The organism is Mesorhizobium sp. BR1-1-3 (assembly GCF_020165455.1).
Lineage (GTDB): Bacteria > Pseudomonadota > Alphaproteobacteria > Rhizobiales > Rhizobiaceae > Mesorhizobium > Mesorhizobium ciceri.
Map to the genome: position 1 here is coordinate 456,499 of NZ_JAIUIC010000002.1, position 175,510 is coordinate 632,008.

148 protein-coding genes and 8 pseudogenes (1 of these 156 cut by a window edge) are annotated in these 175,510 nt (G+C 60.3%); 77 read left to right on the forward strand and 79 right to left on the reverse strand.

Going from position 1 to position 175,510, the window contains the following annotated elements; genetic code table 11:
* Both LB559_RS06485 and LB559_RS06490 read right to left on the reverse strand, forming a co-directional pair.
* Positions 1–846: the 5' portion of a hypothetical protein gene (locus tag LB559_RS06485; protein WP_095804222.1), read on the reverse strand. Its footprint begins 396 nt before the window's first position; 846 of the gene's 1,242 nt are visible here — the first part of the coding sequence; it begins with the start codon at positions 844–846; the stop codon falls past the left edge of the window.
* Complete coding sequence (locus tag LB559_RS06490) at positions 843–1,778, reverse strand: hypothetical protein (protein ID WP_126070477.1); 936 nt, start codon at positions 1,776–1,778, stop codon at positions 843–845. Before LB559_RS06490 ends, LB559_RS06485 begins: the two co-directional genes overlap by 4 nt.
* Before the next feature lie 444 nt (positions 1,779–2,222).
* On the opposite strand from LB559_RS06490, the gene LB559_RS33090 reads away from it, so the two are divergent.
* Positions 2,223–3,020: a PAN domain-containing protein gene (locus LB559_RS33090; protein WP_411970032.1), complete on the forward strand. Its 798-nt coding sequence runs from the start codon at positions 2,223–2,225 to the stop codon at positions 3,018–3,020.
* Positions 3,021–3,110: 90 nt separating this feature from the next.
* On the opposite strand, the gene LB559_RS06495 is transcribed toward LB559_RS33090, so the two are convergent.
* Positions 3,111–3,851: a hypothetical protein gene (locus LB559_RS06495; RefSeq protein WP_126070476.1), complete on the reverse strand. Its 741-nt coding sequence runs from the start codon at positions 3,849–3,851 to the stop codon at positions 3,111–3,113.
* Between the two features lie 116 nt (positions 3,852–3,967).
* Between LB559_RS06495 and LB559_RS06500 the strand changes: the two genes are divergently transcribed.
* Complete coding sequence (locus LB559_RS06500; protein WP_126070475.1) at positions 3,968–4,192, forward strand: hypothetical protein; 225 nt, start codon at positions 3,968–3,970, stop codon at positions 4,190–4,192.
* A gap of 917 nt (positions 4,193–5,109) precedes the next feature.
* Here LB559_RS06500 and LB559_RS06505 read toward each other — a convergent pair.
* Together LB559_RS06505 and LB559_RS06510 are read right to left on the reverse strand one after the other, a co-directional pair.
* On the reverse strand, positions 5,110–5,709 hold the full coding sequence (locus LB559_RS06505) for a sulfotransferase family protein (RefSeq protein ID WP_126070474.1): 600 nt from the start codon (positions 5,707–5,709) through the stop codon (positions 5,110–5,112).
* Between the two features lie 834 nt (positions 5,710–6,543).
* Entirely contained in the window at positions 6,544–7,215 is a 672-nt protein-coding gene (locus LB559_RS06510; RefSeq protein WP_126070473.1) for a FadR/GntR family transcriptional regulator, read from the reverse strand.
* Positions 7,216–7,387: 172 nt separating this feature from the next.
* Here LB559_RS06510 and LB559_RS06515 point away from each other — a divergent pair, with 172 nt between their 5' ends.
* From LB559_RS06515 to LB559_RS06540, 6 genes are all read left to right on the forward strand, one after another.
* A complete protein-coding gene (locus tag LB559_RS06515; protein WP_126070472.1) occupies positions 7,388–8,197 on the forward strand; it encodes an ABC transporter substrate-binding protein in 810 nt (269 codons plus the stop codon).
* Positions 8,198–8,206: 9 nt separating this feature from the next.
* Positions 8,207–8,986, forward strand: coding sequence for an amino acid ABC transporter permease (locus LB559_RS06520; RefSeq protein WP_126070471.1), 780 nt, complete (start codon positions 8,207–8,209; stop codon positions 8,984–8,986).
* On the forward strand, positions 8,983–9,777 hold the full coding sequence (locus tag LB559_RS06525; protein WP_126070470.1) for an amino acid ABC transporter ATP-binding protein: 795 nt from the start codon (positions 8,983–8,985) through the stop codon (positions 9,775–9,777). Before LB559_RS06520 ends, LB559_RS06525 begins: the two co-directional genes overlap by 4 nt.
* Before the next feature lie 11 nt (positions 9,778–9,788).
* On the forward strand, positions 9,789–11,297 hold the full coding sequence (locus tag LB559_RS06530) for an acyl--CoA ligase (protein ID WP_126070469.1): 1,509 nt from the start codon (positions 9,789–9,791) through the stop codon (positions 11,295–11,297).
* A gap of 195 nt (positions 11,298–11,492) precedes the next feature.
* Positions 11,493–13,076, forward strand: coding sequence for a gamma-glutamyltransferase (gene ggt, locus LB559_RS06535; protein WP_126070468.1), 1,584 nt, complete (start codon positions 11,493–11,495; stop codon positions 13,074–13,076).
* Between the two features lie 114 nt (positions 13,077–13,190).
* Positions 13,191–14,168: a 2-dehydropantoate 2-reductase gene (locus LB559_RS06540; protein ID WP_126070467.1), complete on the forward strand. Its 978-nt coding sequence runs from the start codon at positions 13,191–13,193 to the stop codon at positions 14,166–14,168.
* 118 nt (positions 14,169–14,286) lie between these two features.
* Here LB559_RS06540 and LB559_RS06545 read toward each other — a convergent pair whose 3' ends face one another.
* From LB559_RS06545 to LB559_RS06575, 7 genes are all read right to left on the reverse strand, one after another.
* Complete coding sequence (locus LB559_RS06545) at positions 14,287–14,652, reverse strand: hypothetical protein (protein WP_126070466.1); 366 nt, start codon at positions 14,650–14,652, stop codon at positions 14,287–14,289.
* 86 nt (positions 14,653–14,738) lie between these two features.
* On the reverse strand, positions 14,739–15,233 hold the full coding sequence (locus LB559_RS06550; protein WP_126070465.1) for a VOC family protein: 495 nt from the start codon (positions 15,231–15,233) through the stop codon (positions 14,739–14,741).
* A gap of 177 nt (positions 15,234–15,410) precedes the next feature.
* Positions 15,411–16,433, reverse strand: coding sequence for a histone deacetylase family protein (locus LB559_RS06555; RefSeq protein WP_164548778.1), 1,023 nt, complete (start codon positions 16,431–16,433; stop codon positions 15,411–15,413).
* Positions 16,434–16,452: 19 nt separating this feature from the next.
* Positions 16,453–18,873 (reverse strand): aminotransferase class III-fold pyridoxal phosphate-dependent enzyme, encoded by a 2,421-nt coding sequence (locus tag LB559_RS06560; RefSeq protein ID WP_126070463.1) that lies wholly within the window; start codon positions 18,871–18,873, stop codon positions 16,453–16,455.
* A 36-nt stretch (positions 18,874–18,909) separates the two neighbouring features.
* Entirely contained in the window at positions 18,910–19,923 is a 1,014-nt protein-coding gene (locus tag LB559_RS06565; protein ID WP_126070462.1) for an ATP-binding cassette domain-containing protein, read from the reverse strand.
* A gap of 18 nt (positions 19,924–19,941) precedes the next feature.
* On the reverse strand, positions 19,942–20,706 hold the full coding sequence (locus LB559_RS06570) for an SDR family NAD(P)-dependent oxidoreductase (RefSeq protein ID WP_126070461.1): 765 nt from the start codon (positions 20,704–20,706) through the stop codon (positions 19,942–19,944).
* On the reverse strand, positions 20,690–21,412 hold the full coding sequence (locus tag LB559_RS06575; protein WP_164548777.1) for a GntR family transcriptional regulator: 723 nt from the start codon (positions 21,410–21,412) through the stop codon (positions 20,690–20,692). Before LB559_RS06575 ends, LB559_RS06570 begins: the two co-directional genes overlap by 17 nt.
* 155 nt (positions 21,413–21,567) lie before the next feature.
* Here LB559_RS06575 and LB559_RS06580 point away from each other — a divergent pair, with 155 nt between their 5' ends.
* From LB559_RS06580 to LB559_RS06595, 4 genes are all read left to right on the forward strand, one after another.
* Positions 21,568–22,527 carry an ABC transporter substrate-binding protein gene (locus LB559_RS06580; RefSeq protein ID WP_126070459.1) on the forward strand — a complete coding sequence of 320 codons (960 nt, stop codon included), beginning with the start codon at positions 21,568–21,570 and terminating at the stop codon, positions 22,525–22,527.
* Positions 22,506–24,536, forward strand: a complete 2,031-nt coding sequence (locus tag LB559_RS06585; protein WP_126070458.1) for an ABC transporter permease — start codon at positions 22,506–22,508, stop codon at positions 24,534–24,536. The genes LB559_RS06580 and LB559_RS06585 overlap by 22 nt, the downstream gene beginning before the upstream one ends.
* Before the next feature lie 156 nt (positions 24,537–24,692).
* Entirely contained in the window at positions 24,693–25,733 is a 1,041-nt protein-coding gene (gene speB, locus LB559_RS06590; protein ID WP_126071189.1) for an agmatinase, read from the forward strand.
* Positions 25,734–25,775: 42 nt separating this feature from the next.
* Positions 25,776–27,206, forward strand: a complete 1,431-nt coding sequence (locus LB559_RS06595) for an aldehyde dehydrogenase family protein (RefSeq protein WP_126070457.1) — start codon at positions 25,776–25,778, stop codon at positions 27,204–27,206.
* Positions 27,207–27,521: 315 nt separating this feature from the next.
* Here the strand turns inward: LB559_RS06595 and LB559_RS06600 are convergent, their stop codons facing one another.
* Positions 27,522–28,418 (reverse strand): LysR substrate-binding domain-containing protein, encoded by an 897-nt coding sequence (locus tag LB559_RS06600; protein WP_126070456.1) that lies wholly within the window; start codon positions 28,416–28,418, stop codon positions 27,522–27,524.
* A gap of 128 nt (positions 28,419–28,546) precedes the next feature.
* On the opposite strand from LB559_RS06600, the gene LB559_RS06605 reads away from it, so the two are divergent.
* From LB559_RS06605 to LB559_RS06615, 3 genes are read left to right on the forward strand one after another with little or no spacing between them, the layout of a single operon-like run.
* Positions 28,547–29,386 carry an ABC transporter substrate-binding protein gene (locus tag LB559_RS06605; RefSeq protein WP_126070455.1) on the forward strand — a complete coding sequence of 280 codons (840 nt, stop codon included), beginning with the start codon at positions 28,547–28,549 and terminating at the stop codon, positions 29,384–29,386.
* Between the two features lie 13 nt (positions 29,387–29,399).
* Complete coding sequence (locus tag LB559_RS06610) at positions 29,400–30,077, forward strand: amino acid ABC transporter permease (protein ID WP_126070454.1); 678 nt, start codon at positions 29,400–29,402, stop codon at positions 30,075–30,077.
* Positions 30,077–30,817: an MBL fold metallo-hydrolase gene (locus LB559_RS06615; protein WP_126070453.1), complete on the forward strand. Its 741-nt coding sequence runs from the start codon at positions 30,077–30,079 to the stop codon at positions 30,815–30,817. The genes LB559_RS06610 and LB559_RS06615 overlap by 1 nt, the downstream gene beginning before the upstream one ends.
* Before the next feature lie 524 nt (positions 30,818–31,341).
* Here the strand turns inward: LB559_RS06615 and LB559_RS06620 are convergent.
* The 7 genes and pseudogenes from LB559_RS06620 to LB559_RS06650 all read right to left on the reverse strand — a co-directional run bounded on the left by LB559_RS06620 (position 31,342) and on the right by LB559_RS06650 (position 43,432).
* Positions 31,342–32,487, reverse strand: a pseudogene (locus LB559_RS06620) (IS91 family transposase).
* 3 nt (positions 32,488–32,490) lie between these two features.
* A pseudogene (locus LB559_RS06625) lies at positions 32,491–33,389 on the reverse strand (tyrosine-type recombinase/integrase).
* A 621-nt stretch (positions 33,390–34,010) separates the two neighbouring features.
* On the reverse strand, positions 34,011–35,966 hold the full coding sequence (locus LB559_RS06630) for an acetoacetate--CoA ligase (RefSeq protein ID WP_126070451.1): 1,956 nt from the start codon (positions 35,964–35,966) through the stop codon (positions 34,011–34,013).
* A 165-nt stretch (positions 35,967–36,131) separates the two neighbouring features.
* On the reverse strand, positions 36,132–38,189 hold the full coding sequence (locus LB559_RS06635; RefSeq protein ID WP_126070450.1) for an FAD-dependent oxidoreductase: 2,058 nt from the start codon (positions 38,187–38,189) through the stop codon (positions 36,132–36,134).
* Entirely contained in the window at positions 38,186–39,436 is a 1,251-nt protein-coding gene (locus tag LB559_RS06640) for a Tm-1-like ATP-binding domain-containing protein (RefSeq protein ID WP_126070449.1), read from the reverse strand. Before LB559_RS06640 ends, LB559_RS06635 begins: the two co-directional genes overlap by 4 nt.
* A 37-nt stretch (positions 39,437–39,473) precedes the next feature.
* Complete coding sequence (locus LB559_RS06645) at positions 39,474–41,948, reverse strand: FAD-dependent oxidoreductase (protein ID WP_135867236.1); 2,475 nt, start codon at positions 41,946–41,948, stop codon at positions 39,474–39,476.
* Entirely contained in the window at positions 41,948–43,432 is a 1,485-nt protein-coding gene (locus tag LB559_RS06650) for an aldehyde dehydrogenase (protein WP_224673599.1), read from the reverse strand. The genes LB559_RS06645 and LB559_RS06650 overlap by 1 nt, the downstream gene beginning before the upstream one ends.
* 275 nt (positions 43,433–43,707) lie before the next feature.
* Here LB559_RS06650 and LB559_RS06655 point away from each other — a divergent pair, with 275 nt between their 5' ends.
* From LB559_RS06655 to folD, 7 genes are all read left to right on the forward strand, one after another.
* Positions 43,708–44,502, forward strand: a complete 795-nt coding sequence (locus LB559_RS06655; protein WP_224673600.1) for an IclR family transcriptional regulator — start codon at positions 43,708–43,710, stop codon at positions 44,500–44,502.
* The gene (locus tag LB559_RS06660; protein ID WP_126070446.1) at positions 44,495–45,148 is read left to right on the forward strand and encodes an HAD-IA family hydrolase; all 654 of its coding nucleotides are present in this window, start codon (positions 44,495–44,497) and stop codon (positions 45,146–45,148) included. Before LB559_RS06655 ends, LB559_RS06660 begins: the two co-directional genes overlap by 8 nt.
* A 12-nt stretch (positions 45,149–45,160) precedes the next feature.
* Positions 45,161–46,516: an aspartate aminotransferase family protein gene (locus tag LB559_RS06665; RefSeq protein WP_126070445.1), complete on the forward strand. Its 1,356-nt coding sequence runs from the start codon at positions 45,161–45,163 to the stop codon at positions 46,514–46,516.
* Positions 46,517–46,594: 78 nt separating this feature from the next.
* Entirely contained in the window at positions 46,595–47,344 is a 750-nt protein-coding gene (locus LB559_RS06670; protein WP_126070444.1) for an electron transfer flavoprotein subunit beta/FixA family protein, read from the forward strand.
* Between the two features lie 24 nt (positions 47,345–47,368).
* Positions 47,369–48,295 (forward strand): electron transfer flavoprotein subunit alpha/FixB family protein, encoded by a 927-nt coding sequence (locus tag LB559_RS06675; protein WP_126070443.1) that lies wholly within the window; start codon positions 47,369–47,371, stop codon positions 48,293–48,295.
* Between the two features lie 18 nt (positions 48,296–48,313).
* Positions 48,314–49,165 carry a formyltetrahydrofolate deformylase gene (purU, locus tag LB559_RS06680; protein ID WP_135867232.1) on the forward strand — a complete coding sequence of 284 codons (852 nt, stop codon included), beginning with the start codon at positions 48,314–48,316 and terminating at the stop codon, positions 49,163–49,165.
* A gap of 10 nt (positions 49,166–49,175) precedes the next feature.
* Positions 49,176–50,057, forward strand: coding sequence for a bifunctional methylenetetrahydrofolate dehydrogenase/methenyltetrahydrofolate cyclohydrolase FolD (gene folD, locus LB559_RS06685; protein WP_126070441.1), 882 nt, complete (start codon positions 49,176–49,178; stop codon positions 50,055–50,057).
* 30 nt (positions 50,058–50,087) lie between these two features.
* On the opposite strand, the gene LB559_RS06690 is transcribed toward folD, so the two are convergent.
* The 3 genes from LB559_RS06690 to LB559_RS06700 are packed head-to-tail and all read right to left on the reverse strand — an operon-like array spanning position 50,088 to position 53,235.
* Entirely contained in the window at positions 50,088–50,879 is a 792-nt protein-coding gene (locus LB559_RS06690) for an SDR family NAD(P)-dependent oxidoreductase (RefSeq protein ID WP_126070440.1), read from the reverse strand.
* Positions 50,880–50,932: 53 nt separating this feature from the next.
* On the reverse strand, positions 50,933–51,940 hold the full coding sequence (locus LB559_RS06695) for a phosphotransferase enzyme family protein (RefSeq protein WP_126070439.1): 1,008 nt from the start codon (positions 51,938–51,940) through the stop codon (positions 50,933–50,935).
* A gap of 11 nt (positions 51,941–51,951) precedes the next feature.
* Positions 51,952–53,235, reverse strand: coding sequence for an aspartate aminotransferase family protein (locus tag LB559_RS06700; protein ID WP_126071187.1), 1,284 nt, complete (start codon positions 53,233–53,235; stop codon positions 51,952–51,954).
* Positions 53,236–53,447: 212 nt separating this feature from the next.
* Between LB559_RS06700 and LB559_RS06705 the strand changes: the two genes are divergently transcribed.
* From LB559_RS06705 to maiA, 7 genes are all read left to right on the forward strand, one after another.
* A complete protein-coding gene (locus LB559_RS06705; protein WP_126070438.1) occupies positions 53,448–54,887 on the forward strand; it encodes an APC family permease in 1,440 nt (479 codons plus the stop codon).
* 161 nt (positions 54,888–55,048) lie between these two features.
* Positions 55,049–56,389, forward strand: coding sequence for a homogentisate 1,2-dioxygenase (gene hmgA, locus LB559_RS06710; RefSeq protein ID WP_126070437.1), 1,341 nt, complete (start codon positions 55,049–55,051; stop codon positions 56,387–56,389).
* A gap of 65 nt (positions 56,390–56,454) precedes the next feature.
* Positions 56,455–57,471: a fumarylacetoacetate hydrolase family protein gene (locus LB559_RS06715; RefSeq protein ID WP_126070436.1), complete on the forward strand. Its 1,017-nt coding sequence runs from the start codon at positions 56,455–56,457 to the stop codon at positions 57,469–57,471.
* Between the two features lie 59 nt (positions 57,472–57,530).
* Positions 57,531–58,481: an MBL fold metallo-hydrolase gene (locus LB559_RS06720; protein WP_126070435.1), complete on the forward strand. Its 951-nt coding sequence runs from the start codon at positions 57,531–57,533 to the stop codon at positions 58,479–58,481.
* A gap of 32 nt (positions 58,482–58,513) precedes the next feature.
* Positions 58,514–60,133, forward strand: a complete 1,620-nt coding sequence (locus LB559_RS06725; protein WP_126071186.1) for an FAD-dependent oxidoreductase — start codon at positions 58,514–58,516, stop codon at positions 60,131–60,133.
* Positions 60,130–60,333, forward strand: coding sequence for a DUF2783 domain-containing protein (locus tag LB559_RS06730; protein WP_126070434.1), 204 nt, complete (start codon positions 60,130–60,132; stop codon positions 60,331–60,333). The genes LB559_RS06725 and LB559_RS06730 overlap by 4 nt, the downstream gene beginning before the upstream one ends.
* A complete protein-coding gene (gene maiA / locus LB559_RS06735; RefSeq protein WP_126070433.1) occupies positions 60,330–60,965 on the forward strand; it encodes a maleylacetoacetate isomerase in 636 nt (211 codons plus the stop codon). The genes LB559_RS06730 and maiA overlap by 4 nt, the downstream gene beginning before the upstream one ends.
* 349 nt (positions 60,966–61,314) lie before the next feature.
* Here maiA and LB559_RS06740 read toward each other — a convergent pair whose 3' ends face one another.
* Positions 61,315–61,587, reverse strand: a complete 273-nt coding sequence (locus tag LB559_RS06740; RefSeq protein WP_126070432.1) for a hypothetical protein — start codon at positions 61,585–61,587, stop codon at positions 61,315–61,317.
* Here LB559_RS06740 and LB559_RS06745 point away from each other — a divergent pair.
* The 5 genes from LB559_RS06745 to LB559_RS06765 all read left to right on the forward strand — a co-directional run bounded on the left by LB559_RS06745 (position 61,580) and on the right by LB559_RS06765 (position 68,353).
* Entirely contained in the window at positions 61,580–64,027 is a 2,448-nt protein-coding gene (locus LB559_RS06745; RefSeq protein ID WP_126070431.1) for an FAD-dependent oxidoreductase, read from the forward strand. The genes LB559_RS06740 and LB559_RS06745 overlap by 8 nt on opposite strands.
* Complete coding sequence (locus tag LB559_RS06750; RefSeq protein ID WP_126070430.1) at positions 64,024–65,085, forward strand: NAD(P)-dependent oxidoreductase; 1,062 nt, start codon at positions 64,024–64,026, stop codon at positions 65,083–65,085. The genes LB559_RS06745 and LB559_RS06750 overlap by 4 nt, the downstream gene beginning before the upstream one ends.
* Before the next feature lie 4 nt (positions 65,086–65,089).
* The gene (locus LB559_RS06755) at positions 65,090–66,376 is read left to right on the forward strand and encodes an aminotransferase class III-fold pyridoxal phosphate-dependent enzyme (RefSeq protein ID WP_126070429.1); all 1,287 of its coding nucleotides are present in this window, start codon (positions 65,090–65,092) and stop codon (positions 66,374–66,376) included.
* Positions 66,376–67,395 (forward strand): phosphotransferase enzyme family protein, encoded by a 1,020-nt coding sequence (locus LB559_RS06760; RefSeq protein WP_126070428.1) that lies wholly within the window; start codon positions 66,376–66,378, stop codon positions 67,393–67,395. The genes LB559_RS06755 and LB559_RS06760 overlap by 1 nt, the downstream gene beginning before the upstream one ends.
* Before the next feature lie 178 nt (positions 67,396–67,573).
* Positions 67,574–68,353, forward strand: coding sequence for an IclR family transcriptional regulator (locus tag LB559_RS06765; protein ID WP_126070427.1), 780 nt, complete (start codon positions 67,574–67,576; stop codon positions 68,351–68,353).
* 10 nt (positions 68,354–68,363) lie between these two features.
* Here the strand turns inward: LB559_RS06765 and LB559_RS06770 are convergent, their stop codons facing one another.
* Positions 68,364–69,155: an SDR family NAD(P)-dependent oxidoreductase gene (locus LB559_RS06770; protein ID WP_126070426.1), complete on the reverse strand. Its 792-nt coding sequence runs from the start codon at positions 69,153–69,155 to the stop codon at positions 68,364–68,366.
* 424 nt (positions 69,156–69,579) lie between these two features.
* Between LB559_RS06770 and LB559_RS06775 the strand changes: the two genes are divergently transcribed.
* From LB559_RS06775 to LB559_RS06815, 9 genes are read left to right on the forward strand one after another with little or no spacing between them, the layout of a single operon-like run.
* Positions 69,580–70,965 (forward strand): aminotransferase class III-fold pyridoxal phosphate-dependent enzyme, encoded by a 1,386-nt coding sequence (locus LB559_RS06775; protein ID WP_126070425.1) that lies wholly within the window; start codon positions 69,580–69,582, stop codon positions 70,963–70,965.
* Positions 70,965–72,494 (forward strand): aldehyde dehydrogenase family protein, encoded by a 1,530-nt coding sequence (locus LB559_RS06780; protein WP_126070424.1) that lies wholly within the window; start codon positions 70,965–70,967, stop codon positions 72,492–72,494. The genes LB559_RS06775 and LB559_RS06780 overlap by 1 nt, the downstream gene beginning before the upstream one ends.
* Positions 72,491–74,176 (forward strand): thiamine pyrophosphate-requiring protein, encoded by a 1,686-nt coding sequence (locus LB559_RS06785; protein ID WP_126070423.1) that lies wholly within the window; start codon positions 72,491–72,493, stop codon positions 74,174–74,176. The genes LB559_RS06780 and LB559_RS06785 overlap by 4 nt, the downstream gene beginning before the upstream one ends.
* A 42-nt stretch (positions 74,177–74,218) precedes the next feature.
* Positions 74,219–75,268 carry an ABC transporter substrate-binding protein gene (locus LB559_RS06790; protein ID WP_126070422.1) on the forward strand — a complete coding sequence of 350 codons (1,050 nt, stop codon included), beginning with the start codon at positions 74,219–74,221 and terminating at the stop codon, positions 75,266–75,268.
* A gap of 60 nt (positions 75,269–75,328) precedes the next feature.
* Complete coding sequence (locus tag LB559_RS06795; protein WP_126070421.1) at positions 75,329–76,540, forward strand: ABC transporter permease; 1,212 nt, start codon at positions 75,329–75,331, stop codon at positions 76,538–76,540.
* 2 nt (positions 76,541–76,542) lie between these two features.
* Entirely contained in the window at positions 76,543–77,370 is an 828-nt protein-coding gene (locus LB559_RS06800; RefSeq protein ID WP_126071185.1) for an ABC transporter permease, read from the forward strand.
* Positions 77,371–77,400: 30 nt separating this feature from the next.
* Complete coding sequence (locus LB559_RS06805) at positions 77,401–79,065, forward strand: FAD-dependent oxidoreductase (RefSeq protein ID WP_135867216.1); 1,665 nt, start codon at positions 77,401–77,403, stop codon at positions 79,063–79,065.
* A complete protein-coding gene (locus LB559_RS06810; RefSeq protein WP_126070419.1) occupies positions 79,062–80,528 on the forward strand; it encodes an NAD-dependent succinate-semialdehyde dehydrogenase in 1,467 nt (488 codons plus the stop codon). Before LB559_RS06805 ends, LB559_RS06810 begins: the two co-directional genes overlap by 4 nt.
* Complete coding sequence (locus LB559_RS06815) at positions 80,528–81,646, forward strand: ABC transporter ATP-binding protein (protein ID WP_224673601.1); 1,119 nt, start codon at positions 80,528–80,530, stop codon at positions 81,644–81,646. The genes LB559_RS06810 and LB559_RS06815 overlap by 1 nt, the downstream gene beginning before the upstream one ends.
* A gap of 530 nt (positions 81,647–82,176) precedes the next feature.
* On the opposite strand, the gene hpaH is transcribed toward LB559_RS06815, so the two are convergent.
* From hpaH to LB559_RS06840, 5 genes are read right to left on the reverse strand one after another with little or no spacing between them, the layout of a single operon-like run.
* Entirely contained in the window at positions 82,177–82,980 is an 804-nt protein-coding gene (gene hpaH / locus LB559_RS06820; RefSeq protein ID WP_126070418.1) for a 2-oxo-hept-4-ene-1,7-dioate hydratase, read from the reverse strand.
* Positions 82,977–83,855 (reverse strand): fumarylacetoacetate hydrolase family protein, encoded by an 879-nt coding sequence (locus tag LB559_RS06825; protein ID WP_126070417.1) that lies wholly within the window; start codon positions 83,853–83,855, stop codon positions 82,977–82,979. The genes hpaH and LB559_RS06825 overlap by 4 nt, the downstream gene beginning before the upstream one ends.
* Positions 83,856–83,889: 34 nt before the next feature.
* Complete coding sequence (gene hpaD, locus LB559_RS06830) at positions 83,890–84,870, reverse strand: 3,4-dihydroxyphenylacetate 2,3-dioxygenase (protein WP_126070416.1); 981 nt, start codon at positions 84,868–84,870, stop codon at positions 83,890–83,892.
* Positions 84,871–84,884: 14 nt separating this feature from the next.
* Positions 84,885–86,399, reverse strand: a complete 1,515-nt coding sequence (gene hpaE, locus LB559_RS06835) for a 5-carboxymethyl-2-hydroxymuconate semialdehyde dehydrogenase (RefSeq protein ID WP_126070415.1) — start codon at positions 86,397–86,399, stop codon at positions 84,885–84,887.
* Positions 86,400–86,429: 30 nt separating this feature from the next.
* Positions 86,430–86,837 carry a 5-carboxymethyl-2-hydroxymuconate Delta-isomerase gene (locus LB559_RS06840; RefSeq protein ID WP_407067897.1) on the reverse strand — a complete coding sequence of 136 codons (408 nt, stop codon included), beginning with the start codon at positions 86,835–86,837 and terminating at the stop codon, positions 86,430–86,432.
* A gap of 138 nt (positions 86,838–86,975) precedes the next feature.
* On the opposite strand from LB559_RS06840, the gene hpaR reads away from it, so the two are divergent.
* The 4 genes and pseudogenes from hpaR to LB559_RS06860 form a co-directional block, all read left to right on the forward strand.
* Positions 86,976–87,431, forward strand: coding sequence for a homoprotocatechuate degradation operon regulator HpaR (gene hpaR / locus LB559_RS06845; RefSeq protein WP_126070414.1), 456 nt, complete (start codon positions 86,976–86,978; stop codon positions 87,429–87,431).
* A 218-nt stretch (positions 87,432–87,649) separates the two neighbouring features.
* Entirely contained in the window at positions 87,650–88,111 is a 462-nt protein-coding gene (locus LB559_RS06850) for a hypothetical protein (protein ID WP_126070413.1), read from the forward strand.
* A gap of 370 nt (positions 88,112–88,481) precedes the next feature.
* On the forward strand, positions 88,482–90,479 hold the full coding sequence (gene ligD / locus LB559_RS06855) for a DNA ligase D (protein ID WP_224673602.1): 1,998 nt from the start codon (positions 88,482–88,484) through the stop codon (positions 90,477–90,479).
* Positions 90,480–90,641: 162 nt separating this feature from the next.
* A pseudogene (locus LB559_RS06860) lies at positions 90,642–91,162 on the forward strand (ArdC-like ssDNA-binding domain-containing protein); the annotation flags it as partial.
* A gap of 241 nt (positions 91,163–91,403) precedes the next feature.
* Here the strand turns inward: LB559_RS06860 and LB559_RS06865 are convergent.
* Positions 91,404–94,379 carry a Tn3 family transposase gene (locus tag LB559_RS06865; protein ID WP_224673603.1) on the reverse strand — a complete coding sequence of 992 codons (2,976 nt, stop codon included), beginning with the start codon at positions 94,377–94,379 and terminating at the stop codon, positions 91,404–91,406.
* Between the two features lie 184 nt (positions 94,380–94,563).
* Between LB559_RS06865 and scpB the strand changes: the two are divergent.
* Positions 94,564–95,013 (forward strand): annotated as a pseudogene (scpB, locus tag LB559_RS06870) (SMC-Scp complex subunit ScpB); the annotation flags it as partial.
* A 38-nt stretch (positions 95,014–95,051) separates the two neighbouring features.
* Here the strand turns inward: scpB and LB559_RS06875 are convergent.
* The 4 genes from LB559_RS06875 to LB559_RS32840 all read right to left on the reverse strand — a co-directional run bounded on the left by LB559_RS06875 (position 95,052) and on the right by LB559_RS32840 (position 97,115).
* Positions 95,052–95,576, reverse strand: coding sequence for an RES family NAD+ phosphorylase (locus LB559_RS06875; protein ID WP_224673604.1), 525 nt, complete (start codon positions 95,574–95,576; stop codon positions 95,052–95,054).
* Positions 95,573–95,959 (reverse strand): hypothetical protein, encoded by a 387-nt coding sequence (locus LB559_RS06880; RefSeq protein ID WP_013525337.1) that lies wholly within the window; start codon positions 95,957–95,959, stop codon positions 95,573–95,575. The genes LB559_RS06875 and LB559_RS06880 overlap by 4 nt, the downstream gene beginning before the upstream one ends.
* 264 nt (positions 95,960–96,223) lie before the next feature.
* Positions 96,224–96,916: an SAM-dependent methyltransferase gene (locus LB559_RS06885; RefSeq protein WP_263498960.1), complete on the reverse strand. Its 693-nt coding sequence runs from the start codon at positions 96,914–96,916 to the stop codon at positions 96,224–96,226.
* Positions 96,867–97,115, reverse strand: coding sequence for an N-6 DNA methylase (locus LB559_RS32840; RefSeq protein ID WP_318014157.1), 249 nt, complete (start codon positions 97,113–97,115; stop codon positions 96,867–96,869). Before LB559_RS32840 ends, LB559_RS06885 begins: the two co-directional genes overlap by 50 nt.
* A 456-nt stretch (positions 97,116–97,571) precedes the next feature.
* Between LB559_RS32840 and LB559_RS06890 the strand changes: the two genes are divergently transcribed.
* From LB559_RS06890 to LB559_RS06900, 3 genes and pseudogenes are all read left to right on the forward strand, one after another.
* Positions 97,572–101,318, forward strand: coding sequence for a beta strand repeat-containing protein (locus LB559_RS06890; protein WP_224673605.1), 3,747 nt, complete (start codon positions 97,572–97,574; stop codon positions 101,316–101,318).
* Positions 101,218–101,976, forward strand: a pseudogene (locus tag LB559_RS06895) (autotransporter outer membrane beta-barrel domain-containing protein); the annotation flags it as partial. The gene LB559_RS06890 and the pseudogene LB559_RS06895, both read left to right, overlap by 101 nt.
* A 74-nt stretch (positions 101,977–102,050) precedes the next feature.
* Positions 102,051–103,097, forward strand: coding sequence for a hypothetical protein (locus tag LB559_RS06900; protein WP_013525339.1), 1,047 nt, complete (start codon positions 102,051–102,053; stop codon positions 103,095–103,097).
* Between the two features lie 150 nt (positions 103,098–103,247).
* On the opposite strand, the gene LB559_RS06905 is transcribed toward LB559_RS06900, so the two are convergent.
* The 3 genes from LB559_RS06905 to LB559_RS06915 form a co-directional block, all read right to left on the reverse strand.
* Positions 103,248–103,874: a LysE family transporter gene (locus tag LB559_RS06905; RefSeq protein WP_164778385.1), complete on the reverse strand. Its 627-nt coding sequence runs from the start codon at positions 103,872–103,874 to the stop codon at positions 103,248–103,250.
* Between the two features lie 131 nt (positions 103,875–104,005).
* Positions 104,006–105,115 carry a helix-turn-helix transcriptional regulator gene (locus LB559_RS06910; RefSeq protein ID WP_224673606.1) on the reverse strand — a complete coding sequence of 370 codons (1,110 nt, stop codon included), beginning with the start codon at positions 105,113–105,115 and terminating at the stop codon, positions 104,006–104,008.
* Positions 105,116–105,189: 74 nt separating this feature from the next.
* Positions 105,190–106,332 carry a helix-turn-helix transcriptional regulator gene (locus LB559_RS06915; RefSeq protein WP_013525342.1) on the reverse strand — a complete coding sequence of 381 codons (1,143 nt, stop codon included), beginning with the start codon at positions 106,330–106,332 and terminating at the stop codon, positions 105,190–105,192.
* Positions 106,333–106,972: 640 nt separating this feature from the next.
* Between LB559_RS06915 and LB559_RS06920 the strand changes: the two genes are divergently transcribed.
* The 8 genes from LB559_RS06920 to LB559_RS06955 all read left to right on the forward strand — a co-directional run bounded on the left by LB559_RS06920 (position 106,973) and on the right by LB559_RS06955 (position 117,168).
* Entirely contained in the window at positions 106,973–107,980 is a 1,008-nt protein-coding gene (locus LB559_RS06920) for a YadA-like family protein (protein ID WP_224673607.1), read from the forward strand.
* A 10-nt stretch (positions 107,981–107,990) separates the two neighbouring features.
* Positions 107,991–108,662: a hypothetical protein gene (locus LB559_RS06925; protein ID WP_013525344.1), complete on the forward strand. Its 672-nt coding sequence runs from the start codon at positions 107,991–107,993 to the stop codon at positions 108,660–108,662.
* Positions 108,663–109,487: 825 nt separating this feature from the next.
* On the forward strand, positions 109,488–111,923 hold the full coding sequence (locus LB559_RS06930) for an ATP-binding protein (protein WP_013525345.1): 2,436 nt from the start codon (positions 109,488–109,490) through the stop codon (positions 111,921–111,923).
* Positions 111,924–111,928: 5 nt separating this feature from the next.
* Positions 111,929–112,306 carry a response regulator gene (locus LB559_RS06935; RefSeq protein WP_013525346.1) on the forward strand — a complete coding sequence of 126 codons (378 nt, stop codon included), beginning with the start codon at positions 111,929–111,931 and terminating at the stop codon, positions 112,304–112,306.
* A gap of 263 nt (positions 112,307–112,569) precedes the next feature.
* A complete protein-coding gene (locus LB559_RS06940) occupies positions 112,570–112,962 on the forward strand; it encodes a response regulator transcription factor (protein WP_013525347.1) in 393 nt (130 codons plus the stop codon).
* Positions 112,962–114,704 (forward strand): YaiO family outer membrane beta-barrel protein, encoded by a 1,743-nt coding sequence (locus tag LB559_RS06945; RefSeq protein WP_224673608.1) that lies wholly within the window; start codon positions 112,962–112,964, stop codon positions 114,702–114,704. The genes LB559_RS06940 and LB559_RS06945 overlap by 1 nt, the downstream gene beginning before the upstream one ends.
* Before the next feature lie 2 nt (positions 114,705–114,706).
* Complete coding sequence (locus LB559_RS06950) at positions 114,707–115,744, forward strand: HEAT repeat domain-containing protein (protein WP_224673609.1); 1,038 nt, start codon at positions 114,707–114,709, stop codon at positions 115,742–115,744.
* Positions 115,744–117,168 carry a glycosyltransferase family 2 protein gene (locus LB559_RS06955; RefSeq protein WP_013525350.1) on the forward strand — a complete coding sequence of 475 codons (1,425 nt, stop codon included), beginning with the start codon at positions 115,744–115,746 and terminating at the stop codon, positions 117,166–117,168. Before LB559_RS06950 ends, LB559_RS06955 begins: the two co-directional genes overlap by 1 nt.
* A gap of 14 nt (positions 117,169–117,182) precedes the next feature.
* Here LB559_RS06955 and LB559_RS06960 read toward each other — a convergent pair whose 3' ends face one another.
* Positions 117,183–117,467, reverse strand: coding sequence for an Hpt domain-containing protein (locus LB559_RS06960; protein ID WP_063170508.1), 285 nt, complete (start codon positions 117,465–117,467; stop codon positions 117,183–117,185).
* A 333-nt stretch (positions 117,468–117,800) separates the two neighbouring features.
* Entirely contained in the window at positions 117,801–117,995 is a 195-nt protein-coding gene (locus tag LB559_RS33095) for a hypothetical protein (RefSeq protein WP_411970030.1), read from the reverse strand.
* A 430-nt stretch (positions 117,996–118,425) separates the two neighbouring features.
* Here LB559_RS33095 and LB559_RS06970 point away from each other — a divergent pair, with 430 nt between their 5' ends.
* Both LB559_RS06970 and LB559_RS06975 read left to right on the forward strand, forming a co-directional pair.
* A complete protein-coding gene (locus LB559_RS06970; protein WP_224673610.1) occupies positions 118,426–119,094 on the forward strand; it encodes a N5-glutamine methyltransferase family protein in 669 nt (222 codons plus the stop codon).
* Positions 119,091–120,206 carry a hypothetical protein gene (locus tag LB559_RS06975; RefSeq protein ID WP_013525353.1) on the forward strand — a complete coding sequence of 372 codons (1,116 nt, stop codon included), beginning with the start codon at positions 119,091–119,093 and terminating at the stop codon, positions 120,204–120,206. Before LB559_RS06970 ends, LB559_RS06975 begins: the two co-directional genes overlap by 4 nt.
* Positions 120,207–120,254: 48 nt before the next feature.
* Here LB559_RS06975 and nadE read toward each other — a convergent pair whose 3' ends face one another.
* The 4 genes from nadE to asnB are packed head-to-tail and all read right to left on the reverse strand — an operon-like array spanning position 120,255 to position 125,057.
* Positions 120,255–121,262 (reverse strand): NAD(+) synthase, encoded by a 1,008-nt coding sequence (gene nadE / locus LB559_RS06980; protein WP_224673611.1) that lies wholly within the window; start codon positions 121,260–121,262, stop codon positions 120,255–120,257.
* Positions 121,259–122,803, reverse strand: coding sequence for a class I adenylate-forming enzyme family protein (locus tag LB559_RS06985; protein ID WP_224673612.1), 1,545 nt, complete (start codon positions 122,801–122,803; stop codon positions 121,259–121,261). Before LB559_RS06985 ends, nadE begins: the two co-directional genes overlap by 4 nt.
* A 26-nt stretch (positions 122,804–122,829) precedes the next feature.
* Complete coding sequence (locus tag LB559_RS06990; RefSeq protein ID WP_013525356.1) at positions 122,830–123,096, reverse strand: acyl carrier protein; 267 nt, start codon at positions 123,094–123,096, stop codon at positions 122,830–122,832.
* Positions 123,097–123,119: 23 nt separating this feature from the next.
* Positions 123,120–125,057, reverse strand: coding sequence for an asparagine synthase (glutamine-hydrolyzing) (gene asnB, locus LB559_RS06995; RefSeq protein WP_224673613.1), 1,938 nt, complete (start codon positions 125,055–125,057; stop codon positions 123,120–123,122).
* Between the two features lie 186 nt (positions 125,058–125,243).
* On the opposite strand from asnB, the gene LB559_RS07000 reads away from it, so the two are divergent.
* Complete coding sequence (locus LB559_RS07000; RefSeq protein ID WP_024505323.1) at positions 125,244–125,642, forward strand: M24 family metallopeptidase; 399 nt, start codon at positions 125,244–125,246, stop codon at positions 125,640–125,642.
* Positions 125,643–126,380: 738 nt separating this feature from the next.
* Here LB559_RS07000 and LB559_RS07005 read toward each other — a convergent pair.
* Positions 126,381–127,880 carry a winged helix-turn-helix domain-containing tetratricopeptide repeat protein gene (locus tag LB559_RS07005; RefSeq protein WP_063170503.1) on the reverse strand — a complete coding sequence of 500 codons (1,500 nt, stop codon included), beginning with the start codon at positions 127,878–127,880 and terminating at the stop codon, positions 126,381–126,383.
* A 122-nt stretch (positions 127,881–128,002) separates the two neighbouring features.
* Here LB559_RS07005 and LB559_RS07010 point away from each other — a divergent pair, with 122 nt between their 5' ends.
* Positions 128,003–128,260, forward strand: a complete 258-nt coding sequence (locus tag LB559_RS07010; protein ID WP_013525360.1) for a hypothetical protein — start codon at positions 128,003–128,005, stop codon at positions 128,258–128,260.
* 208 nt (positions 128,261–128,468) lie between these two features.
* On the opposite strand, the gene LB559_RS07015 is transcribed toward LB559_RS07010, so the two are convergent.
* Positions 128,469–128,762 (reverse strand): transcriptional regulator, encoded by a 294-nt coding sequence (locus LB559_RS07015; RefSeq protein WP_318014160.1) that lies wholly within the window; start codon positions 128,760–128,762, stop codon positions 128,469–128,471.
* Between the two features lie 217 nt (positions 128,763–128,979).
* Positions 128,980–130,386, reverse strand: a complete 1,407-nt coding sequence (locus LB559_RS07020; protein WP_224673614.1) for an FAD-binding oxidoreductase — start codon at positions 130,384–130,386, stop codon at positions 128,980–128,982.
* Between the two features lie 86 nt (positions 130,387–130,472).
* On the opposite strand from LB559_RS07020, the gene LB559_RS07025 reads away from it, so the two are divergent.
* On the forward strand, positions 130,473–131,504 hold the full coding sequence (locus tag LB559_RS07025; RefSeq protein ID WP_063170499.1) for a GlxA family transcriptional regulator: 1,032 nt from the start codon (positions 130,473–130,475) through the stop codon (positions 131,502–131,504).
* 286 nt (positions 131,505–131,790) lie between these two features.
* Here LB559_RS07025 and LB559_RS07030 read toward each other — a convergent pair whose 3' ends face one another.
* The 12 genes from LB559_RS07030 to LB559_RS07085 all read right to left on the reverse strand — a co-directional run bounded on the left by LB559_RS07030 (position 131,791) and on the right by LB559_RS07085 (position 143,267).
* The gene (locus LB559_RS07030) at positions 131,791–132,744 is read right to left on the reverse strand and encodes a PleD family two-component system response regulator (RefSeq protein WP_275954888.1); all 954 of its coding nucleotides are present in this window, start codon (positions 132,742–132,744) and stop codon (positions 131,791–131,793) included.
* Positions 132,745–132,808: 64 nt separating this feature from the next.
* Positions 132,809–133,828, reverse strand: coding sequence for a chemotaxis response regulator protein-glutamate methylesterase (locus tag LB559_RS07035; RefSeq protein WP_013525364.1), 1,020 nt, complete (start codon positions 133,826–133,828; stop codon positions 132,809–132,811).
* Between the two features lie 22 nt (positions 133,829–133,850).
* Positions 133,851–136,124 (reverse strand): hybrid sensor histidine kinase/response regulator, encoded by a 2,274-nt coding sequence (locus LB559_RS07040; RefSeq protein ID WP_224673615.1) that lies wholly within the window; start codon positions 136,122–136,124, stop codon positions 133,851–133,853.
* On the reverse strand, positions 136,121–136,825 hold the full coding sequence (locus tag LB559_RS07045; protein ID WP_224673616.1) for a chemotaxis protein CheW: 705 nt from the start codon (positions 136,823–136,825) through the stop codon (positions 136,121–136,123). Before LB559_RS07045 ends, LB559_RS07040 begins: the two co-directional genes overlap by 4 nt.
* Positions 136,825–138,066 carry a CheR family methyltransferase gene (locus LB559_RS07050; protein WP_013525367.1) on the reverse strand — a complete coding sequence of 414 codons (1,242 nt, stop codon included), beginning with the start codon at positions 138,064–138,066 and terminating at the stop codon, positions 136,825–136,827. The genes LB559_RS07045 and LB559_RS07050 overlap by 1 nt, the downstream gene beginning before the upstream one ends.
* Positions 138,063–138,530, reverse strand: coding sequence for a chemotaxis protein CheW (locus tag LB559_RS07055; protein WP_224673617.1), 468 nt, complete (start codon positions 138,528–138,530; stop codon positions 138,063–138,065). The genes LB559_RS07050 and LB559_RS07055 overlap by 4 nt, the downstream gene beginning before the upstream one ends.
* A 23-nt stretch (positions 138,531–138,553) precedes the next feature.
* Positions 138,554–140,191, reverse strand: coding sequence for a methyl-accepting chemotaxis protein (locus LB559_RS07060; RefSeq protein ID WP_027163542.1), 1,638 nt, complete (start codon positions 140,189–140,191; stop codon positions 138,554–138,556).
* A gap of 517 nt (positions 140,192–140,708) precedes the next feature.
* Positions 140,709–141,152 carry a type II toxin-antitoxin system VapC family toxin gene (locus LB559_RS07065; protein ID WP_224673618.1) on the reverse strand — a complete coding sequence of 148 codons (444 nt, stop codon included), beginning with the start codon at positions 141,150–141,152 and terminating at the stop codon, positions 140,709–140,711.
* Positions 141,153–141,154: 2 nt separating this feature from the next.
* The gene (locus tag LB559_RS07070) at positions 141,155–141,406 is read right to left on the reverse strand and encodes a type II toxin-antitoxin system Phd/YefM family antitoxin (protein WP_024505312.1); all 252 of its coding nucleotides are present in this window, start codon (positions 141,404–141,406) and stop codon (positions 141,155–141,157) included.
* Between the two features lie 119 nt (positions 141,407–141,525).
* The gene (locus tag LB559_RS07075) at positions 141,526–141,879 is read right to left on the reverse strand and encodes a hypothetical protein (RefSeq protein WP_318014158.1); all 354 of its coding nucleotides are present in this window, start codon (positions 141,877–141,879) and stop codon (positions 141,526–141,528) included.
* A gap of 155 nt (positions 141,880–142,034) precedes the next feature.
* Positions 142,035–142,682, reverse strand: coding sequence for a helix-turn-helix domain-containing protein (locus tag LB559_RS07080; RefSeq protein WP_224673619.1), 648 nt, complete (start codon positions 142,680–142,682; stop codon positions 142,035–142,037).
* Positions 142,683–142,820: 138 nt separating this feature from the next.
* A complete protein-coding gene (locus LB559_RS07085) occupies positions 142,821–143,267 on the reverse strand; it encodes a pyridoxamine 5'-phosphate oxidase family protein (RefSeq protein WP_013525374.1) in 447 nt (148 codons plus the stop codon).
* Between the two features lie 185 nt (positions 143,268–143,452).
* Between LB559_RS07085 and LB559_RS07090 the strand changes: the two genes are divergently transcribed.
* Positions 143,453–143,662 carry a hypothetical protein gene (locus LB559_RS07090; RefSeq protein WP_013525375.1) on the forward strand — a complete coding sequence of 70 codons (210 nt, stop codon included), beginning with the start codon at positions 143,453–143,455 and terminating at the stop codon, positions 143,660–143,662.
* On the opposite strand, the gene fixJ is transcribed toward LB559_RS07090, so the two are convergent.
* The gene (gene fixJ / locus LB559_RS07095; protein WP_013525376.1) at positions 143,659–144,273 is read right to left on the reverse strand and encodes a response regulator FixJ; all 615 of its coding nucleotides are present in this window, start codon (positions 144,271–144,273) and stop codon (positions 143,659–143,661) included. The genes LB559_RS07090 and fixJ overlap by 4 nt on opposite strands.
* Positions 144,260–145,816 carry a PAS domain S-box protein gene (locus LB559_RS07100; RefSeq protein ID WP_013525377.1) on the reverse strand — a complete coding sequence of 519 codons (1,557 nt, stop codon included), beginning with the start codon at positions 145,814–145,816 and terminating at the stop codon, positions 144,260–144,262. The genes fixJ and LB559_RS07100 overlap by 14 nt, the downstream gene beginning before the upstream one ends.
* A 185-nt stretch (positions 145,817–146,001) precedes the next feature.
* Between LB559_RS07100 and LB559_RS07105 the strand changes: the two are divergent.
* Positions 146,002–146,813: pseudogene (locus LB559_RS07105) on the forward strand (universal stress protein).
* A 159-nt stretch (positions 146,814–146,972) separates the two neighbouring features.
* On the forward strand, positions 146,973–147,242 hold the full coding sequence (locus LB559_RS07110) for a DUF6455 family protein (protein WP_063170490.1): 270 nt from the start codon (positions 146,973–146,975) through the stop codon (positions 147,240–147,242).
* Between the two features lie 57 nt (positions 147,243–147,299).
* On the opposite strand, the gene LB559_RS07115 is transcribed toward LB559_RS07110, so the two are convergent.
* Positions 147,300–147,998, reverse strand: a complete 699-nt coding sequence (locus LB559_RS07115; protein WP_063170489.1) for a CBS domain-containing protein — start codon at positions 147,996–147,998, stop codon at positions 147,300–147,302.
* 148 nt (positions 147,999–148,146) lie between these two features.
* Here LB559_RS07115 and LB559_RS07120 point away from each other — a divergent pair, with 148 nt between their 5' ends.
* Positions 148,147–148,362 (forward strand): DUF1858 domain-containing protein, encoded by a 216-nt coding sequence (locus LB559_RS07120; RefSeq protein ID WP_013525381.1) that lies wholly within the window; start codon positions 148,147–148,149, stop codon positions 148,360–148,362.
* A gap of 2 nt (positions 148,363–148,364) precedes the next feature.
* Here LB559_RS07120 and LB559_RS07125 read toward each other — a convergent pair whose 3' ends face one another.
* Positions 148,365–149,066 (reverse strand): Crp/Fnr family transcriptional regulator, encoded by a 702-nt coding sequence (locus LB559_RS07125; protein WP_024505309.1) that lies wholly within the window; start codon positions 149,064–149,066, stop codon positions 148,365–148,367.
* 150 nt (positions 149,067–149,216) lie between these two features.
* On the opposite strand from LB559_RS07125, the gene LB559_RS07130 reads away from it, so the two are divergent.
* From LB559_RS07130 to LB559_RS07140, 3 genes and pseudogenes are all read left to right on the forward strand, one after another.
* A complete protein-coding gene (locus tag LB559_RS07130) occupies positions 149,217–149,654 on the forward strand; it encodes a pseudoazurin (RefSeq protein ID WP_063170488.1) in 438 nt (145 codons plus the stop codon).
* 102 nt (positions 149,655–149,756) lie between these two features.
* Positions 149,757–150,931 (forward strand): annotated as a pseudogene (locus tag LB559_RS07135) (NnrS family protein).
* A 252-nt stretch (positions 150,932–151,183) separates the two neighbouring features.
* A complete protein-coding gene (locus LB559_RS07140) occupies positions 151,184–151,702 on the forward strand; it encodes a cytochrome b (protein WP_224673620.1) in 519 nt (172 codons plus the stop codon).
* A 35-nt stretch (positions 151,703–151,737) separates the two neighbouring features.
* Here the strand turns inward: LB559_RS07140 and LB559_RS07145 are convergent, their stop codons facing one another.
* The 10 genes from LB559_RS07145 to ccoN all read right to left on the reverse strand — a co-directional run bounded on the left by LB559_RS07145 (position 151,738) and on the right by ccoN (position 162,009).
* Positions 151,738–152,607 carry an SUMF1/EgtB/PvdO family nonheme iron enzyme gene (locus LB559_RS07145; RefSeq protein ID WP_013524993.1) on the reverse strand — a complete coding sequence of 290 codons (870 nt, stop codon included), beginning with the start codon at positions 152,605–152,607 and terminating at the stop codon, positions 151,738–151,740.
* Between the two features lie 52 nt (positions 152,608–152,659).
* A complete protein-coding gene (gene nirK / locus LB559_RS07150) occupies positions 152,660–153,766 on the reverse strand; it encodes a copper-containing nitrite reductase (protein ID WP_013524994.1) in 1,107 nt (368 codons plus the stop codon).
* 183 nt (positions 153,767–153,949) lie between these two features.
* Positions 153,950–154,105, reverse strand: a complete 156-nt coding sequence (gene ccoS, locus LB559_RS07155; protein WP_013524995.1) for a cbb3-type cytochrome oxidase assembly protein CcoS — start codon at positions 154,103–154,105, stop codon at positions 153,950–153,952.
* Positions 154,102–156,390 carry a cation-translocating P-type ATPase gene (locus LB559_RS07160; RefSeq protein WP_063170486.1) on the reverse strand — a complete coding sequence of 763 codons (2,289 nt, stop codon included), beginning with the start codon at positions 156,388–156,390 and terminating at the stop codon, positions 154,102–154,104. Before LB559_RS07160 ends, ccoS begins: the two co-directional genes overlap by 4 nt.
* Positions 156,387–156,884, reverse strand: coding sequence for a FixH family protein (locus LB559_RS07165; RefSeq protein WP_013524997.1), 498 nt, complete (start codon positions 156,882–156,884; stop codon positions 156,387–156,389). Before LB559_RS07165 ends, LB559_RS07160 begins: the two co-directional genes overlap by 4 nt.
* Entirely contained in the window at positions 156,881–158,446 is a 1,566-nt protein-coding gene (ccoG, locus tag LB559_RS07170) for a cytochrome c oxidase accessory protein CcoG (RefSeq protein ID WP_263498991.1), read from the reverse strand. Before ccoG ends, LB559_RS07165 begins: the two co-directional genes overlap by 4 nt.
* 180 nt (positions 158,447–158,626) lie before the next feature.
* On the reverse strand, positions 158,627–159,490 hold the full coding sequence (ccoP, locus tag LB559_RS07175; RefSeq protein WP_063170485.1) for a cytochrome-c oxidase, cbb3-type subunit III: 864 nt from the start codon (positions 159,488–159,490) through the stop codon (positions 158,627–158,629).
* A gap of 2 nt (positions 159,491–159,492) precedes the next feature.
* On the reverse strand, positions 159,493–159,642 hold the full coding sequence (locus tag LB559_RS07180) for a CcoQ/FixQ family Cbb3-type cytochrome c oxidase assembly chaperone (protein ID WP_013525000.1): 150 nt from the start codon (positions 159,640–159,642) through the stop codon (positions 159,493–159,495).
* 13 nt (positions 159,643–159,655) lie between these two features.
* On the reverse strand, positions 159,656–160,387 hold the full coding sequence (gene ccoO / locus LB559_RS07185; RefSeq protein ID WP_013525001.1) for a cytochrome-c oxidase, cbb3-type subunit II: 732 nt from the start codon (positions 160,385–160,387) through the stop codon (positions 159,656–159,658).
* Positions 160,388–160,398: 11 nt separating this feature from the next.
* Positions 160,399–162,009, reverse strand: coding sequence for a cytochrome-c oxidase, cbb3-type subunit I (gene ccoN, locus LB559_RS07190; protein ID WP_024505304.1), 1,611 nt, complete (start codon positions 162,007–162,009; stop codon positions 160,399–160,401).
* Positions 162,010–162,255: 246 nt separating this feature from the next.
* On the opposite strand from ccoN, the gene LB559_RS07195 reads away from it, so the two are divergent.
* Positions 162,256–162,672, forward strand: a complete 417-nt coding sequence (locus LB559_RS07195) for a hemerythrin domain-containing protein (protein ID WP_224673653.1) — start codon at positions 162,256–162,258, stop codon at positions 162,670–162,672.
* A 52-nt stretch (positions 162,673–162,724) separates the two neighbouring features.
* Here the strand turns inward: LB559_RS07195 and LB559_RS07200 are convergent, their stop codons facing one another.
* Positions 162,725–163,453: a Crp/Fnr family transcriptional regulator gene (locus LB559_RS07200; RefSeq protein WP_263498963.1), complete on the reverse strand. Its 729-nt coding sequence runs from the start codon at positions 163,451–163,453 to the stop codon at positions 162,725–162,727.
* Positions 163,454–163,610: 157 nt separating this feature from the next.
* On the opposite strand from LB559_RS07200, the gene hemN reads away from it, so the two are divergent.
* Complete coding sequence (gene hemN / locus LB559_RS07205) at positions 163,611–164,960, forward strand: oxygen-independent coproporphyrinogen III oxidase (RefSeq protein WP_224673622.1); 1,350 nt, start codon at positions 163,611–163,613, stop codon at positions 164,958–164,960.
* Positions 164,961–165,023: 63 nt separating this feature from the next.
* Entirely contained in the window at positions 165,024–165,383 is a 360-nt protein-coding gene (locus LB559_RS07210; protein WP_063170483.1) for a TadE/TadG family type IV pilus assembly protein, read from the forward strand.
* Positions 165,384–165,666: 283 nt separating this feature from the next.
* Here the strand turns inward: LB559_RS07210 and LB559_RS07215 are convergent.
* The 4 genes and pseudogenes from LB559_RS07215 to LB559_RS07230 all read right to left on the reverse strand — a co-directional run.
* Positions 165,667–165,914, reverse strand: a pseudogene (locus tag LB559_RS07215) (nucleotidyltransferase domain-containing protein); the annotation flags it as partial.
* Between the two features lie 286 nt (positions 165,915–166,200).
* Positions 166,201–166,986, reverse strand: a complete 786-nt coding sequence (gene xth, locus LB559_RS07220) for an exodeoxyribonuclease III (RefSeq protein WP_224673623.1) — start codon at positions 166,984–166,986, stop codon at positions 166,201–166,203.
* A gap of 20 nt (positions 166,987–167,006) precedes the next feature.
* Positions 167,007–167,174 carry a DUF3606 domain-containing protein gene (locus tag LB559_RS07225; protein WP_224673624.1) on the reverse strand — a complete coding sequence of 56 codons (168 nt, stop codon included), beginning with the start codon at positions 167,172–167,174 and terminating at the stop codon, positions 167,007–167,009.
* A gap of 368 nt (positions 167,175–167,542) precedes the next feature.
* Positions 167,543–168,433: a hypothetical protein gene (locus LB559_RS07230; RefSeq protein WP_224673625.1), complete on the reverse strand. Its 891-nt coding sequence runs from the start codon at positions 168,431–168,433 to the stop codon at positions 167,543–167,545.
* A gap of 168 nt (positions 168,434–168,601) precedes the next feature.
* Between LB559_RS07230 and LB559_RS07235 the strand changes: the two genes are divergently transcribed.
* Positions 168,602–169,789, forward strand: a complete 1,188-nt coding sequence (locus LB559_RS07235; protein WP_224673626.1) for an FkbM family methyltransferase — start codon at positions 168,602–168,604, stop codon at positions 169,787–169,789.
* 54 nt (positions 169,790–169,843) lie between these two features.
* Here the strand turns inward: LB559_RS07235 and LB559_RS07240 are convergent, their stop codons facing one another.
* Entirely contained in the window at positions 169,844–172,639 is a 2,796-nt protein-coding gene (locus LB559_RS07240) for a glycosyltransferase family 25 protein (RefSeq protein ID WP_224673627.1), read from the reverse strand.
* Positions 172,640–173,720: 1,081 nt separating this feature from the next.
* Here LB559_RS07240 and LB559_RS07245 point away from each other — a divergent pair.
* Both LB559_RS07245 and LB559_RS07250 read left to right on the forward strand, forming a co-directional pair.
* The gene (locus LB559_RS07245) at positions 173,721–174,035 is read left to right on the forward strand and encodes a hypothetical protein (protein ID WP_224673628.1); all 315 of its coding nucleotides are present in this window, start codon (positions 173,721–173,723) and stop codon (positions 174,033–174,035) included.
* A gap of 81 nt (positions 174,036–174,116) precedes the next feature.
* The coding region (locus tag LB559_RS07250) for a DUF4347 domain-containing protein (RefSeq protein ID WP_224673629.1) at positions 174,117–175,510 on the forward strand (1,394 nt) is incomplete at its 3' end.

A 175,510-nucleotide genomic window follows, 5' to 3' on the forward strand; every position in this document is an offset into this window, starting at 1 on the left:
CTTCTTGGCTATCGCCGCCTGATCTAGCGAGGCCTGCTGGCACGAGTTCATATGCTGGCGCAGCCGCCCCTCGATCACAGTGGCCTCAGAAATTAGCTCCTGCGTTCGCAGGCTGGCTTGATCGACGGCTGGCGCCGGCGCGACAAGTGCGCAATACGCGCCCCCGCCCTTTCCGAATGCCGTTACGCCGAAAGGAAGGACCAAGCCGCAGGCGGGCAGCAGCAGCCACGCGGTCGCCCCCGCGAGCGCTATGGGAACAAGCCAAAGCAGCCAGCGGGCGATCGGCCGCCACCGGGAAGGACCGGCGGGCAGCACGGGCCGCTCCACCACTGCATCCGGAACGGGCGTCGGGGGCCGGTCCCGGGCGACCGCAGCAATCTGCCCCCGGCCGCTGGTCTCCGCGTCATGTTTTTCATAACCCCATGCAGTGAGGACGAGCACTCCGTCGCCCCCGTCGGAATCGCCGGAGACCCACACGTTCTCGTCGTCGGGGAATGTCACCGCGTTGCGCAGCGCGGTAGCCGTCGACCGGGCCGCCGGGTCGGTGCGAGCCTCGTGCGCGGCGGCCGCACGGAGAACTGATCGGACGGATTGGTCCAGCCGCGCCTTGTAGACGGACGCCGTTTCGGGCGGGAGGTCTGTCAGGCGGACAAGCGTCTCGTCCCGTTCGGTATACCAGTCGATCCCCGAGCCGTCCTTGCGTGGCACTGGTTCGGCCAGCTCAAGCCCGATGCCTCCGGGGAATTCCCGCCCGAGCACGGCTTGAAGCCTATGGACCGAGCGCTCCGCGGTCGATCCGAGGGATCGCATCAGGCTGAGGGTCGTGGTGGCAACGAACTGGCTCATTGGGCCGGGCCTCCGGCTGGCGCCGGGGCGGCGGGTCCACCGCTTCCGTCGTCGAGGAGTGGACCAAGAATAGAAGAATCTGTCTCGCATCCAGTCTTCGTGAGCTCGGCATTCATTTTAGCGATCCGCTCTTCAATGATGCGGTTGACCTCATCGCTGTTCACGGGAGCTGCCGTCCGCGGCGGAAGCGCCATCGGATAAACGAGGTTGCCAGGCCAAGCCGCGTAGATCAGGCTGGCGGCGAAAACTAGAGAAAGGGCAGCTATGGGCCAAAGCCAAGCCTGCCTATGTCTTGCGGAGGCCGCTGGGTGAGCCTCTTGGGCGGACGCTGCGGTGGGTTCGGGAACAATCACGCGCCGCAGGGGAGACAGTCCGGCGGTGGCGAAACCTCCGACGGCGGCCCAGGACTGCCCCGGCACCCAGGGAGAGATGCCGCTTGGAAGGTAGGGGCCAATTGTCTTCTCGCAGTGCCGCACGAATGCGGCGCGGGAGGAGCGGGCTTCCTCTGGCAGCACCCCCCAATTCGTGAGCACGGCGTTCTCGCCGACGGCGACGATCGAGGCTTCGTCCGCGACGTTGAGCATCGCGCCAACCGTTTCGCCGATTTCCCGGTCTGCCAGCGCCGGACGCAGCGCGTCGATCCGCGCCACCAAAATCGATTCGACCCTGGCGCGCTTTCCTCGGTCGATTTCGCTCAGCTGCTTCGGCTCGTCGTCAAAGCTGCTGAACCACGCCACTGCCAGGCGCCCGCCCTCCTGCTCCTTGGCGTTCGGTTCGGCGAACAGCCGGGACGCATTGTCACCGCACAGTTCGTCTATCCGGGCGAACGTCGTTTCGCAGTCCCGCCACATCGGCTTTCCGGCGACGGCCAACACGTCGCCGGAAAGCGCCGACGTTGAACGAACGAAGTGGACGTTGCCCCCTCGAGCCATTTAAGCACCTTCCCCTTGCCGCAAGAAATCGTTAACTATGCGGCATCCCCTCCGGCATACTTCGACGGAAAAAAACGTAGTGTCAACGAGCGCTCAAGTAGATTCGACTCAGATGCTTAACCTGTAGCGGACCGCAGCCTATTTCCCATCTTAGCGCCAATTCTAGTTGAATTGCATTCTGGCATTGCACATCCCCCATTTGGGGTGGAAATGCAAAAACTGGAGGATTACGGTCGCGCCGGGCCGAATTTGCCGAGCGCAACAGGGGCATTGCCAACGTCAAAAGAAAATGGGGCAACGGGAAAGATCGCGATCTGTCATGAGGTTTCTGGCTAGCCGTCTAACTCGCCTTCCTCCTCGCCAGTCATGACGTCAAAGTCAGCCAACCGCGCTGACTTGTCGGTCAAGACCCGCTTGAAACAGAATAATAGTGACACGGGAAACATGTTTGCGCATCTTTTTTTCTGCGGATACCGAGAGCTCCTACTTAGAGCCGCTGGCTCGTCTCTGGCAGCTCTCGTCGTTCTGGTTGGCATTCAACCAATCGGCGCGCAGACCACGGCAGTGTTCTTCGACTATCCCGGGACCTCACTGAACGGGGTTGTCAGCGCGCAGGTCATCGCACCCCTGCAGGCATGTCGATCCCTTTGCACCTCGCGTTCGGGCTGCGTAGGTTTTGATCACTCGTCCGCCGACAACAGTTGTCGGCTTTTGGCAGGGGTCAGCTCCGCCGGCGAAAGCCGGGCGTCGACAGCAGCTACGCGGAATCTGATCATTGGGTATCGTCCTCCCTCAAACCCGCCCGCAACGCCTTCCGCCGCCCAGCCGAAACCCCAAGTTTCACGCGCGGCGCCGCCGAACATCAGCGGCCGCAAGGTGAGTTATCGATCGATTCCCGGCGACCCCAGGCCGATAGGCTGGGTGTATATCAATGTCTGCAGCGGAGCCCCGGTGGAAGCGGATTCACTTCGCAGTTCTATCAACGGATTTGTTTTTGAGTCATTGCGGCTCATTCCGGGCAGGATTGAACAGTTTGACAGGAGTACCACACCGCAATGTGCGCTCGTACCCAAGGCCGTCGGGTATGCCTCGCCGGGCGCCGAGGAGTGGAGAATCGGAGCGGCGCTAGAGGAGATGCGTCCGCTCCTTCGTCCTGCCGGAGTGGGAACACGGGCGGACGGTCTATTGCCCATGCAAGGTTCCGACCGATACCGCATCGACATATGGCTTAGCCACGAGTGAATTTCCCGGCTACTCTATCGGGCGCAGCAGCTAGGCGTTGATGTCTGCGCGTAAGCCGCTCAATTGCCCAGTTCTAGCCGTGCGATCGTATCAGCAGCCGTCGAGCGCCTTAATGCCTTTGATGTAGTCCTTGCCGCCCTCGTTCACGGTCGTCACTTCCGCGCGGCCAGAACATGCTGTGGCACCCTTCCTGAACGCATAGCTGACGAAGAATAAGTCATCTCCCTTCGCTTCGATGCCGAGAAGCTTAAGGGGCGCCTGCATCCCTCCGTAGAAGCCACTCAGGGCCGCGGCGGAGAGAGGACCCCTGGCGCTCTTTTCAGGGACTACAAACCGCGCCGCCTCCTTGCCGTCCCCAGTGCCGAGGGCCAGGTAAAAGGCCCGCACAACGGTCGCTGCGGTGCCGGGCTGTTCAGTGATGTCCTCTTCAGGCGCGATGCTCCCTACAATGGCCATCAGCGGGGCTCGGCGATTTGCGTTTTTTGGAGCCCATCGATCAACGATGCCGACAGTCACGCGGCGTCCGATCAATGATGCCATGGCGCCCTCCATGCCGCCGACCGGCACGACGTGAACCTCGCGGAAGCTGGAGGCGGAATCAGCAAAGCCCTCGCCCTCAAGGCAAATGTCGGCATCCAGCTCCAGTAAGTAAGTCGGCTCGGGCTGGTCTCCTGTCTGCACGTCTTTATAGTTCGGCGGCCCGGGAAGTATTCGTCGATGGAGATCGCCGCTCAGCCGCGACGGCTGCCCTTTCGAGATATCGTAACAGGCGGCCTGGCCCCCGCTGGCCGCAGCTATGGAAATCAATACGCTTGCCGCAAGTCGTCTCATAGGTCGCTCCCCAAAAAGCCCACTGATGGCATTCATTCATTGAGGCTTCAACCGGTACTTGACCAAATGTATAAACCCTCAGTCGTCTCCGAGAACGATCGTCACTAAAATGTTCAATGAACATTATACTTCTCTGCCCACAGCCAGGTTTGATTGCTGCGGCGTCTTTGGGGCAGCGCGATCCTAATCCTTTGTTCCGCAAGGGTTTGCTGGACGCAGGCTTCAATGCCTATCGGCGCAACAGCTGGCATCAACGCGCTCTGAATTTCCGCGGTCGTCACCGCAAAATCGTCGAAACAAAGCCAGCAGACCACACTGGTGCAGCTTTGCCAGAACCATGACGTGCCATTGGCATTACATGATCTCTTTTTGTTCTCAGAAAGTCGCATAAATGGCAGACTGGAATTGGCACACGCGTGACAGCCCAGCTAGGCGTTATCCAATCGCGCTCCACGGCAGCGGATACGCCGATAGCACCCATGATGGATGGCCATTTACGAGTCTCTGTGTGCAAAAAACGCACACGAAAGTTCCGCTTCTCTTCTTTTTTCGTTCCCACGATGAAGCCGCCGACAGCCCTATTTGGACGCTCTTTTGCCGACGATATTGACCGTTCCATTGCGGACGTTCACTGCGATATCCGTGCCCTTTGTGTCCGATACGGCGTCCAATTTGCCTGGGGTTCCTGGAAGGTTTTCGAACTTTCTGTCTTGCGACTCCCGTTGAGATGCGCGCGCTTCTGAAGGAGGTGGGGCTGTCTGGATCCGCTGTGGTGCAACTGGGTTCGAGTCGGTAGAGAGCTACCGCCAATACCGAGTTCGTCTGCTGACGGGACTTCGCAAGCGAGATCAGCAGAGTCAAATCCTGTCCCCGCAACGACCCCCTGGCCTCGGCGTGATCGCGGCTCGATGCGCTGGGTGAGCCTGTCGCGAGCAACAGGTTCGGGCGGGGTATGTCGATCGCCTAAGCCGCGTCACATAAACTGAACATCGTCCGTTTTGTGTGCCTGTCTACGGATCGTCAAGTTGGCCCAAGGCTGCCGTTCGGCAATGCGCCTCAAGTTGGCCATTGAACTTATCATGGCCGCCGTCCAGAAGCGGACATCCGAGCGGCTAGCCGCAATGGCACCTTTGCGCCCAACAGCGGCCACCTTCCCCTTGCTGGTGCACCCGCTTCTATTGGTTACAAGCATCGGAGCGGCCGTGGACAGGCTGCTACGCGCGTTACCCGGGCTACGGGGTCGAACTCGGTGCGGGGCTTATTTGGCGAAGCGGCTTCGGAATTCGGTAGTGGTGTTGCTGTGGGGGAAGGGTTCGGCCGGGATCGGCACGCCGAGAAAGGCGCACAGGTTCGGCCAGCCTTCGGCCACCTGATAGACCAGCAGGCGCGACGGCGGGAAAGCCGAGATCACTTCGGCGTTGTGGGCTTCGAGCACTTCGATAGCATGGGTTTCGTCGTCGAGACGACCGCTGAAAATTTTCGTCTCTATGACGGCCCGGCCAAAACTTTGCGGGTCGGAGGTCTGGCCCATGGTGTTGAAGATCGTGGCGCGTGCGCTCCTGTACCAGTCCTCGGGGTTGCGAACGGTGAGGATCAGCTTGGCGTCGGGGAAATACTCTGCGAGTTCGCGCCAGAAATAGGCCGTCGGCCAGTCGACTGCCGACTTGTAGCCGGCATAGACGACGTCCCAAGCCACCGGCTCGCCGCGCCCCGCGGCGCGGATCAGGTCGCGGTGCTCGGGGTTAGAGTTGACGTCCTCCATGTGATGGCACGGCCCGAACCCGAGCATTTCAAGCGCCAGGTTCAGAGTGTGCGTGCCGGTGCGGCCGAACCCTGCCCCGATAACAGATAATGCCATGCAATCCTCCTGTGGCGGGAGCGGATCATAGATTGCAGAGGTTGGGAAGGGAGGATGGTCCTGGCGCTCACCCTGAGAGACCAAATCGGCATATCGAGCGATGCGCCGAACTCGCTCTGCCCGAAGGCTACATAGCGGGCCGGCCGGTTACGGCGTCGATAGCGATCCGAGCCGCAGGAACTAGGCGGCAGTCTTCGTTTCCAACATCATAGCCCCGACAAGGGTCGCTTCGGGGCAATTTCGGCCTCGGGCAGTAGGTGGTCGTATGTCCGCATTCTCGTTGCACAGCCCGGACGCTCCCTATCAGCTCCCGGCCCGGAGGGGGTCGTTGAATGGTCCTACAATTCGGATTCGACCGGTGCTCCTGGAAGCTTTTCGAACTTTCTAGGTCGCGCCTCAGCCCGAATTGCGGTTGCTTATGGATAAAGTGGGATTCGGGTTTTGGATAGCTATGAAGGCATCGACTTCTGGCGCGTGCGCCGGATAGCGCGTGGAGGCGACTAAGAAAGACGAGCAAGCCGAGGTTACCGAAGCTGCGGCCCAACCCTCCGCCCGACCGCCTCCCACGCCAGCTCGACCGGCGCATGCATAGGCTGCGCCAAGGCGCAAGCCGTGAGGGAAGGCTGTGGGATAACTCCTACTGCGGTAGCACCCCAACATGCGCCACCGCTTCGGCAGAGGGGTCATGGAGGGCCAGCAGGGCTAGCAGCGCGAACACTGATCCAACGAAGATAGCTCGGACAGGCTAGCAATATGATCCATTTTCGCAGGCTGCACGTGTTCAGGCGCGAATTTGGAATACGTCTGACTGCAATTGTGAAGCCGAATACTCGCTTACTTGCGGGGATCGAGCAGACTGCGGGCTACGTCTTCTATGTGCGTGCGCATAGCGGTTTCCGCTTGCAGGGCGTCGCGACCGCTGATGGCATCCAGAATGGTCTTGTGCTGCTGCGCATAGTGCTCCCGTCGCTCCGGCGTGAGTACAGCCTGACGCAGCTGGCTCCACGTCCTTTGCCGTCTTATCGCATTAAAGCTATCGAAAATTGAAAGCAGGAGTCGATTGCCCGTGACCAGACACAGTGCCCGGTGGAATTGCCCATCCCAAGACTCCCACGCTGCAGGATCTCCCGAGGCTCTTCCTTTCTGAACTAGTCCGAACATATCGGAAATTTGAAGTTCGCTCGCACGCAGCGCTGCCATTCGGGCGATCTGAGGTTCGATCGCTAGGCGTGCCTCTAGCGCCTCGGCCGGGCTCGTGTTTGCGGTAACGAACGACAGTTGTGTCGGTGCTTTCTCGGGACGCGAACCAGCAAAGGTACCCTGACCGACATGGCGCCAGATCCGTCCTTCCGCCTCGAGCCGATCAAGCGCCACCCGCAACCCCATTCGACTGACGTCAAGCTGCCGCGCTAGATCGCGTTCCGGCGGAAGCCGGCTCTGCGGCTGGAAACGGTTCTCACGCAGCATTTCGTCAAGCTTCTGGTGAGCGTAGTCGGACCTCTTCATACTAGACCATTCCGCATTGGCTTATTTTGATTGGCGAGCGCCCACTGTGTGTTGACAGGGCGCAAGCGTTGGGAAATAGATAATGAAACTCATAACAAGAACACTATCAACAAATAGACCAATAAGCAATGGTCCAAATCGTTGGGCCGATAAACAAGGGGAAGGTTGCCAGATGTCTCGTTTCTCCAAGAGTGCCGGTTGTGCCATCGCGCTCGTCTTCGCGGTTGGTGTTGCTCATGCGGCTGAGGTGGCGCCGCCAGCGGATATCGCCAAGGCGGGCAAGATCACGTATTGCGCCGAATTCGGGAACCCGCCGCTCGGTTTCTACGACGAAAACCAGGTTCTGGGCGGTATGGATGTCGATATCGGCACAGAGATCGGGAAGCGGATGGGGGTAAAGGTCGAGTGGAAGGAGACTGCATTCAGCGCGATCGTTCCGGCTCTCCTGGCGAAACAGTGCGATGCCATTCTGTCGCAGCTTTTCGACAAGCCGGCGCGCCGCGAGGTCGTCGACTTTGTCAACTACATGTATTCGAGCCAGTCGCTCTTAGTGGCGAAGGGCAACCCGAAGAATGTCAAGGGACTTGATGATCTTTCGGGTCTCAAGGCCGCAGTGGACAATGGCACGACGATCCAGAGCCTGCTGGACGAGCAGAACAAGAAATTCAAGGAAGCTGGAAAACCTGAGGTAACGGTCACGGTCTTCCCAAAGGATTCCGATGCTCGCCAGGCGCTGCAAATTGGCCAGGTGGATGCATACGGAACCACTCTCGAAACAGCTGCTTTCTTCCTCCAGAAAGCGGGCCATATTTTCGACATTGGCGGCGAGCCGTTCGCTAAGATCAAGACCGGAATCGCCACCCGCAAAGGTGAGGTCGAGATGCATGATGCCGTTCAGAAGGCCTTCGATTCGATGAGGGCCGACGGTACCTACAAGAAGTTACTCGCGAAGTGGGGGCTCGAAGGGGACGCAATCGAATAGGCGGCCTTCATGAACTTCGAATGGGGCGTTTTCTGGGAGTACCTGTTCTGGCCAAGTTCGGTCTATTTGCACGGTCTCTGGCTGACCCTAAGCATTAGCGTGGTCGCTCAGGGCTTCGGAACCGTTCTGGGGCTGTTCATAGCCTTGGCCCGGATTTCGAAGCATCGCCTTCTGCAAGTGCCCGCGCGAATCTTCGTGTGGGGTTTTCGCGGCACGCCATTGCTGGTGCAGATCGTTTTTATTTACACCGGCTTGGCGGCCGCGAACATTTTTCGCTTCGAGGACATCAATCTCGGCTTCGCGACGCTTCCCGGCAATCTGCAGGCAGGACTTCTTGCATTGACGCTGAATGAAGCAGCCTACATGGCGGAGATCATTCGAGCCGGGATCAATTCCGTCAACCTAGGCCAGACGGAAGCGTCAAAGTCCCTGGGAATGACATATGGCCTCTACATGCGCCGCATCATACTGCCGCAAGCAGCGCGCGTAGTTGTCCCGCCGCTGGGCAACGAATTCAACAGCATGCTGAAAAACACGACACTGCTGAGCGTGATTGGCGTCCCCGAACTTCTGCTCGCAACGCAGATGGTTACCTCCGTAACCTTTCGTGTTTTTGAGCTGTATATGGTGGTCGCCTGCTACTATCTGACCCTCACCACGCTCTGGGGCTTTGTCCAGCAGCGGCTCGAGTCACGGTTTGGCGATCCTGCCGCGGCAGCTTCCCGCAAACTTGCATCAAAGGGATACCGGCGCCTGTTCGGTTTTGGACAAATTGGAGAACCGCGATGAGCGATGATCCGGTGGCGGAGCCTGCGATTGTCACCGCGCGCGGAGTGGAAAAACGCTTCGGAGACCTTCAGGTTCTCAAGGGAATCGATCTTACCGTCCGCAAGGGAGAGGTGGTCGTCATCGTTGGTGCGTCGGGGTCGGGCAAGACCACGTTCATACGCTGCATCAATCACCTTGAGAAAATTCAGAAGGGTCGGATCGAGGTCAACGGCCATCTGATCGGCTATCGCGAACGCAATGGTCTGCTTGTTGAAGACAGCGAGCGCAACATCGCTCGTCAACGCTGCGAGATTGGAATGGTCTTTCAGCTGTTCAATCTTTTTCCCCACCTGACGGCCCTCGAAAACATTATCGAAGCGCCGATTCACGTGCGCAAGATTCCGCGTGAGGAAGCGCTCCGAACGGGCCGCGCATTGCTCGCCCGCGTTGGCTTGGCCGAAAAAGAGAACACTTACCCCGCGCAACTGTCTGGTGGTCAGCAACAGCGTGTGGCCATTGCCCGTGCGCTGGCCATGCGTCCTGCCCTTATGCTGTTCGACGAGCCGACCAGTGCGCTCGACCCTGAGATGATTGGCGAAGTCCTGGACGTCATGAAGGAACTCGCCCGCGAGGGCATGACCATGATCGTGGTGAGCCACGAGATGGGCTTCGCGCGCGAAGTGGCAAACCGCGTCATCATGATGCACGGCGGCCAGATAATAGAGGATGCGCCTCCGGAGCAATTCTTCACCGCGCCTGCCCATGAACGGACCGCGGCATTTCTATCTCGAGTCATTGGCAAGCGAGATTGAGGGCGGTACGCATGAACACGATCCGCGATATCCTAAGTTCAGCGCCCTCGAGTGCTCGAGCAATTGGGGCTCCCGCGCGCTCGGACGTCACCTCGGGAGAACTGCTGGCTCTTGTCGATCGAACGGTCATATCTCTCAACAATCTTGGCATTGGGAGGGGTGACAAACTAGCCATCGTCCTTGTCAACGGCCCCGAGATGGTCGCCGCCTTCCTAGCCTGCGCAACCACCTGTACGACAGCTCCACTCAATCCAGCCTACCGCGAGGACGAGTTTTTCTTTTACCTGGATGATCTCAAGGCGAAGGCGCTTCTCGTTGCGGCCGGTAGCAAGAGCCCAGCGCTCGCTGCAGCCGCTCGTGTCGGGATACCGATAATTCACCTGCACGCACGAGAAGAGGGTCCGGCTGGTCTCTTCGATATGTCGGGCACACCGTCGGTGGCCACCACGCCTGGACCGGCGGAATCTGAGGATATCGCCCTGGTCCTCCATACTTCGGGTACGACCTCCAAACCCAAGATAGTGCCGCTTAGTCATACGAACCTGCTGACTTCAGCGGCAAATATCGTAGGGACGCTCAAGCTCGGGCCGTCGGACCGTTGCCTCAACATCATGCCACTCTTTCATATTCACGGTCTGGTGGCGGCCGTGCTGGCAAGCCTGTCGGCTGGCGGCAGTGTCTTCTGTACGCCCGGCTTCAATGCGCTGAAGTTCGTCAGCTGGATGAACGAGGCCAAATCGACCTGGTATACGGCCGTGCCGACGATGCACCAGGCGATTCTGGCGCGCAGCAGTGGCAATGCGGAGCTTATTGCCGCCAACCGGTTGCGGTTCATCCGTTCGAGCTCGGCATCATTGCCATCACCCGTCTTCGCCGAAATGGAGCGCGTTTTTGCGTGCCCGGTTATCGAAGCCTACTCGATGACTGAGAACGCCCATCAGATGACGTCCAATCAGTTGCCGCCAGGCCAGCGCAAGCCAGGAAGTGTCGGCGTCGCTGCGGGACCCGAGGTTGCCATCATGGCCGCGGACGGACGATTGCTTGCTCCCGGACAGGAAGGAGAAATCGTCACACGCGGCGCAAACGTCACGCGTGGCTACGAGAACAACCCGAAAGCGAACGCCGAGGCATTTGCTCACGGCTGGTTTCGCACCGGCGATCAGGGTGTGATGGACGATGACGGTTTTCTTCGCCTTACGGGCCGGCTGAAGGAGATCATCAACCGCGGTGGCGAGAAAATCGCCCCACTTGAGGTCGATGAAGTCTTGATGGCCCACCCTGCGGTTCACCAGGCTGTGACCTTCGCCATACCGCATGACAAGCTTGGTGAGGACGTTGCCGCGGCCATTGTGCTGAGGGAGGGAGCCCAGGTAGGCGAGCGTGATATTCGGGAGTTCGCGGCGGGTCGGCTGGCCGACTTCAAAGTGCCACGACTTGTAGTCTTTGTGCCGGAGATCCCGAAGGGCGCCACGGGCAAGATGCAGCGCATTGGCCTCGCGGCAAAACTTGGGCTCGCATAGGATGGTCAACACCGCATCACGCGCCAAGATTGATTCCGCAGCGGTGCTCGCCCGCTTCAGGGAAGCGAAAGCGAGCGCGATCGGACGCGAACCCCGGAGCTGTCGCGACATTTTGCAATCGTAACTGACAAGCAAATGGGTGGCGCGTCTCAAGGCTCGCCGTTTTCATTCTGTCCGTGCCAATAGGAGTACACTGTGCGCGACTTCCAACTACCTGGCCGCTCTCCGGCAATGGCCATGAACGGCATGGCCGCCACCCACAACCCGCATGCGGCGCGAGTTGCCATTGAGGTGCTGCAAAGTGGAGGCGCGGCAATCGATGCAGCAGTTGCCGCAGCCGCGGTGCTTGCAGTCGTGGAACCGCAGCAAACCGGAATCGGCGGCGACTGCTTTGTCATCATGGCCAAGAACGGCACCGATCAGATTGTTGCCTATAATGGCTCCGGGCGAGCCCCGTCCAGACTTCCGGCCAGCGGACTTGCCGTTGGCGAATCTCAGCTTGAAGATTCAAGCCCGCATGCCGTTACCATCCCGGGCGCTATTGATGCGTGGACCCGGCTCGTGGCGGATCATGGACGCAAGGAGATCGGCGAGCTTCTTGCCCCCGCAATCGCTTTTGCGCGGAATGGATTTCCGGTTCACCCTCGAGTGGCGCAAGATTGGGCTGTGGATGAAGCGCGGTTGCGGCGCGACCCCAATGCAACCCGCGTTTTCCTTCCGCGTGGCCGGGCCGCTCGGGCCGGTGAGATCTTTCGCAACCCCGGTCTGGCTGACGCGCTTAGCCTGATCGCCGCCAAAGGGAGAGATGGTTTCTACAAGGGACCTGTGGCTGAGGATATCGTGAGCTACCTTCGCAGCCTCGGTGGCTATCACACTCTTGATGATTTCGAGATCGCCGCAGGCGAATATGTCGAGCCCGTGCGTACAAACTACCGTGGTATGGAGGTCTGCCAGATCCCGCCCAACAACCAGGGCATCACCGCGCTCCTCATGCTCAACATCCTCGAGGGTTTTGATCTCGCCGCGCTCGAACCTTTGGGGGCTGAGCGCCTGCATCTTGAAATCGAAGCCGGCAGGCTGGCCTACAGGGATCGTGATGCATTCGTCTGCGACACCCGCCATGCGGCTTTTCCGGTGAATGAAATCCTCTCCAAGGACTATGCCGCACGCCTTCGCAATGAAATCCGTCGCGACCGTGTGGCAGACCATCTGCCGCCGCCGCTCATGCGCAAATCGGATACTGTTTACCTGACGGTCGTCGATCGCGATCGCAACTGCGTCAGCTTCATCAATTCGGTCTATTGGGGCTTTGGCTCAACGCGAGTCTCGCCGACCTATGGCATCACGCTTCAAAATCGCGGCATGGGTTTTTCGCTCGATCCTGCTCACCCCAATGCGATAGGACCGGGCAAGCGCCCCCTCCACACGATCATGCCCGGGCTCGCCTTGAAGGATGGTCGGCCATTCCTTTGCTATGGGGTCATGGGGGGCGACTATCAACCTTTCGGACATACGCACGTATTGACCGGTATCGTGGACTTCGGACTCGATCCACAGGAGGCAATCGACCAGCCCCGCGTCTTCTATTCGCTGGGCGACACTCAGGTCGAGCGTGGCGTTCCGATCGGCACGGTCGAGGGGCTCAGAAAGCTCGGCCATCGGCTCGTCGAGGCAACCGAGCCGCTTGGCGGCGGACAAATGATCAAGATCGACTGGTCGGAAGGGGTGCTCATCGGAGGTTCGGATGCTCGCATGGACGGCTGCGCCCTTGGCTACTAGGTCCCCGACCCACCATACGCCATCGGCTCCTTTACTGCCGTCAGTTGGAGCCTCGTCGCGCGGGGTGGATCGGGTGCGGGTGTACTGGTCGACAATGCAACAGGCGATTGGCTGATGCGGATCTGCGTGTTTGGCGCGGGAGCGATCGGCGGTCTCGTCGGTGCCAGGCTTGCCGCACAAGGCGACGCCGAGGTGAGTCTCGTTGCCAGAGGTGCCCACCTTGCCGTTATTCGCGAAACGGGTTTGACGCTTAAGTCGGAAGATAGCGAGACCACCGTCACCGTGCGCGCGACAGACCAGGCCGCCGATCTCGGCCCCCAGGATTATGTCTTCCTGGCGCTCAAGGCCCATTCGCTTCCCGGCATCATTGAAAACCTGAAGCCGCTTCTGGGCCCTGAAACGGCGGTGGTCACGGCGCAGAATGGCGTGCCCTGGTGGTACTTTTACAAGCATGGCGGCGTGCACGAAGGCCGCCGCATCGAGTCCGTCGATCCGAAGGGGGTGCTGTGGGAGACGATCGGACCTCAGCGCGTGATCGGCTGTGTCGTGCATCCGGCCGCCGAAATCGAGTCTCCCGGCGTCATTCGACATATCGAAGGCGATCGCCTACCGATCGGCGAGCCTTCAGGCGAGAGGACCGAGCGCACCGCCAATCTGGCCGCTCTCCTCGCGTCGGCTGGATTCAGGGCGCCAATCCGCACGCAAATCCGCAATGAGATCTGGGTGAAGCTGTGGGGCAATCTCTCGTTCAACCCAGTTTCCGCTCTGACCGGCGGAAAGCTCGATGAAATCTGCGCCGATCCAGGCACGCGGGCGATCATTCTGGCAATGATGGTCGAAGCTCAGACGATCGGCGAGGCGCTGGGGGCAAATTTCGGGGTCGATGTCGATCGACGGATTGCCGGCGCGGCCGCGGTCGGCAAGCACAAGACATCAATGCTGCAGGATCTGGAACTTGGCCGGCCGATGGAGATCGATGCTCTGGTGTCGGCGGTCCAGGAGCTAGGCCGTCTCACCCGCCATGCGACCCCGACGATCGATATCGTCGAGGCGCTCATTCGGCAACGTGCCAAACTCGCCGGCTGTCTTTGACGACCACCCCCTTCACGCCATTTGATCGGCGCTCATTGTTGCTGCCGCCGCCCGGATCACTGTCCGGGATGAAAGCCCGATCGGCGCGCAAGCGCAACGCACGGAGCGTTGCTTCATTCTAATTGAGGTCTATGTTGCAGCCCCACGTATCAATCAAGTTTATCCAAATTTCTAATTTGAGTGTATTCCCGAATTGTGCGCTCCATTTTCTCACGATGAGATCGCATAGAGATTGAAACTTTTGCTGTAAATCATGGTCACTGGTTGAAATCTTTATTACGACATCTGGAACTGCGGAAGACTGCACTGCCAAGGAATTAAATTCTATTGCTGTACACTGATTTAACTCGATGATGATATCGTGATCAGGAACGTTGAGAATCCTTTTTGTGGCCTGGTAAAGGATGTCCATCATCGGGGCGCTGTGGTCGGCCAAGCGTTGCTGTGTTTCAGTGGATTTAGGGAAAATTTCAATGTACGCCATTTGACTATAAGCCCTCTTAATTTCGTGCTCTGTTCGCGATTGTTAAATATAAGAATTAACCCAGTGATGTAGTCGGCTAATATGCGTTATTTATCTCTGATTTTTACTTCCATCAGCTCTATGGGAAATCCAATGGACGGCTCCATGTCCATCTTTACCTCTCTAGAGAATTCAGATGAAAGCGTGTCAGTCACCTTCCACCCCAGCTTTGATAGCCGGTCCAATTCTGCGTCCATATTAGGGGTGAGGAAGCCAATTTCACTCAAGTGCCCAATTGGTGCACCGCACCCGGTATCGTATCCCAGCCGTTGTTTTTCGAGCGGCTCCATTAGTTCAAGATAGAAATCGTCGTTCACCCACGCACCGCTGACAAAAGCTTCCCCCTTGAATAAATTTCCTTCAACGCGAGTAAAACCTCCTTTGCCGATACCAAAAGACTCAGACAGCAACCTTTCCGTGCGACCGATATCCTCAACCCGAATGCAGACGTGGTTCATGATGAGCCTCTGTTCCTGATCGCATTTTTTAACCAGGCGCATCATTCGGCCCTCAAAGCCTTCTTCCCTGTTTTGATTTTCCATAGCTAATTCCTCCGATGGTTTCGCCAAACAAAAGTACGAGATACTGACAAGATCAGTCGTCAAAGCGCGGGCAACCAATTAGTCGTGGCTGTCGACGCAAGCGGCAACTCGCTCCTTGAGGTCAATCCCCTCCCTTAGGCCGGGTCGGCCAAAACATCCGGCGAGGCACAGGCGCATCTAACCTCCCGGCGCGACAACATTGAGGACGCAGCGACCAATCGCATCGAGGCAGTATCCCCCTTCGAGCACAAACATGTGGGGGCGGCCCAAGGATGCAACGGCTTCGCCAATCCGGTTGAAATCAGCCAACTCCAAGGCCAGACGTCCTGCGGGATCCTTGGCATAGCTATCCACGCCAAGCGCCACCACCATGTAGTCTGGAGAATAGTCGTGCAGCCTCTCGAGCGCGGTCGTCAAACCTTCGCTGTAGCCCGACCAGTCGGTGCCGGGTTGGAGTGGCAGGTTCAAATTGAAGCCTTCGCCGGCGTCGGCGCCGATCTCGTCGGCGTACCCGGAGAAATAGGGATAATCCACCGCGGGATCGGCATGGAGAGAGATGGAAAGGACATCGGACCTGGTCCAGAAGATGTCTTGAGAACCGTTGCCATGGTGAGCGTCAATGTCCAGGATCGCGACCCGAGCGCCATCTCGCGTCAGTTCCTGTGCGGCCAGCGCGGTATGGTTGGTGTAACTCGTACCTCCACCCATGTTCCAGCAGGCATGATGCCCCGGAGGACGAGCCAGGACCAGGCCCGGCAATCCAGCGACGCGAAGGTCCCCGGCAGCCTGAAGTGAAGCCCCTGCTGCGCCCAAGGTTGCAGGCCACATCGCCGGCGTGATCGTGCTCACCCCGTCGAACATGTAGTAGGCGATCTTGCCTTCTATCGCGCTTGGGCATCGCGGCGGCCGGTTGCGGTGCGGCCAGACGAAGCCGACGCCGTCGAGTTCGGTTCCGAATGAGCTAGACCATTCATCCCAGGCCGTGGCGAGGAAATCCAGGTAGTCTGCGGAATGAATGGTGCGCAGATCTACCTTCGATGCGGGTGCACAGTCCAAGACATCGGTGTGGCCCGCCTGCCGTAAGACATCCAGAACAGCGCTGGTGCGCTCCGCCACGTCCAGCGTTGGGATGAACCTCCCAGGGGTGAGCTCGACTTTGGATTGATGCTCCAGATGAGCATCGCACTTGTAGATCTTCATCTGCTGATCCCCGGTTGGCTCAGGCGCTATTTGCGATCCGAAGATCGGGTGGCACATCTGTCAGCGCGGTGTGAAGGGCTTCAAAGCACCGGTCGGCGTCGGCGGTGCTGAAGGCCAATGGCGGCCTTATCTTGATGATGTTTCCGAAGGGACCGGTCGAGGCAACCAGGACACCGAGGCTCTTCATCCGTTCACGCACCCAGCGGGCCGCGAGTTTCGCGGGAGCGCGCGAGGTCCGGTCGAGGACAAGCTCGGCTCCGTAGAAAAGGCCGCGCCCATGGATGTGGCCGACAAGCTCGTGCGTGCCGATCAAACCGTCGAGAGATGCCTTGAGATGCGCGCCGACACGCTCGGCGTTGCCTTGCAGGTTCTCGCCCTGCAGCACGTCCAAGGTGGCGTTGGCGACAACCGTCGAGACCGTGTTGCCGCCGAAGGTGTTGAAATAGCCAGTGCGACGCTGGAACTCCAGGGCGATTTCGCGACGCGTCACGAGCGCGGCGATGGGGTGCCCGTTGCCCATCGGCTTTCCCATGGTGACTATGTCGGGACGAACATCGAATGCCTCGAAGCCCCACATATGCGTGCCCGATCTTCCGAAGCCCATTTGGACTTCGTCGGCGATGCACAACGCTCCTGAACGGCTCGCTTTCTCGAAGGCAAGGCGCATGTAGTCGCCCGGCGGGACCAAGGCGCCGTTGCCGTCAAAGATCGAGTCAATCAGCAGCGCTGCAGCGCCCGATCCCCTTGCTCCAAGGCGGACCGCTGCTTCGGTCACGTGATCGGCGTAGCGTTCCCCCAAATCGGCCTGGTCGCCTCGATGGATGCCCCGGTAGACATTAGGGGGCGGCACCGCCTCGACCCAGCTCGGCTTGTCCTTGATGTCGTATTCCAGCAACGAAAGCGGCGCGACCACCGATGTGTTGCCATGATAGCTGTTTTCTGTGATGATCACGCCTTCGTTGCCGGTAACCGACCGGGCAATGCGAACCGCCAGGTCGTTGGCTTCCGAGCCGGTACAGACAAAGATCCAGGTATCCAGGCCTTCGGGGAGGGTCGCAGTCAGCCGCTCTCCCAGCCGCAGGATCTCGCTGTGAAGATAGCGGGAGTTGGTGTTGAGCGTGGCCGCCTGCTGGGCGAGCGCCTGCACCACATAGGGATGGCAATGCCCCACATTGGCGACGTTGTTGTAACAATCCAGGTACTCCGTCCCGGAGGCGTCGAAGAGTTTTGTGCCGCGACCACGCACGAGTTCCAGCGGCTCGTTGTAGAAGGTGTAGGCCTCGCCCAAGACCGATTGCCTGCGGAACATCAGGGCTTGGATATCGGTCGTAGTCTGTTCCACCACGGGCGATGAAATCGGCGTGGGCACCACGGAGGGGGTCATCGAGGCGACGAACGCGTTGCCATCGATGTTGGCGAGGCGTGATACGGCAGCCGAATACAGGGTTTGCAGTTCGTCGAGGTGCTGGTCGTGCCGGCCGTTGACTGCAGCCTGGTAGCGGACGAGCCCGACCTGCAGGATCAGCCGGGCAAGCACCAGATCCTTGAGCACCGCCAGATCGGCGGCCTCCAGTGGCATATATCTCTGGTAGCCGCGCACAATTGCTGATGCAGCAGCCACGGGTTCCGGGCTCCAATGGATGAAAGACGCTACAGCGACGGCGAGGTCCTGCGCGACCGTCCCATAGACCATGTCGCCAAAGTCGATAACCCCCACAACTTCGAGCAAAGGCTCGGCCCGGACCAGAACGTTGCTCTCGTGGAAATCATTGTAGATGACCTGGGATCGGAGGCGGGGCAGCGCCGCAAGGGTTGATCCGGCGAAGTGCTCCAATGCCCGGTCGACGTCTTGGCGGATTTCTTCTGGGATATAGTCCCGCAGCCAATCACCAAGGAGCAGGCCATTTGCCAGGTCCCACGGCATCGGTCGAACGGCACCGCGATGATTGAACCCTTGCAGCGCCCTGGCCAGGCGGCCGTGCGCCGCCCCGAGAGTCAAAAGTTCGTCGGTGGAGAGCTTGAACCCTCGTTGACCCAACTGGTCCATGACAGTCGTACCGGAGACGAACGAGAGAGCGCGTAAACGGTGTTCTCTACCCTCTCCATCCGAAATGCTGGAAAGCAGGTCGCTTCCAAGGGTCCTGCGCACTCGCGGGACCTGGAGCGCCGGATCGACCCTTTCGATATGTTCAAGCGCTTTCGCCTGAAAGATGATACTTTCCTCATCCTCTTCGAGAGATGCGATCTTGACGACAAACCTCTCGCCGGCGGCAGTGACAAGACGATAGTTCTGTTCTCTTTCCCCTCCCAGCTGATGCCATTCGCCTGCCAGCCCGTAGTGCTCGAGCACATGGTCTGCGACCGGCTTCAGGTCCAGTTGCGGCGCCTTGATGCTGCGCAGGAGCGCACGCGCTTCAGTCTCGGTGATCTTCGTTTGCATGGCCGAACTGGTACCTCGATTTCGACGCCCGGCCAGCTACGCCGTCATGGCGGACGTGAGGGCGTCGCCCAGATCCTGGCGTCTCATGTACCCTACCGTTCTGCCCGTGGAATTGCCGAAGGCGATCACGCTGGCCCCGCCCTGAAATGTTTCCGCGACTTTTCGGAGTGTAACCTCAGCCTCGAGTTGCACGTCGAAAGCGCCCGGCTCTCCATGCTGCATGAAATTTTCCGCCGTCAGTATTCGACTGCGTTCCGCGCTCGCGGTGAATGCCCTCACATAGGAATCCGCAGGATTCAGGATCAGTTCCGCCGCGCTGCCGGTCTGGACCAGTTGGCCCTTGCGCAAAAGGGCGATGCGATCTCCAACGCGTGCGGCCTCATTGAAGTCATGGGTCACGAACACGGCTGTCTTGGAGAGCGTTTTCTGCAGCCTGAGAATTTCGTCCTGCATCTCTTCGCGAATGAGTGGATCGAGCGCTGAAAAGGGCTCGTCCAGCAGCCAAAGGCTCGGATTGGTTGAGAGGCTGCGAGCAATGCCGACGCGCTGCTGTTGGCCTCCGGAGAGCTCATAAGGATAATGATCCTCTTTGCCGGACAACCCGACAAGCCCAATCATATCGAGCGCCTTCTGCTTTCGCGCAGCTGCGCGCACACCTTGAATCTCCAGTGGCAACTCCACATTGCCGACCACGGTACGGTGGGGAAGCAGCGCAAAATTCTGGAACACCATGCTCATGTGCGTACGGCGGAGCAGTTGCAGGCTCTTTTCAGGCACGGCGCGTAAGTCCTGACCCTCGAAGCACAACGCTCCTTCCGATGGCTCCACCAGGCGCGTCAAGCATCTCAGCAGAGTGGACTTTCCGGACCCCGACAGTCCCATGATGACCAGGATCTCGCCCTTGGCCACGGAGAGATCGACGCCGGCCAACGCGACGAAACCGCCGCGCTGCTCCACAGAGGAGATGTTCTCACTCAGCGGCAATTCGGGATCGATACTATGCGCCTTGGCCGGTCCGTAAATCTTCCAAAGGTTCTTGCAACTCAACATGGCTATCCCCGACAATCCTCAGCCTAATTCCCTGGCTTCGTTCAACATGATCGCGTCGGAGGAGGTGTAGCCGCCATCGACAGCGATGCTCGTACCCGAGACAAAGCTGGCCCTGTCGGACAAGAGGAATGCGACCACGCCAGCGACCTCCTCCGGCCTTCCGTCCCGCCCAAGAGGCGTGATTGACGCTGACCCTGAGGACGCCCCAGTTGTCATGTCGGTTTGGATCCATCCCGGCGAAACGGCGTTGGCGCGGATGTTTCGGGAACCGAAATTGCATGCGAGGCTCTTGGCCAGATTGATCATCGCCGCCTTGGACGCCGCGTAAGCCATGCTTGCGTAGGAGCCGAAGAATGCGTCGGTGGAGGCTACCAAAACCACCGATCCTCCCGACACGATCTGCTTCTGCAGTCCAAGAGTCAGCCGCAACGCTGCATTCAGATTTACTTCGAAGGTGCGGTCCCAGATCGAGATGTCATATTCAGTAAATCGCTCGAATTTGACGATTCCCGCATTGTGGACGATGCCCCGAAGCTGGACACCCTGCAGGCGCCGCATCAACTCGTCCTGACTCTCGCGCGCGCCGGCATCGAAATGGTGAAGCGTGACTTTTCGCCCCAAGTCGTCGCCATACGAAACCAGGCCCTCTGCCGCTGTCGCATCGCTGATGTAGGTGGCATGCACATCGTAGCCATCCCGGAGCAACATCTCCGCAGTCGCTCGCCCAATACCGCGGGACGCGCCGGTGACCAGCGCAATCGGAGCTTCACTTGGATTCGACATATTGTTCCTCGATCCTCTTTTTGGCTTTTGGTCTCAGTTTCTGATCTTGATCCATTTCAAGGAACAGGTTCACGCCTTTGCAGGCATACTGCAGGGCAGAGGTCAGAATTTCCTTGGCACTGGCCGCGTCGGCCGCCTCCAAGGCGTCGATGATCGCAACCAGGGCCGCATTCAGTCTCGTGACGATGCCCTTTTCCTCGAAGGCCTCGCGCGCCGGCGGAGCTGTCTTGATCCAGACGCTTTCGATCATCTCGATGAGCGCTTGAGATTCCCCTCGCACATAGATCTTCATCAGAAGGCCGTTGAACCGAGGGGCGTATCCAACGGTGTCGCCAGCCTCGATGTCGCGCTGCATGCACTCGGCTTCGCTTCGGAGCGCCTGGATCGTTTCACTCGATAGACGCCCCGCGGCCCTCTCCAGGGCAAGGCATTCGAGGCTCACCGAGATCTCAAGGTATTCGTTGAAGCTCTGCCGGGAAACGAAGGGGACACGCGCCGATCGGTTTTCCTCGACGATAAGAATACCCTCTTCGCCTAGGCGCCGGAACGCCGTACGGACCGGCATCGGGCTGACGCCCAGTTCGGCGGCGATATCGCGGATCTTCAGGCGCTGTCCGGCCCGCCAGCGGCACTCAAGGATATCCTGACGGACAAGCTTGTACACGCGGTCCGAAGCGGTCGTGCTCTGCTCGTCCTTCGTTGTCATTTGTGACTCATTTGTGATATCTAGCGTCCATATTATGCTGTATTCAACCCGACATTCCCTAGCAATGCAACTTCTTTTTCTATTTTTGTGATTGACATGTGATAAGAAGTGCGCCCTACTTTGGCTCATAGGTCATTTTGAAAGGGTGTTTCGCGATGCGGTTTCCACTCTCGTCAGTCACGTTGGCGTCTGTGCTCTGCGCCAGTCTGTGCATTTCTTCCGGCGAGGCGCTCGCCGCCGCGCAATCCCAGGATCCGGTGCGGCTGGCGGTCGTTAGTGCGCCTGACGCGGACTTCATCACGAACGTGTTCGGGACCTTGCTCAAAAAGGCCGGATACAACATCCAGTACGTGCATACCGACTACACGGCGCAGTTCACGGCCATAGAGCTCGGCGACCTCGAGATCAGTCCCGCAATTTGGTCGTCTTCTCCCGAACTGATCGCAGCTGCGCTCGCGTCCGGCTCTGTGACGAAGGTGGGGTCGGTCGGCGTCAAGATCAGGGAAACCTGGTGGTACCCCAACTATGTCGCTGAGCTATGTCCGGGATTGCCGGACTGGAAGGCGCTCAAGAATCCTGCCTGCATCAAAGCGCTGTCCAACCCGGAGACGGACGGAAAGATCAATTATCTCGGAACACCGGCAGACTTTGATGCCGACGACGAGCGCCGCATCGCGGCGCTAGGCCTCGACGTCCACATAACGTTGCCGGGTACCATGGCGGCCATGGTCGCCACGATGCAGGGCGCAATCGAGAGGAAAAAGCCGATCATCGGATTTGGTTTCGTGCCTCACTGGCTGTACGGCTCCGGCGTGGGCACCTTTGTCGATTTCCCGCCCTATGAGGACGCGTGCCGCAGCGACCCCGCCTGGGGCGTCACCCCCGATCTCGTGGGTGACTGCGCTTTACCCACGGGAGATATCATCGAATTGATCAACAATGATTTCGCCAAGCGCGAGCCCAATGTAACGGATCTCTTGAAGAAGTTTGTTCTGACCAATGACGATGTTGCCTGGGGCATCCTCAAGCAGGATAAGGGCGGACTTACGCCCGAAGCTGCCGCGGCTGAGTGGATTTCCACCAACGAGAAAAAGTGGTCACCGTGGCTTCAATAACCTTCGGCGCGACATCTGTGGCGCCGCTCATCCGCCACAAATGGCTGCTGAGCAGCCGTTTGTGGGTGACATTCGGCCTCATTTTGCTCGTCGCTGCCTATGTTGGGCGGGAGGTGCTGCCCGAAGGGTTGTACGTCTGGCCGAAGCAATGGCTGCTGCCGTTGCTTAAGATGTCCAACGATGTGCTCAACCAGTTGCTTCGCCGATCCGAAATTTTTGGCGAGCCTCTCCGGGTCTGGACGCGTGCGGGTGGGGAGGCAGTCGGCCTTCCGATGCGGGGCCTGCAGAACCTTCTGACCACCGGCTGGTCCTTTCCGGGTCGCACTGCAGCCGAAACGGTTACTCTGCCGCCATTGTCGTGGGTGTCGGTCGTTCTTGCTGCAACCTACATGGGTTGGCTCGCCGGTGGGCGCCGCCTGGCTGTCCTGGCGTTTGCAACTTTTGCGTACTTTCTTGTTTTCAATCTTTGGGCTCAAGCGACATTGACGCTCGCTTCCGTGGCGTTTGCGATCGTCGTCGGCGTGATCTTTGGCCTGGTGCTTGGCGTGATGCTGTTTCGTTGGCGTTGGCTCGAAACCGTATTGAACCCCGTCTTCGACGTCATGCAAACGATTCCGCCATTTAGCTATCTGGTGCCAGTCCTGATCCTCTTCGGGTTCGGTCCCGTCGCGGCGTTGGTGGCAACACTGATCTTCGCCTTGCCGCCGATGGCGCGAGCGGTGGTGTATGGCCTGCGTCGGTTGCCGGACCATACGTTCGAACTGTCCAGCATGACCGGTGCCTCCCGCTGGCAGGGCACATCGAAGATCCTTTTGCCAAGCGCGAGGGACGACCTCCTTTTGGGCGTCAATCAACTGGTGATGATGGCGCTGGCTATGGTCATTCTGGCTTCCATGATCGGCGCAGGTGGTCTGGGAGCGGAAGTGCTTCGCGCGATCCAATCCCTCAAGATCGGTCGCGGGTTGGAGGCGGGGATTGCGATAACACTGCTGGCCGTACTGCTTTACGGCTACGGACATTCGATCGCCGTGCGTCGACCTTCTCATCTGTCTCGACCGCAACCGATAAGGCACCTCGCAATCCTGGCCGCCATCCTCGTCATTCCCACAGTCGGGGGAGTCGCAATCGCACCTCTGGCGCAATATCCGGTCGAGTTGACGATCTCGACCGCTGATTTCTGGTCACGCATCATCAGTTGGCTGAACGGCAACTGGGGCGATGGTTTCGAAACCGCCCGGCTGACCATCACGCTCGGCGTCATTCGGCCCTTGTTGACGATACTGAGAGATCTCGGCTGGGCGTCGATTGTTGCTTCCATGCTGTGTTTCGGCTTCGCGCTGCGGCGGCCTTCTCTTGCTGTCCTGTCTTGCGCCACGCTCATCCTGATCGCTGCCATTGGCTATTGGGACAAGTTGCTGATCACCTTCAATCTGGTGACGGTCGGAACGCTGCTCTCCCTTTTTGTCGGAGCGCCCTTGGGAGTATGGGCCGGATCTTCGCGCCGCGTGCACGCGGTGTCGGAGGTTGTCGTCACGACCCTGCAGACGTTGCCTTCCTTCGTATACCTGGTGCCCGTTGTCATGCTTCTGGGTCCCGGAGATGCAACCGCGGTGATCGCCATTGCGCTCTACTCCGTGGCGACGACGGTGCGATACACGGACCATGCCATCCGCAATGTCGATCCAACCACGATCGAAGCCGCGGTGGCGTTCGGGGCCACCCCACTTCAAACGTTCTGGAAGGTTCGTCTGCCTCTTGCCCGACCTGGTCTGATGCTGGGTCTCAACCAAACGATCCTCATGTGTGTTGGGATGGTGGTCATAACGGCGCTTGTTGGCTCACAGGGGCTTGAACTGGAGACCGTGGATGCCATCGCTCGTGTCGAGGCCGGCAGAGGATTGCTTGCAGGCCTTGCGATTTCCGCACTGGCAATCATTCTGGACCGCTATGTAGGCGCGGTCGCGGAGAAATTGAACGCCCCCGGCTCGCCCCGCGCCAAATCATCATGATCATCTATGTTCCGGCTGCCCGCTACGGCTGCGGAATTGTGAACATTGAGGGTGGCACGTTGAAGTCATTCAGGGCCTCGGCGGCGGGACGCGCCGTCGGCCAATTCCATGTCTTCTGATTCCAGGAACAACGCGACACAAGGAGAGGGTTTCGCAATGGTTGACTTTAATGAGCGCCTTGCAGCGCTGCGGGCGAAGTTCGCCGACAGTCTCGAGTTTCATGATCCGAAATTTCGCAAGGTTGGTGAGAAGATATTTAGCGGCGGAACCCGTCTGGCGCCGTATTCCGGCATCTCAACCTTTGCCGGCTTGCCATTGAAGACAATCGATTTCAAAGCACCCGACTTCGGCGATCTCCAGGTAGCGGTAGTCGGCGTGCCAATGGACCTTGGTGTAAGCAACCGACCTGGATCGCGTTTCGGGCCACGTGCGATACGGGCAATTGAGCGGATTGGGCCGTACAATCACGTCCTCGAATGCGCGCCTGCGTTCGATCTTAGGATCGCCGACATAGGCGATATTCCTTTCGCAAGCCGCTACCGCCTGGAGCAAAGTCACGATGATATCCAGGCGGCGATTGCGGCGGTCGTCGCTGCGGGCGTAATTCCCGTCTCGGTTGGAGGTGATCACTCGATCACTCATCCTATCCTCAAGGCCGTCGGCCGCGATCGTCCGGTCGGGTTGATCCATATCGATGCGCATTGCGACACGGGCGGCCCTTTCGATCAGACGAAGTTCCATCACGGCGGCCCGATGCGTAACGCGGTCTTGGACGGCGTGCTCGATCCCGCTCGGACAATCCAGATCGGAATTCGCGGCTCGTCGGAGTATTTGTGGGAATTCTCCTACGCCTCGGGCATGACGGTCATCCACGCCGAAGAAATTTCGGGCCTTGGAATCGAAGCCGTGATCCGCAAGGCGAGGGCGATTGTAGGCGACGGCCCGACCTACCTTTCTTTTGATGTCGACAGCGTCGATCCGGCCTTCGCACCGGGGACAGGCACTCCAGAGATTGGCGGGCTCACGACGCGCGAGGTGTTGGAGCTCATCAGGGGACTGAAGGGCGTCAATCTTGTGGGCGCAGACGTCGTCGAAGTGGCTCCGCAATACGACGCGACAACCAACACAGCGCAGGTCGGCGCACAGGTGCTCTTTGAAATTCTGGGCCTGCTGACGTTTAGCCCTTCGCTCGCATGAGCGAGGGTGTGAGCCTTATCCGAATTGGGAAGGAGCATCGTTATGCTCGATAAGCGGAAGTTCTATATCGGCGGCGAGTGGGTATCGCCAATCGCCGGGCAGGATCTGGAAGTTCTGAACCCTGCAACCGAAAAGCCGATTGCCGTCATTTCCATGGGTACGCCAGAGGATATCGCCAAGGCTGTCGTAGCGGCAGAAAATGCCTTCGCTTCCTACAGCCGAACCACTCTTGAAGAGCGCCTCCGGCTGCTCGAAAGATTTCTGGCCATTTACAAGCGTCGCTACGACGAGATGGCTGAAACAATAACGTTGGAACTTGGCGCCCCGATCACCATGAGCCGGCAGCAGCAGGCCGATGTCGGTGTTGGCCATCTGCAGGGGTTCATCGATGCGCTGCGTGATCTGAAAGCTCGCGAGGAATTGCCGAATGGCGATATCATTCTGCGCGAACCTATCGGCGTCTGCGGTCTAATTACACCTTGGAATTGGCCGATCAATCAGATCGCACTGAAGGTGGTGCCGGCCCTCGCGACGGGTTGCACATGCATCTTGAAGCCTAGCGAATTCACGCCCCTCAACGCCATGTTGTATGCTGAGATGATTGATGAGGCGGGGTTTCCCCCAGGTGTCTTCAATTTGGTCAATGGTGGCGCTGACTGCGGCGCGGCGCTTTCCAGACATAGGGACGTCGACATGATGTCCTTCACAGGCTCTACGAGGGCCGGGATCGCAGTTAGCAAAGATGCTGCCGACACTGTGAAAAGGGTAACCCTGGAGCTTGGTGGCAAATCTCCGAACATCGTTTTTGAAGATGCAGATCTCGATGAGCGGGTTTCCGCCAGTGTTGCCGAATGCTTCAATAACTCTGGCCAGTCCTGCGATGCACCGACGCGGCTGCTCGTGCAGCGCTCTGTCTATCAAAGGGCAGTCGAGGTAGCGCGTCGCGCTGGCATGGCCGCCGAAGTAGGGGACCCAATGAAGGAAGGCGCGCACATTGGGCCTCTGGTGAGCGAAATTCAGTTCGCTCGTGTACAAACCTTGATTAATGCTGCGATTGATGAAGGTGCGCAGTTGCTCGTTGGCGGCCCCGGCAAACCGAAGGGTTTTGAAGCTGGTTATTTCGTAAGGCCAACTATCTTTATCGACGTCGACAACGAGATGCGCATCGCACGGGAAGAGGTTTTCGGGCCGGTTCTTGCGATCATTCCTTTTGACAGCGAGGAAGAGGCCATCACCCTGGCGAATGACACGACATACGGCCTTGCCGCCTTTGTGCAAACCGGTGATCCGAAGAGAGCAGAAAGGGTGGCTTCGCGTCTGCGGGCCGGCATGGTGCATATCAACGGAGCGCCGCACCGCTATGGAAGTCCATTTGGCGGCTACAAACAATCCGGTAATGGCCGCGAGGGCGGAAGGTTTGGCCTTGAAGACTTTCAGGAAGTAAAAGCAATTCACAAACCTGACGTAGCCTAACGTCCCTTAGGCCTTTCGCAGCTGCCAGGTCGACGCTGCTACCGTCGATGGGCACCGAGAAGCCAACCATAACGCGGCCATGACTTGCACAAAGGTGGTGGCGATCATCCACGAAGATCGCTTTGAATGTCCGATTAAGTTCGGGAGCTATGACCAGATCGGCGAAGCATATCCTTGCTGGGCGGGCCGATCTCGGATCCCGAAGGTGCCCCTCGAGTTCGAACGGGCGCTCAGATCGCACGAAACTTATGCATCGTTCACCCGACCACCGTTTTTCAAAACAGATCTGCATCGAGGCACGGTGCCACCGTGCCGTCAGCCTGACGGTCGCGATGCCTGGTCGACCAACCAGTCGACGAACCGGCCGATCGCTGGATTAGCCAAGCCTTCCTCATGGCATATGCAGTAATAGCTTCGGGATGCCGCAACACTGAGCGTCAAGGGTTGAACCAGTCTGCCCTCATCCAGGTCCCTGAAGGAAATGATGTCGTTTGTCAGGGCGACACCATGACCATCGCGCGCGGCCTGAAGCACCATGGCAAAGTTGTCGAAATAGATATCGGACTCCACGGAATGGGGTACGCGTGCTTCCGTTAGCCAACGCCGCCATTGGTCGCCGTCGTCTTCATGGAGCAAGCGATGTTTGAGCACATCGTGAGGCTCGCGAATTGCATTTGGACCTCGCAGCAATTGTGGGCTGCACACTGGTGACGCGTAGATGCTGTGCAGCATCCGCCACCAGAATCCAGCCCAAGGTGGATTCCCATAGACGATGGCGACATCGACTTTTCGCCAGTCCACTTCCTCGAAGTCCACTGCTGTGTGCATCTGCATGCGAAGATCGGGGTTTGCATCGAGAAACCGAAAGATCCTGGCCGTGAGCCAGGTCGTTCCAAAGACTGAAGGCGCCGATACGCGCAGCTCCGCCCTGTCTGACGTGGCGTAGGCATTGGCCGATATGTCGCGGATCGAATCCGCAATCTGATGCATGGCCGTGCCGACGCTTTTCTGCAGCGTCGCGCCCCGTTCAGTCAGCACGAGGCGGCGGCCGCTTTTCCTGAACAGGTCGATGCCAAGCGAAAGCTGCAAGGCACGCAGCTGCTGGCTTATGGCGCCTGGCGTCACATGCAATTCGGCAGCCGCGGCCGCGACATTGCCGAGCCGCGATACGCTTTCGAAGGCTCGCAGAGAATGAAGGGACGGAACGGCCACGTATCACCTTAGTTTAGAAAAACTGCTCTAACTAAATGCTAAAGATTTAGCTTGTCTCATAGTAATTGCAACATATGGTCCTCGGCAGCCACAAAACGGCATCGCAAAAATAAAATGGGGAACTGGATATGCTTCACGAACGCACTGCCTTCGCAGCGAAAATCGCCTTTGGCGGACTGGTCGTCGCCACCCTTGTCGCCACCGCGCCGGCGGCGCAGGCCGGAGGTGCGGATCTTGTCCATAACGGCGTGCTCAGCGTCTGCACCGGCGGCGATTTTCCGCCCATGCAATATTATGAGAATCCAGGTGACGAGAAGCTTGTCGGTTTCGAAGTCGATGTCGTGGATGCCATCGCAAAGCAATGGGGCGGCACCACCAAATATGTGGTCGGCGACTTCAAGGGGCTGTTGCCATCGCTCGGCGCCGAGCGATGCGATCTCGTCGCCAGCGGCATCATGGTGACCAAGGAGCGCCTGCAGGCCTATGACGCCGTTCCCTACTTCGTCTCCAATGTGGTGCTGGTGACATCGGCTTCGGATTCAGAGACCAAATCGCCGCTCGACCTCAGCGGCAAGGTGCTGGCGATCGAGGCGGGCACCACCTACGAGAAGACAGCTGCGGAGCTGAACGCCGAGCTGACAAAAGCCGGCAAGGCGCCCGCGCAGATACAGACCTATCCGTCCGCCTCCGCCGTCATCGAGCAGATCCTAGTCGGCCGGGCTGCGGCGACGATCACCCAGGACACGACGGCTGCATTCCGCATCAAGCAAATGCCAGGGCGGCTGCAGGTGCCATACAACTATGGCGATGGTGAAACTTACGGGATCTATCTGAGAAAGGGCGGCGACAACCGCGAGGCCCTGGTCAATGCCATCGAGACCTTGCAGGCCAGCGGCGAGATGAAGGCGCTGTTGCAGAAATGGAACCTTCCCGAGGCCGCCGCAGACGTCAAGCACGCGACCAATTAAGGGACGTGCCGAGGTGTTCGACAGCAAGCTCTTCCTGACGGCCCTGTTCGGCTGGCCCCTCGCCAAGGGGGCTTTGCTGACCCTCGTGCTTTCGCTTCTGGTGATGACCGTTGCCCTGGCGATATCGCTGGCAACAGCAGCACTGGCCACGTCGAAGCGGCGCTGGATCCGCCTGTCGATCGCCGCGTTTGTCTGGCTTTTTCGCGGCGCACCCGCGCTGCTCGTGCTGCTGTTCGTCTGGAATGGACTGCCGCAGATCTCGGCGGTGTTCCGCTCGGACTGGTTCAGTCCGTTCGTCGCGGCGTTTCTCGCCCTGACCCTGATTCAGATTGCCTATCTGACCGAGATCCTGCGCAGCTCCTATGCATCGATCGGCAAGGGGCAATCCGAGGGTGCGGCGGCCCTTGGCCTGCACCGGGGTCAGATATTCTTCCTGATCATCCTGCCCCAGGCGCTTCGCGTCGCGCTACCGGCCCTGGTCAACGAATTCATTTCCTTGCTGAAGGCAACCTCGCTGGCGACGGTCATCTCCTTGAAAGAGCTCATGACCGTCACCCAGTTCGCCATCGCCACCAGCTTTCGGTTCTTGGAATGGTATGGCGCGGCGCTGATCTACTACATGTCGATGGTTTCGGTTCTGACTGTCGTTCAGATCAAGCTCGAGCGTCTGCTTGCGCGAGGACATCGTTGATGCCGCTCACCCCAACTGGCGAAGTGCATCGTGCTGCCGACTGGTTCTCACGCGAAACTCTGGGTAGGGGAATCACGCGGATATGGGAGCCGCACGTTCATCCCTATTTCAGAAGCAACGTCTATCATGTTCGCGGGCGCGACGTCGATCTTGTCGTCGATGGGGGCATGGGGCTAGTGCCTCTCAGACCCGTGCTGAACCTGCCACCTGGCAAGCCGGTAGTAGCCGTTGCAACGCACATCCATGTCGATCACGTCGGCGCATTAAGCGAGTTCGAGATGAGACTTGGCCATCGCGAGGAGTCTTCGTTTTTCGACGACATGGCGGATGAACACACATTGGCTCATCTCTTTCGCGCGCAGCGCGACGCCGTCAGCAAGCCTCCGCATGAGGCATGGTCGCTGCTGCATTTCCAGATCAAATCGGCGCCACTGTCCCGAATTCTCGACGAAGGCTGCACCATTGAGACCGGAGACAGGTCATTTCTGGTCCTTCACCTCCCTGGTCATTCGCCAGGGTCGCTCGGTCTTCTTGATGAACGCAACGGCGATTTTTTAGCCGGCGATGCGATTTATCGCGGACGATTGGTCGATGATCTTCCAGGTTCGGACGTGCACGTCTATCGAAAGACAATGCTGCGTCTTTTGGAGATAGAGTTCAACAGGGCATACTGCGGACACGGTGAGATAATCGACGAGAATGAACTGCGATCGATTGCAAGAAGTTATTTAGCGAGCTGAACGTTACGGGCCGCGCATTCTAGCCGTGGCAGTGCAGGTCCCGCGATCTGGCCATCCGCCAAGCTGGATGCTGCTCCAGTGCCCCATCTGGCAAAGCTCTGCCTCGCAACCACACTCATTGAGAACCGCTCCTTAGGGTCAACCCGCCTCAACCTCGGCTTCAGAGGTCATCTGCCGAATGGCAGCTTTCCGTCGACCTCGCCCCGATAGCGGACCGTCCGGTAGCGTGAAGAGTTTCGGGCGCCGGCAGGCGTACGAAAGTCCCCGAGGAAGGAACCCGTGGGCCACAGGCGATGGCTATGGGGATTTCGATTTGCGGCTGGTGTCGGCGACGGCGCGACCGCTGCTGGGAAGGGTGGGGATGGATGCGGGGAGGCCGCTTCGTTGTGCCTCCGCGCGGTTTAGCCGATCCCGCACGAGGCTCGTTGCGACGCTGTGGGCGGCGATATTGATGATGGACACGCGTGGGGCCGTTGCCAGAGGCGGGGCGCCTGCGGGTGAAGTTTCGACCATGCCATGCCGGGTCATGGAGTTGTCTCCCGGTTCGTCGCGGTTGCATCGGGCGGACCGCGTGGCTGCCTCCGGCGCTCGAACGTCTCGATGATGATCATGCGTCCGCCGCAGCAAGGGCATGGCGGGCGGAAGTCTTGGCTGGCCTTGCGGGCGGAGCCGGCGAGCAGGCCGTAGTGCCGGATGCGATGGAAGCCGCGCAGCAGGACATGGAGCAGGAAGCGGCGGATGAACTCGTCAGCCGCCAGCGTCATGACCTGCTGCCGATCAACGCCGTCGCGGCGATAGTCCTTGTAAAGGGGCGATAGTCCTTGTAAAGGAAGGTGACGCCGTCGTGGTCGAACGCGATCAGGCGGCGGTTCGAGATCGCCACCCGGTGGGTGTAGCGCGACAGATAGGCGAGCACCGCCTCCGGCCCGGCGAACGGCGCCTTGGCGTACACCACCCAGCGCTTCTTGCGGACCGGCGACAGGTGCCGCACGAATGCCTGCCGCGCGGACAGGTGCGCCATAGATCCGAAGAAGGCGAGCCGTCCTGCGTCGTGCAGCGCGACCAGCCGGGTGAGGAAGAGCCTTCGGAACAGCTTGCCGAGAACCCTCACCGGGAGCAGGAAGGCCGGGCGCGACGATATCCAGCGGCTTCCGTCCGGCGCGGTGCCGCCGCCCGGCACGATCATGTGGGCATGCGGATGGTGTCATCGCCGATCCCCAGGTGTGCAGCACCGCGGTGATGCCGATCCTGGCGCCGAGGTGCTTCGGGTCGGCGGCGATAGTCAGCATCGTCTCCGCTGCCGCCTTGAACAGCAGGTCGTAGACGAGCGCCTTGTTCTGGAACGCGATGTCGGCGACCTCGGCCGGCAGCGTGAACACGACATGGAAGTAGCCGACCGGCAGCAGGTCGGCCTCGCGCTCGGCCAACCACGTCCGTGCGGCCGCGCCCTGGCACTTCGGGCAGTGCCGGTTGCGGCAGGAGTTGTAGGCGATCCGCCATTGGCCGCAGTCCTCGCAAGCCTCGACGTGACCGCCAAGGGCTGCGGTGCGGCAATACTCGATCGCCGACATGACCTTGAGCTGGGCGAGGCTCAGGTGACCTGCATGGGCGGCCCGGAAAGCGGGTCCGGCAGCACGGAAGATGTCGGCGACCTCGATCGAGGCGCGCACGGCTCAGATGTCGGGCGACTTGAACAGGCCGAGCTTGTCGAGCGGGCTCGTCACGGCACGCACCGTCCGGGTCGCCACCTTCGCGTAAAGGGCGGTGTTGTTGAGCTTGGCATGCCCGAGTAGGACTTGGATGATCCGGATGTCGGTGCCGTCTTCCAGCAGGTGGGTGGCGAAGCTGTGGCGCAGCGTGTGCGGCTCGACCCGCTTGGCGATGTCGGCGCGGCCTGCGCCGCCTCGACGACGATGTGATAGAGCTGCCGCGTGCTGATCGGCTTCATCGCGTGCTGTCCGGGAAACAGCCAGCCGTCGCGGTGCATCACGCCCTGCTGACGTCCGACCTTCCACCACTCACGCAGAAGCGCGAGCAGGTCCTGCGAGAGCATGGCGTTGCGATACCGCCCGCCCTTGCCACGCTCGACGCGCAGCAGCATGCGCTCGCTGTCGACGTCGGCAACCTTCAGCATCGACACCTCGGCGACGCGCAGGCCCGCGCCATAGGCAATCGACAGTGCGGCCTGGTGCTTGAGGCAGGTGGTGGCGTTGAGCAGCCGGGCGACCTCGTCGCGACTGAGCACCACGGGCAGGTTGCGCGGATGCGACAGCCGGACGAGCCGGCGCGCCAGGTCCGGGCGGTTAAGCGTTTGGGTGAGGAAGAACCGTAGCGCCGACACGATGCTGTTCATCGTCGGCACGGGAACGCCGTCTTCCTGCTGGTTGATCTGGAACCGGCGCAGGTCATCGGCGGTCGCTGTGTCTGGTGAACGCCCGAGAAATGTCGCCAGGCGTCCGATGTCGCGGAGATAGTTGCGCTGCGTCTCGCGTGAGAAGCGCCGCATGTTCATGTCGTCGATCAGCCGCTGGCGCAGCGGGCTGACGGGTGCATCGAGAACGGGATGGTGCATGGTCAGGCTCCTTGTTGAAGAAGCCCGCCATGCTCTGCTCCAGCCGAACGACGCTCAACGCGAGCGCGACGACCGGTTCTTGATCTCTACCTCAACCGCAGGCACCCCTCCCGCGCAGCGGGTTCGTTCATCGGCCCTATTGTGGACGTCAGACGGTCTACAATTGACCATCGACTGGGGTTCCTGGAAGCTTTTCGAACTTGCTGTCTTGCGCCTCCAGTCGAAATGCGCGCTTCTGAAGGAGGTTAGGGTCCCTGGATCGCTGTGATGCAACCTTGATTCAACCACTGTGGGGTTCGAGTCGGTATCGCGCTACCGTCTTTCCCCCCGCGCATCGAACTGCCAGTTTAAGCTTCGCTTACGGCTGAGCGAAGAGAGCCTCCACTCACCGCGCCCGCTGAGGGCTCAATCCTCTGCAATCGGCTCATCCCTTGACCCACGACCGACGCGCCATTCGTGAGAAAGATTATGTCCGACTGCTGGCCGCCATGGCTCATGTCGCTCTCCTCCGTCACGCCTCTCTATCTCCCGATGTCCACGAGATCCCCTGGCGCCACACCATGTGTCGGCGCTCACGTTTGCGCCCGATGATCCATGCTGGGAGGTTGTTTGCCGAGTCGATCAACCTAACTCCGGCAGGTTCCTGAACAACTCCAGCGCTTCTGGATTGGCGAGCGCTTCCTTGTTCTTGATGGCGCGGCCGTGCACGACGTCGCGCACCGCGAGTTCGGTGATCTTGCCCGATTTGGTGCGTGGAATGTCTGACACGGCGACGATCTTTGCCGGCACGTGGCGGGGGCTCGCCCCGGTGCGTATTTTCGACCGGATGCGCTTTTCCAGATCGGCATCCAGCTGCACGCCGGCGGCCAACCGCACGAACAGCACGACCCGGACGTCATTGTCGAAATCCTGGCCGATGCACAGCGCCTCCAGAATCTCGGGCATCTGTTCGACCTGGTTGTAGATCTCCGCCGTACCAATGCGCACGCCGCCCGGATTGAGCGTCGCGTCGGAGCGGCCATGAATGATCAGGCCGCCATGCACGGTCCATTCGGCAAAGTCGCCATGGCACCAGACATTGTCGAAGCGCTCGAAATAGGCCGCCTGGAATTTCTTGCTCTCGGGGTCGTTCCAGAAGCCGATCGGCATCGCCGGAAAAGCCCTGGTGCAGACCAGTTCGCCCTTCTCCTGCCTGATAGGCTTGCCGTCATCGTCCCAGACATCGACGGCAAGGCCGAGGCCCGGCCCCTGGATCTCGCCGGTCCACACCGGTTCGATCGGCACGCCGAGCACGAAGCAGGAGACGATGTCGGTGCCGCCGGAGACCGAGGCCAGGTGCACATCCTTTTTGATGCCGTCATAGACGAAGCGGAAATCCTCGGGCGAGAGTGGCGAGCCGGTGGAGGAGATCGCCCGCACGCTCTGTAGATCATGCGTGCCGATCGGCTTGAGGCCGGCCTTGCGCACGGAATCGATGAATTTGGCCGAGGTGCCGAAGAAGGTCATCTTCTCGGCATCGGCGAAACTGAACAGCACATTGCCGTCGGGATAGAAGGGCGAGCCGTCATAGAGTAGCAGTGTCGCGCCTGACGCCAGACCCGACACCAGCCAGTTCCACATCATCCAGCCGCAAGTGGTGAAGTAGAAGAAGCGGTCGCCATCGAGCAATCCAGCATGCAGCCGGTGTTCCTTGACATGCTGGATCAGCGTTCCACCGGCCGAATGGACGATGCATTTGGGAATGCCGGTCGTGCCTGACGAGAACAGAATGTAGAGCGGGTGCGCGAACGGCAATCGTTCGAAGGTCACGGGTTTTGCAGCGAAGGGCGCCAGCGCGTCTTCGAGCGCCGCAGCCTTGTCGACGGTTTCGGCTACGTCGGCTGAGGTGCCGAGATAGTCGACGATCAGGATCTTGCGGACGGTGGCAAGTTTCGTCGCGACCGCGGCGATCTTGTCGGCGACTTCGATGGCCTTGCCATTGTACCAGTAGCCGTCCGGCGCAATGAAGACGACCGGTTCGATCTGGCCAAAGCGGTCGAGAACGCCCTGCTCGCCAAAATCGGGAGAGCATGACGACCAGACGGCGCCGATCGAAGCGGTCGCCAGCATGGCGGCGATGGCTTCCGGCATGTTGGGTATCATGGCGGCGATGCGGTCGCCCTTTTTGACGCCGAGCGACAGGAAAAGCTGCTGCAGGCGCGACGTCAGCGCATGCAGTTCGTTCCAGGACAGCCGACGCTCGACCTTGTCTTCGCCATGAAAGACGATTGCGTCGCCCGAGCCGGTCTTCTTCAGCAGGTTCTCGGCGAAGTTCAGGGTGGCGTCGGGAAAGAATGAGGCGCCGGGCATCTTGTCGCCATCGACGAGTACGCGCTCGCCCTTGTCGCCAACGATGCCGCAGAAGTCCCAGACGAGGCTCCAGAAGCTCTCGCGATCCTCGACCGACCAGCGGTGAAGTTCGGCATAGGAGGCGAAGGATGCATCCGCCTGCGCCGCAGCGGCTTTCAGAAAAGCCGTCATCGGCGCGGCGTCGATCCGGTCCCGCGTCGCGGTCCACAAGGGTGTGTCTGCGGCCATAATTGTTCCTCCCAAAACTGTCGCGATCAGGGCAGCTGGTTCATGTCGACTGCGCGCGAGATCTCATAGTCGGTGCTCCTGCTGGCGGGCCCGCGTCGGACTTGAGACGAGAGAAGAGGGCCCAGCCAGGCCGACGCTCCTTGTTTTGCTACTGGAGGCTTCGATTCAGATGAACAAGGTCGGGACCTCGCGCTTGAAGATGCGGTCTGCCGGCTCAGTTCCCAAATACTCCCTGGCAGCCTTGTGTCCAGAAAACACCGCCGCTTGAATGATCCCCGGCGCGACCGCGTCGCCGATTGTTGTGTGCGGAACACCGGCCTCGCAAAGCCAGGAGGACAGATCGTCTTGTGGAAGTCTTGACGTAACACTCAGCAAGGCCGCTGCGGGGATAGCCGGCAACGGTTCGTAAGTGTCCGACCGATTGATATGCAGCGCACCGTCCTTCCACTCCACGGCCGTCGTGTTCGGATACATCTTGACGCCGGCCGCCATCAGGGCGCTGAGGACACGAGGCTGTTCCAGCGTGTAGCCCATCCAGCCCGCAATCGCGGGCTGAGGACAGACGAGGTGAACCTCGTGGCCTTTCGCCGCGAGATGTTCTGCAAGGACATTAGCCATGTAGTAATGATCGTCGTCATAGATCACGATCGGACCGGACAGGCTCTCGCCGTCCAGGATGCTGTCGGGCGTGAAAGCGCAACCGGAGAAACCTGGGATCGGCGTGTACCGGGTGCGGCCAAGTCCGTCATCCCTCCAGCGCGATCCAGTGGCCACGAATATGTGGTCGGCGCCAAACTCGCAGGCAATCTCGGGTGTGATTTCGCTGCCTAGGAAAAGCTCGACATTCGGCATCTGCTGCATCTGGTAGAGACGGTAGTCGCGGACCCGGTTCCAGGCTGACAAGCCCTTCAGCCTGCTTTCCTTGGTGACGCGTCCACCCATCACTTCCGACTTTTCGGCGATTGTCACCTGGTGGCCTGCCCGCGCCAGGGTGAGGGCGCAGTCCAGCCCGGCAGGTCCGCCGCCGACGACAAGGAGGTTCTTGTTGGTCTGAGCTTTGGGAACGCGTTCAGGATGCCAGCCGCGCCGCCATTCTTCACTCATCGTCGGGTTTTGTGTGCAGCGCAGCGGGATCGAGTACGCGTCGGAGGCCACGCAGATGTTGCAGCCTATGCACTCCCTGATCTCGTCCACCCGTCCTTCGCGGATTTTTTGGGGCAGGAACGGATCGGCGATAGACGGCCGCGCGCCACCGATCAGATCGAGGACGCCACGGCGGATCTGGCTCACCATTGCGTCGGGGGATGTGAAGCGGCCGACCCCGACGACCGGCTTTGTCGTCACTGTTTTCACGAAGCTTGTAAATTCTTCCTGCGCGCCCTCGGGGTCAAAGCGGGAGGTTCCGGAGTCGCGGCTCCAACCCGAGACATTGACGTCCCAAAGATCCGGGATTTCCGCCAGGAGCTCGACCACGTCGCGCCCTTCGCCGCTACTCGATATAGCTTTGGGCCCGGTGAGTTCATGCACCGCAAAACGAATGGCTACGGCTATATCGTCGCTGGCCTCTTCCTTGGCCTCCTCCAGGACCTCGCGTAGCAGCCGAACCCGGTTGGCGAAGCTGCCGCCATATTCATCCGTTCGGTGATTATAGGCCGGGGTCAGGAAGTGCCACAGGATCGACGCGTCGTGAGCGGCGTAGACATAGACGATGTCGTAGTTCGCCTGTTTCGCCCGTCGAACCGCGGCGCGATAGTTCTCGCGTAGCAACTTGATGTCGCTTTTGTCCATGGCTTTGCTTTGGACCGGGACCTCAGGCTTGAGAACGGGGAGACTGGATGGGCCGAGAACCGGATAGCCATTTGCCAGGCCCCGCGAACGCATGCCGCTGTGGCCGATCTCGATGGCCGAAAGCGCGCCATGCTCGCGGATCCTCTCGGTCAGCCGTGCATGGCTCCTGACGTCGACCTCATCCCAAAATTTCTCGATCGGCAGGTTGGAGATATCGGATGACGGATCGATCTCGGAAAGCTGCATACAGACGGTGCCCCAACCGCCTTCCGCCTTCATCGCCCTCATGCCGATGGAGCCGTTGGGCATGAGGGGAGAGTGGCCCGTCGCGTGCGGCACAGCGAAGAATCGATTTGGCGCCACCTTCGGCCCGATCTTGACGGGTTCAAACAGAACCGCATAGCGAGCGTCGATCGGGGTGGCGTGTATCGTCATTGTAGTGCCTTCTTGACGATGCCTCGATCGACCCAATCGTCGAATATTCCAAGCACCGTTTCAGCAAACAGCGCGTCGTTTATGTGCGCGTCGATCTCGGTCAATTCCACCGGATGCCGTATCGCTGAGCGCATTTCATCGAGGAACGCTGCTAGTCCAGCCGGGTCATGGGCAGGTTGCCCCTCCCGGTCCCATTCCTCGATACCTTGAATAGGCAGGATCACATGCACGGGAGCCAAGGCTTTGGCCAACCGATGGCCGATCTCGCGGGCGGTCTCGCGCCGCTCTTGCGCGTTCAACGCGGCGGAGGAGATCAAACGATTGTGCGCGTGGCAGGGTCTGCCGGCGAAGCGGGCGGGGATATCTTGCCAACTGGGAAAGTCTATCAAGTCGACGCAGCCCGGAGCGACGAGTTGTGGGACCTTGTTCTGTCCGGCTGACACAAGTCGGTCCTTGCCACCGTTGACGATAGAGCCAACCAGAAGGTTCCCGAGCTCGGGAAGCGCGAAATCCATGACGGCGCAGAAATATCCTTGCGCGGCCAGATTTTCAAAAGCCATTCCGCCCATGCCAGTCGCATGAAACACCGCAAGTTCGAACCCTCGCTCTTCCAAGGGGCCCTTGAGTAGTCTCATGTAGGAAAGGCACGAGCTGCCAAGGCTCATCATGCCAATGATGGGACGATCCCGCTTCGGCGTTTCGACCGATTGCGCGGACCCCAAAACCGCGCCCGCAGCCTGGCTTAAAGACGACTTGCATATGGAGTTCAATCCGAAGAGGCCTCCCGCCCACAGGATCATCTGGATGTCGGGCGCTAGTCTGTCCGCGGGGACGAGGGGGGAATACGCGACTGTAGAAATCACATATTTCGGTACGCCGAGTGGCAAGGCACGAGCGCAGTCGAGAGCCAGGTCCGTGCCCATGGTGCCGCCCATGGCAATCATGCCGTCGATCTTGCCTTCCGCGTGCAGCCTCGCTGTCAGGATTGACGCGCCGCGCGCCATGATCTGCATCGCGGTGTTCTCGTCGCCGGACGCGATCGCCGTCTGGATCGACGACCCGCCAGCCTCGGCGACATCGTGCTTGCTGATGTCGGTCGGCCGCATGGGACCACCGAGAACGCTTACGTCCATCGTGAGCGCTCGGCCGCCCTGTGCGACAATCCTGTCAGCGAGATAGATCAGTTCGTCCGACTTCGTATCGAATGTACCGATAACAAGGATCGTCTTCGTTTCTTTCGTCGTCATGGTTCCCACTCATTTTTTGTTTTTTGGTTAGTCGGTCTCAGCCACGCATCCGCTCTCCCTGCGGGTCGTAGAGGGGCTGAAGCTGGACCTGGATCGGATAGCGTTTGCCGGCGATCTGGACCTCGAAATCACCCTCTTCGAGCCATGCCTTCGAGACGCCATCCTCACGATGCAGGCTTGCAAGCCCCAGCATTTTGCCAACGCGGTAGCCCCATCCTCCGGAGGTGACGTGGCCCACAAGGTCATCGCCTTTCCAGATCGGTTCATTGTGCGCGAGATAAGGACCTGTTCTTCCGAGGCCGTTGACGGAGACCGATACCGTCCTGAAGAGCGTGGCTGCACCGCCTGCCTTCTGCCTTGCGAGAGGGCCTTTGCCGATGAACTCGCTCTTGTTGAGATCAACAGCAAATCCTAGGCCGGTTTCGTAAGGTGTGTCCTCCTCGGTGATGTCATGCCCGAAGTGCCTGAAAGCCTTTTCAAGGCGGCAACTTCCCATGGCAAACATTCCCATATGCCGCAGGCCGAGTGGCGTTCCGACCGTCAGGATGTTCTCGTAGACACCGTGCGTGAACTCCGTCGAAATCAGCAGCTCGTAGCCAAGTTCGCCTACGAACGATCTTCTGATGGCCCAGACCCGTGCATGGGCAAGGTCGATTTCCCGCGCGGCACCGAACGGAAATTTCTCGTTGCTGAGGTCGTCTATCGTCAGGGCGGAAAGTATCTCGCGAGACTTCGGCCCATGGATCGTCAGCAGCGCGTAGGACGACGTGGCGTCGAAGATTTCGAACCGCCACTCCGGGTCCGCATGCATTTCAAGCCAGGCGCGGTCGCGAACCTGGCTGGGGTGCCCCGTAACCACGAGGAATTTCTGTGGGCCGATCCGCGTGACCGTCACGTCGGCCTCGATGCCGCCGCGTTGATTGAGGAATTGGGTGTAGACGGAGGTTCCGACCGCCACGTCCATCTGGGCACCGCAGACCCTGTTCAACATTTCGACGGCATCCGGTCCCTGCACCAGGAGTTTGGCGTACATGGACTGGTCAAGGAGCACCGCCGCATCCCGGGCGGCGGCACATTCGTCGGCCACCAGGGAAGACCAGTATTGCTCGCCGACCGAAGGTTTGTCCTGCCATCCCAAGCCGGACGGGTCGTAATACATTGGAATTTCCCAGCCGATGCGCTCGGCGAAAACAGCGTTTTGCGATTTCAGCCTGTCGTGCAGTGGTACCCGACGTACCCCGCGTGCCGTTTCGATCTGGCGGCCCGCCCAGTGGATGCCGTAATGGAATCCGACGGACTCACCGACCCTGTCGGCATTGTATGTCGAGTTGGATTGAAAGGGATGGGCGCGAGAAGCCAGCATGGAGTTCATGCTGCGGCTCGGATATCCGTCGATCAGCCACTCCGCCATCGTTAAGCCGACGCCGCCGGAGTTCAGGATGCCGTTGGAATTCATGCCGGCGGCAATGAACAGGCCTGGCATTTCCGGCGCGGGGCCGAGGTAGGGCCGACCGTCCGGTGTGAAACTCTCGGGGCCGTTGAAAAACGTCTTGATCCCCATCTCGGCAAGCGCTGGCATGCGGGCGAAGATCGTCTCAAGCATCGGTTCGGTATGTTCCATGTCGAATGGAAGTTCGTCGAACTCGAAACCGTCTGGAATGCCCTCTTTGCCCCAAGCCTTGCCCAAGGCTTCGAAACCACCGATCAACAGCTTGCCCGCGTCCTCCTTCCAGTAGGTCCGTTCTTCGCCGACGACAAGGCAGGGCAGGGTGCGCGGGAGGCCGGCAATCGCTTCGGTGACGATGTAGAAATGCTCCGCTGCATGAAGGGGCACAGTCACCCCATGTGCCTTGGCAAAGCGGCTTGTCCACATCCCGCCGGCGAGAATGACTTTTTCGGTGGCGATCACACCCTGATCGGTTTCGACACCAATCACCCGGCCGTTCTTCGTCAGAATTCTTGTGGCCGAAGTGTTCTCAAAAATCAGCGCCCCGTTGTTGCGAGCGCCGCGGGCCATCGCCTGGGTGACGTCCAGGGGATTGACCTGACCGTTGGAGGGAACGAAGAAGCCGCCTTGGACGCCCCCATAGTCCACCAGGGGCCAGATTTCTTTCAGCTCCGGGATCGAGAGTATGTGGCTTTCGATTTCCATTCGTCCGGCATGGTCATGGTTGCGCAGCAACTGGTCCATCCGGATATCCGACAATGCGAGATGCAGCGTGCCGTTCTGCTTGTAGCCCGTTGCCTGTCCCGTCTCACTTTCGAGTTCCATAAAGAGCCGTGCGGTGTATTTCGAGAGCGCTGTCTGCGAGCCAGACTCACGCAGTTGCCCGACGATTCCTGCCGCGTGCCATGTCGTCCCACTTGCAAGCTGTTTACGCTCCAAGAGCACCGCACCCGCCATTCCGCGTTTCGCAAGATGGTAGAGGGACGATATGCCGATGATGCCGCCGCCGATGACGACTGCAGGAGCCCGTTCTGGGAGTGACCTTGGGGATCTGTTTTCGGTCATCAGAGTTGAATCCACGCTGTCTTGAGATTGAGGAATTTATCGAGGGCATGCGGCGACTTGTCGTGACCGTTGCCAGACTGTCCGACGCCACCGAGCGGCACGGTGATGTCCGGCCCTCCATATGTGTTGACGTGGACGACGCCGGCCCTGATCGCCCTTACCATGCGATGGGCGCGCGAGAGGTTGGACGTCCAGACGCCGGATGCCAGCCCGTAAATCGTCGAGTTTGCGATCCGAACCGCGGCGGCCTCGTCGTCAAACGGCGTGATCGCAAGCACCGGGCCGAACACTTCTTCCTGGGCAAGGGCGGCGTCTGGAGCGACTTGGTCAAACACCGTCGGCGCCATGAAGAATCCCCCTGTTTCCTCGCGGATTCGGGTACCGCCGGTAAGCAGCGAGGCGCCATCGGCTGTGGCCCGGGCCACAAATTCCAGGTTCTTGAAAAGTTGGTCGGCGCTTGCAATTGCGCCAGCCTCGGTTCTGACATCAAGGGGATCGCCCAACCGCATCTGTGAAGCAAATTCGGCCACTTTTTGCGCAAAATCAGCGTGAATCGAGCGCTCTACCAAGATCCGGGAGCCGGCTACGCAAACCTGACCGGAGTTGCGGAATATGCCATAGGCCGCGACCTTGGCTGCCTGATCGAGATCCGGTGCGTCCGCGAACACTACGTTCGGCGACTTACCTCCGAGTTCGAGATAGACGCGCTTGAGATTAGATCGGGCGGAATATTCGAGAAGCCTCCGCCCTACGGGACCGGAGCCCGTGAAAGCCAGCACATCGACGTCATTGTGGAGTCCGAGTGCGGCACCGACGACGGAACCCTGCCCGGTGACCACATTGAAGACGCCGGCCGGCAGGCCAGCCTCCGAACAGATCTCCGCCAAACGCAGCAAGGTAAGTGATGCGACCTCCGCCGGTTTTACGACAACCGAATTTCCGGCCGCCAGCGCGGGAGCGATTTTCCATGCTCCGATCATCATCGGGAAGTTCCACGGAACAATCACGCCAACAACGCCGACGGGGTCATGATGAACCAGGCCGAGAACCGAAGCGGCCGTCGGTGCGATCTCGCCGTAGACCTTGTCGATCAACTCGCCGTAGTAGCGGAACGTGTTGGCCGCGCTTCCAGGCTCCGCCTTTATCGCCATCGAGATTTCGGTGCCGTTGTCGCGGACTCCGAGCACGGCCAGTTCCAGCGCATTCTTTTCGATGAGTTCGGCGATGCGGTGCATCACCTTCTTGCGTTCGGCCGGCGCAGCCCTCGACCATAATCCACGGTCGAAACTCGCCCTGGCACTCGCCACCGCCAGGTCGATATCGCCTTCTTCGGCTTCAGCGAGGCGCGTAAGGATTGACCCATCAAGCGGCGATATCACCTCGCGCGTCCCGCCTTTCAGGGCCTTGCGCGCTTTTCCGTCGATGAAAAGCCCTTGCTCCGGAACTGAAAGCCCCCGAAGCTGGTCGATCTGGATTTGATCCATTGGTTGTCCTTACGGTCGGTTCCGAGTCGTTCTCAGTCACGCTAAATCGGAATGGTGTCGCGGGCTGCCTTCAGCGGTCAGATAGACCGAGCCAGCGGGACGAGCGTTTTGAGGCAAATTCATTCGGATTTCCCATTATGGCTTGACCGTCGATTCGCGGTTCATTATTGTCACCATCAGTTTAAAAAGCTTGCATTAGGTTTGAAGTTCTGTCAAGTAGCACTCATCGAGGAGAGGAAATCGTGCCGAAATCCGGACCTGGGGAAACAGTTCCAATGATGAAAAGCGTCGATAGGGCGCTTTATCTACTTTCATATTTTACCGTGCAGGAACCGGAATGGGGCCTGAGCGACCTCGCCCGAAAGTCCAAAGTCGACAAAGCAACGACTCTTCGGATCCTTGTTGCGCTTATTCGCAACGGCTTTGTGGAACAGCATGCGGAAACCAAGAAATACCGCCTGGGGATTGCCGTACTCAGGCTGGCTCGGGTTAGAGAAGCTAGTTTCCCGCTCCTGTCATTCATCAATCCCGTGCTCGACAGGCTTGCCGAGGAGATGGAAGAAACCGCGCACGCCACACTGGCGGCCGAGACCGCAATGATCACGGTTGCGGTGACGGAGCCGAAGAGATCGACCCGTGTCTGGGTGAACCCGTCGCAATTGCTGCCTTTTCACGCGACCGCATCTGGTCTGGCGTTTCTGGCGTTCGCCGCGCCTGAGGTCCGCGACGGGGTTTTTGCCGAGGGAGAATTGGTCAGGTACACGAAAAATACCGTGGTCGACGAAGAGGAACTGCGGGCGCAATTGGACCAAATCAGGAATCGCGGCTTCGCCTTTGCGCCTGGGTCTTTTGAAGTGGAATCGAGCGGTGTGGCCGCGCCGATCTTTTCCAGCAGTGGCGACGCTTTTGGATCGGTGGCGATCGCCGGTGTCGCATCTCGAATGATGAAGGACAGGCAGTTGAAAGCCGCACGGCTCGTAGTCGGGGCTTCGGTGGAAATATCTCGCGCAATCGGCGCTGAACCTCATCCGAGCATCCTGCGTGCAACGAAGGATCTTCTTGATGCCTGAACGCCGTAGTGCGCTTGTCCTCGATTTCGGCGGTGTGATCTCGAAAACGGTCTTTGAAACCCAGCGCCTGAACGAGGCCGCCTTGGGACTGCCTGCAGGCACCCTTGACTGGATGGGCCCCTTCGACACCGATGGCGACGCGTTGTGGCAACAGATGCAGTCCGGGGCAATCACCGAACGGGACTACTGGTACACGCGGGCACGCGAGACCGGCAAGCTCCTCGGTGAGACCTGGGATGAACTCCCCGTGTTCCTCCAGCGCATCCGGGGTGATGATCCGCAGCTGATGATCAGACCAGAGGCGTTGCGCGCGATTGAGGTTGCCAAGGACGCGGGTAAGAAGCTTGCCATCCTGTCGAATGAGCTCGATCTGTTCTATGGCGCGGGATTTCGGTCCAAGCTTCCATTCCTTCAGATGTTCGACCTGATCGTCGACGCGACGTACACAAAAATCCTGAAACCCGACCCGCGCGCTTACGGGTTCGTCTTCGACGGGCTTGGCCTTGCCCCTTCGGATTGCGTGTTCGTGGACGACCAGGCCAAGAACGTCAAAGGAGCGTCGGACGTCGGGATGCACATCGTGCACTTCGATGTTACCGGGCCAGGCGAAAGCTATGCCCAGGCAATCAAGATGCTGGGAATTTGAGAGGAACAGAGGGTGCGAGAGACGAATTTCCTTGTTGAGAACAACGCCCGCCACATGTGGCATCCCATGGCGCATCCCGCCGAGATGCAAGCGAACCCGCCGCACATCATCAATGCGGCCGAGGGGGTTGAGGTCACCGATATCCACGGCAGGAAGCTGCTCGATGCCGTCGGCGGCCTTTGGAATGTCAACCTCGGCTATTCTTGCGAGCCGGTGAAAAAGGCGATCCGCGATCAACTGGACCAGCTTCCCTATTATTCCGCGTTCCGCGGCACATCGCCGTCGCCGGCGATCGAGCTCTCATACGAGCTGGCGGAATGGTTCAAGGAAGACGGCCTCGTGCGTGCGTTCTTCACGTCGGGCGGTTCGGATTCGGTCGAGACCGCTTTGCGTCTGGCGCGTCAGTATCACAAGATCAATGGCCAACCCGAGCGCACCAAGTTTGTTGCCCTCAAGAAGGGCTACCATGGCACGCATTTCGGTGGCGCATCGGTCAATGGCAATGCCAACTTCCGCCGCAACTACGAGCCGTTGCTACCTGGGGTTTTTCATCTCGCCGCACCTTATGCCTACCGCAATCCCTTCGGCACCTCTGATCCGGCGGAGATTGCCCAGGCGATCGCTCGCCAGTTCGAGGATGAGATCGCCTTCCAGGGGGCCGATACGATCGCTGCCATGATCATGGAACCGGTGCTGGGGTCGGGTGGCGTTATCGTGCCGCATGAAACCTTCATGCCATTGATGCGTGCCATTTGCGACAAGCACGGCATTTTGCTGATCGCCGACGAGGTGATCACAGCGTTTGGACGCACGGGCGCCTGGACCGGCTCGCGTGGCTGGGGTGTCAAACCGGACTTCATGTGCACGGCCAAGGCAATCAGCAACGGATACTTTCCGTTCGGCGCGGTGATGATCTGCCAAAAGGTGGCAACGGTATTTGAGGCCTCCAAGGGCGCCATTGGCTCGATCGGCCACGGCTACACCTATTCAGGTCACCCAGTTGGAGCCGCCGCAGCGCTCGCGACGCTCGCCGAAACAAAACGTCTCAACGTCGCCGCGAATGCAAAGGCCCGGGGAGCGGAGTTGCTTGTGGGCCTTGAAGGCCTCAAGGAGAAGCATGAGCTGGTAGGGGACGTGCGGGGTCTCGGTCTGATGTGCGCGCTTGAACTGGTGTCGGACCGCAAGACGAAATCGGCAGCGGCCAAAGACGTCGTGCAGAAGGTTTTCGACACCGCATACGAAGAAAGCGTAATGGTCCGCACTTCCGGTGCCAACGTCATCATCTCACCCCCGCTCGTCATCACGGCGGCAGATGTGAAGCGGATCGTCGCCGCACTCGATGTGGGCCTCGCGCAAGCCGGGCGATAATTGATTGAGATGGAATATTGCCTGGGCCATGTGGTCCCGGAATAGGGAAACTCACCCCGAAAATAAGGGCACAATCAAGTGAAAATCCTTGTACCCGTGAAGCGAGTTGTGGATGCGAACGTCAAGGTTCGCGTCAAGGCTGACGGTTCGGCTGTAGAACTCGCCAACGTCAAGATGGCGATGAACCCGTTTGACGAGATCGCGGTCGAAGAGGCGCTCCGGCTGAAGGAAGCCGGCAAGGCGGAAGAGATCATCGTCGTCTCTATCGGACCGCAGCAGGCGCAGGAAACCTTGCGCACCGCGCTCGCCATGGGCGCCGACCGCGCCATCCTGGTCAAGACCGATGAGCAGACCGAGCCGCTCGGTGTCGCCAAGGTGCTGAAGGGCGTCGTCGACGCCGAACAGCCTGGCCTCGTCATCCTCGGCAAGCAGGCGATCGACGACGATTCCAACCAGACCGGCCAGATGCTGGCAGCCCTTCTCGGCTGGGCGCAGGGCACTTTCGCCTCCAAGGTTGTCATCGACGGCGACAAGGCCAAGGTGACGCGCGAAGTCGACGGCGGCCTGCAGACGGTGGAACTGAAGATGCCGGCGATCATCACCGCCGACCTTCGCCTCAACCAGCCGCGCTATGCCTCCTTGCCCAACATCATGAAGGCCAAGAAGAAGCAGCTCGACGAAAAGAGCCCGGCCGACTACGGCGCCGACGTCAAGCGGCGGCTGAAGGTGCTCAAGACCGAGGAGCCCAGCGGCCGCAAGGCGGGCGTCAAGGTCAAGTCGGTGGCCGAATTGATCGACAAGCTCAAGAACGAAGCCGGCGTGCTGTAAGCGATCGGAAAAGGAGACAACAACATGGCTATTCTTCTGATTGCCGAACACGACAACGCAACCCTTTCCGACCAGACCGCCAAGGCGCTTTCCGCGGCCCTGCAGATCGGTTCGGACGTGCATTTGCTGGTCGCCGGCAAGGGCGCCAAGCCGGCGGCGGATGCCGCAGCCAAGCTCAAGGGCGTCACCAAGGTGCTGCTGGCCGATGCCGATGAACTGACCGAGCGTCTCGCCGAACCGCTGGCGGCGCTGGTCGTCTCGCTGGCCGGCGCTTACGACACCATCATCGCGCCTGCGACCTCGTCGGGCAAGAACGTCGCGCCGCGCGTCGCCGCCCTGCTCGATGTCGCGCAGGTCTCCGAGATCATCGAGATCGTGTCGCCCGACACCTTCAAGCGGCCGATCTACGCCGGCAATGCCATCCAGACGGTGCAGTCAACCGACGCCAAGAAAGTGATCACCGTGCGCACCGCATCATATTCGAGCGCCTCCCAAGGCAATGCGGCTGCCGTCGAGCTTGCCTCGCCGGCAGCCGACCCGAGGCTCTCCATTTTCATTGAGAACAAGCTTTCCGACACCGACCGTCCGGAACTAACCTCGGCCAAGATCATCATCTCGGGCGGCCGTGCGCTGGGTTCGGCGGAAAAATTCAAGGAGGTCATCCTGCCGGTCGCCGACAAGCTCGGTGCGGCTGTTGGCGCTTCGCGCGCCGCGGTCGATGCCGGCTATGCGCCGAACGACTGGCAGGTCGGCCAGACCGGCAAGGTGGTGGCTCCCGATCTCTACATCGCGGTGGGCATCTCCGGCGCCATCCAGCACCTCGCCGGCATGAAGGATTCCAAGGTCATCGTCGCCATCAACAAGGACGAGGAGGCGCCGATCTTCCAGGTAGCCGACTACGGTCTCGTCGCCGACCTTTTTGATGTCCTTCCCGAACTTGCCAAAATTTGACACGAGGGGAATGAAAACGTGCCGCAATCCTACACGATTACCCTGTCCTGCGACGACCAACCCGGCATCGTCGCGGCGGTCGCGACGGAACTTTCCGCCCTGGGCGCCAATATAACCGAGAGCAACCAGTTCTGGGACCGCCTTTCCAACCGCTTCTTCATGCGCATCGCCGTCGAATTCAGGCAGCCCACAACCAAGGAACAGGTCGAACACGCCGTGAAGCCCGTGTTGGACCGCTTCGGCATGAAGGCCGATGTCGTCGACGCCGGCCGCAAGCTGAAGATCATCATCATGGTTTCCAGGTTCGACCACGCAATGTTGCATCTGCTCTACCAAATCCGTGTGGGATGGCTGCAGGTCGAGGTTGTAGCTATCGTGTCGAACCACGAGGACAGCCGCCGAACCGCAGAGATAGAGGGTATCCCCTATCACGTCTTCAACATCACCAAGGACAACAAGGCGGAAAAGGAGAAGGTGCTGCTCGATCTCGTCCGGGAGACGGAGGCAGATCTCGTGGTGTTAGCCCGATACATGCAGGTGCTCTCGGACAACCTCTCCACCCGGCTGTTCGGAAAAGTCATCAACATCCATCACTCGTTCCTTCCGTCGTTCAAGGGAGCAAAGCCTTATCATCAGGCCTTCGAACGCGGCGTGAAGCTGATTGGCGCGACAGCCCACTATGTGACGCCTGATCTCGACGAAGGGCCGATCATCGAGCAGGAAACGGAGCGTGTGACGCATACGATGACCGCCGACGATTTCGTCGCCACGGGCCGGGATATAGAAAGCAGGGTGCTGGCCAGGGCGGTGAAGATGCACCTGGAGCGTCGGGTCATGCTCAATGGCCACAAGACAATCGTTTTCGCGTGACCAGGGCCAGATGAGAGAACCAGTCATCATCTCTGGAGCAATCGTGGCGGCTTCAATACTCGAACGAGTAAAACTCGAAACTGAGGCCTTGAAGAGTTCCGGCATCAATCCTGGTCTTGCCGTGGTTATCGTCGGAAGTGATCCAGCCAGCCAGGTTTACGTCTCCTCGAAGGGGCGGAAGGCCGAAGAGTGCGGCTTCCTCTCACGAAAGTATGAATTGCCCGAAATCACGTCCGAGAAAGAACTTCTTGGCCTGGTGCACACATTGAACGAAGACCCGAAAATTCATGGACTCCTTCTGCAGTTGCCTTTGCCAAAACATCTGGATGCAGGAAAGATTATTCAGGCGATATCGCCTGACAAGGACGTTGATGGGTTCCATTATGTCAATGTGGGTATGCTGGGAACTGGCGAACTCGAGGGCGCGCTCGTCCCGTGTACGCCAGCAGGGGCGATGCTGCTGATTGAGTCGGTCCGGGGCAAGGACCTGTCAGGTTTGACGGCGGTGGTCATCGGGCGGTCCAACATCGTCGGCAAACCGATGGCCAATCTGCTGCTCGCGTCGAACGCGACCGTAACGATCGCGCACAGCCGAACAGCGGAAATCGAACAGATCTGCCGAGGGGCCGACATCCTGGTCGCCGCTGTCGGCAAGCCGGACTTCGTGAAGGGAGACTGGATCAAACCGGGTGCCACGGTTATCGACATCGGTATTAACCGACTACCCGCAGCCGATGGCACCGGAAAGGGACGTTTAGTCGGCGACGTTGATTTCGAGGACGCTTGTCGAATTGCCGGGGCAATCACTCCCGTGCCCGGCGGCGTCGGGCCGATGACGATCGCGATGCTCATGGCCAACACCCTTAAGGCCGCCCAGCGCAGCGCTCGGTGAAGAAGACTCTAGCAGCGACCAATCATTGCCTCAGCCTTGGTCGAATTCCACGAGTCCTCGATTGACCACGCTGCTGCCTCCGTCGACGTTGATCAGGGCGCCGTTGACATACGAGGCTTCCGGCGAAAGGAGAAACGCGGCGACATTTGCTATTTCGCTCGCGTCAGCTGCCCGCCGTTGCGGCACGAGCCGCGTGACACGGCGATATCCCGGCTCTGGGTCCCCGCCTTCGGTCAGCATGCTCATTTCCATATCGGCCATCTCCGTTCGCACCCAGCCCGGGGCAATCACGTTGGCGCGAAGACCATGGCGAGCGTATTCAAGGGCTATCGTCTGGGTTAGGAGCGTCACACCGGCTTTCGACGCACTGTAGGCGGCCAGCCCGGCACCGGCCGTTGCGCCCGCAACGGACGAGATGGTGACGATCGCTCCTTTTGTCCGCAGCAGATGCGGAATTGCAGCTTTCGCCATTACAAACGGCGCGGTCAGATTGACGTCGATTTGGGTTTGCCAGTCGACAATGGACATCTCCGAGACGGATGCGGCGATGACAGTGCCTGCGTTCAGGACCAGCGAATCCAGGCGACCGAAATGGGCAACGACCTTTTCAACTACGGCTGCCGCGTCAGCGGGCACGCTTATATCAGCCGCAATCGCCAGTCCGCCCGTCTGGTTGGCGACGGTTTGCAGGATTGCCTCTCTTCGCCCGCAGATTGCGACGAAATGCGTGGACGCCAATTTCAATGCGATGGCTGCACCGATCCCGGTGCCTCCGCCTGTTATCAGGGCTACAGGCCTGCTTTCGTCGACTGCCGAAGGCATCTCCGATTACCCTTTCCTAAGCCACCAAATTGCAGAAGGAACCGCGTTCAAGATCACCAGCCTGTGCCAAGATAGTCGTCCGCAAGACCGTATGAATCGTCGAGGTAGCGTGACAAGCGTGCGCCATTGTCGGCCAATTCCGGGCGTTCTCCGATCCATCCAATGTAAGTAAGACTACGCAGAAGCAGGAAGAGCGGCAGCAGCGATTCGGAACGTTCAGACAGTTCCCTGCTTTGCCTATAGCCATCGAGAACCGCCTTCTTGATTGCCGGGTAGTGGGGCTCCTTGCGGTTGCGCAATAGCGTCGTTGCGATATCGAAGACACGCCACCCGTAACCGGAGTCATCGAAATCTATGAACTGGACGGAGCTTGGCGTCACCAGGACGTTCTCCCTGACGAGGTCTGCATGGATCAGGCCGAAATCAAGGTTCTGGACGCCCTCGAGTTTGGACGACAAGATACCGCGAAGCCTACCGAGTTTGTTTTGGTCTGCCACCGACAGAGCGTCGAAATCCCAGAAACGTCCCCATAGAGGGGTCTCCCCGAGCAAACCGTCCTTGTCCCAGGATGGACGGTCGAAAGCACCGCCGCATACCCAGGCGTCGCTGATGTTGTGGAGATCGGCCATCTTGTTGCCGAGGGCGCTGAACAGGCGAACGAGATCTTGCGGTTCGTGCTCAAGCATCACGCCCGACTGGCCCAGCGGCGCTCCGGAGAGCCAAGACACGATGTCGGCGTTCTGTTCGGGAAAGTCCACGCTCGACGGCAGCGCTATATAGTCGCCGCCGTTGAGAGTGGGGAGAGGCGTCGGGACCTCGATTCCGCCTTGCCTCAGCACCTTCATCCACTGCAGCTCCGAACCAAGGGCCGCGGCGCTGTGGTATCCAGGACGGTGGAGCCTCAGGACCGCGGGGCGCCCGTCCGAAAGTGCAATCCTGAAGACTGCATTCTCACGGTACTTCAGAAGCTCCGGCTGCTGGGGCGAGAGTCCCCAGTGAGCGAGTGCTTCCTTGGCTCTGAGTGAAAGACGTGCAGATAGCGCCTCGGAAATGTCTCCCACGACAAATCTCCCTAGAGCGCTGTCAGCACGTCATCGAGGGTGCCGATCAACAGGTCGGCATTTTCCGTAGTGAAGGGCATCGGCGGGCGGATTTTCGTCGCGCACTGGTGGATGCCGAGCTTGCCCATCAAAACCCCGCGCTTGCGCATTTCGTTGATGAGCCGCGTTGCGAGTTCAGGCGCGGGCGTCTTCTCCGCCCTGTCGAGCACAAGTTCCGCCCCGAAAAACAGTCCGTTGCCACGCACGTCGCCGATGACGGAATGCTTTTGCGCCAACCGCACGAGGCCGTCCTTGGCATATTTGCCGACGTTTTTTGCGTTTTCGACCAGTTTCTCGTCTTCCAGCACGTCGAGTACGGCCATGCCCGCAGCACAGGAAACCGGATTGCCGCCAAAGGTGTTGAAATATCGAAACGCCTTGCGGAATGCGTTCAGGGTCTCCGATCCCGCCACGACGCCAGCAATGGGATGTCCGTTTCCCATCGGCTTGCCCAGCGTGACGACATCGGGAACGATGCCGGCGTGCTGATGTCCCCACATGTTGTCGCCAGTCCTGCCAAACCCAGGTTGGACTTCGTCGGCAATTAGAAGACCCCCAGCCTTTCGCACCGCTTCGGCCGCTCCCGTCAAGAATCCCTTGGGCAAATCGGGGAAGCCCTCGTTCGCGAAGAACGGGTCGACGATCAAAGCCGAGAACCCGTGTCCGCTCTCGTCAAGCGAACGGATCGCCTTCTCTACCTCAGCGGTGAAAGCAGCTGCAAACGGTTCGCCCGCAACCCCACCCAGTGGCCGGTAGCTGTCGGGTGCCGATACATGACGGACATGGCCGCCATAGCCTCCGACAGGTGGCATACGTGTCGACAGCTGGGAAACGGCCGTCGTGTTTCCGTGGTAGGTGAAGTCTGTTGCGATCACCCCCGTCTTTCCTGTGACGGCTTGTGCCATCCGAAGAGCGATGTCGTTCGCCTCGCTACCGGTACAGGTCAGGATGGCGGCATCCAGCGAATCGTCGAAGTAACCCAAAAGTCGTTCTACGTAGTTCAGGATGCCTTCGTGGAGATACCGGGTGTGTGTGTTCAGCGTTGAAGCCTGTCGGCAGATCGCATCCACTACATACGGGTGGCAATGGCCGACATGGGGCACGTTGTTGTAGCAGTCTAGATAACGCTTGCCGTCCGCGTCCCACAGCCAGACACCCTCTCCGCGGACGAGATGCACAGGATTCTCGTAGAAGATCGAGGTGTTCTTTCCGAGCAATTTCTCGCGCCTGGCGAGCAGAGCCTGCGTGTCGTCCATCATCCAGCCTGTTGTGGTTTGTTTGACCATCGGTTCATTATTGTATCCATCAGATAGATTATCGGTCCGAGGCTTGATCGATGTCAAGTATGCCATCGCAAAATAGCGTTGCTGCAGGCCGGTTGACATTTCCAAAAAAAATCACATGATAAAGAACCATCGGTGATAATAATGAACCAATGACGCCGATGAACTCTAGAAGGGGAATTTGGATGTCAAAGGAACAAACCTCAGCTGATCGTGGGCTGCGGGCAGGGACACTGGGAGCAGCGGCCATCACGTTGATGGTGGTGTCTGCCGTAGCCCCGCTCACCAATATGGCGGGCGTCTTGCCCGTCGCCATTCTCTTCGGCAACGGCACGGCGATCGTCCCGGCCTTCATGCTGATGATGATACTGGTACTGATTTTCTCGGTGGGCTACGTGACGATGGCCCGCCACGTGCACAATGCGGCTTCGTTCTACACCCTGATTACAAGAGGACTAGGAAAGACCGCCGGCGGAGCGGCCGCCATTGTGGCGCTTCTCGGCTACAATTGCATGCAGATCGGCATGTCGGGGATGTTCGGCCCTGTCTGCACCGATCTGGTCAAGACATTCACCGGTGTCACGGTGCCGTGGTGGGCATTCAGTCTTTGCGCGTCGGCTCTGATCGGGATCCTTGCCTATCGACGCATAGACCTTTCCGCGAAGGTGCTCGGTATTCTCGTCATCGCCGAATTCGCGGTGGTTTTGATCCTTGACCTGATGATCGTCTACAAAGGCGTTCCTGGTGGGTTCAATCTCGCCCCGCTTTCGCTGTCGGGTATGCCAAGCACGTCCGCACTGGGTGTCACATTCGTGTTTGCCTTCGGCTGCTACATCGGCATTGAAGCCACAACCCTCTACAGTGATGAGGCGAAAGATCCGAAGCGGACCATTCCGCTCGCCACATACGCGGCAGTCCTCCTGATCGGCGTTTTCTATTCCATCTCGACCATCTGGATCGTCGAGGCTGCGGGCACGTCAACGATTGTCACCCAGCTGCAGAACATCGGCGACCCGATCCAGTTCGTGTTCAACATCGCAAATCAATATGTCGGCAACTGGCTGGCTGTGTTGATGCGCGTGTTGTTCGTGACCAGTGTTTTCGCTTGCCTGCTGGCCTTCCACAATCATGTCGCCCGGTATTTCTACTTCCTCGGCAAAGAAGGTCTTGTGCCGGCCTGGCTCGGCCGCACTCATGACACCTATCAGAGTCCTCATCGCGCCACGATCGTGCAGACGGTTATCGCACTCGCGGTGATCTCGGTCTTCGCCATCGCAGGCCTCGATCCGCTACTTACCCTGTTCGCATGGATCGCGAACGTGGCCGTCATATGCATCATCCTTCTGATGCTCGCGGTCTGCCTCGCAGTCATAGCATTCTTCAACAAGAACCCGGAACTGGAACCGAACCAGCCGATCAAGACGAAGATCATGCCTGCTCTTGCTGCTGTAGGCTTTGCTGCCGTGGCATACTTCGGCATTAGCGGTTTCGACATCCTCACGGGCACTCCGGGCCCGTTGGCTGTCGCGCTGCCGTCCACGATCCTGGTGGCTGCCGTCATTGGGGCGGTGAGGGCAATGATGCGGCCTGGAGCCGTCGCTCGGTTAAACGCCGACAGAGTGTAACAACTTCAAGACAAGACGAGAGGGCTCGCCTAATCGGCTGGCCCTTTCGACCTCAATCGCGCCGGCTGCCAGCCCAGGTGCGACCGAGCCCTGATTGGTTCCAAACGTGACGGTTGGCAACGCTACCAGATTAGAATTTTCGCGGAACGGAGATTTCGAAAATGGCCCAGGCACGGATACACCGCGCAAACACTCCAAAATACATGCCGGGCTTCGGTAACGACTTCGAGACGGAGTCTCTTCCGGGCGCGCTGCCGCAGGGCCAGAATAGTCCGCAAAAGTGCAACTTCGGACTGTATGCCGAGCAGTTGTCAGGCTCGCCCTTTACCGCACCCCGTGGCACGAATGAGCGATCCTGGCTCTACCGCATCCGCCCCAGTGTGCGGCACACGCGCCGGTTTTCCAACGCCAGCTACCCGTTCTGGAAATCGGCGCCGTGCCTCGATGATCATTCCCTGCCGCTCGGCCAATTGCGCTGGGACCCGATCCCGGCCCCAACGGAAAAACTCAACTTTCTTGCCGGCATTCGCACCATGACGACGGCCGGCGACGTCATGACCCAGGTCGGCATGGCGGCGCATGTCTATGTTTTCAATGACGACATGGTCGACGATTATTTTTTCAATGCCGACGCCGAACTGTTGGTTGTGCCGCAAGTCGGCGCTATTCGCGTTATCACCGAAATGGGCATCATTGATGTTGAGCCTTCCGAGATCTGCCTGATCCCGCGAGGCATGATGTTCAAGGTCTCACGGCTCGGCGAGGGCTCCGATTGGCGCGGCTATGTCTGCGAAAACTACGGTGCCAAGTTCACCCTGCCGGATCGCGGCCCTATCGGCGCAAACTGCCTCGCAAACCCGCGCGACTTCAAGACGCCGGTCGCTGCCTATGAGGACAAGGAAACGCCATGCCGCGTGCATGTGAAATGGTGCGGCAAATTCTATGTCAGCGAAATCGGGCATTCGCCGCTCGACGTTGTTGCCTGGCATGGTAATTACGCGCCGTTCAAATACGACCTGCGCACCTTCTCGCCGGTCGGCGCGATCCTGTTCGACCATCCCGATCCATCGATCTTCACGGTGCTCACGGCGCCAACCGAGGAATCGGGAACGGCGAATGTCGATTTCGTCATCTTCCCGCCTCGCTGGTTGGTGGCCGAGCACACGTTCCGCCCACCTTGGTACCATCGCAATATCATGAGCGAATTCATGGGCCTCATCGAGGGCCAATACGACGCCAAGGAAGAAGGCTTCGTACCGGGCGGCATGAGTCTGCACAATATGATGCTGCCGCATGGCCCGGATGCCATGGGCTTCGAGAAGGCATCCAGCGTGGAACTGAAGCCGGTGAAGCTAGACCACACCTTGGCCTTCATGTTCGAGACCCGGTATCCGCAGCAACTGACTCGCTACGCCGCCGAGCTCGAGACTCTGCAGGATGACTACCTTGAATGCTGGGATCATCTGGACCGGAAATTTGACGGAACCCCAGGCATCAAATGATGCCTCAACTACGCATCAATTCATGAATCCTGATGCCACGTGGTGAAGAAGGACGGTTTGGCGGAATGAAACTCGCAACGATCAAAGACACAACCAGGGACGGAAGGCTTGTCGTCGTCTCAAGGGATCTAAGCCGCTGTTGCGAGGTCGGTCATATCGCGCGCACTGTTCAGGCAGCCCTCGATGACTGGCGAAATGCTGCTCCCCGACTTCGAGAGATCGCCGAAGGCCTCGAGGCAGGTTCGCAACCCTCTACGCCGTTTTATGAAGGTGACGTCTGCTCGCCACTTCCGCGTGCTTACCAATGGGCTGACGGCTCGGCTTACGTCAATCACGTCGAGTTGGTGCGAAAGGCCCGCAACGCCGAGATGCCGGAGAGCTTCTGGAGCGATCCTCTGATGTATCAGGGTGGCTCTGACAGCTTTCTTGGCCCTCGCGATCCCATCGTCATGGCCGACGAAGCTTACGGGATCGACATGGAAGGTGAGGTGGCCGTGATTGTGGATGACGTCCCAATGGGCGTGTCCGTCGATCAGGCCGGTGAAGCCATCCGCCTTGTAATGCTGGTCAATGACGTCTCTTTGCGTGGTCTCATTCCCGCGGAGTTGGCCAAGGGCTTCGGCTTTTTCCACTCAAAACCCTCGTCCGCTTTCTCGCCAGTAGCCGTGACGCTCGATGAACTCGGGAGCGCCTGGAGGGATGGGAAACTACACCTCCCCTTGCTTGTTGCCTTGAATGGCGAACCGTTCGGCAAAGCCAACGCGGGCATCGACATGACCTTCGACTTTCCTCAACTGATCGCCCATGCCGCCAAGACCCGGCCGCTCGCCGCAGGAACGATCATCGGCTCGGGGACCGTGTCCAACAAGCTGGACGGCGGCCCCGGCAAGCCTGTGTCCGAGGGCGGCATGGGGTATTCCTGCATCGCAGAGATCCGCACTATCGAGACTATTCAGAGTGGCGCCCCGAAAACCCCCTTCATGAAGTTTGGCGACACGGTGCGTATCGAGATGAAGGACATGGCAGGACAGTCGATCTTCGGTGCGATCAAGCAGAGCGTTCAGAAACGAGTTCAAACCTGAGGCGAGGTTACCGCCTTCCTCCACCAGCTCTCTACGAGCAAAAACAAGGAATTTTGACTATGGCAAAAGCATTTGCTTCGCAGGGCGACCTTGCGGAAAAGAAGATTTCCTTCACCGAAGTCGGTAAGGACCTCTGGGCGTTTACGGCCGAGGGCGATCCGAACACCGGCGTGATTATCGGCGACGACGCCGTGATGATCGTCGATGCGCAGGCCACCCCACGGCTCGCCGGCAAGGTTGTCGAGAATATCCGCCGCGTCACCGACAAGCCGATCAAATATGTCGTGCTCTCGCACTATCATGCTGTCCGGGTTCTCGGTGCCTCCGCCTACAATGCGGAGCAGATATTCATGTCGGAAAAGGCGCGCGGCATGGTCGCCGAGCGCGGCAAGGAAGATTGGGATTCGGAGTTCCAGCGCTTCCCGCGCCTATTCCAGGGACACGAAAGCATTCCGGGCCTGACCTGGCCAACCATGACCTTCAAGGAACGCATGACGGTCTATATGGGCAAGCGCCGGGTCGACCTGATGCATCTTGGTCGCGCTCACACCGCGGGTGACATCGTAGCCTATGTCCCCGACCAGAACGTCATGTTCACCGGTGACATCATCGAATATCACTCTGCTTGCTACTGCGGCGATGGTCACTTCAGCGACTGGCCGGCAACGATCGAGGCGATCCGTGCATTTGACGTCGACGCGATCGCGCCGGGGCGCGGCGACGCGCTGACCAGCAAGGAGCTGGTGAAAAAGGCTCTCGACAACACTGTCGACTTCGTGCGCTCGACCTATCGACCGATCGCCCGCGTTGCCCAGGGCGGCGGCACGCTGAAGGAAGCGTGGGACGCCTGCCGAGCCGAGTGCGACCCGAAATTTGCCGCCTACGCGATCTACGAACACTGCCTGCCATTCAACGTCGCACGCGCCTACGACGAAGCGCTCGGCATCGACACTCCACGGATCTGGACCGCCGAACGCGACCGCCAGATGTGGGACGCCCTGCAGCGATAAATGCTGTCGAAAGGTTCGATTGGGAGGCACACATCACCAAGATCTTCGAAACACCGCTCTATCCCTACCGGCGATCGTCTGACCAGGACGCCGAGAGACCCGTGCGCCGCCCTGTCGCCATCGTCGGGGCGGGGCCTGTGGGCCTTGCTTTGGCGATCGACCTGGCCAGTCAGGGCATTGCCGTCGTTGTACTCGACGAGAATGACAAGGTGAGCTTCGGTTCGCGTGCCATCTGCTTTGCCAAGCGCTCGCTGGAAATCCTGGATAGGCTCGGCTGCGCGGCTCCGATGGTGGAGAAGGGCGTGCAGTGGAGCGTCGGCAAGGTGTATTTCGATGAACGACAGGTCTTCGAATTCAACCTGTTACCCGAAGGTGGTCACAAACAGCCGGCTTTCATCAATCTCCAACAATACTACCTCGAGCAGTATCTGGTTGACCGTGCCTGCACGCTGGAGGCGGAAGGGCGACCGATCGAACTGCGCGGCAAGAATCGCGTGACAGGCGTCAATGATACCGGAAACGGTGTCCGTGTCTCCGTCGATACGCCGGATGGCCCGTATGATCTGATCGCCGACTGGTTGATCGCCTGCGATGGCGCAGGTTCCCCCGTGCGTAAGGCACTCGGCCTCGATTTCATCGGCAGGATCTTCGAGGACAACTTCCTCATCGCCGACATCGTTATGGAAGACAGTCCTGCTTTTCCGGTTGAGCGCCGCTTCTGGTTTGATCCGCCCTTCAACCGCGGCCAGTCCGCGCTTTTGCACAAGCAGCCTGACAATGTCTGGCGGGTCGACCTGCAGCTTGGCTGGAACATCGACAAGCAAGCGGAATCGACGCCGGCAAAGGTGGTCCCGCGCTTAAAGGCGTTTCTCGGCGAGCACGCGCAGTTCGAACTCGACTGGGTCTCGATCTACACGTTCCAATGCCGGCGCATGGAAAAATTCCGCCATGGTCCGGTGATCTTTGCCGGCGATAGCGCGCATCAGGTCTCGCCCTTCGGCGCCCGCGGCGCCAATTCGGGCCTGCAAGACACTGACAATCTTGCCTGGAAGCTCAAGCTGGTGATCGACGGCAAAGCGCCTGCGAGCCTGCTGGACAGCTATGACGCCGAGCGGGTGCAGGCAGCTGATGAAAATATCCTCAATTCGTCGCGCTCGACAGACTTCATCACGCCGAAGTCCGAGACCAGCCGCCTCTTCCGCGACGCCGTGCTCGATCTTTCAGAGCACCTTCCAGCCACGCGCCCCATGGTCAACTCAGGCCGCCTTTCGGTTCCATCGACCTATGAGGGCTCTCCGCTGAACGGGCCCGATTGTGACGGTTTGCCGATGCAAACCCGGCCAGGTTCGCCGGCTGTGGATGCGCCTGTGGGCGGAGGCTGGCTACTCGACCACCTTGGTGGCGGCTTCCAGCTTCTTACCATCAATGCCGGGGCGCCTGAGATGCTGGACATCGACGGCATTCCGATCGAACGCGTCGTCGTGGCCGCGACCGGCGACGACACCGAGGCTTTTCGCGCATGTTGGCTCGGGACCGCCACGAGCGCCGTTTACCTGCTTCGTCCAGATCAGCACGTCGCTGCCCGCTGGCACGCATTCGACGAGACAGCGGTGCGGAGGGCGTTGCTGAAAGCCATCGGGAGATTGCGATGACGGCACTGACAACCATGCCCAACATAGCTCGACCCGATGATTTCTATGCGGAACTGCTCGACGCTCATGAGGGGTTGAGCAAGGCTGAAAGCGATGCTTTGAACGCCCGTCTTATCCTGCTGCTCGCCAACCATATCGGTAACCGAATGGTGCTGAGTGAAGCGCTCAAAACCGCGTTACACTGCGGCAAACCGACGTGAGCGAGATCGTTCTCTATGATTACTGGCGCTCGTCTGCGAGCTACCGTGTGCGCATCGCGCTCAACAACATCGGCCTCGCTTATCGAGCAGTCCCCGTAAACCTCCTGGACAAGACCCATAAATCGCGGGACCATCTGGCACGCAATCCGCAAGGTCTCGTACCCGTGCTCGACATCGACGGCGTGGTGCTGACCCAGTCGCTGTCGATCATCGAATATCTCTGCGAAACCCGCGAGGCCACATTGCTGCCGAAAGATCCGCCCGGCCGCCAGCGCGTTAGGGCTCTCTCCCACGCGATCGCCATGGATATTCATCCTGTGTGTAACATGGGCGTCTGCGCCCATGTCATGGAACTCACTGGAGGCGGCGACGCAGTCCGCACTGCTTGGATGCGTAAGTTTATCGGGGAGGGGCTTCGCGCGTTTGAAACCCTGCTCACGCATCCGTCAACTGGCAGATTCTGTCATGGAGACAGCCCGACTATGGCAGATTTCTGCCTTGTGCCGCAGGTCTACAATGCTGAGCGATGGGGTGTCGATCTCAAGGACATGCCCCGCATTCGGGCCATCGATTCCACTTGTGCGGAACTGCCAGCCTTTCGCGCGGCCCATCCGGAAGCGGTAAAGACATGATTGCGAAAGTGCGCCCCGTGCACCTAGGGCGACCACTTGAACGCCAGCTCACGACATAAAAAGCAGCCCGATAGCCTTCCCATGAAGGCCGGTGCCGCGTCGGTCGCGGGCGCGCTGTCACAGGGCCAGAACTGAGCCTCACCAAAAACTTCTCCGGACCGGTGCGTCCGATTTGGCCTGCTTCGCCGGTTTCGGCGTCGGCAATCCTGCGCTTTGCAATTCTTCGCGTAAACACCGAACCGACATCGCATTGCTGGTCTGACTTCGCTTGCGCCGAGTTCTATCGGACGTCACCGCCGGCCGCAGGCTGACGAGCCTGATAACCGAGGCCGTGCAGAGGCGCTCTGGGTCAACGGCTTTGCACGACGGTCCAGCCTTCAATCGACTCCTTCACTGCTGGACGGGCATTGACACTCGCGTTTGCGCCGGAAATAGTAATGAAACGGCGTTGCGATATAATCAACGATTCACGATCGTATCGAACAAGCGTCGCGTATGGACCGATAGGCGGCAAGACAAACGCGGAGGGCTGATGCCTGAAGGCGATCACTTTTCCATCTTGTTCGAGCTTATCCAGATCGGCTTGGAAGCCGCTTTTTGAGGGGAGAAAGTCAGTGTCCAAGCAAATTCCCGCACGCGCCGATGTCGTAATTGTCGGGGGTGGAATCGTCGGAACCTCGATTGCCTACCATCTGCCGAAGTTCGGAAAACGTGACGTCGTCTTGCTGGAGCGCAAGAAACTGACATCCGGAACGACGTGGCACGCGGCCGGCATTGTCGGTCGACTGAGGCCGTCGCGATCAATGGCTGATTTAGCGAAATATTCGATAGATCTTCTGCGCCGCCTCGAAGAAGAAACCGGGCAGTCCACAGGATTCAAGCAGAATGGCGGCTTTATGATCGCCCTCGACGAAAATCGGCTGGAACTCCTGAGGCGCTCCTCTTCCTATGCCCAATATATTGGCGTTCTGGCCCCCATGGTGACGCCAGAAGAACTTCAAGAGGCGTGGCCGCTTCTGAACATTGATGGCATCCTAGGGGCGCTTCATATTCCCGAAAATGGTCAGGTCAATCCTGTGGACTATACCATGGCCCTGGCCAAGGGCGCTCGCCAAGGTGGCGTCAGCATCTTCGAGGATACAAATGTCACTAGACTCCTCAAACGCGGCGATAGGATCGTCGGCGTCGAGACTGAAGACGGGCAGATCGAGGCGAACACGGTTGTTCTGGCCTGCGGCATGTGGACTAGGGAACTGGCGCGCAAGGTCGGCGTGGCTGTGCCGCTTCACGCGGCCGAACACTTCTATATGGTTACGGAACCGATCGCCCAGCTCGACTCAAAAACGCCCATTCTGGTGATTTCGGAAGAACGATCTTACTACAAGGAGGACGCAGGCAAGTTGCTTGTCGGAATTTTCGAGGAGCGTGGCAAGGCATGGGCCACGCACGGCATTCCGGAGGAATTCGAGTTCGATAGTCTGCCGGGGAACTACGAGCACTACGAAAACGAACTTGCCATGGCAACAAAGCGCGTGCCGCGTCTAGAAAGCGCTGGTGTGCAGACCCTTTTCGTCGGGCCGGAGAGTTTTACCGCAGACGGCCGCTATCTCATAGGGCCGGCCCCCGAGGTCAGCGGATTATTTGTATCAGCTGGCTTCAATTCCAGCGGCATTATGTCATCAGGCGGCATGGGCAAAGTCGTGGCGGAATGGGTTGCCTCAGGCAACAGCCCGGTCGATATGCATGCGTTCGCCCTTACCCGCACAATGCCATTCCAAGCCAATCGCCACTTTATGGCCGAACGAGTGACCGAGTCGATTGGCATCTGGTCAAACATGCCTTGGCCCGGCAAGCAAATGAAGAGCGCTCGCGATGTGCGTCGGATGCCATTGCACCATGAACTGAAAGCGGCTGGTGCGCACTTTGGTGAGCGCGTCGGCTGGGAAATTCCGCTTTGGTACGCACCCAAGGATTCCAGCGAGTTCCGATACAGATTGGGGCGGCAGGATTGGTATCCGTTTGCGCGCGAAGAAAGCCTGGCTGTCCGCGACAATGTCGCGCTGATTGACCAATCGGCCTATGCCAAATTCGTCATCTCCGGTCCGGATGCACTCCGCGATCTCAACAGGCTCTGCGCAAACGAAATCGACGCACCGGTCGGAAAAGTGGTTTACACAGCTTGGTTGAACGAGAAGGGTGGGTTCGAGGCGGATCTCACGGTCACAAGATTGGCCGAGGATCGCTTCCTGGTCATTTCTGGTTTCGCCGATCAGAGGATCGATCTCGCGTGGTTGGATGCTAAATTGCCGAAAGGCGCGGCGACTGTCGTTCAGGATGTCACAAGTTCTTTTGGTCTCTTGGCTATAATGGGCCCCAAGAGCCGGCAGTTGCTACAGAGTCTGAGCGATTCTGACCTTTCGAACGATGCCCTCAATTTTGGGTATTCCGACGAAATCAACCTGGGACATGTAACAGTTCGCGCTTCTCGCGTGACCTTTGTAGGTGAACTCGGGTATGAAATCCTGGTGCCTACCGAGATGTGTGGCTATCTCCACGACCTGATCGTTGGAGCAGGTGCCGGCTTCGGATTGCGCTATGCTGGACTCTATGCGGTAGCGGCGTGTCGCCTGGAGCGCGGATATCGCCTGATGGGCTTGGACATCACTGCCGACGAAACACCGGTTGAGGCCGGTCTCGGCTTCGCGGTGGGCTGGCACAAGGTGGGCGACTTTATCGGCCGGGAAAGGGTCGAGGCGCAGCGGGGGCGCCCCCCAGAATCTCGGCTCGTTCAGTTCGCCTTGGAAGGCGACGACGCACCGATCCTGATCGGCAACGAGATCATCTGGCGCAACGGCGATCGGGTGGGCACCATCACCTCTGGTGGCTGGGGCTTTCGCATCGACCGATCGCTCGGCATGGGTTACGTATTCGCCCCCGGCGGTGCTTCTGCTGATTGGCTGAAACAGGGAAGCTTCGAGATCGAGGTGGCAGGTGCGAAATTTCCTGCCGTGGCTCAATTGGCTCCATTCTACGATCCGACTGGCGAACGGACACGTATGTGAACCCCCAGATGCCACGTTCGAGTAAGATAGAACCGTCGCGATTTGTGGTCGCAGTGCCGGAGAGCGCGATTCTGCGCGATGCACTCGATCATGCTCGAGCGATGGTGAAATCCGCCGGCCACGAAGTGGTTTCACCACGATTGCCACCGGAAGAGTGGGGAGACCTCACCACCCGCATCGACATTCTGGTGCTGACGCCGCGGGGTCGTTTCCCGGTCGCCTTGATGAAGAAGGCAGGGAGGTTAAGAAGCATTGTTTTTCCGACGATCGGCGTCGATCCACTCGACGTCAAGACGGCAACGCTCGCCGGCATAGCGGTCGGCCATGGAGCACCGGCTGAGAGTGTCTACAGCATGGCGGAAGCAACGGTGATGCTCATTGCGAGCTTGATGCACCGTGTTGCAGAAAAGCAAACGGTGTTGATGAATGGAAGTTGGCGCGAGCCGTTGGTGCTTGGCCGTATGCTACGAGGAAAGACAGTAGGGCTGGTCGGATTTGGCCGCATCGGTCGAGCGGTGGCTGAGCTTTTGGCGCCGTGGCAGGTGAGAATCCTTGTCGCCGACCCCGCAGTGACGGATGCAGACCTGGACGCGACCGCAGTGCCTCTAACAAATCTCCTTCGTGAGAGCGATGTCGTATCGCTCCACATGACGTTGACCGGTGCCAGTCGTAGCTTGATTGGGAGAGATGAACTTGCTCTGATGAAACCAGGCGCCGTGATCGTCAACACGTCACGAGGCGCGTTGATCGACGAAGATGCGCTGGCAGACGCGCTACAGGCAGGTCGCCTCGGCGGGGCGGCAGTTGACGTCTTCGCAATCGAACCCCTGCCAGCCGAAAGCCGGCTGCGTCATTGTGCCAACGCAATCCTCACGCCGCATAATGCGGGTCACACCGTTGAACTGATGCGCGCACTTACGGAGTCCTTGATCGACAATCTGCACGACTTGCTGGCCGGTAACCCTCCGCGCCATTTGTACAATCAAGAAGTCGCTGCCAATTGGCAAGGGCGCTTCGGCTCGGCAGCGCCCAAACTGCATACAACCGTTGACAGATAAGAACATGGCCCAGCAATCCGATCTGGTGGCGCGACGCGCCAAACTTTTGGGGGCCAAGTCTCAGCTCTTTTACGCCAATCCGATCCACCTCGTGCGTGGGGAGGGTGTTTGGCTTTTCGACTCGGACGGCAGGCGCTATCTTGACGCTTATAACAATGTGGCCCATGTCGGCCATTGTCATCCGCATGTCGTAGAGGCGATGCATCGACAGGCGTCGCTGCTCAACACCCACACTCGCTATCTGCACACGACCATTCTCGACTATGTCGAACGTTTGACAGCGACGTTCGCTCCGCCGATTTCGACAGCGGTTCTTGTGTGTACCGGCAGCGAGGCGAATGATATCGCGCTACGAATGGCGCAAGCTATTACCGGGCGCCTGGGCGTTATCGCTACGGACGCGACGTATCATGGAAACACCGCCGCGGTCTCACAGCTAAGCACGCGCATGCCGCCGATCGGCGGCCATGCTCAACATATTCGGCTCGTACCGGCACCGGATAGCCTTAGGCCAGGGGATGGGCAGGAAGGTGAGCGGTTCGCTGCCGACGTCCGCGAAGCTATCGGGTCGCTGCAGGCCGCTGGAATAGGCATGTCGGCCTTGATCGTGTGTCCGATGCTGGCCAATGAGGGATTTCCAAGTTTGGTCAACGGCTTCTTCGATGGCGCCATCGAAGCCGTGCGCTTGGCTGGTGGACTGGTGATCGCCGACGAGGTGCAACCTGGATTTGGTCGCACAGGCACGCATTTCTGGGGCCACCAGCGCGTCGGCTTCCTGCCCGATATCGTAACCATGGGCAAGCCGATGGGTAATGGCCACCCCGTTGCCGGCGTCGCGACATCAGAAGCGATTTTGGCATCGTTTCGCGAGGCCTTCCGCTACTTCAACACTTTCGGCGGCAATCCAGTGTCGTGTGCGGCAGCCAACGCGGTGCTGGACGTGCTAGAGGGCGAGAACCTCATCGACAACGCACAGCGAGTAGGTGAAGCGTCGCTGGCACTGATGCGCCCCTTGACCGAGAGTCATAAGTGCGTCGGTGATATCCGAGGTACGGGGCTGTTTTTCGGGCTGGAACTGGTCCGTAACCGCGCTATCCGCGACCCAGCGCCTGACTTGGCGACCGCCGTCGTCGATGAAATGCGCGAACGTGGCGTTCTGATAGGCAAGACCGGCATTCACGGCAACGTTCTAAAAATAAGACCACCAATGCCTTTTGGCATTGAGAATGCGACATTCCTCGTTGGTATCCTTGATGAGGTTCTTGCCGACCTTGCCTGCGAGGCGCTCTGATGACCGGGCATCAGAACAACGCCGATGAAGCCGTCGCGATGAAGAATCTGGCTCGTCAGGCGCTGATAGCCTGGGGGGTCGAAGACAGCGATCCAGTATTGCTCAAATACCGGGAGAACGTCGTTTTTCGTGTCGTCATGCCAAGTGGCCTGCCTGCGGCATTGCGTATCCACCGGTTTGGCTACCATTCCGACGCCGCGTTGCGATCGGAGTTGCAGTGGATGAACTACCTGCAAGCCAGTGGCATCCCGACGCCCCGGCCGATTGCAGCTTTGTCGGGTGAGTTGTTCGTGCATGCTCGGACGGAGGCTTCCTCTCAGTCGCGGCAAGTTGACTGCATGTCCTGGGTGGAGGGGCGGCCGCTTGGCCAGAGTGGCGTCCCGCTAAACATGTCAGGTGACGAAGCGAAGCGTTCTTTCTCAGCCTTGGGACGCACGATCGCGCGGATGCACAATCTGACTGAGGCGTGGCCTCTTCCCTGTGATTTTGAAAGGCACGCATGGGACTTCGGAGCTTTCTTCTCCGAAAATCTATTGTGGGGGCCTTTTACCAACTCGCCTCTGCTCGATCATGCCTTGCGTGACCTCGTATCGAAATCTCGGGAAAAGGCGATGGGTGCTTTAGTGGGTTTCGAGAAAAGCGCCAGGACTTTCGGATTGATACATGCAGACCTTGTGCGCGAAAATATTTTGATGAGCGAGGACCACTCGGCCCAAGTCATCGATTTCGATGATTGCGGCTTCGGATGGCGTATGTACGACGTTGCGGTGAGCCTCTATCAGAATCGAGAGGATCCGCTCTTTGACGTCATCGAATGCGCATTGCTGGAGGGGTATGCCTCCGAAAGGACGTTGACAGCGCGTGACATCAAGGCACTGCCATTGTTCACCGCCTTACGCGCTTTTGCAATGATAGGGTGGATGCAAAGTCGAGCCGACAGCGATGCGGCGCGTGAGACCGGAGCCAGAATGTCAAAGAAAGCGGCCGAAACGGCAACTTGGTATTTGGATCATGAATAGAAACGACAGGTTGGTTCGCATCGCGGTCATATTGGTTTGTGCGGCTCCGTCCGCACCGTGCCTTTTTCAAAGCCTGCTCTTTCCAACCGCGCGCTCCTGGTCCCATCGCACCATTGCAGCTACTTGACCGAGAGGTTGCGAGGGGACTAGTCACGAGGAGCATTTAAGTCAGGGCGCTATGAAAACGGCAAAGCTTACGATCCGATTGCTTCGAGAATTTAGTGTTCAGCATCCCGAACTCGGGGTCAGCGAACTCGCCCGCCGGCTGGTGCTCGACAAGGCAACAATACATCGACTCCTGCGATCGCTGTGCGAAGAAGGCATTATTGAGCAGAATTTGGCGACCAAGAGGTACCGCCTAGGGTTGGCGATTTTGGATTTGGCGGCTTCGCGTCTTCAGGCGCTTGGCTTTGTTGAGCTCGCCGCAGGCGAGATGCGCAGCCTTCGCGAAGAGGTTGGTGAAAGCGTTGGCCTACATGTACGAGATGGCCGCGATATGGTTTGCGTACACTATAACGAAGCGTCACACCCGCTGACTGTTCGTTTCACTTTGGGTGAGCGATCACCGGTCCACGTCACGGCTACAGGGCTCATCAGTCTCGCGGAGATGTCGGCGCAAGATTCGGCGAGCGTGGTCGAGGAGGCAGCCCGCGCATATCCGGCATTTCCCGCGCCAGACATCAACGATTTTTCGGAGAAGCTGGCCAAGGTACGGCAAGAGCAGCTGTCAGTTGCCGACCAAAGTTACCAGAAAGGCGTGCGGGGAATTGCGGTTCCTATTCGCGATGGGGATGGTTCGCTGGTTGCCACGCTTAGCATAGTTGCACCGGCCAGCCGGCTCTCGACAGTGGAACTGCTCAAGCACCGATCAGTGTTAACTGAAACGGCCCGGAGAATTGGTCGCAAAATTCCAGTCGGAATGGAGGTGTTGGCGGCGAACGCGGTGCAGACGTCCTAGTCAAGGCTTTCTAGACAGCGCTTCTACCGCCTTCGCAAGGTAAAATAGCGCCCGTCGTCCAGCGCGATTCATCCGACAACAGGAATAGCGCTGCGCGAGCCATGTCCTGAGGGTGCGCTACATAATTCATCGGGAATGCCTCTGCGAGTTGCTCGCGGTCCTCTTCAGATGGCTTCCAAGCATCGAACATTTCCGACCGCGTCGGGCCAGGTGCGATGGCGTTGACGCGAATTCCATCACGGGCATAGTCAAGCGCGGCGCAACGCGTTAGCGCGGTCAAGCCCCACTTGCTGGTAGCGTAGATGCTGTTGCCGGCGGCGCTGATCATGCCAGCAATGGACGAGGCATTGACGATCGACCCACCTCCCGATTGAAGCATAGTTGCGGCCTCGTGTTTCAAGCAAAGGAATACGCCACGCAGGTTGGTTTGCATGACCCGATCGAATTCCTCCACTTGTGCCATGTGAATTGGCAGCCGCGCGCCGCTCACTCCTGCACAGTTGAAAGCGCCATCCAGACGACCGAAATGTTCTGATGCGAAGCGTACGGCGTTCTCCACGGACACTTCATTACATACGTCACAGGCGACCGCGGCAGCCTGCAACCCCTCGGCACGCAATTTGGACATAGCGTCTTCAACACGTTCGGTACGTCGGGCCGCTGCTACGACTTTGGCGCCTTCCCGAGCGAAGAGCTCAGCCGCTGCTGCGCCAATGCCGCTCGAAGCGCCCGTTATGAAAATGACCTTGTCTTGCAGTCGCGTGTAGCAAGTCTCAAGTGGCGGTGGATTGAGATATCCCAAAGAGTTCCTCCGATTTTAGTTCTGTCGCTCGAACCACCCGAACCAGCTTTGCTGGTGCGGCACTCCTGGCGTTGATTTCGCGAGAGAATGCTCGCGGCCGCCGATGCGTTGGCGCACTACGCCGGTGATGGTGTGAACTCCTGTTGATACAGCGTTGACTTATTATCAATGACGTCTCGCGCGCAGAATGTAAATCATGCAATTGTTTAGGGAAAACTTCAGGCGTTCAGCCGGCACGAACGCCGTTCGCATGACGGTTTGGGATTTCGCCAGATAACAGCGCAGCCCCTAAGCCGAGCCCGTGGCAACGCGCCCGACAAAGTGGGCTCGATCCCCCGCCAGCTTTGTTGACACGAACTGCTTTTGACCATAGCGTATCGATATCGACACCGGTGTTGATTTATTTGAAACGAGACAGAATGCGATGAGCCCGGATTTCAAAAACTATGCTGCCTTCATCAAGGCCAACAACGCGCGGCACATTCTGCATCCGATGATTTCGCCTCAGGAGACGGCCAGGTCGGCGCCGTTAATCATCAGCAAGGGCAAGGGCGTGTTCGTCGAGGACATCGACGGACGGTCCTATCTCGATGCGGTCGGCGGTCTCTGGAACGTCAACATCGGCCATGGGCGTGAGGAAGTGAAACACGCAATCGTCGAGCAACTCGACCGCATCGCCTACTACACAACCTTCGGCAAGACCTCGAACCCGCCGCAGATCGAACTGTCGACGCGTCTGAGTGAAATGCTCGCGGCCGAGCAAATGGCCAAGGTGTTATTTTCATCCGGCGGCTCGGACGCAGTCGAGACCGCGCTCAAGCTCGCGCGCCAATATCATAAGCTGACCGGGCAGCCGGAACGCACGAAGTTCTTCTCGTTGAAATACGGCTATCACGGCGTCCATTTCGGCGGATTGTCGGCCGGCGGCAATCCGCCGTTCCGGCAGGCTTTCGAGCCGCTGATGCCTGGTTTCTTTCAGGTCGACAGTCCATTCCTGTACCGCAACCAGTGGACGACCGACCCGCAGGAACTGGGACGGATCTGTGCAGAGCAGTTGGAGCGTGAAATCGTCTATCAGGGCGCCCATACCGTGGCGGCCGTGATCGCCGAACCGATCCAAGGTGCCGGGGGCGTAATTGTCCCCCCAGAGAACTACTGGCCGTTGCTGCGCGATATCTGCGATCGTCATGGTGTGCTTTTGATCGCCGACGAGATCGTCACCGGCTTCGGTCGCACTGGCGAGATGTTCGGATGTCGGCTCTGGGGCGTAAAGCCCGACATCATGTGTTTCGCCAAGGGCATCACGGCAGGCTACATTCCCCTGGGCGCAACAATGGTCAGCGCCAAAGTCGCGGCGGCGTGGGATAACCCGGCCAATCCCGCACCGATCATGCATGGCTATACCTATTCTGGCCACGCGCTGGCCTGTGCGACGGCGACCGCGGTGCTGGACATCGTGGTGCGTGAAAAGCTTTCTGAAAACGCAGCCGCGCGGGGAGTTGAGCTCATGGACGGGCTCAAGGCCGTTGCAGAGCAGTCGACGATCATCGGTGATGTGCGCGGCCGCGGGTTGATGGTGGGCGTGGAACTGGCGCGCGACAAGGATACCAAGAAGTCTTTCGGGCCTGCTGATCCAGAGATGAGGGTTTTTGCCGAGACCTGCCTCACCAAGGGCGTCATCGTTCGGGTCATGGCCAGCAAGGTTATCCTGTCGCCGCCACTGACGATCAACGCCGAGCAGGTCACGACTATCGTCGAGACGATCGGTCAGGCAGTTGCCGCCGTAGAGCGGGTCCAGAAAGCCGCTTGATGAACACGAACCCCGATTTTCAACAACGCATCAATGCGGAAGCCGCCAAGTCCCTTTCGCCGGCCATGTCATTCGTGGACGGAAAGTCCTGTGAGGCCATTAGCGGCCAGCGCATGGACAGCATTTCGCCAATCGACGGACTGAGACTTACCGATTTTCCCGAAGGCGACGCGGCCGATATCGATGTCGCGGTTGAGTCGGCGCGGCGGGCCTTCGCGGGCCGGCGCTGGGTCGGGCTCGGTCGGCGCGAACGCAAGAAAATCCTCCTGGGGTTCGCCGATCTGATCGCCCAGCATCAATTCGAACTGGGTGTTCTGCAATCCAGAGACATGGGCATGCCGGTCGGGATGGCCATCCATATGGATGCCGGCGAAGCTGCCGGCACCATCCGCTGGTATGCCGAGGCGCTCGACAAGCTCAGCGATGAGATGCTGCCGATCTCGGATCGCGAGACCGGGCTCGTCGCCAAGATCGCGCTCGGAGTCGTCGGCGTCATCGTTCCATGGAACTTCCCGTTGATGATCGCAGCCTGGAAGTTGGGTCCGGCGCTGGCCAGTGGCAATTCCGTAGTCCTGAAACCAGCCGAAGACGCCTCGCTGGCGATCATCCGGCTCGCCGAACTTGCCAGTGAAGCAGGGGTACCGGACGGCGTTTTCAATGTAGTGACCGGGCGCGGCGACAAAGCAGGTCGCGCGCTTGCACTCCATCCCGACGTCGACGCGATCGCTTTCACCGGGTCGGGCCGGGTGGGCGGACGGATTCTACGCTACGCAGGCGAAAGCAATCTCAAGCGGGTCAGTCTCGAATGTGGCGGCAAGACCGCCAACATCGTGCTGGCCGACGCACCGGATCTGGAAGAGGCCGCCCAGACCGCCGCTCGCGCTATCTTTCGCAACCAGGGACAAATCTGCAATGCACCGTCCCGCCTCCTGGTTGATGCCGCCATTCACGATGACTTCGTCAAGCGCATCACGGAAATCGCCGCAACGCTGAAGACCGGATCCCCGCTTCATCTAGGCAATGATCTCGGCCCGGTGGTCAACGCTCGGCAGCTCGATGGCATTACCCGGGCAATCGCTGTTGCCGAGGGACAGGAGGGCGTGAGCCTGATGCTTGATGGACGCAAGGCGCAACGGCCTTCCGAGGGCTGCTTTATTGGACCGACGATTGCCGTCGGTGTCGAACCCGCCTCGAAGCTGGCGCAGGAGGAAGTGTTCGGGCCGGTGCTCGCCGTAATGTCTTTCACGTCGCTCGATGAAGCCATCGCGATCGCCAATGGCACACGCTACGGCCTTGGTGCCGCTGTCTGGACACGTGACATAGACAAGGCACTCCACGCCAGCGAGCGCCTGCATGCCGGCAGCGTCTTCGTCAACGCCGCCGGAGGCGTGAACATCGAAATGCCGTTCGGTGGCTTCAAGGAGTCCGGCTTCGGTCGCGATCGCTCGCTGCACGCCTTCGACAAGTTCACGGATATCAAGGCGACGCTCATTCGCCGTTCTGCCCGCGCTGTCGGAGCCGTCGTATGATCGTCGCCACGCAACCGGTGAAAGCGACGACTGCAGCCACGGCCTTTCTCGAAGCATTGAAGCGGCGTGGAGTCGACTACCTGTTCGGCAATGCAGGAACGGATTTTGCCGCGATCATCGAGGCCTATGCGACGCATCCCCAGCCATCCGCCCTTCCTCGACCGATCACCGTGCCGCACGAAAATCTTGCGGTGGCCATGGCGCACGGCGCCTATCTTGCCACTGGCAATCCGCAAGCGGTCATGGTGCACGTCAATGTCGGGACGGCTAACGCAATCTGCGGGCTCATCAACGCCTCTCGCGAACAGGTGCCGCTCATCCTTTGTGCCGGCCGCAACCCGATCACCGAAACGGGTTCCCTGGCATCGCGCAACGCTTTCATCCACTGGGCTCAGGAGATGTTCGACCAGGGCGCCATGGTTCGCGAGGTCGTCAAATGGGACTATGAGCTACGTCGGGCAGATCAAACCGACCTTGTCGTCGACCGGGCGATAAGCATTGCCACGGCCCATCCACGTGGTCCGGTCTATCTCACCTTGCCGCGCGAGACCTTTGGCGAACCCGTGTCTGTTGAACCGGCACGGACTTCACCACAGGTGGCGCCGCCCGCTCCTGACGAGAACGCCATCAACATTGCTGCAAAATGGCTGGCTGAAGCGAGGCGTCCACTCATCGTGACCGGCGCGCTTGGTCGTGAGGCGCGCGAACGCCAAGCATTGGCGGCCTTTGCCGGAGCCCACTCGATTGCGGTGGCGGCGCACCGCCCGCGCTTCATGCCGCTTGATATTGATAATGCAAGCTTCGTTGGTTTCGAACCCGGGCCCTTGGTTGAGGAAGCCGACCTGATCATCGTTGCGTCCTGCGACGTGCCGTGGATTCCCCTGCATCACAGTCCTGGTGCCAGGACGCGCGTGATCCACCTGGCCTTCGATCCGAACTTCTCGCGGTATCCCGTGCGTGGATTTCAGGCCGACCTGGCGATCGATGGCGATGTCGCCACAGCCATGCGTTTGATCCAGGCCGCAAGCCACGCCGAGGCAGATGTGGTCGAGGAAAGGATTGCCTGGCTCGATACCAAGCGGACTGCGTTCAGGACCCTGAGAGAACGAGCCGTAGCCGACGTCGAACTGCCAAGCTATGCTCAAGTGGCACGTTGCCTGGCCGACGTGTCGGGGGAAGGCGACACCATTCTCGCCGAGACGGCATTCCCGACTGAGCTTCTCGCACTCGATGGCGGTGGGGGCTATTTTGGCGCGCCAAGCTCCGGCGGTCTTGGCTGGGCACTCGGCGCGGCTCTCGGAATAAAACTGACCGCGCCGGAAAGACGCGTCATCAGCCTGGTTGGCGACGGCGCCTACATGTTTGGCAACCCGACCCCTGCCCATTTCGTTTCCCGGGCAAATCAATTGCCGACGCTGACCATCATAATGAACAACAGCATGTGGGCAGCAGTTCGGCGCGCCACGCTGTCCGTCTACCCGGACAGCGAAACCAGATTGAACAGAAATGCGGTCTTCACGTATCTCGAGCCAAGTCCCGAATATGAAAAGATCGTCGAAGCATCCGGCGGCTACGGCGAGCGGGTCGAGCAGGCGAAAGACCTGCCGGCAGCGCTTCGCCGTGCCCTGCATGCCGTAGAGCAGGAGGGACGTCAGGCCGTCCTCAACGTGTTGGTTGCCTGAACATAAAACCGGGGAATACTCAACAAAACGGAGGACTAAAAAATGTTCAAATCTCACATCAAGGCACTGTGTCTCGGCGCCGCTCTGGTCACAGCCACCGCCCTAAGTGTCAGTGCTCAAGAAAAGCAGATCACCGTCGCCAACTTCGGCGGTCTCGTTCAGGACATGGTCCGGGAGCTCTATTTCAGCCCCTTCGCGGCCACTGGCGTGAAGCTGGTGGAAGACAGCCGTGACTATGGCATCGGCGTCATCCGCACCCGCATCGAAGGGGGCAACAACACGTGGGACGTTGTTGCCGCGGAAGATGTCGAGGTGATCCAGGGATGCCAGGAAGGGCTCTTCGAAAAAATCGACTATAGCAAGATCAAGGAAGCCGCCAAGCTGATCCCGGATGCCAAGCTCGATTGCGGCCTTGGTGAGGTCCTCTACAACATGTCGATCGCCTACGATCCCGCCAAGACCTCAGAAGCACCTCAAAATTGGGCCGACTTCTGGAACGTCAAAAAATGGCCTGGCAAGAGATCTCTCTATCGCGACCCACGCGATACGCTGGAGGCAGCGCTGCTTGCCGATGGAGTTGCGCCGGCCGACGTCTACAAGACGCTCGCCACGCCGGAAGGCCAAGATCGCGCCTTCGCCAAGGTCAAGGAACTGATGCCCAACATCATCTGGTGGACCAATCCGGGACAGTCGCGGCAGTTTCTGGCAAGCGGCGAGGCGGTGTTCATTGCCACCTACGACAGCGGTATCAACGCCACCAATCTCGGCGAAGGGCTTAAGAACAAGGTCGTCAACAACAATTCGATCCGCCACATCGACTACTGGGCGATCCCGAAGGGGGCGAAGAATCTCGATACGGCCTATAGCTTCCTGAATTTCGCGACCGAAGCGGAGAGACAGGCGCAACTGGCATCCAAGATGGGGATCTCGGTTCCGAACACCGATGCTCTGCCCTTGGTCAAGCCGGAAGTGCTGCCGTTGTTGTCGGCCAATCCTGACAACATCAAGACGGCGATCCAGTCCAATGCAAGCTTCTGGCTGGACAATTACGATGCGCTGAACCAGCGCATGACGACCCTCATCGGCCAATGATAGAATGACACAGTATGGGCGCCTCCACAGGGTGCCCATACTGTGTGCATGTTCGGTTTCATGTTTACCAACCTCGCAAAGATAGCGGCCCCTCTCAGGCGGCTCGGGAACGCGCAGGCCCTTATCCTGGTCGCGCCGCTGTTCCTTTTCCTGCTCGTCACGTTCTTCGTGCCGATAGCGGCGACGCTGTGGCAGAGCGTTTCGGATCCGCTGGCCCGGCAGGCACTTCCGCGCACGATTGCCGCTCTTGGCGAGTTCGACGGAAGTTCGCTGCCGGACAGCCCAGCATTCGCCGGCTTGCAGCACGACCTAAAAACCACCGCTCCGGAAACACTGGCCAAGGCAGCCGTCCGCATCAATTCGGATCTGCCGGGTTTCCGGTCACTTCTGTTCAAGACGGTCACCGCCGTGTCGGCCGAGCCCGCTACGCTGACGGGGCCGGACTTCGTCGCCATCGACGCGCGGTGGGGCCAGATCGCGACGTGGGCGGCAATCAAGCGCGCCGGCGGTCCGCTGACGGACGCCAACCTACTTGCCGCGCTCGACTTGAAGCGCACCGATCAGGGCGCTATCGCCAAGGTGGCGCCTGACAAGGCGCTTTTCGCCGGCATGCTTGTCCGTACGGTGGTCATGGCCGCCTGGGTGACACTCATCTGCCTGATCGTCGGCTTCCCGCTCGCCTATTTCATAGCCAGCTCACCGCCACGGCGGGCCGGATTTCTGATGATCTTTATTCTCCTGCCGCTGTGGACATCCATACTCGTGCGAACCCTGTCCTGGACCGTCCTCCTGCAACGCGAGGGCATCGTCAACGCCGTGCTTGCGGGGCTCGGTGCAGGTGGCGCGCCGTTCGACCTCATGTTTAACCGTATGGCAGTCTATGTCGGAATGACGCACATTCTGCTGCCGTTCATGGTCCTTGCCATCTTCAGCGTCATGAAAGCATTCCCCGACGGCTATCTGAGGGCGGCATCCTCGCTGGGTGCCAAGCCGTTCACGGTGTTTCGCCGCGTCTACCTGCCCCTGGTTATGCCTGGCGTGGTGTCCGGCTGCCTTCTCGTCTTCATCCAGGCTCTCGGCGCCTATATTACGCCGGTGCTGCTCGGCAATCCGAACGACCAGACGATCGCGCCGATCATCGCCTTTTACGTGACGAAGAGTTCCAATTGGGGGCTGGCTGCAGCTCTCTCGCTGATACTCCTTGTAGCAATCGTGCTGCTGTCCAGCGTCTATCGCTCGATTGCTGGCGGCAAAACAGTCGGGGTGGTCTGACCATGGCACACGGCATCCGGGCCACGCCACTGCAGATTGCCTGCCGATGGGGAGTTCCTGTCGTAGCCACGCTCGCCTGCATATTTCTTGTCGCCCCGATCCTGATTTTCCTGCCGCTGTCCTTCAACTCCGGCAGCTTCTTTCGCTTCCCCCTCGATGGGTTGAGCTTGCGCTGGTATCAGGATCTGTTCACCTCACCCTTCTGGATACGCTCTCTTTTCAACTCATTGCTGGTCGGCGCGTGTGCGACGGCGCTTGCCATGGCTCTGGGCGTGCCAGCGGCCTTCGGCCTGTGGAAAGCGACATTCCGCGGCAAGAGCCTGCTGGTCGGACTGCTGATCTCGCCCATGATGGTGCCGGTCATCATCACCGGCGTTTCTGTCTACTACGCGTCGGCACCGTTCCTGCTCAACAACACCTACATCGGCCTCATTCTGGCGCATACGGCGATCGCGGTGCCCTTCGTCATCGTGACGGTCTCGGCCAGTCTTTCTGGATTCAATCCGGATTATCTGCGTGCCGGTGCCAGCCTCGGCGCGCCGCCCCTGCTCATCTTCCGCAGGATCACCTTGCCACTCATTCTTCCGGGCGTGGTCAGCGGCGCACTGTTTGCATTTTCCGCTTCGTTCGATGACGTCGTCATCGCGCTGTTCATGGCCGGACCCGAACAGCGCACCCTGCCGCGCCAGATGCTCACCGCCAGTGTCGACGGCTTTCGCCTTACGATCACGGCGGCTGCCTCGCTGATGATCCTGATTTCGGTCGCTTTAATGGCTGTGATCCTGATGCTGCAGCGCCGCAGCCAGCGTCTGGCGGCGAAGATCGCCTGATCACTTCAATCCCATAGGTATTCATTCGCAATGACACGAACGATAGAAACACAGGTGCTTGTCGTCGGCGGCGGCCCGGTCGGCCTCACCCTCGGCATGGATCTCGCGTCGCGCGGGGTGGAGACGCTGTTGGTGGAAATGCGGCATGAGGGGGAGCCGCCGAGTGTCAAATGCAATCACATAGCAGCTCGTTCGATGGAGATTTTCCGCCGCTTGGGCGTTGCCGGAAAGCTGCGGCAAACCGGCTTGCCGGCCGACTATTCCAACGACATTTCCTACCGAGTGAGCTTCACCGGCAAGGAATTGTCGCGCATCGAAATTCCGTGCCGGAAGGACCGCTATACGGCGACCGGCGGCCCTGACACATGGTGGCCGACGCCGGAGCCGCCGCACCGGATCAACCAAATCTATATCGAACCGGTGCTGTTCGCCCATGCCGCGGCGATGCCGAATCTCTCCTTGCTCAACCGTGTCCAGATCAATGATTTCACCCAGGATGACGATGGCGTTCAGGCAACGGGGCGGCTGCTCGATACGGGCGAGACCATCTCCATTCGCGCTCGCTATATGGTTGGCTGCGATGGCTCGCGTTCCGGCGTGCGTAAGGCGATTGGCGCCAAGCTTTCCGGTACGGCGGTCGTGCAGCGCGTCCAGTCCACTTATATCAGAGCGCCGTCGCTGCTGTCGCTCAGCAACCTGAAGCCCGCTTGGGCGACATTCTCCCTCAACCCGCAGCGTTCCGGCAATGTCTATGCGATCGACGGCAAGGAGAAGTGGCTGGTTCACAACTATCTCAGGCCGGGCGAGGAAGACTTTGAAGCCATCGACCGCGACTGGGCGTTGCGAACCATCCTCGGCGTCGGTCCTGATTTCGCTTACGAAATTCTTAGCAAGGAAGACTGGATCGGTCGGCGCCTGGTAGCCGACAAGTTCCGCGACAGGCGCGTCTTTATCTGCGGCGACGCGGCCCATCTATGGGTGCCGATGGCCGGGTACGGCATGAATGCCGGCATCGCCGACGCTGCAAACCTCGCCTGGCTGCTCGCCGCTCACCTGAACGGCTGGGCGCCGGCATCCATTGTCGACGCCCATGAGAAAGAGCGGCTGCCCATCACCGAGCAGGTGTCGCATTTTGCGATGAACCATGCGCTGGCGTTGTCGAAGCAACGCGGCGACGTTCCTGACAACATCGATGATGACGACGCCGAGGGCCAGCGAGCAAGAGCCGCGCTTGGCAAACTCGCCTATGACCTCAACGTTCAGCAATATTGCTGCGGCGGGCTGAACTTTGGCTATTTTTATGACCAATCCCCCATCATCGCCTATGACGGAGAAAAACCACCTGCCTACGGCATGGCCGACTTCACACCGTCCACGGTTCCGGGCTGCCGGACCCCTCACGTCTGGCTCGACGATGGCCGCTCGCTCTACGACGCGATGGGTCCCGATTACACGCTGCTTCGCTTTGATCCTTCGATTGACGTGACCACATTCTTGGCCGCAGCGGACGCGATCGCTGTTCCTGTCCGGTTGCTCGATGTCACGGCGGAGGACGCTGCTGGCGTCTACGACAAGGCCTTGGTCCTCTCGCGGCCCGACCAGCATGTCGCCTGGCGGGGTGATACCGCACCGACTGATCCGCTCGGTCTTATCCAGCTTATTTGCGGAATGGCCATACAGCACGAGGCAGCATGACCAACAACCCTCAGAGGACCGTTTCAGCGGTTCAATCCTATCCCGATCTGCGCTTGCTGATCGGCGGCGAATGGCATGAGCGAGGCGATCGTGAGTCAATACCGGTCTTCAATCCCGCGACCGAGGCCGTTCTTGGCAACCTGCCCGTGGCAACTCAGGACGACATGGACGCCGCTCTAGCGGCGGCGGCAACCGGCTTCGAGCTATGGCGGAGACGTTCGCCCCTTGACCGTTCCGATATCATCCGCCGCGCGGCCGCAATCGTTCGGGAAAGGGGTGAGAGCATCGCGCGTCTGATCACGCTCGAAGAAGGCAAACCTCTGGCCGAGGCCCGTATCGAGGCGGAAGCCGCTGCGCAGACTCTGGAATGGTTTGCCGAGGAGGGGCGCCGGGCTTACGGCAGGATCATACCCTCGCGCATCGAAGGGATGCAGCAATTCGTGGTCAAGGAACCAGTCGGCCCGGTGCTGGCGATCGCGCCCTGGAATTTTCCAGCCGTTAATCCGGCCAGAAAGCTCGGCGCGGCATTGGCCGCGGGTTGCTCGTGCATTCTCAAACCACCCGAAGAAGCGCCAGCCAGTGCCATGTCGATCGTCCAGGCGCTCGACGATGCAGGGATTCCCAAGGGCGTGATATCCATGCTGTTCGGTATACCTGCCGAGATTTCATCGTATCTGATCGCCTCCCCGATCATACGCAAGGTATCGTTCACCGGTTCGGTGCCCGTCGGAAAACATCTGATGGCGCTCTGCGCCGCAGGCATGAAGCGGACAACGATGGAACTCGGCGGCCACGGTTCGGTCATTGTCGACCGTGATGTCGACATCGATGCCGTCGTGCGGCTTTCAGCGATGGCGAAATATCGCAATGCCGGCCAAGTGTGCGTGTCGCCGACCCGCTTTTATGTCCACAAGGCGATCTATGTTGAGTTTGTCGAACGCTTCGCTGCCATTGCGGATGGCGTTGTGGTCGGCGATGGCTTCCTGGAAGATACGGCCATGGGACCTCTTGCCCATTCGAGACGCGGGTCTGCGCTGGATGAACTCGTGGCCGATGCCGAAAAGCACGGCGCTAACCTGCGTGCCGGCGGCCATCGGCGTAACAGCCCCGGTTACTTCTTTTCACCGACGGTGTTGTGCGATGTATCAGAACATGCGCGTGTCATGAATGAGGAACCGTTTGGCCCCGTGGCTCTGATCAATCCGATCGACTCGATCGAAAGTGGAATCAAGCAGGCCAATCGGCTTCCCTACGGTCTGGCCAGCTATGGTTTCGGCGCGACCGCAGACGCGGCGAAGGCATTTTCCAGCGGGCTCGAAACGGGGATGGTCGGGATCAACAGCTTTACCATTTCCTTTCCCGAGACGCCGTTTCTGGGCATTAAGGACAGCGGACACGGGGCCGAAAACGGTGTCGAAGGCCTTGAGACCTGTCTCGTCAGCAAATTCGTGAGCCAGATATGATGAGCGACTTGTCGGCAAATCCCGCGCGAGCCCATGACGAGACCGCACTGGTCCGGTTCATCAATGTACAGAAATCGTATGGAGGCCTTGGCCTCGTCGTCAAAAACCTCAACCTCGACGTACTCAGGGGCGAATTCCTCACCTTGCTCGGCCCGTCGGGCTCCGGCAAGACGACCACCCTGATGATGCTTGCTGGCTTTCAGGATGCCACCTCAGGAGAAATCCTGCTGGACGGACGGCCAGTGACCCAGACGCCGCCGCATGAGCGCGGCATCGGCATGGTGTTCCAGAGCTATGCACTGTTCCCGCACATGACCGTGGCACAGAATCTCGCCTTTCCCCTTGAGGTGCGCCGCGTCGCCAAGGCCGACATCGCCAACCGGGTCAAACGCGCGCTCGATATGGTTGAGCTGCCCAATTTCGCAGGGCGACGCCCCTCGCAGCTTTCCGGCGGCCAGCAGCAGCGCGTCGCGCTAGCGCGGGCACTCATCTTCGAGCCGACAGTGGTTCTGATGGATGAACCGCTGGGCGCGTTGGACAAGCATTTGCGAGAGCAGATGCAATACGAAATCAAGGCGCTGCATGACCGTCTCGGCATCACAATGATCTACGTGACCCACGACCAATCCGAAGCCCTGACCATGTCGGACCGGATAGCCGTGTTCAACGATGGCATCATCCAGCAGCTTTCGACACCGCAGGACCTCTATGAACGTCCCGCCAACGCGTTCGTCGCCCGGTTCATTGGTGAGAACAATACACTGACAGGGAAGGTCGCCAAGTCCGGCAAGGACGGACTGTACGATGTTGCCTTGTCAGGCGGTGGCGTTGTGCGTGCAGTCGCCGATGAGTCTCTCGCGCCAGGCGATGGCGTGATAATTTCGGTCCGCCCGGAACGCTGTCTATTGGGCCATGACTTTCCAGACCCGATGAACCAATTCGATGGCAAGGTGCTCGATACGATTTATCACGGCGACCATATTCGGGTGAAAGTTCACGCGGCGGGCTCGGAGACCTTCATCATTAAGACAGTCAACGCAAGATCCGACCTGCCACTGCGGCCTGGCGTTGATGTGAAGATAGGCTGGGACCCAAAAGACTGCCGCGCCTTTCGGTGAGGTCTCTGTCAGCAAGCTACCGTCGTTCTTCGCTTCGACTAACAGCAATGTCTCCCCAGCATTTAATCAAAGCACGGGTAGAGACACGCGTATCGGATGCAAGGCGTGCGCCCAGGAAGTCCGCACTTTGTCCGGGCTTCAATTTCTCTCGCTCGTTCACGATCGGCCATATTCAAGTCCAGGTGCTGGGACTCCGAACGATCTCCGTCCGTTCATGCGGCGATTGGCGGCAAATACGCGTCATTCGGAGCCATTCTGCCTGACGTGGTCGCCCAGATGCGACGAAGGATGACCGCGAGCTTTCGGGCGAGTGCGATCTTGGCTTTTGCCGATTGGCGGCCTCACGGCCCAGACGCGCGGACCATCGACCATTCGTCTCATATGTCGTTTGCCACTTCTTAAGGTGAGGGCGGTCCGCACCATCTCGGCTTTGGCCTTGCTAATGCGGCCGGTGCGGACGAGTTCGACCGACTGAAGCTTGCTCATAGGCTGAAGTGACGAGGCACAGCGAGTCTGTTTCAAGCGCCGCTCTAGCGGGCGAACGCGATGCGGATTGTTCCATGAGGGCCGAAATCGGCGACGATGCTGTCGCCGTGGCGGGCTTCGACCGGGCGCACGAACGAGCCTGACAGCACGACCTGTCCAGCAGCGATCTGCATGCCGTATTGGTGCAGCCGGTTGGCCAGCCAGACGATGCCTTTGGCCGGATGATCGAGCACGCCGGCGCCAAGGCCGGTTTCCTCGACCTCGCCATTGCGCGAGACGATGGCACCGATCCAGCGCAAATCGGCTTCGCGCGGCCCGGCTGCGCGGCCGCCAATGACGATGCCGGCATTGGCGGCATTGTCGGAGATGGTGTCGAAGAAGGTCCTGACCTTGCCGGTCTCCTTGTTGATGCGCTCGATGCGGGTGTCGAGGATTTCAAGGGCAGGCGTGATGTAGTCGGTGGCGTCGAACACGTCGTCGATCGATACGTCAGGGCCTGCCAGCGGCGCCTTCATAACGAAGGCGATCTCGGCCTCGATGCGCGGCTGGATGAAGCGGTCGCCGGGAACGATGCCGCCGTCGTCGAAGAACATGTCGTCGAACAGCACGCCGGAATCGGGAATGTCGATGGCGAGCGCCGATTGCATGGCCTTGGAGGTCAGGCCGATCTTCCAGCCTTTGATTGTCAGGCCTGACGCGACCTTCCGCTTCACCAGTGCTGCCTGCACCAGGTAGGCGTCATCCATCGTCGCATCGGGAAAATCGAGGCTGAGCAGCCTGATCTGGCGACGGTTGCGTTCGGCCTCGTACAGCCGCGTGGCGGCGTCCTCGACTTGCTCGGGGATCATTGCGCTGTCCCTTCGTCGACGACGCCGTTGCGCAGCAGGCCAATGCCGTCGGCCTCGACCTCGATGACATCGCCCGGCTTCAGCCAGATCGGCGGCTCGAAACGGGCGCCGGCACCGGTCGGCGTGCCGGTGACGATGACGTCGCCGGGCACCAGCGTGGTGAAGGTCGAGACGTAGTTGATGATCTTGCGGAACGAAAAGATCATGCGGCTGGTGCGGTCCTGCTGCCGCAACTCGCCATTGACGCGGGTGGTCAGCGCGATGTCGGCGATCTGCGCCTCGTCGGTGTATGGCACCAGCCAGGGGCCAATGGCGCCGGTGCGGTCGAAATTCTTGCCCTGGGTGACATTGAACTTGGCGTGGCGGACCCAGTCGCGGATGGTGCCTTCATTGCACAACGACAGCGCCGCGATGTGGTTCAGCGCTTCCGTCTCGGCGATCCGCCGTCCGGCCTTGCCGATGACGATGACGATCTCACCCTCATAATCGAGCTGCGGCGATTCTGGCGGCCGTACCAACGGCGCGCCATGGCCGACGAAGGAGCGCGGGAAGCGGATGAACAGCGACGGGTTGGAGGGGGCTGCCTGGCCGTCCTTGTACTCTTCGTTGCGGTCGGGAAAATTGACGCCGACGCAGATGATCTTTTCCGGGGAGGGGACCGGAATGTCGTAGGCGATGTCGTCGAGGGAAAAGTCGGCAGCAAAGGCTTCCGCCTCTTCCGCCAGATGCTGCAAGGCGCCGGCCTCTATCACTTCGCGTAGCGTCGGCCACTGGCTGTGGCGCGCCGACAGGTCGACGACGCCCTTGCCGGTGATCGCGCCGTAGCGCTTCTTGCCGCCGACGGTGAAGGTGGCGAGCCGTGCCTGTGCCGTCATGCTGATTTCCCCATCACGCCTGTTCCAGCCATCGTCATGGCGCGATGATCGGCGAGGCAGAGAGATCGGGCTGGCGCGGCTCGATACCGGCAAAGACGCTGCCTTCCTCGAACCAGCTTTTGGGCGCCGGAGCGCCCCACAGCGTCTGCCGCTGCGGATCCTTGAGGTCCCACTTGATCGGCTCCAGATCGGGATCGACCGTCTGGTAGTCCGAACAATAGATCTCGATGCGGTGATTGTCGGGATCGCGGATGTAGAGGAAGAAGGCGTTGGAAATGCCGTGCCGGCCGGGACCGCGCTCGATGTTTGCGAGGTAGCCGGTCGTCGCCATCAGGTCGAGCAGATCGATGATGTTGAGCGGGGTCGGCACCCAGAAGGCGAGGTGGTGCAGGCGCGGTCCGACACCGTTGGTGAAGGCGATGTCGTGGACGCCACCCTTGCGGTGCGTCCACGCCGCCCACAGTTTTCCACTGCTGGCATCCTCGGTGTACTCGGTGACACGAAAGCCGAGCTCGTTGTAGAACGCCACCGATTCATCGACGTTGGGCGAGAAGCAGTTGAAGTGGTCGATGCGCAACGGCTTGACGCCCTTGTAGAGCGCGTATTTCTGGTGAATCGGCGGCAGCCGCTCCATCTTCGAGTAGAACTCCAGCGGAATGCCGTGCGGGTCGCGGGTGCGGAAGGTCCGTGACTGGTACGGCCGCTCGACCCATTCCACCGGCAGGCCTTTGCCTCTCAAGAAGTGCTCGGCCTTGTCGAGATCCTCGTCGGAGAACAGCTTGAAGCCGAGGTCGCGGGCTTCCGGCTTGGCAGCCTTCCGCAGCACGATGCAATGGTGGCCGCGCTCTTCCAGCGCGCGCAGATAGATCGCGTCCTTGCTCTCGTCGGTCACCTGCAGGCCGAGCGTGTCGACATAGAAGGCGCGTGATTTTGCGAGGTCGGTCACTGCCAGTTCGACATGGCTCAGCCGCACGATGTTGAAGGCCGGGTAGAGGTTGGGTGTGGGCAAGGGCATCTTGATGTCTCCGGTCAGCCGCCGAGCTTCTGGATCGAGTGTGGCGCGGTCGCGAACGCGATGTTCTTGGTTTCCATGTAGAAATCGAACGACCAGTCACCGCCGTCGCGACCGATGCCCGAACTCTTGACGCCGCCGAACGGCGTCGGCAGATGGCGCACATTTTCTGAGTTGACCCAGATCATGCCGGCGTCGAGCGCGTCGGTGAAGCGGAAGGCGCGGGTGACGTCCGAGGTCCAGAGATAGCCGGTCAGGCCGTACTGCGTGTCGTTGGCCAGCGCCAGCGCCTCGGCCTCGTCCTTGAACGGGATGGCGGTCAGCACCGGTCCAAAAATCTCTTCCTGGGCGATACGCATGCGGTTGTTGGCGCCGGTGAACAGCGTCGGGCTGACATAGCAGCCGCCGCCAGGACCATCGAACTTGCCGCCGCCGGCAGCGACGATGGCGCCTTCCGACTTGCCGATCTCGATATAGGACAACACCTTTTCCTCATGCACCGGATGGATCAGCGGACCGACCACGGTTTCCGGGTCGAGCGGATGGCCTATCTTGATGCGCCTTGCCTTCTCCGCCACCAGCGCGGTGAACTTGTCATAGACGCTTTCCTCGACCAGCAGGCGCGAAGACGAGGTGCAGCGCTCGCCGTTCAGCGAGTAGATCATGAAGACGGCGGCGTCGGCGGCGCGCTCCAGATCGGCGTCGGCAAAGACGATGACCGGGTTCTTGCCGCCAAGCTCGAAATGCACGCGCTTCAGCGTATCGGCGCCTTGCTTCATGATCATCGAGCCGGTGCGGCTTTCGCCGACGAAGCCGATCGCCTTGATGTCAGGGTGTTCGGTCAGCGCCTTGCCGGCATCCTCGCCAAAACCGTTGACGAGGTTCCAGACGCCCTTGGGCAGGCCGGCTTGCTCGGCGATCTCGACCAGCAGCCGCGCCGTCAGTGGTGACAGTTCCGCCGGCTTGTGGACGATGGTGCAGCCAGCGGCGAGTGCCGGCGCGATCTTCCACGTCGAAAGCATGAAGGGCGTATTCCATGGCGTGATGACGCCGACCGGGCCGATCGGCACGCGCGTGGTCATGTTGACCTGGTTCGGCGCGCGGATCGTGCGGCCATCGCGCGCTTCGGGCGCGCGATCTGCGTAGAAGCGGAAGTTCTCGGCACCACGCAACGCTGCCTTGGCCATGAACTTCAGCGACTGGCCGGTGTCCATGCACTCGACAAAGGCGATCTCCTCGGCGCGTGCGACGATGGCGTCGGCAATCTTGTGCAGGAGTTTCTTGCGGGCGTCGCCGGCAAGCGCCGCCCAGTCGCGAAAGGCCGCCTTCGCCGCCTTGGCGGCGCGGTCGATATCGGCTGCCTTGCCGCGCGCAACGGTGGCGATCGGCTTCAGGTCGATCGGCGAGATCGTCTCATAGATCGAGCCGTCGGCAGCGGGTACCGCCTCGCCGCCGATCTGGTTGAGCACGCCGCCCTTTTTGAAGCGGTCGAGATAGGCCTCGGCCTTCTTCAGATTGTCGTCTAGAGCCATGAGGTCTTTCCTGTCACTTGCCACGCCCTGTCACTTGCCTCGCAGGCGCGGGTGGATGGCATTCTTCTTCCAGCTCAGTTCGGCGTCGATCTCGCGGATCTCCAGCGACAGCGCGAAATGCGGCGTCGTGAACAATGAAGCGAGATGCTCGGACACTGCCGCGAAGATCGCTTCGCCGGTGCGTTTCTTCTCTTCGTCAGTGCGGCCCTTGCCGATGCGGAAGTTCAGGTCGATGAAACCGTTCTCGGGCAGACGGTCGGCGATGGCATAAGCATCAGCGCGAAAGGCGCGCACCCTGACCGCGCCCGGCTCGAACAGACCGGTTTCGAGGATTGTCCGCGAGACCAAAGCGCAGAGCTCCGTCATGTCGACCCTGGCGTCGAGATTCGCCGAATAGTCGATCACCATGTGCGGCAAGCTGTCGCTCCAGTCGGACATATACGCTGTCTTTAATTAACGTGCGTATTACATTTTGTTGATGTATTGTCAATTGCTTTGCAGTTGGGTCAACATCCTTTCCCGTGCGCTCGACATCCTAACTTGGCTGTGAGTTCGCGGGTGATTGCCAATGGGCTCATGCGCGCCTTCGTGGAGTCTTCCTTGCGAATAACGGAAACCAAACGCTCCCTGCCAATGGCCCTGCTTCGTGCCCGTGAAGTGATCATGGCGCACTTTCGACCGATGCTTGCCCGACACGACATCACCGAGCAGCAATGGCGCGTGCTGCGGGTGCTTGCCGAAACCGGGCCGCTCGAAGCAACCGAACTCGCCAATCGAGCCTCGATCTTGCCGCCTAGCTTGACCCGCATCATCAAGGCGATGGAGGAGCGGCAGTTCATCACCCGCAACAGGGTAAAGGATGATGGGCGTCGGGCACTGATCGCCATCAGTCCGGCCGGGCTGGCACTGATCGAGGACCTGTCGCCTGAGCGTGCCGCGATCTATGAGGCGATCGAGCAACGCTACGGTGCCCAGCAGCAGGACCGGCTGCTTGATCTGCTAGAAAGCCTGATCCAATCGGAATCCTCTTAACCACCGAAGCTACCAGTGCAGTCGGCAGCAAGCAGTTGCGACTGACATAGAGCAATGCCGCCTCTGCCTCCTATGGCCATTTCCGCCAATAGTGAACAAAAAGAGAACAAAGAGTCAAGCATGCCCCTTGACGGGGGAGGAATATGTTCCTTATTTCAGCGTGATCTGAAGCAGAAAAGGACCATGGCTCGGCGTCAATCGCGCTGGCCGGCGAAGCTATGGCAAAAACAGCGGAAGACAATTTTCGGATCGAGGTATGGGATCGAGAGGAGCAGGCCCTATCCGAAACCATTTCGCGTTCCCCCGATTCAACGGTGAGTCAGGCAGCCTGGCAAGCTGCCATCCGGCGCCGGCCAGGCATGTTGCTGATCCACTACAACAGTCGGCATGTGATGGAGAAAATCCTGACACCAGGCGAGGTCAAGATCCCACCGCAGGCCATCATTGATGGTAGCGTTCATGCGGGCCTCGACGTGGCGCTCGGCGATCTTCGCGAATGGCATGTGTTGCGGGCCTGGTGCAGATCCTGTTCGCACCATGCGACGGTAAAGCCTGCCGGGCTCATCGAACGCTATGGAAAAGGCGCTCTGTTCAGTTCGGTCGAGCGAGCGCTCTTCTGCACGAGTTGTGACAGGGGAGGGCCTGTCAGGCTGGAAATTCACAAGCTGCCACGCAATTGAGGGGCGAACGGATGCAAGACCTCATCGAATTCGTCCAGGCCCACTCGGCACTGGTTGGACAATCCTATCGCATCGTCGCCGATCAGCGGCCGGACTGTCGAGAACCGGGAATGCGAGCGGTCTCCGCCGGTCGGCTTCGACGCAAAACATGCGGACCACCGCGGGCGGGGACAGTCGGTCCCGCATCCCGTCCTGCGGCCGGCGCTATGCTGACGCTCCTACGGCTGGCCCGTTCACCGCCCGCGGCGGGGGCGAATTTCCTCCGTCCTACGTGCGACAATGATCCGCGGTGCGGACGCGCGCAGGACTGCGGCGTATACGCCGTTCTTCCTTAGAGCGCCGACGGTCGCCGGCGCGGAGATGCTTGGACATGGAACCGAATCCCAGGCAGGGTATTGAATCGGACTATGTATCCGAGTTCCGCATGTCGGCTGTAGATGGCACCCTCGGCATAAGCAAAAGGCGCACACGGCACCGAGACTCGGAATCTATCCCTAGATATCCGCTGCCGGGATTTCGGTCCTTCCAGCTCTGCACATTGACAGACCACATACCGGTCGGCGGGGATTGGCTCTTCGAGATGAAGTTCGACGGCTATCGTGCCCAAGTCGCCATCTCCGGCTCGAACGTCGTCGTCTATACCCGCAATGGCCACGACTGGACCCGACAGTTCAAGGTCATCCTGCCGCCGCTTCGGAGACTGACCAAGGGCGCGGTGCTGATCGACGGTGAGATCGTCGCCATCGACAGCCAGGGCCGCACGAACTTCTCCATGCTGAAAACCGGCATTGCCGCGGGTATGCCGCTCAAATTCTATGCCTTTGATCTGCTTGAATTCGATGGCGAAGATCTGTCGAACCAGCCGCTCCTTGAGCGCAAGGAGCGACTTGAGTCCCTGCTAGGGTCGCGCCGCCCTGAAGACAGCCTGCAATTCTCCAGCCACATCCTCGACCAGGGCAAAAGGGTGTTCGACGCCATGTGCGCGGGCGGCCACGAAGGCGTTATCGCCAAGCGCGCCGACAGCTCCTACGTCGGCGACCGCACCGGGAGTTGGCTCAAGATCAAGTGCACGAAGCGACAGGAATTCGTTGTCGGCGGCTATCGCCCAAGTGACACAGGACATGGCATGGCCTCGCTGATCCTCGGCACTTACGACAATGGCAAGCTCATCTATCGCGGCCGCGTCGGCACTGGGTTCACCGCAGCTATGCGCAAGGACATCCTCGCGAAGCTCGAGAAACGCCATCTTGAGAAACCGGCTTTCGCCTCCGTTCCGAGAGACATTGCCCGCCGTGCCCGGTGGGTGAAGCCCGAGCTTGTCGCCGAAGTCACCTATGCCGAAGTGACACCGGACGGCAGCTTGCGACATCCAAGCTTTGAGGGCATGCGCGAAGATAAGCGAGCCGACCAGGTAGTGATGGAAATGCCGAAGGCGCCGGCAACTCTTGGCTCCCCCAATCTCGATCCGGGAATCGGCAAGGAGATCGCCGTTGCTGTCGGCGTCAAGCTGACGCATCCGGACAAGGTCATGTATCCCGGGACCAAGGTGACCAAGGCCACGCTTGCCGCCTACTACGCCGTGGTCGCCGAGAAGATGCTGCCGCACATACAGGATCGGCCGCTGTCGCTGGTGCGCGATACCGACGGCGACCTGCAACAGACCTTTTTTCAGAAACACAGACTGCCAGGCATGCCCAAGGCCATCCATGACGGCCAGTTGGAGAAGATGTCTGGGAAGGAAAGCCGGATCTTGTGGATCGATGACCTGGCTGGGCTGATCGCAGGCGTCCAGATGAACGTGCTCGAATTCCACATCTGGGGAAGCCTGCGCCAGCAGCCGGATCTGCCACACCGCATGATCTTCGACATCGACCCCGACGAGGGCTTGGGCTTCACTGCCGTCAAGCAGGCAGCCCTCGACGTTCGGGGCATCCTGGAAGCGCTTGGACTGCAGTCGTGGCCGTTGCTGTCCGGCGGCAAGGGCGTTCATGTGGTCGTGCCGCTCGTCCCGGAGGCAGACTGGGACGAGGTCAAGAGCTTCTGCCAAGACTTCGCCGAACTGCTGGCCCGTACAGATCCGTCGCGCTTCGTCGCCAACATGAGCAAGGCCAAGCGCAAGGGCCGGATGTTTCTCGATTACCTACGCAACGGCCAGGGATCCACTGCAATCTGTCCCTGGTCCACTCGGGCACGCGAGGGGGCGGGGTGTGCGGTGCCCGTCAGCTGGGAGGAGTTGCCCTCCTGCGAAAGCGCCAACGGTTTCGATGTTTTCGCCGCCGCCGCGCGGGCTCAGCTGCCGGAAGCCTGGGAAGGCTATTTCGACGTCGAACAAACGCTTACCGAGCGCATCCGCCACGCAGTCCGGTAGGAATAAGCATTTGGCGCGGACCGCCTTTGCCCAAAATTCGAGAGCGTCCCTCTTCTGCGGGAGGCCCCCGCAACGCCGTCTATAGTGAGAGTACGGACCAGTTTGCCGTGACGGGTTGAGAGCTGGAGGAGAGGCCTCCGGCGCCCGTCGCGGAGAACCGCGATGTCCAGACATTACGCTCGCGCCGGCGCTGACCGGTCAAGCCTCTATGACGATATCACCAGCAAGATCATCGCCGAACTGGAAGCAGGGCGCTTTCCCTGGGTGCAGCCCTGGGGCACGGCGGCGGCGCAAGCGCCCCTTGCTATGCCGGCCAATGCCGCGACAGGCCGCGCCTATTCCGGGATCAACGTGCTGATCCTGTGGGGTGCGGTCGTCGAGCATGGCTTTCCCATCCAGGGCTGGCTGACTTTCCGCCAGGCGCTATTGCTGGGCGGCCATGTCCGCAAGGGCGAACACGGCACCACCGTCGTCTATGCTGACCGCTTCATCCCTGACGACGCGAAGAATCGCGCGCGGGAAACCGGCGAGGCGGCACAGGCCATACCGTTCCTGAAGCGCTTCATCGTGTTCACGTGGCGCAATGTGAAAATCTGCCCGACGATCTGGCCGTGGCTCCGCCTGCACCAGAGCCCGGGCTGATCGAGCCGGCAGTCGAGGCCTATCGCTTAGCAAGTTCCATAAGATAGGTTACGCGACTTTCGTCGGAAAAGTAAATACTTCTCAATATTGTTAAGTTTTCACTGCACTTATCGCAAGTCCTAAATGCGCTTATCAGAGAGCCTGACAATTAGATTGCAGCAGTAACGGCAACTGACATTTCGGTTCGACAGATGGATTACTTGGAAAAACAGACCAGCCAGTCTTGGAGTCGGAACAAGAGCAGTGCGAAATCGTACGCTAAGGTCGAACGAAGCAGGAACGTTATGCGGCACGGCGTAGCCCTGCCGGGAGGCGAAGCGACCTGAAGCCTTCCGGGAGATGTTGCTCGCTGTCCCAGGTGTAGATACCTGTCAGGTTGATGTGCTCCCAACTCAGCGGCGAGATATGCTTCAATAGCGTATCTGAGATGTTCCTTCCCGCTCGTTTGAGCTCTGTGACCGCGCGGTCGAGATAGACCGTGTTCCAGTGGACGATCGCGCTGACGACAAGATTGAGGCCCGATGCGCGGAATGCCTGACTTTCGAACGACCGGTCGCGGAGCTCGCCACGCTCATGAAAGAAGACTGCGCGTTTGAGTTTGTGCGCTGCCTCCCCCTTGTTGAGGCCGGCTTGGCAGCGCCGGCGCAGTGTCGAGCTCGAGTACCATTCAATCATGAAAAGCGACCGCTCGATGCGGCCGAGTTCCCGAAGAGCCTTGGCCAGTTGGCTTTCCTTCGGTGATGCCGAGAGTTTCTTCAAGATCGTCGAGGGCACGACGGCACGGGTGGTTATCGATGCCGCCAGATGAAGCAGATCGTCCCAGTGATCGAGGATCAGGGTGGTGTTGATTGGCGCTCCGATGTGGTTCGACAGCGCCGGATATGCATCGCCTTTCTCGAACGTGTGGAACTTCCGATCTTTGAGATTGCGCAGTCGCGGTGCGAACCGCTTTCCGATCAGAGCGAATAGCCCAAAGACGTGATCGCTCGCGCCGCCTGTATCGGTAAAGTGTTCCTGGATGTCGAGGATCGTGTCCTGATCGAATAGTCCGTCGAGCACAAAGGCAGCCTCGCTTTCGGTCGGGCTGATGGGCAAGATGCTGAAGTAGCCGTACTGGTCTGACAGATGGCTGTAGAACTTCGATCCGGGCTCACTGCCGTAATGCAGATTGATATCTCCGCGCTTTGCGGCTCGGTCGCTTGCTCGGAAGAATTGGCCATCAGATGATGACGTCGTGCCATTGCCCCAAAGACGAGAATGCGGATGGCGGGTGTGTGCGTCCGTCACGCAGGCCTGGGCCGCACGGTAGGTTTCTGACCGGGCATGGAAGGTGCGCATCCAACTGATCTGGTGAGCGCTGATGCCTTTGGACGCGCTGGCCATCCGTTTCGGACCAAGGTTGGTTGCATCGGCCAGTACGCCAGCCAGCATGGCCGAGACATTCCTCGGAGTGTCACCCGTGCGAACATGGGTGAAGCAATCCGCAAAGCCGGTCCATTCATGCACCGCCCTCAAGAGATCTGGCACCTCGACCAACGGATAGAGCTCGCTGATCTCGGCATTCAGGTCCTCGGCTGCTGCGGGAACTTCGCCAGCCGCCGGCGTGACGATAAGCGTTCCACCTTCGAGACGAACACCGTCGAGCTTCCCGGATCGTGCCCTGTGCGCCAGGCGCTTCAGGTTGAAGTCGAGCATCTGCCGCGCTTCGGTAAGCCACGCCGCACCGTCCTCTTGGACACCAAGTCCGAGGCGACCTTCATCTTTCAGGATTGTGAACGTTGGCCGCGGCATCAGGTGCTCGTCGATCGGTCGGAAAGATCGGCTGCCGTCGACCCAAATGTCCGCGGATCTAAGGCGGTCTCGCAAAGCGGCGAGCGTAGCAATCTCATAGAGACGGCGATCGGGCTTCTCCTGCCCGAGGATTAGCCGTCGATCAGCTTGGCTGAGATGGGTGACCGGGACGCGATCCGGAAGGCTCCGCCGCTTCTCGGCATAGAGCCGTTTCAGCAGCGAAATCGCCGCAAGAAGGGGATCATGGCGGCGCGCTGAGCGGAATGTGAACGCCTGCAGGAACGCACCGGCGTACTTGTTGACGGTCGCATATTGCTCGGCCGCCAAGGTCAAAGGCGACGCCTCGTTGTCCTCGACCATCGACTCAAGCTCAGGCTTCATCCGAAGCAACCGGTGCCATCCAACTTCCTGATCGAGAACCTCCAATGCGTTGCGGCCATAATCGTTCGCGGACTGCAGGGCTGTGATCGTGTCCAGGAACATGCGTAGCGCTTTGGCCGTATCCCGCCTGCAGTCCATGTGCCGCTGCTTCTTGCGGTTATTGGCTTGCGAGAACTGCCGGCCTATCAACTTGATGAACATCGACACTGCATCGTCAGTGAGCTTCTGGCCGAGCTTGATAATCTGCGCCACGATCAGCGCGTGTCGACGGCTGGCATTGAAGTCGTTGGCCAGCCATGCCGGTGTGGCGTTGCCCTCACGGATCATCTGGTCCCACCGTCCGGACGATATGCGCATCTGCAATTTCGGATCGATTTCTAGCTTGCGCAGGAAGGCGATCCGTTCGGTCAGCCCGACCAAGTTTGACGCAACTGGCGCATCCGGCGCTGATCGCAGCCAATGAAAGCGCGTTTGGCCAATGGCCGGGTCAACCTCCAACAGCTTATCCAATGATTGAAGTGTATCGACCGAAATTTCTTCGATCAGCGCTCTCTCCGCCCGCCGACGGGCAATGGCGCGGGCGGCAAGACCGATCCGTTCGATCGTGTCGATCGCTGGCAAAAGAGATCCGCGTTCACGAAACATGGCGACAGTGGCACTCGCTATCGCGCCACCGTCGTCGGACATCGTGGCCGCTTGAATTGCAGCCAGCAGCGCAGCTCTACGGTCTTGCCCCGTCGCGCTCCGCGCGGCCAGATAAACCATCAAGCGAGCAATGTGATCGCGACGCGTTTCTTCACGGCGTGCATAGAGCGCAAACTTTCCAGCGTCGGCGCCAATCTGCTCAGCAACGTACTTTAGCATTGCGCGAGGCGGAGTTTCGTCGGTCGATAACACCCGGCCTGGATATCGCATCAGGCAGAGCTGAACGGCAAATCCGAGCTGATTGTGTTCTCGTCTGCGAAGTCCAATCTCAAGCCTGTCAGCCGACGACAACGAATAGTGTCGGATGAGGCCGTCCTCATCGGTTGGTATATCGAAAAGTTTCTGTCGATCCTGAACCTTGAGAAGCCTCCGTTTACCCATCGCCCAACTCCATCCACGACCAATCTGCCGGGAGCGTCGTCGAGTCGGTCAGGCGAAGAAATCAAAACTGGTGCCCTGCGACGGCAATCCACAGGGATCGGATGCTGCATAGCAGCACTACAGAAGAGTTCATGATCCGTTCGCCCTTAGCGTACGATTTCGCACTGCTCTTGTTCCGACCCCGACCAGACAGATCTTTGGCGACGCCATCCGCGCCGCATTCGGCACGGCAGCGGGCGAGGGGGCAAAAGAACTGTCGCAGGCGGAGGCGCTTGTCTTGATGTGCATTGCCTATTTCCAGCCGATCACGCGTGGCGAGCTGTCTTCCTTCTTCGGCAAGGAGGTGTCGCGCGACCTGATCGGTGTGCTGCGGGGGCAGGATCTCATCGCCTCGGGGCCGCGCAGTCCGCAGCCGGGCGCGCCCTATACCTATGTGACGACCAAAAATTTTCTGTCGCAATTCGGGCTCGACACGCTGCGCCAGCTGCCGGATTTCGAGGCGCTCGAGGACGCCGGGCTGCTGTCGAAGGAGAAGCTGCTGGCCGGGGATATACCGACCGGTCTTGTCCGGGGGGAGGGCGACTTCGAAGAGGGCGACCCAACGACTGGCGTCGTTGAGGATGAGGCGCTCTGAATTGATCGGAAATCGGGTTGCTTACGACAGCTAGCAACTCAGGGCCATGATGACTGATCGGTCGGTAGCCGGTGATCGGGATCGTGAACCGCGACCTTATCACCGTCGACAAGATTGGCCGGAAAGATCACCAGATTGGTGCCGCCGGCGTGACGCAGCGACGGAAACAGAATACCGCGAAGCCCGGCCGTAACGACCAGGTCCGCAAGCTTCCACGATGAAGGTATCTTGCTGTCGATGCGAGCGATCTGGCGCCAGGCACAATCCCATTCCTTCCAGGCACTATCCCAAACATTCGGGTCGAACCCCTGAGAAAGATCGGCGATCTCGGAAAGCGTGATCTTGTAGGCGGCAAGGGTGGCGGGCGGGGTGATGCTGGCACCCTGCTTGTATTCCTCCAACGCTGTCTGAGGCGCGCGGGACAGGTAAACGGCTTCGACGCCGGGCCGATTGAAGCGCCCGTCATCGATCGCCGCGCCCCCACCACTGGTGGGCAGGAAGGCCCATTTGGGTGTCAGATAGCGATGGAAGATCTCGTCCGGCCCGACGCGGGTGACCTTCACCCGCGCGCCCCGTTCTCGAGATCCCGGATGAAGGCCAGCACTGCTTCGACCTGGCCGCCCGCGACGAGTTCGGCCGCCGTGCGATGGCCATAGTCGGCGATCGGCTCATTGCGATACCAGTAGATCGCCTTGTCGACGTCGCCGGTGAGTTCCGTTGCGGCCGAAATCACCTTCACCATCTCGCGCATCCGACCCTGCAGTCGCTCCGACGACGGGTTACGGAGCGTGTTGCGGTGGACGCCGGTCAACTGCGCCAAGTTGGCCACCTTCACGCCCAGCGCCTGCGACAGGCGCTTCGGCGAGATATAAGGCGTGCGCGGCTCCTGCAGGCTGTCGACAAAACCTGAGACCACTTTCGATTGTGCGAGCTGTGCGTGGGTCATGACAAATCTCCGACCTCTCTCTTACGCACAATATATGCACATTCCTAGGCATAGCAAGTGAACAGAGCCCGACGCCATTTCCAGCGCACTGCTTGTGCTTCCCCATCCTCGTAGCGGATGATAGCTAGCTGTGAGCTAGCGGCAGCAATGCGCCTCATTACCGCCGTACAAGCCAACATCGATATAGACCGAAAGCGGACGTGGGAAATCAGCAGCTCTCAAGGCGCACCGGCGCGCTGCTTGATGGTCGATTCGAGCCCGGCGTCATCCTTTTGAAAGCGGCAAGGTTGGAAGCCCAAGCTCGCGCAAGAATGTGTTGTGCTTCGCTGTCGCTGCGCGAAACTGCTTCTCGATGTCGACCAAGTCTTCATTGGCGGCTATTAGATCGATTTCGAGCTCATCCTCAGCCGTTCTGATGTAGCGGGAAATATTGAGGTTGTGACCCTCGTCGGCGATACGATCGATGCTGACGCGCTTGGAATAGCGGTCCTCCTCCTTACGGAACTTGTAGGTTTCGATGATCTTGCCGATATGGTCCGTTGTCCCGTTCTTGCCATCCCCTAATTTGTTCTGACGCTTGTCCTTCAAAAAGTGCTCGGCTGCGTTGATGAAGAGAACATCGTCGGGCTTCTTACACTTCTTCAGAACAAGGATGCAGACCGGGATACCCGTCGAATAGAACAGGTTGGCGGGCAGTCCGATGACGGCGTCGATGTGACCGTCCTTCAGCAGCTTGGTTCGAATGCGCTCTTCCGCCCCACCTCTGAACAGCACCCCGTGGGGGAGGATGATGGCCATTACGCCTTCATCCTTCAGGTAGTGGAAACCGTGCAACAGGAAGGCAAAGTCCGCGGCCGACTTGGGCGCCAGCCCATAGTTCTTGAACCGCACATCGTCGCCCATCGCCTCAGTCGGATCCCAGCGCAAACTGAAGGGCGGGTTGGCCACAAATGGCATCGAAGGAAGGCTTCTTTGCAGGATTCAATTCGCGCAGGATGTCCCAGTCATTGGAAAGCGTATCGCCGTGGTAGATCTCGAATTCAGTGTCCTTCTCGCCATGCAACAGCATGCTCATGCGCGCGAGGTTGTAGGTGGTGATGTTCTTTTCCTGCCCGTAGATTCTGCCGATGCCGTGCGGCCCCATGCGCTTGCGCACGTTCAGCAGCAGCGAGCCGGAGCCGCACGCGAAGTCGAGGCGCAGATCACCCGGTCTCTCTGGAGCGAATATTCGCCAAACCGGAAGCCGCCGGCAGAGCCAGCTCGTGGCGTTGTTGAAAGGTGCGTAGGCATTGTGCGGACAGAGCTCTGACGGGTGGCGTCAGCTCTGCCTGCCACTATTTTCACCTTGGTCGATAATTAGCACAACAGAATATGTGGCCAGCCGGCAACAAGCCGGCCAGCAATCTATTGCTTACCCACAAACCGACGAACAGTCGTCATATGACGACTGTTCGGTTCACGGCCTTGGCCGCAGTCTCCGCCGCATTCGAGAATTCGACGGGAACTGAGCGTGATGGCAAGAATGATCGGGCACAGGCAGGCTGTTCTTTCGCCTTCGATTCCGGGAAAGGCTTCCACGAATTCGGCTTTGCGGTGGAAGCTGCGTTCTCAAGTGAGCCGGCTTGCACTGCGATCCGCTGTTGGCGTTGCCGCAGCTGCGGGCGCGACCCTGCTGGCACCGGGACAGGCCTGGTCGGCTTGCTTCGTTGTTGGCGCCACGATCCAATGCGACAATACCACCACCATCGACACGACGTATCCTGATAACCCGCCCAATGACCGAGCTTACTCTGGTGCCATCGCAACACCGATCATCCTCAACATCGATGCAGGAACGACGGTAAGCGGCAATGGCCTCGCAGTTTCCAACACTGGCGCCGGTGGTCTCAACGTCACCAACAATGGCACGATCAGCATTGATGCCGGCAACATGCCAACAGCTGGCGGCACCGCGGCGCTCTCGCTCTCGGCAGCCGGCGGCGTGATCACCTACACGGGTGGGAGCATCATCAACAACGGCACCGGCAATGCCTTCGATGCGGCGCAGACGGGAGGTGCCGGTTCGGTCGACATCAACATCGCCGCAAGTGTCTCTGCGGCAACAGGCGAAGGCATCACCGTCCGCGACGTAGCGACCAGCACCGGCGTTTCGGTCAAGACCAACAATGTCAGCGCGCTGGCGTTTGGCAAGGACGCGATCGATGCGCAGAGCCAGTCGCTGACCGGCAACATCGCGGTGACCGCCAATGGCGACCTTCAGGCGGGTAACGCCGGTTTGGTGGCGGTGATCGTTCCAGGTGCGGCAACCGGCAATATCGAGGTGACCACCAATGGGTCGATTGACGCCCGGTTCGGCATCGACGCCGAGAATCTCGGCACGGGCAGGACGACGGTGGTCGCAGGGGGTCCAATTGCCGCGACCACCGGCAACGGCATCTTTGCCGCATCGGTCGGCAGCCATGTAATAGTGGCAGCGCGCGATGTGATCGCCACCGGCAACACGGCGATCGTAGCCTGGCACGCCGGAGCTGGCGCGGGCGCGGTTGACATGAGCGCGAACAATGTCTCCGGCACGACGGGCATCGTGGCCACCAACAATGGCACGGGCACGGTCGGCGTCACTGCCACCGGCACGATCACCGGCACCCTCGCCGAGGGTATTGTGGCGACCGGCAACGATGCAGTGAGCGTAAGCGTCCTCGAGGCAGTGACCGGGGCGACCAACGGCCTGACCCTGATCGGCGGGACCGGCGGCGGCGGCGACATCTCGGTGACCGGCGTCGGCGGCTTCGTCGGCGGGACCGGCGACGCGGCGAACATCCTCAACAACGGCGCCGGCACCCTCACGGTCGACATTGCGGGCGCGAGCAACTCCGCCGGTGGCCATGGCATTTACGTTCGCGATACAGCGCTTGGCGGCGACATTGGCGTCACCACGGGTGCTGTGACCGCACTGGCCGGAACCGCAATCGACGTGCAGACCCGGTCGGCGACCAGCAATCTCGACGTGACGGCCAACGGCGCGATCGACGGCCGCAGCGGGATTTCCGCCGTAAACTTCGGCGCGGGCACGCTCACGGTGACCACAGCTGGTCCGGTCACCGCGACTGGCGGCAGTGGCGGCATCTTTGCGCAGGGCAGTGGGGGCAATATCAAGGTGACTGCGGGCGACGTCACCGCCACCGGGTTTGCAGGCATCACCGCCCAAATGGTCTTCGCAGCGACTGCGGCCACGGTCGATGTGACCACAGGCAATGTCTCTGGCACGAGGGGCATCGCCGCGACCACTGGCGGCACGGGCGCGATCACCGTCACCACGGCCGGCATGATCACCGGCACCCTCTCCGAGGGCATTCTGGCGGCCGGCGGCGGCGCAGTGACGGTGAATGCCGCCAACACGGTGACCGGCGCGACCGATGGCCTGGCGCTGATCGCCGGCACCGGCGGCGCTGGCAATATCTTGGTCACCGGCGCCGGCGGTTTCGCCGGCGGCAGCGGCGATGCAGCCAACATCCTCAACAATGGTTCCGGCACGGTCAGCGTCAACATCTCAGGCGCCAGCAGCTCGATGGCAGGCAAAGGCATTGTGGTGCGCGATACCGCCGCAGGCGGCGCCATCACTGTCACCACCGGCGCGGTAACGGCGCTGGCCGGCAGCAAGGACGCCATCGATATCCAGGCGCAGTCGACGACCGGCAATGTCACGGCGCTGGCGAACGGCGACATTAAGTCGGGCAATGCCGGCATCGTCACCGCGATCTTCCCAGCTGCCGCAACTGGCAACATCAACGTGACGGCCAATGGTGCCATCGGCGCACGATTCGGCGTCGACGCGGAGAACTTAGGCTCCGGCTCGACGACGGTGAAGACGGTTGGTCCGGTAACCGCGACGTCGGGCAATGGTGTCTACGCGCGCACCACCGGCGGCAGTGTGTTGGTGAACGCCGGCGCGGTGTCCTCAACGGGCAATACGGCGATCATCGCGCGTCAGACCAACGCGGCGGGCGCCGGCACAGTTGGTGTGACGACCACCGGCGCGGTGTCGGGCCTGACCGGCATCGAAGCGACCAATAGCGGCACCGGCACGGTCACGGTGACGGCCAACAGCGCGGTCACCGGCACTGCCGCCGAAGGCATCAAGGCAACCGGCGCCGGCGTGGTGAACGTCAATGTTGCCGGCACGGCCAGCGGGGTAGCGCGCGGTGTGACGGTGACGGGTTCCAGCGGCACCATCACAAATACGTCGGTTGGTACGATCCGCAACAGCTCCGGGCTGACGACCGACTCAGCGCTCGTGGCCACCGGCGGCCCGTTCGTCCTTGCCAACGCAGGTATCATCACCGGTACGATGACCTTTGGCGCTGCTGCTGACACATTCAACAACAACGGTACTTGGCGCACGGCAGGCGGCACCAGCGATTTCGGCGGCGGCGGCGACACGATGACCAATGGTCCCGGGAGCATCGTCGATGCTGCCGGAGTGGGCGGTATCGCGACAACCAACTTCACCAACCTGGCGATGTTCGTGAATCAAGGCCGCACGACGGTGGTCAACGGCTTCGCCGGCGATGTGCTCAACACGAGCGGCAATGCGCAGTTCGATGGAAGCTCGATCTATGCGGTCGATATCGGGGGCCTCAATCAATCGGACAAGTTTGTCTCGACTGGCACGACGACGCTGGCTGCCGGTTCCACTCTTGAAGTCCATATGGTGGGCAACCTGCAAGTCGGCGCGCAATACAAGGTGCTCACCGCCGACGGCGGCTTGACCGGCGAATTCGGTTCGGTGACCGGCGTCACCAATACCGCATTCCTGTCGGTGACCGACACCTACGACGCCAACAACGCCTATCTCGACGTGGCCAAGGTGCGTGACTTCGCCGATGCCGGGCTGACGCCGAACCAGATCGCCACGGGCGAAGGGCTGGACAGCCTGACTAGCGGGGCTGTGTTCGGCGCCGTCGCCGGGTTGGCCACCGATGCCGAGGCACGCGCTGCCTTCGACCAGCTGTCAGGCGAGATCCATGCCTCGGCTAAGGGCATGCTGGTCGAGGACAGCCGCTTCGTCCGTGATGCGGCGACGTCGCGCATTCGTGCCGCTTTCGGCGATGGCAGCACTGCTGCCCTGCCGGTGATGGCCTATGGCGAAGGCGGACCGGAAATGGTCGCCGCCGACACCGATCGCTTTGCCGTCTGGGGTCAGGCTTTTCGGGTCCTGGGGCAACACCGACAGCGACGGCAACGCCGCCGCTTTCGATCGTTCGACGGGGGGCCTGCTGGCGGGCGCCGACACGCTGGTGGGCGGCTGGCGTGTCGGTCTGCTTGGCGGTTACAGCCATGCGAACTTCGATGCCGATGATCGCAGCTCCAGGGGCGACGCCGACAACTACCATCTCGGTCTCTATGGCGGCACCAACTGGGGCGCCATCGCTTTCCGAACCGGTGCGGCCTACAGCTGGAGCAGCCTGTCGACAAAACGCTCGGTCGCCTTCAACGGATTTGCCGATCAACTTTCGGCCGACTATGACGCCGGCACCGCGCAGATCTTCGGCGAACTTGCCTACAAGGTCGGTAGCAGCGGGCCCGATGCCGAGGGCTTCAAGTTCGAGCCCTTCGTCAATCTCGCCTATGTCAGCGTGCACACCGACGGCTTTACCGAAAAGGGCGGCGCGGCAGCGTTGACCAGCGCGGGTTCCACCACCGACGCCACCTTCACCACGCTCGGCCTGCGCGGCTCGACCGGTTTTGCGCTCGGCAACATCAATGCGACAGCGCGCGGCATGCTCGGCTGGCGGCACGCTTTCGGCGATACCACGCCGCTGTCGACGGTCGCCTTTGCCGGCAGCGATGCCTTCACCATCGCCGGCGTGCCGATCGCCACGGACAGCGCCGTGATCGAGGCCGGCATCGACCTCAAAATGTCGGCCAATGCGACGCTCGCCCTGTCCTATTCCGGACAGTTCGGCGGTGGCGCTGTCGACAATGGCGCTAAGCTCGATCTCGCGGTGAAATTCTGACGGCGAGAGGTGGCGATCATCAGGAAGCGCCGTCACCTTGGTTGCAAGATTAGCCAGAGACTGATGGAGGCAGCATGGTCAAGTCGATGGGCGATTTCCACACGAAGCATGAAAGCGGCTTTACGCCAACAGAGGGGTGTAAACTGCCGTTCGACGCGGACATTCTGGAAGGTGAGGCCAAGGCGCGAAAGCAATTGCTTGGCCATCAGAACGCTTTCCTTTCCAAGCCCAAACGGTCCGCCAAAGACGTCGACGATCTGATCGAACAGATGGTCGCGTTCGACAAGATCCGGTCCGGGCACTATTGGCGAGAATATCGAACGGATCTGATCGCGCGGAACGTGCGTTCGGCGGTTGGCGAAGCAGGATCCATGCTTGATCTGGGCAAGTTGTCGCCACGACCGGCGACCAGCACAGTCATGATACCGCGCCTCAAATTGCCGGACTTCGACCCCGTTCCTTTTGGTCCGGTCGAACGGGGGGAGCGACAGATCATCGACCTGAGCTCGGTGGCTCGAGGAACCTACTTCGACAAGTGGTTCAACTACAATGGGCGCTGGACGCTCACCCAACTCTTCGATCACGCCGTGACTGATCCGGTACCCCTGTCAATGGATTTCGTCAGCGCCAACAATTTGGACCCATACGATGCGGATGGCCTGTGGGCTGCGAGCGAAACCGGCGTCTGGTTCACCTATGTGCCTGATATCGACGGCTACGTAACGCTTTTCTGGCTATCGGACCCGCTTACCTATCGCCTGTTCACACAATACTCTCCGCGCGACGCGGACGGTTGGGCGAATGGTTGGCTCTCGGTGGAAGGGGTTGTCGGCATCTGGACACAAAATTCATTCGCAGGGCGCGACTATGTCGAGATAGCGAGCAGCAACGGCAATGCGCATGACACGCTGCAGGCAACCGGCGTCCTTTTCATTCACAACAGCACATACCCCGTCCAAGCCGGGAAACCGGTCAATGTGCTGATCGGAACGCGGTCGAACATATTTGGTGTCTGCGACGGAACTGGGATTAATTTCGGAGCGGGCGTTGTCGCGCGGATTGACCAGCCCATCTCCGTCTTCACACGAGCGGACCGGGAGCCATATTCGCCGTTCTATTAAACCGCGCAGGCGAGCCGATCTTCGGGGACTGGAGATCGTCGGGAGTGCGTCGCTAATCGCCGATGGCGCGAGTGCGGCCCGGTCGTCGCTTGCCGTCCTAGCAAATTGCAGTGAGCGCGACCCTGTCCAGTCCAGACACCGCTACATGTTTTAGCCCTTCAACGACCCAAGCGCGGCGAAGCCGAGCGCCACCAGGGCACCTCCCAGGACGATATCCGCATGCTTTCGGAAACGTCTGTAGAACCGCTGTGTTACAGGTTGGGAAATGCAAAGGCCAAGAAGACCAAACCAGGCGATCGCAATGGCAAACACCAATGCGACCACGGTTAGGTAAGTCGCCCCGCGGAGATTTAAGTTCAGCGTTGAAGAGGCGAAAAATATTGCAGTTGCGGGATTTGCCACCGCAGTGACAAAACCCAGCCGGAAGTGCCGAACGTTTGCGACCGGTTTCGGCTCATCCGGTCCCGTCTTGATCGACCAAGCTCGCCGCATCGAGTTCCATCCAATGAGGACCAGCAGTGCGCCGTAGAGGCTGGCGGCTATCTGATGCGCGATGCCCTCGTGCGGCAATGAACCGACCCCCGTCGCGACGACGGCCGCCAGCGAACTTGCGCCAAGGGCGATACCGGCGGCAGCGGAAAGCGCCGTAGCACGCGACGCGGTCAGCCCGGCCTGCGCAACGACGGCAAAATTGGCACCCGGCAGCATTGCCACGAGCGTATAGGAAACGGCAAACGGAAATAATCCGGCCGCGACAACGTATCCGGTTTCCATCATTGATTGGCCCCGCATCATCAACGACCTGCCCTACTTCATGGCTGGCCACTGCAAACCTAGCCAAAATCTGGCCGAAAGACGCGGCCCCGAACAATCGGCAAATGCCGACTGTTAGATTTTTTGTTCGGGAATTACCGGCCACGGCCGCTGAGCGGCTCGGTACTTTTGAGCAGCGCGACCAGTTCGCTCTGCTGCCGGGTCCGGGTCTTGGAGAAAATCCGTTCGAGATAGGTGCGGCAGGTCTTCACGGTAATGTGGGAAAGGGCCGCGGCTTCCTTTAGAGACCGCCCCGATGCCAATGCCGTTGCAAGCCTCGCTTCGGCGGGTGTCAGGTCAAACAGGCTGCGAACATGTAGCTCGAAGCCATCGGGAGTGCGCCGGGCGACCTCCGTCACCATGATCACCGCGCAGCGCTCCGACGCCAGGCCATAGGCGCGGGCATCGACGAACGGTGCGACTGACAACACCAGCCGCGTCAGATCAGATCGCTTGTGATCCGATGGCACGATCAGCGTTCCTCCGGTGCCTGGCATGGCGCCGTTCCGCAACGAGCAGGCATCGGCAACCAGCCGTTGAAGCTCCTGCGCATCTCCGGCATTGGAGGCGACTACCACACCGTGCTTCAGCGCCAGCGGACTGTCGGGCCGCGCCAGCATCGCCTCGGCGGCCTCGTTCATCTGCACGATCCGCTGATGGCCGTTGATCAGAAACACGCCGAAGGGCAGATGCGAAAAAGCCGATGCCAGCGCTGACGTATTCTCCAGCCGCCGGCCGATCTGCCCGGCGCGCAGCATGTGCGGCACGATCTTTTGCAACAGCTGGACGTCGTCGCCACCGAACGCTTCCTGCCTCAAACCGCGATGAATATCAAAAAACCAATAGGAGCCGTTGGCGGCCAGAAGATTACAGGCAAGCCCGTGATACATGTCACGCGGCCTGTACCAGTCTTGCCAGAGTTCACGGCGGCGGAAGCCGGCGCCCCCTTCCGTTACCAGCGTGCGGTCATAGACTTTGCCCACAGGCAGGGCGGCCGCGACTACGCTGATGGGATCGCGCATGTGCGCAGCGGTTACTTCGGACGAAACGAACTCGGGATCATAAACTGTTGAAACTGCGTTGCTCGTCGTTGGATCGAGCCGCACAATGCAGGAGCGCGAGCCGCCAAGGAGATCGCGCAGACCAGTCACTGCCTCGAGCCAGCGTTCCTGATCGTAGGCAGCCTCGTAGATCTGGCCGGCCACGGCGGACACCGCTTCCAGGTTTGCGTCAGCCATTGGCCTCGAAATCCTTAGCACGCTCGCTGTGCATGAGCCGGCTACCCGCCGCGCCCGCTAAGCGGTTCGGTGCTCTTGAGCAGCGCAACCAGTTCGCTCTGCTGCCGGGTGCGGGTCTTGGAGAAGATACGTTCGAGATAGGTGCGGCAGGTCTTCACGGTGATGCTCGAGCTTGCCGCGGCTTCCTTCAGCGTCCGCCCGGATGCCAATGTCGCTGCGAGCCGGGCTTCGGCCGGCGTCAGGTCGAACAGGCTGCGGACATGCGTCTCGAAGCCATCGGGGATGCGCCGGGCGACCTCGGTGACCATGATCACCGCGCACCGTTCCGAGGCCAAACCGTAGGCGCGGGCGTCGACGAAGGGCGCAACCGACAGCACCAGCGGCGTCAGGTCGGAGCGCTTGTGATCCGACGGCACCATCAGCGTTCCGCCGGGTCCGGGCATGGCTCCGTCCGGCAGCGAGCAGGCATCCGCGACCAATTGTTGAAGCTCCTGCGCATCCCGGGGATTGGAGGCGACGATCGTGCCGCCATTCAGCCTCAGCGGGCTGTCAGGCCGCGCCAGCATTGCCTCGGCGGCCTCGTTCATCTGAACGATCCGCTGGTGGCCGTTGACCAGGAACACGCCGAAGGGCAGGTGGGAGAAAGCCGATGCCAACGCCGAGGTGTTCTCCAGCCGCCGGCCGATCTGCCCGGCGCGCAACATATGCGGCACGATCTTCTGCAACAGGTCGATGTCGTCGGCACCGAACGCGTCCTGCCTGGAGCCGCGGTGAATATCGAAAAACCAATAGGAGCCGTTGGATGCGAGAAGATTCGAGGCGAGCCCATGATGCATGTCGCGCGGCCTCATCCAGTCCTGCCAAAGCTCACGGCGGCGGAAGTCGGCGCCGTCTTCCGCTATCCGTGCACGGTCATAGATGTTGCCAACCGGCAGCGCAGCCACGACGGTGCTGATGGGATCCCGCATGTGTGCTGCCGCCGCCTCGGGAGTACACAGTCCCGGATCATCGACAGTCCCCACCGCGTTGAACGCCCGCTGATCAAGCCGCGCGATACAGCTTCGCGATGCCTTGAACAGGTCGCGCAGGCCGGTTACCGCACCGAGCCAGCGTTCCTGGTCGTAGGCCGCCTCATAAATCTGGCCGACCACGGCGGAGACCGCTTCGATGGTGACGTCAGCCATGGGAACTTTCCGATCCTTGGGACCATCAGGTTTCGTGAAGAAGCCTAACACACGGAAGCTCTCGCGCAAGTTGCATTGTCGCTGAAGGCGATGATGTCGCCACCGGGTTCCCCTCATCGATAATTAGCAAAAATGAATATGTGACCATGCGGCAACAACCCGACCCAACAAGGAGGTAGCGGCCTCACAAAGCGAGGAACAGTCGGCATATGACGACTGTTCGCTTCATCGCCTTGTCTGCACTCTCCCGACACATCGGCAATTTGATCGGGGGTTTTTGGGCGTGGTGGCAAGAATGATCAAGCAGGCGGGCGCGCCGCGCCAACTAGAGACAGCCGCACCGTCGGATGGGAGGCGGTTCCGTCTCGCATCGAGAGACGCGAAAGCGACTGAGCAACACAGCTCGCGCGGCGGTCCGGTCCTCGTCACCGCTTTGGCCGGCGCGATGGTTTTGGCCATCTCGGTATTTCCAGGGCATGCGTTGGCAGGTGAGTGCGCTGGCGGCCACGACACTGGCCATTCCAACAGCCTCGCCTGCGGCAATGATACCAGTATCCCTATAGGACAGGCACAGACATCTGCTGCCTTCGCCACAGCCGTCGGTCCGCACGCGTATGTGGGAGAACTCGAAGGCTCGGCCGTGGGTTATAATGCGGAGGCAGGGGCGCAGGGCACTGCCCTGGGCGCCTATTCAAAAGCGGGACTTGATATCGGCTTTCTGAGCAGCGGTGGCACGGCCATCGGCATGGGCGCCGAGGCGGGCGTAGCGGCTGATGGGCAGAACGAAGCCACTGCATTGGGTCACAACTCAACCGCCAATGCCTTGAACGCCACCGCGCTGGGCGCTGGGGCAACCGCCAATTTCTTGGCTTCCACCGCGATCGGCCAAGGCGCATCGACAACGCGCGACAACCAGGTCGCCATCGGCACGGGCGGAAACACCTACACGCTGGCCGGCGTCAATTCGCAGGCGAGCAAGGACGCGCAAGGCGCCACGACCTATCTGATGACAACGGACGGCGACGGCAATCTGGCGGCTTCAACATTCGATGTCGCGACCCTCGAAGGCCTGCCGGCACAGGTCGCCCAGAACAGCACCGACATCACCAATCTGAGCACCACGGTAAACAGTCATACAACGCAGATCACCGCTAACACCGCCGAGCTCGTCGATCATGAGACGCGCATCACCAACAACACGACGCAGATCGCGGCCAACACCACCGAACTCGCCGATCACGAGACGCGCATCACCAGCAACACCAACACGCTCACCACGCACACCACGCAGATCGCGGATCTCGACACCAGGGTAACGACCAATGCCACCAATATTGCTGCGCTCGACGGCCGCGTTGGCGCGCTTGAATCCGGCTTCCAGGATATTGGCAAGCAGATCAGCGCAAACCGCACGGAAGCCCGTGGCGGTACGGCGCTAGCCCTGGCGACGGCGGGACTGCGTTACGATGACAGGCCTGAGAAACTGTCGATCGCTGGCGGCTTTGGTCATTTCAAGGGGCAATCGGGCCTGGCGCTGGGACTTGGCTACAACACCAGTGAGGATTTTCGCCTCAACGCCGCCGTGTCGGCGACAACCAGCCGTGGCGATGTCGGCGTCAGCGTCGGAGCCTCATGGACACTGAACTGACGCGGCCGGCATGAACGGGGTTTTGGGGCTTCAGCAGATCGTGTCTTTTCAGTGGCGGGCGCCCGGTTGGCGGACCCCGGGCGCCCGCGGTTTTTTCGCGGCGTTGGCCGTCGCGCTGATGGTCGTCTCGGTGCCTGTGCAGCCCGCGCATGCGCAAAGCAGAGACAAGCGGGTGATGCAAAAGGCAGCCCATCCCGCCAGCATCGACCGCAACGGCGTGCTGATCCTCACCAGGACAACGCTGCTGGCGCTCGACCAGGCCAACAAGACCGGCAACTACACCGTGCTGCGCGATCTCGGCTCACCGAATTTTCAAGCCAACAGTGCCGCGGGGCTCGGCGACATCTTCGCCAGTCAGCGCAAGCAGGCGCTCGATTTCAGCGCCGTCGCGGTGCTCGATCCGCAACTGACCTTGCTGCCGCAGATCGAGCCGAACGGTATGCTGCACATAGCGGGGTTTTTCCCATCGGTACCGCTGCAGGTCAATTTCGAGCTGCTGTTCGAACCGGTGAACCGGCAGTGGAAAGTCTACGGTGTGTCGGTCAACCTCACGTCCGGCGGGCCGCAGGCGCCCGACACACCCGCCGCCGAGCCGCCGAAGAGGGCCGTTACAGGCCCGCCGCCGGATGGGCCCTCGATCGCCGTGCAAGCGAAGAAGGGAACCAAAGCGGTCAAGCCGTAGGAACGTGGATGCAGGCGGAGCGCTGTTCATCAATGAAGGCGCAACCGTTACCATCAGCAATGTCGACCTTTCCGGCAACGAGGCCAAGGGCGGCGTGGCCAGCAACATCCATCTTTCGTTTGGCGGCGGGTCCGGCGGCGCAGGCAAGCTTCGGGTGGCAATGACTCGGCAAGCCAGGGCGGCATTGGCGGCTCGCCCAATGGCGGCAACGGCGGGACGATGCTCGCAACGGTCGTCATAACCAATACGGCTCGATCGGCGGTGGCTTCCGCCTTATTGTGGTGGAGGTAGGGCACACCCAGCAGATGCCTTCCCAGATTTGCCGTGCGTAAATCGTCAGTGTCGGCAAGGACTAGGGGACCACCTGCTGTAACTGTCCCGGACTGCGCGAGTTGGTGAGCTAGAAGTCCGCCGATCTTTACGCGGCCGATAAGAAGTATGGCTTTGCCACCAAAATTGCCGCGCGATCCCGTGTTTCGACTATAGATGTACCCACGGGGCAAATGTTCCCACCCCTGTGTCTCACAGGCGTGCCGATTTTCGTCAAGGGCTGGTGGGGCAGGGGACGGGTTTTGGCGAACAAGGCTGTTCACGTGAAAAGGATGGATGGCGACTGTCTGCCAAAAATTGGCGGAACGCGGACTTCACTGCCCTAACCGGACCGTCGGCTTTGCGCCTCATGTCGGCCATAGATGCAGCAGCAATCAAGGTGGCCCCACCGAGCTGCCCTGATCGCGGGGTCGACCGCACCGCCGACCGGGCTGTAGCTTCTTTAGACCTCGGATAGGTTTTGGCGCTATCTATCGGAAAAAAGGAGCCGAAGTCATGATCGAGATCTGGCAGTCACTCCTCGCCAATCTTGCACTGGTCTCCATCCTCGTGGTCGCCTGGGACCTTGTGGCGGACTTCACCGGGCGCCTTTCGAAGCGGATGCAGTCGCTGCTTCTTGGCGTGGTCATGTGCGTGGGCGCGATCATTTCGATGGCGACGGCGTTGTCCGTCTCCGGCTTCGTCGTCGATCTGCGCGCCGCCTTCATTGCTGCGGCCGCGTTCTTCGGCGGATGGCCGGCAATGCTGATCGCCACGGTCGGCTCCATTGCCTATCGCGTCCATCTCGGCGGGCAGGGCGCCAGCGCCGGGGTGATGGGTATCCTCATCACCGCAATCGTCGGTATCGCGTGGCATCACATCGTCGCGGCCCGTTCGCGCACCATGTACGACATATTCGGTCTGGGCGTAACGGTCGCTCTCGCCGGGCTGATCACGCTTCTGGTCATCCCCACGCAAGCCGTCGCCGGCCTGGTGCAGCAGAGCACGTTCCCGTCGCTCGTGTTCCGCTTCCTCAGCACAATCATCATCGGCGTCCTGCTCGATCGGCAGCAGCGCCGGCGGGAGCTCTTGATGTCCAACATGACCTACCGGGCCATGGTTCGCGAACTGCCCGATTGCCTGAACATAAAGGATGTCGACGGCCGCTTCATCGCCGCCAATCCGGCCACCGCCGAAATGGTTGGCGCCACTTCAGTCGACGATCTGATCGGCAAGACGGATTTCGATTTCTATCCGAAAGAAGTCGCGGAGCGGTTCCGGCAGGATGAGATGGGCGCGCTGGAGGCCGGGCAGACGCTGCGGATCGATCAGCCGGCGCTTTTGCCGGATGGCCGGCAAGGCTGGCTCTACACGCTCAAGGCACCGTTCCGCGACGAGTCCGGCAAGATCGTCGGTGTCATCACCTACAATCGCGACATCACCGAGCAGAAACGCACCGCCCAGCTCAAGAACGATTTCATTTCCACGGTCAGCCATGAGTTGCGCACACCGTTGACCTCTATCCGGGGTTCGCTCGGCCTGATCGCGGCCGGCGTGGCCGGCGAACTGCCGCCCAAGGCCGCCAATCTCGTCAACATCGCCCATACCAATAGCGAAAGGCTGGTTCTTCTCATCAACGACATTCTGGACATGGAGAAGATCGAATCGGGCGTGATCACCTTCAAGATCAAGCAGATGCCTGTCCGCCAGGTCCTGGAGCAGGCCATTGCCGCCAGCTCCAACTACATGGCCGACAGTCGGATCAGGATCGTTCTGGTCGACGATGCCCCGCGCGCCGAGGCCAACATCGATCCGGATCGCCTGCACCAGGTGATGGCGAACCTCCTGTCGAATGCGATCAAGTTCTCGCAAACCGATGGGACCGTCACTGTGAAATTCCAGCGTCGTGACCGCGACATGCTGCGCATTTCCGTGGTGGACCAGGGCGCCGGCATCCCGGAGGCTTTCCGCAGCCGTATATTTGGAAAGTTCGAGCAGGCGGACGCCTCCAGCACCCGTAAAATTGGCGGCACCGGCCTGGGCTTGAGCATCGTCAAGTCCATCACCGAAAAGCTCGGGGGCGCCGTTTCCTTCGAAACCGAGGAAGGCCAGGGAACCTCGTTTCACGTCGACCTTCCCGAGGCGCACAGGCAGGCCGACAAGCCGGTTTTGGTCGAGCGCCGGGCGCGCAAGCGCGATGGCCGCCTGCGTGTCCTCATCTGCGAGGACGAGCCCGACATCGCTGCGGTGATCGCGGCACTTCTTGATGCGGAAGGCTTTTCCAGCGACGTCGCGCCCGATATCGACACCGCCAAGGCGCTCCTGAGCTCCCGCGACTACGTAGCGCTGACGCTCGACATCAAGCTGGCGGGGGAATCCGGCATCAAGCTCTTTCACGACTTAAGGGCATCACCGGTGAATTCCGACATTGCGGTCATCGTCATCTCCGCCGTCGCCGACGAGGCCAGGCGCTCGCTGAACGGCAGCGCCGTCGGCATCATCGATTGGCTGGAGAAGCCGGTGGACTCGAAACGGCTTCACGCCGCTCTCGCCAAGATCGTCGGCCGCAGGGTCGAGCCGAGGCCACAGGTCCTGCATGTCGAAGACGACGAGGGCGTGCTCGCGGTGATGTCGGAGGGGCTGGGCTCGGGCGTCTCGATCACATCCGCAAAGACGCTGCAGGAAGCTCGGCAGGCGGTCGCGAAGCATCGCTTCGATCTGATCATCCTGGACATTGCACTCCCCGACGGATCTGGCCTGGATCTCCTCGTCGATCTGCCGCTGGAGACCGGCGTCATCGTGTTTTCGGCGGCGGAGCTCGACCAGAAACTCGGCGATCGCGTGCAGGCGATCATGACCAAGACCAAGGCGTCGGAGATCGATGTGGCAAAGCTGGTCAGGAGCATGTTGGTTACGTCCCGAACCCGGCTTGCCGCGAACGCCAAGGAGTGATGCTGATGCGCGCAAGGATCCTCTATGTGGATGACGAGGACGATATCCGCGAAATCGCCCAGATGTCGCTGGAGCTCGAGCCGGAATTCGAGGTGCGGTCCTGTTCTTCGGGCATGCAGGCACTGGCCGATGCCGCCGAATGGCAACCCGACCTCATTCTGCTCGACGTGATGATGCCGGACATGGATGGGCCGGAGACGCTGAGGCGTCTGGCCGAGGCTGGCGCGACGGCCTCGATACCCGTGGTGTTCATCACCGCGCGCACCCAGACGCATGAGGTCGAACGCTATCTGGCAATGGGCGCGGTAGGGGTGATCGCCAAACCGTTCGACCCGCTTGCGCTTGCCCGTGAAGTCAAAAGATTGCTTCTGTCGCGCGCCTGAGTCGACGATTGACTGGCCACCGAGCGCGGTCTGGCTGCAGACTGTGCGATGCCGTTCAGGGCTCCTATACCATGTCGCCTTATTCATCTACTGATTGTGCCGAGGGTGCAGGCGCAGCGAATCAGGTTGTCTATAATCGCGGTGGCATCGGCGGGCGTCGATGAGAGAGCTGAGAAGAATATTTCTGTCTGCATGAACCGCATTGGCGGATGTCGGTTCATGGGTTGATCACTCCGGGGGGCGACGGAACCGGAGCAAGGCTGGTGAACGGATCGAAGGCAAGAGTTCTGATTTGCGACGACGATCCCTTGTTGATCGAGCTGATGGAATTCAGGCTCAGGGCAAAGGGATATGAGGTCATCAAGGCAGTAGACGGGGCGGAAGCGCTCTTGAAGGCGGAGCATGAGGCGCCGGACATCATCGTGCTCGACGCGATGATGCCCAAGGCCGACGGCCTGGAGGTGCTTGCCCGCATCAAAAACGATCCGGCTTTGTCCGAAACTCCGGTCGTCATGCTGACCGCCCGCAAGGGCGAAAGGGATATCGTCTCGGCCCTGGAGAAGGGAGCGGACGACTATCTTGTGAAACCATTCATTCCCGAGGAGCTGCTGGCCCGGCTTGCGCGTCTGCTCGCGCGAAAGAGCGGGAAGCGCTGATGCGGCGCGGCCGGCGCGCAGCCCTTGCCGCATGGCTGGTCCTGACGATCGCTGCGCCCCAGGGCGCGGCGTTGGCGCAGACGGTGGATGAACTTTACGAGTTCGGCGTCAAGGCCAGGCAAGCGCAGCATTTCGAGGAGGCGGCGGATCTTTTCCGGCGAGCCCTGGCGCTCAGGCCCGACAATGCCGACGCCCTGGTGCAACTCGGTTTCGCCGAGCTTGGACGCAACAATCTGCCGGCGGCGCGCGAAGCCTTTTCCAAGGCACTGTCCCTTGCCCCAACCTATCGGGACGCCAGCTTCGGCATGGCCGAGGTCGAGTTCCGCGCGGGCAATCCGGACGCCGCCCTGCCGCTCGCCGAAGAGGTGTCGCGTGCCGAGCCCGGCAATGCCGATGCAAGTACCCTTGTTGCCAACATCCGCAAAGCCCAGCGGGCCGGCAGCAGCAAGGCGAAACCTGCGACCGCGAGGAAGATACCGCGCCCGCCGCGGCCGGATCCCGTCGCCGGCCTGATGGAGGAGGGCCGAGGATCGCGGGCTGCGGGACAATTGCCGGAGGCGGAGAATGCGTATCGCCGCGCCCTCCGGCTGGCGCCGAAAAACACTGATATCCTGGTCGCCATCGGTTTGGTGGCTGGCTCCCAGCAGAAATTCGACCAGGCCGGGCAGTTCTTCGACCAGGCGCTGGCCATTAGGCCCCGCCTTCTCGGTGCCCGCCTCGGCAAGGTGCGCCTGGCGATCTGGCAGGGCGACGTGCCGCGTGCCCGCGCGATGATCGATGATGTGCTTGGCACCGCGCCTGACAATGTCGAGGCGATGGCTCTCGACGCGCGAATTTCCCTGCTCGAGCAGGATTACACGCGGGCCGAGCAGTCTTTTCAGCGGGTGCTGGCGGTAGATTCGCACAATGCCGAGGCGCTGGTGGGGATCGGCGACCTGCGCCGGGCGCGTGGCGACGACTTCGCCGCGCGGGAAGCCTACCGCCAAGCGCTCGCCATCGAGCCGGGCTCTGCCGATATCGTGCAAAGGCTGGCTGCGCCGCCGCCGCGCAAATGGCGACTCGATCTGGGCAGCGAAGTCAGCGATCTCACCGAGGGGCTTGGCGACTGGACCGACAGTTCGGTTGGCCTTGCCTATCAACTCACCCCGCAGACAACCATTTCAAGCCACACCCGGATGGCGACCCGCTACGGTCGCACCGATGTTCAGATCGACGGCCGCATCGACCAGGCCTTTTCGCCGACGGTTTCGGCCTATGTGCTGGCAGCGGCAACGCCGGATGCCGATTTCCTGGCCCGATATTCGATCGGCGCCGGCGCTTCGTGGCAGATCATGGCGCCCGCGAAAGCGCTCGGTCCGTTCTCGCTCAACATCGATGCTCGCTATGACAATTTCGTCACCGCCGAGGTCACCACAATCTCGCCCTGGGTGCAGGCCTATGTCCTGGACGGCCGGCTGGGGCTTTCGGCCCGTTGGGTTCACGCAGCCGACGATATCGGCACACGCGCCGATGGCTATGTGCTGCGGGCCGATCTTGCAGTCACCCCGGCCGTCAACGTTTTTGGTGGTTATGCAGATGCCCCCGAGATCTCCGACGGCACGCTGGTGCCGACGCGTACCGTCTTTGGCGGCATCTCCTGGGACGCCACCGATCCGCTGACGCTGCGCGGCAGCCTCGCCCATGAGCAGCGCCCGACATTCGACCGAACCATATTCGGGCTCGGCCTAACCACGCGGTTCTGATCATGTTGTACATCTGGCACTTATCCATCCTGCTCAGTGCCCTTTCCCTGGCGATCATGCTTCTACTGATCGTGCGTCGGGTATTGCAGGAGCGCCGGGGGACGACGGGCGCCGATCAGCGGCGCCTTCTTCTGACGGCGCTGATCGCCTTCACCGAAAATCGCGATCGCGAGGCATTGAAGACGGCGCTGCTTGCGGTGCCGGCGAGGGTGGCGGTCGATGCCGGTTTCGAGTTTATTTCGCTGTTGCGCGGCGAGGAGCACGACGAGCTCCTCTCAGCCTTCAACGAATGTGGCCTGCCGGCGCTTGTCAGTACCCAACTGGAAAAAGACAACGCCGCCGAACGCATCCACGCGACCGAGATGCTGGCGGCGCTGCGTTCGGAAAACGCAGTGGCAAGCCTGCTTTCGGCACTCGACCGCGACGGATCACGCGAGGTCAGGATCGCCGTCGCGATCGCGCTCTGCGATCTCGGCGCCTTGCCGCCGCTCGTCATAACGCTGCGCAAGATCGGCGTGGCGGGACAGCGCTCGCGACGCCTGATCGAGCTTTTCAGGCGCTTTCCGCCGAAGCGGCTCGGCGAACTTGAGGATTACGCCAGACTTCAGGGCGCGGTGCCTTTCATTAGAGCGGCCGCAATCGATGCACTTGCCCGCAACGGCGGGTTCCGGTTTGGCGACTTCTTTGCCCGCGCGGCCGGCGATCCGTCATCGGAGGTTGCCGCAGCCGCATTGCGGGCACTCGGGCTGACCGGACATCCCAATGCGACGGCCATCCTGACCAAGGCGATGGAAATTGGCGGCTGGAATGTGCGTGCAGACGCTGCCAATGCGGCGGGCCGCCTCGGCCTGTCTGAACTCGCCGCGCCCCTCGCGCAGCTTATGGACGACGAGGCATGGACTGTGCGCTATGCCGCCGCCAACGCGCTCCGCTCGTTCGGCCAGAAGGGAGAGCAGGTGCTGCGCGAGATCGCCACCAGCGAGGTCTCGCGCCGCCAGCGCACCGCCTCGCTGATCCTTGCCGAGGGGCCGGCCGCCTGATGTTCGACTGGAGCCAAGAGATCGTCCTGGGTGCCTCCATCCTGTCCTGGTTCATCATTGGGGCAGGGCTGGCGCAGACGGCGGTATACCTGCTGCAGCTTATTATTGCCGCCTACGCGCTGTCCAAGCGCCCGCCAGTCGCGCGTTCGGCGCTGCTGTGGCGCCGTTATGGGGACGTCGCGCCGCCAATCGCGCTCCTGGTACCCGCCTACAATGAGGAAGTGAACGTAGTCGAGAGCGTGCACTCGATGCTGGCGCTTGAATATCCGAATTTCGAGGTGATCGTCATAAACGACGGCTCGAAGGACCAGACTCTGCAGCGCCTTATCGAAGGCTTCAAGCTTGTGAAATTCCATCGGCCCTATGAGGAGGCCCTGACGCACAAGCCGATCCGCGGTCTGTATTCCTCGCCGATGACCGAACGGCTGTTTGTGGTTGATAAGGAAAATGGCGGCAAGGCCGATGCCCAGAATGCCGGCGTCAACGTCTGCCGCGCGCCGCTGTTTTGCGTGATCGACGGCGATTCCATCCTCGAGCCCGATGCGCTAATGCGTGCCGCGCAGCCCTTCATCGACGATCCAGAGCGCACCATCGCTGTGGGCGGCACGATCCGGATCGCCAACGGGTCCAGGATCGAAGGTGGCAGGGTGCGTGAGGTCCGGCTGCCGAACCGGCTGCTGCCCCTGTTTCAGGTGGTCGAATATCTGCGGGCCTTTCTCATGGCGCGGCTTGCCTGGAGCCGCATCAACACGCTGATGCTGGTGTCCGGCGCCTTCGGCATGTTCCGCCGCGCCGAAGTGGTAGCGGTTGGCGGCTTCACCGGTGGGTCGATGGGTGAGGACCTCGATCTTGTGATCAAGCTGCATCGTCACATGATGGACACCAAACGCAAATACCGCATCCAGTTCATTCCTGAGCCGGTGTGCTGGACCGAAGCGCCCGAGTCACTCCGCGTTCTTGCCAGACAACGCACGCGCTGGCAGCGCGGTGCGCTCGAATGCTTCTTCCGTTACCGCTCCATGCTCTTCAACCCCCGTTATGGGCGTGTTGGCTTCCTCGGCTTTGGTCACATACTGGTTGTTGATGTGCTGGGGCCGATTTCGGAAGTCCTAGGCTATGTGCTCATTCCGACCTTTTGGCTGCTCGGCATTCTTTCGACCGAGTATCTCTTGGCGTTCACATCGCTGGTTTTCACCTACGGCGTTTGCGTGAGCGTGTGTTCGCTGGTCCTCGAAGAAGCCGAGCTTCAGCGTTTTCCGCGCGCGCGGGACCTCGCCGTGCTCACGGCCGTGGCAGTGATCGAGAACTTCGGCTACCGCCAGCTCAACAATTTATGGCGCGTGAAGGGCTGGTGGCAGTATCTACGCGCCGACCAGAGCTGGGGCGAGATGACCAGGACCGGCCTGACTGGACCTAAGAAGTGAGCCCTTCGGTTAAGTCACTTCAACGTATGCTCGAGCTGTTCGATAAGCCCGTCGAGTGCGGCATGCACGGCCCCGTCATCCGGCTGCTCGATCAGCAGTGTTTCCAGCGCCGATGCCTGTACGCTGATCTCCGCAAACCCGAACGTTCCCGCGGCTCCGGCGAGCGAGTGCGCGGTCGCAATCAGTGAGGCGTTGGAACCCTTCAAAAGGACTGTGTGCCGCGCCGCCTTCAACTCCGCCAGTTGAGCGGCGCACCTGGCCAGGAAACGTTGCCGTAGGGGGGCGAAGGGATCGTTCAAAGTGGGAGGCGCTCTGCGACCAGGTTTCAGAGACATTCAAGCATAGAATTCGGTGGAGTGAAACGAAGGCTCTCTCTTGTCTGCCCTTGCCGGCGAAGAACTCCGCACTCTCAGCGAACGTTCTTGCTTGGGGCAGGCGGCCCGCAAAATAGTCCCCTCCCATCCGAAAGGCCTCCACGGGGCCTGTAGGAACTGGAATAGTGACCGGCTCCCCGTCGAGCTCGTAGAGACGATTCCCTCACGGCGGATGTCGACAAAGAAGTACTGACCTTCCCTGAGTGCAGTGTTCACCGCCCGGCGGGAGTGGACGGTGACGCTGACGGGTGTCTCCATTCACGCATCAGGCGGTCGGCCGCAGACTGCCAATAGCCGGCGAAATCGGTCAGCTTGCGATTGTTCACCATCACCAGCCTTCAGCGCGTCGTCGAACTCCTCAAGCAGCACCTCCACCGTTCTTGTCAGCTCGCGCTGCTTTGGCGGCGGGAGATGGTCGATGCTGGATTTCACAAACAAGGATCTGTCGTCCATCGGGTATGCTTAGCCGAGACTACGCCTCGAATCCACAGACTGCCTCCCCGGGCAGACGCAATTGAAGTATGTGGAGCTTGCTGGCTCATTCGTTCGCCGCTCAGCAGACCGAGGTTGCCGTCGGTTGCAGCGGTACTCAACCGCATGCTGGCGTGCGCACGCCCGGAGTCTGTCCGACATCAAGTCCGGCAGCTACAATCGGCAACTTCAAAGACCGAAATGCGTCCGATTTCATATCCGCGCACCAACGCCGCATCTATATGGCCGAGTTGGTGCGCTGCGGAGTATCGGCGGCGATATCTTTAGCAGCCGTTTACCGGAAGCGCGATAGGTCCTGTGTATGCAATACTGTCGGATGACGTAAGGAACCGCCGTGCCGCACAGAGCAGCAGCCCTAGCCGGCCGTTCTACGCCCCGCCTGCATCGTTTCATGAGCGTGATGCTCGAACTGGCTCCGGGCGTTCTCGTGCCGCGTCAGGAAACGGAGTTGCTCGGACAGAGGGCGCTTGCGATTCTTGGCGATCGCGCGCCCGGCCCGATGGTGATCGACATGTGCTGCGGCTCCGGCAACCTTGCTCTGGCGATCGCCGCGGAAGTTCCGTCGGCCCGCGTCTGGGGGGTGGACGTGACTGACAGCACGGTCGCGCTCGCCCGGAGCAATGCCGAACGCTTGGCCCTTCAGGACCGGGTCACCATCCGGAAAGGGGATCTGTTCGGTGCGCTGGAGGGCGATGGGCTTATCGGCGCAGCGGACATGATTGTCTGCAATCCGCCCTATATCTCGACCGCGCGCCTCGAAGGCGAGAGCGCGCATCTGCTTGAGGGCGAGCCGCGCGAGGCCTTCGACGGGGGGCCTTACGGCATCTCGATGCAACAGCGGCTGATCCGGGACGCAACCGATTTCCTCAAGCCTGATGGCTGGCTGCTGTTCGAGTTCGGGCAGGGGCAGGACCGCCAGGTGGCTGCCCTGATAGCCAGAGCCAAGGCCTATGAACCCGTGACATTCGCCAAGGATGAGGTCGGAATGCCGCGTGTCGCACTCCTCCGCAAGCTTGGGAACGGTTCGCCCGCGATCTCATCCTCCGCGAGTTTGGCATGAGCCAGATTCGTCCCCTGCAGGCTGCGGATATTCCGGCCGTCGCCGGGCTCTTTCAAAGAACCTTCCGGGACGGTGGCAAGCCGCCGCCTCCGGCGCTCGAGACTTATCTGCGCTGGCACTATCTCGAAGGCCCGGTCTGCGATCCGGAGATCGCGTCTCTCGTCCATATTGCGAGCGAAGGCGACATTTCAGGCTTTGTCGGCGTAAATGTGCTGCCGATGAGGCATGGCCAGTGCAAGCTGCGCGCCGCCATCTGTGGTTCGCTCATGGTCGAACCGCGGGCGAACGACCCGATGGCCGGCGCAAGGCTGCTCAGGACATTCCTGGCCGGGCCGCAGGACATCTCCTTCAGCGAAACCGCAAATGCCCTCTCGACGCAGATGTGGACGAAACTGCGCGGGGTCGCCCTGCCGCAATACAGCCTGGACTGGATCCGGGTCATCCGGCCTTCGGCCTTCCTGCTCGATCTAGCCTCGCGGCGAGCCGGCGCCGTGCGCTTGCTTGACCCGCTCGCGCGCGGACTCGATCGCTATCTTCGCGGACGGATGCAGGAGAACGAGATGCGCTGGTCCGGGGTCCCGGAACTCTGGAATGGCAAGGGCGGCCTCAAGGTAGCCGAAATCGATCAAGCCGGTTTTGCGGCTCTTTTGGACCCGTTGACGCGGCAGTTCCCGCTCCGCCCCGACTGGAGCGCCGAGCAGCTTGCGCATATCCTCGCGGAGGCTTCCCAGAAGCCGGACTATGGTGATGCCGTGTTCGCGTCCGTCTCCTCCCCCAGCGGGGCGCTGGTCGGCGCCTTCCTCTATCACACCCGCCCGGGCAGGATGGCGCGCGTGCTGCAGGTTCTGGCCCTGCCGGGGCAAGCTGGTTCCGTCGTCGACTGCTTGATTGGCGATGCGGCGCGGCGCGGCGCCGCCGGCCTGCGCGGCCGGACGCAACCCGCTCTGCTCGCAGCGATGCTGGGCCGGCGGGTCGCCTTCACTCAACCGGCCTCGACCGTGGTGCATTCGCGCGACGAGGAGCTGGTGAACGCGTTTCTGAGCTCGCAAGGCTTCTTCAACGGGCTGGCCGGCGAGCGCTGGAATCGCTTGGCCGGGGAGCAGTTCGAATAGGCCGTCATTTGCCCGCGCGGCGACGTAATCCCGATGGTCGCGCCGATCTCAGCTGGCGATTTCCTCGACGGGGCGGACGAGCTGCGGGCCAAGGTGCAGATGGCGCGTCGCCCGGCGCTTGGCGGCGATATCGGCCCAGACGCGTTCGACCTCGACCGCAGTCAGCTTCGCGGCGGCGCCGACCTCCGCGGCTGAAAGGCCGTTATTCAGGCCGAAGAGGCAGATATCCATGCGGTCATAGGGCAGGGAGAAGTAGAACTCTTCCTGCGTCTGCTCGAGGGAATAGGTGTCGGTCGTCGGCGCCCTGCGGCAGATTTCCTCGGGAATGCCGAGATGGGCGGCAAGCGCATAGACTTGGCTCTTGTAGAGATGGGCGATCGGTTTGACGTCAGCCGCGCCGTCGCCATTCTTCACGAAGAAGCCTTGGTCGTATTCGAGCCGGTTCGGCGTGCCGAGCACGGCGAAATTCAGCCGGTCGGCGTGATAGTACTCGATCTGTTTGCGCGTGCGCTGCTTCATGTTGGTGGCGGCGACGATGCCGAGATAGACCGCCGCCGACATGCGCAGCTTCGTCTGCCGGCCTTCGGGGTCCTGCACCACCAGCGAGGAGATGTTGTAGCCCTCGCCGGCGAGCGAATTGGCGATGACGATCTTTGAGGCCCAGCCCGGCCCGTATTCCGGCACCAGCTCGCGGATGAAGGTATCCCGCCGCTGATAACAACCCATCGCGTGCAGCGTCGGGCCGATATCCTCCACGATCGCTTCGACGCCGAAGGTTTCGGCGGCCAGCCGGCCGAGGCGGAGGCTGTCGGGATCGGAGTCGCTTTCCGGCATGAACAGGCAGAAGACGTTCTTAGCGCCGACGGCGCGGGCGGCGAGCGCGACCGAGACGCTGGAATCGATGCCGCCAGAGAGGCCGAGCACGAGCCCGCGCTTGCGCATGCCGCGTAGCTGCTCGCGCAACCCGGCGACGATGCGGTCGGTTTCCGCAGCGCTGTCGAGCGCCAGCGCGTCGGTCGAGAAGGCGGGATGGCTCGGGGCGAGGGAGAGGTTCATTGTGCAGTCCCCAACGTTTCGGCCGCCAGCCTTCGGCTGACCTTTCCGGTATCGGTCTTCGGCAACTCGCGGCGGAACTCGATGAGCTTCGGCACCATGAAATCCTCGAGATGAACGGCGCAGTAGCGAATGATGTCCCGCTCGCTCAGGGTCTCGTCCGAGAGAACGACGAGGGCGGCAATGGCGTGGCCGAGCACCGGATCCGGCACGCCGGTCACCACGGCTTCCACGATGCCTGGATGGGCGTGCAGCACAGTTTCGACTTCCTTCGGGGCGACCTTTTCGCCGCGCGTCTTGATGATGTCGTCCTTGCGGCCAACGAAATAAAGGAAGCCGTCCTCGTCCGTCCGGAACAGGTCACCGGTGTGGAGCCGCTTTTCCCAGGGATGCGGCCCGGGACGCAGCATCTGCTCCGTGGCCACGTCGTTGCGCCAATAGCCCTGCATGACATGCGGGCCGCGGATGACCAACTCGCCCGCCACGCCCGGTGGCACGCGGTTGCCCACATCGTCGACCACGATGGCCTCCGTGTTGGGAATAGCGATGCCGACGGAGCCCGGCCGGCGGTCCAGCTCCTCCGGGGGCAGGTAGGTGCAGCGCTTGCATTCCGTCAGACCGTACATGGAAAAGAGCCGTACGCCGGGGAACAGCTCGCGCAGCCGGGCGATATGCACCGGCGGCAGGGCGGCGGCGGTGTTCGAGATATAGCGAAGGCTCGGCAGGAAACCCGGCGCCAAATCGCGCATCTGCAGGATCAGCGCCGCCATCGTCGGCACCAGCGGGAAACCGGTGACCTTCTCGGCGCGGATGCGCTCGAAAATGGCCTGCGGAAAGGCGAATGATTTTTCGAGGACGAGGGTCGCGCCGAGCTTCGTCGCCATCAGCAGTTGATAGAGGCCGTAGTCGAAAGCCAGGGGCAGGACATTGAGGATGATGTCGTCACGGGTGTTGCGCAGATAGGTCGTGATGGATTCGGCCGCGGCATCGATATTGCGATGCGTCATCATCACGCCCTTGGGGCGGCCGGTGGAGCCCGAGGTGTAGATCAGCATGGCGAGGTCGATATCGATCCCGCCATGGCGAATGGGCACGGGCGCGACCTTGAGACAATCCTCGAAGGAGGCAGCGCCATCCGGCGTATGGCTGGATGGCGCTTGCGTCGACGAGACGAAGAACGGCCGGTCCGACAGCGCACGCGCCTGGATCACGACAGGCATCAGCTTGGCCTGAGTCAGGATCGCCGCAGCCTCGCAATCGTCGATGACATAAGCGAGTTTGTCGGCCTTGGTGGAGGCGTTGATCGGGCAGAAGGTCGCGCCCGCCTTGAGAACCGCGAAGATCGAGACGGCGGCTTCCCAGCAATTGTCCATGAAGACGAGAACGCGGTCGCCGCGCTGCACGCCATTCTCGGCGAGAGCGGTCGCAAGCCGGTTCGACAGATCGTCGAGCTCGTCATAGCGCAACCGCTTCCGGTCGGTGACAAGCGCCGTCTTCGCGCCATGCGCGGCCGCGTTCGTGATGAGGAATTGCTCGACCCGCATGAGCTCGGGTCTTCCGCTGCCAGCCGTCACGCCGCGACGAGCGATGCGGTCTTCGCTGTGATGAAGGCCGTGATGCGCGCCAGTGAATCGAGGTTGGCCGGCACGATATCGGCGTCCGCAACTGTGATTCCGCAATGGTCCTCGATAAAGGCCACCAGTTCCAGAACGCCGGTCGAATCGATGATGCCGTTCTCGATCAGCGAGTCCGTATCGGCGAGGGCGTGGGTGGTGTCGCCGAACAGGAAGTTCTCGATGACAAAGGCCTTCACTGCGTCTTGGATCGTATCGGTCATGTCGTTCGCTTTCCTTGGTGGTGTCAGGCGGCCTTTGCGTTGCAAATGCCTGTGCCGGTGAAAGTCGTCAGCCACAGCTGCGTCGACAGGATGCCGACAAAGGCCGCGTTGTCGCGAAAGCCGGAGGCCGGCTGGCGGCTGCATTTCTCATGTAGTTTTGCCACTGCCTTCGGATTGAAGAGCCCGCCGGCGCTGACTGCGGCGTCGCCCAGGGCCGACTGGACATAGTCCCTCGTGCCCGGCCCAACGAAGGACTGGCTATCCGGTGCGCGATAGGGCTGCTTGGTCCGCCGGCCGATGGCGGCCGGCAGCAGGTCTTTGGTCGCCTCCCGCAGAATATGCTTCTCCACGAGCCCCTTCAGCTTCATCTCGGGAGGAAGGCCGGCGGCAAACTCGACCAGATGATGGTCGAGGAAGGGAAAGCGGCCCTCGATGCCGTGGGCCATCGCCATGCGGTCGCCCTGGCTGGACAGGATGTAGCCAGGGAGAAGGAAGCGGGCTTCCAGATATTGCGCCTGGTGCAAGGGATGCCAGCGGGCGAACGCCTCGGGCAGCCGCGCGGCGAGCTCCTCGGCGGCGTCATATCCGGACAATGTGGCACGCAGATCGCCCGAGTAGAACAGCTTCGTCGCCGCCGTGCCGTCGAACCTCGGCCGATGGGAGAACAGCGGATCGTCAAGCGTCGCGCCGCTAGCCCCGAAGAAGGAGAACAGGTACTCGGCCGATTGCTGCCTCAGGCCCGGAAGATAGGGGTAGAGCTTGCGGAACAGATGCGGCCGGATGCGGGAGCCGGACTGTCTCCCGCAAAAGCGCCGAACCCTGGCCTCCTTGAAAATATCGTAGCCGGCAAAGACTTCGTCGGCGCCTTCGCCCGTCAGCACCACTTTCAAACCGGCCTCTCGCACGAGGCTCGAGAGCTTGTAGAGCGGGGCAGGGGCAGTGCGCAGGATCGGCCGCTCCGTGAAACGGATTACGTCGGGGAAGACGGCGGCGATATCGCCTTCCCCGCAGGCGACGGCGCTGTGATGCGTGCCGAGCGCGCGGGCCATCTCGAGCTGGAAGGGGCTCTCGTCATGTTCGGCGCTATCGAAGGTGACCGAGAAGGTCCTGAAACCACCCGGCGCCATGCCCGCCGCCAGCGCCGATGTGATGGAGGAATCGAGGCCGCCCGAGAGATAGGCGCCGACTGGCACATCGGCGCGCATGCGGATGCGGGTCGCCTCCGTCAGGAGGGCGCGCAGTTCCTCGGCCACGGCACGCTCGTCCCGGTGCCGGGGCGGCGCGTCCCGGTCGGGATACTCCAGACTCCAGTAGGGCCGCGTCGAGACGCTGCCCTCTTGCACGATCATCAGGCTTGCGGGTTCGAGCTCGTAGATATTGCGGAAGGGCGTGCGCGGCGCGACCGGGGCCCAGAGCGTGAAGATCTGGTCGAGTGCGACCGGATCAATCTCGGCCGCGACGCCCGGGGCCTGGAGGAGCGCCTTGACCTCCGAGGCGAAGTAAAGCCGTTCGCCCTGCCTTGTATAGAAGAGCGGCCGGACCCCCATGCGGTCGCGCGTCAGAACCATGCGGCGGCGGCGGCCGTCCCAGAGCGCAAAGGCGAAATCGCCATTGAGCGCGGAGACGCAATCCTCCCCCATCTCGTCATAGAGATGCAGGATCACTTCGGTGTCGCTGGTTGTCCGGAAATGGCGGCCTTTCGCGCGAAGCTGCTCGCGCAATTCCACATAGTTGAAGATCTCGCCGTTGAAGGCGATCGTCAGATCGCCCGTCGCATCGGACATCGGCTGCTGGCCGTCCCCGAGACCGACGATGGACAGCCGCGCATGGCCGAGGCCGGCCGCCTTTGTGGTGAAGAACCCCTGCTCATCGGGGCCGCGATGCGCAATGGCAGCCGTCATCCTTTCAAGGAGCGCCCTCCCATCCCGGACAGTGCCGAAATAGCCGCTAAAACCGCACATGCCGAGATATTTCCAAGTCCACCAGCGCGGCCCGGACTATAGCCGCCAAGATATCGGTAGGTGTTAAATATTTGGGACTATTCATGAGAATGGTAAATTTTGAGCGGCCGCCGACGGCTGATTCCTTGCGTGAGTATTGGATCTGCCGCGAGATGAGGGCAATGAAGCTTTTGGCGTCGTGTTCGCATGATGTTCACGGGGTCTGAGGGGCAGGCCCTCATCGCCTTCTGTCGAGGGCTAGGTCTGGGACTTCTCAAGGTCTGTCGTTGTCGGGGAAAGTGGTCCGCGCGGCAGAATGAAATCTACGACGGTGCCATTGCCGGAATTGAGGCAGGCGTGGCCGCATGCCGCCTTGGCGTAACGGCAAGCGATCTGTACAAGGCAGTCCTCGATGTTCTTGACGGCCGCGGAATTTTTTGCGGCTACCCAATCTATGGCCATTCCTTCGGACTGGGCTGGGGCGGACCATGGTTAGTGCCAGATAACAGCTTCAAGGTTGGAGCCGGGATGGCCATCGCCGTCGAGTGCATGGCGGGCCGCGAAGACGTCGGCTATGTCAAGTTCGAGCACAATTGTCCATCCTGATCGCACCGAGCTCATTTCCACCTGTCCGGCGAGGCTCTGAAGACTTGCCCTCAAACGCATGCCCAAAACACAGCTGGTATTGGTAGCAATCCGAGCGGACCAGGCGAGGCTGCCTCACTGCCGGGTAGCGAGAGAACCCACTTGGTGAACTCACGCGTGCGCCTGACATTCCGGGCACCGTGGACACGCGTCAAGCCGAGAGGATACTGCGCGAGCGATATCGAGTCCATGTCAAGTACCGCAATGTAGAGAACGTCGCGACTGCGCGTTTCTTTCCAGTTTTACATGCACGAGGACGAACCAGATATTGTTGCCGAAGGTCGAAACCAGCCGTCGCTGACACTCATGGGAGTATGGCGGTCCCGAACAGGATGCCGTGACGCCCGACCGTGGTGATCGGGTCCGGCAGCTTCCACATGGCGGGTCTTTCTTCTCGATGCGAGCGACCTGGCGCCAGGCACAATCCCATTGTCCTTCCTCACCCTCGCAGCGGTTGCCGGCTGGCGGCAGCAATGCGCCTGATCTCGGAGTTCGGCAAACTTTACCTTCGCCCGAAAGCGGACGGTCTGCCAAAGGTAACATGACTGCGTTGCTGGACGACGGGCCTGATCCAGCAATGACCCCGTATGTCAGGTTCCAACAGTGTGGGAGGTTGTCCTGTCGATTATCATTGCCGTCGTCCTTCTTACTGCTCACATGCACGCAACTGCGGCGATGAGTTGTCGGACCGGCTGGATCCTATAAAAAGCCGGCCTTTCTGAAGCCGGAGAGGAAGTGTTCGAAGGAAGATGGGTCTGCGAAGGGAAGGTGGGCAAGGTAGCCAAGCGAGAGGTCCGGTTGCAGCCTCAGTGTGGCTTCGACTGCGACATGCGCGTTTTCCATCTCGCCTAGATGGGCGTAGGCCGCCGCGAGAAAGGCATGGATGAAGAACTGGTCGCCGGCCTTCCGATAAGCGTCGATGGCGTCGGCGTATCGGCCGAGCAGGAAGAGCGCGCTTCCCTTCACCTCCCAGAACCAGACCGGGGGCAACGGGTCGAGCAGTATGGCCCTTTCGAGGACCGCCAAGGACTGCTGAGGCTGGCCGCCGTAGTTGAGCCAGCTTGCATAGTCTCCGGCAATGTTGACGTCGTGCGGATTGAGCGTACGGGCCTGCTGGAAATGCAGTCCGGCATCCCCATGCTGGCGCATATGTACAAGCACGAGACCCATGCTCTGGTTGCAGATGCCGTCATTCCGGTCGAGCAGGAGCGCTGTGCGCGCAGACCGCAAGGCACTTTGCAGCGTACGAGGATCGCGGTCGTACCAGAATCGCGCAACCAGGCACTGCGCTAGATAGGCATGCCCTTGAGCAAAAGTCGGATCGAGTTCGGCGCTCCGGGTAAACATGGATTCGCCCTTGTCCATTTCATACTGATGGTAGTGCGCGCGACCCTGCAAGTAGTAGTCGTAGGCGGCCCAATCGGCCGGCGGCGTTCGCCGCGAGCGGCTAGTCGCATCTGCCTCGGCGGCGCCTTGGACGGTTGAAGCCACGAGGGCCGCCACCTCCTCCTGAACCGAAAAGATGTCCTCAAGCGCCCTGTCGTAGCGTTGAGCCCACAAATGGAAGCCGCTGGCGCCGTCGATCAGCTGCGCCGTGATCCGGATACGGCTCCCGAGCCGTCGCACGCTGCCCTCGACGAGGTAGCGCGCGCCGAGTTGCCGGTGGACTTCCGCGCCCTCCGGCGCTGGCCCACGAAACTGAAAAGATGAATTACGCGCGATCACCACGAGCGACCGGTAACGCGCCAGTTCAGTGATGATATCTTCGGTGATGCCGTCGCTCAGATAATGCTGGTCCTGATCGCCGCTCAAATTGGCGAAGGGCAGCACGGCAATGGTGGGTTTGCCGGACGGCGCGATTGGTCGCTGCACTGAACCTTCCACGCGCTCGACAGGCGCGGTGAAGCGGTAGCCGACGCGAGGCACGGTGGCGATCCAGTCGCCACCTTGGTCGGTGGGGCCGAGCGCCTTCCTCAGCGTCGCAATCTGGACGGTGAGATTGCTTTCCTCGACCGCTAGGCCCGGCCAGGCAGCTTCCATCAGCTCGGCCTTGGTCAGGATGTCGCCGGGCCGGGCCGCAAGCGTGGCGAGCAGCGTGATGCCGCGATGCCCGATGGAGATCGGTATTTCATGTCGCAGGAGCGTCCCCTTCTCAGGGTCGAGCACGAACGGACCAAAGGTGAGGTGAACCCGTTGCATCCCGCCATATTAAACGTTTCGGAATTTTTCGGAACAGTTTCGGCCGCGCTTTAGTACGCAGGTCCGCTCATCCGCCAAAGTAGCGTTATCGATTTTAGCAGCACCAAGAAAGGACGAGCCAAATGAGCACGCAGCTTTCTCTTACCTCAAGACTCTACCAGTCTCTCTGGAGCGAACAGCCGACGTGGACGACTGAACCGGTATCGGTCTGGGCGAGACTCTTCGCCCTGCGCGGCCTGGTCGCGGTCTGGCGCGAGCGCAAGTACTATCGCGAGGAACTGAAGCGACTGGCGGAAGATGGGCCTCAGCGGATCGACGACGTCGGTCTCACCCTGGCTGCCGTCGAGGCGGAACTTCAAAAGCCGTTCTGGAAGGCGTGATTTGCATCCATAGCTGTGAACGATTGTCTGCACAGGGCCAGCAAACTCCGCAAGTACTGTCTCATCGACGCCGCAAAGACACGACCGGCATGTTCTATCAGTAGCCGATCAAGGACCTGCCTGTAGGCCGGGGTAGGTGCAGCAATGCTCCGCTCATCCTGGCCTGCCGGCCGGACCTCGGCGGCCAATTCTGCCGCCAGAATTGTAATCATTCTTGGTCCGGCATTTGAGGGAAGGACCAACCTGTAACCGCGCGTCGGCACTGTCTGCACGACGGCCTGGCGACTGTCGTGAGCGCCGCACGGATCTCGTGAATGCATTGGACCAGGCTGTCATCGGTGACGGCTAGCCCGTTCCAGACCGCCTTCATCAACTCGTCCTTGGTGATGACGCGATCAGCGTTCTCCAGAAGGTGGCGAGGTACCGCGAAGGTCTGGTGGCGAACTGCGATTGTCCTGTTGAATTGGTCGCGCAAGGTCTCCCTACTCACGTCGGCGGTCACGCCGTTGAGTACGAACGTTGTAGGCGGCGAGCTATTCAAGCCGGTTCCCCTCAAGCACGAAGCCGCAGTCCAATACTAGCACGGTTTCGCGCTGCGAAGACTGATCATCATCCAGCGCGTGCGGGGAGCTCGGATTTCGGCGAATGATCGTAAGCCGTTCGTGACTTGGCAAATGCCCAGGCGAGAGTCGCTACCGTACGCCGACTTGAATTGTGCGTTAGTGCATTGGCAGGATGTTCTGGTTGAGGCGGAACAGATTGTCCGGATCGTATCTGTGCTTGATCTTGGCGAGCCTCCCATAGGCTTCGGCTCCCAAGGCGTCGCGTACGAGGTCCGCTCCTTCGCCATGGCCGGGGAAGTTCAGATAGAGGCGCCCGGTCGAGTAGCGCTGCACGTCCTGCCACAAGCTGCGAACCCAGCTGATGTTCGCGTCGTCCTCATCAGCGCCTGGCCAGATGGCGTCGAGGCTGAGCATGAAGGGCATGGACCGGTCACCGAAGGCAGTGGCATCGGCTGCAACGCGCTGGACGAAACCGCCGAACTTCCAGATCGAGGCGAAGGTCATTTCGGAGGGCCGCTTCGCCATCCGCGCGGTGATCTCCCCGATAACCTCGTCGTCGAGGCGCGAGAGGTAGGTGGATTTCCAGTAGCAACGGTCGCGGCCTTTCGGGAACAGGCCGTCATAGAGCGACTGGATGGTGCGATACGGCATGCGCCCGCTGAAATCGACAAGCGGTGCTCCAAAACTGCGTAAGGGCGCCACGACCCGCTCGCCCTCGTCGGCCAGTCCGTCATAGACATGCGCAAGCGCCAGGACGCGCCGGCCCCTTGCACGCTCGGGAATCGAGGGATCGTTCGGCAGCGTGGAGAATTCCGCTAGGCCGCTCAGGCGATCGGGTGCGGTCTGCATGAAGTCGCGCCAGAGTGGAATGATCTCGTTGGCGCGCTCTTCGGGATAGGCCGGACCGCATAACATCAGCTCCGGCTCGATCGGATGCAGCTTGAACTCGAAGCTCGTCACCACGCCGAAATTGCCGCCGCCGCCGCGCAGCGCCCAGAAGAGATCCGGGTTCTGGGTCGCGTCGGCATGGATGAGGCGGCCATCGGCGGTCACCAGATCGGCCGCCAGCAGATTGTCGACGCTGAGGCCGTGGCTGCCGCGCAGCCAGCCGATGCCGCCGGAAAGAGTCAGGCCGGCAACGCCCGTCGCCGAAATCAGGCCGCCCGGCGTGGCGCGATCAAGCGGGGTGGTGGCCGCATCGACATCGGCCCAAATAGCGCCGCCCTCAACGAAGACACGATCGAGGCCGGGCGCGACCCGCACGCCATTCATTAGCGACATGTCGATCATCAGGCCGCCGTCGCAGACGGCGTAGCCTGCAACATTGTGGCCTCCCGAGCGGATCGCGATCGCCAGCCGCTCTTCGCGCGCGAAATTCACCGACGCCTCGACATCGGCAAAACTCCGGCAGCGCGCGATGAGAGCGGGACGTCGGTCGATCATGCCGTTCCAGACGATCCGCGTCGTGTCATAGGATGGGCTCGACGGCTCCAGCACCTCGCCGCGCATGATGGAACGGAAGCTTTCGATGCTCGATGCTGCAAGGGTAGCGGTGGCGGCCATGTGGCGGTCTCCTCGTTTCACACACGCTAGCGCGGCGCGGGCACGGCCGCTAAAGTCGAAAATGCTGAAAGGCGGTCATTTCTGCCATGGTTGAACAGATCGGCCCATTGAATGTGGCGATCCTTGCCGTTCCGGAGGCTACCGCCTCCACGATCTACGGCATGTTCGACCTGTTTTCCTCGCCCGGCAGGGATTTCCTGTTCATAACCAGCGGTGCGGCGGGCACGCCGCGCATGCGGCCCTATGTGGTTGCTGGGGACGGCAGCCCGTTTCGCGCTGCAAACGGCATCTGGGTGCGCCCAGATCACAGCCTTGCCGATTGCCCGCCACCCGACATCGTCTGTATTCCAGATTTCTTCGTCAATCCGGGAGAAAGCGTCGCCGGGCAGTATGACGCCGAAGCCGCATGGCTGAAGCGAGCGCATGACGACGGCGCCATGCTGGCCAGCGCTTGTTCGGGCGCGGTGCTGCTCGGCGAGGCCGGGCTACTCGACAATCGCGATGCCACCATTCACTGGGGCTATGTCGAGACGCTCACGAACAACTATCCCGGCGTTAAGGTGAAGCCGGGCCAGTCACTCGTGCTGACCGGCGAGGCCCACCGCATCGTCATGGCCGGGGGCGGCTCGAGCTGGGAGGATCTCGCCCTCTATCTGATCGCGCGCTTCGTCAGCCTCAAGGAGGCGATGCAGGTCGCCAAGGTCTACATGCTGCAGTGGCACGACATGGGCCAACAGCCCTTCGCCGCGCTGATGCGCTTTCGCCAGACCGACGACGCGGTGATCAACCGCTGCCAGAAATGGGCCGAAGGCAACTACCGGACGCCCTCGCCCGTCGCCGCCATGACCAAGTTGTCAGGCCTGTCCGAGCGCTCCTTCGTGCGCCGCTTCGCCAAGGCCACGGAAATGAAGGCAATCGACTACATCCACGCGCTCAGGCTCGAGCAAGCCAAGCAGATGCTGGAGACCGGCGATCTCCCGGTCGAAGCGGTGGCGAGTGAAGTCGGCTATGAGGATGCGAGTTTTTTCGGGCGTCTCTTCCGCCGCAAGGTCGGGGTGACGCCGGCGCAATATCGCATTCGCTTCGGTGCTCTCCGGCGAGCATTGAGCCGCGATTGAATCTCAACCATCGCGGCGCGATGCCGATATTCCGCTTTGCGCCTCAAGTCAGCCGTTGAGCTGGCCCCAGCGGAATCCCAAAAGCAGAAATTCGAGCGATCAGGCGAACCGGCACGTTCCCACCCAGAACCGGACGCCCAGCGGTCATTAACGATGGGTTCGAGCTCCAGCCGCAAAGTAAGCGAGCTGGTCGGCATAGAGCTTCTTGAAGGCCCGGGCGAGCCCAGGCGCGTTCAACGTACGCTCAGAAAGTTCCATCTTAGCCTGAGAAGTACGTTCAGCTTGTCTAGCTGCGGGACATATGAACCGCGACACGATTTCGTCCTTCCGATTTGGCACGAAATAGGGCCAAATCGGCAGCATTGACGAAATCATTTGGCGTCTCGTCCGCGGTGGGCACCGCTGTTGCAACCCCGACGCTGATGGTCACACGATCCGGGCCGTGGGGTATGTTCAACTCCCGCACGCCCTGGACGAGCCGCTCTGCGATCGCACTGGATTGTTCCAGTAAAGTGTCGACCAGCACGACCACGAACTCTTCGCCTCCGTACCGCGCAGCTAGGTCGGTGGAGCGGCCGGAACCGCTCTGGATTACGCGGGCGATTTGCTTGAGCACCTCATCGCCGGCCATATGGCCATAGGTATCGTTGTATCGTTTGAAGTTGTCGGCATCAATCATCAACAGCGACAATGGGGACTGTGCGCGAAAAGCGCGCTTCCATTCGGCCGCCAGATATTCATCAAAATAGCGCCTGTTGCCGAGGCCCGTCAGGCCATCGATCCGCGTCAGACGTTCAAGCTCGAGATTTGCACCGATCAGCTGTCGCTGGCTTTCCCTCAGCGCTCGGTATGCCGCGTCTCGCTGGACGTGATCCAGATAAGCCCGCGTGTGATATCGAATACGTGCAATCAGCTCGATACGATCCGGCAGTTTGACGAGATAGTCGTTCGCTCCCGCAGCGAAGGCTTCACCCTTGGTGGCTGGATCTTCCTTGCTCGACAGCACAATGACTGGGACCGCGCGCGTCGACGCATGCTTCCTGTATTCTCGCACCAGATGCAGCCCATCGACGCCGGGCATGACGAGATCCTGCAGGATAACGGTTGGCTTTACCTCATCCGCGACTGTCATTGCTCTCAACGGGTCGGTGCAGAAGTGTAAGGAAATATCGGGCTCGTTGGCTAAAGCACGCCTGACCGCCTCGCAAACCATGATCTGATCATCGATGAGCAGAACCATGGATGAATAGTTATCTGCGAGTGGCGGGACCAGCTCTGGTTCTTGCGTCATCTGACGAGCCCTTTCACGTGGAGCGTTCGCAGGCTTCGATTATACGTGAGCCGATCGCACTCAAAGGAAGAATATCAACAGCCGCGCCGATGTCGGCAGCGGCCTTCGGCATGCCATAGACGGCACTCGTTGCTCTATCCTGCGCGATTGTGAGATGCCCCTTGTCGCGGAGCTGTCTTAGCCCGCGCGCACCATCTCTGCCCATGCCTGTGAGCAGGACACCAATCACCGAGCCAGGCCACCATTGCGCCGCACTTTCGAAGAACACATCCACGGACGGCCGATAAACATTGTCCTTGGGGCTGGGCGTATAGCCAAGTTGCTGAGCTGATTTGAAAACCAGATGATCCGCAGAACTGGCTACGAGAACAGTGCCCGCTTGAGGACTATCCTTTTCCCGCGCCGGACGGATCGGGAGAGGCGTATGCTGTCCCAGCCAATCAGTAAGCCCCGGCACGAACTGAGCATCGAGATGCTGGACGAGCACGATCGCGCCGTCAAAATCAACGGGAAACGCACTCAGGACTGCGGCAACGGCGGCCGGCCCGCCCGCGGAGGCGCCGATTGCAATTAAGCGTCGAGGTGTCGGCTCAGCGTCACGTGACATCCGCCTTTTTGTCTTGGCCGGCGCATCACCGATCAGCTTGCCGATCGTCGCAATCTTGTTCGTTAGAAGCCGTGCGGATTGCGAGGACGCGTTACCTTCGATGCCTACTGACGGAATATCGACCGCGTCAAGCGCGCCATGACCCATTGCTTCGTAGACACCGGCGAGGTTGGCTTCGATACTGGCGGTCACCAGCAAGATTGAGCACGGGGTTTCCGCCATGATTCTGCGCGTCGCTTCCACGCCGTCCATCTCTGGCATCGCTAGATCCATGAGTATCAGATCCGGCAGATCACGTCTGCAGACCTCGACCGCCTCACGCCCATTGGTCGCGACCCATGCGACCTGATGTTCGCCGGTCGACAAGACCAGCCGGCGCAGAAGCTCAACCGCCATCGGCATGTCGTTGACTACGCCGATTCTCATTCGTTGGCTTCCAATTTCGATCTCATTCAGTCGCCTCGCCAATCATGTCCACGACCGCATGGATCAGCGCCTCGTCCTGAAAGGTACTCTTGGTCAGATAATAGTCCGCACCGGCGTCAAGCCCGCGCGAGCGATCTTCTTCCCGATCCTTGTATGAAACGATCATTATGGGTGTGTTCTTGAGATGGGCGTCCTTTCTGATCAAGCTCACCAACTCGATGCCATCCATGCGCGGCATATCTATGTCAGTGACGACAAGATCAAAAGGACCAGACCGGACGGCATTCCATCCGTCCATCCCGTCGACCGCCACTTCGACATCATAACCGTGATTGCCCAACATCTTGCGCTGGAGTTCGCGGACCGTGAGTGAATCGTCAATCACGAGCACGCGCTTGCGTCTGCCCGGTTCGGGACCGCCCGCAGCGCGCCCAACAGCCCTAAATCCGCTAGACGATGCAAGTTTTTCCACCGATCGGATCAGATCATCGACGTCGAAGATCAGAACTGGCGAACCGTCTTCCATCAGGGCCGCTGCGCTGATGTCCTTGATCTTGGCAAACCGTGGATCGAGAGGTCTGATCACCAGCTCGCGTTCCCCGAGAAAACGGTCAACGATCAGGCCGTATGCATCGCCCCGACCTGCATCCACGACGACAACCGAGAGTTCGTCCGGTTCCGATCCGGACTCTCCTCGATCCAGCACTTCGCGCGCGGTCACCAGCCCGATCTGTCGATCGTTCAAGCGAAAATGCGGTCGGCCCTGCAGCAGGTTGATCTGCATCCGCTGCAATCTCATTGTCTTGGAGATGGCGGCGAGTGGAAACGCATAGGGCTCCCCATCGACTTCGACGAGTAGTGTGCGCAGGACTGACAACGTCAGCGGCAGCTGCAGTTGAAACCGGGTTCCACGACCAAATTCCGAGGAAACGCTCGTGATTCCGCGGACCTCCTTCGTCATCGCCTGCACCGCATCGAGTCCCACACCACGGCCGGACACGTCGGTAAGGCCCGCTTTCATCGAAAAGCCTGGCAGAAACAGGAATGCGAGCAATTCGGTTTCGCTGAGTGTGTCAGCACTTTCCCTGGTCGCAAGCTGTCGGGCGATGACAGCCTCGCGCAGCTTCGAGATCTCGATCCCCCTGCCGTCGTCCACCACGGCTATCTGCAGCAGCCCGGCATTGTGCCTCGCTTCGAGCCTGATCAGCCCCTCTTCGGGTTTCCCCATCGCGAGGCGCTCCTCAGGCGGTTCAAGCCCATGGTCTACAGCGTTGCGCAAAAGATGCCCCAAGGGGGCATCGAGCTGCTCGAGGATATCGCGGTCGATGCCGGTCGAGCCGCCTACGATCTCCAGTCGCGCCCGCTTGCCAAGGGTACGACCGAGGTCGCGGACCGTTCTTGCGTAGTGTCTCACGCCGTCCTCGAAAGGCCGCATCCGGCTCGCCAACGTTTCGTCGTACAATCTGTTGGCAAGATCGGTCGCTTTGCGATCCACTGAATCCAATTCATCGAGACGCTCCGCCAGGAACGCTTGGCTCAACCGAAGCTTTCGCTGGGCTTCAGCCAGCGCCTCCACTGCGGCCGCATCATTTGAACCCGGCGGCAGCACTGCGTGAAGGTTGTCGAACGCACTTGCGAGGTCCGATTGAAGTCGCTTCAGTCGCAGTAGCCCGTCAGCGAATGGCCTGAGCCGCCGAGCTTCCATCAGCGACTCGCCAGCCAACCCGAGCAATCGGTTCAGGCTGTCTGCCGTCACCCGAACCATTCTATCAGAGCCAATGCTGCCGTGGGTTTGCGGTGGCGTCCCAACGAGGAGATTCGCTGAAGAGGTCGTCGCCAGCTGATCCTGGGCATGATCAGGAGTGGCGAAATCAACTGCAAAATCTTGGGCCCCGGGCTTCGCCTCGGGGGGGGACAATTCCTCAAACTTCGCGAGAAAGCTTTCGATTTCTGAGTTGGCGCGCTCGCTCGATGATCCTGATGCGATCAATTTCAAAAGGTCACAGCCTTGCAGGAGCGCATCTATATGCTCCCGTCCCACTCTCAGATGCCCACGTTGCGCGGCGACCAGGCAATCTTCCATCGCATTTGCAACTTTGACCGCGGGCATCAGGTCGATGATGCGGGCAGCTCCCTTCAGGGAATGTGCGGCACGCATGCATGCTTCCAGGGCATCGGCGGCGACAGGATTGCGTTCCAGTGCCAGAAGCCCAGACGTTAGTGCCTGTGACTGCGTCTCCAGTTCGGCCTGGAAGAGGCTGAGCATCGAAACCTGGCTGAAGTCCTCATCTGTCATGCCATGCTCCGATCCAGCATCGTGAGCAGTTGTTCTGGGTCGAGACAACCAACGGCCCGTCCCTGCCAGGGCAGAACGGCATTAGTAGCCGCAGACAGCGCCTTGTCGATCGTGGCTGGCACAGCGAGAGTGTCGCGCGCCCGATAGCGATGTAAGCCGTGGATCTCATCAACCGTAAAGGCAACCCGCTTGTCGCGCTCGCCCACAACAACCAGGCGGCGAAATACCTTGGTTCGCGTGCTTTGCTCCCCCTCCTTGCGCTCGTCTATCCCGAGCAATTCAGCCAGGGACAGGCAAACGAGCAATTCACCACGGACATTCGCAATACCGAGCAGTGCACGGTTTCTGCGATGTGGAAGTGAATGAACGCGGCGAGATTCAGCCACTTCATGAAAAATACCGACCGGAAGTGCCAGCCATTCTTCCCCCAAACGGAAGAGAACAGCCGTCTGCAGCGCCTCGCCGTCGGCCGGATCGATCCCCGCTCGACCAGCGTTACCAGGCCATTCGTCGCGATATACCGAGGGAGCCGCACGGTCGAGGAGGTGTCGTGCAATCTTCTTATAGGTCGGGCAATTCCGGCAGTGGAGATGCTGCTCCAGCAGCGGACATGACTTGTCACCCCGTACGCCTATTTGCCGCCAGCAGTCGTCGATTTCAATCTGCTCCAACGGCTGAGCGATCCCTGTCGAAGCCGCCATCAGCTGCCGCTCCTTTTCTGGACCCGGCCTAGCCGGCCAGCCAGGGCCTCGGCGCCGTTATGGTCGCCTTGCTTGCGAAGCAGCAAAGCCAGATGGATGAGAGCTTCTCGATGATTTGGCGCGAGATAGAGCGCCTTGCGATAGCTTTGCGCGGCTTGGGGTGCTGCGCCATCCGCATCCTGGACGAGGCCCAGCAAGTAGAAGATTTGCGCGGAAGGACCGAATTCCTTGAGATGCGCCAGGGCGACCTCCTGTGCCTCCTTTACCCGTCCTGCATTGGCGATCCGTTCAACCGCGATGAGGCTTTCCGAGGCCTGTGCAAGCGGCTTGGCCGGCGCCTGGCCACGGGCTTCATTGCCAATTGTCGGTCGGGGCCGAAGAAGAGGCTTGCTCTTGTTGACCTTCGGGGTTGGCGTCGGCACCGGGATGGCGGCCGAAACTGTCGGCGCCGTGGTCTTGACGGGCTCCGATTTCAGGAAGGCAAAGGCCAATGGCCATTCAGCGGAAATAAAGCCATGCAACCTTGGAAGAGCTGCTTCCGCCGGACCGACCAGGAGGAGTCCGTCTTTGGCCAGTAGGTCCTTCAGGCAGATCAACGCGCGATCCTGCAGCTCTCGATTGAAATAGATCAGCAGATTGCGGAAAAGCACGATGTCATAGACTTCTTGCCCGAAAGACGCGCGAGAGCCGAACAGGTTTCCTACCCTGAACCGAACCTGTTTCAGCACCGCAGCTGTAGGACGCAACCCGCTCTCGGCCGCTTCGAAATAGCGATCCTTGAATTCGAGATGGCTGCCGCGAAACGAATTGCGCCCATAGATCGCGCGTTCAGCCGTCGCGATATTGCGGCTGCTGACGTCCACACCATCGATCTTGAACTCGTGCGCCTCAAAGCTGGCATCGAACATGGCCATGGCGACCGAATAGGCCTCTTCGCCGGTTGAACATGGCAGGCTCAGGACTTTAATCGGCTGAGCACGCTTGTGCACGCGCGCATGCCGCGCCAGCATGGTGAACGCTTCTCGGTCGCGAAAGAACCAGGTCTCCGGGATCACCACCGCATTGATCAACTCCTGCAACTCCTGCGAGGAACCGGTCAAGTGTTCCTTATAGGTCTGAGGGTTGGTTATCCGGCATGCTGCCATCCGATCTCTGACCGCCTGACGGACCACTGTCGGACCAACGCTGGCACTGTCCAGTCCGATGGTTTCCGTCAGGAGCTTTTCAATTGCGCCGGTCATTGATCACCGGTCGCGGCCTGGCGGAGCAATGCGGTACGTATCTCTTCCGAAAGCAGCGATGCCACTTTGACCCACTGAATGATCTCCGAACCATCGGAAGCCACCGGCCCAAGATAGGGCGGGGTTCCTGGTTCAAGTCCGAACGGCGCGAAGTCGGCAGGGTCTCGCTCAAGCGTATCCGTCACCCGTTCCGCGATCAGTCCCAGCAGGCGCTGCTCGCCATCCTGCGCGTGATAGCGCGTCACAACGATCCGGGTGCTCAATAGGCGCTCCGACGGCCGGCCAAGCGCAAGAAGAGTAACATCGATCAGCGGGATGGGTATTCCGTTGTAGCTGACCAGACCCACCACACCGGTTGGCGCACCCGGCAGGACCTTCACATCGAGACGAGGCAGCACCTCTTCAATTTGGTGGACATCGATCAAGTAGCGATCCGGACCCATGCTGAAGGCGAGAAATAGCATTGTCACCCCCTACTGCCGGCTCGCTACGCTCTCAGCTTGAACCTCGAAATGCTACTTCGCATGCCGCCTGAGACTTGATTGAGCTCGTCGATCGCGAGCGTCGATTGCTGAAGGGATTCGACTGTTTGCTGAGCTGCCTCACTCAGCTGCGTTAGCGTGTCGCTGATCTGCCCCGCGCCGGTCGCCTGCGCTTGCATGCCTTCATTGGCGACTTCGAAACGTGGCACCAGCCCCTGAACCTGCTGAATGATCTCGAAGAGTTGCCCGCCGACCTGCTGGATTTCCTGCATACCCCGGCGGACCTGTTCGGAAAACTTGTCCATGCCCATCACCCCGGCCGCGACTGCCGACTGGATGTCCTTGACCATCTGCTCGATATCGTATGTGGAGACAGCCGTCTGGTCCGCGAGCCTTCGGATTTCCGTCGCCACCACTGCAAAGCCCCGGCCATATTGGCCGGCCTTCTCAGCCTCTATGGAAGCGTTGAGCGACAAAAGGTTCGTCTGATCGGCCACTTTGGTGATGGTCGTCACCACCTGATTGATGCTGCCGGCTTTCTCGCTCAGGATCGCGAGTTTGGAATTGATCGCGCCGGCCGCTTCCATGACCTGCTGCATGGTTTCTTCCATACGGGTTAGCCCCGCTTGCCCTCCGCCGGCGACGGCAGCAGTTTGCTCGGCAACTGTCGAGACCTCGTTCATCGTGCGGACGAGCTCGTTTGACGTGGCGGAGATCTCCTTGGCTGTCGCGCGGATTTCTGTTGTGGTCGCTGCGATTTCAGTCGCAGTTGCCTGTTGTTGCTTGGAGGTGGCGGCGATCTCAGTTATCGATGTGCCGACCTGTATGCTGGACCTTTGAACCTGACCAATGAGGGTTGTGAGATCGTCCGCCATTGCGTTGAAGCCGTCGGCAAGAACGCTGAATTCGTCTCGGCGCCTCAGATCGAGGCGTTCGCTGAAGTCGCCTTGCCGCATCAATTGAACCGCGTTGACCAAACGAGTGAGCGGACCTGTAATGGCGCGAAACAGCTGGTAACCCAAAAGAAGGGCTAGTCCGAGGGCTATCAACAAGCCAACGCTCAAACCGACTTCGGCCGTTCTAACGATCGAGCTGATCCGCTGCGTCGCGCTGTTTGCCTCGCCTCTGTGATCCTCAACCATGGCCTGCAGAGCGGACTGCAACTTTACAAAGATCGGCTCTACGGTGTTCTTGATGGCCAGGCTTTCATTGGGAGTTTCACCTTTCGACAAGGCAGCCCGGCTTGTGTCCAGCACAGCAGTTTCAGCCAGACGAAATTGGTTGGCGAGTTCTTTGACGACTGCATAATTCTGCTTGTCGATGTCGGAGACGATTGTTGCTTCATAGTCGCCCATCGACCGCTGCACTTGGTCGCGATTGGTCGTGATCGCGCTTTCAAGCGTGCTTCTATCCGATGGGTTGTCCTGAAGGGCATATTCCTGAAGCAGACTATGGGCCGTCATCTGGCCCATCATGATCGCGGTGCTGTGATAGAGGTCTGGAAGGATGCCCTTCTCGACCTCAGTCGCCTCCTGCCCCGCCTGAAGAAACCAGGCGTACGCGATGACGGCGATCACGGACATGACCACCAGAACGGCAGCGAAACTGACGAGGATGCGGTGGCGTATTGTCAGACTCTTCATGGATCCGATTCACCAATGGGGGCATCGTGGGCTGCGCGACAAGCGCTCGTTCCGACGTGTTCGAAAAAGGTGCGTCGAAAAGCGGTAGTCTGACGCTGAATGGTTTCTTTTCCGTTCCATCACTAATGATGGCGATGCCGCTCGCCAGAAGTGACGGTCGAGGACACGTGTTCCGTCGGCGCACATCAGCCCGACATCCGCTGGGCGGCACGCCCGCGTCAAGGTGGGTGGATGACTGATTGTTACCGTCTCGTTGGACGTCGATGAGAAAGGTATTCAATGACGATGAAGCTCTCACCTCACGTCCAAGGCCCTGTCAGCGTTGGGCCTTTGAAGCAAACAACCTGGACAGCCCATAGGCAACAAGGCCTATGAACCTTGAAGGGGCACAAATATACGCTGGCCGCTGGTCGATCCAGGAAGTCCGGTGCACCGCCATCAGACTCGCCCAGCGTCGCATAACCCCGCCTACGTCATCGCATGGTCATGCTGGAGGCGCCCATCGGTCGCCGTCCGCCTATTCTGGAAGCCCGATGAACGAATTCTGATGCCGAATGCCGAGCGGCCTGAAATCCTTCTCGTTGTCCGTGAGCACGATCAGATCGTGTTGCATGCCTGTTGCAGCAATAGCGATGTCCTCGAAACCAGGTGAGATGCCAGCGGCCCGAGCGACTGTCATGAGTTGCCCAGTTATTGTTGCCGTTTCGAGGTCAAGAGGGAGGATGCGGCTACTGTAGTAGTGACGGATTTCTCCCCACCATTCAGCGAGCGCGCCCGCCTTCTTGGTGGCACCGGTTCGCTTGGCGTTCGCGATGCCGTCCTCGATCTCGGCCAAGGTGATTACGGAGAGCCAAAGGTCGGACGATCGCTCGACTATCCAGGCCGCTAGTTTCTCATCGGAGGGCGTCCTGCGTTTTGAAGGGGCAAGCAAGCTGACGACATTCGTGTCCAAAAGGTACAATGTCAGAACGCCGGATCGCGCAGAGCCCGTGCGGGCTTTCGGCTTCGCGCTGGCAGGTCAGCTTCCTCCAGGGGCGAGTTTGTGAGCAGCCAACCCAGCGACGGCACACGGGAAAGGCGTTCGTACTCCGAATAGCTGATTACGACAGCCTCTCTTTTGCCGTGACGGGTGACGACCGTCGGTGTGCCCGCAACCGCTTCGTCGACCACATGTGAGAACGTAGCCTTGACGTCTTTGAGCTGAATCTCTTTCATCATGATTGCTCCCGTGACTAAAGTGGTCATATAAATTATGGAGCGAGTTTTGGCAAGCAGTCAGGACGGATCGGTGCGCCTACGGCGCTCGATCTGCCGCCAGTTGGCAGGCTGACATCTCACATCAGGTCTAATCCGGAAAACCGCGTCTTCCCCGTTGATCTGGAAAGTACGGCGATCGACCCCGACACAATCGCGACTAGCCAGCAACAAGCAGCAGCCGACACCGCCGACGGCAGATAGAGCCTGTCAAGACTGGACTGGGCGGCAGCGAGCAGCGGCTCGACCTTCTGCCCGGCGACGCTCAATTCGATGTCGGTTAGCCGCCGGGGTGATTTCCGGCCTGCAGGAACCAGCCTGTGCAACGAGGCCGAGCGCCGCCACGAATCGACCAGCGCCGATTTTTCAGCGGCATCCGACGTGATCGATGCTTGAACACGGTCTGCACGCAATGTGGCCATGTGCCGGTCCATGCCTTCCTCCCGAAGCCTGAACGCCGATAGACTTGCCGCTGTTTCCTCAATCTTCCAGCGGCATAACAGATGTCCTCCGCGCTGCTATCTTGCTCTTGTTGCCCCGCTGTCAAATGGTCTGAAGTGCTTGTACCATCCAGGAGTCGGAGCGCAGCTCATTCGCTCATCGCATGAAGCGCATCATGCCTGACGATTTCGATGCTGCGCAGGCTGAGCAGGCGGATGACGCCCTTGTCCTTCAGCCGGGTGAAGATCCGCGATACCGTCTCGATGGTGAGGCCAAGATAATCGCCGATATCCATGCGCGACATCGGAAGTTCGACCTGCCGCAATCCGCCCTGGCGCTCCGACAGGTCGACCAGGAACGCGGCGACGCGTTCGATGGCGCTCTGGCGACCGAGGACCAGCAGGTGTTCCTGCGCTCTGGTCAACCCCTTTAGCGCCAGAGGCAGCAACTGATGGGACATATCCGCTCCAGCTGTGAGGCGGAAGACGCGGACACCGGTGGAATTGACCGCTTCAGCAAAGAAATGGTGCGTCGTGTCGGCTTCGAAGCCGAATGTCTCTCCGGCGAGATGAAAGGCACTGATCTGCCGGCGGCCGTCAGCAAGCAGGCGGTAGACGCGGACGGCGCCGAACTCCACCTGGTAGAAGCCTCCGGCCTTCTCGCCCTGGGCGTAGATTTCCGCGCCTGCGGGATAGAAGCTGAGTGGTTGCAGCAGTGCGGGCTCAAAAGCCTCCGGCAGGTTGGGCTGGGCAGACCGTGACGGCAGCGAAATTCTGGAGGAGGTGTAGGCGTGCATGGCTGTTTTCCCGGTTTATCCGTGACACAGCAATCGCGCGAATCCGCGGGTCGCGAAATTCGGTTATGTCCCTACGGGAAACTACCTAGAGCCGCTCCTCCTAAATCGGTCCAGCGCTGGTCGCCGCAGTGAAGAAAGCTATTCACTTGCTTCGCGGCCCGACACCTGCTGGATCAAGATACGGAAGAAAACGTGGGGTGCACTGTCCGACACCGCAGGCATGAGTGGCTTGAGGGCGCCGGGCTCCCACCAAGCGGCATGCTTGCTCAACATCGCCCATGCATGGTCACGCTCGAGCTTGTGGCCAATCCGGTCCGGCAGTTCCTCATAACGGCCATCGACGACGACGCTTCTCCAGCCTCGGCCCTGGCCGCGTTCACCCACCTGGACGGACACCAGGGGATTGGCACGCATCCAGTCGATCTTCTTGCCGGGCATGGAAAACGCGTAGAGATGATTGTCGGCGTGCGCATAGTGCACCGGCACCACGTAGGGCTGCCCACCCTTCGCGCATGCCAGATGACCGACACGGTTGGCGGTCAGCAATTTCGTGCATTCCAGGGCGGATAATGTGCGGATCAGCATGTGTGATCTCCTGAGTCTATTGGTCGTCCAACAGACTGTTGGCCCAGCCGCCGGAGCTGTCATTGATCGCAATCAAGGCAGCTTGCCGCTCGTCCGCAGCGGCATAGGCGGCAATTTCGTAAATGATTTAAATCAAGGCGCTGCTTGCCGCTTCCCCAGATCATGGGGAGATGTGGAAGCCGATCATGAGCGCTCCGTTTGGTCGCGAACTCGAACTCGCCGTCTTCGACGAGGAGGGCGAACATGCGCTCGTATTTCCCTGTATAAAAGGCCGGCAGGGTTGGAAGCACGCCGGGACTGGCGTGCGCGTCGATATCCGCCCGACCCATTGGCGCTACTGGCAGCCGAAGGCAATGCCGACAGACGGCGGCAAGTCTCTCGGGGACGCTTGCTAGTGTTTGGATTCCACGATCAACGCCATGCGCACGAGATGCGACAGGCTGCCCGCGGCCATCTTGCTCATCACATTGGCACGATGAATCTCGACAGTGCGCGGACTGATACCCAGATCATAGGCGATCGTCTTGTTCGGCAGACCCGACACGAGCCCGTCCAGAACCTGCCGCTCCCGCTCCGAAAGTGTGGCCAGGCGGCCGTGGATTTCGGAGGATTGCGGATGCGTTGCATTCGCCTGGTTGCGGTTGGCCAACGTGGAGCGGATCGCGTCGATCAGCATCTCGTCATCAAACGGCTTTTCAATGAAATCGGAAGCGCCTTCCTTCATTGCCTGAACGGCGAGCGCCACATCGGCATGGCCCGTCATGACAATAACTGGAATTGTATGCCCGCCGGATCTCAGTTGGCGCAGGAATTCGATGCCGTCTATGCCCGGCATGCGCACGTCGGTGACGATGCAGCCGTCGAGGTCGCCCTTTGCCGTCGAGAGAAAAGCCGTGGCCGATTCGTGCAGGCGTACTGCAAAATCTGCAGTCGCCAGAAGAAAACCGAGCGACTTGCGCACGTCCATGTCGTCGTCAACCACGTGCACCAGATCACTGCCGGCCATTTGTGACCTCTTCCTTCTCCACAATGCGCAAGGTGAATCGGAAGGCGGTCCCGCCAGTCGGCATCGCCTCGGCCCATATGTGACCACCGTGCGATTCCACGATGGTGCGGCAAATGGAGAGACCGACACCCATGCCTTGCTTCTTGGTGGTTACAAACGGCTGGAAGAGTTGAGCCGAGACTTCCGGCGCGAGACCCGGGCCAGTGTCGATCACGCTTACCTCGGCCATCCCATCATCCCGGGCAATTGTTGTGACTTTCAATTCGCGGCGCGGCGAGTCCTGCATAGCCTCAACCGCATTGCGCATCAGGTTGAGCAAAACCTGCTGAATCTGGATGCGGTCGGTTAAGACCAGTTCGGCGACTGGATCAAGCTTGTAGCTGACGAGGAGATTTATCTCTCTTGCACCAACCAAGGCTAGGGAGGCGGCTTCCTCGATCAGCATTGGCAGTCGTTCGACCTGGCGCTCGCTTTCGCCCCTGGCTACAAAATCCCTCAGGTGACGGATGACGTCGCCCGCCCGCAAGGCCTGCTCAGCTGCCTTTTCCACGGCATCCCGAAGCATGGGCGCATTCTCGTCCCGGCTCTTCTCAAGCAGCCGACGACTGCCTTTGAGGTAGTTCGTGATGGCGGTGAGCGGCTGGTTGATCTCATGAGCAAGCGTTGAGGCCATCTCGCCGAGTGCGGTGAACCGCGCCATGTGCAGCAGTTCCTGCTGCTGCTCCTGGATTCTTGCTTCTGCCCGGTGGCGTTCGGTCAAGTCGCGGCAGAAGCCGGTAAAGAAACGTCCCGTCCCCGGATGCATCTCGCCAACGGAAAGCTCCATCGGGAAAGTCGTGCCATCCTTGCGTGCCCCGGTCACGGTGCGGCCGAGCCCGATGATCCGGCGCTCTCCCGTCGTCAGGTAGCGAAGCAGATAGGCGTCATGCTCGTCGCGGTAGGGCGAGGGCATCAGCATTTTCACGTTTTGACCGATGACTTCGCCTGACTGGTAGCCGAACAGCGTTTCGGCAGCGGTGCTGAAGGATTGAATCCCACCCTGCTCGTCGATGACGACCATCGCGTCCGGCACTGTTGCCAGGATCGACCGCAAATGGTCCTCACGCAGCCGAAGTGCTGCATTTGCAAAGGAGAGTTCGCTGACATCAGTACCTTCAATGAAGATCGCGGTGATCCGGCCATCGTCAGCCTTGACTGGCTGATAAACAAAATCAAGGATGCGCTCTTCGACCGGGCCGTCGGCTATGTTGCGAAGGCCGACCTTCACCCCGTGGCCAATGTAGGGCTCGCCGGTCATGTACACATGGTCCAGATGTTCGAAAAACCCATTCCCTTCGAGCTCGGGAAAGGCGTCCCGCACTGACTTTCCAATCACTTGCCTGTGGCCAGTCAATCGCTGGTAGGCGGCATTGGTCAGCTCGAAAATGTGACCTGGCTCGCGCAGCAGCGCTATAAAGCCTGGTGCCTGATCGAACATTTGAGACAACAATGATTTCAGTGTCGTCCCGCCGGGTGACAAACTGAGTGCTTCGTCTTTGATCACCTGAAGTTCCTGGGTTCGACGGTGCTACCGGGGCTAACTATCACTTCTCGCCGCACACGCAAAACGGATCGAGCCGAGGTTTTCGAACGCAGATGCAGTTGCCGGCCTTTGATGCGCATCAAGGCATTGGACGCTGTCGAATGCAATTCATCCCGCATTCCATCGTTCAGCGAAAGGCGCCCGCAATGTCTTACAAGTCGATCATCGTCAACCTCGCCATCGATGCGCCTCCCGCACCTATTGTAAAGCTGGGGATCGAGCTCGCGGAACGGTTTGGCGCCCGTCTCATCGGTCTGGCGGCTGCGGATGTTCCGCCCTTGGTCGCGACCGGCGACGGTATGGTCTACGAAGGCGAGGTCATGCAGATCCAGCACACCGAAATCGAAAAGCGGCTTGCCGAATTACGCGCCGAGTTCGAGAGGCTGCTTCCTGCATCGATCTTTAGCGAATGGGGCCAAGCTGTTTGCAGCCCAACCCGTTTCCTGAGCATTTCGGCTCGATCCGCCGATCTTATTGTCACCGGCAGCGAGAAGGGGGGAAATGTCTTCCGTGCAGTGGACGTCGGCAGTCTGGTACTTGGTATTGGGCGGCCAGTCCTGGTTGCCGCGAGCAATGTCGAGCCTGTCATGGCAAAAACCGTTCTTGTTGCCTGGAAGGACACCAGGGAAGCGCGGCGGGCGATAGCAGATGCGTTGCCCCTTCTGGCCACGGCCAACGAAGTCGTTATTGCCACAATGGATACCGACCGCGACAAGAGTATCCGCGACAGCCTTGCCGACGTCGCGGTCTTTCTCGAACATCACGGCATCATGGCAGGAACTGAGCTGATCGCCGGCGACCCAGACGGCGACAGGTTGCTGACTTTTGCGCGGTCGATCCATGCGGACCTGATCGTCTCGGGTGCCTATGGGCACAGCCGTCTGCGGGAATGGGCGTTCGGCGGGATAACCCGCTCGCTGATTGAGGAAAGCGGCATCAACGCTTCATGTCGTATTGATGGGTGGACGCCCCAGCAGCCGAGTACGCGGCGGGGGGGCCAGGAACTTCACTCTACCCCTTTCGCCGCCTTGGCCCGGCGACGGCTCCGTCGGTTGATCGAGATCAAGTCGTCGGCTGCCTGCATGGCTATGAGTCTCATAAGGCAGGAGTGACCAAGATGAGCTTTCTCTACTACCTGATTTCAGTCGACGCCAGGGTCGCGTTGATGGGTCGCATGATACGCAAGCTGGGTGTCGACAGGCAGTTGAAAGTGGTGGCGGACCATGCAGCCGTCACCGATCGTGCGGTCAACCGCTGCCGATCCTGCGGCCATCAGGACGAATGCTCGACTTGGCTCGACCAAAACGAGCAAGCCGATGCTCCGCCAGACTATTGCCGCAACCGCGACCTGATCGCACGGCTACAACATGTGGCCGGACAGCGTTAGAACGTCGGGCGGCCAAGCACACATTTCGCCCCGGGAAATGGTGGTGCTAGCCCTTGGCTACGAGACCAGGATGACGGACAACGGCTCGGCGCAAAACAGATTGTCCTCAACGCCTTTAACGCCGGCTGCATTTTCGGCCGCGACGATTGCTGCCCGGCGCTCGCGCTCGTCGAAGATGGCGCCGTTCAGTTTTACGATCCCTTTGTCGACAGTGACATTGATCAGCTCATTTCGAGCCCATTTCTGCGCTGCAAGCTCCGCGACGATGCTCTGGCGTATCTGTTCGTTGTCAATGGCCATCGGGGTTGAGGCTGGCTGCATGTCAAGTAACGCACGAAGAAGATCGGAACGGGCAATCATTCCGACAACTTTATCGCCGTCGACGATCGGGACGCGTTTGATGCGGTGATGCGTCATCAACTCGACGACCTCGGCAAGCGATGCATTGGGGGATGCCGTGACGACGCTGTCGGTCATCACCTCTTCGATCCGCCGTCCGTTGGCGAGGACATATTCTTCGGCAACTCGTCCCGGGCTGACAAGAAACTCCAGCCAGCGTGGGCGCTTGCGCTGAGTGCCCAGCTCTTCACGGCGCAGGAGATCACCCTCGCTGATAATGCCCACCAGCGCGCCGTCACGGCGAATGACGGGAAGCCCGCTGATCTTGCTGGAGAGCATCAATCCGGCTGCATCGGCGATCGACGCAGACGGATCAATTGCAACGACCGCTGTGGTCATTATGGTTTTGGCTTGCATGCCAACCTCCTCAGATACTTTATCCCATTGCTTATCGAGGTCGCGCGCGCCGTGTCTTGATCTGAATCATTTTCAGATTGCGAAAGCGCAACGAGAGCGGTCCGAACGCGATTTATGAAGAGGCTTCGCAAATCGCGGAGACTTCATCGTGAAGCAACCCAGTTCGATTGACCCCGACATGGTCGTTGACGAAATCATGAGGAAATGGCCGGCAACGGTGGCTGTGGTGCTGAGATACAAGATGCTGTGCGTCGGCTGCCCGATCGGCACATTCCATACCGTGGCTGAAGCGTGCCTTGAACACCACGTCGATGAAAGCCGTTTCATCGCCGACCTGGAAGCGACTGTCCGCCGCAGAGAATGAGATCAGCGCTTGTCCCGGTTCTCGGCCAGAACTACAAGGCGATGCGCATCCTTCACGGTGACCTTCTGGCGTCCGCTGACGATTATCCCATTGTCTTCCCACTTGCTGAGCAAGCGGCTGACGGTGTGCAGCGTCGTTCCCGTCATCTCGGCAATGTCCTGCCTGGAAATCGGGAAATCGATTTCGATGCCGCTGTCGGTCTTTCGGCCGGTCTGGTTTGCCAGTCGCAGAAGCGCATGCGCAACCCGCTGCTCCACCTGCTCGGTGGACATCTCCACGACCCGCGTCTGCGTCTCCTGCAGCCTGGTTCCAACCGTCCTGTATGTGGCCGCCCCAAACACTGGGAAGCATCCCGCCAGGTCCGGCCACAGAGCGTTTGGCCAGGCGAGCACCACGCAGTCCACCGCCGCAATTGCGCTGGCTGGGTAGGTCGTTCGGCCAAGTGCCGCGGCGACGCCAAAAATCTCGCCTTCGCTGATGTATCTGGCGATGACCTGTTGTCCGTCCGGTGTGGTGCGAACGACACGGATATGCCCGGCGATCAGCACGAAGAAGGAATGAGCCTCGGCTTCCTGCTCGAAGATCGCAGTCTCCTTGGCATAGCGAGACGACCGCGCATCCCGCAGGATCTCGCTCTGCTCGTCGGGCGTCAGACCCTGGAAGAGCGGCAGTCGCGAAATCAGCGATCGGTCCAGCGCAGCCAAGCGATTCCTCACGGCCCTACGGTTCCGCATCAGTCGTGCGGAAGACCTTTCTTATCCTGAGTTTGCGCCAGCGCAAATTGTTCCCAGCCGCGTCAGACTAAATGGCATGGAACGGCGCAATGCCGCGAAGACGAAACAAAGGACAAATCGATGAAACTCTCCATCCTCGCCGCCGCAGTCTCTACCCTGGCGCTCGCCGGCGGCGCAAGCGCCGAAGAGCATATGGTGCAGATGCTCAACAAGGGCGAAAAGGGCGCCATGGTTTTCCAGCCGGCCTTCGTCAAGGCAGCCCCTGGCGACACCGTCAAGTTCGTGCCGACCGACAAGAGCCATGATGCCGAGTCAATCAAAGGCATGCTTCCAGACGGCGCCGAGCCCTTCAAGGGAAAGCCCAGCGAGGAAATCACCGTTACGCTGACAAAGGAGGGCGTTTACGGCGTCAAATGCGCGCCTCACTACGGCATGGGCATGGTCGCCCTGATCGTTGTCGGAAAGCCGGTCAATCTCGATGCCGCCAAGGCGGTCAAGCATCCCGGGAAGGCAAAGACGGTGTTCGCCGACCTGTTCACCCAGGTTCCGGTCAACTGATCGGCAATCGATACAGCCATGCCTGCCGCATGAGGGCAGGCGAGGGCCGGACGGACCGAGGGCGGCGGTTCATCCGGCCCTGTTCATTTGGAGACGCAAATCATGGGGATTCCACGCCTGCGGGCCTACACAGGACCCGCATTTCTTTCCTACGGATTCAGGCCCTTCTTCTTCCTCGGGTCGCTGTATGCCGCGCTCTCCATTCTGCTTTGGCTGCCGATATATGCCGGCGAACTCGATGCCCACAGTGCGTTCGTTGCCGTCGACTGGCACATTCACGAGATGCTGTTCGGCTATCTGCCGGCGATCGTTACCGGGTTCCTGCTGACCGCCATCCCCAATTGGACTGGCCGGCTGCCCGTACAAGGCTTGCCACTGCTGGCGCTGGTCGTCCTGTGGCTTGCCGGGCGCGCCGCTGTCTACTTCTCGACCGACATCGGCTGGCAAGCAGCCGCGGTGATCGATGGCTCATTTCTGTTTGTGGTGGCTGCCGCCGCCGCCCGCGAAATCATCGCCGGACGCAACTGGCGCAACCTCAAGGTGCTGCTGCCGCTTGTCGTGATGGCGTGCGCCAACGGCATGTTCCATTTCGAGGCGCACCTTCAAGGCACATCCGACATCAGCCGCAGGCTCGGTATGGCTGCGGGGATCGTACTCATCTCGCTGATCGGTGGGCGTATCATTCCGAGCTTCACACGCAACTGGCTCGCCCGGGAAAATCCTGGCAAGCTGCCTGCACCGTTCGGCCGTTTTGACATCGCATCGATAGCCATCTCAGCTATCGCGCTGGGAGCGTGGACGTTCGCCCCCCACAACCGCGTCTCAGGAATGCTTATGGCCGTCGCTGCAATCTGCCAGGTGTGGCGTCTGTCGCGCTGGGCTGGCGAACGGACATTGCGGGATCCGCTCGTGCTCATCTCCACCTTGCATATGCTTTCGTGCCCGTCGGTTTTGCGTTGGTTTCGGCGTCGATCCTTTTGCCCGCAATCGTACCGGTCGCTGCCGGGCTGCATGCGTTCGGCGTCGGCGCCGTCGGGTCAATGACGGTCGCAGTGATGGCCCGCGCCACGCTTGGCCATACCGGCCGGCAACTACGGGCCGGACTGCAAACCATTGTTGTCTTCGCGGCGATCCTGATCGCTGCCTTGTCACGAATCCTTGCGGTTTTTCTCCCTAAGGACGCGATCGTCAATGTCGCCGGCGTTGCATGGGTTCTGGCCTTTGCTGGCTTTCTCCTAGCCTACGGCGTGGCCTTGACGACGCCGAAGGCCAAGTAGCGATCTGAGGGGATGATGTGACGCTGCCCCACAAGCTCAGACAACTGTGAGGCTAAAACTATAATCCGGACGAGGGACGTGGCCGGTGCCTCCACGAGGCGAGGGCCGCGGACGGCTGTTCGACGTCCCCATCGCCTTACAAATGCGTAAGGTTGCAGCCACAATTCCGGGAGGATTCGAGCCAAATTATGTCGATGTTCCCTGGCTATTCAGTATCGCGATCACGCAGCTGTTAAACGTCAGGAAAATCAAATGACGGAAACCAGAATTGGCTACTCAACTTCCCAGATTGCGCTTCATTGGATCATAGCTGCGCTGGTGTTATTCCAACTGTTCTTTGGCGAGAGCATGACAACCGTGGTCGATGCTGCCGAAGATGGAGCCGCCGTCTCGTCAGCCGATCAGGCATTGGGCTCTGCCCATTACTGGATAGGAATTTCGACCCTGGCACTCGTGCTGATCCGGTTGCTAATGCGTGTAGTTTCCGGTGCGCCTGAGCCTGCAGAAAGCGGACCTGGCTGGATGCGGATCGCCGCACGTGGTTCACACGGCCTTTTCTATCTGCTCTTGCTTTTAACGCCCATTGTGGGACTGCTCGCTTTCTACATTGGCGACCCATGGGGCGACATCCATTCCCTCAACAAGCCAGTGTTTGTCGTCCTGATTTCGGTCCATGCCGTGGCGGCACTGTTCCACCAGTACTGGCTTCGCGATGGCACACTGAAGCGGATGCTGTCGCCCGGTCGACAAGCGGGTCCGTCACGTTTGTAGCCGCCGCCGATACTAAGATCCGACGGCGCTGACGGTCAGATTATTCTCAGGTGAGAGAGCAGATCGCTCGCCCAGCCAGAGCGGTCTCGCACCAGCCTGAATCCCAGATTGTCGGGAGGCGTACCGACGGCACAGCCTCCGCTTTTTCCGTCACTGACGAAGTTCGACATGTAGGCTCTGTGAAGCCCTTCAAGGACGTGGACACCGCAATTGTCGACCGAACTCGCAACACCGCTTCCATCCGCAGCCAACGTGGTGCGGACATAGCAGGTCGAAGTCCACTCCCAGACGTTGCCAGAAAAGTCGGCAAGGCCCAGGGAATTGAAACCAAACGAGCCACGGCTCTTGGGCATCGGGTCCGGTTTGCGATTGAGGTCCACCTCGGCCTTGTAGCTGGTGAGCCATCGTCTGGCGGGGTTGGTGGCGTCGTTTTCGACACCCTCGAATTCGCCTGCGAACCGCTCAGCAGCGGCAAAGGCCCACTCTTCGTCGGATGGCAGTCGCCATTGGTCGCCGGTCACTTCCGAATACCACCGGGCGTAGGCATTCGCATCGAGATAGCTTACTCCGGTGACGGGAGCTTTGCTTGGGATCGCGCGCGTCTCCTGAGCTGGCTGACAGCCGCCAGCCGACACGCAGTCCGCATAGTCGGCCGCGCCGACCTGGTAGGCCATGATTTCGAGAGGTCTGTCGAGTTGCCGCTCGAGGCGGGGGTTGCCTTGCGGGCGTCCCTCTTTCAGGAACTCGCCCGGAGTCGGATAGATGATCGAACCGGAAAGCAAGACAACCGTCATAGCGATGGGGTGGGATTGTCGATCTCCAAAGACCGCCTCTAGCGAGAGCCCTACCGGAACAGCAGCGGCGGCCAGGGCGACCGGCAGGACCTTCAGGATGAAAAGAGACATGGCTTTTGTCCTTGCCCGGACAGCGGCGCCGTCCGGGCATTTTCGAGTGCCGTCAGTTGGTGGCTATGGGTTTGGGCGCCTCGACCTGCGTCATCAGGTCGGCATCCCACTCGCCTTCGACCATGAAGTGAGCGGTCGCTCCGAGTTCCACGGCCTCAATCAGATTGTGATTCACGTAGGCGTAGACACCTGGCTGCAGGAACGTATACAGCGCCGAGCCCGCCGAGCCGCCACGGATGAACCAGGTTTCCAGGTCCTTGGCCGGCGGGTTGGCGAATTTGCCCTGTTCCCAGACATAGTCGCCGTGACCGCCTATCAGATGCGGCCGGGTATCGCGGTTGGCCTGTGAATGGACGATCAACACGGTCTCGCCGACTTTCGCCTTCATGGCGTTGTCGCCGGTCAGGGAACCTACCTTGCCGTTGAACAAGACATGCGTCGGGATCAGCCCGCGCATGACCTTGACGATGTCATCGTAACCGTCGCCGGCAGATTCGTAGCTCTTGAAATTGCCCTTCTCGTCGCGCGGAATATAGAAGTCGTTCTCGCCGATGTAGAAGATCTTGTCGTATCTGGCCGGCTCGCCCTTGTCGTTCCTGAGCCCATCGCGCGGCAACACCATGATTGCGCCGCTCATGCCGGAGACGACATGCCAAGGGATCATCGCGCCACCAGGTGCGCAGTGGTAGACGAACGTTCCCGTCCGCGTCGCCTTGAAGCGCAAGGTCACCTGTTCGCCGGGATTGATCAGCGTGAGACCGCCACCACCCAGAGCGCCCGTCGCGGCGTGGAAGTCGATGTTGTGGGCGAGTGAGTTGGTGTCGGGATTGATGAGCGTCAGCTCGAGATAGTCGTCCTGATGAACGACCATCAGCGGGCCGGGGATCGAGCCGTTGTAGGTCATCGCATTGAGCGTCGTGCCGTCGGCGTCGATGACAAGAGGCTTTTCCTCGATCGTGATGGTGAACTCGACGATCTTGGGTCCACCCTTGGCGACCTGATCGTGCGGATGGACGAACGGCGGTGCCACGAGCTTGATCTTTTCGCGGGCGAGCCCTCGAATGTCCGCCTTTGTCACAGGTGCCGAAAATGCAGGTAGTGCTGCCACGGCGGCAGCGCCGATCGCTGCCCCGAACAGAGCTTCACGTCGCGTGATCATGTCAGTCTCCTATCTCTCAACCGTTGCGGATGAGCAGAACCTAGCTGACCTGACGCAGCGTTTCTTTGCGCTGGCGCAAATTGGTGGAGTTCATTTTGGAGACCTAAGATTCTCGGACACCGATCTGGCGCGTCATAGTCAAGGTGGAGACGGTCGTGGTCCGGTTATTTTGCCAGCACTTCGCTATCTGCCGATCTTGTCTTCCCGATCGATAAGGATCCGCTCGGCGGCGCCGTCGAGATCTTCGTACTGGCCACTCTTCAAAGCCCACAGGAACCCCCCCAGGCCAAGCGCGCCAAGAAAGAGGGCCACAGGTATGAGGTAGGCAAGGGTTGTCATGAGGATTGGGCCAATTTGGTGATATCGGAACGCCTGTCGCGCCGAACATTTTTCACCGGCGAACTTGGCCTGGAACTCTGCAGACGCAGCGCATTTCCGATCACGAGCAGCGATGAAGCGGACATGGCGATCGCTGCGATAAGAGGCGTGACGTGGCCCAGGATGGCGATCGGCACGGCGACGGCATTGTAGACGATCGCAATCGCGATGTTCTGGCGGATCAGGTGTCCCGCCTTGCGCGAGACATCCAGCGCGAGAGGCACAGCCAGAAGGCTTTCGCGCAGGAATACGAAGTCGGCCGCATTGCGGCCAATGTCGGCGGCGGTGGCCGGTGCGATCGAGACATGCGCCGCGCTCAGTGCAGGCGTGTCGTTGAGGCCGTCACCAACCATCAGAACCTTGTGTCCGTCTTTCGCCAGGGTCTCGATGCGCTCGACCTTGCCGGATGGCAACAGGCACGGAACGAAGTCCTCGATACCCAGCATCTCGGCGGCTTCACCGCAGGCACCCGCAGTATCGCCCGACAGCATCTGCACCGACACCCCGGCGTCGCTCAATCGCTTGATCGCCAAGCCGGCGTCGGCGCGCAGCGCATCCTCGAAATTGAAGGTCGCGACAATGAGCCCGTCTTTTGTCAGCACCGTTCCGCCATAGCCATGTTTGCCTTCACCACCGGTCCGGGCCTTCCATCCAGCCCATCCGCGTCGACCTAGCCGCCAAGTGCTTCCGGCGTCGGTGGCTTCGATGCCAAACCCTGGATGCTCGGTCACGGTATCGAATTTGTGCCGCGCGCCAGGAGCGGCAAAGCCGGCTATGGCCCTTGAAAACGGATGGCGGGAATGCGCGGCCATGTCTCCCGCGACTGCCAGCATGCCCGGATCCATCGAGCCCGCATTGACCAGCCGGGGCTGGCCGAGCGTGAGGGTCCCGGTCTTGTCGAACACTGCTGTATCAATCGTCGCCAGGCGCTCCATGGCCGAACCGTCCTTGACCATGATGCCGTTCTCGAACAGGCGCCGCGCGGCGACCACCTGCACGATCGGCACGGCGAGGCCGAGCGCGCACGGGCAGGTGATGATCAGAACGGCAATGGCGATGGTTGTCGCCCGGTGCCAGTCGCCCGTCGCCGCCATCCAGCCAAGGAAAGTCACGAAGGCGGTGAGATGAACCACCGGAGCATAGAGCGCTGAAACGCGATCGGCGATCCGGCGATAATGCGCGCGACCGCCCTCAGCGGCTTCCATGAGCCGAACCATTTCCGCCAGAAACGAATCTTTCGCGGCGGCTGTCGCCTCAATCGTCAGCGGGCCGGTCAGGTTGAGGACTCCAGCCTGTACGGCTTCGCCTGGCGCTACGCTTCGGGGCGTGCTCTCGCCCGAGACAAGCGAACAGTCCAGGTCCGACGTCCCTCGAGAGACCTTGCCGTCAACGGGTATCCTTTCACCGGCTGCGATCAACAGCAGCATGCCGGGTTCGATCTCGCCAACCGGCAGATAGTCGCGTGCGCCGTCGCCGCGCAGCACCATGGCGCCACGTACGGCCAACTGGGACAGGCCTTTCACGGCGGTCCGGGCACGTTCGCGCATCACGTGATCCAACGTGCGGCCGATCAACAGGAAGAACAGCAGCGACACCGACGCATCGAAATAGGCGTGGTCGCCATGGTTGATCGTCTCGTAGAGGCTCATGGCGTAGGCGAGGGACACCCCGACCGCGATCGGCACGTCCATGTTCATGCGGCCGTGACGCAGCGCGTTCCAGGCCGAGCGGAAGAAGATGCCGCCCGCGAAGGCAAGTGCCGGGATCGCGATCAGCGCCGAGAGCCAATGAAACAGGTCCCGCGTTGCGCCTTCGGCGCCAGACCAGACCGACACTGAAAGCAGCATGATGTTGCCCGCCGCAAAGCCGGCGACAGCAACGGCGCGGATCAGCTCCGAAAGCGTTTTGTCCTTGTTGTCGACCTCGGGGTCGAACAGATGCGCCTCGTAGCCTAGCCGTCCCAGCGCGGCGACGAACGGTGGCACCTGGTTTCCACGCCAGCGGACCGCGACCCGCTTCGTCGACAGGTTGACCCGAGTGCTCTCCACTTGATCGAGCATTCCCAATGCCGTCTCGATCGCCTCGATGCAGGCCGCGCAATGAACCGTGGGGACTGAAAGATCGGTCTGGCGGAGATCATCGCCGAGCGATCGGCTCGCCAGCCTTATCTCCTGGCTGGACGGCAGGACCGATCCGGTGTTGACCAGATCAAGCGCCATTTCGGCGCCCGGTGCACAACAACTCATTGCAGCGCTCCATTGGAAATCATGATCCTGCGGACGTCGCGATACGGCTTTTCCAGACCGGCGTCGGCGTCGACTTCCACAATCCAGACGCCGTCCTTCGGCATGTGCTGGGCTGCGAATTCCTGGTCCGAGGCGGGCGCGAGGATGACCGACTTGTCTTCTTTCTCGTAGGCGGGATGGCGAAACAGCACCTTGACGCCATGCAAGGGAACCGGCTTGCCGGCGGCGTCGGTGAGGCCATAGCGAACTTCGCCCCATGCGATGGTCAGCCTGCCGGTCCAGCCAAGGGCTGCTTGCGCGCGACCCTCCTCGGCCTTCTTGTTGAATTGCTGGCTCGCCACATAGGTGTTCTCGACGACAAGGCCGGTCCAACTGGTGTTGGCGAGCGTGGCCATCGTCAGATTGACCGCGATGACCACGCCGAAGAAGGCAAGGATGGTGAACAGCATGTGCCTGCCGGTGAATTCGCGGGTTTTTTCAGCGTTAGCGGTCATCTGGCGATCTCCGGCGCGTTGAAGGTGGCGGTGTATTCGTCCGCCTCGAAGCTCGACTTGTCCTCGACACGGAACGTGAAGGTTTGCGCTGCGCCACGGATTTGGTCGGCCGGCTGGCGCACGAAGACCTTCAGCATTTTCAGGCGATCGGGCTCGACCGGGATGGCAAAGGAGCGACCCGCCTTGATGTCGTCCCCGACCACGCTCATTTCGCCTCCTTGCAAGCCCTGCATGGTGACAACAATGATCCGCGGCTCGGGGATCATGTTGAGCAGTTTGACGGTGTAGCCGTTGCGGATCGAGCCGTCGGACAACGGTACGAATTGCGGATTGCGGTCGTGCAGCACATTGACTTCGAGCCTGTCGCGCGTCAGCAGCGAATAGAGCAGACCCAGGCCGATCAGCGACCACAGACCCATGTAGACGTAGGTGCGTGGCCGGAAGATCTTGCTGACATGGAAATGCGCCACCTTGTCGGAGAACAGGCCATCAGCGGTCCTGACCAGCGACGGGTTGACTGAACTGGAGCCGCCCGCGGTCGCCAGCATCATGTTGGCGTTGTAATCGGAGAGCGTTGCGTAGGAAATCAGTCCGCGTTCCCTGCCGAGCTTGCCCATGACGCCGTCGCAGGCGTCGATGCAAAGCGCGCAGGTGATGCATTCGAGCTGCTGGCCGTCGCGAATGTCGATCCCCATCGGGCAGACCGCGACACAGGCATTGCAGTCGACGCAGTCGCCGACCGACTGTCCCGCGGCTTGCACCGTCTTGGCATGACGCGAACGCGGTTCGCCGCGCCAGTCATTGTAGGTGACGGTGAGCGAACTTTCGTCGAGCATGGCCGCCTGGATGCGTGGCCATGGGCACATGTAGGTGCAGACCTGTTCGCGCATCAGCCCGCCGAACGTATAGGTCGTGGCCGTCAGCACGGCGACGGTGATGTAGGCAACGGGTGCCGCGGTGCCGGTAAAGAGTTCGCCAACCAGCGTCGGCGCATCGGCAAAATAGAAGATCCAGGCGCCGCCCGTCGCCGCCCCTATGCCCAGCCAGATGGCGTGTTTCGATGCCCGCAGCGCAAGCTTGCGGGCGGTCCATGGGCCGGCATCGAGTTTCATGCGTGCGTTGCGATCACCCTCGATGGCGCGCTCGACGACCAGAAACAGATCGACCCATACAGTCTGCGGACATGTATAGCCGCACCAGGCGCGACCGATAGTCGACGTGATCAGGAAAAGACCGACGCCGGCCATGATCAGAAGGCCGGCCACATAGTAGAATTCCTGCGGCCAGATCTCGATGAAGAAGAAGTAGAAGCGCCGGTTGGCGAGATCGAGCAGCACGGCCTGGTCCGGGGCGAACGGGCCACGGTCCCATCGCAACCACGGTGTCAGGTAGTAGATACCGAGTGTGATCGCCATCACCAGCCACTTGAACCGACGAAAGTTCCCTGTTGCCCGTTTCGGGAATATCTTCTTGCGCGCGGCATACATCGGCTGGCGCACCTTGGCGGAATTGGCCGCTTCGGCTTCGAGCCGCTCTACCTGCGTATTGTCCAGCACATGCATCTCCACTCGCGCAGGCGACAATCTGCCCATGCCCAGGCTGCCAGCGTAGGCAAGTCTTGGCGCGGGGCGGGGGCAGGCGCGTTGATGCAAGTCAATTACCGGTGCCGAATATAGGTCGAGGCCCGGCATGGCCGGGCCTCGTCGCTTGGCTGGCGAAGGGTGGGAACAGGTCCCCGCTTCCTATTCCCCACCACCAAGCGAATGGATATAGACGGCGAGTTCCTTGACCTTGGTCTCGCCCAGGCGTGCGCCCCAGGCCGGCATGACGCCCTGTTTTGGCGCACGGACCTGTGCGGCGATGGCTGTCTCACCGGATCCATAGAGCCAGATCGCATCGGTCAGGTCGGGCGCCCCGAGCTCCTTGTTGCCTTTTGCATTGTCGCCATGACAGGCCACGCAATTTTCGGCAAAGACCTTGGCGCCGGGCTCGACGAGGCTGGCATCCTGGACCTTTCCCGACAGGCTGGCGACATAGGTGCTAACCTGAGCGATCTGGTCAGTGGTTATGATGTCGCCAAAGGCAGGCATTTCCGACAGGCGCGTCTCCGCATCGGACGCAAAGCGGATGCCGTGCATAATCGTCTGCTGGATCTGCTCGGCCTTGCCGCCCCACAGCCAGTCGTCGTCGTTGAGATTGGGAAAGCCCTTGGAACCTTGGGCGCCGGAGCCATGACATTGTACGCAATTGACCTTGAAAGCGGCGCCACCGGCGGCGATTGCGAATTCGCGCAGGCCATCGTCCGCGGCGATCTCCGAGACGCTCTTGGACGCCACCGCCGAGATGTATTTGCCCTTGGCGGCTTCAGCCGCAGTCAGCTCGTTCCTGACTTCGTTGCGGCTGGAATAGCCGAGCAAACCCTTCGTCGCCGAGTGCAGCAGGGGCCATGCCGGATAGGCGATGGTGTAGCCGATGGCCCAGACAATGGTGATGTAAAACGTGATGACCCACCATCTGGGAAGCGGGTTGTTCAGTTCCCGGATGCCATCCCATTCGTGGCCGGTGGTCGAGACGCCGGAGATTTCATCGATATGCTCGTCGCTCATGATCACTCGTCCTCAAGGGGAATCCGGGCAGCTTCGTCGGCCAGCTTGCGGCTGCCGGGGCGGAGCGCGAAGGCAGTCGCGCCGACAAAGAAAAGCGCCATGGCGACCAGGCCCCAGCTGTCGGCAAACTCTCGCATCAAATTGTAATCCATGGGTAGAACTCCCTCAGCGATAGCCCGCGGCTTCATCGTAGTTCTTGAAATCGACCAGCGTGCCGAGCATCTGGAGATAAGCGACAAGGGCATCCATTTCGGTGACCTGTTGCGGGTTGCCGTCGAAGTCGCCGATCTTGGCTTTGGGGTAGCGGGCTTCGAGGCCGGACGTGTCGGCGTTGGGATCGGCTTGCGCCATCAGGTCGGCATTGGCGCGGGCGATCATGTCATCGCTGTAGGGGACACCGACACGCCTGTTGGCAACCAGATGCGTCGAGAAGTCCTCCACCTCGATCGGCGTGTCTTTGAGGAACGCGTAGCTCGGCATGATCGATTCCGGCACCACCGAACGCGGATCCGTGAGATGCTCGACATGCCACAGATTCGAGTAGCGGTCGCCAACTCTGGCGAGGTCCGGCCCGGTACGCTTCGATCCCCACTGGAAAGGATGATCGTACATCGACTCGGCAGCCAGGCTGTAGTGACCGTAGCGCTCGACTTCGTCGCGGAACGGCCTGATCATCTGGCTGTGGCAGAGGTAGCAGCCCTCGCGCACATAGATGTTGCGCCCGACAAGTTCGAGCGGCGAATAGGGGCGCATGCCTTCCACCTTCTCGATCGTGTTGTCGAGATAGAAGAGCGGTGCGATCTCGACGATGCCGCCGACGGTCACCACAAGAAGAGAGCCAACGAGAAGAAGCGTGGCGTTCTTCTCGATGAGTGCGTGTCTGTCCATCAAGCCCATTGTCTGGCTCCTTATTCGGCAGGCTGAAGGGCGGGAACAGAGCCGGGCATCGGCTCCTCCTCGCGCTGGTATCCGAGGATGGTCATGGCGATGTTCCAGGCCATGATCAGGGCGCCGGAGAGATACATTGCCCCGCCAATGGCGCGCATGAGATAGTAGGGATGCATGGCGGCCACGGTTTCGGCGAAGGAATAGACCAGGAAGCCCTGCTCGTCGTATTCACGCCACATCAGGCCCTGCATGACGCCGGAAACCCACATGACGGCGGCGTAGACAACGATCCCCAGGGTCGCCAGCCAGAAGTGCCAGGTGACGAGCCTCAGCGAGTAGAGCCGCTCACGGTTCCAGAGCTTCGGCACCATGAAGTAGATTGCGCCGAACGAGATCATGCCGACCCAGCCGAGCGCACCGGAGTGCACGTGGCCAATGGTCCAGTCGGTGTAATGCGACAGCGAGTTGACCGTCTTGATCGACATCATCGGACCTTCGAAGGTCGACATGCCGTAGAAGGCGATGGCCATCACCATCATACGGATGATGGGGTCTGTGCGCAGCTTGTCCCAGGCGCCGGACAGCGTCATCAGGCCGTTGATCATGCCACCCCATGACGGCATCCACAGCATGATCGAGAACACCATGCCGAGCGTCTGCGCCCAATCGGGCAGGGCGGTGTAGTGCAGGTGATGCGGCCCGGCCCAGATGTAGAGAAAGATGATCGCCCAGAAATGGATGATCGACAGCCGATAGGAATAGACCGGCCGGTTCGCCTGCTTGGGCACGAAGTAATACATCATGCCGAGGAAGCCGGCAGTGAGGAAGAAGCCGACGGCGTTGTGGCCATACCACCATTGCGTCAGGGCGTCCTGGACCCCGGAAAAGGCGGAGTAACTCTTTGAGCCCAGGAACGAGGCCGGCATCGACAGGTTGTTGATCACATGCAGCATCGCGATGGTCACGATGAAGGAGAGGTAAAACCAGTTGGCGACGTAGATGTGCGGTTCCTTGCGCTTGAAGATCGTGCCGAGGAACAAGATGAGATAGGCGACCCAGACGATGGTCAGCCAGATGTCCACGTACCATTCGGGTTCGGCGTATTCCCGGCTCTCGGTGATGCCGAGCAGATAGCCGGTCGCGGCCATGACAATGAAAAGCTGGTAACCCCAGAACACGAACCAGGCGAGATCGCCGCCGAACAGGCGCGCGCGACAGGTGCGTTGCACGACGTACAATGACGTGCAAAGCAATGCGTTGCCGCCGAATGCGAAGACCACTCCGGACGTATGCAGCGGCCGCAAACGGCCGAAGTTGAACCAGGGCTGGATGTTGAGTTCGGGGTAGGCAAGCTGCAGCGCGATGACCACGCCGACAAGCATGCCGACGACACCCCAGAACATGGTGGCGATGGCGCCGTAGCGGATTGGACCATCCATGTAAGCGGATGGGTCAATCGGAGCGGCCACCTCGAAATTCGTGTTGCGGATGAGGATGGCGACAAAACCAAGCAACACAAAAAACAGCACCCACATATGCTGTCGAAAGGGCTGGTCCACGCCGAAGCCCGCGGCCACCAGGGCTGCAAATGTGAAAAGGCTCAAAACGAAGATTTGCGTGCCGAACTTCATGAGCTATCCCCGACCTCGGATTCCGATGCGCGGACGCCAATCCGCATAGACACCAATTCAGCAGTCGCGTTGTCGCCGCCTTGATCCATGTCAAAGCCCAGCCCCTTCTGATTGGGCAGCGTGGTCTTGCACTCGGAGGCCGCCCTTGAGCCGGAAGAAAGGGCTGGGATCGTCGCTGTTCGAAGCAGGCGATGAAAATCCCGCACCGACTGATCGATCCAGCAGGGAAGTGGTCCAGCCGCGGTGATGAAGCGCGCGCACAGGGAAAAGCTGCAGCTCTGCGACGCCCTGGAAAGAATGGCGGGCGCCTTGCCCGGCGTCGATCGCCTGGAGTGTCTCGGCGCGGCCAACGCGATCGTTCCGCTGCTGCGCAACATTGATCAATACGAAGAGACGGTCATCTTTCCCGCCTACGAGGATGCCGTGGTCGGCAGCAATGCGAACCTTGCCTCAACCCGGCGATTGCGGGCCGAACATATGGAAGACGAATGCTTTGGCGGTGAGGTGACCGAAATTCTGCTGGCCATCGGTCATGGCGAGGCGGTCGAAAACCCCGAAGCCATCGGGTTCATGTTGCGCGGCCTGTTCGAGAATCTGCGCCGGCACATCGTGTTTGAACGCGAGCATGTCCTGCCGATGATCGGGATCGTCGACCGAGACTAGAGTTGACGCAATTCCGGACGGAAAACTGTTTCAGCCTTTTCCTGGAATTACTCTAGGCTCCGGAGCGGCTCGCCAAACGGGCAAGGCTGTCCACAGTCACATGGCGGTTGTTGTCGATCCGGATCACGCCGTCTGTCCGCAGCCGGGTCAACTGGCGGCTCACCGTCTCGATTGTCAGGCCGAGGAAATCGGCGATGTCGGCACGTGTGAGAGGCAGTTCGAAGCTCGTCGGATTGGTGTTTGGATCGAGCGTGGGATCGATGTTTCTGGCAATCATCAGCAGAAAGCTCGCCACTTTTTCCGCAGCGGTCTTGCGTCCCAGCGTGACCATCCAGTCGCGTGCATCGTCGAGTTCGTTCAGCGTCTGCTTGAACAGGCGGTGCTCGAGATCCGGCGACTCCCTCATCATCCTTTCGACGGAAGCCCTTGGAAACGAACACAGGGAGACGGCCGTTGCCGCTTCCGCGTTGATCACGCTTTCCACCTTGAACGGCCGTCCCAGAAAATCGGGGGCAAACTGAAGCCCGACAATCTGCTGGCGCCCGTCCGAAAGGCTCTTCGTCAGCTTCACGACGCCGGAAAGCACGTTGGAATAGCTGTCGACGGTTTCGGCGTCGCCCATCAGTTCTGACCCCGGTTCAACGGTGTGCGTTGACGAGGTCTTGGCGAGCCCGACCAATTGATCGGGATCAAGGGCACCGCAAATGCCGCGATGCCTTGCCTCGCAGGATTGGCAAAGCACGGGAATACCGGCACTATGAACATCCTGACGCACTGTCATCACGATCGTCCGAGGATCCAGGGTATCGGCAAGATAAGCATCGGCCATTGAAAAAGCCTTGTGGCAGTTTGTCCGGTGCAAAGGCTTTGACCGAAATCAAGGTATCGGCGTGCCGTTGCGGTCATTTTCCGGGCCATGCAACCACAGGAATGGCGAGATGCGACCGGAACTAGCTGCCAGACTTGGCGAGAACGTGCCGCGCTACACGAGCTATCCGACCGCGCCGCATTTCCATCCGGGCGTCGATGCCACTATCTGTCGAGGCTGGCTGGAGGCGCTGGAGAACGGCGACGAGATTTCACTCTATCTGCATATTCCCTACTGCGACAGACTCTGCTGGTTCTGTGCCTGCCACACCAAGCAAACACGTCACTATGAGCCGGTAACTGCCTATCTCCGCTCGTTGCACGCCGAGATCGCCACCGTTGCCCGTATTGTCGGCGGCAAGGCTGGCGTGCGCGCCGTCCACTTCGGTGGCGGCTCTCCGACGATGCTGAAGTCCGAGGACATGGTGGTGCTGGGGAAAGCATTGCGGGCCAGCTTCGATTTCCTTCCGGACGCCAAGATCAGCGTCGAAATCGATCCCAATGATATGGACGACGCCCGTCTTGATGCGCTGGCCGAGATCGGCATGACCCGGGCGAGCCTCGGCGTCCAGGACTTTGACCTGAAGGTACAAAAGGCAATTAACCGCGAGCAAAGCTTTTTGCAGACCAAAGCGGTCATCGATGGCGTTCGTTCGCGCGGCGTCGAATCGGTCAATCTGGACCTGCTCTACGGCTTGCCGCACCAGACCAGGGAGAGCGTCTCCTCAACCGTCGCGCAGGCACTGACCCTGGAACCGGATCGGATGGCGTTGTTTGGCTACGCGCATGTACCCTGGTTCAAGAAGCATCAGACGATGATCGACGAGGCATGGTTGCCTGGTCCGGCACAGCGCCTTGCTCAATCACAACTGGCCGCGTGTCTTATGCTGAACGCGGGGTATGAGCCCGTCGGCTTCGACCATTTCGCCAAGCCCAACGATGCGTTGGCTGTAGCGGCCCGAACCGGCTGCTTGCGCCGGAATTTCCAAGGCTATACCGAGGATCGCTGCGAAACCTTGATCGGCCTCGGCCCATCGTCCATCAGTCAATTTCGCCAAGGCTATGTGCAGAATATGCCATCGAACACGGAGTATGGACGCATGGTCTCAGACGGTGGGCTGGCGGCTGTCCGCGGCATCGCGCTTTCCGACGACGACCGCGTCCGCGGCTGGATCATCGAGAGGCTGATGTGTGATTTCGCCTTCTCAGCCATCGAGCTGGTGGAGCGTTTTGGCAAAGCCGGCCAGAGGCTTCTGCTGAAGGCAAGTTCCACGGCCCTTCATGATCCGGCGCGGTTGCTTGAACTTGATGGTGACCGCTTCGTCGTGCCGGCGGAAAGCCGGCCCTTTGTCAGAAGCATCGCAGCGAAGTTCGACAAATATCTTGAAACCGGCAAAGCCAGGCACTCGGTGGCGGTCTGAGCCGCTCAGAAATGCTCCCACGTCTGAATTGTAGACCGGTTCGCGCGTTCCCATGACGGTTCGATGGCCCCGTTGTTTGTTTTCATGCTGGCGCCCATCATCACCGCCATCGGGTTCTCGGTCGACTATACCAGGGCGGTCCAGACCCGGTCCAACGAGCAGCAGGCGCTGGATGCCGCGGTCCTATCGATCACCGGTATGGACACAACCTCAACGTTGGCGCAGCGCCAGACTATGCTGCAGAATACCTTCATCGCCAACCATGGCCTGGGTACCCCGACACTGAACAGCTTTGTGGTTTCCGCCAATGGCACCGCCACCGCGCAGGCCATGGCAAGTTACTCCATGCCCCCTGTGCCCTTTCCTTGTCCCTTCCTCCCTGTGAAAAAGCGGCCGAGCGAGGCTCGGTCAGATGGGAGGTGATCCAGCCGCTCTGAGGGCTGCTCGTACATTACCGGTTTCAGCCAAAACTGGCGGCCCGCAGCACTCGCGCGCAGGGCGACAAAAAACACCGGTGAGGCCAACTTCCTTTTCGACAAGAAAGCTTTCAGGGTCGTTGAGACCACGGAGGTTTCGCCTGATGGCCTTCCTGTTGCTGTTTTGGGGAAACACCCCTTTGCCGGCCGCTACGCGGGAACCGGCGACATGCCGATTTCCAAGGCGATGGAGGAGTACCGCTTTCCGTACGGGGCGAACGCCGCCGCGGCAGTTTGCGATTGTTCACCACCACCAGCAGATCGAAATCCGAACGATAGCCCTTCCTGGTATGCGGCTCGTCGACCCAGTCGCCACGCGCATAGGACCCAAAAGTATGATCTTGAGGATGCGCCCACGCCTTTTGAAGTCGGCCGTCCCGCCCTTGAGGGCATCCTCAAACTCCTCGAGAAGGAGTTTGACCGTCTTTCTCAGCTCGCGCTGTTTTGGTGGCGGGAGGTTGTCGATGCTGGATTTCATAAACAAAGGTCGGTCGTCCATTGCATACATAGCCGAGACAAGCCTCGAATCTACAGACTGACGCGTTTGCCCGCGTGAAGCAACGTGGTCAGTTCCCACGCATTCGATGCTGTCGTTCCCAATTACCTGCTCGTGCGGATCGTATGGAGATCCAAACACAATATTCCGCTCGGTGGCAAAAGTAATGCGCGACGCCACGTGGTCCGAAGAATGACTACAAATGTCGGACAAAGGGGGCGAAGTCTGGAGCAGCCAGCACCGTCTGAATCGGACGGCATTTCAAGTCTCAACTCGGGCTATCAAGTTCTATCCATGCAGGCGCATGATCGCTCGGCTTCTCCCATCCTCGCGTCTCTGCATCCACCCCCGCATTGCGAAGCCGGGACGACAACGAGGGACTGACCAGCAGATGGTCCATTCGCAGGCCAGAACTCCTGTCGTAACCGCCCCCATAGGAGTGATTCCAATAAGTGTAGACACCCTTGTCCGGATGGATGCGCCTGAGCGCATCGGTCCAGCCGTCCTCAAGCATATTGGCATAGGATTGGCGACTCTCGGGAAAGTAAACCGCATCGCCAATCCATCGTCGCGGCACCACGGCATCAATCGGAGTTGGGACGACATTATAGTCGCCGCACAGCACGGTCGGCGCGCCCTCTTGGAGAAGAGCTCGGCCGTAGCGCATCAGACGGTCGAACCAGCGCAGCTTGTAGTCAAACTTGTGACCAGGCGCGGGATTTCCGTTTGGCAGGTAAAGACAGCCGACAACCAGCCCGCCGATCTCCGCCTCGATATAGCGGCTATGGCTGTCGTCAGGGTCGCCGGGAAGCCCGCGTCGGCGCTCGATCGGGTCTACTCCGCGAGCCAGGATAGCGACGCCGTTGTAGGATTTCTGGCCATGCCAGATCGCGCGGTATCCCGTCTCGCGGATCGCCCCAATTGGAAACTTCTCGTCAGACGTTTTCAGTTCCTGCAGGCAGACGATGTCGTAATTCGTAGTCGTCAGCCACCTAAGGAGCACGGGCAGCCGGCCATTAACGCCGTTCACATTGAAGGTGGCTAAGCGGATCATTTGCGCACGCGAACGGTGGTCTATTCTTTCAGCTTGTCCTCAATCTTCTTGCGGCTGTTGCCCACCGATTTCACGTCAGCCTTCCTCGCGCCGGTCTTGCCCGCCTCGTATTTCACTTCATTATCCTGCCCGCCAGCAACCTTCGCGCGGTCCTCATTGCGTCCACGGGTTGTTCCAGTACTGGCCATTTCGTCCTCCAAAAGATTGCCATTCCAGACCCGATAACGCCGCCAGACTCTTCCGGTTCAATCTGTCGACTACCGCTTTGAACCGAATTCCACGCACACGATTGAATCGAGCCATAATTTCGAGTTCGACAAGTTGATGGGTATCGCGCTCAGGTCGCGATTTCCGGCCCATGTTGCATGTCGCGCGGCCTGACCAGTCCTGCCAGAGCTCACGATGGCGGACTCGGCGCCGAAAAGCGCCGCGAGCCGAGATGCCATGCCAATGTGCGTGTGAGCCCGCGAGCAAGGAAACGACCGACATGTCTTTGACCGGACACGGTCATCGAGCGCAGGCTAAGCCGGTCCGTACCTACCGGCCTAAGCGCTCTTCACTTGGCCCGCTGTTGAACGTGCAGCAGATCACGCAGGCGGATCGGCAATCTGCGCGAAGCGCGCAATTCGACACAACTCGCCTCCCAGTGTCCGAGGTACTCGGCGATCGGCATGCTGGTGCGGCCGGGCCAGCGGTTGAGTGCCCCCAAAGCCTCTACGCAGTCCGGCGCGCGGCCGTATTCGGCGAGGATGGTCAGCGACATTGCCTGGGCGAACGGATTAAGAGCGGGCATTTCGATCTCGCCGCGGTGGTCGGCGAACCACGCAGCGGCGTCGCGCGTGAGCCCCTGGCTTTCAGCCAGCGCTGCATAACGATCGATGATGTCCTGGCGGTACCGGGCGATGGCATCGCCGAAGGCATTGTCGCCTGCGAAGGGTGGCGCCTCCTTCCAGCTTTTCGCCAGACGTGCGAGCCCACGCAGCGAGTGAGCCTCCACCATGGTTTCCTCGATCCATTGGCAAGGCGGCGCCGGCCTGGCGTCCGGCTGCCAGCTGTTGCACAGCACATGTCCGAGTTCGTGCCCGAACTGGTAGGCGAGCTTCGACCAGTCACGCTCGCCGATATCGACGATGATCCAGGCCATACTGCTGCCGTCCGGATGCAGCCAGATTGCCGGCGTCCCGGAAGTGTGCTCGTCGACACGCAGGCGCGTCGGCTGGCGGTCGGACAGCAGGCGGACGCCGTCGAGGCATGCATGCCGCATGCGTTCGACGACCTGATCAGCGGCTCCCTCAAGCATGTGGCCCCAGTCGCCGGCAAGCTCGATGGGGGCGGTGAGGAGGTTTGGTTGCGAGCTAGCTGAGGAAGGTGGGGAAGACATGACCCCGTAGCCTGTGCTCCAACCGCCCGAGGGTGTCAACGCCACTGGTGTGAGGCTGCCGGCCACTGAACCTGCTAGCAAATTTAGGAGATCTCGTCGCAGCAACTTCGAAACTCGACCATGTTGCCCTGCAAAGAGAAAAATAGGAAGTCCAGCTTGTTCTGCCATCGGCCGAGGTCTAAGCGTAGACCCCTTGAGAGTTGAACTACTCGGAAGCGGCTAGGGGACTCGAGGGTGGGCGAGGCGATCTTTTCCAAAACGTATGTTGGCGATGCTTTATCAAGCTGGCAGGTCGTCCACGAAATGTCGACTCATATCGTTGGCGGAGCTTTGGTCGTTCGCGACAGTGACCGCCGTGACTGGCATCTTCTACGACTTCACGATTCAGCTTTTCTGTTCCGAATGGTTCGGATGAGGTGCGTCCTCAGATTCTTCCCCACGACCACCACAAACTTCTATATCCATCACTATGGTTCTTTGGATGTTGCCGAAATTGCACTCGACGGCACCATAATAAACAGGGGTATCAGTCACACCATTTCGATCAACGCTCATCCAGATGACACGATCGAGATCGATGTGAGCTTTTTGAGTTGCCACGGGTCTCTCTCAATAGGCTGCTCCGACAATGGTCGTCCCGTCTACGCCGGCACTGGACTCGAACAGTTTGCACTCTTGAGCGTTCTGGTTGAAACGTTTGATGCATACCCCGAGTTGTCTCGCACGCCGGCAGAGGAGCGGATCACCCTCGTCGATGTTGGCGGCCAAGGAGGGCTACAGCTCAAGTGGATGCTGCGAGCCGATCATATTACGCCCGTCGTGTTCGAACCCTTGTCGTCGGAAGCGACGGTGATACGACAAACCCTCGATCGAATTCCGGGCGCGCAAGTGGTGGAAAAGGCGCTGGCAAACACTTCTGGCCCCCAAAAGCTGTATATTACTGCCGGATCATACTGCTCGTCTTTGCGAGAGCCAAATTTTGAGATCCTGCAGAACTACTCAGTAGCCCGTGTCTTCAACGTTGTCAGCATGCAAGAGGTCGAATGTGTTCGATATGACGAATTGTTCCGCGCAATCGCGGTTCCGTCACCGGATGTTATAAAAATAGACGTCCAAGGTCTTGAATACGAAGTTCTGCTTGGTTTCGGCCACCTTCTGGAATCCTGTTTGGCTATCGAGCTGGAAACGCATGTTGTTCCGATATATCGAGGACAAAAGCTGATTGGTGACATAGTCGACATTCTGGGCGATTTCGGTTTCGCCCTACGCCAGCTTAATCAAGTACCGCACTTCGATGGCGATGCAGTCGAGTTTGATGCCCTTTTTACGAAGAGGCGCGACAAGGTTGCAACTCTTTCTGATCTAGAAAAGCGAAAATTTGCTGTAATCATTCAGGTGTTAGGAATTCTTCCTTACCCGTGAAAGCCATGAATAGAACGACCGTTCGCCAGCGATCGAGGTAGAGTCCTTCAAGGCTCACCCCTGATCCGTCGCCACTCGATCTGAAGGTTGCTCATCGTCTAGAATAACGAGTGGCGGCATGCAAAGAAAAGCTTGCATCGAGCCGTATGCCGCACACATCGCGCAGTCAATGCCCGTGTCGTCAAGGACGACGCCAGTTCCAGGAAACGGGATAAGTCTGCTGCGGAGCGGCAGACACTTTTCCAGAAGTATCCGCGCACCCCTTGGTGTGATTGTGTATGCCTGAAGCCCAAACGAATGCTCTACCTTGATAAGGAATCTGGAGAAGTTCTCGGACTGGAACAAGGCAGTTCTATTAGTATATTGACGATCGTAGAATTCCATTTTGGCTTTTGAGAAACCAAGGTCAAGCCAGAGAAAGGATGGGTCAAATATATAGCCCCACTGTATGATATCCCAATCTGCCCGTGCTTGAGATATAATACTGGTGGATTCCTCCGTGAATCGAAACGATGACCGAATATCGTCTTCGAAAATAGTTATGGTCTTGTTTTCTGAAACCGACAGCTTCCACAAGCTGATATGAGATAGAGCGCACCCCAACGTGCCCGGGGGATACGGACAATCACTGGTAATCAGACCTTCCTTGATGAGCGCCTCCCTGTCGAGAGAAGTGCCGTCAACGGCTGATACGCGAACGGTATTGTTCAATAGATGCCAGTTGTTACTTTGGTACCTGCTCCAGCGCTCGATGCTGCGGTCGAGGTTTATCAGGTGAATTTTCGGGGAACCCGTCGGCTCGACAGGCCGGGCTGGCATCGTCCCGGAGACAGAGGGCGTGGCGGCAGTGAATGCGGAGGTATCGCCCGCACCATGCAACAGCGCTCGAGCCCGCTCGATGCCATCACTCACATGGTATTGGCCATCGCCAAAGGTGATGTAGCCATAGACTTGTCGGTTATCCATATACTGGACGATTCCGGCCTTCCTGGCGCTGGCAGCAAAGACAACGTACTCGTACCGCGATGTGCCGTCCTCGTATGTCAGTTCGGTCAGCACGTCAGCCCGGACAAGATATGTGCAATGCACGAGCGGCACCTCGATGGCGCCGCGCACGTGGCGGTTGAGCACCCAACCATACTGATCGCACTGCAAATAATACCCGTTGGCATCGATCTCGGCATGAAAGTTCGAATAATATTGGCCCGGCGAGATAGAGCGAAGCAGAGGAGCGACGATTGGCAAATCAAGCGCGACAAGTTCTCGCAGCGTGGCCGACCTCACGAAATTGTCGACGTCGGCCACGAAATAGAAATCGCAGCCGTGCTCGAGCGTTTTCCGCAGACTTATGTTTCGGATTCGGCCAAGCACCCTGAAGCGCGTCTCATTCCATTCGTGCTCGCCAAACTGCTCAACACGATCGACGACGTCCGAGGCGTCGATTTCGACCGCCGCATAGAGGTGACCCACGCGCTCTACCCATTCGCGCAGTATATGCTCGGTCCTGTCGGTATTGTTGTTTGTCCTGATGTATAGGACGATCGATGCCTTCGGGTAGTCGAGCGCCTCGATGCACTCGAGGTAAAGCGGCAGTGCCGGTCCCTTCTGCTTTGCCAGGATTGCAATCAGGATGCGCGGTGAACCCTTCAGGCGCGACCGCAGCGAACGCTGCCGGATAAGCTTGTGCTGATCGATCAAGCTCTCTGTCCCGAACGCCCCGAGATTCGACGGTTCATGCACCGGAAGCTTGTCAGTGGCGAAACGCGCGTTGGCTACCACGCGCTTCGCCATTTCCGCCGGCAATTTTTCGCTGGCGAGCAATTTCAGACAGGCGTCGAGTGAATCCCGGTAAGCGCCTGTCCAGTAGGCATTGACGGCAAACTCGTCGAGCAATCCGTAATCGTAGACCCAAGGCTGTATGAAAAGTCCGGGGGGTTGTGCAAGGTCGAGCCCTCGACGCGCAAATTCCGCTCCCTCCGCGTTCCGGCCCTGGGTGCGGCAATAGAGGCTCGCGGCGTGAAGAGCTTCAGCGCGGGCGGGAACGGCCTGCGTCGCACGCTCAAAGATTGCAACGACCTCGTCGAATGGCCGTCCCAGCGCTGCCATGAGATTGCCCGCTTCGAGCAGGCTGACATAGATTTCCTCGTCCCAGAAGCCCAGCTCGGCGCGCTTCAGATAGTTTGCCAGCGATTTTTCACGTTCTCCGGAATCCCTATAGCTCTGCGCCAAATAGAAGGTGTATCGCGAAATAAGGAACGGGTCGGTCTCCGTAGCAAGCGCGTTTTCAAGAACCGCCGCGTCGTCCTGGTACTTTCGCGGGTTTTGACTGCGTGCTCCGCCACGCCCCGTCGCCACGCGAAAACCCTTGGCGGTCTCGCGTGTGAGATGGCCGGGAGGGGCCTCGAGATATTCGTGCAGCACGCCCTTGAAGGAGAAGGGAAGCCGGTTGCGGCAAATCTGCGGGCGATAAAACGAAATGCCCCCATGGGACACCTCGACGTCGTAGAGATCGTGTTCCATGTTCGACTTGAACGCGATCGGATCGAAGTCAGCGTCTTGGACCACGACGTCGTCGGCGTCGATGATCATGGCGTAGTCGACCGTCTCGACTTCACGCAGGCGGTCAAGGGCAAAGGTACGGTTGTACGCAAAGTCCCGCCAAGGCTCGTCGATGACTGTGCCTTTGACATTGTGCAGGGTCAGGAAGGTACGGATGAGGTCCTGCGTGCCGTCCTCGGAACCCGTGTCGATGACGAGCACGTAGTCAACGAGAGGAAGCGCGCTGGCGAGGCATTGCAAGATGACCTTTGCCTCGTTCTTGACGATCATGCACAGGCCGATGGTGCTCATGCTAATCCCTTGGCGGAGTGGCGTTCGTTACACGCTGCTGGAAATTGTTGACGGGAATTCCTGCGCCTTTGTCCGGCTTTATATCTCATGCATCATCCCGTCGCCTTGGCCATTTGCATGACCTTTGTTGCAAAGAACGATTGCCCCTTCACAGCCAAGTGCTGCCTCAACCCGTCCATTGTTTAGCCAGCGCTTTCCGTCGCAGCAAGGGTCTTGCGGTCGCTCGGGACCAGAGGGTTAAGAACAGAATTTCCCGTCGACCCAATCGCTGAGGCGCAAATTCCGCCGCGACATCGAGGGTTCGACGCGAACCAGAGGGCACCCTTAAGCCTCGGATTTCTCGATGCGTTCGGCCGCCCATGCGCGCCATTTGATGTCGACCGAAAGTAGTTACTCATGGTCCACAATTAATAAATTGTTAACTTGGTTATTTACAAGTTGCTAATTTTAGATTTTACTAATGTCTTGTGTTGAGAGGGTTCCCGCGAACCGGGCAGAGGGCCTGTTGGGCTGCGTCTGCGAAGCCAGGAGAGTGTCTGGAGCAAGTCACTTCGTGCGTGAGGGCGTGGCGAGTGTGTGGTGACGTGCAAGAGAAGACGTTGTACGGCCTTGAACTCAAGGCCGGCGTTTTCCCAAATCTGATGTTCCCCCCGCAAGCAGTTGGTTCCCTCGTAAGTCGTCGTCGAGAAATCGGGGACACGCGTGACGGGAGTGACCATGGTTGGGGTGATACCGTGTACGAGGCGATGGGGCCATGACGCAGGCTTAGGCGTAGAACAACGCCTGAATTACCCGCAGTTGGCCAACAGCACGGATTACCCAGCGATTGATGGGTATTCCTCGGTGTCCTTTGGACGCCTCACTCACCTGGGCGAAGACAACTGGGGCGCCATCCGATCGAGCGGCACGAAGAGGCTGCCAAGCCTTGCGCACCCGTCTCTTAGACCTGCCCGCAATGCGGCAATGCGCGCGACCGGCCTCACCGGGCGCCCGCGCTCTGCAGCCATTGAACCAGCGATTGAAATCTAAGGTACGACCAAGAGAAGCTGCGGCCCGGCCGCCGGCGACCAAGGAGAAGATGATGAGCTTCACGGCAGGATTTGCGGCTATGGAAGTCACCGTTCGAGGCATTTTGCCGATCGGCGACACGATTGAAAATATAAATTATTTCATTCTGGACACGGCCAAGAGCGTTATTGTCGGTCAGGTCGTTCTTCCCAGAGCCGTCAAGCGAAGCCTCGCTGTCGCCCTCACCGTCAAAGTCCCAAGCACCGCCGGCTCGCTTGCCATTGGGACGTTTGATGAAGGCGGGAACTTCCAGGTCGCCAACTTCCTCCGCGTCGAGACGCCAGTGGTGGAACGTCCCCACGGCGCCGTCGGGCCGTCCGGGAGGTAAATCTCTTTAGTCGCAGTACTTGCCGGCTAGGCCAGTGAGTGGCTGCCGGTGAATTGAGTTCGAAGCCAACAGGAGCCAGTCATGGCCCGTGCCTCTGAAGTTCTTTTTGTCGATCCTTCAGTTTCCGACCTCCAGGCAATTCTCGGCAGCGTGCGACCCGAGGTTCAAGCGATTGTGCTCAACGGCCGCCGACCGGCGGCGCGGCAGATCGCTGCCGCGCTCGCGGGGCACGCAGGGCTCGAAGCGGTGCACGTCATTGCACATGGTGGGTCTGGGCGTGTCGGCTTCACAGCAGGGGAGTGGTCATCAGCTACATTGCAGGAAGAGGCCGAGGATCTTGCCGCAATCGGCCGGGCGCTTGCCACAGACGGCGAGCTGCGGCTGTGGAGCTGCGAGACGGCGTCGGGGGAGGCGGGCGAGACCTTCGTGGCGGCTCTGGAAGAGGCAGTTGGCGCGGACGTCTGCGCATCGAGAACGCTAGTCGGCGCAGCCGACCTGGGCGGCGCCTGGGAGCTGTGCGCACGCAGGAACGCGTCCTCGCCCCTGCCGCCACTAACCTCTGAAGGCGCGGCGGATTACGTGGGGGTTCTGGCTGCGGGCGATCTGACACTTACCGGCACTATAGATACTGGATCAAGTAACAATATCAACACGTACTACTTGATTGATACAATTAATACGCCAGCTACAACCGATGATACGGTTGTAGGTAGCTTTCAGTTGCCATCCGCAGCCAATGTCGTGGCTCCAAAATTCTCGATAACAGTAACAGTTCCAGATATTGGACATACTTATCTCATCTATGACTCTGGCTTCCGCCTATACGGCACACTTACTTTTGTCGCCGACGCTGACCCCGTCACGGCGGGCAACCAACCGGGTTATCTTTTCGCTACCACGCCAATCAACAACCCAGGCGCCGCGGGCAACGATGGCGACCACTTTAATGGTGGCCTATTAACCCTCGCGAGCACTGGCACCGCGGGTGCGACAGGGGCCGCTGGTGCGACCGGCGCTACGGGCGCAACCGGGGCTACTGGTGCGACCGGCGCCACAGGCGCGACTGGCGATACTGGTGCAACAGGTTCGACCGGGGATACCGGACCAACAGGCGATACCGGAGCAACGGGTGCTACGGGCGATACCGGTGCCACGGGCTCAACGGGAGCCACAGGCGATACCGGAGCCACAGGTGCGACGGGCGATACAGGAGCGACTGGCTCTACTGGTGCCACCGGTTCGACCGGAGCAACTGGCTCGACAGGTTCTACCGGAGCAACAGGTTCGACGGGGTCGACTGGAGCAACCGGCTCGACCGGATCGACGGGTTCGACCGGCTCTACTGGGGCAACAGGTTCGACGGGATCGACTGGAGCAGCAGGCACTACTGGTGCGACCGGTTCGACCGGAGCAACCGGCTCGACCGGCGCCACAGGTGCAACCGGTAATACCGGAGCAACTGGCTCGACCGGATC

Bases quoted from the DNA above. Each gene is read 5' to 3' on its own strand.
- LB559_RS06490 (WP_126070477.1), bottom strand. From the start codon at position 1,778: ATGGCTCGAGGGGGCAACGTCCACTTCGTTCGTTCAACGTCGGCGCTT.
- LB559_RS33090 (WP_411970032.1), top strand. From the start codon at position 2,223: ATGTTTGCGCATCTTTTTTTCTGCGGATACCGAGAGCTCCTACTTAGA.
- LB559_RS06495 (WP_126070476.1), bottom strand. From the start codon at position 3,851: ATGAGACGACTTGCGGCAAGCGTATTGATTTCCATAGCTGCGGCCAGC.
- LB559_RS06500 (WP_126070475.1), top strand. From the start codon at position 3,968: ATGAACATTATACTTCTCTGCCCACAGCCAGGTTTGATTGCTGCGGCG.
- LB559_RS06505 (WP_126070474.1), bottom strand. From the start codon at position 5,709: ATGGCATTATCTGTTATCGGGGCAGGGTTCGGCCGCACCGGCACGCAC.
- LB559_RS06510 (WP_126070473.1), bottom strand. From the start codon at position 7,215: ATGAAGAGGTCCGACTACGCTCACCAGAAGCTTGACGAAATGCTGCGT.
- LB559_RS06515 (WP_126070472.1), top strand. From the start codon at position 7,388: ATGTCTCGTTTCTCCAAGAGTGCCGGTTGTGCCATCGCGCTCGTCTTC.
- LB559_RS06520 (WP_126070471.1), top strand. From the start codon at position 8,207: ATGAACTTCGAATGGGGCGTTTTCTGGGAGTACCTGTTCTGGCCAAGT.
- LB559_RS06525 (WP_126070470.1), top strand. From the start codon at position 8,983: ATGAGCGATGATCCGGTGGCGGAGCCTGCGATTGTCACCGCGCGCGGA.
- LB559_RS06530 (WP_126070469.1), top strand. From the start codon at position 9,789: ATGAACACGATCCGCGATATCCTAAGTTCAGCGCCCTCGAGTGCTCGA.
- LB559_RS06540 (WP_126070467.1), top strand. From the start codon at position 13,191: ATGCGGATCTGCGTGTTTGGCGCGGGAGCGATCGGCGGTCTCGTCGGT.
- LB559_RS06545 (WP_126070466.1), bottom strand. From the start codon at position 14,652: ATGGCGTACATTGAAATTTTCCCTAAATCCACTGAAACACAGCAACGC.
- LB559_RS06550 (WP_126070465.1), bottom strand. From the start codon at position 15,233: ATGGAAAATCAAAACAGGGAAGAAGGCTTTGAGGGCCGAATGATGCGC.
- LB559_RS06555 (WP_164548778.1), bottom strand. From the start codon at position 16,433: ATGAAGATCTACAAGTGCGATGCTCATCTGGAGCATCAATCCAAAGTC.
- LB559_RS06560 (WP_126070463.1), bottom strand. From the start codon at position 18,873: ATGCAAACGAAGATCACCGAGACTGAAGCGCGTGCGCTCCTGCGCAGC.
- LB559_RS06565 (WP_126070462.1), bottom strand. From the start codon at position 19,923: ATGTTGAGTTGCAAGAACCTTTGGAAGATTTACGGACCGGCCAAGGCG.
- LB559_RS06570 (WP_126070461.1), bottom strand. From the start codon at position 20,706: ATGTCGAATCCAAGTGAAGCTCCGATTGCGCTGGTCACCGGCGCGTCC.
- LB559_RS06575 (WP_164548777.1), bottom strand. From the start codon at position 21,412: ATGACAACGAAGGACGAGCAGAGCACGACCGCTTCGGACCGCGTGTAC.
- LB559_RS06580 (WP_126070459.1), top strand. From the start codon at position 21,568: ATGCGGTTTCCACTCTCGTCAGTCACGTTGGCGTCTGTGCTCTGCGCC.
- speB (WP_126071189.1), top strand. From the start codon at position 24,693: ATGGTTGACTTTAATGAGCGCCTTGCAGCGCTGCGGGCGAAGTTCGCC.
- LB559_RS06595 (WP_126070457.1), top strand. From the start codon at position 25,776: ATGCTCGATAAGCGGAAGTTCTATATCGGCGGCGAGTGGGTATCGCCA.
- LB559_RS06605 (WP_126070455.1), top strand. From the start codon at position 28,547: ATGCTTCACGAACGCACTGCCTTCGCAGCGAAAATCGCCTTTGGCGGA.
- LB559_RS06615 (WP_126070453.1), top strand. From the start codon at position 30,077: ATGCCGCTCACCCCAACTGGCGAAGTGCATCGTGCTGCCGACTGGTTC.
- LB559_RS06630 (WP_126070451.1), bottom strand. From the start codon at position 35,966: ATGGCCGCAGACACACCCTTGTGGACCGCGACGCGGGACCGGATCGAC.
- LB559_RS06635 (WP_126070450.1), bottom strand. From the start codon at position 38,189: ATGACGATACACGCCACCCCGATCGACGCTCGCTATGCGGTTCTGTTT.
- LB559_RS06640 (WP_126070449.1), bottom strand. From the start codon at position 39,436: ATGACGACGAAAGAAACGAAGACGATCCTTGTTATCGGTACATTCGAT.
- LB559_RS06645 (WP_135867236.1), bottom strand. From the start codon at position 41,948: ATGACCGAAAACAGATCCCCAAGGTCACTCCCAGAACGGGCTCCTGCA.
- LB559_RS06650 (WP_224673599.1), bottom strand. From the start codon at position 43,432: ATGGATCAAATCCAGATCGACCAGCTTCGGGGGCTTTCAGTTCCGGAG.
- LB559_RS06655 (WP_224673600.1), top strand. From the start codon at position 43,708: ATGATGAAAAGCGTCGATAGGGCGCTTTATCTACTTTCATATTTTACC.
- LB559_RS06660 (WP_126070446.1), top strand. From the start codon at position 44,495: ATGCCTGAACGCCGTAGTGCGCTTGTCCTCGATTTCGGCGGTGTGATC.
- LB559_RS06675 (WP_126070443.1), top strand. From the start codon at position 47,369: ATGGCTATTCTTCTGATTGCCGAACACGACAACGCAACCCTTTCCGAC.
- folD (WP_126070441.1), top strand. From the start codon at position 49,176: ATGAGAGAACCAGTCATCATCTCTGGAGCAATCGTGGCGGCTTCAATA.
- LB559_RS06690 (WP_126070440.1), bottom strand. From the start codon at position 50,879: ATGCCTTCGGCAGTCGACGAAAGCAGGCCTGTAGCCCTGATAACAGGC.
- LB559_RS06700 (WP_126071187.1), bottom strand. From the start codon at position 53,235: ATGGACGACACGCAGGCTCTGCTCGCCAGGCGCGAGAAATTGCTCGGA.
- LB559_RS06705 (WP_126070438.1), top strand. From the start codon at position 53,448: ATGTCAAAGGAACAAACCTCAGCTGATCGTGGGCTGCGGGCAGGGACA.
- hmgA (WP_126070437.1), top strand. From the start codon at position 55,049: ATGGCCCAGGCACGGATACACCGCGCAAACACTCCAAAATACATGCCG.
- LB559_RS06715 (WP_126070436.1), top strand. From the start codon at position 56,455: ATGAAACTCGCAACGATCAAAGACACAACCAGGGACGGAAGGCTTGTC.
- LB559_RS06720 (WP_126070435.1), top strand. From the start codon at position 57,531: ATGGCAAAAGCATTTGCTTCGCAGGGCGACCTTGCGGAAAAGAAGATT.
- LB559_RS06730 (WP_126070434.1), top strand. From the start codon at position 60,130: ATGACGGCACTGACAACCATGCCCAACATAGCTCGACCCGATGATTTC.
- LB559_RS06755 (WP_126070429.1), top strand. From the start codon at position 65,090: ATGGCCCAGCAATCCGATCTGGTGGCGCGACGCGCCAAACTTTTGGGG.
- LB559_RS06760 (WP_126070428.1), top strand. From the start codon at position 66,376: ATGACCGGGCATCAGAACAACGCCGATGAAGCCGTCGCGATGAAGAAT.
- LB559_RS06765 (WP_126070427.1), top strand. From the start codon at position 67,574: ATGAAAACGGCAAAGCTTACGATCCGATTGCTTCGAGAATTTAGTGTT.
- LB559_RS06775 (WP_126070425.1), top strand. From the start codon at position 69,580: ATGAGCCCGGATTTCAAAAACTATGCTGCCTTCATCAAGGCCAACAAC.
- LB559_RS06780 (WP_126070424.1), top strand. From the start codon at position 70,965: ATGAACACGAACCCCGATTTTCAACAACGCATCAATGCGGAAGCCGCC.
- LB559_RS06785 (WP_126070423.1), top strand. From the start codon at position 72,491: ATGATCGTCGCCACGCAACCGGTGAAAGCGACGACTGCAGCCACGGCC.
- LB559_RS06790 (WP_126070422.1), top strand. From the start codon at position 74,219: ATGTTCAAATCTCACATCAAGGCACTGTGTCTCGGCGCCGCTCTGGTC.
- LB559_RS06795 (WP_126070421.1), top strand. From the start codon at position 75,329: ATGTTTACCAACCTCGCAAAGATAGCGGCCCCTCTCAGGCGGCTCGGG.
- LB559_RS06800 (WP_126071185.1), top strand. From the start codon at position 76,543: ATGGCACACGGCATCCGGGCCACGCCACTGCAGATTGCCTGCCGATGG.
- LB559_RS06805 (WP_135867216.1), top strand. From the start codon at position 77,401: ATGACACGAACGATAGAAACACAGGTGCTTGTCGTCGGCGGCGGCCCG.
- LB559_RS06810 (WP_126070419.1), top strand. From the start codon at position 79,062: ATGACCAACAACCCTCAGAGGACCGTTTCAGCGGTTCAATCCTATCCC.
- LB559_RS06815 (WP_224673601.1), top strand. From the start codon at position 80,528: ATGAGCGACTTGTCGGCAAATCCCGCGCGAGCCCATGACGAGACCGCA.
- hpaH (WP_126070418.1), bottom strand. From the start codon at position 82,980: ATGATCCCCGAGCAAGTCGAGGACGCCGCCACGCGGCTGTACGAGGCC.
- LB559_RS06825 (WP_126070417.1), bottom strand. From the start codon at position 83,855: ATGACGGCACAGGCACGGCTCGCCACCTTCACCGTCGGCGGCAAGAAG.
- hpaD (WP_126070416.1), bottom strand. From the start codon at position 84,870: ATGCCCTTGCCCACACCCAACCTCTACCCGGCCTTCAACATCGTGCGG.
- hpaE (WP_126070415.1), bottom strand. From the start codon at position 86,399: ATGGCTCTAGACGACAATCTGAAGAAGGCCGAGGCCTATCTCGACCGC.
- LB559_RS06840 (WP_407067897.1), bottom strand. From the start codon at position 86,837: ATGTCCGACTGGAGCGACAGCTTGCCGCACATGGTGATCGACTATTCG.
- hpaR (WP_126070414.1), top strand. From the start codon at position 86,976: ATGCGCGCCTTCGTGGAGTCTTCCTTGCGAATAACGGAAACCAAACGC.
- LB559_RS06850 (WP_126070413.1), top strand. From the start codon at position 87,650: ATGGCAAAAACAGCGGAAGACAATTTTCGGATCGAGGTATGGGATCGA.
- ligD (WP_224673602.1), top strand. From the start codon at position 88,482: ATGGAACCGAATCCCAGGCAGGGTATTGAATCGGACTATGTATCCGAG.
- LB559_RS06865 (WP_224673603.1), bottom strand. From the start codon at position 94,379: ATGGGTAAACGGAGGCTTCTCAAGGTTCAGGATCGACAGAAACTTTTC.
- LB559_RS06880 (WP_013525337.1), bottom strand. From the start codon at position 95,959: ATGACCCACGCACAGCTCGCACAATCGAAAGTGGTCTCAGGTTTTGTC.
- LB559_RS06885 (WP_263498960.1), bottom strand. From the start codon at position 96,916: ATGCCATTTGTGGCCAACCCGCCCTTCAGTTTGCGCTGGGATCCGACT.
- LB559_RS06900 (WP_013525339.1), top strand. From the start codon at position 102,051: ATGGTCAAGTCGATGGGCGATTTCCACACGAAGCATGAAAGCGGCTTT.
- LB559_RS06905 (WP_164778385.1), bottom strand. From the start codon at position 103,874: ATGATGGAAACCGGATACGTTGTCGCGGCCGGATTATTTCCGTTTGCC.
- LB559_RS06915 (WP_013525342.1), bottom strand. From the start codon at position 106,332: ATGGCTGACGTCACCATCGAAGCGGTCTCCGCCGTGGTCGGCCAGATT.
- LB559_RS06925 (WP_013525344.1), top strand. From the start codon at position 107,991: ATGAACGGGGTTTTGGGGCTTCAGCAGATCGTGTCTTTTCAGTGGCGG.
- LB559_RS06930 (WP_013525345.1), top strand. From the start codon at position 109,488: ATGATCGAGATCTGGCAGTCACTCCTCGCCAATCTTGCACTGGTCTCC.
- LB559_RS06935 (WP_013525346.1), top strand. From the start codon at position 111,929: ATGCGCGCAAGGATCCTCTATGTGGATGACGAGGACGATATCCGCGAA.
- LB559_RS06945 (WP_224673608.1), top strand. From the start codon at position 112,962: ATGCGGCGCGGCCGGCGCGCAGCCCTTGCCGCATGGCTGGTCCTGACG.
- LB559_RS06950 (WP_224673609.1), top strand. From the start codon at position 114,707: ATGTTGTACATCTGGCACTTATCCATCCTGCTCAGTGCCCTTTCCCTG.
- LB559_RS06955 (WP_013525350.1), top strand. From the start codon at position 115,744: ATGTTCGACTGGAGCCAAGAGATCGTCCTGGGTGCCTCCATCCTGTCC.
- LB559_RS33095 (WP_411970030.1), bottom strand. From the start codon at position 117,995: ATGGACGACAGATCCTTGTTTGTGAAATCCAGCATCGACCATCTCCCG.
- LB559_RS06970 (WP_224673610.1), top strand. From the start codon at position 118,426: ATGAGCGTGATGCTCGAACTGGCTCCGGGCGTTCTCGTGCCGCGTCAG.
- LB559_RS06975 (WP_013525353.1), top strand. From the start codon at position 119,091: ATGAGCCAGATTCGTCCCCTGCAGGCTGCGGATATTCCGGCCGTCGCC.
- nadE (WP_224673611.1), bottom strand. From the start codon at position 121,262: ATGAACCTCTCCCTCGCCCCGAGCCATCCCGCCTTCTCGACCGACGCG.
- LB559_RS06985 (WP_224673612.1), bottom strand. From the start codon at position 122,803: ATGCGGGTCGAGCAATTCCTCATCACGAACGCGGCCGCGCATGGCGCG.
- LB559_RS06990 (WP_013525356.1), bottom strand. From the start codon at position 123,096: ATGACCGATACGATCCAAGACGCAGTGAAGGCCTTTGTCATCGAGAAC.
- asnB (WP_224673613.1), bottom strand. From the start codon at position 125,057: ATGTGCGGTTTTAGCGGCTATTTCGGCACTGTCCGGGATGGGAGGGCG.
- LB559_RS07000 (WP_024505323.1), top strand. From the start codon at position 125,244: ATGATGTTCACGGGGTCTGAGGGGCAGGCCCTCATCGCCTTCTGTCGA.
- LB559_RS07005 (WP_063170503.1), bottom strand. From the start codon at position 127,880: ATGCAACGGGTTCACCTCACCTTTGGTCCGTTCGTGCTCGACCCTGAG.
- LB559_RS07010 (WP_013525360.1), top strand. From the start codon at position 128,003: ATGAGCACGCAGCTTTCTCTTACCTCAAGACTCTACCAGTCTCTCTGG.
- LB559_RS07020 (WP_224673614.1), bottom strand. From the start codon at position 130,386: ATGGCCGCCACCGCTACCCTTGCAGCATCGAGCATCGAAAGCTTCCGT.
- LB559_RS07025 (WP_063170499.1), top strand. From the start codon at position 130,473: ATGGTTGAACAGATCGGCCCATTGAATGTGGCGATCCTTGCCGTTCCG.
- LB559_RS07030 (WP_275954888.1), bottom strand. From the start codon at position 132,744: ATGGTTCTGCTCATCGATGATCAGATCATGGTTTGCGAGGCGGTCAGG.
- LB559_RS07035 (WP_013525364.1), bottom strand. From the start codon at position 133,828: ATGAGAATCGGCGTAGTCAACGACATGCCGATGGCGGTTGAGCTTCTG.
- LB559_RS07040 (WP_224673615.1), bottom strand. From the start codon at position 136,124: ATGACAGATGAGGACTTCAGCCAGGTTTCGATGCTCAGCCTCTTCCAG.
- LB559_RS07045 (WP_224673616.1), bottom strand. From the start codon at position 136,825: ATGGCGGCTTCGACAGGGATCGCTCAGCCGTTGGAGCAGATTGAAATC.
- LB559_RS07050 (WP_013525367.1), bottom strand. From the start codon at position 138,066: ATGACCGGCGCAATTGAAAAGCTCCTGACGGAAACCATCGGACTGGAC.
- LB559_RS07055 (WP_224673617.1), bottom strand. From the start codon at position 138,530: ATGCTATTTCTCGCCTTCAGCATGGGTCCGGATCGCTACTTGATCGAT.
- LB559_RS07060 (WP_027163542.1), bottom strand. From the start codon at position 140,191: ATGAAGAGTCTGACAATACGCCACCGCATCCTCGTCAGTTTCGCTGCC.
- LB559_RS07070 (WP_024505312.1), bottom strand. From the start codon at position 141,406: ATGAAAGAGATTCAGCTCAAAGACGTCAAGGCTACGTTCTCACATGTG.
- LB559_RS07075 (WP_318014158.1), bottom strand. From the start codon at position 141,879: ATGGACCGGCACATGGCCACATTGCGTGCAGACCGTGTTCAAGCATCG.
- LB559_RS07080 (WP_224673619.1), bottom strand. From the start codon at position 142,682: ATGCACGCCTACACCTCCTCCAGAATTTCGCTGCCGTCACGGTCTGCC.
- LB559_RS07085 (WP_013525374.1), bottom strand. From the start codon at position 143,267: ATGCTGATCCGCACATTATCCGCCCTGGAATGCACGAAATTGCTGACC.
- LB559_RS07090 (WP_013525375.1), top strand. From the start codon at position 143,453: ATGAGCGCTCCGTTTGGTCGCGAACTCGAACTCGCCGTCTTCGACGAG.
- fixJ (WP_013525376.1), bottom strand. From the start codon at position 144,273: ATGGCCGGCAGTGATCTGGTGCACGTGGTTGACGACGACATGGACGTG.
- LB559_RS07110 (WP_063170490.1), top strand. From the start codon at position 146,973: ATGAGCTTTCTCTACTACCTGATTTCAGTCGACGCCAGGGTCGCGTTG.
- LB559_RS07115 (WP_063170489.1), bottom strand. From the start codon at position 147,998: ATGCAAGCCAAAACCATAATGACCACAGCGGTCGTTGCAATTGATCCG.
- LB559_RS07130 (WP_063170488.1), top strand. From the start codon at position 149,217: ATGAAACTCTCCATCCTCGCCGCCGCAGTCTCTACCCTGGCGCTCGCC.
- LB559_RS07140 (WP_224673620.1), top strand. From the start codon at position 151,184: ATGACGGAAACCAGAATTGGCTACTCAACTTCCCAGATTGCGCTTCAT.
- LB559_RS07145 (WP_013524993.1), bottom strand. From the start codon at position 152,607: ATGTCTCTTTTCATCCTGAAGGTCCTGCCGGTCGCCCTGGCCGCCGCT.
- nirK (WP_013524994.1), bottom strand. From the start codon at position 153,766: ATGATCACGCGACGTGAAGCTCTGTTCGGGGCAGCGATCGGCGCTGCC.
- ccoS (WP_013524995.1), bottom strand. From the start codon at position 154,105: ATGACAACCCTTGCCTACCTCATACCTGTGGCCCTCTTTCTTGGCGCG.
- LB559_RS07160 (WP_063170486.1), bottom strand. From the start codon at position 156,390: ATGAGTTGTTGTGCACCGGGCGCCGAAATGGCGCTTGATCTGGTCAAC.
- LB559_RS07165 (WP_013524997.1), bottom strand. From the start codon at position 156,884: ATGACCGCTAACGCTGAAAAAACCCGCGAATTCACCGGCAGGCACATG.
- ccoG (WP_263498991.1), bottom strand. From the start codon at position 158,446: ATGCATGTGCTGGACAATACGCAGGTAGAGCGGCTCGAAGCCGAAGCG.
- ccoP (WP_063170485.1), bottom strand. From the start codon at position 159,490: ATGAGCGACGAGCATATCGATGAAATCTCCGGCGTCTCGACCACCGGC.
- LB559_RS07180 (WP_013525000.1), bottom strand. From the start codon at position 159,642: ATGGATTACAATTTGATGCGAGAGTTTGCCGACAGCTGGGGCCTGGTC.
- ccoO (WP_013525001.1), bottom strand. From the start codon at position 160,387: ATGGGCTTGATGGACAGACACGCACTCATCGAGAAGAACGCCACGCTT.
- ccoN (WP_024505304.1), bottom strand. From the start codon at position 162,009: ATGAAGTTCGGCACGCAAATCTTCGTTTTGAGCCTTTTCACATTTGCA.
- LB559_RS07195 (WP_224673653.1), top strand. From the start codon at position 162,256: ATGAAGCGCGCGCACAGGGAAAAGCTGCAGCTCTGCGACGCCCTGGAA.
- LB559_RS07200 (WP_263498963.1), bottom strand. From the start codon at position 163,453: ATGACAGTGCGTCAGGATGTTCATAGTGCCGGTATTCCCGTGCTTTGC.
- hemN (WP_224673622.1), top strand. From the start codon at position 163,611: ATGCGACCGGAACTAGCTGCCAGACTTGGCGAGAACGTGCCGCGCTAC.
- LB559_RS07210 (WP_063170483.1), top strand. From the start codon at position 165,024: ATGGCCCCGTTGTTTGTTTTCATGCTGGCGCCCATCATCACCGCCATC.
- xth (WP_224673623.1), bottom strand. From the start codon at position 166,986: ATGATCCGCTTAGCCACCTTCAATGTGAACGGCGTTAATGGCCGGCTG.
- LB559_RS07225 (WP_224673624.1), bottom strand. From the start codon at position 167,174: ATGGCCAGTACTGGAACAACCCGTGGACGCAATGAGGACCGCGCGAAG.
- LB559_RS07240 (WP_224673627.1), bottom strand. From the start codon at position 172,639: ATGAGCACCATCGGCCTGTGCATGATCGTCAAGAACGAGGCAAAGGTC.
- LB559_RS07245 (WP_224673628.1), top strand. From the start codon at position 173,721: ATGAGCTTCACGGCAGGATTTGCGGCTATGGAAGTCACCGTTCGAGGC.